At 49.0% G+C, this 230,686-nt stretch carries 184 protein-coding genes, 5 tRNA genes, 1 other RNA gene and 1 pseudogene (2 of these 191 running past the window's edge); 115 read left to right on the forward strand and 76 right to left on the reverse strand.

Annotated features, from left to right (window positions below; translation table 11 throughout):
* The 3 genes in view from CRN95_RS08010 to CRN95_RS08020 are tightly spaced (at most 46 nt apart) and all read left to right on the forward strand, a layout consistent with a single transcriptional unit that may run on beyond the window.
* On the forward strand, positions 1-594 hold the 3' portion of the coding sequence (locus tag CRN95_RS08010; protein ID WP_088629158.1) for a GGDEF domain-containing protein. The gene continues 1,098 nt to the left of window position 1, outside the view; the window shows 594 of its 1,692 coding nt (coding positions 1,099-1,692); the start codon falls outside the window, past its left edge; its stop codon occupies positions 592-594.
* Positions 595-640: 46 nt separating this feature from the next.
* The gene (locus tag CRN95_RS08015; RefSeq protein ID WP_088629157.1) at positions 641-1,927 is read left to right on the forward strand and encodes an MgtC/SapB family protein; all 1,287 of its coding nucleotides are present in this window, start codon (positions 641-643) and stop codon (positions 1,925-1,927) included.
* A 1-nt stretch (position 1,928) separates the two neighbouring features.
* Entirely contained in the window at positions 1,929-2,681 is a 753-nt protein-coding gene (locus CRN95_RS08020) for a hydroxymethylpyrimidine/phosphomethylpyrimidine kinase (RefSeq protein WP_097020567.1), read from the forward strand.
* 134 nt (positions 2,682-2,815) lie between these two features.
* On the opposite strand, the gene typA is transcribed toward CRN95_RS08020, so the two are convergent.
* Positions 2,816-4,651, reverse strand: coding sequence for a translational GTPase TypA (gene typA / locus CRN95_RS08025; RefSeq protein ID WP_085490571.1), 1,836 nt, complete (start codon positions 4,649-4,651; stop codon positions 2,816-2,818).
* Between the two features lie 91 nt (positions 4,652-4,742).
* Here typA and ruvX point away from each other — a divergent pair, with 91 nt between their 5' ends.
* Positions 4,743-5,156, forward strand: coding sequence for a Holliday junction resolvase RuvX (ruvX, locus tag CRN95_RS08030; RefSeq protein ID WP_074208275.1), 414 nt, complete (start codon positions 4,743-4,745; stop codon positions 5,154-5,156).
* A gap of 124 nt (positions 5,157-5,280) precedes the next feature.
* Positions 5,281-5,739, forward strand: coding sequence for a hypothetical protein (locus tag CRN95_RS08035; RefSeq protein ID WP_097020568.1), 459 nt, complete (start codon positions 5,281-5,283; stop codon positions 5,737-5,739).
* A gap of 229 nt (positions 5,740-5,968) precedes the next feature.
* Here CRN95_RS08035 and CRN95_RS08040 read toward each other — a convergent pair whose 3' ends face one another.
* Both CRN95_RS08040 and CRN95_RS08045 read right to left on the reverse strand, forming a co-directional pair.
* A complete protein-coding gene (locus CRN95_RS08040; RefSeq protein WP_097020569.1) occupies positions 5,969-7,216 on the reverse strand; it encodes a lamin tail domain-containing protein in 1,248 nt (415 codons plus the stop codon).
* 163 nt (positions 7,217-7,379) lie between these two features.
* Positions 7,380-7,871 (reverse strand): peptide chain release factor-like protein, encoded by a 492-nt coding sequence (locus CRN95_RS08045; RefSeq protein ID WP_073423952.1) that lies wholly within the window; start codon positions 7,869-7,871, stop codon positions 7,380-7,382.
* A 51-nt stretch (positions 7,872-7,922) separates the two neighbouring features.
* Between CRN95_RS08045 and CRN95_RS08050 the strand changes: the two genes are divergently transcribed.
* The 4 genes from CRN95_RS08050 (at position 7,923) to CRN95_RS08065 (ending at position 14,585) form a co-directional block, all read left to right on the forward strand.
* The gene (locus CRN95_RS08050; RefSeq protein WP_235002949.1) at positions 7,923-8,585 is read left to right on the forward strand and encodes a hypothetical protein; all 663 of its coding nucleotides are present in this window, start codon (positions 7,923-7,925) and stop codon (positions 8,583-8,585) included.
* 35 nt (positions 8,586-8,620) lie between these two features.
* Positions 8,621-9,502, forward strand: coding sequence for a hypothetical protein (locus CRN95_RS08055; RefSeq protein WP_097020571.1), 882 nt, complete (start codon positions 8,621-8,623; stop codon positions 9,500-9,502).
* Positions 9,503-9,588: 86 nt separating this feature from the next.
* Positions 9,589-13,713, forward strand: a complete 4,125-nt coding sequence (locus CRN95_RS08060) for a C25 family cysteine peptidase (RefSeq protein ID WP_097020572.1) — start codon at positions 9,589-9,591, stop codon at positions 13,711-13,713.
* Between the two features lie 2 nt (positions 13,714-13,715).
* Positions 13,716-14,585 carry a hypothetical protein gene (locus CRN95_RS08065; protein WP_097020573.1) on the forward strand — a complete coding sequence of 290 codons (870 nt, stop codon included), beginning with the start codon at positions 13,716-13,718 and terminating at the stop codon, positions 14,583-14,585.
* A gap of 481 nt (positions 14,586-15,066) precedes the next feature.
* Here the strand turns inward: CRN95_RS08065 and CRN95_RS08070 are convergent, their stop codons facing one another.
* From CRN95_RS08070 to CRN95_RS08080, 4 genes are all read right to left on the reverse strand, one after another.
* Complete coding sequence (locus CRN95_RS08070; protein WP_088629149.1) at positions 15,067-15,948, reverse strand: YicC/YloC family endoribonuclease; 882 nt, start codon at positions 15,946-15,948, stop codon at positions 15,067-15,069.
* Between the two features lies 1 nt (position 15,949).
* Complete coding sequence (locus CRN95_RS08075) at positions 15,950-17,746, reverse strand: homoserine O-acetyltransferase (RefSeq protein WP_235002950.1); 1,797 nt, start codon at positions 17,744-17,746, stop codon at positions 15,950-15,952.
* Positions 17,747-17,810: 64 nt separating this feature from the next.
* On the reverse strand, positions 17,811-17,939 hold the full coding sequence (locus tag CRN95_RS15080) for a hypothetical protein (protein WP_255405837.1): 129 nt from the start codon (positions 17,937-17,939) through the stop codon (positions 17,811-17,813).
* Complete coding sequence (locus CRN95_RS08080) at positions 17,936-19,177, reverse strand: hypothetical protein (protein WP_097020574.1); 1,242 nt, start codon at positions 19,175-19,177, stop codon at positions 17,936-17,938. Before CRN95_RS08080 ends, CRN95_RS15080 begins: the two co-directional genes overlap by 4 nt.
* A 388-nt stretch (positions 19,178-19,565) precedes the next feature.
* On the opposite strand from CRN95_RS08080, the gene CRN95_RS08085 reads away from it, so the two are divergent.
* From CRN95_RS08085 to CRN95_RS08100, 4 genes are all read left to right on the forward strand, one after another.
* Positions 19,566-20,300: a thioredoxin domain-containing protein gene (locus CRN95_RS08085; RefSeq protein WP_097020575.1), complete on the forward strand. Its 735-nt coding sequence runs from the start codon at positions 19,566-19,568 to the stop codon at positions 20,298-20,300.
* 98 nt (positions 20,301-20,398) lie between these two features.
* Entirely contained in the window at positions 20,399-23,560 is a 3,162-nt protein-coding gene (locus CRN95_RS08090; RefSeq protein ID WP_097020765.1) for a carbohydrate binding domain-containing protein, read from the forward strand.
* Between the two features lie 185 nt (positions 23,561-23,745).
* Entirely contained in the window at positions 23,746-25,065 is a 1,320-nt protein-coding gene (locus CRN95_RS08095) for a hypothetical protein (RefSeq protein WP_097020576.1), read from the forward strand.
* A 30-nt stretch (positions 25,066-25,095) separates the two neighbouring features.
* Positions 25,096-25,701 (forward strand): outer membrane beta-barrel protein, encoded by a 606-nt coding sequence (locus CRN95_RS08100; protein ID WP_097020577.1) that lies wholly within the window; start codon positions 25,096-25,098, stop codon positions 25,699-25,701.
* 58 nt (positions 25,702-25,759) lie between these two features.
* Here CRN95_RS08100 and glgB read toward each other — a convergent pair whose 3' ends face one another.
* Positions 25,760-27,976 (reverse strand): 1,4-alpha-glucan branching protein GlgB, encoded by a 2,217-nt coding sequence (gene glgB / locus CRN95_RS08105; RefSeq protein WP_097020578.1) that lies wholly within the window; start codon positions 27,974-27,976, stop codon positions 25,760-25,762.
* Positions 27,977-28,102: 126 nt separating this feature from the next.
* On the opposite strand from glgB, the gene CRN95_RS08110 reads away from it, so the two are divergent.
* Entirely contained in the window at positions 28,103-28,534 is a 432-nt protein-coding gene (locus CRN95_RS08110; RefSeq protein ID WP_015732505.1) for a thioesterase family protein, read from the forward strand.
* Positions 28,535-28,612: 78 nt separating this feature from the next.
* On the opposite strand, the gene CRN95_RS08115 is transcribed toward CRN95_RS08110, so the two are convergent.
* Positions 28,613-29,833 carry an iron-containing alcohol dehydrogenase gene (locus CRN95_RS08115; protein ID WP_097020579.1) on the reverse strand — a complete coding sequence of 407 codons (1,221 nt, stop codon included), beginning with the start codon at positions 29,831-29,833 and terminating at the stop codon, positions 28,613-28,615.
* 10 nt (positions 29,834-29,843) lie between these two features.
* The gene (locus tag CRN95_RS08120) at positions 29,844-31,295 is read right to left on the reverse strand and encodes an aldehyde dehydrogenase family protein (protein ID WP_097020580.1); all 1,452 of its coding nucleotides are present in this window, start codon (positions 31,293-31,295) and stop codon (positions 29,844-29,846) included.
* 113 nt (positions 31,296-31,408) lie between these two features.
* Between CRN95_RS08120 and CRN95_RS08125 the strand changes: the two genes are divergently transcribed.
* From CRN95_RS08125 to CRN95_RS08155, 7 genes are read left to right on the forward strand one after another with little or no spacing between them, the layout of a single operon-like run.
* Complete coding sequence (locus tag CRN95_RS08125) at positions 31,409-31,924, forward strand: gamma carbonic anhydrase family protein (protein ID WP_097020581.1); 516 nt, start codon at positions 31,409-31,411, stop codon at positions 31,922-31,924.
* Positions 31,917-32,882 (forward strand): diacylglycerol kinase family protein, encoded by a 966-nt coding sequence (locus CRN95_RS08130; RefSeq protein WP_088629140.1) that lies wholly within the window; start codon positions 31,917-31,919, stop codon positions 32,880-32,882. The genes CRN95_RS08125 and CRN95_RS08130 overlap by 8 nt, the downstream gene beginning before the upstream one ends.
* Positions 32,879-33,901: a DapH/DapD/GlmU-related protein gene (locus CRN95_RS08135; protein WP_235002951.1), complete on the forward strand. Its 1,023-nt coding sequence runs from the start codon at positions 32,879-32,881 to the stop codon at positions 33,899-33,901. The genes CRN95_RS08130 and CRN95_RS08135 overlap by 4 nt, the downstream gene beginning before the upstream one ends.
* 23 nt (positions 33,902-33,924) lie before the next feature.
* Positions 33,925-34,857, forward strand: coding sequence for a UDP-3-O-acyl-N-acetylglucosamine deacetylase (locus tag CRN95_RS08140; RefSeq protein ID WP_097020583.1), 933 nt, complete (start codon positions 33,925-33,927; stop codon positions 34,855-34,857).
* A complete protein-coding gene (fabZ, locus tag CRN95_RS08145; protein WP_014545193.1) occupies positions 34,844-35,281 on the forward strand; it encodes a 3-hydroxyacyl-ACP dehydratase FabZ in 438 nt (145 codons plus the stop codon). The genes CRN95_RS08140 and fabZ (CRN95_RS08145) overlap by 14 nt, the downstream gene beginning before the upstream one ends.
* Positions 35,282-35,294: 13 nt before the next feature.
* Positions 35,295-36,203, forward strand: a complete 909-nt coding sequence (locus CRN95_RS08150) for a sugar phosphate nucleotidyltransferase (RefSeq protein ID WP_097020584.1) — start codon at positions 35,295-35,297, stop codon at positions 36,201-36,203.
* A gap of 52 nt (positions 36,204-36,255) precedes the next feature.
* Positions 36,256-37,047 carry an RNA methyltransferase gene (locus tag CRN95_RS08155; RefSeq protein WP_097020585.1) on the forward strand — a complete coding sequence of 264 codons (792 nt, stop codon included), beginning with the start codon at positions 36,256-36,258 and terminating at the stop codon, positions 37,045-37,047.
* 57 nt (positions 37,048-37,104) lie between these two features.
* Here CRN95_RS08155 and CRN95_RS08160 read toward each other — a convergent pair whose 3' ends face one another.
* Together CRN95_RS08160 and CRN95_RS08165 are read right to left on the reverse strand one after the other, a co-directional pair.
* Positions 37,105-37,536 carry an FdtA/QdtA family cupin domain-containing protein gene (locus CRN95_RS08160; RefSeq protein WP_088629135.1) on the reverse strand — a complete coding sequence of 144 codons (432 nt, stop codon included), beginning with the start codon at positions 37,534-37,536 and terminating at the stop codon, positions 37,105-37,107.
* 255 nt (positions 37,537-37,791) lie between these two features.
* A complete protein-coding gene (locus CRN95_RS08165) occupies positions 37,792-37,899 on the reverse strand; it encodes a zinc ribbon domain-containing protein (RefSeq protein WP_235002952.1) in 108 nt (35 codons plus the stop codon).
* Positions 37,900-38,031: 132 nt separating this feature from the next.
* Here CRN95_RS08165 and CRN95_RS08170 point away from each other — a divergent pair, with 132 nt between their 5' ends.
* On the forward strand, positions 38,032-38,466 hold the full coding sequence (locus CRN95_RS08170; protein WP_097020586.1) for a dUTP diphosphatase: 435 nt from the start codon (positions 38,032-38,034) through the stop codon (positions 38,464-38,466).
* Between the two features lie 4 nt (positions 38,467-38,470).
* On the opposite strand, the gene CRN95_RS08175 is transcribed toward CRN95_RS08170, so the two are convergent.
* The 4 genes from CRN95_RS08175 to CRN95_RS08190 all read right to left on the reverse strand — a co-directional run bounded on the left by CRN95_RS08175 (position 38,471) and on the right by CRN95_RS08190 (position 44,057).
* Complete coding sequence (locus CRN95_RS08175; RefSeq protein WP_097020587.1) at positions 38,471-39,319, reverse strand: hypothetical protein; 849 nt, start codon at positions 39,317-39,319, stop codon at positions 38,471-38,473.
* Positions 39,320-39,460: 141 nt separating this feature from the next.
* Positions 39,461-40,852, reverse strand: a complete 1,392-nt coding sequence (locus tag CRN95_RS08180; RefSeq protein ID WP_097020588.1) for a DUF1302 family protein — start codon at positions 40,850-40,852, stop codon at positions 39,461-39,463.
* Positions 40,849-43,248 (reverse strand): RND family transporter, encoded by a 2,400-nt coding sequence (locus CRN95_RS08185; protein WP_097020589.1) that lies wholly within the window; start codon positions 43,246-43,248, stop codon positions 40,849-40,851. The genes CRN95_RS08180 and CRN95_RS08185 overlap by 4 nt, the downstream gene beginning before the upstream one ends.
* Positions 43,249-43,268: 20 nt before the next feature.
* Positions 43,269-44,057 (reverse strand): outer membrane lipoprotein-sorting protein, encoded by a 789-nt coding sequence (locus CRN95_RS08190; RefSeq protein ID WP_097020590.1) that lies wholly within the window; start codon positions 44,055-44,057, stop codon positions 43,269-43,271.
* A gap of 262 nt (positions 44,058-44,319) precedes the next feature.
* On the opposite strand from CRN95_RS08190, the gene CRN95_RS08195 reads away from it, so the two are divergent.
* Positions 44,320-45,303 (forward strand): diaminopimelate dehydrogenase, encoded by a 984-nt coding sequence (locus CRN95_RS08195; RefSeq protein WP_097020591.1) that lies wholly within the window; start codon positions 44,320-44,322, stop codon positions 45,301-45,303.
* A gap of 263 nt (positions 45,304-45,566) precedes the next feature.
* Here the strand turns inward: CRN95_RS08195 and dnaA are convergent, their stop codons facing one another.
* The gene (gene dnaA, locus CRN95_RS08200) at positions 45,567-46,892 is read right to left on the reverse strand and encodes a chromosomal replication initiator protein DnaA (RefSeq protein ID WP_097020592.1); all 1,326 of its coding nucleotides are present in this window, start codon (positions 46,890-46,892) and stop codon (positions 45,567-45,569) included.
* A gap of 199 nt (positions 46,893-47,091) precedes the next feature.
* Here dnaA and CRN95_RS08205 point away from each other — a divergent pair, with 199 nt between their 5' ends.
* The 6 genes from CRN95_RS08205 to CRN95_RS08230 all read left to right on the forward strand — a co-directional run bounded on the left by CRN95_RS08205 (position 47,092) and on the right by CRN95_RS08230 (position 53,819).
* Complete coding sequence (locus CRN95_RS08205; protein WP_235002953.1) at positions 47,092-47,670, forward strand: hypothetical protein; 579 nt, start codon at positions 47,092-47,094, stop codon at positions 47,668-47,670.
* 5 nt (positions 47,671-47,675) lie between these two features.
* Complete coding sequence (locus CRN95_RS08210) at positions 47,676-48,764, forward strand: squalene/phytoene synthase family protein (protein WP_097020594.1); 1,089 nt, start codon at positions 47,676-47,678, stop codon at positions 48,762-48,764.
* Positions 48,765-48,860: 96 nt separating this feature from the next.
* The gene (gene lspA / locus CRN95_RS08215; RefSeq protein ID WP_097020595.1) at positions 48,861-49,433 is read left to right on the forward strand and encodes a signal peptidase II; all 573 of its coding nucleotides are present in this window, start codon (positions 48,861-48,863) and stop codon (positions 49,431-49,433) included.
* Between the two features lie 218 nt (positions 49,434-49,651).
* Positions 49,652-50,929 (forward strand): RluA family pseudouridine synthase, encoded by a 1,278-nt coding sequence (locus CRN95_RS08220; RefSeq protein ID WP_088629125.1) that lies wholly within the window; start codon positions 49,652-49,654, stop codon positions 50,927-50,929.
* A gap of 140 nt (positions 50,930-51,069) precedes the next feature.
* Positions 51,070-52,497, forward strand: coding sequence for a UDP-N-acetylmuramate--L-alanine ligase (gene murC / locus CRN95_RS08225; RefSeq protein WP_088629124.1), 1,428 nt, complete (start codon positions 51,070-51,072; stop codon positions 52,495-52,497).
* A gap of 65 nt (positions 52,498-52,562) precedes the next feature.
* The gene (locus CRN95_RS08230; RefSeq protein ID WP_088629123.1) at positions 52,563-53,819 is read left to right on the forward strand and encodes an amidohydrolase; all 1,257 of its coding nucleotides are present in this window, start codon (positions 52,563-52,565) and stop codon (positions 53,817-53,819) included.
* 161 nt (positions 53,820-53,980) lie between these two features.
* Here CRN95_RS08230 and CRN95_RS08235 read toward each other — a convergent pair whose 3' ends face one another.
* From CRN95_RS08235 to nadB, 3 genes are read right to left on the reverse strand one after another with little or no spacing between them, the layout of a single operon-like run.
* The gene (locus CRN95_RS08235; RefSeq protein ID WP_088629122.1) at positions 53,981-54,715 is read right to left on the reverse strand and encodes a CvpA family protein; all 735 of its coding nucleotides are present in this window, start codon (positions 54,713-54,715) and stop codon (positions 53,981-53,983) included.
* A gap of 12 nt (positions 54,716-54,727) precedes the next feature.
* Positions 54,728-55,777 (reverse strand): serine/threonine-protein kinase, encoded by a 1,050-nt coding sequence (locus tag CRN95_RS08240; RefSeq protein WP_088629121.1) that lies wholly within the window; start codon positions 55,775-55,777, stop codon positions 54,728-54,730.
* 22 nt (positions 55,778-55,799) lie between these two features.
* A complete protein-coding gene (nadB, locus tag CRN95_RS08245) occupies positions 55,800-57,380 on the reverse strand; it encodes an L-aspartate oxidase (RefSeq protein ID WP_088629120.1) in 1,581 nt (526 codons plus the stop codon).
* A 157-nt stretch (positions 57,381-57,537) separates the two neighbouring features.
* Here nadB and CRN95_RS08250 point away from each other — a divergent pair, with 157 nt between their 5' ends.
* The gene (locus CRN95_RS08250; RefSeq protein WP_088629119.1) at positions 57,538-59,469 is read left to right on the forward strand and encodes a peptidylprolyl isomerase; all 1,932 of its coding nucleotides are present in this window, start codon (positions 57,538-57,540) and stop codon (positions 59,467-59,469) included.
* A 107-nt stretch (positions 59,470-59,576) separates the two neighbouring features.
* Positions 59,577-59,649 (forward strand) — tRNA-Glu (locus tag CRN95_RS08255).
* A 325-nt stretch (positions 59,650-59,974) separates the two neighbouring features.
* Here CRN95_RS08255 and CRN95_RS08260 read toward each other — a convergent pair.
* A complete protein-coding gene (locus tag CRN95_RS08260) occupies positions 59,975-61,027 on the reverse strand; it encodes a hypothetical protein (RefSeq protein ID WP_088629118.1) in 1,053 nt (350 codons plus the stop codon).
* 123 nt (positions 61,028-61,150) lie between these two features.
* Between CRN95_RS08260 and CRN95_RS08265 the strand changes: the two genes are divergently transcribed.
* Positions 61,151-61,849 (forward strand): OmpA family protein, encoded by a 699-nt coding sequence (locus CRN95_RS08265; protein ID WP_014544883.1) that lies wholly within the window; start codon positions 61,151-61,153, stop codon positions 61,847-61,849.
* Positions 61,850-61,975: 126 nt separating this feature from the next.
* On the opposite strand, the gene CRN95_RS08270 is transcribed toward CRN95_RS08265, so the two are convergent.
* The gene (locus tag CRN95_RS08270) at positions 61,976-62,809 is read right to left on the reverse strand and encodes a S1 RNA-binding domain-containing protein (protein ID WP_097020596.1); all 834 of its coding nucleotides are present in this window, start codon (positions 62,807-62,809) and stop codon (positions 61,976-61,978) included.
* Positions 62,810-62,999: 190 nt separating this feature from the next.
* Positions 63,000-63,536 (reverse strand): DUF5662 family protein, encoded by a 537-nt coding sequence (locus CRN95_RS08275; protein WP_097020597.1) that lies wholly within the window; start codon positions 63,534-63,536, stop codon positions 63,000-63,002.
* Between the two features lie 313 nt (positions 63,537-63,849).
* Between CRN95_RS08275 and CRN95_RS08280 the strand changes: the two genes are divergently transcribed.
* The 6 genes from CRN95_RS08280 (at position 63,850) to CRN95_RS08305 (ending at position 73,600) form a co-directional block, all read left to right on the forward strand.
* Positions 63,850-65,460 carry a zinc-ribbon domain-containing protein gene (locus tag CRN95_RS08280; RefSeq protein ID WP_097020598.1) on the forward strand — a complete coding sequence of 537 codons (1,611 nt, stop codon included), beginning with the start codon at positions 63,850-63,852 and terminating at the stop codon, positions 65,458-65,460.
* Positions 65,420-65,770 (forward strand): hypothetical protein, encoded by a 351-nt coding sequence (locus tag CRN95_RS08285; RefSeq protein WP_097020599.1) that lies wholly within the window; start codon positions 65,420-65,422, stop codon positions 65,768-65,770. The genes CRN95_RS08280 and CRN95_RS08285 overlap by 41 nt, the downstream gene beginning before the upstream one ends.
* An 18-nt stretch (positions 65,771-65,788) precedes the next feature.
* Positions 65,789-67,309 (forward strand): FISUMP domain-containing protein, encoded by a 1,521-nt coding sequence (locus CRN95_RS14925; RefSeq protein ID WP_097020600.1) that lies wholly within the window; start codon positions 65,789-65,791, stop codon positions 67,307-67,309.
* A 16-nt stretch (positions 67,310-67,325) separates the two neighbouring features.
* Entirely contained in the window at positions 67,326-69,644 is a 2,319-nt protein-coding gene (locus tag CRN95_RS08295; RefSeq protein WP_097020601.1) for a zinc ribbon domain-containing protein, read from the forward strand.
* 23 nt (positions 69,645-69,667) lie between these two features.
* Complete coding sequence (locus CRN95_RS08300) at positions 69,668-72,514, forward strand: right-handed parallel beta-helix repeat-containing protein (RefSeq protein ID WP_097020602.1); 2,847 nt, start codon at positions 69,668-69,670, stop codon at positions 72,512-72,514.
* A gap of 141 nt (positions 72,515-72,655) precedes the next feature.
* On the forward strand, positions 72,656-73,600 hold the full coding sequence (locus CRN95_RS08305; RefSeq protein ID WP_159462296.1) for a PD-(D/E)XK nuclease family transposase: 945 nt from the start codon (positions 72,656-72,658) through the stop codon (positions 73,598-73,600).
* A 107-nt stretch (positions 73,601-73,707) separates the two neighbouring features.
* On the opposite strand, the gene CRN95_RS08310 is transcribed toward CRN95_RS08305, so the two are convergent.
* Positions 73,708-75,303, reverse strand: a complete 1,596-nt coding sequence (locus CRN95_RS08310; RefSeq protein ID WP_097020604.1) for an ABC-F family ATP-binding cassette domain-containing protein — start codon at positions 75,301-75,303, stop codon at positions 73,708-73,710.
* Positions 75,304-75,467: 164 nt separating this feature from the next.
* On the opposite strand from CRN95_RS08310, the gene CRN95_RS08315 reads away from it, so the two are divergent.
* From CRN95_RS08315 to CRN95_RS08335, 5 genes are all read left to right on the forward strand, one after another.
* A complete protein-coding gene (locus CRN95_RS08315) occupies positions 75,468-76,136 on the forward strand; it encodes a CAP domain-containing protein (protein WP_097020605.1) in 669 nt (222 codons plus the stop codon).
* A 138-nt stretch (positions 76,137-76,274) separates the two neighbouring features.
* Entirely contained in the window at positions 76,275-77,015 is a 741-nt protein-coding gene (locus tag CRN95_RS08320) for a hypothetical protein (RefSeq protein WP_145993978.1), read from the forward strand.
* Positions 77,016-77,024: 9 nt separating this feature from the next.
* Complete coding sequence (locus CRN95_RS08325) at positions 77,025-78,908, forward strand: PCMD domain-containing protein (RefSeq protein ID WP_097020606.1); 1,884 nt, start codon at positions 77,025-77,027, stop codon at positions 78,906-78,908.
* Positions 78,909-78,982: 74 nt separating this feature from the next.
* Entirely contained in the window at positions 78,983-80,479 is a 1,497-nt protein-coding gene (locus CRN95_RS08330; protein WP_014544891.1) for an ABC transporter permease subunit, read from the forward strand.
* Positions 80,469-81,215: an amino acid ABC transporter ATP-binding protein gene (locus CRN95_RS08335; protein WP_097020607.1), complete on the forward strand. Its 747-nt coding sequence runs from the start codon at positions 80,469-80,471 to the stop codon at positions 81,213-81,215. Before CRN95_RS08330 ends, CRN95_RS08335 begins: the two co-directional genes overlap by 11 nt.
* A gap of 287 nt (positions 81,216-81,502) precedes the next feature.
* On the opposite strand, the gene CRN95_RS08340 is transcribed toward CRN95_RS08335, so the two are convergent.
* The 9 genes from CRN95_RS08340 to CRN95_RS08380 form a co-directional block, all read right to left on the reverse strand.
* Positions 81,503-81,880 carry a hypothetical protein gene (locus CRN95_RS08340; RefSeq protein ID WP_088629106.1) on the reverse strand — a complete coding sequence of 126 codons (378 nt, stop codon included), beginning with the start codon at positions 81,878-81,880 and terminating at the stop codon, positions 81,503-81,505.
* Positions 81,881-81,947: 67 nt separating this feature from the next.
* On the reverse strand, positions 81,948-83,174 hold the full coding sequence (locus tag CRN95_RS08345) for an SUMF1/EgtB/PvdO family nonheme iron enzyme (protein ID WP_073424011.1): 1,227 nt from the start codon (positions 83,172-83,174) through the stop codon (positions 81,948-81,950).
* A 3-nt stretch (positions 83,175-83,177) separates the two neighbouring features.
* On the reverse strand, positions 83,178-84,026 hold the full coding sequence (gene cdaA / locus CRN95_RS08350; protein WP_085490523.1) for a diadenylate cyclase CdaA: 849 nt from the start codon (positions 84,024-84,026) through the stop codon (positions 83,178-83,180).
* A complete protein-coding gene (gene folP / locus CRN95_RS08355; RefSeq protein WP_235002954.1) occupies positions 84,013-84,840 on the reverse strand; it encodes a dihydropteroate synthase in 828 nt (275 codons plus the stop codon). Before folP ends, cdaA begins: the two co-directional genes overlap by 14 nt.
* Positions 84,841-84,936: 96 nt before the next feature.
* On the reverse strand, positions 84,937-87,027 hold the full coding sequence (ftsH, locus tag CRN95_RS08360; RefSeq protein WP_097020608.1) for an ATP-dependent zinc metalloprotease FtsH: 2,091 nt from the start codon (positions 87,025-87,027) through the stop codon (positions 84,937-84,939).
* Positions 86,996-88,243, reverse strand: a complete 1,248-nt coding sequence (tilS, locus tag CRN95_RS08365; protein ID WP_088629104.1) for a tRNA lysidine(34) synthetase TilS — start codon at positions 88,241-88,243, stop codon at positions 86,996-86,998. The genes ftsH and tilS overlap by 32 nt, the downstream gene beginning before the upstream one ends.
* 34 nt (positions 88,244-88,277) lie before the next feature.
* Positions 88,278-89,267, reverse strand: coding sequence for a hypothetical protein (locus CRN95_RS08370; protein WP_088629103.1), 990 nt, complete (start codon positions 89,265-89,267; stop codon positions 88,278-88,280).
* 49 nt (positions 89,268-89,316) lie between these two features.
* Positions 89,317-90,438 (reverse strand): hypothetical protein, encoded by a 1,122-nt coding sequence (locus tag CRN95_RS08375; protein ID WP_088629102.1) that lies wholly within the window; start codon positions 90,436-90,438, stop codon positions 89,317-89,319.
* Between the two features lie 16 nt (positions 90,439-90,454).
* The gene (locus CRN95_RS08380) at positions 90,455-91,480 is read right to left on the reverse strand and encodes a hypothetical protein (RefSeq protein ID WP_088629101.1); all 1,026 of its coding nucleotides are present in this window, start codon (positions 91,478-91,480) and stop codon (positions 90,455-90,457) included.
* Positions 91,481-91,540: 60 nt separating this feature from the next.
* Between CRN95_RS08380 and CRN95_RS08385 the strand changes: the two genes are divergently transcribed.
* Positions 91,541-91,804, forward strand: a complete 264-nt coding sequence (locus CRN95_RS08385) for a hypothetical protein (RefSeq protein WP_088629100.1) — start codon at positions 91,541-91,543, stop codon at positions 91,802-91,804.
* A gap of 29 nt (positions 91,805-91,833) precedes the next feature.
* Here the strand turns inward: CRN95_RS08385 and CRN95_RS08390 are convergent, their stop codons facing one another.
* The 4 genes from CRN95_RS08390 to CRN95_RS08405 form a co-directional block, all read right to left on the reverse strand.
* Positions 91,834-92,388: a hypothetical protein gene (locus tag CRN95_RS08390; protein WP_088629099.1), complete on the reverse strand. Its 555-nt coding sequence runs from the start codon at positions 92,386-92,388 to the stop codon at positions 91,834-91,836.
* Between the two features lie 120 nt (positions 92,389-92,508).
* The gene (hisI, locus tag CRN95_RS08395; RefSeq protein ID WP_073424020.1) at positions 92,509-92,859 is read right to left on the reverse strand and encodes a phosphoribosyl-AMP cyclohydrolase; all 351 of its coding nucleotides are present in this window, start codon (positions 92,857-92,859) and stop codon (positions 92,509-92,511) included.
* Positions 92,860-92,905: 46 nt separating this feature from the next.
* On the reverse strand, positions 92,906-94,177 hold the full coding sequence (locus CRN95_RS08400) for a glutamate-5-semialdehyde dehydrogenase (protein ID WP_088629098.1): 1,272 nt from the start codon (positions 94,175-94,177) through the stop codon (positions 92,906-92,908).
* A 254-nt stretch (positions 94,178-94,431) separates the two neighbouring features.
* Positions 94,432-97,263, reverse strand: coding sequence for a glycoside hydrolase family 2 protein (locus CRN95_RS08405; RefSeq protein ID WP_088629097.1), 2,832 nt, complete (start codon positions 97,261-97,263; stop codon positions 94,432-94,434).
* Positions 97,264-97,572: 309 nt separating this feature from the next.
* Between CRN95_RS08405 and rplU the strand changes: the two genes are divergently transcribed.
* The 4 genes from rplU to CRN95_RS08425 all read left to right on the forward strand — a co-directional run bounded on the left by rplU (position 97,573) and on the right by CRN95_RS08425 (position 101,749).
* Complete coding sequence (gene rplU / locus CRN95_RS08410; protein WP_014545146.1) at positions 97,573-98,058, forward strand: 50S ribosomal protein L21; 486 nt, start codon at positions 97,573-97,575, stop codon at positions 98,056-98,058.
* Between the two features lie 3 nt (positions 98,059-98,061).
* On the forward strand, positions 98,062-98,322 hold the full coding sequence (gene rpmA / locus CRN95_RS08415; protein WP_014545145.1) for a 50S ribosomal protein L27: 261 nt from the start codon (positions 98,062-98,064) through the stop codon (positions 98,320-98,322).
* 163 nt (positions 98,323-98,485) lie between these two features.
* Positions 98,486-100,858, forward strand: a complete 2,373-nt coding sequence (locus tag CRN95_RS08420; RefSeq protein ID WP_235002955.1) for a hypothetical protein — start codon at positions 98,486-98,488, stop codon at positions 100,856-100,858.
* Between the two features lie 105 nt (positions 100,859-100,963).
* The gene (locus CRN95_RS08425) at positions 100,964-101,749 is read left to right on the forward strand and encodes an inositol monophosphatase family protein (protein ID WP_097020610.1); all 786 of its coding nucleotides are present in this window, start codon (positions 100,964-100,966) and stop codon (positions 101,747-101,749) included.
* Between the two features lie 250 nt (positions 101,750-101,999).
* On the opposite strand, the gene CRN95_RS08430 is transcribed toward CRN95_RS08425, so the two are convergent.
* Both CRN95_RS08430 and fabD read right to left on the reverse strand, forming a co-directional pair.
* Complete coding sequence (locus CRN95_RS08430) at positions 102,000-103,541, reverse strand: acyl-CoA carboxylase subunit beta (RefSeq protein ID WP_097020611.1); 1,542 nt, start codon at positions 103,539-103,541, stop codon at positions 102,000-102,002.
* Positions 103,542-103,562: 21 nt separating this feature from the next.
* Positions 103,563-104,411: an ACP S-malonyltransferase gene (gene fabD / locus CRN95_RS08435; RefSeq protein WP_014544920.1), complete on the reverse strand. Its 849-nt coding sequence runs from the start codon at positions 104,409-104,411 to the stop codon at positions 103,563-103,565.
* A 241-nt stretch (positions 104,412-104,652) separates the two neighbouring features.
* Here fabD and CRN95_RS08440 point away from each other — a divergent pair, with 241 nt between their 5' ends.
* From CRN95_RS08440 to CRN95_RS08475, 8 genes are all read left to right on the forward strand, one after another.
* On the forward strand, positions 104,653-104,898 hold the full coding sequence (locus CRN95_RS08440) for an acyl carrier protein (protein ID WP_014544921.1): 246 nt from the start codon (positions 104,653-104,655) through the stop codon (positions 104,896-104,898).
* Between the two features lie 36 nt (positions 104,899-104,934).
* Positions 104,935-107,328 carry a beta-ketoacyl-[acyl-carrier-protein] synthase family protein gene (locus CRN95_RS08445; RefSeq protein ID WP_097020612.1) on the forward strand — a complete coding sequence of 798 codons (2,394 nt, stop codon included), beginning with the start codon at positions 104,935-104,937 and terminating at the stop codon, positions 107,326-107,328.
* 21 nt (positions 107,329-107,349) lie between these two features.
* Positions 107,350-108,081, forward strand: coding sequence for an SDR family NAD(P)-dependent oxidoreductase (locus CRN95_RS08450; protein WP_014544923.1), 732 nt, complete (start codon positions 107,350-107,352; stop codon positions 108,079-108,081).
* The gene (gene fabZ, locus CRN95_RS08455; RefSeq protein ID WP_015732419.1) at positions 108,081-108,524 is read left to right on the forward strand and encodes a 3-hydroxyacyl-ACP dehydratase FabZ; all 444 of its coding nucleotides are present in this window, start codon (positions 108,081-108,083) and stop codon (positions 108,522-108,524) included. The genes CRN95_RS08450 and fabZ (CRN95_RS08455) overlap by 1 nt, the downstream gene beginning before the upstream one ends.
* Positions 108,525-108,581: 57 nt before the next feature.
* Positions 108,582-109,295, forward strand: coding sequence for a lysophospholipid acyltransferase family protein (locus tag CRN95_RS08460; RefSeq protein WP_097020613.1), 714 nt, complete (start codon positions 108,582-108,584; stop codon positions 109,293-109,295).
* Positions 109,295-110,143 (forward strand): patatin family protein, encoded by an 849-nt coding sequence (locus CRN95_RS08465; RefSeq protein WP_097020614.1) that lies wholly within the window; start codon positions 109,295-109,297, stop codon positions 110,141-110,143. The genes CRN95_RS08460 and CRN95_RS08465 overlap by 1 nt, the downstream gene beginning before the upstream one ends.
* A gap of 465 nt (positions 110,144-110,608) precedes the next feature.
* Positions 110,609-111,958, forward strand: a complete 1,350-nt coding sequence (gene gdhA, locus CRN95_RS08470; RefSeq protein ID WP_088629089.1) for an NADP-specific glutamate dehydrogenase — start codon at positions 110,609-110,611, stop codon at positions 111,956-111,958.
* 782 nt (positions 111,959-112,740) lie between these two features.
* Entirely contained in the window at positions 112,741-114,570 is a 1,830-nt protein-coding gene (locus CRN95_RS08475) for a bifunctional diguanylate cyclase/phosphodiesterase (RefSeq protein ID WP_235002957.1), read from the forward strand.
* On the opposite strand, the gene CRN95_RS08480 is transcribed toward CRN95_RS08475, so the two are convergent.
* Positions 114,567-115,400, reverse strand: a complete 834-nt coding sequence (locus tag CRN95_RS08480; protein WP_097020615.1) for a TatD family hydrolase — start codon at positions 115,398-115,400, stop codon at positions 114,567-114,569. The genes CRN95_RS08475 and CRN95_RS08480 overlap by 4 nt on opposite strands.
* A gap of 201 nt (positions 115,401-115,601) precedes the next feature.
* A complete protein-coding gene (gene greA, locus CRN95_RS08485; RefSeq protein WP_088629086.1) occupies positions 115,602-116,069 on the reverse strand; it encodes a transcription elongation factor GreA in 468 nt (155 codons plus the stop codon).
* Positions 116,070-116,505: 436 nt separating this feature from the next.
* Here greA and CRN95_RS15020 point away from each other — a divergent pair, with 436 nt between their 5' ends.
* From CRN95_RS15020 to CRN95_RS08500, 3 genes and pseudogenes are all read left to right on the forward strand, one after another.
* Positions 116,506-118,272 carry a fibrobacter succinogenes major paralogous domain-containing protein gene (locus CRN95_RS15020; RefSeq protein ID WP_235002958.1) on the forward strand — a complete coding sequence of 589 codons (1,767 nt, stop codon included), beginning with the start codon at positions 116,506-116,508 and terminating at the stop codon, positions 118,270-118,272.
* A 195-nt stretch (positions 118,273-118,467) separates the two neighbouring features.
* Positions 118,468-118,950, forward strand: a pseudogene (locus CRN95_RS15150) (DUF2062 domain-containing protein); the annotation flags it as partial.
* Between the two features lie 99 nt (positions 118,951-119,049).
* Positions 119,050-120,294: a DUF1015 domain-containing protein gene (locus CRN95_RS08500; RefSeq protein WP_369832974.1), complete on the forward strand. Its 1,245-nt coding sequence runs from the start codon at positions 119,050-119,052 to the stop codon at positions 120,292-120,294.
* Positions 120,295-120,585: 291 nt separating this feature from the next.
* On the opposite strand, the gene CRN95_RS08505 is transcribed toward CRN95_RS08500, so the two are convergent.
* Together CRN95_RS08505 and lepA are read right to left on the reverse strand one after the other, a co-directional pair.
* Positions 120,586-121,584 carry a S26 family signal peptidase gene (locus CRN95_RS08505; RefSeq protein ID WP_097020617.1) on the reverse strand — a complete coding sequence of 333 codons (999 nt, stop codon included), beginning with the start codon at positions 121,582-121,584 and terminating at the stop codon, positions 120,586-120,588.
* Positions 121,585-121,602: 18 nt separating this feature from the next.
* On the reverse strand, positions 121,603-123,423 hold the full coding sequence (gene lepA, locus CRN95_RS08510; protein WP_088629084.1) for a translation elongation factor 4: 1,821 nt from the start codon (positions 123,421-123,423) through the stop codon (positions 121,603-121,605).
* A gap of 142 nt (positions 123,424-123,565) precedes the next feature.
* On the opposite strand from lepA, the gene CRN95_RS08515 reads away from it, so the two are divergent.
* Together CRN95_RS08515 and CRN95_RS14930 are read left to right on the forward strand one after the other, a co-directional pair.
* Complete coding sequence (locus CRN95_RS08515) at positions 123,566-124,090, forward strand: peptidylprolyl isomerase (RefSeq protein ID WP_097020618.1); 525 nt, start codon at positions 123,566-123,568, stop codon at positions 124,088-124,090.
* A 2-nt stretch (positions 124,091-124,092) separates the two neighbouring features.
* On the forward strand, positions 124,093-125,160 hold the full coding sequence (locus CRN95_RS14930) for a hypothetical protein (protein WP_200816194.1): 1,068 nt from the start codon (positions 124,093-124,095) through the stop codon (positions 125,158-125,160).
* A 111-nt stretch (positions 125,161-125,271) separates the two neighbouring features.
* On the opposite strand, the gene lexA is transcribed toward CRN95_RS14930, so the two are convergent.
* Positions 125,272-125,925, reverse strand: a complete 654-nt coding sequence (gene lexA, locus CRN95_RS08525; RefSeq protein ID WP_088629080.1) for a transcriptional repressor LexA — start codon at positions 125,923-125,925, stop codon at positions 125,272-125,274.
* Between the two features lie 181 nt (positions 125,926-126,106).
* Between lexA and CRN95_RS08530 the strand changes: the two genes are divergently transcribed.
* Together CRN95_RS08530 and CRN95_RS08535 are read left to right on the forward strand one after the other, a co-directional pair.
* Positions 126,107-126,180, forward strand: a tRNA-Pro gene (locus CRN95_RS08530).
* Between the two features lie 331 nt (positions 126,181-126,511).
* Positions 126,512-127,987 (forward strand): fibronectin type III domain-containing protein, encoded by a 1,476-nt coding sequence (locus tag CRN95_RS08535; protein ID WP_141099812.1) that lies wholly within the window; start codon positions 126,512-126,514, stop codon positions 127,985-127,987.
* 113 nt (positions 127,988-128,100) lie between these two features.
* Here CRN95_RS08535 and CRN95_RS08540 read toward each other — a convergent pair whose 3' ends face one another.
* Together CRN95_RS08540 and CRN95_RS08545 are read right to left on the reverse strand one after the other, a co-directional pair.
* On the reverse strand, positions 128,101-128,472 hold the full coding sequence (locus CRN95_RS08540) for a DMT family protein (RefSeq protein WP_088629078.1): 372 nt from the start codon (positions 128,470-128,472) through the stop codon (positions 128,101-128,103).
* A 65-nt stretch (positions 128,473-128,537) separates the two neighbouring features.
* The gene (locus tag CRN95_RS08545; RefSeq protein ID WP_088629077.1) at positions 128,538-129,104 is read right to left on the reverse strand and encodes a DUF4416 family protein; all 567 of its coding nucleotides are present in this window, start codon (positions 129,102-129,104) and stop codon (positions 128,538-128,540) included.
* A gap of 26 nt (positions 129,105-129,130) precedes the next feature.
* Between CRN95_RS08545 and CRN95_RS08550 the strand changes: the two genes are divergently transcribed.
* From CRN95_RS08550 to CRN95_RS08565, 4 genes are all read left to right on the forward strand, one after another.
* Positions 129,131-129,874 (forward strand): glutaminyl-peptide cyclotransferase, encoded by a 744-nt coding sequence (locus tag CRN95_RS08550; protein WP_235002959.1) that lies wholly within the window; start codon positions 129,131-129,133, stop codon positions 129,872-129,874.
* Between the two features lie 328 nt (positions 129,875-130,202).
* Positions 130,203-130,563, forward strand: a transfer-messenger RNA (tmRNA) gene (gene ssrA, locus CRN95_RS08555).
* A 186-nt stretch (positions 130,564-130,749) separates the two neighbouring features.
* Positions 130,750-131,163 carry a hypothetical protein gene (locus CRN95_RS08560; RefSeq protein ID WP_088629076.1) on the forward strand — a complete coding sequence of 138 codons (414 nt, stop codon included), beginning with the start codon at positions 130,750-130,752 and terminating at the stop codon, positions 131,161-131,163.
* A 114-nt stretch (positions 131,164-131,277) separates the two neighbouring features.
* Positions 131,278-132,858 carry a glycosyl hydrolase family 8 gene (locus CRN95_RS08565; RefSeq protein ID WP_097020619.1) on the forward strand — a complete coding sequence of 527 codons (1,581 nt, stop codon included), beginning with the start codon at positions 131,278-131,280 and terminating at the stop codon, positions 132,856-132,858.
* Positions 132,859-133,097: 239 nt separating this feature from the next.
* Here the strand turns inward: CRN95_RS08565 and CRN95_RS08570 are convergent, their stop codons facing one another.
* From CRN95_RS08570 to ilvB, 5 genes are all read right to left on the reverse strand, one after another.
* The gene (locus CRN95_RS08570) at positions 133,098-134,189 is read right to left on the reverse strand and encodes a radical SAM protein (RefSeq protein WP_088629074.1); all 1,092 of its coding nucleotides are present in this window, start codon (positions 134,187-134,189) and stop codon (positions 133,098-133,100) included.
* Positions 134,186-134,845, reverse strand: coding sequence for a hypothetical protein (locus tag CRN95_RS08575; protein ID WP_097020620.1), 660 nt, complete (start codon positions 134,843-134,845; stop codon positions 134,186-134,188). Before CRN95_RS08575 ends, CRN95_RS08570 begins: the two co-directional genes overlap by 4 nt.
* Before the next feature lie 24 nt (positions 134,846-134,869).
* The gene (locus tag CRN95_RS08580; RefSeq protein ID WP_097020621.1) at positions 134,870-135,445 is read right to left on the reverse strand and encodes a hypothetical protein; all 576 of its coding nucleotides are present in this window, start codon (positions 135,443-135,445) and stop codon (positions 134,870-134,872) included.
* 421 nt (positions 135,446-135,866) lie between these two features.
* On the reverse strand, positions 135,867-136,361 hold the full coding sequence (gene ilvN / locus CRN95_RS08585; protein WP_088629071.1) for an acetolactate synthase small subunit: 495 nt from the start codon (positions 136,359-136,361) through the stop codon (positions 135,867-135,869).
* 15 nt (positions 136,362-136,376) lie between these two features.
* Complete coding sequence (ilvB, locus tag CRN95_RS08590) at positions 136,377-138,095, reverse strand: biosynthetic-type acetolactate synthase large subunit (protein WP_014547308.1); 1,719 nt, start codon at positions 138,093-138,095, stop codon at positions 136,377-136,379.
* 442 nt (positions 138,096-138,537) lie between these two features.
* On the opposite strand from ilvB, the gene CRN95_RS08595 reads away from it, so the two are divergent.
* From CRN95_RS08595 to CRN95_RS08710, 24 genes are all read left to right on the forward strand, one after another.
* Positions 138,538-138,939: a hypothetical protein gene (locus CRN95_RS08595; RefSeq protein WP_097020622.1), complete on the forward strand. Its 402-nt coding sequence runs from the start codon at positions 138,538-138,540 to the stop codon at positions 138,937-138,939.
* Positions 138,940-138,942: 3 nt separating this feature from the next.
* The gene (locus CRN95_RS08600; RefSeq protein ID WP_097020623.1) at positions 138,943-140,361 is read left to right on the forward strand and encodes an MBOAT family protein; all 1,419 of its coding nucleotides are present in this window, start codon (positions 138,943-138,945) and stop codon (positions 140,359-140,361) included.
* Positions 140,362-140,396: 35 nt separating this feature from the next.
* Positions 140,397-141,587 carry a hypothetical protein gene (locus tag CRN95_RS08605; protein WP_235002960.1) on the forward strand — a complete coding sequence of 397 codons (1,191 nt, stop codon included), beginning with the start codon at positions 140,397-140,399 and terminating at the stop codon, positions 141,585-141,587.
* Positions 141,587-142,084, forward strand: coding sequence for a hypothetical protein (locus CRN95_RS08610; RefSeq protein WP_097020624.1), 498 nt, complete (start codon positions 141,587-141,589; stop codon positions 142,082-142,084). Before CRN95_RS08605 ends, CRN95_RS08610 begins: the two co-directional genes overlap by 1 nt.
* A 43-nt stretch (positions 142,085-142,127) precedes the next feature.
* Positions 142,128-145,682 carry a chromosome segregation protein SMC gene (gene smc / locus CRN95_RS08615; RefSeq protein ID WP_097020625.1) on the forward strand — a complete coding sequence of 1,185 codons (3,555 nt, stop codon included), beginning with the start codon at positions 142,128-142,130 and terminating at the stop codon, positions 145,680-145,682.
* Positions 145,683-145,834: 152 nt separating this feature from the next.
* On the forward strand, positions 145,835-146,728 hold the full coding sequence (locus CRN95_RS08620; protein WP_097020626.1) for a DMT family transporter: 894 nt from the start codon (positions 145,835-145,837) through the stop codon (positions 146,726-146,728).
* 188 nt (positions 146,729-146,916) lie between these two features.
* Positions 146,917-147,963 carry a hypothetical protein gene (locus CRN95_RS08625; RefSeq protein WP_097020627.1) on the forward strand — a complete coding sequence of 349 codons (1,047 nt, stop codon included), beginning with the start codon at positions 146,917-146,919 and terminating at the stop codon, positions 147,961-147,963.
* 17 nt (positions 147,964-147,980) lie between these two features.
* Positions 147,981-148,247: a hypothetical protein gene (locus tag CRN95_RS08630; RefSeq protein ID WP_145993979.1), complete on the forward strand. Its 267-nt coding sequence runs from the start codon at positions 147,981-147,983 to the stop codon at positions 148,245-148,247.
* A gap of 128 nt (positions 148,248-148,375) precedes the next feature.
* Positions 148,376-150,124 (forward strand): 1-deoxy-D-xylulose-5-phosphate synthase, encoded by a 1,749-nt coding sequence (locus CRN95_RS08635; RefSeq protein WP_097020629.1) that lies wholly within the window; start codon positions 148,376-148,378, stop codon positions 150,122-150,124.
* A gap of 35 nt (positions 150,125-150,159) precedes the next feature.
* Positions 150,160-151,329 (forward strand): alpha/beta hydrolase, encoded by a 1,170-nt coding sequence (locus CRN95_RS08640; protein WP_235002961.1) that lies wholly within the window; start codon positions 150,160-150,162, stop codon positions 151,327-151,329.
* 133 nt (positions 151,330-151,462) lie between these two features.
* Complete coding sequence (locus tag CRN95_RS15025) at positions 151,463-151,903, forward strand: rhodanese-like domain-containing protein (RefSeq protein ID WP_097020630.1); 441 nt, start codon at positions 151,463-151,465, stop codon at positions 151,901-151,903.
* A gap of 9 nt (positions 151,904-151,912) precedes the next feature.
* Positions 151,913-153,184 carry a bifunctional diaminohydroxyphosphoribosylaminopyrimidine deaminase/5-amino-6-(5-phosphoribosylamino)uracil reductase RibD gene (gene ribD / locus CRN95_RS08650; RefSeq protein WP_097020631.1) on the forward strand — a complete coding sequence of 424 codons (1,272 nt, stop codon included), beginning with the start codon at positions 151,913-151,915 and terminating at the stop codon, positions 153,182-153,184.
* A 3-nt stretch (positions 153,185-153,187) separates the two neighbouring features.
* Positions 153,188-154,093, forward strand: coding sequence for a hypothetical protein (locus CRN95_RS08655; RefSeq protein ID WP_097020632.1), 906 nt, complete (start codon positions 153,188-153,190; stop codon positions 154,091-154,093).
* A gap of 233 nt (positions 154,094-154,326) precedes the next feature.
* On the forward strand, positions 154,327-154,926 hold the full coding sequence (locus tag CRN95_RS08660; RefSeq protein WP_097020768.1) for a riboflavin synthase: 600 nt from the start codon (positions 154,327-154,329) through the stop codon (positions 154,924-154,926).
* Positions 154,913-156,160, forward strand: a complete 1,248-nt coding sequence (locus tag CRN95_RS08665) for a bifunctional 3,4-dihydroxy-2-butanone-4-phosphate synthase/GTP cyclohydrolase II (protein WP_014547327.1) — start codon at positions 154,913-154,915, stop codon at positions 156,158-156,160. The genes CRN95_RS08660 and CRN95_RS08665 overlap by 14 nt, the downstream gene beginning before the upstream one ends.
* Before the next feature lies 1 nt (position 156,161).
* Complete coding sequence (gene ribH, locus CRN95_RS08670) at positions 156,162-156,629, forward strand: 6,7-dimethyl-8-ribityllumazine synthase (RefSeq protein WP_088659547.1); 468 nt, start codon at positions 156,162-156,164, stop codon at positions 156,627-156,629.
* 2 nt (positions 156,630-156,631) lie between these two features.
* A complete protein-coding gene (gene nusB / locus CRN95_RS08675) occupies positions 156,632-157,072 on the forward strand; it encodes a transcription antitermination factor NusB (RefSeq protein WP_014547329.1) in 441 nt (146 codons plus the stop codon).
* Between the two features lie 5 nt (positions 157,073-157,077).
* Complete coding sequence (locus tag CRN95_RS08680) at positions 157,078-160,299, forward strand: DUF2723 domain-containing protein (protein WP_097020633.1); 3,222 nt, start codon at positions 157,078-157,080, stop codon at positions 160,297-160,299.
* Positions 160,300-160,314: 15 nt separating this feature from the next.
* Positions 160,315-161,253 (forward strand): glycosyltransferase family 2 protein, encoded by a 939-nt coding sequence (locus tag CRN95_RS08685; protein ID WP_097020634.1) that lies wholly within the window; start codon positions 160,315-160,317, stop codon positions 161,251-161,253.
* 33 nt (positions 161,254-161,286) lie between these two features.
* On the forward strand, positions 161,287-162,000 hold the full coding sequence (locus CRN95_RS08690) for a polyprenol monophosphomannose synthase (RefSeq protein WP_097020635.1): 714 nt from the start codon (positions 161,287-161,289) through the stop codon (positions 161,998-162,000).
* Positions 162,001-162,065: 65 nt separating this feature from the next.
* Entirely contained in the window at positions 162,066-163,700 is a 1,635-nt protein-coding gene (locus CRN95_RS08695; RefSeq protein WP_097020636.1) for a glycosyltransferase family 2 protein, read from the forward strand.
* A 63-nt stretch (positions 163,701-163,763) separates the two neighbouring features.
* The gene (locus CRN95_RS08700) at positions 163,764-164,021 is read left to right on the forward strand and encodes a Trm112 family protein (protein WP_088629055.1); all 258 of its coding nucleotides are present in this window, start codon (positions 163,764-163,766) and stop codon (positions 164,019-164,021) included.
* Positions 164,018-166,837 carry a tetratricopeptide repeat protein gene (locus tag CRN95_RS08705; protein WP_097020638.1) on the forward strand — a complete coding sequence of 940 codons (2,820 nt, stop codon included), beginning with the start codon at positions 164,018-164,020 and terminating at the stop codon, positions 166,835-166,837. Before CRN95_RS08700 ends, CRN95_RS08705 begins: the two co-directional genes overlap by 4 nt.
* Position 166,838: 1 nt before the next feature.
* The gene (locus tag CRN95_RS08710) at positions 166,839-167,939 is read left to right on the forward strand and encodes a type IV pilus twitching motility protein PilT (RefSeq protein ID WP_088629053.1); all 1,101 of its coding nucleotides are present in this window, start codon (positions 166,839-166,841) and stop codon (positions 167,937-167,939) included.
* A 78-nt stretch (positions 167,940-168,017) separates the two neighbouring features.
* On the opposite strand, the gene CRN95_RS08715 is transcribed toward CRN95_RS08710, so the two are convergent.
* Entirely contained in the window at positions 168,018-170,132 is a 2,115-nt protein-coding gene (locus CRN95_RS08715) for a carbohydrate-binding domain-containing protein (RefSeq protein WP_097020639.1), read from the reverse strand.
* Between the two features lie 238 nt (positions 170,133-170,370).
* Between CRN95_RS08715 and CRN95_RS08720 the strand changes: the two genes are divergently transcribed.
* The 3 genes from CRN95_RS08720 (at position 170,371) to CRN95_RS08730 (ending at position 173,788) form a co-directional block, all read left to right on the forward strand.
* On the forward strand, positions 170,371-171,939 hold the full coding sequence (locus CRN95_RS08720) for a hypothetical protein (RefSeq protein ID WP_235002962.1): 1,569 nt from the start codon (positions 170,371-170,373) through the stop codon (positions 171,937-171,939).
* A 70-nt stretch (positions 171,940-172,009) separates the two neighbouring features.
* Complete coding sequence (locus tag CRN95_RS08725) at positions 172,010-173,299, forward strand: U32 family peptidase C-terminal domain-containing protein (protein ID WP_097020641.1); 1,290 nt, start codon at positions 172,010-172,012, stop codon at positions 173,297-173,299.
* 27 nt (positions 173,300-173,326) lie between these two features.
* Entirely contained in the window at positions 173,327-173,788 is a 462-nt protein-coding gene (locus CRN95_RS08730; protein WP_097020642.1) for a hypothetical protein, read from the forward strand.
* A 92-nt stretch (positions 173,789-173,880) separates the two neighbouring features.
* On the opposite strand, the gene CRN95_RS08735 is transcribed toward CRN95_RS08730, so the two are convergent.
* From CRN95_RS08735 to hisS, 6 genes are all read right to left on the reverse strand, one after another.
* The gene (locus CRN95_RS08735; RefSeq protein WP_235002963.1) at positions 173,881-174,948 is read right to left on the reverse strand and encodes a peptidoglycan DD-metalloendopeptidase family protein; all 1,068 of its coding nucleotides are present in this window, start codon (positions 174,946-174,948) and stop codon (positions 173,881-173,883) included.
* Positions 174,949-175,122: 174 nt separating this feature from the next.
* Positions 175,123-175,674, reverse strand: coding sequence for a hypothetical protein (locus tag CRN95_RS08740; RefSeq protein ID WP_088629048.1), 552 nt, complete (start codon positions 175,672-175,674; stop codon positions 175,123-175,125).
* 274 nt (positions 175,675-175,948) lie between these two features.
* Positions 175,949-177,799 (reverse strand): MBOAT family protein, encoded by a 1,851-nt coding sequence (locus CRN95_RS08745; protein ID WP_085490479.1) that lies wholly within the window; start codon positions 177,797-177,799, stop codon positions 175,949-175,951.
* A 26-nt stretch (positions 177,800-177,825) separates the two neighbouring features.
* Positions 177,826-179,802, reverse strand: a complete 1,977-nt coding sequence (locus CRN95_RS08750) for a GDSL-type esterase/lipase family protein (protein WP_088629047.1) — start codon at positions 179,800-179,802, stop codon at positions 177,826-177,828.
* 19 nt (positions 179,803-179,821) lie between these two features.
* The gene (locus tag CRN95_RS08755; RefSeq protein ID WP_088629046.1) at positions 179,822-181,438 is read right to left on the reverse strand and encodes a hypothetical protein; all 1,617 of its coding nucleotides are present in this window, start codon (positions 181,436-181,438) and stop codon (positions 179,822-179,824) included.
* Positions 181,439-181,475: 37 nt separating this feature from the next.
* A complete protein-coding gene (hisS, locus tag CRN95_RS08760; RefSeq protein WP_088629045.1) occupies positions 181,476-182,780 on the reverse strand; it encodes a histidine--tRNA ligase in 1,305 nt (434 codons plus the stop codon).
* Positions 182,781-182,964: 184 nt separating this feature from the next.
* Here hisS and mdh point away from each other — a divergent pair, with 184 nt between their 5' ends.
* Positions 182,965-183,906 carry a malate dehydrogenase gene (gene mdh / locus CRN95_RS08765; protein WP_014547218.1) on the forward strand — a complete coding sequence of 314 codons (942 nt, stop codon included), beginning with the start codon at positions 182,965-182,967 and terminating at the stop codon, positions 183,904-183,906.
* A 625-nt stretch (positions 183,907-184,531) separates the two neighbouring features.
* On the opposite strand, the gene CRN95_RS08770 is transcribed toward mdh, so the two are convergent.
* The 3 genes from CRN95_RS08770 to CRN95_RS08780 all read right to left on the reverse strand — a co-directional run bounded on the left by CRN95_RS08770 (position 184,532) and on the right by CRN95_RS08780 (position 187,727).
* Positions 184,532-185,470 (reverse strand): T9SS type A sorting domain-containing protein, encoded by a 939-nt coding sequence (locus CRN95_RS08770; protein ID WP_088629044.1) that lies wholly within the window; start codon positions 185,468-185,470, stop codon positions 184,532-184,534.
* Positions 185,471-185,744: 274 nt separating this feature from the next.
* Positions 185,745-186,731, reverse strand: a complete 987-nt coding sequence (locus tag CRN95_RS08775; RefSeq protein ID WP_088629043.1) for a T9SS type A sorting domain-containing protein — start codon at positions 186,729-186,731, stop codon at positions 185,745-185,747.
* 15 nt (positions 186,732-186,746) lie between these two features.
* Entirely contained in the window at positions 186,747-187,727 is a 981-nt protein-coding gene (locus tag CRN95_RS08780; RefSeq protein WP_097020643.1) for a T9SS type A sorting domain-containing protein, read from the reverse strand.
* Positions 187,728-188,223: 496 nt separating this feature from the next.
* Between CRN95_RS08780 and CRN95_RS08785 the strand changes: the two genes are divergently transcribed.
* From CRN95_RS08785 to CRN95_RS08795, 3 genes are all read left to right on the forward strand, one after another.
* Positions 188,224-189,912, forward strand: coding sequence for a family 43 glycosylhydrolase (locus CRN95_RS08785; RefSeq protein WP_088631284.1), 1,689 nt, complete (start codon positions 188,224-188,226; stop codon positions 189,910-189,912).
* An 82-nt stretch (positions 189,913-189,994) separates the two neighbouring features.
* Positions 189,995-192,085 (forward strand): family 43 glycosylhydrolase, encoded by a 2,091-nt coding sequence (locus tag CRN95_RS08790; protein ID WP_088631287.1) that lies wholly within the window; start codon positions 189,995-189,997, stop codon positions 192,083-192,085.
* A 120-nt stretch (positions 192,086-192,205) separates the two neighbouring features.
* Positions 192,206-194,200: a family 43 glycosylhydrolase gene (locus CRN95_RS08795; protein ID WP_088631283.1), complete on the forward strand. Its 1,995-nt coding sequence runs from the start codon at positions 192,206-192,208 to the stop codon at positions 194,198-194,200.
* A gap of 157 nt (positions 194,201-194,357) precedes the next feature.
* Here the strand turns inward: CRN95_RS08795 and CRN95_RS08800 are convergent, their stop codons facing one another.
* The 6 genes from CRN95_RS08800 to CRN95_RS08825 form a co-directional block, all read right to left on the reverse strand.
* Entirely contained in the window at positions 194,358-195,047 is a 690-nt protein-coding gene (locus tag CRN95_RS08800; protein ID WP_088631282.1) for a hypothetical protein, read from the reverse strand.
* A gap of 62 nt (positions 195,048-195,109) precedes the next feature.
* Positions 195,110-197,410 carry a CotH kinase family protein gene (locus tag CRN95_RS08805; RefSeq protein WP_088631281.1) on the reverse strand — a complete coding sequence of 767 codons (2,301 nt, stop codon included), beginning with the start codon at positions 197,408-197,410 and terminating at the stop codon, positions 195,110-195,112.
* A gap of 204 nt (positions 197,411-197,614) precedes the next feature.
* The gene (locus CRN95_RS08810) at positions 197,615-198,544 is read right to left on the reverse strand and encodes an alpha-E domain-containing protein (RefSeq protein WP_014544941.1); all 930 of its coding nucleotides are present in this window, start codon (positions 198,542-198,544) and stop codon (positions 197,615-197,617) included.
* Between the two features lie 24 nt (positions 198,545-198,568).
* A complete protein-coding gene (locus CRN95_RS08815) occupies positions 198,569-200,062 on the reverse strand; it encodes a circularly permuted type 2 ATP-grasp protein (RefSeq protein ID WP_088631280.1) in 1,494 nt (497 codons plus the stop codon).
* Positions 200,063-200,231: 169 nt separating this feature from the next.
* A complete protein-coding gene (locus tag CRN95_RS08820) occupies positions 200,232-201,110 on the reverse strand; it encodes a transglutaminase family protein (RefSeq protein ID WP_097020644.1) in 879 nt (292 codons plus the stop codon).
* A gap of 1 nt (position 201,111) precedes the next feature.
* Positions 201,112-203,514 (reverse strand): circularly permuted type 2 ATP-grasp protein, encoded by a 2,403-nt coding sequence (locus tag CRN95_RS08825; protein ID WP_097020645.1) that lies wholly within the window; start codon positions 203,512-203,514, stop codon positions 201,112-201,114.
* 277 nt (positions 203,515-203,791) lie between these two features.
* Here CRN95_RS08825 and CRN95_RS08830 point away from each other — a divergent pair, with 277 nt between their 5' ends.
* Entirely contained in the window at positions 203,792-205,432 is a 1,641-nt protein-coding gene (locus tag CRN95_RS08830) for an acetolactate synthase large subunit (protein WP_097020646.1), read from the forward strand.
* 9 nt (positions 205,433-205,441) lie between these two features.
* Positions 205,442-205,615 (forward strand): hypothetical protein, encoded by a 174-nt coding sequence (locus CRN95_RS14830; RefSeq protein WP_015732430.1) that lies wholly within the window; start codon positions 205,442-205,444, stop codon positions 205,613-205,615.
* Positions 205,616-205,829: 214 nt separating this feature from the next.
* Here CRN95_RS14830 and aspS read toward each other — a convergent pair whose 3' ends face one another.
* Complete coding sequence (gene aspS, locus CRN95_RS08835; protein WP_097020769.1) at positions 205,830-207,623, reverse strand: aspartate--tRNA ligase; 1,794 nt, start codon at positions 207,621-207,623, stop codon at positions 205,830-205,832.
* A gap of 321 nt (positions 207,624-207,944) precedes the next feature.
* Here aspS and CRN95_RS08840 point away from each other — a divergent pair, with 321 nt between their 5' ends.
* The 8 genes from CRN95_RS08840 to CRN95_RS08875 are packed head-to-tail and all read left to right on the forward strand — an operon-like array spanning position 207,945 to position 215,693.
* Entirely contained in the window at positions 207,945-208,547 is a 603-nt protein-coding gene (locus tag CRN95_RS08840; protein ID WP_014544947.1) for an ATPase, read from the forward strand.
* 9 nt (positions 208,548-208,556) lie between these two features.
* On the forward strand, positions 208,557-209,093 hold the full coding sequence (locus CRN95_RS08845) for a hypothetical protein (protein ID WP_014544948.1): 537 nt from the start codon (positions 208,557-208,559) through the stop codon (positions 209,091-209,093).
* 17 nt (positions 209,094-209,110) lie between these two features.
* Positions 209,111-210,868 (forward strand): V-type ATP synthase subunit A, encoded by a 1,758-nt coding sequence (locus tag CRN95_RS08850; protein WP_088631266.1) that lies wholly within the window; start codon positions 209,111-209,113, stop codon positions 210,866-210,868.
* Entirely contained in the window at positions 210,861-212,162 is a 1,302-nt protein-coding gene (locus tag CRN95_RS08855) for a V-type ATP synthase subunit B (RefSeq protein ID WP_073424070.1), read from the forward strand. Before CRN95_RS08850 ends, CRN95_RS08855 begins: the two co-directional genes overlap by 8 nt.
* Position 212,163: 1 nt before the next feature.
* On the forward strand, positions 212,164-212,796 hold the full coding sequence (locus CRN95_RS08860) for a V-type ATP synthase subunit D (RefSeq protein WP_097020647.1): 633 nt from the start codon (positions 212,164-212,166) through the stop codon (positions 212,794-212,796).
* On the forward strand, positions 212,793-214,724 hold the full coding sequence (locus CRN95_RS08865) for a V-type ATP synthase subunit I (RefSeq protein WP_097020648.1): 1,932 nt from the start codon (positions 212,793-212,795) through the stop codon (positions 214,722-214,724). Before CRN95_RS08860 ends, CRN95_RS08865 begins: the two co-directional genes overlap by 4 nt.
* Before the next feature lie 39 nt (positions 214,725-214,763).
* The gene (locus tag CRN95_RS08870; RefSeq protein WP_015732433.1) at positions 214,764-215,219 is read left to right on the forward strand and encodes an ATP synthase subunit K; all 456 of its coding nucleotides are present in this window, start codon (positions 214,764-214,766) and stop codon (positions 215,217-215,219) included.
* 18 nt (positions 215,220-215,237) lie between these two features.
* Positions 215,238-215,693: a V-type ATP synthase subunit K gene (locus CRN95_RS08875; RefSeq protein ID WP_097020649.1), complete on the forward strand. Its 456-nt coding sequence runs from the start codon at positions 215,238-215,240 to the stop codon at positions 215,691-215,693.
* A 239-nt stretch (positions 215,694-215,932) separates the two neighbouring features.
* Here the strand turns inward: CRN95_RS08875 and metK are convergent, their stop codons facing one another.
* Positions 215,933-217,126: a methionine adenosyltransferase gene (gene metK, locus CRN95_RS08880; protein WP_088631264.1), complete on the reverse strand. Its 1,194-nt coding sequence runs from the start codon at positions 217,124-217,126 to the stop codon at positions 215,933-215,935.
* A 228-nt stretch (positions 217,127-217,354) separates the two neighbouring features.
* Between metK and CRN95_RS08885 the strand changes: the two genes are divergently transcribed.
* From CRN95_RS08885 to CRN95_RS08905, 5 genes are all read left to right on the forward strand, one after another.
* Positions 217,355-218,119, forward strand: coding sequence for a Nif3-like dinuclear metal center hexameric protein (locus tag CRN95_RS08885; protein ID WP_097020650.1), 765 nt, complete (start codon positions 217,355-217,357; stop codon positions 218,117-218,119).
* A 137-nt stretch (positions 218,120-218,256) separates the two neighbouring features.
* A complete protein-coding gene (locus CRN95_RS08890; RefSeq protein ID WP_097020651.1) occupies positions 218,257-219,177 on the forward strand; it encodes a M23 family metallopeptidase in 921 nt (306 codons plus the stop codon).
* 49 nt (positions 219,178-219,226) lie between these two features.
* Positions 219,227-220,465 carry a lamin tail domain-containing protein gene (locus tag CRN95_RS08895; protein ID WP_097020652.1) on the forward strand — a complete coding sequence of 413 codons (1,239 nt, stop codon included), beginning with the start codon at positions 219,227-219,229 and terminating at the stop codon, positions 220,463-220,465.
* Entirely contained in the window at positions 220,437-221,237 is an 801-nt protein-coding gene (locus tag CRN95_RS08900) for a hypothetical protein (protein ID WP_088631286.1), read from the forward strand. Before CRN95_RS08895 ends, CRN95_RS08900 begins: the two co-directional genes overlap by 29 nt.
* A gap of 25 nt (positions 221,238-221,262) precedes the next feature.
* The gene (locus tag CRN95_RS08905; protein WP_088631260.1) at positions 221,263-221,925 is read left to right on the forward strand and encodes a hypothetical protein; all 663 of its coding nucleotides are present in this window, start codon (positions 221,263-221,265) and stop codon (positions 221,923-221,925) included.
* Between the two features lie 125 nt (positions 221,926-222,050).
* Here the strand turns inward: CRN95_RS08905 and CRN95_RS08910 are convergent.
* The 7 genes from CRN95_RS08910 to CRN95_RS08940 form a co-directional block, all read right to left on the reverse strand.
* Positions 222,051-222,126: transfer RNA gene (locus CRN95_RS08910), tRNA-Asp, on the reverse strand.
* A 25-nt stretch (positions 222,127-222,151) separates the two neighbouring features.
* Positions 222,152-222,226: transfer RNA gene (locus tag CRN95_RS08915), tRNA-Val, on the reverse strand.
* A 6-nt stretch (positions 222,227-222,232) separates the two neighbouring features.
* Entirely contained in the window at positions 222,233-222,424 is a 192-nt protein-coding gene (locus CRN95_RS08920) for a hypothetical protein (RefSeq protein WP_097020653.1), read from the reverse strand.
* Positions 222,425-222,736: 312 nt separating this feature from the next.
* A tRNA-Asp gene (locus CRN95_RS08925) sits at positions 222,737-222,812 on the reverse strand.
* A 91-nt stretch (positions 222,813-222,903) separates the two neighbouring features.
* Complete coding sequence (locus CRN95_RS08930) at positions 222,904-225,180, reverse strand: HD family phosphohydrolase (protein WP_097020654.1); 2,277 nt, start codon at positions 225,178-225,180, stop codon at positions 222,904-222,906.
* A gap of 11 nt (positions 225,181-225,191) precedes the next feature.
* On the reverse strand, positions 225,192-225,995 hold the full coding sequence (locus tag CRN95_RS08935) for a PhoH family protein (protein WP_235002964.1): 804 nt from the start codon (positions 225,993-225,995) through the stop codon (positions 225,192-225,194).
* 148 nt (positions 225,996-226,143) lie between these two features.
* Complete coding sequence (locus CRN95_RS08940) at positions 226,144-226,500, reverse strand: hypothetical protein (RefSeq protein WP_088631256.1); 357 nt, start codon at positions 226,498-226,500, stop codon at positions 226,144-226,146.
* An 82-nt stretch (positions 226,501-226,582) separates the two neighbouring features.
* Between CRN95_RS08940 and CRN95_RS08945 the strand changes: the two genes are divergently transcribed.
* Positions 226,583-227,959, forward strand: a complete 1,377-nt coding sequence (locus CRN95_RS08945; RefSeq protein ID WP_097020655.1) for a Xaa-Pro peptidase family protein — start codon at positions 226,583-226,585, stop codon at positions 227,957-227,959.
* A 50-nt stretch (positions 227,960-228,009) separates the two neighbouring features.
* A protein-coding gene (locus CRN95_RS08950) for an MFS transporter (protein WP_097020656.1) crosses the window boundary here: on the forward strand, positions 228,010-230,686 show its 5' portion. It continues 749 nt past the right edge of the window; 2,677 of the gene's 3,426 nt are visible here — the first part of the coding sequence; it begins with the start codon at positions 228,010-228,012; its stop codon lies off the right edge, out of view.

Genomic DNA, 230,686 nt, shown 5'->3' on the forward strand with positions numbered 1-230,686 from the left:
AAATCCTTCTTGGATGCGACTTGCCTTCCTGTGGGGACGCTCCTGTTCATCTTGTTCTTGATGGTGGGCTATCTCGTCTACATGTACGAGGAACTCATGGACAAGACTGAGAAAGAAGTGCTCCGCCAGATTGCCTATCGTGATGCCTTGACGGGCATTTACAACCGCGCCAAGTGCGAACGCATTTTTGAAGTGCTCAACCGCGATGATAGTGACTACGCGATTGTGAGTATCGACGTGAATGGACTTAAGTACGTAAACGACCACTTTGGGCATTCCATGGGCGATAAGCTTTTGTGCGCCTTTGCCGATGTGTTCAAGAATGCGTTTAATGGCATCGGGACGACTATTCGCATGGGTGGTGACGAGTTTGTGGCGATTGTTCGTGCCGAACACCTTTCTGATTTGAGCACGGCGTTAAAGACGATGGTGCTTCTGGAAAAAGAGGCCAAGTTGCCGATTGCTCTGAACGTTGCTTATGGCTACTCCGTACGCCGTCGCGGTGATGCCGTGACAGCAATGGATGTTTACCGCATGGCGGATGCAAACATGTACGCCATGAAGCTCGCTTCTAAGCAACAGCGAATGGCGTAATTTCACAAAAAAATTCATTCTCCGCAATTTTTTGATTAGATTTTGAATGATGATTGAGTTCAATATCTTTTATAAGCTTGCGGCTGCGCTGGGTATCGGTTTTATTATCGGTATGCAGCGTGAAAACTCGTATTCCCGCAATAATTCTAGGCACCCCGCTGGGTTGTGCTCGTTTTCAATTGTAAGCCTTTGTGGCGCCTTGTCTTGCTACCTGGGCGACCTGATGGGCTCCATTGTTCCCTTTGTCGTTGGCCTTGTGATCGTTGGGCTTTTGCTTGTGGCAAGCCATATTGCGTACGGCCTTTCGAACCAGAATAATGGCGGGCCTGCGGGCGTCACGACTAGTGCGGCACTTATCATGATTTATTTCTTGGGGGCGCTTTGCTGGTTCAACCGGCTCTTGGAAGCGTGTATCCTCATGATTGTGCTTTTGTGGCTGTTGGCGGTCAAGCGGCAACTTCACGATTTTGCGAAAAAGATCTCGACCGAAGACATTATCGCGACAGTCAAGTTCGCGGTGATTTCTCTCATGATTTTGCCGTTCCTCCCAAACCATGCTTATGGCCCGGCGGGGCTTGAAGTCTTGAATCCGCATACGATTTGGCTTTTTGTCGTGTTCATTTGCGGCATCGGCTTTGTGGGCTATGTGCTCATCAAGCTTGTCGGTCCGGGTAAAGGCATTTGGCTCACGGGACTTTTGGGCGGGCTTGCGAGCAGTACCGCACTCACGCTGAACTTGGCGGGCCGTAGCGTTGATAACGAACAGTATGCGGCGGACTTTACGCTAGGCATTGTGCTTAGCTGGTCGGTGATGTATGCGCGACTCTATCTCATTTGCGTATTCCTGATGCCGTCACTTGCGCTCCCGTTGTTGGCGCCTTTGCTTGTGCCTGTGGTGCCGGGGCTTGGCTATGCGGCGTACCTGAAACTCCGTGAATCTAAGGATCATCGCCAGAAGACAACTGATTTTAACAACCCGTTCAAGCTGTTGCCTGCAATTAAGTTTGGCTTGGTCTTTACGGTGGTCATGTTCATCGCGAATGCGGCTCACGCTTATTTTGGCTCAGGTGCGTTGATGATTTGTAGCTTCTTGGGCGGTGCGGCTGAAATGGATGCCGTGGCGTTTTCGCTCATCGACATGTGCCGAAAGGCGACTCTTGAACACCACAACTTGATCTTGGCGCTCCTTTTTGCGAGCCTTGCCAATACGCTTACCAAGGGCTGCATGGTGTATTTCCTTGGGGCAAAGTCCATGCGCCGCCCGATTCTCCCGGCGGTGGGGCTTATCTGCGGCGTGTCCGTAGTGATGATTGGAATTTATTCGGTGGTATAAAATGTCTGAAAAAATGAAATTTGCATTGACTATCGCAGGCTTCGATGGCTCTGCGGGCGCTGGAATTTTAGCGGATGTTAAGGCGATGGCGCATTTTGGCGTGTTCAGTGAATCTGTTTGTACCGCACTCACGCAACAGAACGAAGATGAATTTGTTGCGCCAGGATGGGTTATCTGGGAACGCATCGAAGCGCAACTTGAAACGTTGTTTGCCAAGCGCCAGTTCAAATTCGTGAAAATCGGGCTTGTCGAAAAAGCGAAGGTCTTACAGCGAATTGTAGAATTTGTCCGTGAAAAGTCTCCGGATGCCTACATTATCTGGGATCCGATTGCAAGTGCTTCGGCGGGTTTCCATTTTATGCGCTCGGCAGAACGCGAAGAATTTATGCCGGTGATGAAGCAGATTGATTTGGTCACTCCGAATCTGGACGAGTTCGGATTCCTGGGATTTGAACAGGCTGCTTCTCGCGGAAAGTTTGAATTCGGGAAGGATTTCGCCTTGCTTTTGAAGGGCGGGCATTCGACGGATGACGAAGCCGTTGATACCTTGTGGGACAAGGACGGTAAACAGTACAAGTTCACGAGTCCGCGAATCCCGGGAAATGGCAAACATGGCACTGGCTGCCATCTGTCATCGGCTATTTTAGCGAACTTGGCGCTTGGGCATACGCTCCCGGAATCCTGCCAAATAGCGAAGAATTACCTCACCGAGCTATTGCAAAGTGGCGAGGGGCGATTGGCTAAAGACTTTTAAGTTGTAAAAAAAAATCCCGGCCGTGATGGTCGGGAATTTTTTTCATTTCGTCATCCCGAACGAAGTGAGGGATCCAGTAACATAAAAAAGCACCCCGCAGGGTGCTTCTTTTAAATTCTGCGGAATGCCGCGAATTAATCGTCGTCTTCAGCCGGCTTCTTGGACATCTGCTTACGCTTGATCGGGTCGAGCTCGGTCTTGCGGATGCGGAGCACTTCCGGAGTGACTTCGATGCATTCGTCTTCGTTGATGAAGGTGACGCATTCTTCCAAAGTCATGCGGCGGTACGGCGTGAGCTGGATCATGTCGTCTGCGGACTTCGAACGCATGTTGGTGAGGTGCTTGCCCTTCGTGACGTTCACGGTGATATCGACGTCGCGGTTGTGTTCACCCACGATCATGCCCGGATAAACTTCGGCACCCGGACCGATGATGAGGTAGCCACGATCTTCCAAGTTAGAGAGAGCGTAGCTTGCAGCTTCGCCCGGTTCCTTGGCGATGAGTACACCGTTGATACGAGACGGAATTTCTCCCTTGTACGGCTGGTATTCTTTGAAGAAGGACTGCGTCACAGCGTAACCCTTGGAAAGGGAGAGAAGCTTCGGACGGATACCGATAAGGCCACGGGAGGGAACGATAAATTCGAGAGAAACGCGGTCGTTTTCGTCGGTGGTCATGTTGACCATTTCGCCCTTGCGCTGCTGGATTTCCTGGATGCAGGCGCCGCTGAATTCGTTCGGAACTTCGACCTTGAAGTCTTCGACCGGTTCCAAAAGTTTGCCGCTTTCGTCTTTCTGGAAAATGACCTGCGGGGAACCGATGGTGAATTCATAAAGTTCACGGCGCATGTTTTCGACGAGAATCGTGAGGTGCAAAATGCCACGGCCAGAAACCTTGAATGTAGATGCACCTTCGGCCTTTTCGACGAGGAGGGCGGGGTCAGCCATGTGGGCGCGTTCCAAACGTTCCTGGAGCTGGTTACCCGTCATGAACTTTCCACCGTATTTGCCGGCGAGCGGCGAAGTGTTCACGGTGAAGAGCATGGAGATTGTCGGCGGGTCAATGTGAATACGCGGCAAGTGAACTGGATTGTTCGTAGAAGAAAGCGTATCACCGATATCGAAGTAGTCAAGACCTGCGATGAGGATGATTTCGCCCGGACCAGCTTCTTCGATCGGCTTCGGGGTGAGGCCTTCGTAGCGGAGGATCTTTTGCGGACGGACGTTCTTGACGGTTCCGTCGGGGAATGCCTGAGCGTAGGTCTGGTTCGGCTTGAACACGCCCTGCTGCACGCGACCCACAGCCAAACGGCCGAGGAAGCTGGAGTATTCGAGGGAGGCGATCTGGAGGAGCGGTTCGCCGTTCGGATCGCCCTTCGGAGCCGGGATGCGTTCGATGATCTTGTCCATCAAGATGCTGAAGTCGCCATCCGGGTCTTCAAGTTCGGCGCGGCAAATGCCCTTACGGCCACTGCCAAAAACTCTGTCGAAATCGAGCTGTTCTTCGGTAGCATCGAGTTCGCAGAACAAGTCAAAGACCTTGTCCAAGGCGAGGAGCGGGTTACAACCGTCACGGTCGATCTTGTTCACGACGATGATCGGGGTAAGGCCGAGTTCCAAAGCCTTCTTCGTCACGAAGCGGGTCTGGGCCATGGGGCCTTCGAATGCGTCAACGACCAGAAGAACGCCATCGACTGTACCCAAAACGCGTTCCACCTGGCCACCGAAGTCGGCGTGCCCCGGGGTATCGACGATGTTCACGCGGTATCCCTTGTACATCACGCTCGTGTTCTTGGAGAGGATGGTAATGCCGCGTTCGCGTTCGAGGTTGTCGGAGTCCATCACTCGGTCCACGATTTCTTCACCTTCATGGAAGGTTCCGCACTGTTTGAGGAGCTGGTTCACCAGGGTTGTTTTACCGTGGTCAACGTGGGCGATGATGGCAACGTTTCTGATTTTTGATTGATCCATATTTTACCGTTTGGCTTTAATTTTCGGCGCAAAGATAGAAAAATGAGTGGAAAAATGCAATATTTAGCGTTCGTATTCTATATTTAGGGGCGTGAATTACTTGGCTTTGGATTACGGAGAGCATCGTGTCGGGGTCGCTTTTGGCGATTCCGAGCTCAAAATGGCGTTTTCGCGCGAAACGATTGACCAGAAGACGACGAACCTGTTCGAGCGCCTGGACCAACTCGTGCGCCTCAACAAGATTGACGAATTTGTCGTCGGGATGCCGTACCACCCGGATGGCCGCAAGGACGGTAAAAACGTGGTGGTGGAGGCTTTTATCAAGGATTTGGCACTGCGATTCCCGGGGATGAAAATCCATACGCAGGATGAATCGTACTCCAGCGTGCAGGCGCAGGAGTTCACCTCGTACATGAGCAAAAAGAAAAAGCAGAAGAATAAGGCCATTATCGACCGCACCGCCGCCGCTATCATACTCCAGCGCTGGTTCGACGAGAACCCCTAACCACTTCGCTTTTTCGTCATTCTGAGCGAAGCGATATACGAAACTAGCTACTTTTAGTAGCTTTAGTTGAGTTATGCCCCTTGGGTAAGAATCCAGTTAAGTTACTTTTTACTATATTTACAACATGGCTAAAGAACTCGATAATTTTGATGATGAAGAAATGGACGAAGCCAACGGTGCGATGCTCGATGCATTGAACGCCGAAGAAAACTTTGTCCCGCAAGTCCGTGACTACAGCGACCGCCGCATCCTGATCTGGGAAGAAGACGATGTCCGCCGTGAAGCCTGCCTCGAAGTCCTTTCGGACTTGCTCGTGGGCGCCTACTTCAAGGCCGTGAGGACCGAAGAAGAAGCTCTGCAGCAGCTCGAAGAAGACGACTGGGATACGTTCGTCGTGGACTTCTACACCGAAGGTGTTTCCGTCAGCGATTTCATCAAGCGCGTGAACAACTATCCGGGGTCCATCCTCGTGGCTATCAACATGGGCCCGCTTACGCTCCCTGAAGAACGTGAACCGGCCAAGGCCGAAAACTTGCGCCGCCTGTTCGATATCGAGCGCGCCAGCTCCCAGATCCACGCGTAAGCATTGTCTCCTGACGCTTCACTCTCGTCATCCTGAGCGAAGCGAAGGACCCAGTAAAATCTTGTTTATGCTGTCATGCCGCACTTAGTTGTCTTTGACCACTTAGAGCTTTAGCTCTTATGTGGTCATGATCCGCGAATGGGGACGGCATCGTCATCTTGTAAAAGGTCGCCCCAAACGGGACGACCTTGTTATTTGTCATGCCGGATTTATTCCGGCATCGGCGTTTTTAATTCCCGCAGGCGGAAATCATGCCCGGCGTAGGCGTGTCCGTGCACCAGGAATCAGGCTCGGCTCGTTTATCCCAAAAACCGATATTCAGTTGCAGGCTTTTCGGGGCTGTAGGGGAGGTGGTGCCAACAGGCAACGGCGATACGTGTATGGAATCGGCTTTGCCATAGTACAGCGAATCGATTACGGCTCCATTGCACTGCAGCACAAGCGAACCCGCGTTTTTGACGAATGCAGGCATGTTTTCGACGGACTTGTAGATGCCCGCCGTATTTGCTTTGTCGCGGTTGCCTACAACGAGAATTTCGTTTGGCGGCAAAGAAACGGTTTCGAATTCGGCAGAACCGCTCACGTTTGATGTTTTGCCGATTGTGCATTTGTCCAAAATGAGCGTGTCTGTACTGCCGTTGTACAGTTCAACGAAGCTGTATTGCGTTGTGTCCTTTGTACTTGTCCATATGAAAAACTCGCTTATCACAATGTCGTCTACGGCTGGAGCGCGTTTCATTGCGGGGAGCGTGAGCGACACTTGCAGATTTACGTCTTTCGCAAGGTCGATGGCGAGCGCAATCTTGCTGCGGAGCGATTCAATCTGAAAGCTTGGTACAGGCGTGTTTTCGTCAAGCATAAAGTCGTCTTCCAAACTGAAAATGGCCTTTCCGTTTTTGTCTTCCATCGAAATTGTAATGTGGTATTCGCGGTCGAGCTTGAGCTCGTCACTTGTAAAGGTGACATAGTCTGATTCAAATTCCATGGGGAAGGTGAACGATTCTCCTTTGCTTGTGAGTTTCATTTCGCCTTTCTTGATTCCGGCGGGGTTTCCAAATCCAATGGGAACTTTGACGTAGACAAAGCCGATAAGCGCATGCATCGGAATTTTCAGATTCACGGCAGAGCCCGCTTCTAGCGAGGTCGTGACTTCTCCTTGTTGCATCAGAGTGCCGTTTGCGTAGAGCTTGGCGTTGAAAATCCAGTCTTCGCCAGGGAAAAGGTCTAGATTGAACGAATTGTTTTCTGCAGAATGCACAAGGTGGATTGTGTCCGTTCCATAGCAGTCCAGAACAATGCTGTCAAGCAGGGGTGTTTCTGCGTAATCGAGCTGGAATGCTACATTGGCTGTTTCGCCAAGCAAGATGGCGTGGTCTGAATCGCTTGCGTGAGAATCTTCGGAGCAGTTCCACAAGGCAAGAGCGGTGAGTGTTGTAGCCGCACAACGGCAGACGTGTTTTTTGAAAGTAGGACTCATATAACCTCCTGTTTTTAGGGTGGGTCCCACTTATTTAACACGCAAGTAAACGCCAAATTTTTCGCTAGAAATCTGTAAAATTTTCTAAACACGGGCGCAGCTCGTCATCCCGCTTTTGCTGTCATGCCCGTCTCCGAACGGGCATCTCCCTCTCGCCTTTTCTTTACAAATGCAATTTGCTTTTCCCGTTCTCGACGCGATTTCCTTGCAACTTGGCCGCGCAGGCTTTGTCTTGCCGTAAAATCTTCACGAGCGCGCTCGGGCTAAGCCCGAATGCGGCGGCCGCCGCTTTCGTATCCCCGTTCTTGGTCGCCATGATATCAAAGACATGGGCCACAAATAGCGGAAACTGCGGATTGCTCGGCTGGATGTGTCCGTTGCTACCCGGAAATTTCATCTCGACGGCGGGAGGTTCTTCGCGTACATTCAATGCAAGCGCCATTTGCATGCGGTGGAGGGCATGAATTTTGTTCTCTTTTGCGCTTCTGCTTTCGGAAGACTTGATTTCTAAATTATATTGTTGTAACGAAAGATGAACGCCGGTATTGGTCTTGTTCCTATGCTGGCCACCGGGCCCGCTGCCCTGATAACCTTTCAGGGAGCAGGCGCGTAACAGTTCATCAAGATTCATTTTCAGGTAGGTATCGCGATGCATGTTCTGAAAAATAAAATAGTTCTAGCGCTTTTGGTGGGCGTATTTGCAATTGTGGCTGGTTGTGCCGGTTCTTCTCAGGGCTCTGCGGGTGAATCTGCCGAGACGGCTGCTGTCCGCGACGCAAAGGTCAAGGCCCAGGAATCCCAAAAGCTTGTCATGCTCGAAGAGATGTATGAACTCTTCAAGTCTTCGGTAAGGAATCGCGCCCCGTCCGATATCTTGCTCGATTTCTTGACGGATCCTTCGGAAGATTGGCTTAATGAACTTGAAAGCCACGCCAAGACCTACGATGCCGCCGCCATGGATACCTGCCAGTTCTACGAAGCTTATGCCATCGTGCTTTACAGGCTCTATGAACGTGAACACTTGTGGACCGTGCCGGATTACCGCATGCTTTACTTGCTGCTTTACGATAGCGGCTTTTTGGACTTGGCCGATCATGTGAAGATGGGCCCGTTCGAGGTCAAGAACGACCGTGGCAGTGTTGGCCTTGCCTCTAGCCCGAAAGTCCCCATTATGCTGTTTACCTGGGATGATACCAAGTGGAAACTGGACCTTATTGAAACGCTCCCGCTCATTACGAAGGGTGTCGAAGCGACGGCCGCAAAGAAAAACTGGACCGGTGCTAAGCTTGCGCTCTATTGGCTTGACAAGAAGTACCACTTGCAGTATTCGCGCTTGGACGACTCTCTCTTGGAACCGATTGGTTTCTAGTCATTTAAAGGATCCCAAAGCAGGGTATAGAATTTATGCGTAAGTTTCTTGCGGTTTGTGCGCTTTTATCTGTTTTTTCGACTTCTGTTTTGGCGGCCCCAGCTTCTTCGAAAGCAAAGCCGGCGGGCTCGACTAAAATCTATGGAGCTGTCGAAGCGAAGGAAGGCTTTTTAGGCGGTCGCCTCTTTGACGTGCTCGATTCTGTCGGTGGCACGGGAACGTGGATGGAATGGGACGTAAATGGCGTCCGTGACCCGTCTGTTGCAAAAATTCTAGACCCGCTTTTGAATTCCTCGAACAAGCCCAAGATGATCTGGGCGATTACCGAACGTGAAAAGCCTTTGCTCTCGGTGCTTTTGCCTAAGGGCTCCGGCGAGGTGATTGTCTTTTACGAACTTGGGGCGCTTGACGCGAAGCCTGTCCAGCTCAAGCTCAACAAGGTCCTTACACCCGACGTCGTGTTTCGAGATTACAAACAAATTTCAGAAAAGGAATTTGTGCATCTGGACCGCTCGAACTTGAAAATTTCTGTTACAGATAAGCGAATTCATTTTACGTATGATAACCCCGATAAGACGCCGCTCCGTTACGATCCTGATTTTGCGACGAAAACGCTCGTCGATAAACATGCCGAAGTGAATGATTACCTCGGGTTCCTAAAATACGAATATTCCATGATGCTCCGTGCATTTGTCCAGTCGACTCGTGGCATATTCAATTGGCAGCCATGGCACTGGTACATGGAAAAATGGAACTCCAATTACATGATTTCTCCCAAGGATATCGAAATGATTCTTGCCAAGGGTGTGCGTCCGGACTACATTACGGTCTTCAAGGCGAAAGCCGCAGGGGGCGAAATGATCGAAATGCGTACAACTGGCAACGGATTCCTCGAAATGGTCATTACAAGACCCTAATTTTAACACCCAAAAAGATGTTACCATTTGTCATGCCCGCCGCTGAGCGGGCATCTCTATTTCTGTTTTTTACTATTTTAGAATTCGTGAAATCTATCATCAAAAAATTTCAGATTCTTCTTGTTGCCTGTGCAACTGTTTCTAGCTTGGCTTCTTCTGTCATAGAAGATTCCAGGAAACATTTTATTTTGGACGACGAGGTCTTGGATTCTTCCAGGGAGTCTTGTGAAGATGGCTCGGGAAAGCGTTTTCATCCCGAACGTGTCGTTTACATGGATTCTGTTCCGTTCCGCCATTATCGCGTGGCTTTGCCGTCGAGCGAAAAGCCTTCGGTTTCTGTGACGAACAGTAAGCTTGTTCCGCTTGGTTCTTCGCCTTGCAAGTCGACTCCTGCAAAGGTCCAGTCGGTATCTGTTTCGACTCCGTATATCAAAGATGGCGTGTGGGTGACCGATGTCCTTGTCCCGCTTTACTTAAAACAGGGCGGTTCTGTTGCGCTTCGCAAGGAATTCCGCCTGAATGTCGATTTTGCAACGGCTTCGGCTAGTGGCCGTAATCCTGGCGCACGTGCATTGATGCATGTGGTGAACAAGCAGGCTGCCTCCCAATTTGGTCTGGCTTCGTCCCGTTCCGTATTGCGCCGTGAAGCAAGTTCCGAAGTTGACAAAGTTGTCCAGTTGGTCGAACTGGTCGTGGGCGACAAGAATATTGCGACATTTAGCGAAGATGGCGTGTACGCCATTGGGTTCAATGCCATCCGTAGTGCGCTCAGCAAGATTAACCGTCAGGAGCTTGTGTATGGCATTCCTATAGAAAAGCTTTGCATTTTTGCGGCTTCTCCAGATACACTCCCTGACATGGGCCCTGGTGCAAAACTCCGCAACCCGAACCAGCTTTTTGAACTGCCTATCAAAGTTGTGGACCAGAACTCCAATGGTATTTTTGACGATGCCAGCTCTAGTCGTGGAGACTCCATCTATTTTGTGGGGTACGGCAACGCTTTCTGGAAACGTATCGATGCCGAACCGTATGATGCTCCTAGAACGAGCATGAGCTATTTCCATTCGTATTCGCCCTATTCCTACTATCAGCACTTTATTCTTGGGTATAAGGAATCTGGGACTGGCCTTCGCTTGGAAACTCTGGAACCGCCGAAGTCGACTCCGAAGACGATTGACTGGTATAGATATTTGCGTGCCGAAAAGGACGTGTACTTGCGCGACACCTATTATGGTATGGTGCAGGACTGGGAACATACGACTGGTAAGGAATGGTTCTGGGAATGGCACGCCCGAAACGAAGAAACTGTTGTGCCGGCAAGTAAGCTTGGCGCTCAGCAGCCAACCGTAGACTTGCCTGGTCTTATCGAAGGCAAGGCTGGCTACGCTGCCGTTTCGTTCTTCCCTTACAGGTCTATCAGTGGCGTGGAATCCAGTATTTCTGAATACCAGAGCTCGGGCGTTTTTTCTACGGAATCCTATAAGAATAGGATGAAGCATATTCATTTCAAGTTTGACGTTAATGGCGAAACGCATTCGAAGACCGATGGTCAAGAAGATATCTGGTATGATGGGACTCTTCTGCCGGGCGGCAACTTTGCGATGACGTTTGAGTCGTTCCAGAAGACGGGAAACCAATATGAACTGACTATCCTTCCCAATAATTATCAGTATGACCGCTTTGACGGGTATTCTGTCGCTTACCCCTGGGATCCGTCGTCTGTTTCAGTAGATTCTGCGGAATGGCTGTTGCCGGGTTTTGTTTCGGGCGTCATCCGCATTCCAGTGGGCGAGGATGAAAACTTGAACTTGATGAAGTTCAAGAACATGGAGCCTGTCGGTCTTTTGAAAATTGCAAATGGGGTAGCTCTTGATAGCATTGGCTATAACGATGATGTGCGTTATATGCTCTATCGCAGTAGCGACCGTCGCAAGGCTATTAGTATCAATGCCATTCCGGAGCCTTCTAAAAATGTGGTGCAGAATCTTGCCAATATATCGCAGAAGACGGAATACCTGATTATCACGCCCGAAGAATTTTTGGCACCCGCAGAGTCTTTGGCGGTATTCCGTTCGAGTGACAAGTCGGCAAGTCGATTTGTAACGGCGGTTGTCGCTGCTGAAAATATCTATAGGCATTACACAGGTGGCGCCGCTTCCCCGATTGCCATCAGAAACTATATCGCCTATGCTCGTAGCGTTTGCCCGGACTTGCGTTTTGTCTTGCTTGCGGGGTCGGGCCATTATGACTATCGTGGCATCGATGGACATGGCAAGAACTATATGCCGCCGTTTGAAAAGGAATCGTCGGTAACCGAAGACTTCTTTGCCGTGCTCGATTCTGGAGAGGTTGTTCGTGGCGCTGTTGCGTACGATGTTGATTTGGCTGTGGGACGCTTGCCTGTTTCGAGCGAAAGCGAATTTGCCAATTATGTCGATAAGGCCAAACGATACGATCAGATTGGTGTGTTTGACCATGGCGAATGGAAGTCTACGTTACTGATGGCGGCAGATGATGCCCGCAATGGTACTGTCGCTGACGATGCAAAGCATACTGAAGACCAGGAAGAACTTGCCTCCTTGATTGATTCCGTTTCGAACAAGCTTGGCTTTAGAATGAACTTGAAAAAGGTCTATCTGCTGGATTACGAGTATGATGCAGCAGGGCAGAAACAGGAAGCCACAAATGATTTCTTGAATATCATGAGTCAGGGCGCCTTGATGACCATGTACTTTGGTCATGGTTCTAAGGTGGCGTGGGCTTCGGAAGGCTTGCTGAAACCGGCATACTTGCCAAAGCTGACAAATGAAAAGGCTTTCACGATTTTGAATTCCTTCTCGTGTACGGTCGGACGTTTTGATGAAGGCGATACGAAATCCATGTCTGAAGCGTTTGTTCTGGACCCGGATGTCGGAGCTATTGCAGCAATTGGTGCCTCTCGTGAAACGTTTGAAAGTTCGAACAAGATTTTTGCTAGAAATTTTGTAAGCCGCGCTGTTCTTGAAAACGGTATTTATCTTGGTGAAGCCTACATGCTTGCCAAGGACAATGTGGTTAAGCAGAGTAAAAATATGACCGGCGATGTGTATAACTCGGAACACTATGTATTTGTCGGTGAACCTGTGATTCGCATGCCTTATGCTACGTTGAAAATTTCATTGGATAATCCGGTGGATTCCATTCAGGCTCTGGATAAAATGAAGTTGTCTGGAAAGGTGTCTGGAATTTCGTCGGGAAGTATCGCCTTGACCTTGAGAGAAGGCCGTATTCAAAAGCGCCTTGCAATGCAGAATCGCCTTAACGATACCATCAACGTCAAGTACGATGGACCGCTAATTTATTCGGAAGTTCTTCCTGTGAAGAATGGACGTTTCGAGACGGAATTTGTGACGCCGAAAAAACTGAATATCGGGGATTCTCTTGCTGAATTGCGTGCATGGGCATATTCTTCAAATGACATTGCCGTTGGTCGCTATCTCGATACGAATATTGTGATTTCGGGTGTCTCGAAATATGCCGATTCCTTGAATGACAAGACTCCACCTGTGATTACGATCCAATCGTGCAATGCGGGTGCTTCGTCATCCTTTGCCGATGGCCAGCTTGTCAAGCTTTGGACTCCAGCTTGCCTGCAAGTGATTGTCGAAGACGAAACTGCTCTGGATTATCGCGAACAGGCCGATGAAGGCATTACATTTGAAATGGTGGGGCTTGAAAATCCGTACCATCCTGCTCCGTTCCTGGAACAGGCATCTAAGCGTGCCGTTGCTCGCAAGTCGATGACGACCGAAAACTATCCTCCGGGAAATTACGTGTTCCGCGTCCGCGCTTTGGACGTCCTTGGAAATGTCGCTGTAAAGACTATCAATATCGAGATTACGGAATCGATGCAGACCGGACTTTCGGACGTGTTCAACATCCCGAATCCGATGGGCAAGAAGGGCACGACATTCTACTTCAAGGATCTCGCTGCCGGATCGGGCTCTGTAGTGACGATATTCATTTATAACCAGCATGGCCGTCTTGTCAAGGTTATCAAAGATGCCAAATCGGGCTTGACCCATTGGGATGGCAAGGATAATTACGGGCGCCTGCTCGCTAATGGATTGTACCACTATGTTGTTCGAAGCAAAGCTAAGGTCAGCGTTTCGGACTCTAAGACAAAAACTCAAACTTGGACTAAAAAACAAAAACTGTTGATTTCGAGGTAAATATGGAATTACGTGAAAAACCGGGCAAAGTGCAAAAGCTTTTGGAACTTTCTCTCCGCTTTCGCCTGATTTTTGTTCTGTTGATGATTGGCTTTTCTGTGGCGTTCCTCGCTACGGGTTGGCAACAGATGGCTTCGCTCCCGTTGGGCGCATCCGAAGCGCTTGGCATGTGGATTGCAAAATTTACGAATGTCATGTCGGCATGGAACTCTTCGCAGTACATTTTTGTGGCCGCACTTTCGATGATTGTGCTGTATTTCGTTTTTGGCGGAGTCCGTGGCGGTTTCGGTGGCTTGCTTGCACTAGCGGCTTTTGTGGGCTCGCTTTTTGCCTTGGGCGGCGATGAAGATATGTTGCTCATGTTCTTTGGCGTGTTTGCTGGCCTTGCACTTTTGCTGGTGCTCTTTGCCAAGTGGAGTGTCGCCTGTGCGCTGTTCCCGTTTGCCCTTTCATGGCTTTTGCTCACGGGATTTGTAAGCTGGTTCCCGTTGATGATTGGCAAGGCTTGGCTCATGTGGGCTGTGCTTAGCGCAATCGCTTTCTCGGGCGTTGTTGCCTTTGCCTTGATTGCCGGCAAGGAACTCGGCGAAGGTGCGCCTCAGGCTGGCGCTCTCGTAAAGGCTGGCAAGAAAATGCTTGCCCCAGTGATTATTGCCTCGCTTTTGGCCCTTTCGGCACTTGTCATTGACATGAGCGTCGTTGTGGACTGGAGAAGAATCGGTATTGCAGCCCTTCTTTGGGTGTCGTTTAACGTGTGGTTCTTCGGTTTTACATTCGGGACGATGTCTTTTGCCCCGTGGGAACGTATCCGCTCCGGCTCTCGCCGCGTCAAAATGAACGACAAGAAAAAGAAATCTTCAAAGAAAAAATAAAGTTTGTCATGCCCGCCATTGCGCGGGCATTTTTCACACTCGTCATCCATACGCACGCTCGTCCCCCATACGCACGCTCGTCACCCTGACGCGAAGCGGAAGGGTCCAGTCAATTCTCGCTATCGCAATACAAGAAATGACTGGATGTTTCAGGGCTTCGCCCCTCAACAAGACGAAGACGTAGGTCGCACTTGTCACCCTGACGCGAAGCGGAAGGGTCCAGTTAAGTCTTGCATTACGCAAAAGCGTCCCGTGCGATTTGCACGAGACGCTTGTTGTTGGAGTGTGGATGTTTTATTCTTTCTGATTATAAGTTAGATTGTTTTGAAACAAAAAGCCCTACTTTCGTAGGGCTTTTTATGGATAAAAAATCCATGTTGAGAAATGGTGTTGAGAATTATGCCACGTGGCACTACTTCGTAGTGCGTGTTGCTTCGCCTCGGATATAGGAGTAAGCAAGCTTACTCCTATATCGCTCGGCTTACGCAACATTCATGGACTGTTCTCTAATGCACTCAATCTCGTTCTTGAGCTCGATGGCAAGTGCTGCGATGTCGGCGTTCTGGCACTTGGTGCCAAGCGTATTCGCTTCACGACCCATTTCCTGGAGAATGAATCCGAGGTTCTTGCCCTGGGCGCCACCCTTGGCGAGCGCGTCGAGGAACAGCTTGTTGTGGCTCCTGAATCTCGTGATCTCTTCGTGGATGTCGAGCTTGTCGGCCATGATGCAGGCTTCTTGTAAAAGGCGGACTTCGTCGATTTCGGAATCCTTCATGAGCGTGTTGATGCGTTCGCGGAACTTGACCTTCCACGTTTCAATGCGCTGTGGATCGAGGACTTCGACCTTGTCGATGACTTCGTTCAGGTGGATCACACGGCGGGTGAGGTCTACGGCGAGGTTTGCGCCTTCCTTTTCGCGCATGGCGATGACGCCGTCCAAAGCCTTGTCGAGTTCAGCCTTCAGGTGCTTTTCCCAGACTTCGTTGTCGCCGTTGCCGTCGGTGAACTGCAAAACTTCGGGGATGGCAAGCACATGTTCGAGCTTGATGTCGCCCGCAATGCCGTACTTCTTCTGCATCGCCTTCGTGATTTCTACGAACTTTTCCACGGCAGCTTCGTTGTAGCAAACGGGAATGTTCCCGGCATTGCCTGCACCAAGCGTAATCGAAAAGTTCACGGAACCGCGAACGAGCTTGTCCTTAATTTGGGCCTTGAAGTCGTTTTCGAGATAGGCGAAGTTCTTCGGAATTTTGCTCGAAATTTCGAGGAATCGGCTGTTCACGCTGCGCACTTCGATAACGCACGTGATTCCTTGCAATGTGGATTCGCTCTTGCCGAATCCGGTCATGGAGATAATAGACATTCTAAACCTTTTTCGAAATTGTCGCAATCACATGTTCGGCGCCAAAGTTCGCGAGCCCAATGGCGGTCAGGAACTTGCTTATCTTGTGTTCATTCTGGAAGTGCAAGTTTTCAATCTTGAAACCTTCCTTGTTGCACAACGTATAGAAGTCCTTGAGCGTAAGCACGCGGATGTTTGGCGTGTCGTACCATTCGTAGGGGAGTTCTTTGGAAATCGGCATGCGACCGTGGAGCATGAGGCTTCCGCGAGCAGACCAGTGGCCGAAATTCGGGAACGTCACGATGACCTGCTTTGCTACGCGCAAAAGTTCGTTCAAAAGTGCCACCGGGTCGCGGATTTCCTGAATCGTGCGGTTGATAATCGCGTAGTCGAAACTTCCGTCCTTGATGTCCGTGAGACCGCTTTCATCCAAGTCGCGCTGGATAACTTGTACGTCTTTTTCGAGGCAGTCGAGAATTCCCTTGATGTTCTTTTCGATGCCAAAGCCCGTGACGTTTTTCTTGCGGATAAGGTAATCTAGCAAGTCGCCACTGCCGCAACCGAGGTCGAGTACATGGCTACCTTCCTTCACGAGCTTGCTGATGCGCTGGAAGTCGCTCTGGTCGTGGAATACTGGCAATGCCTGCGTTCCGTTCTGCGGGATAATCTTGGAATCGAGGAAACGGCCCACAGCCTTACCGAGTTCGCCAACTTCAATCAAGAATCCGTCATGGCCAAACTGCGTGTCGAGTTCGAGGCTCGTCACGGTCTTGCCGACGTTCAAAAGGGCGCTTGTGATGCGGCGGCTCTCGTGCGGCGGGAAAAGCCAGTCGGTCGAAAGGTTCACGTTCAGAACTTCGGCCTTGATGTCCTTGAAGGCGTTTTCGATGCTGCCGTATTCCGTTTCGAGGTCGAATGCGTCGGTCGCATGGGCGATGTGCAAGTAGCTGTTGGCGTCAAAGCGGTCAACAAACTTTGTTCCCTGATAACGTAAGTAGCTTTCAATCGGCAAGTCCAGGTCGTACGGCGTCGAGTAAGTGACGGCGTGGCTTCTGTTCTCCTGGTCTTGGGCGCGCTTGAATTTTTTCTCCATGCCCACGGCAGAGAGGTAGGTGATGTGCGCAAGCTTGCGGGCGTTTGCAAGGCCAATGTCCGGTCTCGTTTGGCCTTCTTCGTAATAGTCGCCACCGTGGAAGTTCGGGTCCTGCGTGATGACATCGCGGGCCACAACTTCAAAGCCGAGTGCCTGGCTCGAGAATCTGGGCGAGCTTGCAATCACGATGATGCGCTTCACCTGTTCCGGGTAGTAGATGGCCCACTTCATCGCCTGGAATCCACCCATGGATCCGCCGATGACGCTGTAGAATTCCTTGATGCCAAGTGCGTTCGCGAGTTCCTTCTGGGCGTGTACCATATCTCCTATCGTAATGGTAGGGAATGTGCTGCCGTAGGGCTTGCCCGTACGCGGGTTGATCGTTGCTGGGCCCGTGGAGCCTTTGCATCCACCGAGGATGTTGCTGCAAACCACGAAGAATCTGTCGGTATCAATAGCTTTGCCTGGTCCGATGAGTTCGTCCCACCAGCCGGGTTTCTTGTCATTTTCGGTGTACCAGCCGGCGGCGTGCGCATCGGCGGTTAACGGCGAACAAACCCACACGGCGTTATCGCCGGCGTCGTTCAAAGAGCCGTAGGTCTCGTAACGGATGGTCAGGGCCGGGAGAGTTTTGCCATTCTCCAGCAAAAAGCCCTGTTCACCATAATCCTTGTTGAAGTCTTTCGGGACTACGGGACCAAATGATTTATGCAAATATTCACTCATATGCATAAATATAGTAAAACATCTAGCAGGTCTGTGGAACCTGATAAATGATTATTACTTGAATTTACCCTGCATCGCCATGGTAAGCTGGAGCGTAGGCTTCTGAGCTAACATCCATCAATTGGGCCTGATGGCTCAATTTGATGATTTTTATTTCAGGGGTGATATAAACTTTTTTCTGTTTGTTTTTCATAGTGATTTATAATAGGCTCCTCTGGCCTTGGGCTTGCCATGTAGGTTACGGCCTTTCAAGTCGTAGTACCGGTTTTTCTTGAGCGAATTTGGGTCAGGGTCAATCTTTCCGATATCTGAGGTCGTGTTATTTTTTCGATTGATAACGATAACATCCATAGAATAGGGGAGTTCGAAGTCGAGGGGTGTGCTGCTGTAATTGTAAGCGGCACTCTTCGCTAAAGCTTTTGAGTTTGTTGATTCAGCGGCATACGATCCGTCTGGGTCATAAACAAGGAAGGCGCGCATTGGATGGATTCGAGCTCCTATGCCGAACTGTACGAATTCACCTGCTTTAACAGCCGTTTGGTATTCTCTTATATAATTGCTTTTTCCTTCTCGTTGGTCTTGTGCCGCAAATCCGTAATATCTTCCTCTAAATTCGTTTTCGTGAGCGTAGGGATTGGAATAGAAGGGATCCCATTTTTTGAAGGTGTATGTTCCAACAAAGGTCCAATTGCCGATGTGTTGAAAGGGCGGCTTTGTTTTCTTGAATGTCACAGGGCCTTTGATTTCTAGGCTCGGTGCTTTCATTTTTATGATGTAGGGCGTGTTGGCTTGAATGGTAATTGGAGCTGTTTCGGGGGAATCATCCCATATGGATATTGTTTCAACTTGCAGTCTGTTTGTTTCGGCATTGGGGGTGACTCCTGCGAATTGGAGAATTTCTGAAATGCCTTCCAATTGGTTCGTGCTGGCTTCGAATGGCAAAAATATTGTTGCATAAACATCGAGGTGGTCGAACTTTCGCGTTAGTACAACTTTTTCTGCGTTGAAGTCTTCGGATATTTTAAAGTCTTCGTCAGCTGCGCAATACCCTTCGATTGTGACAAATTTTTTCTTTTCGTTATCTTCGTTTATGGTTACTGCACCTATGGTTTGGCTTGTTCCTCCTATAGTGACTGTTGCTGTAGCATAGAATGATTCGTATTGTTCTGTTGATTCAGTGCTGTAATAAACAGTGTATGTCCCCGCATTGATTGCCGTCGGTATCTCTTCGTATAAATGCCCGCCGTCATAGAGTGTGTATAGTATTGGACCGGAATTTGATTCTGCTGACGTGACGAGCTTTTGGTATGTTCCGTTGACGACGAGGTCCTTTGCGAAAGTAACCTTTACAGTTGGTTCTTTTTGTTGTGGGGGTGCCGCAAAAGATAGTGCTGATATGCACAGAATGAGCTCCAATATGAAATTTTTCATTTTTACAAATCCCTTAAAACCTCAATGTCGTATTACGTACAATATATATTCTTAAGAGAGTGTTTGCAATGACCACTGACCATTGACCAATTACTATTGACCACTGACCATTGACTAACAATTACTTTGTAAATTCTTTTCGTGCGATTTTAGTCACGTTTTTTACCCCTCTCATTTTTGTAACTTATTGAATTGCTTATAGTTACGGATTACGATTTGCGGAAAATGGTCAAAATTTCGGAATTTACAATCGATTTTATTGGATACAGATGAGACGATTGTGTATGCTTTTTTGATGTTTTTCCCAAATCAAAGTAAGTTTTCGTTATTATATTTCTCACACATCGTGGGCTGATTGTGCCCTCAAGTTTTAACTCAAAGGACAAAAATGAAACGTCTCTCTCTCTTTGCTATGGCTCTTGTAGTCTCCGGCCTCGTTGCTTGCAACCAAGCTTCCGCTGGCGGTTCGTTCAACCAGCAGGCTCGCCTCGACTCCCTTGAAAAGGATTTCAAGCAGGTCAAGGAAGAATTCGAAATCTTCAAGTACGCTCTTGAAAAGCGCGGCATCTCGCTTGAACAGGCCCGTGCTGAAATGGAAGCCGACAACAAGGTCTGGGACATCCCTGACGAAGACAGCCCGGTCTTTGGCAACACCAAGAACCCGAAGCTCACGATTGTCGAATTCACCGAATTCCAGTGCCCGTACTGCTCTCGCATTGCTCCGGTGATGCAGGACCTCAACAAGAAGTACCCGGACCAGATCAAGTTCGTCTACAAGCACTTCCCGCTCAGCTTCCACTCCAATGCTAAGGCTGCTGCAGCATCCGCTATTGCAGCTCAGAAGCAGGGCAAGTTCTGGGAATACCGTTATGCTCTCGCACCGCACTCTCGCGAACTCGGCGATTCCATCTACCTCGCTGTTGCTAAGGAAGTTGGCCTCAACGTCGAACAGTTCAAGAAGGACATGGTTCTCGATTCTGCTATGAGCGCACGCATCGACAAGGACTTCCAGTTGGGCGTCAAGGTCGGCGTTCAGGGCACCCCGAACTTCTACATCAACGGCAAGCGTCAGGACCGTTTCAGCCCGGATCTCGTCGAAAAGCTCTTGAAGGAAGCCAAGTAATTACGTTTTCAGGCGTGCACGTTAAATCGATTGACGTGTGCGCTTTTTAATTATCAAGTTTGTAATTTAAAATCAAAAACAACAAAAGGATGCACATTATGATTAAGCAATCATTGAAAGTTGCCTCGCTCGCCGTCCTCGGCTTGAGCGTTACAGCTGCAATGGCTCAGCCGAAAAAGCCGCATCTGGCCGTTTACAAGTTCTTCGATGAACAGTATCGTCCGGGTGGATACGACTACTCTTACGGTGGCACGAGCAAGGGCGTTACCATCACCAAGTCTGGTGGTTACAAGTCCAAGGCCGCCCTCAACATCAAGTTGGACCCGAAGGAATACTCCGGTGCTTCCATCTGCCTTTACAACGAATTCTTCGACTTGAACAAGTACATGCTCGACTCCAAGGTCGAATTCATGATCAAGGGCAAGCATGGTGGCGAAGCCGTTAAGGTTGGCCTCCTCGACGAAGAAGTTTCTGATGGCAAGAAGACTCAGGTCGTGCTTCCGATGAACAAGTACATCGAAGGCGGCGCTGTGACGACGGATTGGAAGAAGGTTTCCATTCCTCTCGTGGACTTCCCGGACCGTGGTCTCTACTGGGACAACACCCGCAAGTCCGAATTCCCGTCTCGTATCGACTGGGACAAGATTGCTGAAATCCGTTTCTCCATTGACAAGAGCGCTGCAAGCGAATTCGAAGTCTGGATCGACAACATCGAAATCGTGAAGGGCAACAAGAAGGCTGCTCCGAAGAAGCAGATGGTCTACTGGGACGAAAACAATGATATCATTGACGGCCCGAAGAACCCGGAAAAGCTCGACGGCAAGGCCAAGACTCTCGCTACGTTCTATGACAACCAGGTCAAGGGCTTCTCTTACAGCTACGGTGGTCTCACTGCTCAGCGTGAAGCTCAGTCCAAGACTCCGGGCAACAAGAACGTGCTCGCCATGTACATCGATAACAACGACTGGTCTGGCGTGACCTACTCTCTCGGTGAAGGCAAGTTCATTGACCTCTCCAAGGTTCGCGACAAGGGCGGTCTCTACTTCTGGATCAAGGGTAAGCTCGGCGGCGAAAAGCTCTACGTCGGTATCCTCGACAACCAGGGCAACGACATCAAGAGCCAGACCAAGGTCGGCCTCAACGACTGGATCAAGGTCTCCAAGGATTGGCAGCTCGCCAAGATTCCTCTCAAGCGCTTCACCGACAAGGGTAAGGCTTGGGATGCAAACAAGTCTGCTGAAGTCGCTAAGGACATCAAGTGGGACAAGATTCAGGAAATCCGCTTCTCTGTCGGTAAGGGCGAAAACGCAGGCGAACCGGGCAAGCCGGCTCCTGTGACGGTCTTTGTGGACCAGATCACCTTCACGTCCAACATCGACTGGGTGGACCCGGATCTCAAGTGGGATTCCTTCAAGTCCAACGCTCCGGACTACGTGATCACTGACTTCGAAAGCAAGTTCTCCAAGGACAAGTGGGAACCGTCCACCGGTCCGAAGTCTCAGCTCAAGTTCAAGGTTGAAAACTGCGCCGAATTCAAGAGCAACTGCTTGAATATCGAACACTACCTCCTTGCTGACTGGGTTGACGTTGTGCTCGACATGCAGAAGTCTGGCCGTCCGGCTGCTGACCGTGACTGGACCAAGCACTGGGGCCTCATGTTCGATGTCTATTCCGAAAAGGCTTGGCAGTCCATTACCGTCCAGGTGCAGGATGCAGGCAACGAAATCTTCGTTTCCAACGTCGGTGCTCCGAAGGGCAAGACGACCCTCCTCGTTCCGTTCCGCACGTTCGGCAAGTTCCCGTACTACCAGCCGCCTGAGGCTGTCGAAAACGGCATCTTTGACCTCAAGGGTGTTGTCAACCTCGACTTCAAGCCGAGTGGCGAAGGTACTGCCGGTGGCTTCAAGATCGATAACGTCCGCTTGACCAACCAGCGTGAAGTCAAGGCTAAGGAACGTCCGGCTGTCATCAAGGTCTTGGTGAAGGGCGAAAAGGAAGTTCTCAACCCGGAAATCTCTGGTGGCTTGTTCGGTATCAACGCAGCCCTTTGGGACGGCGACATGCTCGACAACAAGAACTTCAAGGTTCAGACTCGTGAATTTGCAAAGCGCATCAACCACGGCATTATCCGTTATCCGGGTGGTCTCCGTGCTGATGACGACCACTGGAAGGAAATCCTCGACAACCACGACTGGATGGTCGACACCGACGAATTCCTCGAATGGTTGAAGAAGACTGGCTCTAACGCAATGTTCACTGTGAACTTCGGTTCCGGCACTGAAAAGGAAGCTGCTGACTGGGTCAAGCACACGAACATCGACAAGAAGGCCGGCATCCTCTACTGGGAAATCGGTAACGAAATCTACGGTAACTGGCATCCGTATTACGAAAAGTATGGTAAGGACGGCGGTACCATCTATGGTAAGCGCGCTCGTAAGTTCATCGAAGCCATGAAGAAAGTTGATCCGACCATCAAGGTGGCTGTGCTCGGCGTTCTCGAAGGCGACTGGAACGAAAAGGTCCTTGCTGAAACGGGTGACATTGCTGACGGTCTTATCGTCCACCACTACCCGCAGCACTTCGGTGAAGAAAACGACTTCGCTATGCTCTCTGCTCCGCAGACCCTCACTGCAATCTACGAACGTTTGCACAAGGTCGTGGACAAGTGGACTGCAAAGTTCAACAAGAGCAAGAAGATTGAACTCTGGCTCACCGAATGGAACTCTGTTGACTTCAACCCGGGTCCGCAGACCTTGTCTGTCGAAAACGGCTTGTTCGTCGCTGACTACCTCGGTATGCTCGCTACTGAAAACGTCGACAACGCTCAGTACTGGGATATCCACAACGACATCACTCCGGAAGGCGGTGACTACGGTTACTTGACCCGTTCTGGTGAAGAATGCATGAACTGCCCGCGCCCGAGCTACTGGGCATTCCAGATGGCTTCCGACGCTCTCCGTGGCAAGCTCATGAAGACCACCATCAAGGGTGACGAAGACGCTCTCCTCACCGCTTACTACACTGTAAACGGCAACAAGAAGCAGCTCCTCCTCGTGAACAAGAGCCCGTACAGCGAATTCGACATCAAGCTCGACATTCCGGGCTTCAAGGGCAAGGCCAAGGTCCAGACTTTGGACAAGACCTCCGAAAAGCTTAAGGAAGGCTGGGCAAATGACCCATCCAAGAAGGCTAAGACTGTCGATATCTCTAAGGGTATCAAGGTCGGCAAGCGCACCCTTACCCTCATCACTTTGGAATAAGGTGTTGAGCTAAGGCTCGCAAACTAGATTCTCGAAATCTTGAAAAGGACTCCGCATACGTGCGGGGTTCTTTTTTTGTGTGTAAAAGGCGTGGTTTTCAAAACCACCCTTTGTGTATATTAATCCCAAAAGTCTATTGAATTCGAACTTTCAATAAAACCTTCAATAAAAGGAGAATCGTGAAAATGATAATGCGTAGCCTTGTACTCCTTTTAGTTGCTTTTTCGATTTCGTTTGCGGATTGGAACATTGCTGATTGGCGTGTATCGTTTAGTTCTGTTATAGACAAATTCTCTAAAATGCAAACTGTGGCCGAAAAGCTGGAAACCGCCCCGGTCGCCTATTATGGCAAGCTTATCCAAAGAGAATATCTGCAACGTGAATATTTTGATGTGTACAATCCAGAATTCGAAAAGAACTTTCCGGAAGTGTACCAGTCATTTATGGGATGGTCTGACTACAAGCTGAAACGGCAAAATGACTTGTTGACGCAGGCGCCTGAAAAATTGCAACAGGTGTTTGAACAACGTTATTCCGCAATGAATGTGAAGGGGTTCTTCTTGATCCACGATGAAATTCGTGTAGACAAAGTTTATGACAAAGAAACAAAAACGTGGGTGACACCCAAGCCTGGCGAAGAGAAAAAGGAACTCTTTTCTTTTGCGTATGTGGGGCCGGATATATCGCAGGATACGTCGTGGAAAATTTCTCAGCGGATGATGAGTCATTTGAATGAACCTGAAGAAAAGCTTATGCCAGTCAGGAGAATCTTCTTTATGGATGGTTATTCTGAAGAATGCTATTCTCTAGTCGATACATCTATTTTTGAAAATCTGCAGTACTTTCCACATCGCTTGAAATATGATGTTGATTTGAATGCGGTGAACGCCCAAACATCAACTCTTACAAGTGCTGAAATGTTGAAGAAAAATTCGCAAAAACTTGTTAAAGATGTTGGACCTATTCGGTTCAATGCGTATGCCGATTTTGGGCGGCCGTTCTTGGTTGGCGATTTTCCGGACTTTGACCCTGTATTTTATTTGGATTTTGGTTTTAATGTTTACTTGGGTGACTTTTTTGGAGGGCTTGGGGTTAGCATTCGCACACTCGATGCTAAATGCGATTCATGTGGTACGGGCGATTTTGGTGCGCACGTGGAGCTTGGCTTTTTATGGCTGAAAACGGATTATATTGAGAGCGGAGTCTGGGGAAATCTTGGATTCGCGGCAATCGAAATCCCGCCAGAACGGGGAAAAGATGATTCAGAGTACCAGCATGAACGCTACTTCCGCTATGGCTTTGGTGTTCATGTCGAAGCTCTGTTCCCGAAGCTGATCGGGAAGCCTATCGATAGTTTCTTCGAGCCGGGGATAGGGAACCGATTCGGCGTGCGGCTAAAGCTTGGGATGCAGAATGTCAATGCTCCTGAATTCGGGCATGCAAAAGGATATTCACCATTCATTTCATTAGGTTTTACTTGGCATGTAATGAGAGTGAGGTATTGAATTTTCTAATTTAGTCACTAGAATTAGATTATGAAACGTATCCTCTCTTTGTTGCTGCTTGTGTCGACCGTCGCTTTTGCTGCGCCGCTTTCTGCGCCGTTTACGCATGACGGTATTTTTGCAAATGCATCTGCTGGAATTGGCTACGCTTCATTTGAAAACGCTGATGGTGAAAAATCTATAATAGCGAATGGTTTTGGCGCAAAGCTCCATGGAAAACTGGGCTATTATGTGATGCAAGACGTGGCGTTGCATGTGAATTTGGGATATGTGATGTATTCCAACTTTCGTGAGGCTTGGTATGGCGTTTCCAGATATACGGACCATGAATTCAATATTCTGAGTTCTGTGTACTTGGGGGGTGGCGCTACGTATTACGTGCCTGAATGGAATAACGTCTTTTTCAGTGGCTCGCTTGGCGTGACCGGTTACGATTTGGATTGCCGCAGGTATAATGGCAATACGGGGCTCAAGGCGTTCAGTTTTGACGTCGGAGTAGGCAAGGACTGGTGGGTAAGTGAACACTTTGCCGTGGGCGCATCTGTCGAGTTCAATTCTGCGGAGTATTGGTCCGATGACGATGGCGTGTTCCGCTCGTCTTCCATAATGCTCCTGCTCTCGGTGACATTGAATTAGCAATAAAAAAATCCCTGAAATAAATTCAGGGATTTTAATAACTGCGTCGAAGGCGCGATTATCTCTCGAGTTTGAAGTAGACTGCTGCAAGAGGCGGAAGCTTGATATTCAAGCTCCATTCACGATTCTGCCACGGAACGTCTTGCGTCCAGACTTCACCGAGATTGCCCACGTTAGAGCCGCCGAACATGGCTGCATCGGTGTTGAAAATTTCTTTCCAAGCACCGCGAGCAGGAGCGCCCAGACGGTAATCGTTACGGACAACTGGCGTGAAGTTGAACACGCAGAGAATCATGTTGCCGTGGTCATCTTTACGGACAAAGCTTACGATGGAATTGTCGGCATCGTCGCACCAGATCCATTCAAAGCCGGTGTAGTAATGGTCGATTTCCCACAGCGGAGCATTTTCCTTATAGATGTGGTTCAAGACCTTCATCATTTCGAGGAGCTTGCCGTGGCTATCCCAGCTGACCAAGTGCCAGTCGAGTGAACGCTTTTCGTTCCATTCGCGGAACTGACCGAATTCGTTGCCCATGAAGTTGAGCTTCTTGCCCGGGTGTGCGTACTGGAAAGCGTAGGTGAGGCGGAGGTTTGCAAACTTCTGCCAGTTGTCGCCAGGCATCTTGCCAAGCATGGAACCCTTGCCGTGTACCACTTCGTCATGGCTGAAAACTTGTATGAAGTTTTCAGAATAAGCGTAGACCATGCTGAACGTGAGCTGGTTGTGGTGGTACTTGCGGTGGATCGGTTCGTGCTGGATGTAGGAGAGGAAGTCGTTCATCCAGCCCATGTTCCACTTGTAGTGGAAGCCGAGACCGCCCTGCTCTGGCGGGCGAGTGATGCTCGGGAAGCTTGTCGATTCTTCGGCGATGAGGATGGCATGCGGGGTCAGGCGGCCCATGATGCTGTTCAAGTGCTTGAGGAATTCGAGCGTGTCATAGTTGATGTTGCCGCCGTCCTTGTTTGGCACCCATTCGCCCGGACCCTTACCGTAGTCGAGGTAAAGCATGGAGGCTACAGCGTCGACGCGGAGACCGTCGCAGTGGAATTCCTTGAGCCAGTACATCGCATTTGCAATGAGGAAGTTCTTGACTTCGTTACGGCCGAGGTTAAAGATGTATGTGCCCCAGTGCGGGTGTTCGCCCTGACGCGGGTCGGCGTGCTCGTAGCAGGCGGTGCCGTCGAAACGTCCGAGAGCGTGTGCATCCTTCGGGAAGTGGGCCGGAACCCAGTCCAAAATCACGCCGATTTCGTTCTGGTGGCAGAGGTCCACAAAGTGGCGGAACTGGTCCGGTGTGCCGTAGCGGCTCGTGGGGGAGTAGTAACCGGTAACCTGGTAGCCCCAGGATTCGTCGAGCGGGTGTTCGGCGAGCGGCAAGAATTCCACGTGCGTGTATCCCATTTCCTTGAGGTACGGGATGAGGCGTTCGGAGAGTTCGTCCCAGTTGAGGAAACGGTCCGGATTAGCCGGGTCGCGACGCCAGGAACCGGCGTGGACTTCGTAAATGTTCATCGGAGCGCCAAAGACCTTTGTGGCCCAGTGCGTCTTCATGTAAAGATCGTCGCCCCATTCGTAACCGTCGAGGTGGGTCGTGATGGATGCTGTTGCCGGGCGGACTTCGGCGAGCTTTGCAAGCGGGTCCACCTTCACATGGAGGTTCCCGTCGGCACCGTGAATTTCAAAGCGGTAAAGTTCGTTTTCACCAAGATTCGGAATGAAGATTTCCCAAATGCCCGAAGCGCCGAGCATGCGCATCTGGTGACGACGGCCGTCCCAGCTGTTGAAGTTGCCGACTACAGAAACGGCACGAGCGTTCGGAGCCCAGACGGCGAAGTGTACGCCTTTGAATCCCTGGTGTTCGATGAGGTTAGCGCCGAGCTTGCGATAAAGTTCGTAGTGCGTGCCTGTTGCAATCAGGTGGCGGTCAAAGTCGCTGAGGACCGGCAAGAATGCATACGGATCGACGAGCGTGTATTCGATGCCGTCGCCCTGCTTGATGATGAGCTTGTAGAAGAACGGCTTATATTCCAAGTCGAGGATGGCTTCGAAAAATCCTGTGTCGCCAAGCTTCACAAAATCAAATTCTTCAGTGCCGTCGCACGATTCACCGCGGACAAAGCTGGCCTGCGGCTGGTAGGTGCGGATGACGGTCTTGATCCCGCGATCGGTTTCGAGCGGGTGGATACCTAAAATTGAAAACGGGTCTTTAGTCTTGAAGTCCCAAATTGCCTGCATGTTTTCTGCGGTCAGGCTCGTGAAATCGTTCCATTCCATAGATTTTCTCACTTAATGTTTTAACGCAAAGAAAAATAACATAAAATGGGAATGTTATGCGAATAATTGCAATAAAAACCGTAATATTTGGATTATTATTACATTTGTATCGAATGGAGGCTTATAATGGCTGTAGTGATGGAAGAAAATGCAAATCCGATGAAGTTTGAAAAGCTTTTTAAGGTGACGCCCGAGATGATTGATGAAAACAAGCACATGAACAATGTTTGGGCGGTGCAGTGGGTTCAGGATATTTCGATTGCCCATTCGGATTCTGTCGGTGCGACGGATGTCATGTACCAGTTCGGTTGCGGCTGGATGATCCATACGCAGTTTGTGGAATACAAGAATCAGGCGTTCTTGGGCGATGAAATCCGTGGTACGACTTGGGTCGCTGGCTACAGCAAGGTCGCGAGCGTACGCAAGTGCCGCTTTGAACGCGTTTCCGATGGCAAGGTCGTTTTTGAATCCGAGACGCAGTGGGTTCTCATGGATATGAAAAAGGGACGGCCGTTCGCCATCCCTCAAGAAATTAAAGACCGATTTCAAGTAAAGTAAGGAATGTCATGCCGGCCTCTTGGGGGCTTGGCTTCCATTTTGTCATGCCGGCCACCGAGCTGGCATCGCCATCTTGGATTACATTTTTGTTCCTTTGACAATCTTATAGAGCGTTTCGAGCTCTTTCGCATTTAATATTTTCGGCACAGGGTAAAGCGGGTTCGCTTCCTTGCTTGCCGACTTCGCGAGTCTTGGAATGTCCTCGGTTTGGATAAATTCCAAGTGTTCTGGGATTTCCATAGATCGGTTCAGCTCGCGGATTTGCATAATGAAAACCTTGGATGCTTCATGGTTGTCGAGCTCTGCCGGGACGGCGCCGATGGCTTTTGCAAAGAATCCAAGGCGGGCTTCGCAGGATTCTCCGTAAAATTCCAGAACGTGCGGTAGAATTACGGCGTTTGCAAGTCCGTGTGGCGTGTGGTACATGCCGCCTAAGCTATGGGCAATGGCGTGCACATAACCGACATAGGCGCGCGTAAAGGCAAATCCTGCGAGATATGCTGCTTTTTGCAGGTTTTCTCTTGCTTTGATGTTGTGCCCATCGCGATAAGCGTCTTGAATGTTTTCAATAATCAGTCGACCGGCGAGAATTGCGGCTTCGGCACTGCCATTGAAATTGCTGTAGCCAATGTAAGCTTCAATTGCATGCGTGAGCGCATCCATGCCTGTTGTCGCTGTAAGATTCGGAGGCAAGTCGAGCGTGATGTTGGCATCGAGAATCGCAAGGCTTGGAATCAAGACAAAATCGTTAATCGGATACTTCTCATGTGTCTGCGGATTAGAAATCACGGCGGCCACAGTCGCTTCGCTCCCTGTCCCCGCCGTCGTCGGGATGGCCACGAGATACGGGATCTTGCGAAGAACGCGGAGCGTCCCTCGCATAAAAGTAATTGGCGTCCAGCGCCTTGCAATGCGGATGCCTACGCCTTTTGCGCAGTCGATTGCAGAACCACCACCAAAGGCGACGAGCCCCTTGCATTTGTTTTTGCGATAAATGCGAGCCGCTTCGTTGATGTTGTCTATGGACGGGTTGGGGATGGTCTTGTCGTAAATAGCGTAATGGATTCCTGCTTCATCCAAGTACTTCTTGATGTTTTGGAAATGCTCAGTCTTGGCCAGGAATTCGTCTGTAACGAGCAAAACTTTTTCGATGTCGTTTGCCTTGAGGTGCTTAGGGAGTTCTTTTAAGCTCCCTGCGCCGTGAATGAGCTGCGGCTCGCGCCATGGCATAAAGTGAACGCCGACAAAGAACGCTTTTTGGAAAGCGCGGCAGGCGAATCTGTAAAGGAAAGATGCCATAAGTGACCTCCTACATCGACTTTAAAAAGCGTAATGCTTTTTCTGCAAAGTTTTGAATTTTGGAACGCAAACTGCCCGGAACAATTCCATAAGGCGGGTGGAAAAATGTCACTGCATCGAACCCTTTCTGTTCCATGATATTGCGCTCGTGGCTAAACGTCTTGAATCCGAAAAATCCGTGGTAATTGCCGGTACCGCTCATGCCCACACCGCCAAAGGGAACTTCAAGATTCTCGATTTGGATAATGGTGTTGTTCACGCAAGTGGAACCCGATGTGGTATGGCTCAGAACGTAATTGATATCGCGTTTGTTTGTACCGAAAATGTACAGCGCAAGCGGTTTTGGGCGGCTTTGCACAAAAGCAATCGCTTCGTCAAGATTCTTGTAGGCGATAATCGGCATAATCGGTCCGAAAATTTCGGACTTCATGATTTCCATGTCGGGCGTGACGTTGGTAAGCACTGTAACTGGCGTGTAGCAATTTTCGATATCGCTCACTCCGCCGATGACTTGCTTAGCGCCTTTGGCAATTGCATCCTTGATGAGTGCGGCATGGCGCTCTGTGGCGCGCTTGTCGACGATGTGTACAAAGTCTTTGCATTCATGGCGCTTGGCTTCGGTATCGCCGAATCTGCGCTTGATATCTTCGGCAAATGCTGCTGCAAATTCCTGAACTTTGTCTTCAGGGCAAAGGGCGTAATCAGGTGCAATGCAGGTCTGCCCGCCATTTAGCGTCTTGCCCCAGGCTATTTGCTTGATATGCTTCTTGACGTTAACGCCGGGGAGTAGAATCGTGGGCGACTTTCCGCCAAGTTCAAGCGTGATGCTCGCGTGGTGCTTGGCTGCCATTTCTGCAATGTGTGCGCCGACCTTCGGACTCCCTGTAAAGAATACATGGTCGAACGGAAGCTCTAGTAACTTGTCTCCAATTTCAGCTCCTTCGCCTTCAATCAGTGCAATTTCATTTTCAGGGAAAAGTCCATTAAACATTTTCACGAGAACTTCGCTTACGTGCGGCGTCTTGTGTGAAGGCTTCGCCATAATCACGTTGCCTGCCGCAATTGCTGAAATAATCGGGTTCACGAGTAGCAAGAACGGATAGTTCCACGGCGCAAAAATAAGCACGCGGCCTTTGGGCTCGTAGTGGAGGCGGCTCTTGGACGTGGGCAAAAAGAACACGCGACTTGCGCTTTTGTCCTTCATCCACTTTTTTAGGTGGCTGATGGTGTGGTCGATTTCTTCGATGGTTGGGAAAATTTCACTGAGCCAAGCTTCGAAACGGGGCTTGTGGAAGTCCTGCCAAACCGCTTCGTAAAACTCTTCTTGGTGCTTCACGACGGCTTCACGAAGCTTTTTCAGCTTCTGGATACGCTCCTTGGCGCTCGTCTGGGCTATTTTCCAGCGATTTTCCCCTTGAGCTTCAAAAATATTTTTGATATCGATCCCATGTATTTCGTTCATACACAATAAGATAGAACAAATTGAGCAAAAACGGCGTTTTTGGTATTGAAAAACAAAGCTTTTTTAAAAATTATTCTGTTTCATCTATTCATGTATTTTTGTAAATTGAAACTATGGGTTCCATAATTAAGTATAAAGGCAAAGCCCCGCAGGTGGGGCAGCGCGTATTTATCGCCGAAGGTGCATGCCTTGTGGGCGATGTGTGCATCGGCGATGATTCGTCTGTGTTTTACAATGCCGTGTTGCGTGCCGATTTGGCAGAAATCAAGATTGGCAAGCGTACAAATATCCAGGATAATGTGAGTGTTCATGTTTCGACGGGTGTCGGCGTAAACATTGGAGACGAGGTGACTGTTGGTCACGGTGCTGTGCTCCATGGCTGTACGATTGAAGACAATGTTCTTGTGGGCATGGGTGCAATTATCATGGATGGAGCCCTTATCATGAAAAATTGCATTGTCGGTGCAGGCGCTCTTGTGACGGCTGGAAAAAATTTCCCCGAAAATTCTTTGATCGTGGGATCTCCGGCGCACATCGCTAGAACACTGACTGCAGACGAAATTAAAAACGTAAAGATTGGCGTAGAACACTACTTGGACGCAAAGGATGAACTTCTAAAAGATGTATAAGTTCTTTTTCCTAATAAATCCGGTGAGTGGAGGTGGACAAGGTAAGGTCATCCATAAGTTTCTTCCTGAAATTATGGAGTCGATGGATTTTAAATCAGACGAGTGGAAGTCTGAATTTACGCGCAAGGAAGGAATGGATGAACAAATCCTGACGGCGCTTTCCTCGACAGAAACGCTTGTGGCAGTTGGCGGCGATGGAACGGTATCGTCGGTGCTTTCGATTATGCTTGAGTCCAGGTTTGCGGACAAGGTTCAGATCGGACTTATCCCGCTTGGTACTGGCAACGACCTGGCCCGCGTGCTTGGACTTTACAAGCCGTTTGTGGATAAGGGACTTCTATATCTGGTGCGTAGGCTCCTCATGGCGAAGTCTAGGCCGTTTGATATTTGGACCGTGAACGGCAAGTATGCGCTTGCAAACTATTTCTCGGCGGGTATTGATGCGCGTATTGCGCACGATTTTAACCAGGACCGTGCAACAGGCGTTATTTCTTCGAATTCCGTAGTTGCAAATAAATTGCATTACGTTAAGCGATTCTTTGCCGATAGGGCGTATTACTTGAAGCGTGGTCGGATTTCCATGAAAGTGCAAAATTCAGATCATGAGGAATGTGTTGATTTGACGGGCCACAAGACCGTCATTGTCGGGAATATCCCGAGCTTTGCCAGTGGCGCCAACCCGTTCTTTAAATCCAACATGGCTGATGGCTATTTGGAAGTGGTCTGCGTGCCGAATATGCTGAACTTTTTGCTTGCGATTGCGGTTGGAAACATTCCGGTCGTTGGCTATATCATGAAAAAGTATTTGCTCAAGTCGCATAAGGTGCGTTCTCTGCAACTTGATCTTGCAGATGACGAATACATCCAGCTGGATGGTGAAGACTTGAGTGGTAAAGTGGGCGAACATGTTACCATCGCTTTTGCAAGCCAGGTGCGCATGCTCACGTTAGAGGAATGATGTTTTCGGTTTCTTTATCTGAAATTCTTGAAACGATGAATCTTAAAATGCCTTCGAACGAGGGCGTTTTAAATTTTGAACTGACTGGATTTTCTTCGCTGGATCAGGCGGGAATGCACGATGTCTCGTTCTGGACTGGCGATGCCAAAACAGAAACGGGGCTTGCAGGGAATGCCGGTGGCGTGAGCGCAAGTGCTTTTGCGGGCGTTACGGCTGGACTCCTCTTTGTACCGAGTTTGTACGAAAAATATTGCGTGGATGGTCACTCGGAACTTTTGCCGAATGTGCATTTTGTATGCCCGGTTGAAAGTCCGTACCATGCGATGGTGACGTTCATGAAGGAATTTGTGGAACGTCGAGAAGTTTTTGAAGAAACGAAAATTGCAGCTTCTGCACAAGTTCATGCTTCGGCGGTTGTCGAGGGCGTGGTGGGCGAGAATGCTGTTATCGGCCCGAATTGCGTAGTGATGAAAGGCGCTACGATTGGCGCAGGCTCGATTCTTGAAGCGAGTGTGACTGTTTACCCGCGTGTGACGATTGGCGAAGATTGCGTGTTCCAGGCGGGCGTTGTCGTGGGTCCTCGTGGTTTTGGATTTTATGAGTACGAAGGCAAACGTCGTATGGTGCCGCATTTGGCGGGAGTCCACATTGGGAACCGCTGTAGCTTTAGCGCTAATGATGTGGTCGCTGCAGGCTTTGTTTCTCCGACGGTGATTGGCGATGATTGCCATTTCGATACGTTCGTGCAAGTGGCGCATAACTGCCGTCTTGGGAACAACATCATGATGGCGTCGCAGTCTGGCGTGGCGGGCTCCGTGATTATGGAAGATGACGTGGAATTCGCTGGTGGTGTGCAGTCGGCGGGGCATTTGACGATTGGTAAGGGTGTGAAAGTCGCAGCCAAGGCGGGCGTGACCAAGAGCCTCAAGGCGGGCAAGGTTTACGCGGGCTACCCGGCCGAAGAAATTGACGTTTGGCGCCGCTCCGTCGTGAAACTCCGAATGATGGGCAAGAAATAATTTTATAAATTCCCGTTATCTAAATGAAAAAAGATTCTCGTAAAAGCCCGCGTGAGTGGGAATTTAGTTCTGCGTCTTTGTCTTATGGCAAGGCGAACGTAAAAATTGAGGTCCAGGAGTACAATCCGCAACTGGAGCCTCGCGTTGAATGGCGCGTGGGCGGTCGTTCTTTTTACAGTACCGATTGCGCAAAGTGCTTCACGGATTTGAAGTTTAGCGTGGCCCGTACCGCAATTTACGAATTGGGCGAAGGCGCTCAAGCATTGACTCTTGCGTCCCCGGAACACCTTGCACCAGTATTCTTGATGTGGCCGTCTCGCCGCTTTGTGGTCGATGTCGCCTGCAACGAAGAAAGTGAAAAAGGGTGTGTTGCTGAAGTCCCGCTGATGGACGGCAGTGCGCTTCCGTTCTTTAGCGAATTTCGCAGAAATGTGGGTGCGCCCGAAGAACTCGCTTTTTACGATGTTCCCGTGCATACTTCGTGGGACTTGTTCCGCACGGATGTCGCTGATGATGCTCAAGCTCAAAAGCCTTACGGTTCCGTGAAAATCATGCCGAGCGAAGCGTTCGAAGTGGAATACATCCTGGAACGAAACGAAAACGGTCGCGTCTTTAAGTCGGCGGCGAATGTTTCCATTTACTCGGCAGAAGACTTGTACAATGTCTTTGCGGCGAGAACTTTCATTTTAAAAAACGAATTTGACGAAGCCCGCAAGGCAGGTTTGCTTGGCGGGGTGGATGAATCCTGTGGGCTCTTGCTTGACAATTCTCCGGAGGCTGTAGCCCCCGTGTTTAGAGTTGCCGATGAACCCGCTCGTCATAAAATCCTCGACCTGTTGGGAGACCTTTGCTTTGCAAAGCCCGCACTCCCGAAAGTTCGTCTGGAAATCATCAACGGTGGTCACTTGAGCCACAGAACAATCTTAGAAAAGGTGTTGCCCTATGCTTTACAATGAAGAACAAGTACATGCCCTCCTCCCTCAGAAGGCTCCGTTTGCTTTCGTGGACGAAATTCAGGAAATCACCGAAGGTGACCAGCCGTCTATCGTTGCTGTTTGGCACGTGACGGGCAAGGAAAAGTTCTTTGACGGTCATTTCCCGAACAATCCGGTGCTCCCGGGCGTGATTCAGATCGAATCCATGGCTCAGGCCGCAACGCTCTTGACGATGATCGCGAAGAAGGCCGATGTCGAAGGCAAGCGCCCGGCATTCATGGGTGTCGAAAACTGCCGCTTCCGCGCTCCGGTGATCCCGCCGCAGGACTTGACGCTCAAGGCTACGCTCGTGATGGCTCGCCATGGCATTTACAAGTACACTGGCGAAATCTGGCAGGGCGAAACGCTTATCTGCAACGCCTCCTTTAGCGCTGCAATGGTCTAATTAAGGCTGTGTTATGACGCGAGCTGACGATAAATTGAACGTGTTGATTTTAGCGGCTGGGCTTGGCACAAGGCTGAGACCTTTGACGTCGGAAATCCCGAAGCCGTTGGTTCGCGTTTATGACAGGAGCATTCTCGAAATCCAGATGGAGCGGGCGAAGTCGCTTGGCGATGTTCGCTTGCACGCGAATGCGCATTACCTGGCCGACCAGATTGTAAGCGAAGGAAAGCGCCTTGGCTTTGAAAAAGTCTGGGTCGAAACGCCTGAAATCCTCGGAACGGCAGGCCCGTTGCGCCGGATTTATGCGGCGGGGTATCGCGGAGGCCTCTTGATTATGAATGGCGACGCGTACTGCAATTTTGACTTGGGTGCGTTTGTGCGGAATGCACAAGCTGCGTACGAAGCGGGGAAGGCTGATGGCTCAAACCGCTGTGAGGCTGCTCTTTTGGCGGTCGATTTCCCGAAGGTGAACACGTTCCGCGTAGGGGCTGATGGTTGCCTTGCGGGCGTTGCCGGACGTTTCGGTGCAGATACAGGAACTGCAGCGACATTCTCCGGAATCTCGTGGTACAGCGATGAAGCTTTGTCTCGGATTCGTGACGGCGAATTTGATATCCGTGAATTCTGGAAACAGGAAATTGCGGCTGGCCGTGCGCCGTTTGTCGATATGTCGCAGTTGCATGCTACTTGGATTGACATGGGTTCGCCTGAAGGTCTCATGGCTGCTGTGGAAGCGCGTTTGGTGGAATGTGGCCGCGACAAGAATGAAGCGGTTGTGGAACCCGGCGTTGTCATTCCTGACGGTGTGAAAATTGCTCATTCTGTGATTTTTAAAGGTGCCGAAATTCAACCCGGCGAGACCATCGAAAACGAGATCCGTGGAAAAGGATTTAAGTGGGTAGTCAGTGAGGCGTCATCCTGAACAAGCGTAGCGCAGTGAAGGATTCAGGAAGATCTTTTAAGAGTTTTTGATTATGCGTAAATTTAGAGTTGTTTTAGTAGAACCGGAACACCCGCACAATGTGGGTTTTGTCGCACGAGCCATGCATTGCTATGCATTGCCGGAACTTTATATTGTCTATCCGAAGCGCGACAAAGTCTTGGACAAATCTTACCATACGGCCGCCAATAGCCATGATATTCTGGATAACGCAAAAGTAGTCCACAAGTTTGAAGATGCCATTGGCGATTGCTCTTGCGCTGTCGCTTACAGCCGCCGTATTTTTGCAAGTTCTATCAAGCATACGATGGTGCAGAACTTGTCTGATATGCTTCCCGAAGACGGAACGATTGCTCTCGTGTTCGGTCGTGAATCTTGTGGGCTTGCGCTTGAAGAAGTGAACGCTTGCACGTACCAGTGCGAAATTCCGGTGCCGGGACTCATGAGCTTGAATCTTGGACAAGCGGTCTCGATTAGCTTGTATGAACTTTGCCGTTCCGGGGCACTCGCCAACGGCGAGGGCCGCGCGAAGCGCACAACGCGAGGCGTTGCCGAAACGGGTCCTGCAACTATTCAGCAGATTGACGGCTTCAAGAAGTTCCTCGACCGCTATCTCACGGGCCAGTATCACGATCAGGCATGGCGCGATAGCTTCCTTAACACGCTCTTGCAGCGCTTGCACCCGACACGTAACGAACTCTCAGCTTTGTTCGGTTTGCTCCGCAATTTGGCTGGCAAGCCCGCTCGCTTAGAGCACGCCGCTGAAAAAGAAGCAAAAAAAGCAGCACAAGAAGCCGCTCAAAAATCGTCTGAAAAATCGGAATAAGTGTTCTGAATTTTTTAGAGAATCTTTTGCCATCTTGGAATTGTTCCGGGATGGTTTTTAGTCTTTATGCTCTAAACTTTCGCGTTTGAAATCTTCATACTCGTAAATGTAATCGGATTCGTCGTAATGCTCGGAGGCGAGCACCATGCAGACAGCGCCCGAGGAAAAATTCTCGATTTCGCGCCAGTGCATTGTCGGGATGTAAAGGCCGTGATAGGAACGGTTCAGGGAATATTTGGAACGCGTCTTGCCATCGTCCAGAATCACGTCGAAGCTGCCGCTAGCAGCAATGATCAACTGACGGAGCTTGCGATGGGCATGGCCCCCGCGGGTTGTTCCGCCCGGGACGTCGTACAGGTAGTACACGCGCTTGATATCAAACGGGATGAGTTCGCCGCCTTCGACAACGCTCAAGTTGCCTCGCTGGTCGTGAGCGATAGGGATATCAATTAAACGCGGTTCTTTAAGCTGTTCTTCGTTCCATTCCATGCCTTTAATATAACAAAACCTTTTTGAAATGAAATTGCATAAAAATTATTATTGCAATTTTTATGAGAATAAGCGAGATTGTTGGTTTTGAAATAATGGTGTAGAGAAAGTTCGTTGTGATAATGGTTGCGTCGGCCAAGGATGGGGAGGGTGCAGGGAGGGGCCCGTGCGGCCTTCGCAACTCCGAGCTGGGGCCCCGCCCGCATGATGTACATTTTGCGTCTTGCAAAGATGTACCTTTGGCGGTGTGCCTACTTATCTCCAATGCTTTAACTGCGAGAGGTACGAATCGAAGGTCTTGCGGCGTTCTGCATCGGGCGTGTTGTCGGGATTCGGCATGTGCGTGAGCAAAAAGTCGAGCAACGTCTTGATGGAAACTCCTTTGTTCGATTACAGCGTCAAATATATCAACGCTCTAATGCAAAATCAAGAAACAGGCTGTTGCTTTCTGTAAAATGTAGTGCGGTAGGCAATTGGGAATGTTATATTTGCATCATGACCACAAAGATCATTAAAATTCAGTACCTAGACGATTCCATCCCGAAACTCACTTACGTTGGCGGCAAGTCCGACTGGATTGACCTCGCTGCTGCAGAAACGGTGACGCTCAAGGCGGGCGAATTCCGCCTGATTCATTTAGGTGTTGCGATGAAGTTGCCCGAGGGCTATGAAGCGCATATTGCACCGCGCAGTTCTACGTTCAAGAACTTTGGCATTTTGCAGGCGAATTCTGTGGGCGTGGTCGATTCGAGCTACTGTGGTGCAAACGATTGGTGGAAAATGCCCGTGTATGCGACCCGCGATGTTACCATTGAAAAAGGGAGCCGCATTGCGCAGTTCCGCATCATGGAAATTCAGCCGACGCTCACGTTTGTGGAAGGCGCACTTGATGGCGCTGACCGTGGCGGTTTTGGATCTACTGGAATTTAGTTCTTTAGAACGTGTGTTTCCACTGGGCTGCAATGGAATAGAATAACCATTCGCGGCCTGTTTTTGTCATGAATGGTTCGTGGGCATCGTCATCGTATTTTTCACGGAAACTGCGACGCGCTCTAAAGTCGGCTAGCACATATAGCAAGTCTTTCTTGCTAATCTTGATTTCTACCATGGGCCAAATATCGATGGTCATAAAGTCGCCATCGTAATTGCTCGAAAATTTGCCGTAATCGCTGCTCTGGTAATTTCCCCAAAGAGTTGCTCCAATGCCAGCCATTGAAACCTTGAGTGGCATTTGGTATCCCAGGAAATATTCCTGTTCGTACACCCATCCGTTTGCAAAACCGTAGGAATTTCGCCAACCCCAGACGGTTGATTTTGTGCCCGTCATTTTTTGGTAACCCGCTTTGTATGTAGCGGTCGTGACGACATGATGCCATTCGCCTTCCCAGATAGCTGCCAAGTCGAACATAAAGCAGGCGCTTGCCCATGTATAAAGATACCAGTGTGCAAATGGCGTTAGGTCTTTGTATTTGGTCTTGGATTCGTCAAGTTTGGCAAGACCTTGTATGTCGTCGGTGAGTGGCCAGCCTGTGCCAATGGTTCCGCCGATAGCAAATTCGAGGAACGCTATCGGTGAAAATGTCACGGAGGCTACAGGCGCAATGGTGACAGGAGATAGTTCTAGCCCGAGCTTGAATGCCAAATGGTTGTCCATGGTAAGTTCGTCTGAACCGTTCAAAAATGGCATGGTGTAGGTGGCGTCAAATTCAGTAACAGCTTCGACACCATCGTAAGCACCGCTAATCCCTGAAAAGTGCGAGGAACCTGTTTTATGGTCGACCATTGGGTAATACGCTGCCGATGTTGTGAGTGTAAACTCCAGAGGGGATTTTTTTTGTGGAGTAGGCTCTTCGGCAAAAAGCGCAGAACAAACTATTAATAGTAAAACTAAAATAAACCTATTCATAAAACATCCCACATGAAATTAGAACGAAACTTTACCCTTGAACGTAACACTGCTGAAATCGCGGTATTGGCCGTACATTCCATCCTTGCCGTCTGGGCCTTCCAAATATAAATCGCCGATAAGGCTGAGGGTAATGGCGTCTGTTAGTTTGTAGTCGAATTCGAGTTCGCTTGCTGTAGAGTAGTTGCACAAATCAAGTGCCCCAGAAGCAGAAATGGTGAGAGTCTCGTTTAGGAGAGTCTTTTCTATGCTGAGGGTTGCTTGGTGTTCGTACTGCTTGCGGTCCAAGTATTTTCTGTACTTGAAAACAACATCTGAAATGTATTGTGCGGTAATCGTCCAGCCGTCGCTCAATGTCCAATCGAAACCGACAAGGCTTACAAGCTGGTGCCTTTTCTTGCTTGATGTAACGTTCTCTTCGTAAAAGAATTGCTCAATTTGGTAATCTGCGGTTGTCTGAATATGCCGCATTGGGAAAAACGCCGTTTCTAGACGGAATACAAAATCGCCTGCAGGGATTGCTGCATCGGCACCAATCATGGCCATGCGTTTGTATTTGCCTGTAACATCAATCATGCCGACATCCTCTGAGGATTCCGGGTACACGTAAAAGTAGGGCGAGTATTTAATAAATGGCGTGTCATCCCAGCCATAGAATCCGTACAAAGACAGGTCTGCTACAGATGTGTAGAAACTTGCACGAATGGCGTATTCGCTATTGTAAATGTCTTTGTGGGGAAGCTCAAAATCGTCATAGAAATATGGGCAAAAAATTTGAATTCCGTCCATTTGGTCTGGGAACATGCGGGCACGGAGTGGGTTCCCGGCTGAGAGCGGAAGAATGCTCGGCGTAAAGAACGGAATGTAGTATGCATCGACTTGGGCTTTGTCTGTCAAGAGAGACAAACGTACTGCATCTATTCCGAGTTTGGATTCGTTATAATCGCTTGCGACTACTCTTGATTCATCAAAGGGACTCACGACATCGGTAATTTGGATGTCGTCGGCTTTTCCCCATGAGACTATCTGGCGACCGATACGGAGTGCGAATATTCCGCTTTTCCAGTCGATATAGGCTTCTCTCAACTTTAATGCGAAAGATCCGTCTTCGTCAGCGAATCCAGACATTCCATTAGAAGACTGGCTCCCAACGGCATCGTGGATTAATTGGCCGTTTACATAAATCATGGCTTCGTCGTAGAATGCCTTGACGGAGCCATCGAAAATTGTCTGGCCGAGCAAAAAATCGCCTTTCTGCTTGTGGGCGTTGGGGAGGCCTATGCCCGTTTGGGTTGTGAGGCTTCCGCTAAATGCGATTTCTTGTGCGTGAAGCGTTGGGGCCGAAACGTGAACCATTGTTGCGAATGCTATGGCTGGGATTGCCGTTGTGAAAAAGGATTGCTTATTCATACTTCCTCCTTTTCTTTGCCAAAGGGTTTTGCCACATGTAAAAGGGCTGGGGTAATCGTGTAGTCGGCAATCAATGCGCTTGAAAGACCGACGATAATGAGTACACCAAGAACCGCCAAGAAATGCATGGGGCTGAACAGATAAACGCTGAACATGGAACACAGAATAACGGTCGTCAGGAACATCGTTGCGCCAATTTCGCGGAAGGTCGCTTCCATGGCCTTTTCGCTAGAACCCATTTGTTCATGTTTCATTTTCAGGTGTGTCGTCAAATGGATGGTGTCGTCAACGGCAATACCTAAAATCATGGGCATCACGGTGATGGTGCTGAAGTCAAGGGCGTAATTGAAATATCCCATGACACCACCCACGAGAATGACCGGAGCTACGTTCGGGATCATGCCGATAAGACCGAGCTTAAGGCTAGAGAATGCGAAAATGAGCATGATGGCGATGATGACAAGCGAGAATCCGAAGGATTTCAGACCGCCAAAGACAATGCGGTTGCTCATCTCGGAATAGCGAATCATGTCGCCGAGCAAGGTGCATTTTGCGCTTGGGAAAAGTTCGGCGAGCTTTGATTTCAAAGCATTCATGTTGGCGAGGGCTTCTTCTGTTGCAAACTGCGTCATGTCCACGCTGACAACGGTTGTCTTGAAATCGTCATCCATGACATCGCTGAAGTCGTTATGCATTTCAATCGATGAAAGTTCCATCAGCTGTGCAAGTACGTATTCGTCTTCGGGAACGGTGTACATCGAATCTTTACCCTCGTTGAGGGCGCGGTTCATTTCCTTCAAGATGCTTGTCGCTGAGGTAACGCGAGCCTTTCCGCCCGACCATTTGGTGAGCGAAAGTGAGCCGAGATAATCTTCAAGCTGCACAAGCGCTTTCATGTTTTCGGGCTTCTTGAAAGCGCCTTCTTCGTCGTAAGAAATCATGACAGTGTAGCTGTACTGATTGCCGAGTTTTTGTGCCAACATTTTTTTGACTTCTTGAATGTATGGCATCTTGTCGCCCGTGATGGTCAGGTAATCGAGCTGTGCCGTGATTTTGAACATCCCCGGAATGAATGCGGCAATAACCAATGCGCTAATGACAATGAACGATTTCTTTCTGTTGTGGACAAACTTAGACCATCTCGAAAAAGACAGATCCAGTTTTGTGGCGCCGTTAACTTGAGTAGCTCTGGGCGCGCGGTCCTTACCGAACGAAAGCAGAATCGGGATGAGCACGGTAACATAGATGTAAATTGCGAGCACGATAAAGGCTGATGTTTTGCCCATCCATTCGAGGGGCTTCATGTTCACAAACAGGAAGCTGATAAACGAAGCCATGGTTGTAAGAACTGTGAACAGCACCGGCCATCCGCATTCTTCGACGCACTTGATGGCGGATTCCTTGCGTTTGCCCGTGCGTCTAAAATGCAACTTGAACATCTTGATGTAGTGTACGGAATAGCCAACTGCAAGTGCCATGCCAAGGACAACCGGTAAAGTCACAAGAGCGGAGTCTGCTTTTTCTCCAAAAAACGACATCGCTCCAAAAACTGTGGCGATTGCGCTGATCGTTGCCACAGCCGGAACAATCACGCCAAATACGTTGCGCAGGCAAATCGCCAAGAACAAGAGCATCACGACAATGCTGCAGAGGACTCTTACACCGTATTCGGGAACTTCATAACGGTCTTCGTTAGCGCTGTCGTAAGGCATGCCACCACCGTAAAGCTTGAATCCTTTGTTCTGGAATTCTTCGCTTTCGATGATGTTCATCAGCTTGTAGCCGATGTCTGTTGAAACTTCGGTGTTGTCCCCACCGTACTTTTCTTCGAGCTCTTTTCCTTTGAACGGATGGAGCGAAAGGGAAATCCACGTTTCTTTGCCATCATCGCTGACAAGCGAATTGATGAGCGCATTCGTCTTTTCGCTCCCGCGCATCACGAGATCACGTGCTTTTGCAAGCCCCGCGGAATCTGAAGGAATACCGTTTTCATAGGGCTTTACAATCGAAAATCCTTCGTCATTGCCGACAGGAATATCGACTTCGACGATGGAGGTCAATCGGTCTGCAAACGGAATTTCATCACGCATGCGGTTGCCGATTTTTTCGATGACTTTCAGCATGTCTTCGCTAAAGACATCGCCTTCGCCTTGCTTTACGACAAGGACGCCAATCCCGTTCAGGTTTCCGAAGGTTTCTTCGTATTTTTTAGTGTTGATGGTTATTTCATCGGAGTTGCCGAACCAGCCTTCTTCGCCAAGCGCTAGCGAAAAATTGCTCAAGCCTAAACAGCAAATGACCGTGACAATAAGCAATCCGGCAAGAATCTTCCAGCGGTTGCGAATTTGCGCCTGTCCGACCTTGCCGAAAAATTTGTTGAATTTTTCGACTTTCATATTTTGCCGTCCTTTTCTATCTACTTAATCTGTTCACGTTCAAGAGCGCTTACTGTGAAGTAGCTCTCGTTGACCTTTTCGTCGTATTTGAGGTTCTTGACTTCGTAGATGGTCTTGTGGTTTGTCTGGACGTTAGTCATTGTCTGCTTGAGTGTGGTCCAGTAGCCGTTCACCTGTTTGATATCGTCTGCGGTAAGCGTTTTTTGCAAGCGGTTCTGCTTGTCGAAGTATTCGCCTTTCTGGACGACGAAGGTCTTCTTGTTCACCCATGTGACTCGGCGGCTGACTTTAGCCTTCGGGTCTTTGGCCTTGGCTTCCAAAATCCAGCAGTCGATGCCGTTCACTTTTTCTTCGCCAAGGAGGGCGAAGTTGTCCTTGGATAGGCTGCGGGTGCCGAGATCGTCGTACGTGAAGTCGGTTCCCTGGAAATCGTCGTCCTTGTTGGAGCCAGAAACGCGGCGTACCTTTTTCATGGCTGGGATATAAATCCAGCTGTCGCTATCGACTGTGGAGCCGTCGGCTTTGTCGGGGTAGTCATAGGTGAGGTAGCTGATGCCAGCCACGTCGCGCGGTGTTTTAAACATTAGAACAGTCTTGTCGGTTGTGCCGTCCTTCATGGTGTAAGAAACCAATTCGCGGTTACGTGTCTTGCCGTTTTTATCAATCAGAGTTACAGAAACAAGGCCGGATGATGTTTTTCCGGAGGGCAAGTCGTGGACTTTTTTGGCAATTTCATTTGCAGACTGTGCGAAACATGTTGTGAAAAGCAGAAAACCAGCGCTAAGAGCACTCAAAAAATGATTTTTCATATTTTTCTCCTTCAAAAAAAAATTTAAAGGCGGTTTATGAAAATCGCCTTGTCCTTTTGTAAGAAAATTATATCATTCTCTACCGTTGCGGGACTTTTTCTATAAAAAATTACTCCGAATTGTATTATAGGGGCGCTTTTTGTGTTCTAGAGCACGTTTTTCATACCTACTATTTTTACATGAATTTCTCTCGTCTTTCGTCTCTCGTCTCTCGTCTAATTCCTATATTTTCCACGCAAAAAATTTTAACAAGGATTATCTTATGGCAAAGATTGCTATTCTCGGTTACGGTAACCTCGGTCGCGGTGTGGAATGCGCTGTGAAGCAGGCTCCGGATATGGAACTTGTCGCCGTTTTCACTCGTCGCGATCCGTCGACGGTCAAGATCCAGACGGCTGGCGTTCCGGTGTTGAACGTCTCTGAAATGGAAGCATGGAAGGACAAGGTTGACGTGCTCATCATCTGCGGTGGCTCTGCTACGGACCTGCCGGTGCTCACTCCGAAGTACGCTTCCATGTTCAACGTGATCGACTCTTTCGACACGCATGCCAAGATTCCGCAGCACTTCGCTGCTGTTGACGCTGCTGCCAAGGGCGCAAACAAGATTGCTATGATCTCTGTCGGTTGGGACCCGGGTATGTTCAGCCTGAACCGCGTGTACGCTCAGTCCATCCTTCCGGAAGGCAAGGACTACACGTTCTGGGGCAAGGGTGTTTCTCAGGGCCACAGCGACGCTGTCCGCCGCATCAAGGGTGTGAAGAACGCCAAGCAGTACACCTGCCCAGTGGAATCTGCTCTCGAAGCTGTGCGTAGCGGTTCCATGCCGGAACTCACCACTCGCCAGAAGCACACTCGTCTCGTTTACGTGGTTGCCGAAGATGGTGCTGACAAGGCCTACATCGAAAACGCCATCAAGACGATGCCGAACTACTTCGATGAATACGACACTACGGTCAACTTCATCAGCGAAGAAGAATTCAACAAGAACCACAGCGGTCTCGCTCATGGTGGTTTCGTGATCCGTACCGGCAAGACTGGCATGAACAAGGAACACACTCACGTGATCGAATACAGCCTCAAGCTCGATTCCAACCCGGAATTCACGACTAGCGTTCTTGTGGCTTACGCTCGTGCCGCTCTCCGTATGAAGGCTAATGGCCAGACTGGTTGCAAGACTGTTCTCGACGTTCCGCCTGCATACCTCAGCACGCTTAGCGACGAAGACCTCCGCGCACACTGCTTGTAATAGAACTGCCCTGGATCCTTCCACCTTCGGTGTCAGGATGACGAAGCAAAGCGTCATTCTGAGCGAATGCGAAGACAACTCAGGAGGTGAGTGTTGCAAAAATGAGCTTGCTCATTTTTATAACCGAGCCAAAGAGTTGGGACTTTAGTCAATCCAGTTAAGTTTGTAAAAAATTTGCCTCGGGTTTAACCCGAGGCTTTTTGTATAAAGGAGATGCCCGTTCGGAGACGGGCATGACAATTAAGAACTGCGCCGAAGGCGTATTAATCGTGAATGGTATTCTTGAGGCTTTCGATCAAGCGGGCAAAGCTCGGGTCGGTTTCCATTTCTTTCTTGACGCTCTTGATGGCGTGCACGACGGTGGAGTGGTCCTTACCACCAAAACGGGAGCCGATGCTCTGCAAGCTGATGGGGGAGAGTTCGCGCATGAGGAACATGGCGACTTGGCGAGCCTTCGAGATTTCCTTGGTGCCGCGGCCCGGTTCGATGAGCTTGGTTTCGGGAACTTCGTAATGCTGCGATACGGCATGGAGCACGGCGTCAAGGCTTACGCGGCGACGGAGCGTCGGGGCGATTTCGGTGACGACCTTCTGTGCGATGTTCATGTCGATGTCGTGGCTCATGAGGCTCGATTGGAGCGTGAGCTTGATGATGGCGCTTTCGAGGCAACGCACGTTGCTTGCAATATTTTCAGCAAGGTAACGGATGACTTCGTCGCTGATTTCGAGATGGCGTTCTTCGGCCTTCTTGTGAAGGATGGCTTCGCGGGTTTCTACGTCAGGCGGCTGGATGTCAACAGTTAAGCCCCAGGAGAAGCGGCTCACGAGGCGGTCGGAGAGGTTCTTGACTTCGGCAGCGGGAGCGTCAGACGTAAGCACAATCTGCTTGCCTGCCTGGTGCAATGCGTTAAAGATCAAGAAAAATTCGTTTTGCGTTTCGTACTTGCCTGTCCAGTTCTGGATGTCATCGATCAAGAGAATGTCTACTTCGTTGCGGTAGAAGTCCGACATTTCGGTGATGCGCTTTTCTTGCAGGCATTTCATGTACTGCTGCGAGAAGTCTTCGGATGTGAGGTAAATCACACGCTTGGTCGGGTCTTCTTCGAGAATGTAGTTACCGATGGACTGGAGCAAGTGCGTCTTGCCAAGACCGGAAGAACCATAAATAAATAGCGGGTTGTACTGCGTTCCATCCGGATTTCTGGCGACGGCGAGGGCGGCGTTGAAGGCGAGCTGGGCCTTGTCACCCGGGACGAAGTTTTCGAAACGGAAGCTGCCAGAAAGCGGAACGCTCGGCTTGATAAATTCGCGGAAAGAGTTGTCAGAAGAGCTGACTTGCGGCTGGTAAACGTCTTGCGGCTGGAATTCAAATTCTACCGGAGCATCATCGTGGGAGACGTCTTTCCAGGCGAGGCGGATCAGGTCCTTGTAAGCGGCATAGACTTTGACGTCAAGTCCGGGGGGCACTGCGATAATGGCGTGTCCTGGGGTTTGGCTTACAAGCTTGGTCTGTGCAAAATATGTCTTGAATACCGTATCCGACAGCATTCCGTGGAGGTAGTTCAAGCATCTTTCCCATTCAACCTGCATCTTCAATCCTCATCCGATTAATAATCTATCAACAACTAGGCGTTATAATTTAGCTAATTCTTTGGGATGTTGATAGATTGGGAGTGAAATAAACCTAAAAATTTTCTTACTTCTTTGTAAATGAAAATTAACGTACGCGTTTGGGCCTCCGTGCGTTGGCGAGAATCGCTTAAATTTTGCAAATTTTCTAATTTTTGCTATGATGGTAATAAATACGCTTGTGGAATACAGTTTTTGGACGCCCGTTTTGCTCTGGGTCGGTCTCCATTTTTGGTTTAGGAATGTCTCGTACGTCGTTTTTTTGAAAAAACAGCTCGATCGAGGCGAAAAATGGGCTTACGTGTTGAGCGGATTTGTGAAAAATCCGGGGCGTGTGAGTTTTTTGCGTTTCTGCGATTTTCTGTTTACGGCGGTGACGGCGGTGGGAACCTCTGCCACGGTGGTGTGGACACTTCAAAAGATTGGGCTTGGCACTAACGCCTATTATGGATTTGTGTCCGTGATTGTTTTTATATGGGTTGCTCATTTGATGAAGCGCAGGACGGAACTCAAGCTTACGGACTTGTTCCAGTCGGCTTTTTATCTGGAATATCGTTGGGTCAATTATGGGATCCAACGCAAGGGTATTACGATGTCGGATGAAAACGTGCGTGACCGTGCGGGACTCAGCTATGCGCATAAGCTCCGCAATGCCGAAGACCATGGCCGTTTTTGGAAGTACGTAAAGTCGATGGCCGCGTCTAAAAAGGTGCCGCCGGAAATGTTTGAGGTGTACTAGCTCATATGATTGATAAATTGGATTCTTTAGATGTGGGCGAGAAGGTGCTCGAAGGCAAGGCGGCGTGGAAGTATGCCGAAGATATCTTGCAGTTGGTGTCGCGTACGTTTGCGCTGAACATCCAGGTTTTGCGTGGCAAGTTGCACCGCAGTATTTTGCTCGCGTACCTTTATTTGCGCATTGCCGATACTGTTGAAGATGACCCGGACATGATAGCGACCGAAAAGGACCGCGTGCTTGCGCTGTTTGCTGATGTGTTCAAGACGGGCGAACTTGAGACCGAGAAAATTCGCACGTTCGTAGCTGCGCTCCCTGAATCTTGGCATGGCTCTGAAGACCCGAACAAGGATCTTTGCTCGAAGTCCGAAGTCGTGGTGCCGCTTTTGAAGTCGCTTCCTAAGAACTACCAGAAGCCGGTTTGCGACGTGGTGATTGAAATGTGCGGTGGCATGGCGAAGTTTGCGCTCCGTCAGGAAGCGGCGCTTTCAGCGGGCTGGTTCACGCTTGCGAACGTGGGCGAACTCGATGAATACTGCTACTATGTGGCAGGCATTGTCGGGAAGCTCTTGACGAAGCTTTTCTCGGCGGACACGTGCTTTATCAATGCTGAACGCGAGGCGGAACTTTCGAAGCTGGACGTGAGCTTTGGGCTTGCCTTGCAGGTCGTGAACATCGTGAAGGATTGCGTTGAGGATTCTGGACGCCGCGTGTGCTTTATCCCTGAAGAGATTTGCAAGCGTCATGGCTTTGCTCACCCGAGTGAACTTTTTGCCGCAGGAGCTGATGCTCAAAAATGCGGCGCGGTGCTTTCGGAACTTGTCGAAAAGGCTTGGCATCATTTGGACGATGCGATTGCCTACACGAAGCTCATCCCGAACATCAAGATGCGCACGAGGCTCTTCTGCCTCTGGCCGCTCTTTATGGCGGCGGAGAACTTGAGCTTGATCGGGAATGGCGTGTCGGTGTTCACGTCGGACAAGAAAGTAAAGATAACGCGCGATACCGTTAAGCGAATCGTGAAGGAAACATCGATGCACTTCTATTCGGACAAGTGGATTGATGAGGCGTACGCGAAAATTAAGAGGAACATTTAGACGAAAGACGAGAGACTAGAGACGAGAGTCTTGTCATCCTGAGCGGAGCGCGTAGCGCGAAGTCGAAGGATCCAGTGCTTTTTAAAGGAAATCGTAATGGAGAATAATTCGAAGTTTTATAATAAGTGGCCGTTCCATGTGGCGGTGATTGTTTTTAGCATTATTTCTGACCAGTTGACGAAGCTGTGGGCGGTGGCGCGTTTTACGGACGAAGCAGGGAATTTTACGTACGAGAAAATTTCTGTGATTGGTGAACTTGTGCGCTTCCAGCTTGTGTACAACAAGGGCGCTGCGTTCAGTAGCCGTCCGCAAGACTTGATGCCGTTCTTGCCGCCTTGGCTGTTCTTTTTGCTGATTTCGATTGTCGCCGCTTTTGCACTTGCTTGGTTCTATAAGTCCATCGACAAGCGCGATTACTTGAGCCGCTTGGGCGTCGTGATGATTCTCGGCGGTGCTGTCGGAAACTTCATTGACCGCATGCGCATGCAGATGGTTGTGGACTTTATCGACTGCGATTTCCCGGACTTTATCATGACCCGATTCCCAACGTTTAACGTGGCGGACTCGTTCGTGACCGTCGGCGTTGCATTGGTGATTTTGTCTCCCGTGATTTTACGTAAGTTGCATAAGCAAATTAAGGAAGAAAAAGACGCTGCTGAAAAAAAATAAGAATTAGCTGTCATTCCCGGCTTAGACCGGGAATCTCCATCGAGCTGAATGTCGCAAAATATACTTGTATATTTTATGACTGAAGCGAGGGGAGATGAGCTTTGCTCAATCCCCTTCTTGAAAAAATAGAAGAGGAGATGCCCGCTCGGAGGCGGGCATGACATGAAAAAAGTTAACACAACCCCATACCTCAAAGCGGCGAAGCCGCGACCCGAAAAATGAATTATATCGTAGAAGAAAAGCATAATGGTGAACGTATCGACAAGTTCCTTGTCGGCGTTATGGAAAATGTCTCCCGCACAGACGTGCAGAAGCTGATTGAAGCGGGCGAAGTCAAGGTCGGCGGTGGCAAAGTCTCCAAGAACTTCCGCGTAGAAACGGGGATGGCGGTTGTCGTTGAAAAGATGATTGAGAAGGAATCTTCGACGCTTGAACCCGAAGATATTCCGCTGAACATCGTTTACGAAGATGATGATATCGTGGTCATCAACAAGCCGCGCAATTTGGTGGTGCATCCGGGTAATGGCGTGAGTAAGGGAACGCTTGCCGCTGCACTCCTGTACCACTTCAAGGAAAATCTTTCGACAGTGAATGGACCGCTCCGTCCGGGTATTGTCCACCGTTTGGATAAGGATACGCCGGGGCTTATGGTGGTCGCCAAGAACGATGCCGCTCATAGGCATTTGGCGCACCAGCTTGAAACGCGCACTCTCCACCGCACGTACAATGCGCTTGTGTGGGGGTGCCCGCGTGATCTCGAAGGAACGATTGACGCTCCGATTGGTCGTAACCCGAAGAACCGTCTCAAGATGGCGGTGGTGAAGGGCGGTAAGGAAAGCCGTACGCATTACGTTGCCAAGCAGTTCTTTGCGATTGCGACGCTTTTGGAATTGCAGTTGGAATCTGGCCGTACGCACCAGATTCGCGTGCATAGCCGTTACACGGGCCATCCGGTTGTAGGCGATCCGCTTTATGATGGTCGCGACGAAAGCTTGAATCGTGTGCCGCCTCTGATGAAGCCTGTGGCCGAGAAGGTTCTTGAAATTGCTCCGGCGCAGCTTTTGCAGGCCGTGAAGATTGAACTCATTCATCCGCGTACGAACAAGAAGCTTACGTTCAAAGTTCCGATGGAAGAGCCGTTTGCAAATGTGCTCAAGCTCTTGAAAAAGGAATGCCCGGCATCGGCGCCTGTGTATGACGAAGAAGAAGGCTTCCGCGATTTCGATGCGCAGATTCGCTTTGACGAAGATGATGAATTTGACGAATACGCAGAACCGCTGGAAATCTCGCCGGATGAAGCCGCTCCTGTGAAGGAACGCAAGACGCGTGCTCAGCGCCTCGCCGAGAAGAAGGCGACTGCCGCCAAGCGCCGTGCCGTTGCTGCCGAACGCAAGCTCATCAAGCAGATGAAGGCCGCTCGCCGCAAGGGAATCGCTCCGGAAGACTTTGTGGAACCAGGTTACGAACCCACAATCGATCCGGAGCTGCTTGAGTAGACGAAAGAACGCCACTGCGTGGCTACAGACGACAAATGCCAAAGGCGAAAGATGTGTCATTCTGAGCGGAGCGTAGCGGAGTCGAAGAATCCAGTAAAGTCTCGAATTGCTAATAACTATTGACTAAAGACTAGTGACCAATGACTAATTCTTACTTCTTTATCGGTGTTGCTGGCGTGGGCATGAGTGCCATCGCGCAGTATTTGGTGGGCAAGGGCGTTGCTGTGAGCGGTAGCGACCGCCAGTTCGGCGAGTTCCTGAACGGGAAAGCCGAGAAGCCACTTGTCATGAGCCAACTCGAAGATTGCGGAATCAAGTGCTTTGCGCAGGATGGTTCCGGCGTTGTCGAAGGTCTTACCGCAGTCGTGGTGAGCACCGCTATCGAAGATACGAATCCCGATTTGAAGCGAGCCAAGGAACTTGGCGTTCCGGTGATGCACCGCAGTGAAATGCTCGCAAAGATTTCCAAGGAAGCGCGCACGATTGCTGTCTCAGGCACGAGCGGAAAATCGACCGTGACCGCGATGATTTACCACATTCTCGACTACGCAGGACTCCAGCCGTCTGTGATGACGGGGGCTGGTCTTGTGAATTTGCAGGCTCAGGGCAAGATTGGTAACGCCGTGAGTGGCAAGGGCGAATGGCTCGTTGCCGAAGTCGATGAAAGCGATGGAACGCTTGTTCGCTATGAACCGGAAATCGGCGTCATTTTGAACATCGACAAAGACCACAAGGAAATCTCCGAGCTCGAACAAATTTTCTTGAAGTTCAGCCAGAACGTCTTGAGCGCAGGTCACATTCTGATTGTGAACGATGCGCATCCGCTTGCAAAGAAGTTTAGCGCCGGTCGCGAATTTGACTTTGGCTATGAAAGCTATGTGAGCGTCCAGGGAATTGATTTCAAGTCGGTCGGGACTCACATCCAGTTCCGCGTGCGCCATGGCAATGAACTTGTGAAGTTCGAAATTCCGCTGCCAGGCAAGCACAATATGGAAAATGCTTTGGCTGCCACTGCCGCCGCACTTCGCGCGGGCGTTTCGCTCCACACATGTGCCGATGCGCTTTCGACGTTCCCGGGCGTGTTCCGCCGTCACCAGATTCTCGGAACGTTTAACGGCATTACGCTTGTCGATGACTTTGCTCACAATCCGGCAAAAATTGCTGCAAGCATCAAGAGTGCTCAGGACTTTACCGAAGGCCGCGTGATTGCTTGGTTCCAGCCGCATGGCTTTGGCCCCACGCGATTCTTGCGCAAGGACTTGGTGGACTTTATCGCCAAAACGCTCCGCCCGATGGACATGGATTTTGACCGCAAGAACGATGTAATGTTCTTCAGTGAAATCTATTACGCTGGCGGAACCGTGACGCGAGACATCAGTGCAGGTGACCTTGCAGATGACTTGATTCTCAAGGGTTGTGAGGCTATTTACATTGCTGACCGCAACGAGTGCGCCAAGAAAATGCTAGAATATGCAGAACCAGGCGACACGATTTTGCTGATGGGCGCAAGAGATCCGAGCTTGCAAGAGTTCGCTCGCTCGGTAAAGCAACTTTTGGAAAATCGTTAAGCGCATCAGTATCGTGCGGTCGTGTTAGGATTGCGCGGTCTTTTCGAAAATAGGGGAAAATTGCAATGGACAAAAAGACTGTTCTAAAAAATGTTTTTTTTGATGGCGCCAAGCGCGACATCTTGATCGTCGGTAATCTCTTTGAAAAGGTGACGCGTCCGCTGGAACCCGCTGATTACGAAGGCGCTGAAATCGTTGATTGTTCACATTTCGCGATTATGCCTGCTTTCTATAACGGCCATACGCATGCATCAATGTCGCTGTTGCGCGGTTTTGCTGACGACATGGAACTCGGCAAGTGGCTCAACGAATACATTTGGCCGACAGAAGCGAAACTCACGGATGAGGATATTGCAATTGGTAGCCGCTTGGCGATTCTCGAAATGATCAAGTCGGGAACGGTTTTCTTTGCGGACATGTACTGGCATCGTGAACAGACGATGTGCGTTGTCGAAGAGATGGGAATCCGTGCGGCAATTGGCGTTACGTTTGCAGAACCGCTGATGTCGCCGGAAGCCTGGGCTGCAAATGTCGACTTTTTGAAGAATCACACGGGCGAATCGGAACGTGTGCAGCTTGTGGTGATGCCGCACGCCGTTTATACGGTGGGTGAGGAGAAAACTGCAGAACTCATTGAACTTGCTCATGCCGAGAATTACAAGATTCACACGCATTTGTCCGAAACGATGACCGAAATTAAGAATTGCATGGAACAGTTCGGCTGTACTCCTGTGGAATTTTGGAAGCGCCTTGGCGGCTTGAATTCAAATTTCTCGGCGGCGCACTGCACGCATTTCACGGCGTCTGACCGCAAGATTTTTGCGGAATCAGGTGCAACTGCCATTTTGAATCCGTGCTCCAACATGAAGCTGAACAGCGGCATTCCGCAGGTTGCCGAAATGATTAAGGACGGCATGAAGCTTGGTCTTGGCACGGATGGCGATTCGTCGAACAACAACCTCGACATGCAAGAAGAAATGAAGACGGTTGCACTCTTGGCGAAGTATCTCGGAACCGCAGAAACGCTTCCTGCCGAAGATGCTCTCAAGATGGCTACATGCAATGTTGCGCAGTTCTTTGGAATCAATGTCGGCCGCATTGCAGAAGGCTATCTCGCAGATTGCTTGCTGATTGACTTGAACAATGAACGCATGGTGCCGTGCTACAACATTTATAGCAACTGGGTCTATTCTGCAAATTCAAGTGCAATTGATTCTGTGATGTGCAATGGCAAGTTCGTGATGCGTGGCCGCCACGTCGATGGGGAGGAAGAAATCCTCCGCGATGCTCGCGAATGCGCTACCCGCCTCGCTTCTAAATAAAGAGGCGGCATTCTGCCGCCGCTTTGTCATGCCCGCCACTGTGCGGGCATCTCCTTTTTGTCATCCCGGACTTGTTCTCTTTGACCACTTAGAGCTTTAGCTCTTACGTGGTCATGATCCGCGTATGGGGACGGGATCGCCATCTTGTAAAAGAAGGTATTTTATTTTTTAGCGGCGCTTGAAGACGAATTCTTTCCGTTTTCAAACGTCTTTACGGCAGCGTCCTTGGCGGCGATGGCGGCGTCTTTAGCCTTCTCGGCAGTCTCGGTGACTTTGGTCGCTACACTGTCTGCGGCGTTCTTGACGGCAGCCTTAGCGCTGTCGGCAGCTTCTTCTGCGGTGTCTTTAGCCTTGTCGATTGTTTTATCTGTAATCGATTTGGTGAGTTCGCTTGCTTTTTCCTTAGCCATCTTGCGGAGATTGACTTCGTCCGAGGAATAGCCCATGGCTTCAAGGGAAGATTTGTAAATGCTATAGGCAATGGCATCATTTCTCACGTTCTTGAGGTTCCCTTCGACAGGGAGCAAATGCATAATGGTGAGAAATACAAAACAAATTAGCGATGCTTTGATAATGCCGAACAACAACCCTAAAATACGGTTTGTTTTACCGACAATTGTATCCTTGATGGAATCGCCGACAATATGCCCAATAAACGAAAATAGCAGGAACGGTATTAAGAAACCGATACAGGTACAGATGAGATGGGCGGCGAAATCACCGAAGGCGAAATTCCGTACAAAAAAATCGCCTAAAAGGTCTTGGGCAAAGTAAGCGCCAAAAATAGCGGCAATCCACCCGCACAGCTTGAACACGCTGCTCAAAAGTCCGCGCCATAACCCAATAACGCTAAACACAAGCAGACAAGCTGCGCATGCTATATCTATCCAATTCATTGGACAAATCCTCTAGATAGCCAACTGCACACCGATAAATGCGATGGCGGCAACTATCACTCCTAGTATAAATCCTATTCCGTACTTAAATGTAGTTTTTTGCGGCTTCGGAGATATCACGGAATCGATCGGTTGGTCTTCGTTTACCGTATCTGCCCATTCGGCGATGTAGGGTGTCATGTCGCGCGGGTATTCTCTCATGAGGTCGGCTAGCTCATTGGCTGCATCGCAGGCCGAAGAGGGGCGCTTGCTGGCACGCTTGTTGAGCAATTTCAACACGAACTTGCGGAGCGGCTTCGGAACATCGTTTGGAAAAACTTCCAATTTGAACTTCATCTTGAGGATGTTTTCGCGTGTTTCTTCGAAGTCCTTGCCTCGGAAAAGATTCTCGCCAATGAGCATTTCGCTTGCGATGATGCCTACGCTAAAAAGGTCGCTTGCGTAATTGACCTTTTGTCCCATGATCTGTTCGGGGCTCATGTAGGCGGCGGTGCCGATGATGCAACCGGTCTGCGTGAGTTCCTTGCCAATTTCGAGCGGGGTATCCGTGTGGGCAATGCCGAAGTCCAGTAGGCGAACGCGTCCGTCTTTGTCGATCATCATGTTGGCGGGCTTCAAGTCACGGTGGGTCACGCCGTTTCTGTGGGCGTGGCTGAGTGCATTCAAAAGTTCGTACAAAATGGTCTCGACAACCCAGACTGGCGGTCGCTTGTTTCTCAGAAGCAAGTCCTTGAGACTTGAACCTTGTACGTATTCCATCGACATCGTGTAGTTGCCGTCGCTGTCTTTCCAGAGGGCATACGGCTGGATGATGCTTGGATGGTTCAGGTGGGCGAGGATGCTCCCTTCTTGCAGGAATCTCTTGATGTAGATGTCCTGCTGGTTCAAGTTTGTATTGAGCCTCTTGGCAACAACGAGCCTGTCGAGAGACGGGTCTCTACAAAGCCACAGACTACCCATGGCTCCGCTATTGAGAGCTTGTATAGGTTTGTATCCGCCGATTTTTGACGGAAGCTGATCTTTAACTTTTTTCCTAGACTGTGTTGCCTTGACCTCTTCCATGCTGCCCTATATAGAAAAAGATTTATTTCTTGTCGCTCAGGTAAATGCTCTGGTGCTTCGTCTTCGGGTCCTGATTGGGGTAATCGAGGATGTAGTGAAGCCCGCGAGATTCCTTGCGACGGAGGGCGGCAATGAGGATCATCTTGGAAACCTGAAGGGCGTTCAGGAATTCCAGGAAGTGCAAGTTTTCAGTTTCTTTGTTCTTGATAGCGGCTGCAACGTCGGCTTCGAGGCTTTCGATAACCTTGAGACCTTGGTTGAGGCCTGCTACGGTACGGACAATACCGCAGTGCGTCCACATCATGTCCTGGAGCATCTTCTTGCGCTTGCGCCAGTAGGCCGCCTTTGCAAAACTGACGGTCTCTTTCTTGGACTTGGGTGCGGTGAATTTATCCTTAGTGATGCCGCTCTTTTCGATATCATCGACAGCGCGGATGGCAAACACTACGCTTTCCAAAAGCGAGTTCGAGGCAAGACGGTTTGCTCCGTGAACGCCCGTTGCTGCAACTTCGCCGCAGGCGTAGAGTCCCTTGATTTCGGTACGGGACCAGGTGTCAACGAGAACACCGCCACACATGTAGTGGGCTGCCGGAACGACCGGAATCCATTCCTTCGTAATGTCAATGCCTGCATCCATGCACTTAGAATAAATGTGCGGGAAGTGGCTCTTGATGTCCTTCGGGGTACGGCCAGAAAGGTCAATGAACATGTGGTCCTTGCCAAGACGCTGCATTTCGCTGTGGATAGCGCGAGCGACAATATCACGCGGGGCGAGGGAGTGCAGCGGGTGCACCTGGTTCATGAATTCTTCGCCCTTGTCGTTCTTGAGAATGCCGCCGAAACCGCGCACAGCTTCGGAGATGAGGAACGGCTTCTTGAACTTCGGTGCGTACAAGCTAGTGGGGTGGAACTGCATGAACTCGATGTCCTGGAGGGCGGCACCTGCGCGGGCTGCAATCGCCATGCCGTCGCCACAGCTATCGGGCGGGCAGACGGTGTACTGCCAAATGCGGCCTGCACCACCTGTCGAAAGGATGGTGGCCTTGGCGTAGATGCTTTCGACTTCACCGGACTTCTGGTGAATAATCTTTGCGCCGATGCAGCGCTTGTTCTTGCCTTCGCCTTCGCAAATCAAGTCCTTGATGTAGCAGTTTTCAAGGTAATCGATGTTCTTTTGCTTGTGGAGTTCGCAGAGGAGGGCGCGCATGATCTCTTTACCGGTGAGGTCTGCGGCGTGCAAAATGCGGTGGTGGCTGTGTCCGCCTTCGAGGTGAAGGTCGAACTGCGACTTGTCTTCGGGCGACGGTGTGAACTGGACGCCCCACTTGACGAGCTGCTTGATGGTCGTGGGACCGTTCTTCACGAGAATTTTCACGGAGTCCTTTTTGCAAAGACCTGCACCTGCTTCGAGGGTGTCTGCCACATGGAATTCAAATTTGTCTGTTTTTTCGGTGACAGAGCAGATACCGCCTTGAGCGTAGTTCGATGAGCCGTCCGGCTTTGCACCTTTGGTTAAAATGACAACGTGGAACCCTTTTTCTGCCGCGTGGAGGGCGGCGCTCAATCCAGAAATGCCGGCACCCAGAACCAAAATATCGTACATGAGATACTCCAAAGGAATTGTTGTATTTTTATATCCCATAAATAGAAAAAATAGGGCTTTTCGGCATTATATTTGGCTTGTAATTTCGATAAAATAAAATGCAAACATTTTTTTTTGCTATTTTTCGGTGCGACAAAATTTTAATGGAGTTGTCTCTATGTTAACGTGGATTAATGAAAAAGCCAAGTGGGTAATTGTGATCTTTGCCGCCGGTATCGCCATCGGTCTTCTCGCCATGGACCGTGTTCCGGATCAGGGACGTAGCTATCCTATCGGCGTTGTCAACGATACCAAGATTTCCTATACGGATTTTGATTCTCGCGTGAAGATGATCGTGCAGAACCAGTATCAGAACCAGCACTTGGACGATGAACAGTACTCTCAGCTCCGCGCTCAGGTGTTCTCTAGCTTCGTTCGCCAGGCTCTTTTTGCCGAACAGTACGAAAAGGCCGAACTGAGTGCCTCGGTCGCCGAACTCAAGAACGAATTCAAGCGTAATTCCGACGCCGTTCGTGCACGCTTGGTCCAGGAAGCTCAGGCTCGCCTCTATGCTATTCAGCAGCAGGCTACTTCTCAGGAAGACTTGATCCAGCGTTCTCAGGCTTACCTCAGCTCTTTGCCGAAGTTCCTCACGGACACGACTTTCAACAAGGCTGATTACGATGCTTGGATTGAAACTCCGGCTGCATACCGCTGGAGCGCCATGCTCATGCTCGAAGACGAAATGAAGAACAACACCATCCCGGCTCGTCAACTTCAGACCTTGGTCGGTGCTTCTGTCCATCCGACATCTCTCGAAGCCAAGTGGAATGTTGAACGTCGCATGACGGACTACGAACTGCAGGTGGCGGTTGCACCGAATTCTGCATTTGTTGTGGATAGCAACTCTGTGGATAGCGTGATGGTCGCTGGCTATTTCAACGCTCATATTGATAGTTTCTTTGTCCAGAAGGATGCTGCTCAATTCCAGTATGTTTCCCTCCCGGTCGAAGCAACGGCTGCTGATGACGCTAGCATCCGTGAATATGCAATGACGCTTTACTACCAGCTTACGGATTCCTCTTCTACGACAACGTTCGAAGACATGGCTCGTGTTTCTTCTGAAGATCCGGGCAGCGCCGAAAAGGGTGGCATCTTGAGCGATGATTTTGTTGGTCGTGGCACTTACGTGAAGCCGTTCGAAGAAGCTGCTTTCGCTCTTGACTCTGGCAAGATTTCTGAACCGATCCGTTCTCAGTTCGGTTACCACATCATCAAGTCTTACGGTAATGTGAAGAATGACAAGGGTGAAGTTGAAAAGGTCAAGGTTGGCCATATCCTCCTCACTGTCACTGCTTCTTCTAATACTATTGATAGCCTCGAAAAGATCCTCACCAACATCAAGAAGGATGTCGATGCTGGTTCTGACTTGCTCACCGAAGCTCAGGCTCGCGGTCTTGAAGTCAAGACTTCTGAATGGGTTTCTCGTGATGGCAACATCGGTGCATTTGGCTACCTCAAGGGGCTTGCTTCTTTCGCATGGCCGAACGAAAACCTCCCGAAGGAAGAAAGCGAAATTTCTGGCGTGCTCAGAAACAACAAGTGGGTTGTCATTGCTAAGAAGATCGGTGCTTACAAGGCTGGTGAACGTAGCCTTCCGCTTTACTACAATGATATCAAGGCAACGCTCCTCAAGCAGAAGGCTGGCAAGGCTGCCGAAACCTACTTGAACTCTGTTGCAGCTCAGGTGAAGGCTTGGAACCCGGCTGATACGGCTGCCAAGATTGAAAAGGTCGAACTTGAATCCAAGAACGCTTCTGTCGACGGCTTTGTTCCGGGCTTCGGCTACGGCAGCGCCCAGACTGCAAAGGTTGTTGGCAAGGCTACGGCTGGCGAATGGACTGCTCCGGTTGTCGCTGATAACGGCGCCGTGATGGTCAAGGTCATTTCCAAGAAGACTCCGAAGCTCGAAGAAGTCGAAGAAGCCATCAAGCAGGATGTAGACAACTCCTATCGCTTTGGTGTGATGACAGCTTTCAACGACTACGTTTCGACTCTCGAAGCTTCTACGCCGGTTCAGAGCAACCTCGATCTCTTCTACAGAGACTAAGGGCTTTCGCGAGAGCTATGCTCTCGAGCGCGCACAAAACCCGTCAACAAATAAACTCAATTATTGGTTGACGGATAAAGCTTAAATTGCTATAATGTGCCGCACTCGCCCCCATCGTCTAGTGGCCCAGGACTCGGGATTCTCATTCCCGCAACAGCGGTTCGAGTCCGCTTGGGGGTATAAAAAAGTCTCATGATGCGAAATCATGAGGCTTTTTTACTTTCCGCCCCAGGGGTATAAAAAAGTCTAACCGAAAAGGTTAGGCTTTTTTTGTAATATGAAAGTCTTGCGGGCGGGGCCCCAGCTCGGAGTTGACGCCTACGGCGTCAGCGGCTTCACTCGGTCATGTGCGCCTGCAAGCAGTCGCCCGCGACTCTCGTTTTTGCACGCTACTGCGAAGGATTCTGTAAAACTAAAAAAGCCAGGGTTTGTACCCTGGCTTTTCATATGCTTTAAGCGAGTTTTGCGCGGTTTAGTTAATGCACGCGCGTTTTGGTTATTTCAATTACTTGATTGTGCTGGTCAAGCGGAATGCGAAACCGACGTCGCTGATTTCGTTGCCGCTGTAGACGCTGAACTGGAGCTTGGAATTGGCAATCTTCTTAGCCCATGCCACTGTCCATGCCCAGTCATCAATTTTCTTACCACCGGTAAGGTCTGCACGGTCATTGATGTGTTCCCATTCAACGTAGAGGCTGCTCATGAGCGTGCTCATGAAGCAATCCTTTTTCGGAGAGTATTCAGCACCCAGGTAGAACGGATGGTAAGCGTCACCCGGTTTCATGTACTTGTATTCCGGAGCAACGTAGTTGGGGGCTGTCGTTTTGACTTCATCATCTTGCGTGACGATAAAGCCGTATTCACCATAAACGCGCAAGAAATCGAGCGGCTTGTAGCTCAGGTAGGTTGCGAGGCGGTGGGTGATGGCTACGGTATTTTGAACCGGATCAATTGCGTTCACGCGGTAGGCAAACTTTGCTTCGAGCGGGAAGTCGAACTTGAGATCTTCTTCAATGCGGACATAGCCCGTATTGAACTTGTTGTCTCTTGTGGCGACCATGGCGGTGAAGTTCGAGTAACCGGTCTGCCAACCGAATTCAACAGCGTTGTGGCTGTAATCGCGCATCCAGAGACCGCGGGCAGTGAGGTCCTTATCGATGTAAGTACCGAAGTGGGTAGACTGAGACCAGTCCGTCTTCCAGTGACCGATCTTGAGGTTGAGTTTGTAGGTGTCAAAATTCCACTTGTAGTTTGCCCAGTAGAGGTCTGCGAGAATCTTGTCGTAGCTAGTGGTCTTGCCGTCGCCGTCCTTAATCTTGTTGCCGAACTGCGGGGCAAAAATGCGAAGCATCACCTGTGCATCGAAGTTATCGCTCTTGTAAAGACCGCCAACGTTGGCGCGGATCCAGAAAGAGCTCAGGTTGTTGTCGTCATCGGCAATCATCTTGGTGGCCTGAGTCTGGACGTTGCCCTTGAGGCTGAATTCGCCATCGGCTGCAAAGGCTGCAGAGCACATACCTGCAACCAAAAGTGCGCTTGTCATTGTTTTAAAGTTCATGATTTCTCCGTATAAGATTTTCGAGCGCAAATCTAGAAATTTCAAAAAATATTTAAAGATAATTTGAAACTAGCCTGTTCAATTTTTATTTTTGCCTCACAAAATATCCATTGGAGTACAAGAATGAGAATGATTTCCCGTATTGCATTTTCGGCAATAGTGGCCGTTTCTTTTGCATCTGCAGGCAAACTTGCACCGAACAAGACGCACGCCGTGCTGAACGTGACTTACACGAACGAAGAAAACGTTCCGCATGCTAAGAAAAAGCTCACGTTTGTGGGGCAGAACAAGGGAAAAAAGGTGGTCATCACGACGGACGTGTATGGCGAAGCTAGCTTCCATATCCCGCGTGAAGATTCCTACACGATTCTCTGCGAAAGCTTGACGGGACCGTTCGAATGTGGCGAAACTCCGTATGTTTCCCGCACGGCAAGCACGGGTGGAATTTCGGTTGTTTTTGACGATACGCGTTCCGAACTTACGGGCGTGACGTTTAAGGCGGGCAGTGCAGAACTTGTGCCGAGCTCCTTGAAGACTCTCAATGCCGCGATTGCAGGGCTCAAGCGCAATCCGAAGGCCAAGATTGAAGTGGAAGGCCATACAAGTAGCGATGGTTCCGCTGAACTCAACCAGCAGCTTTCCGAAGACCGCGCAAACAGTGTCCGCAATTACATGATTGAACAGGGCATTGACGCTGACCGCGTGACTGCTGTGGGTTATGGTCCGAGCCGCCCGAAGGGTGACAACTCGACGGAAGCGGGTCGCCGCGCTAACCGTCGCATTGAGCTTAAAGTGCTCAACGCCGATGAAGTGAATTTCTAAAAACGAGATCAAAAAAACGAAATGCGCGGCCGATGAGCCGCGTGAATCTTGAAAACGCAAAAAGCCGCAATCGCGGCTTTTCAGCTGTCATTCCCGCCTCTGAGCGGGAATCTCCTTTTTAGGGGATTAAACTGCGCGAATTCCGTCTTCGGTAATCACGATTTTTTCTTCGCGGAAAAGCGTCCCGATAATCTTCTTGAACGTCTTCTTGGACATCCCGAATTCACGACGGATAGTTTCCGGGTCGGTGTGGTCGCCGTAGGGGAGGAATCCGCCCGCAGCTTCGAGCTTTTGCATGACCGCATTGGGGCTTTCGCTCTTCATCACTCCCTTGTAACCGATCGGTGTCAAGTTGAGCGTAATCTTTCCGTCGCTCGTGAAACGCTGGATGAATCCGGGCATCGTATCACCGATGTAGATGCGTTCCATACCGGGTCTCATCATGAGGCGGCCCGTGTAGCGGTAATCCACGAGGCAATCGACGTAGTCGGGCGTGACTTCGTAAGCGGCGAGTTCTACGCGCTGGCCGATATGCAAGTCGTTCGTGTCCGGATCGATAAAGCTCTTGATTTTTTCGGTGGCGATGATGCGTCCGCTCTTTTCGTCTTCGAGTACAAAGACTACGCAACGGTCGCCTTTCTGCAATTCGCCAAGTTGCTGCTTGAAGGGGAGGAACAAGTCCTTGTTGAGACCCCAATCCAAGAATGCGCCAACGCGGTTGACTTCCTTGACGGTGAGTACTGCAAATTCGCCTACCTGGGCGAGCGGCTTGTCAAGCGTTGCAATCGGGCGGTCTTCGGAATCCGTGTAAACGAACACGTCAATGATTTCGCCTTCGACAAGCGTGAATTTGTTGCGGTTGCCGGGGAGGAGCACGCTTCCGCCAGTTTCGAGTTCCAGGTAATAACCCTGTGGCGTGATAGATTCGACGCGTGCGCGGTTAATTCTTCCAAGTTCCATAATTTGCCTTTCCGTTCAAGTGTTGCCGCGAACAATCGCGGTTCATTAATGTCATGCCCGCCTTCGAACGGGCATCTCCTTTAAATATACTTTTTCTCTGGATTTGTCATCCTGACACCATAGGTGGAAGGATCCAGTGATTTCTACAAATATACTTTTTTGCGCTGGTTGTCGCAAGGGCTCTTGTTGTTTACTCCGTCGGCAGTTCCTTGCAATGCCGCATAAACCTAAGCGTTTCTTTTTCGCCATCCGTCGCAAGCTTCTTGAGCAAGAACAGCAACTTCTTGTAAGTTGTTTCCGTCATCTTCTCGTGCGCAGTGCTTTTCGTTAAATACTGGAGCGGAGCTTCTTGCGTGTAGGTTTTCTTGTTGTACGTCTTGGAGGCGGCCACGCGGTCGCAGAACATTTCCTTGATGTAGCGGTCCGGCATGTCCATCGGCACGATTTTCTTTGTTTTCATGTCGTAATCGTACCAAAATTCAAAATGGTGCTTGTTGCGCCCCTTGTGGTGCATCCATGCAAGACTGTAGCCCGTGTCGCGGCGTTCGCCGTTGTTTGGCGATTCCTTGCCCGTGTAATACTTGGCTCCAGGAATAAATTCGGTAGGGCTGTACTTCGACAAATCGTGGAATAGTCCCTGTAACCCGATACCGGCCTTGAAGCAAAGGCGAATCACTTCGTTCCTGTGCTTGGTAATCGTAATGAAGTGCCGGATCGGGTGGAACATGCTCGAAAAATAGCAAAAATGATAAAGATTTCTGAATTTTTGTAATAAAAAATTATACAACTTGAGTCTTTTTCAAAAAATTAATGTTATCTTTCTAAACGTAAAATAGAGTTTTTGCTCTTGTTCTCCATACGAAATCTCGACAATTTCATAGCACGAGGACGAGGCAGACGCTCATGTTAGGACATGTGTGGCTCCTTGTGATAGAAAAATCCTTGTAACTCAATGCCCTGATATAGAAGGTGCTTTAAATACGATAAATGATATACGGTCTAGAGTAAAAAAAATTGAAAGAAACTTTGTAAAATGAGTTATGCCATACTGCGAAAATTGTGGACATAAACTATCGGACGGAGCTAACTTTTGCGAAGAATGTGGCGCAAAGGTATCTCTCGATCTGAATCCTTTGGATGAAAATTCTAGAGACAAGGAATCATCTTTCGCTGAAGGTTCTATTTCCACATTTCTCAGTAATTGGCAATTACAATGGCTGAAAGCATCGATGTCATCGGGTTCTTCTGAACTCGGTATCATAATGACCGATGTATCCGCTTTAGCTAACCAACTCTCTTGTTCTTCTTCTCAGTTAAAAAGTGATATTGCTGATTACATTAGCAAGGCTAAGGCAAGAAATGTTCACTACCACCTTCTTGATATTGGTAATAATGGAATTTGTTCAGCCAAATCAAACGATGTGTGGACTATTGTTGAATTGCTCAAACAAATAACTTCTGTAGCGTGTCCTAAATACCTTTTCATATTGGGCAACGAAGAAATTATCAATGTAATGTCTTGGGAGAATGAGTGTAAAGATAGTGATGAAAATGTTCTTGCAGACTTACCCTATGTCACATTAGACACGAATTCTCCGTGGAACGGTCAACAATATGATTTTTCGCAAGTTTTGCGTACAGGGCGCTTGCCTAGCTATTTAGGAGAATCTTTAGACGAATTTGTCAAGTATTTTGCGACGTCCTCAAACTATGCGCCCGAATCAAAAACAAAACCATTTGGTCTTTCTGCTTTTGTTTGGCAAAAAGCCTCTGAGGCTCAATACGAAAAAATTTCACAGGACGAAATCGAAATATCGCCTAACATCACTTTGGTTAATGTCAGCCAAGTAATTCCCCAAAATGTAAATCTTTTTTATTTCAATCTTCACGGAAGTAATCAAACCGAATTTTGGTATGGACAGCAGGATTTTAGTTATCCTGAAACATTTTCTCCAGAAATTGTGAAGCAAATAAAATATCCTTTTTTTCTTGGAGTGGAAGCTTGTTATGGGGCTCGGTATACACAAGGTTTAGCACCCAAAGATAGCATCGTTCTTACTGCAATGCAAAATAGATGCCTTGCTTTTTTGGGCTCTAGTAGAATTGCGTATGGTCCTTGTATTCCTCCAGGAACTTGTGCTGATATCATCGTTGGAACTTTTTTGAAAAAAGTTCAAGAAGGGAAAAGTGCTGGAGACGCGTATTGCGATGCTCTATCAGCTTTAATGTCTGAAAAAGATGCAGACGATTCAACGATAAAGACTTTAGCGGAATTTTCGTTATATGGGGATCCGTCAATCCAATTAGTATATGATACGCAACAAAAATATGCGAAAGGTTTCAATCAAACAGTTTCAAGAATAAAAATTCCTATGCCTGATGTTTATCGTGCTGTGAAATCGGTATTGATAGAAAAAGATTGTAATGTGGTTAAGGCATTCTTGCCTAAATTAGAGCAGTATCAAGTAAAGGTGAAAACATCATTTGATATGTCAGATTACATGCAGGGTATTGAACCTAAGTATTATAAAGTTGGTACAAATAATTTGTATCAGGCTGTTTATGAAAAAAGCTTTGGTGATTGGAAATCTCTAATGAAGATTTATTTTGATGGAAATGGAAATATTAAAAAACAACTGTTTTCAAAATGAGGCCGAAGCAATGAAAAATTTTGATTCGAATATGGGAAATTGTGAATCTAAGCGAAATCAAGTGATTTTGCAAGGAACAGTTGTATTCCGTCAAAGCGATAGTGGAAGCAAAAATGAAGGATTGAAACCTTTTTTGTACTGTAATGATAATTCAATTGTTCCCCTGTTTAAAAAAGGAGATAATCCTTTTGAAAATGATTCTTTGAAAAAAATCGAGGGATTGAATGTTGTTTTGTTTGGAAGTTTTCACAATAAAGTTTTTGAAGTTTCTGATATTAAGGCAATCGTCGATAACAGTGAAATATTTTAAATATATAAGGAGCGCCTAATGAATGAAGTTATAACGAAAAACGAAGAAGCTGTTTTGAAAAAACTTCTTTTTTCGAATAATTCTGCAAATATATTAAAGGATGTAGAGATTGCATATAAAGGTTTGAATGGTGAGTCTTTAGCCGCTCATATTCTTTGTTTTATAAAGAATCTTTTCATCAATAAAGATAAAGAGGCTTTTCTGGAGCTTAAAGAAATTGAAAAAAAAAGTGGAAATGAGCAACTGACTATTTGTTGTCATATAATTCATAAATGCTATAAATTTAACCATAATAATTTGCGAAAATCGTTAAATGAAGCGAAAGAATTGGTAGTGTCGTTAGATTTGCATACGATAGAAGAATCGCTAGAGTATTCATTTCAAAAATATTCTGTTGCATTGTGCCAATGGGTTGAGTTGGCCAATCGCGATATTCGTTCTTTTGATGTCGCTCCTTTTTGGATAAATTTTACAGAGACTGCTTTTGTTTACGACGAAAAGTATCAAGAAGAGCGCGCCAAAATTGCGGCAAGAATGAAAGCTGAAGAAGAAAAACGAAAAGCTGAAGAAGCCAAAATTGCTGAAGAAAAACGAATTGCAGAACAGAAAAGGAAAAAGGCTCAGAAAGAAAAAGAACTTGAAGAAAGTCGCCAGAAACAAATGGAGGAAGAACGGTTAAATAATTTGAAATTTCTTGAAATGCAGGGAATAAAAATAGGTTCGTTTAAAGATAGTCGAGATGGACATGAGTATAAAATTGCGACTATAGGGAAGCAAACTTGGATGGCTGAACCTTTGTTTTATTCGGAAAAGACTGGAGTTTGCTCAATTGGCGAAGGTGTTGATATTGAAGTAGATAACAATTGCGATTGTCCCTATTATAAATATAATTGGTATGCGGCTAAAAAGAAAAAAAATTATAAAGATTCAGGTATTGGAACGTTAATTGCTTTTTTCATAGTCATGTTAGTCATTTTTTCTGGTGTTTTCGGAGTGTTGGGACTTTTGGTGCAATCATATTGCTATGATTCAAAAACAGGAATGTTGATATATTGGGGAATTGCTGTCATTCCTATAGTGTTTGCCTTTATTTATTATAAAAGTGAAGACGAAGCGGAACCCCTATGGATAGCTTCCTTTTTGGGGGTATATTTAGGACTAGTTTTTTTTATGGAAGAAAATTGGTTTTGGATAATTTGGATGGGAGGCTTCGGAACAATTTCTATAATTCAATCCTATAAGATGACAAAAAATTATAAGAATGGGATAAGAGCCTTTTTTGATAATAAAGCTATTGCTCCAGAGGGGTATAGAATGCCGACCAAAGGTGATAAAGAAAGGCTAAAATCATTTGTTGAAACTCAATTTCCGAACAAAAAGACTGAAATTGCGGTGGCACTGAAAAATGTTCTCCCCAATAATTTCTTATTTGAAAAGTCTTGGAATGGAGGTGTATATTGGCCAGACATCTATTGGGTTGAAGGTGATTTAAGATGGACGAAAAATAAATTTAAACCTTTTATCGGCATAAAAAAGTAAAAATCAAGGAGAATTTATGAAAAAGTGTAATAATTGTGATGAAATTTTGCCGGATACCGCAAAATTCTGCAAAAAGTGTGGAACAAAGGTTGAATCTATTGTGAATCCTTCATCTGAAATAAGCCCTGTTCAAAATAATTTTACGCTGCTTGGGTCTTACATCCATTGGAATGTTTTGGAGGGGCAAATTGCTGTAAAGATTGACGAAAAGGATGTTGCTGCTTATGGCAAAGTTAAAGGCTTGCAGGTGCAGGATGGTGTCAAGGCCCTCTTCTTTATTGAAGGGAAACTTGTGGCTGAACTTGAAGGCGGTAGTTACTCTTTCAAGGAAATGGGGGTCAGCGAGAATTCACCGCATGTAGACAAACTAGGGCTTGTTCGTCGATTCTTCAATCGTGTTGTTGGTTTCTTCTCTAGCCGTGGTCGTGAACGAGCTGAGGCCGCAGGCCTTTCTATTTCTGTGAATGCAAATGTTCCTCGCGTATCGATTGTGTTAATTCGAGATACTAAGTTTCCGCTATTATTCGATTTGAAGGATATGCCTACGGCAAATTTGCACAGTGATGTGGTTCTGCATGCATTGTGCAAGATATCAAACATAAATGAATTCTATCGTGCATTACTTTTGGATAAGAAGTTTGTGTGCTATGAAGAATTTTCTGAGAAAATAGATTCTCTCGTGCAAACGGCTCTTCGCGATGTTGTGGCTAATTTGTTGCCTAATCAGATCGTGGGCAATATGACGCTTTATAGTGAAGTTCTGCAGAAATTGCAAGATATCATGACTCAAGTGTATCCATTCGTGACGGTAACGGATGTTTTGGATATGAGCGCATCTCGCGAGGATTTGGATAAGATTCGCAAACTCAGGGAAGAACTCTATATTTCGGAGCTTGAACTTGAACAGCTCACGAAACGAAATGATTTTTTGAATCGCCTAAAAAATGAAAACAACGCTCAAATGCTTCGCGAAGCCCGTACTCAGGTGGATTTCGTCGATGCTATGGCGAAAATTGACGAACAGAATGAGCTAAGTAAGTTTGAACATGAAAAATTTGCAGCGTTGCTTTATGGACAACACAAAATTCATGAGGCAAAAACAGGAGAAGAACTAGAAGCAGCTCTACAGGAAATTCGTAAGAGTGAATTGCTTCGAGAAAATGAATTTGATGCTTTTAACCTTGACTTAAAAACACAGAAGATTTTACGTGATGCAAAGAATGAAGATGATGTAGATTCAACACTTCTTGAGTATCGTAAGAACGGACTTGTTCGTGATGACGAATTAGAAACTTTGCAACATAATATTCGTCATCGCGTAGCTCTGCGTGATGCTGGAGACGAGCAAGTGCTTGCGATGGCTACTATCCAAAACGAGCAGACGCAAGAACGTCAAAAAATGCTCTGGGAATTCGAAGTTGGTCAGAAACGACTTGAAAACGAATTGCAGTTGCATCGAACACAGGATGCCTATAATGATGAACGTCGCCAAAAAGATGACGAGTATGGTGATATTCGCCGTGAAAAAGACTTTGATTTCAATACGCGTGTTCGCCAAGCGACTATGGATCAAGATTATCTGGATGCGTCGCGTAATTCTGATTTGGAGATTAAAGAACAAGCCGCGCGTACTGAAATGGCTATTAAAATGCGACAGGCTGTTCAGCAACATGAAATGGAAATGGAACATAGGCATGAGGAAGAAATGCGTCGCATGTTCCAGACGATGACTGTAGAGCAGATTATGGCAGCAAATCCTGATCTTACGCCTGCCGCAGCAGAAGCGTTGAAGGCTAAGTTCACGGCTGAAGCAGCTGCCACTGCTGAAAAGTATAAGGCAGAAGCCGCTTTTGCTCAAAATGGAAAGCTTGAAACAATAATGCAAAATGTGTTGCAAACAACTCGCGAAGACCGAGCCGCTGAAATTGAACGCATGCTGCAGGCGAATAATATGAATAATGCCAACATGCAGCAATTAATGCAGATGTTTGCTCAGATGAGTTCGGTTGGTATGCAGTCTGCTGCCGGTGCAAATGCCGTAGCAAATGGTGTGAATGTACAGCATCAATCGGAACTTGTTGATATTTACAAGCAGCAGGCTGCACATGCTCATTCAGATTCTCAAAAGGAAAATGACCGCATGCTGCAGGGAATGCAGACTACAATCCGAGCTGTTGTTGACATGAAAAGTCCGCAAGGATCTCAGAATAGTAACCGTAAAAACTTTGATGGAGTTGCTGCTGAAACGGCTGCTAGAGACCACAAATGCCAAAGTTGTGGTGCTTTGCTAGAAGAAGGTTCGTCTTTCTGCGAAGAATGTGGTGCTAGTGTATAAAAAGATAAAAAAGGTGTTGATATATGACAGTTTGCCCTAAATGCGGTGCTGAACTTGATGATGGTGCAAAATTTTGTATGGAATGTGGAACAGCAATTCCACAAGTGAAAAAGTGCATCAAGTGTGGGTTGGAATTGCCTATCAAAGCAAAATTCTGCTTTGAATGTGGTGCCCCACAAGGGGCATCTTCTTCCGTAGGCTTAGGGAATTGTGTAAGCTTGGGGGATAAAAATGTTGTCGCTGGTGATGTTGTTGGTCAAAAGATTGCTGGTGATAATGTCCAAAATAAGGTTATGGGCAATTTCATCAACAATACTTTTCAGGATGAAACGAAGATGGTTATCAAATGTCATGTTTGTGGAAGGCATCTGACAAATGATAATGCTCACACATGCCCTCGATGTGGCCAAATTGTTTGCAAAGAACACTTTAATCAAGAATACAATTGCTGTAAAAAATGCTTTAAAAACGGTCGTAGCGAATTAATAGTTGATATTAATGGAAGAGGTGATTATACATCTGTTTCGGAAGCAGTTAAAAATGCTCAAGATGGTGTTACCATAGTTATTAAGCCTGGAATATATAGAGAGCATTTTGTTATTGATAAAAATATTATTTTGCGCGGAGATGCAGATCAAGAAAATGCTCCTGTAATATGGGATGATTCGATTATTCATAACAGCATTATAACAATTGCCGCAGAAGTTGAAATCATCAACTTGAAAATTTGGGGACAGCTGAAACCTTTTTCTGAAGACGAACAATCTAAAATTATTGTAAGTGAGATTTCTGATGGGCAAAATCCTGATGAATATTGGCCTAAATGTATTTATGTAAAAAATTCATGTAAGTTAATTGGTGTTGATATTGGTTTTTCTGCGGGATATGGCATTGCTGCTTCTTGTGGTGAATGGAATGTTCTCCTAACGAAATGTAAGTTGCATAACAATGTACGTGCTGGGCTCTATAGCTATTCTGGAACTATATTCTCTATAGAAATGAGCGATTTTAAATCGAACTCAAAGGGATTAATTTTAAATTCTTCAAGAATTTCTTTACGAAATTCTTCTGTTTTTGATAATGTATTTGGAATTCATTCCTCCAAATCTGAGGCAATAATAGAATGTTGTGATTTCTACAAAAATGAAGAAACTGCAATAGTAATGCAGGCTGAATCAAATTTCTCAATAAAAACATGCGATTTTGGTGTATCAAAATGTGTTATTAAAAATTATGAAAACAAGAATTTAGAATCTGATTTCCCTTCTCAATTACATAATGGAAAGGCTTTTTATTCGGAACAATCGAAAATAAAAATTGAGGATTGTTCAATTTTCGATTCTTCTCAATTTGGAGACAATTCAGAAATAAGTATTCTTTCGGATGTCTTTGGAATATTCCATAATCAAGACCAATCTATTTGTTGTATTTTGTTTAGTGGTGTAAATGTTAAAGCAGAAATTATAGATTGCAATTTTGGTCTTCTTTACACTGATTTTGATAAAGAAAAAAAAGGTCAATCTGGTTTGGGAATTAGTATTACGGCTTTAACAGAAAAAGACGAATCTTTTATACAGATTAAAAATTCTGAGTTTAGTGGATTAGATTGTGGTATTCTTGTAGGCAATGGTAGAACGTGTCTCGTACATAAAAGTACATTCACATCTCTTAAAGAAGCTTTTCTCGTTATAAAAAATCCCTCTGAAATTTTAGTTGATTCATGTGTTGCAACTGATTCTTTGTGGACCGAGCCAGGAAAAATATCGAAAATCCATTTTGAAAATATGGACAAAAGTTCTATTGCCGTTGCTAGAGATGGTTCTGGAAATTTCAGAACAATCCATGATGCTTTAGACTATGCTGCAAATGGATCTGTAATACATGTGAAAAAAGGAACATATAAGGCGTCCTTTGCAATTGATAAACCTGTAACGATAATTGGTGAAATGACAGATGATGGAGAAAAACCAGAAATTTTCTGGGAGTACGAGAAGTCTGATGTTGGTATAGATATAAAATCAAAAGCTACACTGAAAAATTTGAATGTCATTTGCGTGTCTGAAGTAGATCATTCTTCGTTGGTGTTTGGAGATGGAAAATACTATGCAGCGATAAACATAACAGATAATGCTACTTTAATGAATGTAACTATTGAAAATAGTGTTGATGACGGAATCATCATTGCCAATAATGCTGAACCGACTATAGAGCGATGTTGTATAAAAGGGTGCCAGGGATGTGGTATAACGGTATATGGTGCTGGCGGGAATATTAAAAAATGTGAAATTTTTGACAACGGGCAGAATGGAATCCTAAAAATAGACTCCGCTTTTGATGTTGTATCTGATTGTGATATTTACGAGAATAATTACGCCGGTGTTAAAATCCAAGATTCTGCTTCGGGTTCTTTAAATAAATGTCACATTTATAATAATAAGCAAAATGGTCTGTTTATTATAGGAAGTGCAGCACCTAAGATAGAAAACTGTAAGATTCACGATAACAAGACTGAAGGGGAGTCATTCTATCCAGGAATTGTTGTGGGTGAAAAGGCCTCGCCCAAAGTAAATGGATGTGAAATTTATAATCATCTAAGTCATGGTTTATGGGAACAAAAACAAGCTTGTGGTGCTTATTCAAATTGCAATATTCATGATAATAAAGGGGCTGGTGTTGAAATACAAGATTTTGCTTCAGGAGAATTTACAGATTGTCTTGTCCACGAAAATGTAGGCCATGGTTTACAAATTAAGGGGGAGGCTGCTCCAAAATTTTGTAATTGTAGAGTGTTTAACAATATGAAAGAGAATATTCATGTTGAAAAAGGAAGTTTGCCTGATATAGATGACGAAACTCTTTATTCTGATTGACTGATTTTCCTTTTTACCATTCTTTTACAAACTAAACCTTGCCAAATTGGAGGTGTATTCTACATTTCCTCCTGCGGTTCGAAATAGTGTACCGAGACATCCAATGAATTTTGGATGTTTTTTCTTTTTGGAGAATGGTGCATGACGGGGAATTGTAAAAAGAAACGCAAGGCGAGTCGCAGAAAAGCACGTCAGCTTGCAATTTTGAAAAAAGTTGCGGAATTGAAGAAACGAATGTTCTTTGATCCGACGTATGATCCTGTTTTCAAGAAAATTTTTGAGAAAATGCAAAACCTCATTCATTTTTTGAATGCAGTTTTGCATTTGGAGGGCGAACATAAATTTGTTTATGCAGAACATCTTAAGCCAACAATAAATGTGATGACTCCTGCCAAGAATCGAAAAATTGTCCGTTTTGATATTCATGCGCGTACTATGGACGGGCAATATATTGATGTGGAAATGCAAAGGGCAAGTCACGAAAATTTTCTTGGTCGTATAGAACTCTATTCTTCATTACTGACGATTAATGCGAAAATCGTCATGGATAGTGAAATGACGAAAAAGGAACGGATGGCGCATCCATTTCTCATGCCGTACGTTTATTCTATTTGGATATGCAATTTTGAGGTGGATTTTTGCAAGAGTTATCATGAGGAATTGGCTCTTTTCCGGTGCTCGGACATGGAAAACTCAGCCCCCTTGCCTATCTATCCTCAAAAAAGGTATATTGTAATAGACTTGACCAAGTACGCTCCGCAGACGGAACATTCGGCAGAAAATGAGTGGATTGAACTTTTCAAGGATATGCCGACGGCGACACGAATGCCCAAAGGCAAAAGTGAAGTCATTGAAAAAGTCTACGAGCTTATGAAGGTCGGTAATTCAACGGGTGAATTTATCAAGAAGGTGGCAACGAGTATGATCGATAGAGACGAATTTAATGCGTGCGTGAGTACCGCTCGCCACGAAGGCGAAGCAAAAGCAAAAGAAAAGTTTGCGGCTCGTGAGAAGAAGATTGCTGAATATCTTCGGTCTCATGGAGTGTCGGCGAAATTGCTGAATGCCGCGCTAGCAATCAAGTAACAATTTATCAAATATCAAAAAATCCCTGCCACTTGCTGTGACAGGGATCTTAACATTGTCATACCCGCCACTGTGCGGGCATCTCCGTTTAAACAGAGAGCTGCTAATTACTTCTTCTTCGTCTTCTTGGTTTCAAGCCATTCGTCGAAGGTAATGCTGCGGTCAACAACACCGTTCGGCGTGAGTTCCAAAACGCGGTTCGCGACAGTTTGGACAAATTCATGGTCCTGAGAGCAGAAGATGACCGGTCCCTGGAATGCCTTGAGACCGTTGTTCAATGCGGTAATGGCTTCCAAGTCGAGGTGTGCGGTCGGTTCGTCGAGGAGCAAGCAGTTGGCGTTCGAGAGCATCATCTTCGAAAGCATGCAGCGCACCTTTTCACCACCGGAGAGCACGTTTGCGCTCTTGAGGGCTTCTTCACCGGTAAAGAGCATACGGCCGAGGAATCCGCGGATGAACGTTTCGTCCTGTTCCTTGCTGTATTGGCGCAGCCAATCCACGAGGGAGAGGTCTGTCTTGAAGTAAGCGTCGTTGTTCTTCGGGAAGTAGTTGTAGCTGATGGTGTTGCCCCATTTGAGCACTCCGTCCGGAGCCTTGATTTCTTCGGCAATGAGCTGGAAGAATGCGGTCTTGAGTGTATCGTATTCACCGACGAGTGCGACTTTGTCCTGGTTGCCGAGCGAGAAGTCGAATCCCTTGCAGATAATGCCGTCGCCGCCGTCAATTGTAGCGTTCTTGACTTCGAGCACAATCTTGCCCGGTTCGCGGTCCATCTTGAAGTTCACCCACGGGAACTTACGGCTGGAGGCCGGCATTTCTTCGACGGTCATCTTGTCCAAAAGCTTCTTACGGCTGGTGGCCTGCTTTGCCTTAGCGGCGTTAGAAGCGAAACGGCGGATGAACGCCTTGAGTTCTTCAATCTTTTCTTCTGCGCGGCGGTTCTGGTCCTTGCGCTGCTTCTGGGCGAGCTGGCTTGCTGCGTACCAGAATTCGTAGTTACCGCCGTAAATGTTGATCTTGCCGTAGTCGATATCGCAAGTGTGCGTGCAGACGGCGTTCAAGAAGTGACGGTCATGGCTCACCACGATCACGATGTTTTCGAAGCGTTCGAGGTAGTCTTCGAGCCAGCCGACGGTTTCCAAATCAAGGTGGTTCGTCGGTTCGTCCAAGAGCAAAATGTCCGGGTTGCCAAACAGAGCCTGGGCGAGGAGCACGCGGATCTTCTGGCCGCCATCGAGTTCTGACATCAAGTTGTAGTGGAATTCTTCGGGAATGCCGAGGCCCTTGAGGAGCACGGCTGCGTTGGAATCGGCTTCGTAACCGCCGATTTCGCCAAAGCGCGTTTCGATTTCCATGGCCTGCATGCCCTGTTCTTCGGTCATTTCAGGGAGGGCGTAAAGTTCATCGCGCTTTTTGCTAAGTTCGTAGAGCTCCGGGAAACCCATCATTACGGTTTCGAGGACTGTGTTGTTTTCGTAGGCAAAGTGGTCCTGCTTCAAAACGGCGATACGTTCGCCCGGGTCCTTCGTGACTTCACCCGTGTTCGGTTCGAGTTCGCCCGAAAGAATCTTGAGGAATGTGGACTTGCCGGCACCGTTTGCGCCGATGACACCGTAGCAGTTGCCTCTCTTGAAGGAAAGGTTCACTTCCTTGAAGAGGACGCGGCTACCATATTGAAGACTGACATTAGAAACATTAAGCATGGCGCCAAAGATAGTAAATTGTGGGTCGGGATTGTAGGGGGCTTGGGCTTTGCTAGCCCGAAAAAGCTATTATTAAACGTGTCATCCTGAACAACGCGAAGGATCCAGTAGAAAAACCGTCATTCCGAGCATCGCGAGGAATCCAGTTGTTTTTTAGGTTTACTATGAAAATTAATTTATTTAAAAATATGGTGGAGCTCGCAATCTGTGCCTCACTCGCTTTTGTTATTTCGGGATGTTCCGATGAACGTCATGTGGTGTCTATCGATGTAACAGAAGTCACTGATGAAGAAGTCACTGATGAAGAAGTCACTGATGATGAAGGCTCGTCTACTGAGAAAAGTTCGTCTTCGTCCTCGGCAAAATCATCCTCTTCTTCTGCGGAAAAGTCCTTTTTCAGTAAAACTTGGCGCGAAGATTGCCTTGCGAAAATCAACGAATATCGTGCAACCGAGAATCTCGATCCGCTGACATTCGCACCAGAAGAAAAGCAAACCTGCACTGACAATCAAGCTGCCGACGACCTCGCTTCGAATAAAGCTCACGGTCATTTTGGTGATTGCGGCGAAGGTGCGCAAAATTCGGGTCCTAACTTTAGCACCTCTTGGCGCAAAACTGCAACAGAAGCAACCGATGCTTTCCTCAAGATGATGTGGGAAGATGAAAAGGCTCTTGTGGTAAGCGGTGAGCGCGATCCCGACAAAAAAGAGGATTATTCCTATATCGGCCATTACCTGAACATGAAGGGCAATTACAAAACGGTCGCTTGTGGTATTGCTCTCACGGAAGATAGTAAAAAAGGCTGGCTGAATATTAATTTTTTCAGAAAGTAAAAACCTAATAAAATTGTAAGAAATTCCCATGATGATTAGTCATATGGAAATTATTTTGTAATATAAGCCCCATTTACTTAATGGGGTCTTTTTTTTATCTTTGTCCCCATGAGTTTAAAGTCAAAATTTTTCATTTTTTTGTTGACGTTTGTTGCGCTTGCTTATTCGGCAGCTCCTGCGGATTCTACTAAACCTTCGAAAAAGGGCGGGCTTCTTGGTAGCCTTTATCCAGTTGAAGAGGATGAGGCAATCCATCGTGGAAATATCCTCACGGGCGCAACGCTTTTCTTGCTTCAAGGAAATTCTGACGAAGATGCGCTGAACATTCTGTTTGGTGATATTTACAAGGCCGAAGGTTATACTTTTACCGCCGAAGTTTTTGGTGGATATTTTATTCGTGATGCTATGGCGATTGGCGCTCGTGCTGGGTACAGTCGTACATATGTAGATATCGACTATTCAATCCTCGAAGATCTGGCCGATGTTAAGGAACATCGCAAGTATGTGAGTAACGGTTTTTTTGTTCAGCCGTTCCTCAAGAACTATTTGAAAGTATTTGATTCCAAGACGATTTACTTTTTTAACGAAACTTCGCTTACGGTAGAATATTCCTACGGTATCTCGCAATCGGATGATGGCAAGGATGTTTCGAAAACGAAAAATCATGGCTGGACGTTTAAGTTTGGCATTAATCCTGGCCTGAGTATTATGGTGCTGGATCGTTTGGCGTTTGAAACTTCAGTCGGACTTTTGGGCTTGAACTCTTCGTGGATTGTAGTTGAAGAAAATGGTGAAAAACGCAGTGAAGTTTCTTACAACATTGTGAATTTTAAGATAAACTTATTGGCCCTTGATTTCTCGTTGGTGTATTTCTTCTAGGAGTTTGTAATGTTGTTAGAAAATTTTAATCGCACGAAAAATGGATATTGTGCTAGTGCTGCGCTCTCGCTCCTTGGACTTGTCGCAATTGTACTTTTGAATGGATGTTCGGCAGATTACGATACATTTGGGGCATCGGATTACCGCAATTTAGAAGAAATTTCGTTTGCAGAACAGGATGGCTCATCTGCTGTATATTCGGCAGAACATCGCATGGAATTTGATTTTGTAGCACCGCCAGAATCGCTTGATACCTGGGATTCTGTGACAGTCGAAAATATCGATATGAGTCATTTTGCATCACTCTATTTGGTTGATGGTAAAATTGAGGAATTCCCGACGGATTCTTTGGCGCTGGATTCTTTGACGAAAAAGGTTTCTCGTTCAAAAAAAGCGGTAAGAGTTGGCGATAAAATTCAAGTCCCTAGCGACCATATTGTTTATGTCGTTGTTGTTTCCGAAAGCGGGAAAAAATCAATTTGGCAGTTAGTGTTGAACGTTCCAGAACTCGAACCGGTAAGCAGTTCCTCTTCTGCAAAATCTGCAAAGTCTAGTAGCTCCGCGAAAAGTTCTGCTTCTAGTAGTGCATCGAGTAGTTCCACAAAATCCGCAACGTCAAGTAGTGTGTCGAGCAGTTCCACGAAAAAATCGAGCAGTTCAAATAGCGACGAATCTCCTGACTCTAGTGACTCTCGTGAATCCAGCGATTCTCAAAACTCTAGCAGCTCCACGAAAAAATCGAGCAGTTCAAATAGCGACGAATCTCGCGAATCTAGCGACGAATCTCGTGAATCCAGCGACTCCCGCGAATCCAGCGATTCTCAAAACTCTAGCAGTTCTGACGCAGAAGAACCCGTCGAATCTAGCGACTCTCACGAAGCCGTTGCTCCGCGCGTTCTTTCGCTTTCTATCGCAGGCAAGTCTGCCGAATTTGATGCAGAACGCAAAACGTTCCATGTGGACGATTTGGATTTCCGTACAGATCTCACAGCGCTTGAACTTTCTGAAATGGAACTTCCAGAAGGCGCTACTGCAAATGTCGAAGTGGGCGAGTCTTACGACTTTGGCGCGGGCGTTCAAGTGACTGTCACGAATGCAAACGACGAATCTGAAACGTACACTATCAAGGCGGGCTATCAGCTGCCGGGATCAAATTTCAATTCCTGGAAAGGTAACAATGTCACGCCAGATTCCATCTGGGGCAATGCCAATACCATTTTAACGACGACAGAAAAAATCACGTCTGGCTCCATGATCGGTGCTCAAATCCAAACGAGTTCTGCTCTTACCAAAATGGCTAGCGGTAGCCTTTACACGGCTGACTTTAACCCCAAGGGTGTTGGGACGCTTTCGATGGCGAGTTCTTCGACATGGCCCGATGGCAATGAACTCCTGGATTTCGGCAAGCCTTTTAACGCCCGCCCGGAATTTATGGAAGTCAAGTTCAGCTACGATAGCAAGGGCGATAGCTGCGACATTTACATCCTTCTTGAAAATCGCACCGGCGACAAGAACGTCAATCGCAAATCAAGTGACGTGAACAAGCTGGTCGCTTCCGCTTGGTTCCGCTCCGCAAAGGCGGATAATTCCGGCCGCGAAAATCCTGATGTCGTTAGCGTCTCGGAACCGGACGAAAACAAGATGCGTACGCTCCGTCTCAAGCTCCAGTACGGCGAGCCGCTCGCAGGCTCACCGATTGAAAATTCTTCGACGTTCAACACGAAACTTGAATCCTCGAACAAGTCCGCCATCAATAACGGCTTGGTGCAGGGGACAGGTGATGAGCCCGTGACTCATATTCGCGTCGTTTTTGCTTCGAGTGCCGATGGAAACCATTATAAGGGTACAAAGGGGGCGATACTCGTTATTGACGAAATGAAACTTATTTATTAGTCCATATATTATATAATACTCACAAGGGTTCCCAAACTTTCGGCTTTTAACTAACTTTTAATTAAGGTTAGAAAATGATACGAAAGTTATATCTCCCTCTTCTTATTGCACTGTTCTCGCTCGCGCTCACATCGTGCCAAAGCGAGAAACAGACCGTCATCCCTAACAGGGTTCATTCCATCAGCGATCTCGGCCACAAAAAAGTGGGCGTGCAGATTGGCAACACCGCCGATATCTACGCATCGGACTTTGGTGGCGACACGGCTAAAATCGATGTCGAACGCTACACGAAGCTTGCCGATGCCGTGCAGGCACTGTTGCAGGGGAAGATTGACGCGGTCATGAGTGACGACCAGCCCGCCAAGGCTTTCGTGCTCCAGAATCCGTCGCTTCGCATTCTCGAAGAAGTCTTCGTCGAAGAAATGTATGCAGGCGTTGTCGCGAAGGGCAACGAAGCGCTTTTGGATTCAGTGAACCAGGCGCTTGAAGCGATGAAGAAGGATGGCGTTTACGATTCCCTCTTCAATACGTACATTTACCGTTCGGGCAATTACCACTACCAGAAAAAAGTGACCGAAGGCCCGAAGCTCGTTGTTTCGACCAACGCTCAGTTCCCGCCGTACGAATACTACGAGAACACAAAGATTGTCGGTCTCGATATCGAAATCGTGAATTACATTGCCGACTACCTCAACCGTACCGTTGAAATTCAGGACATTGAATTTGACGCGATTATCAATGCGGTTGCATCGGGCAAGGCTGATGTCGGTTTCTCGGGATTCACCGTTACCGAAGAACGCAAAAAGTCCATCAACTTTACGACTCCGTACACGCTCTCGAAAGTCGTCGTGATTGTTCGCGGTGACCAAGCTGTCGAAAGCGAAGAAAGTTTTGGCGATCATGTCTACAAGAATTTCGTGAAGGATTCCCGCTGGAAGTTCATTGTCGAAGGTCTCCGCAACACGCTTGTGATTTCGTTCTTTGCGGCTCTCCTCGGTATCATGATTGGCTTTGTGATTGCGCAGATTCGTACGAGCAACGAATTCAACGGCCGTTTCAAGGTGCTGAACTGGTTTGCTAAGGCTTACCTTGCCGTGATTCGCGGTACACCGATGATGATCCAGCTCCTCATCATTTACTACATCGTCTTCTCGTCGGTGAACATCAACAAGATTCTCGTCGCGATTGTTGCTTTTGGCATCAACTCGGGCGCCTACGTTTCTGAAATCATCCGCAGCGGTATCAAGGGCGTAGACCCGGGACAGATTGAAGCGGGCCGTAGTCTTGGCCTCAAGTTTCGCACAGTCCTTTATTACATCGTTTACCCGCAGGCGTTCAAGAACTCGCTTCCTGCTCTCACGAACGAGTTTATCTCGCTCATCAAGGAAACATCCATTTGCGGTTACATCGGCCTTACCGACCTTACTCGCGGTGGCGATATCATCCGCAGTATGACTTACGAAGCCATGCTCCCGCTCCTTGCTGTGGCAGCTATTTACTTTATCATTGTCGCCGGGCTTTCGGCTTGTGTTGCAAAACTTGAAAAGAGGTTGAAGAAAAATGAACGCTAATGCAGAAACTTTAATCCAGGTCAAGAACCTTTGCAAATCTTACGGTGACAAGCAAATCCTCAAGGGTATTTCGCTTGATATCCATCGCGGTGACGTGATTGCTATTATCGGCCCGTCTGGTTGTGGTAAGTCGACGTTCTTGCGCCAGCTGAATTTGCTGGAGCACCCGACGAGCGGCGATATCCTTTTGGATGGCAAGAGCATTTTGGCGAAGGATGTTTCGAAGCCTTCGATTCGCGAGCGCGTTGGCATGGTTTTCCAGCAGTTCAACCTGTTCAAGAACATGACCGCACTCAAGAACATCATGTTTGCGCCAGTGAAACTCGGGCGTTTGTCCAAGGCAGATGCCGAAACGCGTGCTCGTGAACTCTTGAAGCGCGTGGGTCTCTTGGACCGTGCAGACCATTATCCGGCACAGCTTTCGGGCGGTCAGCAGCAGCGTATCGCAATAGCCCGTGCTATGGCAATGCAGCCCGAAGCCATCCTCTTTGATGAACCGACGAGTGCTTTGGACCCGGAAATGGTGGGCGAGGTGCTCAAGATTATGAAGGACCTTGCAAAGTCCGGCATGACGATGATCGTTGTAACGCACGAAATGAGCTTTGCCCGTGAAGTGGCAAACCGTGTGCTCTTCTTTGCCGACGGTTACGTTAAGGAAGACGGATCCCCTGAAGAAGTCTTCGACAACCCGAAGGACACCCGCCTCAAGGAATTCTTGTCCGCACTCAAGAAGTAGACTGTCGCGGCACTCCCGCATTAAGTTGTCATCCCGGACTCCGTTCCGGGATCACCATTATTTGTCATCCCCGCCTTATTTCTTCGTCATCCTGACGCTGAAGGCGGAAGACAACTCAAAAGGCGAGTGTTGCGACCATGCTTGCATGGGCATAACCGAGCCAAAGAGTTGGGGCGTAGCCCCATCCAGTTAAGTTTTAATGACGATAAAAACTAGAAACCCCGGTTTTAAAACCGGGGTCTCTTTAAACGCGTGCATCTTGTCGGCATTTAGCCGGCGTTCAGCGCTTAGTTATAGCTATTCTTAGCTTCGGACTGAGCCTTGAAAATCTTGTCGTATTCGTCCTTCGAGATTCTCATGTAACCCGTCACGATCTTGCCAGATTCGTCTTCGCCGAATTCATAGTAGGCGGAGTCGCCCTTGACGCGCATCAAAATGTCCATGTTGAGCGAATTCTTGCCACGGAGAGCGTTGTTCTCGTATTTGGCCGTGAGGTCGCCGTTCACGTTTCTGATGGTGTAATCGACGTTGTTTTCGGTAAGAACTTCGAAAATCATGTCGGCTTCGCCTTTCCAGTAACCCGTATAGTTGGGCTTTTCATTGTTGCAGCCGAAGAACGTAAACGAAGAAATTAAAAGTGCGGAGAGTATAAGTTTCGTTTTCATGCTCTTAAATTAGATAATTTTTTCCGGTTGGGTTAGCGAATCTATGTAATGTTGTTTTAACGGTGAGTTATTTACAACACCTGAAACCGACACTCGGGTACTGGTTCTGCGGGTAGAAGCTGAATTTGCTTACGGAACAGCTACTTTCGTTGTTCGTGTTCCATGCGCCACCTGCGACCAGGAACTTGTCCGGGTGCTGCTTGCTTGTTGAGGCTGTCCATTCCCAGAGGTTTCCGTTCATGTCGTACATGCCATACCAGCTGCGGCATTGCGTCTTGCGACCGCTTCTCTTGGCTGCCTTTGTGTTGGTATTGCACTTGCTCTGCTTGTAACCATTACCGTAAGAGAACTTGAAACCGTCCTTGCCACGGCAGGCGGCTTGCCATTCTTCGATTGTGCAGAGGTGTTTGCCTTCGTTCTTGCAAATGCGTGCGGCTTCTTCCTGGCTTACCATGTCCTTCGGTGTAGCGTCCGGCTGGTTCGGGTATTCATAGGCGTCTACGCAGACGGTCTTTCCGCCAACCGGGACGGGGTAGGCGTTCTTGCCGCAAATGTTATCGCTTGCCATGTCGTACTTGGCTTCTTCCCAAGCGGAGCGGTTACCGACGGAGTCGGTAGCGTAGAAGAACACGGAACCGGTCTTGTTGTATTCTATGCCCTTGCTTGCGTCTTGCGGATTGAGCGTATCGCCGATGGAAACAAACGTCTTGCATTTGATTTCGTCGCACTTGACCTTGAGCTTGATCGGGTCGTAGTAGCGGCCTGCAGGAGGCGTGATTTCGGCTGTGGGCGGGACCTTGTCCGAGTTGCGGAGGCTATCGGCGAAGCGAGCCTTGTTCAGGGAATCCTGGCGGTCTCTCTCGATACGTGCGAGCGAGTCGTTAACGCGGGCGAGACTATCCCTGCGGAACTTGCGATAGGCACGGATGCTGTCCTTGTTGACTGCCGGGACTTTGGGCAAATTGGCGAGCGAATCTGCCGTGCGGATGGAGTCCGCGATGCGCAAACTGTCTGCGATTCTAGCTTCTTCGAGAGCCTTCAAGCTGTCGGCCTTGGCCTGTTCGGCGCGGAGGCTATCAAGAATCTGCTGTTGGCGGAGTGCGAGTTCCGAGAGTTTCTGTTCTTCAAGCGCTTGCTGCTTGACCTTGTTGAGCTGGCACTGCACTACAAAAAGGCAGATGAGCAAAAGGAACATCAAAATCAAGATGACGAGATTGCGTTTCCCGTTTTTCTTCTTCTGGTTGCCCTGCGCATTTTGTGCGTTCTTCGTAGAATTCTTTTCGTTGTTTGCCATAAGTTACACCTTGTTTTCGACTGCTTCGTTTTCACCTTCGGCTTGATCTTCTTCAATAACTTCGTTGAAGAGGTCGTGCCAGTGGCGGAAAATTTCTGCTTTAAGTTCTTTCGGGGTGAGGCCGCGTCTCAGGTTGTTTCTGTAAGCGGTAGAAATTTTACCTGTTTCTTCGGAGACGATGATGATGAGGGCATCACTTTCGGCAGCGAGAGCTTTAGCGGCGCGGTGGCGCATACCGTAGCCTGCATCGCCTTCGGCGTTACCGGTCGGCATTGGGAGAATGCAGCCTGCGGCGACAATCGACTTGCAGTTGAGAATCACGGCGCCGTCGTGCAAAGCGGAGTTCGGGAAAAACAATGCGCGCAAAAGTCTAGAGCTGATTCGTGCATCGAGGTATTCACCCGTATCAGCGTAGTTCTTGAGGCCCACGCGTTTTTCAAGCACGATGAGCGCGCCGGTCTTTGTCTTTGCCAAATCCTGAACGGCTGAGCAAATTTTCTGGGCGATGTCATCGAGACCGCTCGCGTGGAAGAGGATGTTTCGCAAGTCCACTTTACTCACGCTCTGACCGATTCGCGTAAGGGCGCTTCGAATTTCGGGCTGGAACAAAATCACGATGGCGATAATACCGAGCGTAGCGAGGTTACTGAGCATCCACACAAGCGTATGGAGTTCCCACCACTGCGCAATGAGCCATGCGAGAATAAGCAAAAAGCCGCCGAAAATCATCTGTGCTGCACGCGTCCCGCGGAACAGCAAAAAGATATAGTACAGAATGACTGATATGAGGAGAACGTCCAGAATGTCAGCCATACGAACATCGATGATGCCGAATAACTTAAACAGCGTCATGGGACTTCAAAGCCTCCAAATATAAAAGTGATTCTTTTGCTTCGCGAACATCGTGAACGCGGATAACGCTTGCACCGCCAAGGGCGGCGATAATGTCTGCGGTCACGGTCGGGATAAGTCTATCGCTTGTTTCAAGTCCAGGCATCTTTCCGATGTAGGACTTTCTCGACGTGCCGATCAAAACGGGGTAGCCGTCCTTGAGCATCACGTCCACGGACTTCATCAAGTCTATGTTGTCTTGAACCGTCTTTCCAAAACCGATACCCGGATCAATGCAAATGCGTTCTTTTTCGACACCGGCGTCAAGGAGCTTCTTCACCTGAGCCAAGAGTTCTTCTTGAACTTCCTGCACCACGTTTGTGTATGGCTTAAAGTCCTGCTGCATCGTTCCGAAGTTTCCGCGCATGTGGTTCAGCACCACGCTTGCCTTTGTGCTTGCAACGGTTTCTATCATCTTCGGGTCCATCATGCAGGCGCTGATGTCGTTGATGATGTGCGCACCGAGCTTCATGCATTCTTCGGCGACTTTAGCCTTGACCGTATCGACCGAGATGTAGAACTTGCGGAATCCCGGATTGTCGAGGTCTTCCGAAATGGTTGCGGTCTGTGCGAGCGCCTCTACGACGGGGCATACGCGGTCAAGTTCTTCCTGAACGCTCACGGGAGCACTCCCGGGGCGGCTGCTTTCACCGCCGATATCGAGAATCACAGCACCTTGTTCCACCAACGAAATGGCGTGCTCGTAAGCGGCTTCGGGCGTGTTATGCTTGCCTCCATCAAAGAAACTGTCCGGGGTAACATTCACGATACCCATGACAAGCGGCATCCTCGAAGCTGGAATGATGTCGTTTCCAATTTTCCAAGAGATTGCACGATTAGATTCTAATAGAGAGCGGAGCATTGAGCGACCTTATTCGTTTTCTTTCACAGAATTTGTAGCGGTTTCGTTGCCTGATGCAGGGGCGGGCTGCACGTCGGTAATCGGAGCTACCGGCGGTTGGTCACCCGGGTCAGGCGGCGGAGTATTTTCTTCTTCGCGTTTCTTTGCGAGCTCTTCCATGGCCTTGTACTGGCGGCTCTTCTTTGTACCGGTGAGCTTTTCGCCAGCCATGACCTTGTCGATTTCTTCGCGGTCGAGCACTTCAAATTCAAACAGCGCTTCGGCGAGGTCGGTGAGCTTGTCCTTGTGTTCTTCAAGGAGTTGTCTTGCCTTGTTGTCCATACGCTTGATCAAGTTGTTGATGGCGTTGTCGATCTTTTCGGCCATCATTTCAGACATTTCCTTCGGCTTACTGATTTCGCGTCCGAGGAATACTTCGCCATCGGCGCGGCTGTAGCAGACCGGTCCGATTTCTTCGTCAAAGCCCCATTCCGTCACCATCTTGCGGGCTAGTTCTGTCGCGCGCTGAATGTCGTTACTTGCACCTGTGCTCTGGTGGTTGAAGAAAATGAGTTCGGCGAGACGGCCGGACATCATGATCATGATGCGTTCTTCGGCGTATTCGCGGCTGTAGCTGACCTGGTCGCGTTCGGGCAAACTCATGGTCACACCGAGAGCGCGTCCGCGAGGGATAATCGTAATTTTGTGGAGCGGGTCGGAGTGCTTGCAGAGAAGCGTCATGAGGGCATGGCCTGCTTCATGGTAAGCGGTGTGGCGCTTTTCTTCGTCGGTCATGAGGAGCGTGCGGCGTTCAGCACCCATGCTGAGCTTGTCGCGTGCTTCTTCAAAGTCGAGCATCGTCACTTTCTTGTTGTTGAACCTTGCGGCGAGGAGCGCTGCTTCGTTCACCAAGTTTTCGAGGTCTGCACCGGCAAGTCCCGGAGTTCCCTTAGCGACTGCCTTCACATCGACATCATCGCCAAGAGGCACCTTGCGCTTTTTCAAGTGTACCTTCAAAATTTCTTCACGGCCCTTGAGGTCGGGGAGGCCCACCACAATCTGGCGGTCAAAGCGGCCCGGGCGGAGGAGAGCCTTGTCGAGCACATCCGGACGGTTCGTGGCGGCAATCAAAATCACGCCTTCGTTAGCGGTAAAGCCGTCCATTTCCACGAGCAACTGGTTCAAAGTCTGTTCGCGTTCGTCGTGACCGCCTCCGAGACCTGCACCACGCTGGCGACCCACGGCATCGATTTCGTCGATGAACAAAATGCACGGAGCGTTCTTCTTACCGGTTTCAAACAAGTCACGCACGCGGGATGCACCCACGCCAACGAACATTTCCACGAAGTCCGAACCCGACATGCTAAAGAACGGCACGCCTGCTTCGCCTGCAACAGCGCGGGCGAGGAGCGTCTTACCTGTACCCGGAGGGCCAACGAGCAAAGCACCCTTCGGGATGCGGCCACCGAGCTTGTCGTATTTCTTTGGATCCTTCAAAAATTCAACGAGTTCCTGCAAGTCCTGCTTGGCTTCGTCGCAACCGGCAACGTCATTGAACGTGGTCTTCTTCTGCGAGTTCAGCTGGCGCACTTGGCTCTTGCCGAACGAGAACGGGCTCTTACCGCCACCGCCCATCTGACGGCTCATCATGATATAGAAGAACGCAATCAGCAAAATGGCTGGCAAGAATGCAACGAGAGTATCAATCCAGGTGGTCGATTCGTGAATGACCTTGACCTTCACGCCCTTGAAAGCTTCCCAAGTCGAAATCTGCTCGTTCGAAATATCGAGCATGTGGCTCTTGAAATGCTTGTTCTTGGTGTCGGTGCTATTGCGAGTGAACCTGGCGAGAGCGCTTTGGCTCTTCTTGGCCTCGGCGATTTCTTCCGGGGACATCTCGTAAGCGCCTTCGATAATCACGCCATCGGGAGTCTTCTGGAGGGTGAGTTCAGTAATGACCTTGGTTGAATCGCCCATCATGGCTAAAAATTCGGTGCGGGTGATATCCTTGCTGGACTCTTTCCCGGTCATGGGGAACATGACGAAAAGCATGAGGAGCATGATGAGAACAATGATAAAATTCTTGTTCTTAAACGGAGCTGGCTTCTTTGGTTGATTCATTATAATCCTTTTCTTTCTTCTCGCAAGATACAAATTTTGCGGCTGAAAGCGCGTCTTTGAACTCGCAAATCCAGACAGTATGCGCTATTTTGACGACGGAACGCCGGCGATAAACCGCCCGGACCGGGATTTTCACGTGGGCAGGCTCCTTAGGACCGTAGAAAAAGCCAATCGGGAACCGAAAACCCTTTTCTGTGAGCCACAACCGGAACATTTCGGACAGATCTGCATTGGCGTATTCGCGTAGAATCTTGTTGAGCTTTTTCTTGTCCAGCGCAATCGTACGTATTGCATTGTCATCCTGAGGCGAAGCCGAAGTAAGCGGGAATCCCCTTGTGTCATCCTGAGCGAAGTCGAAGGATCTAGAGCATTTAGCGATTACTTTTGCATACGCTTTGTCTGCTAGCCCCGCAATCTTGCAAAGCTGTTGGATTGCCCCCGGACATTCTCGTTCCAGATTCGGCAAAAACTCGTGCCTAATCTTGTTGCGTGCGAACTTCACATCCGCATTGCTTTCGTCCTCGCACCAGCTTAAACCATTTTCGCGAGCATAGGCGAGGAGGTCGCTACGAGTGACGTTCAAGAATGGACGATAGATGTGAATGCAGGGAATGTCATGCCCGACTTGATCTCTTTGATCACTTAGTGCTTTAGCACTTATGTGAGCATGATCCGCGTATGGGGAGGGCATCTCCTTCTTGTCCAGAATCTCCCTTACTTCCTGAATCCCGCGGAGCCCGGCTAGCGTTGTCCCTCGCTTAAGACGCATATACATCGTCTCCGCCTGATCCCCCGCATGATGCGCCGTCACGATAGCTATCGTAACGCACCCTTCTTCAATGTCATCCCGGACTCCGTTCCGGGATCGCCATTTTTTATTCAGAGCAATCTCGACTAGCGCTTTATACCTTGCATCTCGTGCGTTCTCTTCTAGCGAACCGTCTGCATCTTTCAGAGCTTCACCATCCAACTTCTTCAAGAAAAACGGAACGTCGTGCGACTTTGCAAATTCTTCTACAAATTTTGCGTCTCTGTCTGCCGTTCCTTCGCGTAGCCCGTGATGTACATGCGCAATGCCTAGCCATTCAATTCCAAGTGCATCGCGGTTCTCGATAAAATAATGAGCCAAGCAAATAGAATCTAAACCGCCTGAAACTGCAAGCAGCAGGCGCTTAAAACCATGATGGCGAATATTTTCAACTAAATCGAAAGTCAATCAAATAGAGTTCAGGGCAAGAGTAAAATTCTTCTTAATCACCGTAGTCGATGTGTGGGTATTTGCTTAATGAATCTAAAGTTTCCTTTGTCGGGAGCGATCTTACGCATGTATAGAATTCATTTTGATTGTCGATGTCGTAGATGAATACGGGGCCATCGTCATAACGTTTGGGGCCAATATATTTGTCTCTAGCGCTGAGTAGAAAATTTTCATCTTTTTCTAAACATAGATTTTTTGTTATAAAAGCACTTTTGTTTTGTCGACTGCAAGTTTTGCCATTGCTAGAAAATACTTCAAGAAGATTTTCTCCTGTAGAATCAAGCCAAATGCTTTTGGTGTATTCAAAAGACTGGTTTGCAATAGAAAAAACTTGATGGTAATAGTCCATTTTTGAAAATTTGAAGACTCCAAGTTTTACTAAAACGGAACTCATGTATGGTTCGTACATTAATCCTAATGTGTTTAACAATATAAAGCTGTAGAGTGTTGATCTTTTTTGTTCAGTTTCTTTATTCCCGATGGAATCATCTTTTGCTAGAGTCCCTTTTTCGAAAGTTTTGGTAACATATAAGGAATCTTGCGTAAATTTCAAAGTACGATTGTATATAGCGAATTCATTTGAGGAGTCGCAGTTGACTTCGGTCTTTCCGTAAATCCTAGTGCATTTGGTCATATTCCATGTGCCGTAAAGACCGTTGTGGTCGTTGCTTAATGCCAATGTGTCAAGATTGTAGATTTCGTCGTAGAATTGTTGTCTCGAAGAATCATCAGATATTTTTCTTTGGGCCGGACTAATCCACATGGAATCTCCGACAATTTTGATTTTATTCGAGTTCCAGGGCTTGTTGTTTTCTCCCCATGTAAAAGTCTTGGATTCGGAATTGTAGTTACAGGAGACTGTTCCTCGGTTTAAGATACCTGAGTTTTCATCGTAACTGTATGTTGTGGAAAACGTATATCCATCGTTGGAACAGGCGATGAACAAAAATGCGATAATTGCAAGTGCAATAATTTTTTTCATAAAAAATTCCATTTTGTTTAGATAGCAAAAAAATAACAAAATTTTGAAATCAATCTTTTTTTGAAAGCTGTTTGATGCACTGCCTGAATTCGTAGTTGTTGTTCAAGTAAGAACTTAACATCTTTTCTTCTTTACCGGTGATGTTACTGTAGTCTGATATCACTTTTGAAGAATCATATGTTGCGGCTTCGCAGATTTCTTTGGTAATTTGATTTATTTGTGTCGAATGATATTCGCAGGTCTTTTCCCCATTCGAAACGGTCATGTCACGTTTCATCGTGATTGGGTTCTCAAGCATATCCTGGTTGTATTTGACATTTAAATTGGTTCCATTTACAAAAAGAATGATTTCGTTAGCGTTTATTGCAGTAACCCAATAATTATCACCTAACTTAACTGTGTCAGGAATAGATTCGTAAGTATTTGTTTCTTTAATGTAACGCTCGTATTTCCCGTTATGTTTCTTTATTGCTCCAAAATAGTCAAAGCATGCATTTTCTAATTCATCAGCTTCGTCGAATAAATCATATACGATGGAGCAGAAGTTGTTTGTATAATATAACGGTGCCGGGTCATGTACGTAAGTAATCTTTTCTGTAGTGCCCGTGGGGGTAATCGTCATTTCAACATTTGCATAATCTTCTTCAACGAAGAACATTCCGTCATAAATTCGTCCAACATAATTCCATGTGCCAAATAGCGATTTTGAAGAACTTGTGTAAACAGAGGCTGCACTCATTTTAGACACGTCGTTGCATTCGGCTGCAATATAATCGCATTCGTATAGCGTATCATTGGAAAGCATATAGCCGAACGAACTGTAATCATAATTGTCTTTTTCGTATAACGTGTCTATGTCGACGAATCCTAAATATTTGCCGGTTTCCCACGAAAATGAATTTGAGGATTCTTTGTAAATACAATCGTGTTCAAGATGATAGTATCTCAAATGAATTGTGTCTAAGAAGGCAAACTCGCGAGTTTGCGTCCATGAAAGGATGCGCTTGTCGCTGTCTGTTTTTTCGGAGAAAGAGCTTGTTGCGATATCCGAGCTGTAAATGGTATCTTCGGAGGATGAAGATACTGGGCCTTCAGAAATACTTGTCGGATTATCTTCGCTGCAAGCGATAAGTGCAATAGCCGTAAAAAGAAGAGATGTAATCTTTTTCATAAATTATTCCCCTAAATTAATCATTGTAATTGCTGACGTACTGACTCAACAATTGCTTTGTATCTTCTGTCGGAAGACCTCTTGCACATTCATTGAATTCGTCGCTGTTATCAATGCTGAATCCTTCTACAGGTCCTTCTTTATAGTAAGATTGATCGTCGCTTTTATCACGTGCACTCAATAAGAATTCTGCGGTTTCTTCTTTGCACAATTTCTCGTTGATGAATCCCAATCTTTGCGTGTTTGTACAAGTCTTTCCGTTGCTAGACATCGTTGTAATGTAGTTCATTCCTGCTGCATTGAATTTAGGAGTCGAAGTAACTTCAAAGAGTTGGTTGCCAATAATGAACGATTGCGTTAAAAAATCTTTAGATTCCTTCTTTATCGTTTTTTCAAGCATCAGCTGCTTGATGGTGGCGTCGCCGATATCATAACCAAAACTACGATTTATAATTTTTCCGATGTTAACATCGTTTGGATCTAGGTTGTCTGAATCAACAGTTGTAATGATATAAATGGAGTCTTTTGTAATTTTCATTGTTCTTATAATTCCACTTATGCCACCGATGTATTTGGAACACTTGATTTCTGTATCCCCAAGGCTTCTCTTGCAACTGGTGACATTCCACGTCCCATAAATATCATTGTGGTCACTACTCAATGCCAACGTTTCGTAGTTGCGGTAAACGTCAAGAAACTGTTGCTCATCGGGATCATCCGAAACTTCCTTTTCTGTTGGCCCCATCCAGAGTGAATCGCCAACAATCTTATAAGTGCCCGGATCTAGAGATTCTGGATATTCTTCCCAAGCGAATGTTTTGGTGTCGGGGTGGTAATTGCAAGCGTATGTTCCCTGATAAATACGTCCCGTTGCTTCGTCGTACTTAATCGGAATGGCGTATGTGTAACCATCGCCAAAATCCGTTATTGCCTGAGTTGATGGCTTTGTTGTTTGAGTGTTGTCGAGCCCCGATGTCGGATTGTCTTCACTGCAGGCGGTGAGCATGAACATGCCAAATAAAACTGCGTAAGTCTTTTTCATATTAGAAACCCTTCTTAATTCAAATGAAATATATTAAATTTGTCTATTAAGGAGGCTGTCATGGTTAAAAATAAAGATAAAGTGTTCAGCAAGGTTGCTGAAACCGCCAAAGAAAGCGATATGATGCGCATGCGACGCATAGACGGCTCCCAAAATGGAGCCACGTTACGGACAAGAGTCGTCCGAGACAAGACAAAGTACAACAGAAATTTGAAACACAAGAAATCCCTCGCCGATGCGGGGGATTTCCCTTTTTTATGGGGAAATTTGGGGTTGAATGCGTTTGATGTTTTATGCCCTATTTTTGAATGTGTCATATACTGACAATTTGCGATTTTTCGCATTTTGCGAAATTAAAAAGCCACATCCACTTTTAATCCGGCGGAGCCTCCAAGTAAGTCCACTGCTGGAGTAACAAGAATTTTTGTGTCGTTCTTGAGCTCGGCGCGTCTCTTCTTGTAGATCTCGTAGACTCGTTCGTACGCGGCGCGTTTGCTATTCTCGCCGGTGCTGGTGATGATTGTGTAGAGGCTGACAAATAGACCTATAGAACTTGCGGTTATTAGGCTAACGCCTGAAATTTGTAGAGTTTGTCTGTGAATTTCGGCCCATGAATTCCTGTCGTTTTTTTCGTTATCGCTAAAAGCGATGATTGTGGTGAAAATGCCAAATCCTAGAGCGACTCCGCTGACAACGCTTCCGATTGTTGCTTCTTTGACAATGTCTTTTTCGGATTGGATCAAGTTCTCGTAATAGCCATCAAAGTCTACTTGCGTAAATTCTGCGTGTTGGATTGCCTGTACAGAATCCTTATAAAAGCGCGTTTGTCCGTTATCTTCGGTGGCGTTGGCCTGCCCAAACCCGAGTACTGCGGCAATAAGTAAAAATGCAAATATTCGTTGAATCATATTTTCTCCACAAATAAATTACCATTTTTTTGATTGCCGAGTGGCTCTTGGTGTCTTTTTTTTACAAAAAAAAGCCTAGCTTGCGTGTGCAAACTAGGCTGAAATTTTTGGAAGTGTTGTTTACTTTTCGCACTTCTTAAAGAAGCAGCTGCGAGCGCCTGTGTGGCAAGCGACTTGCGGGCCCTGCATACGCACCTTGAACAGCAGTGCGTCGGAATCGCAGTCGGCGGCCCATTCGACGACCGTCATCACGTTTCCGCTGGTGTCACCTTTGTGCCAGTATTCCTTGCGGCTGCGGCTCCAGAAAACCATTTCGCCACATTCGTGCGTGCGGCGGAGCGCTTCTTCGTTCATCCATGCCATCATCAGCACGTCGCCCTTGTCGGCGTCTTGAACGATTGCCGGCGCGAGTTTTACTCCACCGAATTCCACTTCGAATTTTACTTCTTTGATTAAGTCTTCAAACTTCATCTTTCGTCTCTCGTCTGTAGGCGCAAAGCGCCGTTCTTTCGTCTAATTATCCGCGAACCTGTCCATTGCCACGGAGAATCCACTTGTAGCTGCAGAGGCTTTCGACGCCCATCGGGCCGCGGGCATGGAGCTTGTCCGTAGAAATGCCCACTTCAGCACCGAGACCGTATTCGCCACCGTCTGCAAAGCGTGTGCTGGCATTCACCATGACGCTGCTGCTATCGACATTTGCGACAAAGTAGTCCTGAACGCTTGCATCTTCTGCAACAACGGCTTCCGTGTGGCGGCTGCTGTTCTTTTCGATGTGATCGCAGGCTTCTTCGACGTTGTCCACGAACTTGACGCTAGCCTTGAGGGCGAGGTATTCGTGATGGTAGTTGCTGTCATCGCCGATGTCCTTGATGCGGCTGTCGTGCGATTGGGCGTCCTTGTTGCCAAAGAGTTCTACGCCACGGTCGGCGAGGCAATCAATGAGCTTCTTGACGTTTGCTGCGTCAATGTGGCGGTCGATAATCACGCATTCCATGGCGTTGCACACGCCCGTGCGCTGCGTCTTGGCGTTGATGAGAATGTTCACGGCCTTTTCCATGTCGGCGGATTTGTCCACGTACACATGGCAGATGCCGTTGAAGTGCTTGATGACAGGAATCTTGCTCTGTTCCACGACGGCGCGGATCAAACGTTCACCACCGCGAGGAATCACGAGGTCGAGGCAATCGTTGCGCTGCAAGAGCATGCCCACGAGATCATGGCTCGTTTCGGTCACGAGCTGCACAGCGTCCTTGTCAACGCCGTTTTCTTCAAGAGCCTGGTGGAAAATCCCGGCGAGGCACTTTGCGGAGTTTAGCGATTCCTTGCCGCCGCGGAGAATTACGGCATTGCCTGCCTTGAAGCAAAGGCAAGCTCCGTCAATCGTCACATTCGGGCGGCTTTCAAAAATAAAGAACACAGAACCTATCGGCACAGCGACACGGCTAATCTTGATGCCGTTCTTGAGTTCACGAGATTCAAGAACGCGGCCGAGCGGGTCGGTAAATGCAGCGATTTCTTCGGCACCCTTGGCCATCGATTCGATGCGGGCATCGTTTAAAGTCAGGCGATCCATCTTGGAATCGTCGAGCTTGCCGGCGGCAGCTTCGAGGTCAAGCTTGTTAGCGGCGAGGATTTCCGGCTTCTTTGCACGGAGGATTTCTGCAACACGTGCGAGCACGGCTGCGCGCTTTTCAGCGCTCAATGTACGGATTTTCTTGCTCGCGTTCTTTGCATTGTTGGCGAGCTCGTCAGAGTATTTTTCCAAATTAACGTTATTCTGTGTCATAAGAGCAAATATAGAAATTTAATATGTATTGCACTGGATCCTTCGGGCTGTCGCCCTCAGGATGACGGTTTGCGTGCTTTGTCATGCCCGCCAGAGCCTGTGCTGAGCGAAGTCGAAGTAAGCGGGCACCTCCTTTTTAACGAAAAAGTCCCGCACCAGGGCGGGACTCTTGTAATTACTAATTATACGCTTCGGCCCTTCGGCTGAGCTCAGGGACCTGGACCTTAATAAGGTTGGTGAGCCTGCCGAACCAATTACAGCAAGTTCACGATTGCCGTGAACAGAGCATCCGAAAGGGCGTTCGTTTCCAAGCCTTCAATCACGCTGAACTGATTGAACATGATCTGTCCCTTGCCAAACGGCACGAGCTGCAGGTCCACACCCGTCTTGATTTCGCCATCCTTGAGCGTCACGGAACGTGCATAAACCTTAGCGCCAGCGAGCTCGTTCAACGAAATGCCCGGCATAGCCGATGCGGAGTTGTGGTCGAGAACGCCGTTGCCTCCGAACACAGCGAGGAGCGGAGAATCCTTCGGCAAGTAATGCAAGCTGAATTCGTTTGCACCCGTTGTCCAGTGTGCTTCAATCTTGCTTTCAAAGTTGTGGCTCTGGTTCAAGAGGTCGATATCTTCAGTCGTCATATCGGAGAGCAACAAAGTCTTGCCGCCGTTCTTCGTGACATCGATAATCTTTTCCAAGATTTCATCCGGCCAAGAACTCAAGTTTGCTGTGAAGATAATTTGTTCGGAACCGTCGAGCGCGGCGAGCACATCGCTAGATTCGTCGTAGTTATCGAGGAAGCAAACCTTGCTCATGGCGTCCTTCACGTCGGCCTGTTCGATTACGATCAAGTCTTCGTAGCTGGAATGGATTTCCTTGCCGCAATCCTTGAGCGTGAGCTTAATCTTGTACATGCCGGTAGCGCGCGGAGCCATCAACGTGCAAATGCCAAGCTGCGTAAGAGTCTTCTTTTCTGCAGGTTCTTCGGGCATGACCTTTTGCGTGTTGAGAACCTTTTCCTTAGCGTCGATAAGCGAAACTTCGATTTCCACATCTTCCAGACGACTGTTGTTCAAAAGTGTGAGCTGGAAGCTGACTTCGCTCTGCGGTGTGGCGACGTGTTCTAGTTCGCTGATGAGCACGCGGCTCGGTGCCGTGATTTCACGGGCGAACGTCTGGATGCCCTTGGACTTTCTGTTTTCGTCGTTGAGACCGCTAAAGTCTGTGCCGTTGTCGGCCCACTGATCGAGGAAGAAACCGGAAATCTGCGGGTTGCTCTGGAAGGCGGTAATTTGGTCGTACTTGCTCTTGAGCGCAATGCGGTAAACATCGGCGTTGAACGATTCGAAGTTCGGCCAAATGGAGAGCTTGCTATCGTCGACGAACGTTTCCACAGACTTGAATTCGTTCTTGATGGCCTTCTGGCTCTTGACACTGCGAGGACCGGCGATGGTGGTTGCGCGCTTCGGGAAGAGCGTGTTGTTCTTGAGCGTCACCAAAACCTTGTTTTCGATGTCGTTCAAAATAGGTTCTTCTTCATCTTGGAAGTGGCTGTCGCCGAGACCCGTATCCGGAACCATGAGCTCCACATCTTCCTTGTCGAACATGTGGGCGAGGTAGTGCGTGTAAGCAGCGCTCGGGTTTTCGCGCGGGTTGATACGCATTGTGGCGTACTGCGAGATGCGGTCGATGGAGACCGGGATAATCTTACCCGTATCCTTGTGGAAGTTTGCTTCGTTGTCGAGGTAGATACTGTTGAAGTTGCTGATAGCCGGGCGGCAGGTGTCGATCGGGCTAATAGCGTTCAATAGCTTGTTACCGTTCTGGAGCATGAACGTTCCGTTTTCGGAACCGAGAATCCAGGCGGCGATACACGGATGGTTGTGCTGGTCGCGCACCATGTCGTTGATGAGCTTCTTCGTGATTTCGAGGCCCTGTGCGGTCGAACGCATCGTGTGGATCGGGAATTCCTGGAACACAAACAAACCGATTCTATCGCAGATGTCGAGAGCCGTGCTGCTGAGCGGAGCGCCGCAAGAACGGATGACGTTGAAGCCTGCAGCCTTCACTGCGTTCAAGTCCTTTTCGAGAGCCGGGTTCTGGTCCGTCCAGAGGCCGCCTTCGCTCCACTGCTGGTTGTAGCTCACGCCCATGAGCTTCACGATGGAGTCGTTGATGTAGTAGTCGCCCTTGAGGCAGTCGAACTTGCGGAAGCCGAAAGTCTTCACGACAGGGAAGGTGTATTCCGGAGCCTTGCCCTTAGCGCCCTTGATTTCGAGCTGCATTTCGATAGCGAACAGGTTCGGACGTTCCGGACTCCAGACGCACTTGTCCTTCTTCCAGTCCTTGATGCCAAGCAAGAACTTCTGCGTGGCGTTTTCCTTTTCGAGCTTGATGTCCTTGAAGAATTCGTAAACGTCGCCGTTCGGGTTCTTCATGAGGATGCGGAGACGGGACTGGTAACCACGCGGGTTGTTGAAGAATGCTTCGACAGAAACGCGTTCCTGGTCCATGTCCGGTTCGACGTGAATATCAGAAATGAATGCGGCGTTGCCGAGAATCAAGTCCACGTGACCGCAGATACCGCCATACGGATACTGCGACCAGGGGAGGCCAACCGGCATTTCTCCCGGGTGGGCGTAGCGGTCGTTTGCGCCTTCCTTGCTTTCACGACCGAAGTCGATGCGGCTGTTCGTTGCACCCATGTTAGCAACACGGATGCAGAGGATGTTTTCTTCGCCGAGCTTGATTGCCTTCTGCGTTTCAATGACAAAGGACGTGTAGGCGCCAAAGTGGTCGCCCAAAAGTTTACCGTTAAGCCAGATGGTGGCGTGCGTTGCAATCTTTTCAAAGCGGAGGAAAATGCGCTTTGTGACCTGCTTTTCGTCGTCAATCGTGAATCTCTTGAAATAGAATGCGCAGTCCTGGGCCATCAAAAGCTTGTCGAAAGCTCTTTCCCAGATGTGGGGAACGCTAACAGTCTGTGTTTTTTCAGGATACGTTGCATACCAACGATTGGAGATGCCGGTGTCTTCCGTGTCCCAGATCATCTGCCAATCGCCATCAAGGCTGATAATTTTGCTCATTAGGGGATCCTTTATAAAATTCCGAAGACAATTTAGCAAAAAGAGATGTGAGACGAGTGACGAGAGACGAGAGAATAGGCTTAAACGAGCTGCTTTTCTTTCGTTTTCCGCTCACTCGTCATCCTGAGCGGACTCTCTCGTCATCCAGACTCCTTTTCACTCTCGTCATCCTGACGCCGGAGGCGGAAGGATCCAGTTATTTTTCGAAAATGCACTTTTTTATCATTTTTCACTTCTGTGCCTCTTTGATTTCCTGTGCACTATTACTATATTTTGGGCCCCAATAGCAACCTAAAAAGGATTACAAAAATGTATTCTATTGTTGAAACAGGTGGTTTCCAGTATAAAGTCGAACTCGGCAAGGCCTACAAGGTCCCGACGATCGACGCAGCTGTTGGTTCTGAACTGGAGCTCAAGTCCGTTCTTCTTTTCTCCGGAAAAGAAGTGCAAGTCGGCACCCCTGTCCTGAATGACGCATCTGTCAAGGTCGAAGTTCTCGCCCATGGCAAGGAAGACACGATCATCGTGTTCAAGAAGAAGCGTCGTACCCGTTACGAACGTCGTAACGGTCATCGTCAGGGCTATACCGAGGTGCTCGTCACGGAACTCCGCTCCGGCGCTGAATCTGCAGTCGTTGACCCTCAAGTTATTACCCGCAACCGCGCTCGCGTGGCTGCCCTTGCTAAGCAGAAGGTTCAGAACAAGCCGCTCACTCGCAAGGAAAAGATCGCTCAGGGACTTCCGAAGCCGGCTAAGGTCAAGAAGAACTCTCTGCGTAAGGCTAAGGAGGCTTAATCCATGGCACATAAGAAAGGTCAAGGTTCAGTACGTAACGGCCGCGACAGTAACGCCAAGTACCTTGGTGTTAAGAAGTATGCGGGCGAAACCGTCAAGGCTGGCAACATTATCGTTCGTCAGCGCGGTTCTCACTTCCACAAGGGCAACAATGTCGGTATGGGCAAGGACTTTACCTTGTTCTCCCTCGTTGATGGCACTGTGAAGTTCGAACGCCTCGATGCAAAGCGCCAGAAGGTCTCTGTCTATCCTGAAGAAGCCTAATAACTTTGGTTAGCTTTTAAAAGCCGGACGCGAAAGCGCCCGGTTTTTGTTTTATTCGGCTTTGTCTCCCCGGACTCCGTTCCGGGGTCGGTATACACGTTTTTATATAGCTTCTTGGTGTTCGTGTTTCTATCGTTTTTTCTAAATTAATAGCGTGAATTCTATGCGCTATTTAAAACTTTATCTCTTATTTTCTCTGGCTGTATTTTTCTTCGCTTGCGCCGATGATGACGAAGGCGATGAATTCTCCTTTGATAGGGAAATTTCCGAAGTTTCCGTCCTTAAGGAATGTGCTTCCGATGCTCCCGAAGGTAGCGTCTGCTTTAAGATTCGGTATCGTTATCCGATTCGCCTCAAGAATTACTCCGGCTTGTGTGTTTGGCTTGATACGACGATTGTCGATAGCACGTCGAGGTCAGTCAGCGATAAGCAAATTGACAAGGCTCATAGTAAGAGCGTTAGGGACGCCTTTTTTGTCAAGTACGATTCTACCTCAGGTAGCTATTACGATACGCTTGACTTGACGGACTCTATTGCGCATTTTATCGAGGATGGTTACAAGACTCTCCAAGTGGCGATGTTTAGCGAATATTCTGACGATGGCGATCCCGGTGCTTTGCAGCGCGTGTTCTTAAGTTTCGTCGATGACCAGCCGCCATCTAAAGTTGAACCGCTTAAGGATTCTGTTTGGTCTACTGGCGCTATGTTTGAATGGTATCGCCCGATGGACCGTACGGATATTCTCACTCCGGGAGAATATTCTGGCCTTATTTTTGGATACAACATTGTGATCTGGGCCAAGGACGCCGACGAGGATCTTAGCAAGCTCAAGATAACCCTTCAGTCTCCGGATGGTGTTGATTATGAAGGGAACAGGCTTTACAAACGTCATGCCCACATCCATACGCATTACGACTCTCTTCTTGTAGATTCTAGCTCCAACATTGACAAACAAAAGAACTATCTGCATCTTGTTGTTTTTGATGGCAAGGGCTACGATACGCAAAACATTAACAAGAATCGTTTCCGTCTTTTTATCGAAGGTCTTCGCACCCAGTCTGAAACCGAAAAATACCAGTACACCATTGGTTTGTCTTCTTGGGATATGGCGGGCAATTACAGTGGTTCTGAAATGTCAAACCCGGTGGATTCGAATCAGGTCATCAGAAGAACCGATTCTATAGCTCCTCTTATGGCAAAGCGAATCTTTACGGAAGAGGATTCTCTTTTCCCTGGTTTTGCAAAACTGGATAGCAATAATAGGCTTCGTATTTTCTGGAGCCGTAGCTTAGATCCGCTTTCTAAGAATCATGGAATTGAAGTTGATTCAGAATTGGTTGTTCCCAGAGGCTGTAACGAAAATAGCTGCTACAAGATTGTGTCGCATTATGAGATTGAATATTACAATAAACTAGATGATTCTTGGAATGCCTATTCCTACGCTGGCGGCAAGACCCGTTATAGTGAACGCTATGGCCGTGATGAGGATGGCCACTTCTATCGTGATTATACAGGCGTGGGTAGCTTTGTGACGGATACGATTCGTTGGGTGGCTCCCGGTGATACTTTGATTTTGCGAATTCGAGGTGTCGATAATTCTGGTTATTATTCTGCAGCCCTTGTGGATTCTGTTTTTGTTTCGCCGGGCGATGTTGCCGCAGACCTTAATTGCCCTGAAGGATTTGTTGCTGTCTCTACGTCTGATACGACGTCGTTCTGCATGGAGCGGTTCGAACATCGCGATGATGATGGCAAGTTTATGACGGGTGTTTTGCATTCCGAAGCTTTGGCTGCTTGTGAGGGAATCTCCGCTAGCGGTTTTGAGGTCTCGTTATGTGGTGAGCGCGATTGGGAACTTGTATGCTTGTCTGGCGGTTCCCTTGCTTATGGCGTGATCGAAGAGAATGGCTCGGAAGCATCTGATTATCTTTTCAGAGTTTGCAATGTCGGTACTGGAAATGCAGAATTGGCTGCCAATGTCACAATGCGTGATCCGGGGTGCATGAATTCGATGGGCGTTCGGGACTTGCCTGGGCAGTACCAAGAGTGGGTGCGAGGTCGTTCCGAAGACACCGCTGCAGTGTTGAAGGGATCTAGCTATATGGTGTTCAATGGCCTTGACCGTGAATCGATTGCTTACTGCACCAACCGCGCGTTCCCATACTACACTCGTCCTGGTTATACGTTGGATACTGTTTATCTCTATCGTGAAGGTACTAAGATTGACACTGTTTATGCTGCTGATACGACTAGAACATTGTATGAAAAATTGACTCCGAAAGATTTCAGAGATACGCTCCAGTTCTACGATGTTGTCGATGCAAATGGCAAGACTATTGGCGAGGATTTCTCTCTTTATCGTGAATACAAGAAGGGCGGTAAATCTTGGCTGGATTCACTTGCAAATGGATTGACTTATAAACCATCAAGCAAAAAAGTCGTGTTCTTGACGGGTGAAAAACTCCATTATCGCGAAGCAGCATCGTTCTACAAATCGCCTGCTGTTGGCTTCCGCTGCTGTGCGTATAGGAAATAGACGAGAGAACGCCGCAATGCGGCTACAGACTAGAGACGAGAGTTGTTGTTTATTGTCATTCCCGCGTAGGCGGGAATCTCCCTTTTATATAAAAACGTGAATAAAATGAATACAGAAGACTTTTTGAATGTCGCAAAGGAACTTGCCCGTAAGGCGGGCGACCTTTGCCTTGAACTCCAGAACAACCTTGGCGATGTCCGCTACAAGACTGTTAAAGACGTTGTGACTATCGCCGATGTATCTAGTGAAAAGCTCATTGTCGATGGGCTCCGTGCCGCATTCCCGACACATTCCATCCGCACCGAAGAAGCGGGCATCATCGAAGGCTCCGATCCGCGCTACCGCTGGATTATCGACCCGGTTGATGGCACGGTGAACTTTAGCCGTGGTATTCCGCTGTGGGGCATTTCGATTGCCTTGCATTTCGAAGGCAAACCGCATGTTGCTGTTGTGAACTTGCCGAAGCTTGGTGAACTCTACACAGCTGCAAAAGGCATGGGTGCGTTCATGAATGACAAACAAATTCATGTGAGCCGAGAATCGAATCCGACACATGCAATTGTTTCGAATGGCGATTTCAACGTAGGCGATGCCGCAAAAATCAATGCGCAGAATTCTCACAATTTTGCATGCGAAGCCGAAACGTTCGAACGCGTGAAGTGCTTGGGCTCTGCAGTGATTGAAGGCTGCTTTACGGCCTGCGGCCGCATCGATTGCTTTGTGATGACCATGAGCTATCCGTGGGACATCGCGGCGATTGCGCTCCTCGTCGAAGAAGCTGGCGGCAAGTCTACACACATTGACGGTACTCCCATGCAGTTCGTCGATGCCGAACAGGTCATCTTTACCAACGGCCTTCTGCACGACACTCTTGTGAAAACTTTGCAATAGGCGCTAGCCGAACCTTTACTGGATTGCGCTCCTACGAACCTAATTCAACTAAGGCTCTAAAGAGCCAAGTTTCATATATCGCGTTGCTCGGAATGACGAATAACCGTCGTCGTCCTGAACGAAGTGAAGGACCCAGTCAAGTCTTGTATAACAAAAAAACATCCCGATTCCGCGACGGAATCGGGATCTTTCATTTTCTAACAGCTTTTAGCATTGGCCAATGACTATTGACCAATGACTAATAACTGAATTACAGCGGAATATTTCCGTGCTTCTTCCAAAGCACAGCCTTCTTCTTGTTCTTCAAGTTTTCGAAGGCGGAAACAAGGCGGTCGCGAACGCTCTTCGGTTCGATGACTTCGTCGATGAATCCGTTGCCAGCGGCGATATACGGGTTCAAGTACTTTTCTTCGTATTCGGAGATGTACTGTTCGCGGAGCTTGGCCGGTTCAGCAGAAGCGGCGATTTCCTTTCTGCGGAGAATGTCGACAGCACCTTCAGCACCCATAACGGCGATCTGAGCGATCGGGAGGGCGAACACGCAGTCTGCACCGAGGTTCTTGCTGTTCATGGCGATGTAAGCACCACCGTATGCCTTGCGGAGAATGAGTGTCACGCGCGGCACTGTTGCTTCGGCGTATGCAAAGAGGAGCTTTGCACCGTGGCGGATAATGCCGTTGTGTTCCTGCTTCGTGCCCGGCATGTAACCCGGAACGTCTTCGAGCGTAAGGATAGGAATGTTGAAGCTGTCGCAGAAGCGGACAAAGCGTGCTGCCTTATCGCTAGCGTCCACGTCCAAAGAACCGGCGAGGTACTTCGGCTGGTTAGCGACAACGCCAATCACGTTACCGTCGAGGCGGATAAAGCCGATGACAACGTTCTTTGCAAATTCCGGCTGGATTTCGAGGAAGGAATCCTTGTCGGCAAAGCAGTTGAGCACGTCGCGAACATCGTAAGCGCGCTTGAAGTTGTCCGGAATGATTTCTTCGATATCGGCGGACTTGTCCACGATCGTACCGGCCTGAGCGACAGACTTGTCTGTGTTGCTCTGCGGGAGGTACTTGAGCAAGTTACGCACGCCTTCGAGGCATTCCTTGTCGTCCTTGTACACGAAGTGTGCAACACCGGACTTGGAAGAATGAACGCCTGCGCCACCGAGCTGGTCCGGGGTCACGACTTCAGCAGTCACAGCCTTCACGACAGCCGGGCCCGTGATGAACATCTGGCTCGTCTTTTCGGTCATGAAGATAAAGTCTGTAATAGCCGGGGAGTAGCAAGCACCACCTGCGCACGGTCCGAGAATCACGGAAATCTGCGGAATCACGCCGCTTGCCCAAGTGTTACGGGCGAAAATGCCACTGTAACCGTCGAGGGAGCTAACGCCTTCTTCGATACGGGCGCCACCGCCATCGTTGATGCTGATGAACGGCACCATGGAATCAAGGGCGAGGTCCATCACGTGGCAGATCTTTTTGGCGTGTGCGGAACCGAGAGAACCGCCGCTCACCGTGAAGTCCTGGGAGCAAGCGTAAACCGGGCGGCCATTGATCTTGCCATAACCTGTAACGACACCGTCACCGTAAATGCGCTTGGATTCCGGGAGTTCGATGCTCTGGGAAAGGCGCATGGCGCCGATTTCCTTGAACGTGCCCTTGTCAAAAAGGATTTCAAGGCGTTCGCGAGCAGTGAGCTTGCCCTGGGAATGCTGCTTTTCTACACGAGCGGCGCCGCCACCGGCCTGAGCCTTGGCGTTGCGTTCGCTCAACTTTTCTAAATACGATTTATCCCACATAGTATTCCTGTGTGTTTGCGCTTACTTCTGAATGCGCTTGATAAGGTTGGTAAGAACTTCGCCGGGGCCAAGTTCCTTAAATTCTGTGGCACCATCTGCAATCATGTTCTTGACCGTCTGTGTCCAGCGGACGGGGGAGGTGAGCTGAGTGAGAAGGTTTGCCTTAATTTCGTTCGGATCCGTGTGCGGCTTGGCATCTACGTTCTGGTAGACCGGGCAGACCGGAGTCGAAAATTCAGTTTCTTCGATAGCCTTTGCAAGTTCTGCACGGGCGCTTTCCATGAGCGGTGAGTGGAATGCACCACCGACCTGCAGCGGTACGACGCGCTTCACCTTACCGGTGAGGTATGCTGCGACTTGATCGATACCGGCCTTTTCGCCAGAAATAACGACCTGTCCCGGGCTGTTGAAGTTTGCCGGAACAACTGCTGCGTCCTTGACCTGTGCGCAAGCTTCTTCGACGAGTTCATCAGAACCGCCGAGAACAGCGGCCATCGTACCCGGGCGGAGTTCGCAAGCCTTCTGCATAGCTTCGGCACGCTTTGCAACGAGCTTGAGGCCTGCTTCAAAAGTGATGGCGCCCGTGGCCGTGAGTGCAGAGAATTCGCCGAGCGAGTGACCTGCGGCCATATCCGGCTTACCACCCTGGACCTTTGCCATAGCAACAGAGAGCAGGAACACTGCCGGCTGCGTGACTTTCGTCTGCTTGAGGTCTTCTGCGGTGCCATTGAACATCACGTCAGTGATGTTGAAGCCGAGAATTTCGTTTGCCTTGAGGAACATCGACTTTACGTCGGCGTTCGATTCGAATAAATCTTTGCCCATTCCTGGGAACTGAGAACCCTGACCGGGAAATACGTATGAAATCATGGCTCAAATTTAGTAAATAATATTACTGTAAATGGTATTTATATATTACAGAAAACATACTTTTTAAAAAAGTTTACAATACGCATTTTGCCCTAAACACACTAACTAATATAGGTGTGATGTGTAATTACCATTCATCCTTAAAAACTGCATTTTGTATGTTTTTTGTGAAAACTGCAATTTACGAAAGAATATTTTTCTATCTTTGCACTAAAATTTTATCAAAAGAGGATACAATATTATGGCAAACGAAGAAATCAAGAGCAAACTCAAGGCATTCTTTATGTCCGATCTCGGCGTAGACGGCGATGTCCTGAATTACGATACTCCGCTTTTCGGCGAAGAAATCGGTCTTGACTCCGTGGACTCCCTTGAAATCATCTCCTTCGTCGATGACAACTTCGGCGTTTCTATGACTGGCGTTGCTAAGGAAAACTTCCAGAGCATCGATACCATCGCCGCTTTCATCGAAAAGAACAAGGCTTAATCAAGCCTTTTTATTTGAGTATTGTTTGGAATTTCTATGACTTCTAATAATCGTCGCTGTGTTGTTTCTGGCCTTGGCGTTATCTGCGCTGTAGGCAACAATGTTGAAGAAACCTGGAAAAACGCCCTGAATTCCGTCTCCGGTATTCACAAGACCACTTCTCTCGATACCAAGAACTGCTATGCAGACTTGGCTGCCGAAGTGAACTGTGATACGCTGGACGATATCGAATGCCCGGACGAAAAAGACCGCGCCTCCAAGCTCTGCATCAAGGCTATGAAAGAAGCCCTGAACGATGCTGGTCTCGGTGACTTTGCCGATAGCAGCCGCGTAAGCGTCATTATCGGTAGCTGCGTGGGTGGAGTCCTCAGCATTGAACAGTACCACCGCCACGGTAAGAACGTCAACGAAATTCCGAAGATGCCCATTGCTGCAATCGCCTCCCAGGTGGCCGAAGCTTGCCATGCGGGCGGCATTGTCACAAACGTGGGCAACGCTTGCGCTGCCGGTACGATTTCCATTGCTCTTGCTTGCGACCTTATCCGCGCTGGCAAGGCTGATGTCGTGATCGCCGGTGGCTCCGACTCCTTTGCTTCTGTTCCGTACTCTGGCTTCCTTTCTCTCCATGCTTTGGATGAAAACGGTTGCTCTCCGTTCAACCACTGCAACGGCATCACCCTCGGTGAAGGCGCTGGCATCGTGATTGTCGAATCTCTGGAACATGCCGAAAAGCGTAACGCCAAGCGTTATTGCGAAGTTCTCGGCGCAGGCGTCACAAGCGACGCTCACCACATTACGGCTCCTCGCGAAGATGGCGTCTGCCTCCTCGAAGCGATGGACCGCGCTGTCAGGAATTCTGGCATTAAGAAGTCTGACATCGGTTACCTGAACGCTCACGGTACGGGTACGGGCAAGAACGACAATGCAGAAATCAATGCATTCCACAAGTTCTTCGACGAAGAAAATCCGACCTTGAGTGTCAGTTCGACCAAGGTAATGACGGGTCACTGCCTCGGCGCTGCCGGTGCAATCGAAGCCGTGTTCAGCATCAAGGCTCTCACGACGAATACCGTTTTGCCGACGCTCCATTACTCTGCCGAAGATTCCGAAGCCCTCAAGGCCAAGGTTGGCACGATGGACTACGTGCAGAACACCCCGCGTGCTAAGGAACTCGAATGCGTCATGAGCAACAACGTCGCTTTCGGCGGCACGAACGCAAGTATCGTGTTCAGCAAGAAACCGGGCGATGTGCAGAGCCAGGTCGCTAAGGATAAGAAGATTGCTGTGACAGGTATTGGCATTGTTAGCCCGATCGGTAACAGCAAGGAAATTTACCTTGACGCCGTCAAGAACGGTAAGCTCCCGGAATCCGCTTCCGTTTGCTCGACCGTTACGAACGACGACTACAAGGAACTCGGCATCAAGATGGCCTTCTACCGCAAGCTCGACAATCTGGGACAGCTCCAGACCGTGTCTGGCATGCGCGCCCTCAAGGATGCAAACTTTACGGTCACTGAAGATAATGCCAAGCAGATCGGTATCATCGTGGGTACCAGCGAAGGCGGCCTCGGTGCCACTTACGATTTCGAGGAACTCATTGCCGAAGCCGGTAATGCTGGCGGTAGCGCCTTCAAGTTCCCTCACACAGTTTATAATGCCGCCGGTGGCTACCTCTCGATTCTCTCTGGAATCAAGGGCTACGGCGTCACCATCACGACGGGTCCGCTCTCCGGTCTCGATAGCATCGGCTACTCCATGAACGTCATCCACGATGGTCAGGAAGATGCCATGATGGCTACGGGTACGGACGAAAACCTCCCGATCATCACCGAACTCTGCCAGAAGATGAACGTCGCCGCCGACAAGGTGGTGGAACCGTATTCCAACTCCAATGGCTTTGTGGTGGGCGATGGCTCTGTTTCTATCATCATGGAAACTGAAGAATACGCCAAGTCCCGTGGTGCAAAGGTTTACTGCTACGCCCTTGGTTACGGCAATGGCCGCAAAAACGTGAAGTTCGGCCACATCTCCGGTTCTGACGAAGCTCTTGACCTTGCTATCAAGGATGCTCTCAACGATGCTGGCGTCAGCATTGACGAAATTGACGCTGTCTGCGGTTTTGCAAACGGCTTCAAGAAGATTGACGATATCGAAAAGGGTGCATACGCACGCGTGTTTGGCGACAAGCTCGCAAGTCTCCCGCTCTTCCAGGTGAAGGAACGCGTGGGCGAAGGCCGTGCCGCTTCCGCGACACTCGCCGCTGCCGAAGCTGCTCTCATGCTCGGTGGTGAACTTGCCGAAGAAAACGCCTACTTTATCGCAAATGGCGAAGTGTCCAAGAAGAAGGTCGCAACAGCGGGCTTCAAGAAGATCTTGGTCACGTCCTTTGCTACGGGCGGTTCTTACAGCGCCGTCGTGCTCGGTAAATAATTTTTTTAAGGAGAATTTATAATGAAAGTTGCAATCGTTACTGGTTCTTCTAAGGGGATTGGCAAGGCTTGTGCCCTCCGCCTCGCTCGTGACGGCTACACGGTCGTCGTAAACTACTCCAGTTCTGATGAAGCTGCACTCCAGACGCTTGAACAAATTAAGGCCGAAGGTGGCGATGGCATGGTCTACAAGGCTAACGTCGCCGTTCTTGCCGAAGTCAAGCAGATGGTGCGCGATGTTTTCAAGGCTTATGGCCGTATCGACGTGCTCGTGAACAACGCCGGTATCGTCCGTGACGAATATCTTTTGATGATGAACCCGGATACGCTCGACAAGTGCTTTGACTTGAACGTGAAGGGCTACTTCTATTGCGCACAGCAGGTCGCTGTCAAGATGTACAAGCAGAAGTCTGGTGTTATCATCAACATGTCTTCTGTTTCTTCTAAGTTTGCTCTCGCAGGCCAGGCTGTTTATAGCGCTACGAAGGGCGCCGTGAACTCCTTTACGCAGACGCTTGCCAAGGAACTTGGTGGCTATGGCATTCGCGTGAACGCTGTCGCTCCGGGCTTTGTCGCTACAGAAATGATCGAAGCCATCCCGGAAGAAACCCGCAAGGGCTACCTCGAAAAGGTGCCTCTCAAGCGCTTTGCTTCTGCTGATGAAGTTGCAAACGTCGTTTCTGCACTTGCTTCTGACCAGTTCGCCTATGTGACTGGCCAGGTGATCGTTTTGGATGGAGGTCTTTCCCTGTGATGAACATTTACCAGATCAGCGAAAAGATTGCCCAGCGTCCGCCGTTCCAGATGATCGAAAAGGTCACGGAACTCGTTCCGAACGAATCTGCAACGGGCATCAAGAATGTCTCTGTAAACGAACCGTACTTCATGGGCCACTTCCCGGGCACCCCGATTATGCCGGGCGTCCTCATTTGCGAAGCCTGCGCCCAGCTCTGCTCTCTCGTTATCGAGAAGCCGGCCGAAGACCTTGAAAAGAACTTGTACGTTCTTTTGAAGATTGACGGTTTCAAGTTCGTGAAGCCCGTGATTCCGGGCGACCAGCTCGAAATCTCCGTCAACAAGACGAAGGGCGGTGGAGTCATCGTCGGCTTTGACTGCGTTGTCAAGGTGAACGGCAATGTCCACGCCAAGGGCTCGTTGACGTTTACGAGCATCCCCAAAGAATCTCTGGGCAAATAAATTAATTGTCCTTTGTGTCTTCCCGGCCTTGTGCCGGGATCACCTTATATACAGTTGATGATTGAGAAAGCGAAAAATATAATTGCTGATTTGTTCTGGAAGTTTGTGCTCTTCCTGGTTGTTCACGGGGTGCGCACTTACTTGTTGATTTTCTATCGCCCTAAGATGGTTTTCTTGGGAAAGTCTGTGACGTCGACGGACTTGAAGCAGCCGATGGTAATCATTGCAAACCACACGAGTATGCTCGATCCGTTGATGGTGCAGTCTTTGTTCTTCCATAAGCGCAGCATTGTTGTAGCCAAGGATCAGGTCGAAGACCCGCATTTTCATTGGGCACTTTCCCGCTTTAAGAACGTCATTCCTTGTGACCGCTTTAACCTCGATACCGAATGGGCGCTCCTTGCAAAGAAGGAACTTGAAAAGGGCAATTCCGTTATTATTTTCCCGGAAGGCAAGTGTCGTTATGATGGACTCATGAACGAGTTCAAGACGGGTTTTGCTTTCCTCGCTCGTAGCACGGGCGCTCCTGTTCTTTCTGTTGGCATTGATGGTATTTATAAGATTGGCCACCGCACGCAGATTGTGGTGGACGAACCCGAAACGATTGAACGCGTCAAGGGGATTCCGTCTTCTAAGCATCTTGCAGAACGCAGTGAATACTTCCGCCAGAAGGTTTGGAATCTCAAGCAGCGCGCTTTAGGACAGACGGGAGCTATTCTCCCTGTCGCTGCCGAAACGCCTGAAGAAATCGTCCCCGAGGAGAGCAAGTAGTGAAAATCGGCTTGTCTCTAGAGGGTGGATCTCGCCAGACCATTTTTTCGGCAGGCGTTTTGGACGCTTGGCTGGATGAAGGTGTTTATTTCCCGTATATCTCGGGAGTAAGTGCTGGTTGTCATGCGGCCATGAACTTTGTCACGCGCCAGCGTGGTCGTTTCCGCTACATTATCCAGCCGACAAAAATCCAGCAGGGTAGGGATAAGGCTCATCGCATTTTTGATGGCATCCAGAAGGAATGCCACGCGCTTCATTACAATGCGGCGTATGGCGATATGCCGTTCGATTTTCACCTGTTCTTTGGTTCGGGTGTTGAATGCGAATTTGGCCTGACTTGCTTGGAAACCGGACGTTCGGAATTTTTCCAGGAATACATGAGCGAAAAGCGCTTGCTCGATATCGTGAATGCGAGCAGTGCCCTCCCGATGCTTTTCCCGATTGCCCAGATTGACGGCAAGCATTATGCGGATGGTTGCGTGACCTCTCCGATTCCGTACCAGCGCGCTTTTGAAAAGGGCTGCGACAAGGTCGTTGTGGTCTCGACGCATTACCCTGGCGAAATTGTGACGGATTTCCGCAAGTATCGTGTGATTTTGAACCCAATGTTCAAGCGCAAGTACCCGGATTTCTTCCGTGCGCTCATGTTGCGTTACAAGCGCTACGAAAAAATGTTTGCCGAGATGGAAAAGCTTGAAAAGGCTGGCAAGATTTTGATTTTCCGCCCGGAAAAAGAAGTTTGCGACCTGTTTGCAACGGATCGTAATGAACTTGACGAATCCTACAACATGGGACTTGAATACGCCAAGCGCCGCATGGGCGACCTCAAAGCCTTCATGGAAATCTAGTAGACGCATGTCATCCTGACGCCGAAGGCGGAAAGACCTAGTCATTTCTAGTATTGAAAAGCCTGCTTTGCGCAGGCTTTTTTGCTATGTCATGCCCGCCTCCGAGCCGGGTATTTTTTTGCTGTCATCCTGGAGCGTAGCGATTGGATCCATTATTTTTTACCTTGTCACCCCGGTCTCTGTACCGGGGTCGCCATCTCGAATAACAAAAAACATTATTACGAATGTAAAACTTTCTTTACCGAATTTTGCAAAAATCATAAACTTACAAAAATGTAAGTGTTTGTGCTCTGGACCCTCGATTTTTTGCGAAAAAAAGCAATCGATAAAACTGCTGAAAAACTAACTTACAAAAATGTAAGAAATTGAAGATTTTTACTCCTTTTTCACTTTTTGGGAGCACCCTTTACTATCTTTACAACCGTTAAAACATTAACAATCTAATTCTCAACGGAGATATAAAAAATGGCAATCAAGAATGCTTACCTTCAGAAGGTTTATGACAAGGTCGTCGCCCGTGACCCGGACCAGGCCCTCTTCCACCAGGCTGTCCGCGAATTCCTCGAATCCCTCGACCCGGTCCTCGAACAGGACAAGTCTTGGGAAACTAACGGCGTGATCGACCGCCTCGTCGAACCGGAACGCGTGATCACTTTCCGCGTACCTTGGCTCGATGACAAGGGTAACGTTCAGGTCAACCGTGGCTACCGCGTGCAGTTCAACTCCGCCATCGGCCCGTACAAGGGCGGTATCCGTCTCCGTAATGAAGTGACGCTTTCCATGCTCAAGTTCCTCGGCTTCGAACAGATCTTCAAGAACAGCTTGACCACGCTCCCCATGGGCGGCGGCAAGGGCGGTTCCGACTTCGATCCTAAGGGCAAGAGCGACAACGAAGTGATGCGTTTCTGCCAGTCCTTCATGACTGAACTCTGCAAGCACGTCGGTGCCGACACGGACGTTCCGGCTGGTGACCAGGGTACTGGCGCTCGCGAAATCGGTTACATGTTCGGTCAGTACAAGCGCATCCGCAACGAATTTGTGGGCGTTCTCACGGGTAAGGGCCTCTCCTATGGTGGTTCTCTCGCTCGTACCGAAGCTACTGGTTACGGCCTCTGCTACTTCACTCGCGAAATGCTCAAGGACCTCGCTAACGACTCCTTCGAAGGCAAGACTGTCGTGATCTCTGGTTCTGGTAACGTTGCTCAGTTCGCTTGCCAGAAGGCAACGCAGCTCGGTGCTAAGGTTGTTACCGTTTCTGACTCCAACGGCTACATCTACGACCCGAACGGCATCAACCTCGACGTCGTTCTCGACCTCAAGAACAACAAGCGCGCTCGTATCAGCGAATACGCTAAGCTTGTTCCGGGTTCTGAATACCACGAAGGTTCTAAGGGCGTTTGGACGGTCAAGTGCGACATCGCTCTTCCGTGCGCAACTCAGAACGAACTCGATCTCGAAGGTGCAAAGGCTCTTATCGCTAACGGCGTGAAGGCTGTTGCTGAAGGTGCTAACATGCCGTCTACTCCGGAAGCTATCGAAGCATTCCAGAAGGCTGGCGTTCTCTTTGGACCTGCCAAGGCTGCTAACGCTGGTGGCGTTGCTACCTCCGGCCTCGAAATGTCTCAGAACTCCGAACGTCTCTCTTGGACCTTCGAAGAAGTGGACAAGAAGCTCGAAGGCATCATGAAGAGCATCTACGCCGCTGCTTCCTCTGCCGCTGTCAAGTACGGCCAGAAGGGCAACCTCGTGATGGGTGCAAACATCGCTGGCTTCCTCAAGGTTGCCGATGCCATGAAGTGGCAGGGTGCTGTGTAATTGACGCGAAAGCGTCATCCTGAGCGACCGTAGGTCGTGAAGGATCCAGTTACATTTCCAATGGCTAAAAGCCATATGCGAAAAGCATTAAAAAAGTCTCCGGTCAAAAGCCGGAGGCTTTTTTTGTTGCCTTAAATATTTACGGGTGTTTACATTACAGAAAACTGATATTTTACATACGGAAGTTGGGGTGGGGCGAAACTTCGTAAATTTTTGGACGAAATTTTTTGAGAAAATGGTGGCTGAGGAGGCTGCTTTTTTGATTTTTTCGGAACAATTTGGACCGTTTTGCAATATGAAGAAGTGTGATATTTCTCACAAATCCTTGTATTTATTGGTGTTAAGAAATAGTTGAGATTAATTTGTTTGAATGTTAAAATTTATTTTATATTAAATGGACTTTTTTAGTATTTTAAGCCTATATTCAATTATAGAGAATGTGGATACTTGCAAATTTTGACCTGTAGGTATCCATGCCAATTAACACAATTAATATTCCAAGTTGGAATACTAGAAGTTGGAGTAAATATATCATTACAAAATTCTTTCGGGGTGTTCTATTTTGAAATATTCTGCTTATTTTAGGTGTAAAATAGGATTGGGTTGACATGAGACTTTTCGATGAACATGTAGTCTTGCGCTTTGCGCTATTGTTAGCGTGTTTTCTGTTTGCAGAATCTATACCGGATATTCTGAATTTTACGGAGCACGTCTATAATTTTATACCATATTTTTTGGCGATAGTTTTTTTGGCGTATGTCGCCCTATTCTATAAATTCCCGATGGACGGTCGGAAAATTCGCAATGATGTGGAAATCCCTGAACCGAAGGTGGTTGAGCCGATTCGTGATCTCCGTAAGGATCTTTTAGAAAAAGATGAAATGTTCCAGATGATGATTGATGTTTCGTCGGATGGTTTCTGGACGTTTGATGTCGCATCAGGGAAGGTTTATTGGTCGAATCGGATTGCCAAGTTGCTTGATGCCGAAAGCGCAAACCTTGAAGATTCTTTTGAACCCTTGAAAAAGCGTGTTATCGAAAGTGATTGGAATGCTTTCCGTGAACAGCTCAATTCCGCTTTACAGACCTCTGGTACATTCTCTTGCTCTTTGACTTTACTTGATGCTTCCAAGAAAAACGCAAAACTTGTGATTAGCGGTCGCGTTCAGAGCAATAATCTGGGTCGCCCGATTCGCGTGATTGGTTCCTTGACAGAAGCTCTTGACCGCAAGTCTGTTGAACGCGAACATTACAACTATGTTTATCAAGATGCGCTCACGGGCATTTATAACCGCAAGTACTTCCTCGAAAAATTGAAAAATGATGTGGATATTGCGGCAAAGCGTCCTGGCTATGTTTTTGCAGTTGCGCTTTTGGATGTCGATAGCTTTGGTGCTATCAATGCTTCTTATTCCATTAACATCGGTGATAATGTTCTCCGTACGATTGCAGACCGTTTAAAATCTGTTGCCCGTCCGGATGACTGCGTGGCTCGTATTGGACCTGATGTGTTCGCTGTTATCTTGCATAACATCCAGAGCCGTGACCCGAATGACGATTTGATTCCGCTTGTCCGTAACATCCATAACAAGGTTAAGTCTCCGATTGCGCTGGAAGGCAAGGACCTCTACATCAGCGTTTCGATGTCGATTGTCGTGAACCAGGATGTCGATTGCGTCGAAGATATTCTCGCCAATGCAAATGCTAGCCTTCGCGATATGAAGAAGGGCATTAACCATGGCGGTATCCAGTTCTTTAGCGGTGGCATTCGCGAAAAGGCGATGAAACTTTACAAGCTTGAATTCGAAATCCGCCGTGCAATACAGGCGCAAGAATTCGTGCTGATGTACCAGCCGATTGTCGATATTCAGGCGGGCAACAAGATTGTGGGCTTTGAAGCTCTTGTGCGCTGGAACCAGTCGGAACGCGGCATTATTTCGCCGGCTGAATTTATCCCGATTGCCGAAGAAACGGGCCTTATTGTGCCGATGGGTGCGCTCATTTTGCGCATGGCATGCAAGCAGACCAAGCAATGGGTGGACATGGGCTACAAGGATATCCAAGTGGCGGTGAACTTCTCTGCTAAGCAGTTTTCGATGGATTCCATGGTTGACGATGTGCGCCGTGTGCTGGCCGAGACAAATTTGAATCCGCGTAACTTGAAACTTGAAATTACCGAATACACGGCTATGTGCGAAGCGGACAAGACGATTGAAATCATGCGAGCGCTTTCGAATATGGGCATCCAGATTTCGATTGATGACTTTGGAACGGGTTACAGTTCACTTTCGTACTTGAAGCGTTACCCGGTGCATACGCTCAAGATGGACAAGTACTTTGTGGATCACGTGGCTGATAACGAAGAAGATGCTTCGTTTGCCCGCATGGTGATTGGCATTGCGAGGTCCTTGAACTTGGACCTCATCGCCGAAGGCGTTGAAACGAAGGAACAACTCGACTTCTTGTATCGCGAAGGTTGCCACTTGATTCAGGGCTTCTACTTTAGCAGGCCTCTCAATACGGATATGGCGCTAGAGTACATGAAGGAACATTATAACGTTCCGACGCAGGGCTCGACCTTTGAGACTGAACAGAACGTTGTTAAAGCTTAGATTCCGTAGCATTTTTTCGTGTTTTCACGACAGTGATGGTAGAGTTCTTCTACCGTCACGTTTTTTATTTCGGCGAGTTTGTCGGCGATAAACGGGATGTAGCCGGAGTGGCAGGGCTTGCCGCGGAAGGGGACGGGCGCCATGTAAGGGGCGTCGGTCTCCAAAAGCATTTGGTTGAGCGGTACAAGCGCTGCTGCGTCTCGGACGTTTTGTGCGTTGTTGAACGTGACGATTCCCGTGAATCCGACGAAGATGTTTGCGTCTAGCTGAAGGAGCTGCTCGACGAATTCAGGCGTGCCCGTAAAGCAGTGTACATGAACGTTGCGGTCGTGCAAGTTTGCTGCGCGCAGGACGGCGAGGGCGTCGTCATCGGCTTCGCGGAGGTGGAGCACGAGGGGCTTGCCGCTTTCGATGCCGAGCTGCAAATGGCGTTCGAAGAGCTTGACTTGTGCAGCCTTAGTCTCGGCTCCGTAATGGTAATCGAGGCCGAATTCACCGCAGGCGACGCACTTGGGGTGCTTCAAAAATTCCATCATCCGGGCTTCGTCTTCGGTTGTTTCTGTTTCGACGTACTCGGGATGGATGCCGTAAGCGGAGTAGACGAAGGGATACTTTTCGCTGAGTTCGCGAGCGCGGTCGAAGTCTGCCGGGTCGCAGGCCACATGGATGAATGCTTCTGGCTGTGCAATCTTGGAGGCTGCCGCTTTTTCTTTGGCGGAGCTGCGTTCGGTCGTGAAGTTGGCGGACTGAAAGCGCTCTAGGAGTGCATCAAAAGATTCGCCCGCATGGCGCTCGTAAGAATCAATGTGACAATGAGTATCGATGAACATTTGTTGAATTATGAACGTCATCCAGACGACTTTGAACATGTCATCCTGACGACCGTAGGGAGGAAGACAACTCAGAAGGCGAGTGTTGCGACCATGCTTGCATGGGCATAACCGAGCCAAAGAGTTGGGGCGTAGCCCCATCTAGTTAAGTATTGTTACTGGATCCTTCACTTGCGTTCAGGATGACGAAGTGAAGTGGCTTTAATAAGTTACTTCCAGAATCTCGTACGTAATCTTTCCGCGGGGGGCTTGGACTTCGACGGTGTCGCCAGCTTTTTTGCCTTGCAAGGCTTCACCGATGGGGGATTTCATGCTGATGCGGCCCTGGAGCGGGTCGATTTCCTTGTCGCCGACGATGCTGTAGACCTTTTCGCGCTTAGTCTTCTTGTCGATCATCTTGACGGTGGCGCCAAAGCGGATGGAACCATCCTTGGTGGCGGCGTTTTCGACAATTTGAGCGCCATCCAAAATGCGGTCGAGTTCACGCAAGCGGCGGTCAATTTCGCGCACGCGCATACGCCCGTAAGTGTAGGCGGCGTTTTCGCTGCGGTCGCCTTCGGCAGCGGCGGCTTGCACCTGGTTGATCATTGCCGGGCGTTCGACGTATTTGAGATGTTCCCATTCTGCCTTGAATTTTTCAAAGCCTTCTTTCGAAATCAAGTGTTTCATGGGAGGAAATTTAGAAATTTAACGGATTGATGGTTGATGGAATTGTCATTCTGAGCGTAGCGAAGAATCCAGTTACTTTTTTCATCCTCAACTTGCCCTCTTTTGGAGTGCCTCGCAGCTCGATGACAAAGAAGCCTACATAATGAAGTTGAACTTCTGTGATAACAAGCGTGCGTACCTGGACGGCATTGGCAAGGATGAAGGGCTTTCAGTTCGTTGCCTGAAGGATTAGTGGTGAGGCGAATGCCGTGCAGGGCAGAACGAAGTCTGCCCACGGCTGCGATGAACAATCAAAAGGACCAGCGAAAGTCGGTCCGATTTTTTTAAGTAAATTGTTATGTCGAGCAAGACTACTCTAATAGAATCAAATAAAGTATATTTGATAAAAAAATTTATATAAGAGAGTCTTATGTTGTTGATGAAATCTTGGTGTAGAATGATGTCCTTGCGTGTGGGCATGGCATCTGCGACTGTTTTTGGTTTGCTTTTGCTTGCGGCTTGTGGCGGCGACAGCGGTACTAGTGCTCCAAGTGACAATGGAACTTCTAGTTCTGAAGGAATTCAGAGTTCTTCTAGTAGCTCCAAAGTTGAATCGTCGTCCAGTGTCATTCTGAGTGGTGATAGCCACGAAGAATCGAGTAGCAGTTCATCTGTTGAATTGAATTGTTCGGCGCTTTTAGAGGGGGCGACTGACTGGAATTGGAATGTCCCTAAAGAATGTCGCTTCAATTCTGGTATTGCCTATGATTCAATGACGGATCCCCGCGATGGTCAAATTTACAAGACTGTGAAAATCGGTGACCAAGTGTGGATGGCCGAAAACTTGAACTATGCCGATAGTGTCAAAACTCCGAGCCTGTTGAAACGCAGTTGGTGCTATAACAACAAGGCTGAAAATTGTGCAGTGGCTGGACGCCTTTACACCTGGTTAGCTGCGATTGACTCGCTGAAGCTCGCGACGGATGCCGCCAATCCGCAGGACTGCGGTTTGCTCAAAAGCTGTACTCTGCCTGATACCGTTCAAGGCATATGTCCGCCGGGCTGGCATTTGCCAACGGACACCGAATGGATCATTTTGTTTACCGAAGTGGGCGGAGAATCGACAGCTGGCAAGGCTCTCAAGTCGCAGACGGGTTGGAACGAAAGTGGCAATGGTTCGGATGCGTATGGATTCTCTGCGCTTCCTGCAGGCCTCAGGTATAGCGGTGGCGCCTTCGGCCTCGGCGGCTACTACGCCTACTTCTGGAGTGCAACTGAGACCTATAGCAACCCCCGCTACAGCTATCACGGCGACGCTGACGATATGTACTTGTTCAGCAGCTACGAGGAGACCGGTCTGTACCACCACGACAAGGGCAGCGCCATTTCAGTTCGTTGCCTGAAGGATGGAATGTCTTCTAGTGGTGAAAAGGCAAAATCATCGTCTAGCAATAAGGACGAGGCGGTGTCATCTTCTAGTAATCAGAGTTCTTCATCGAACGAAGATAATGAAATTGATGGGGACAGGTGCTGGGATATGCCGAAGGAAGCTTATTTGAATCCTGAAATAGACTACGGTTCAATGACGGATTCCCGCGATGGTCAGATTTACAAGACTGTGAAAATCGGTGATCAGGTATGGATGGCCGAAAATTTGAACTATGCCGATAGTGTCAAGACTCCGAGCTTGAAGGGGAAGAGCTGGTGCTACAAAAACAAAACTGAAAACTGTGCTGTGGCCGGTCGCCTTTATACTTGGGCGGCTGCGATAGACTCGGTGAAGTTCGCAACCGATGCCGACAACCCGCAGGACTGCGGTTACGGCAAAACCTGTACGCTCCCGGCAAAGGTGCAGGGCATTTGTCCCGATGGTTGGCACTTGCCGACGAAAACAGAATGGGAAACCCTGTTTATCGAAGTGGGTGGAAAATCAACTGCTGAAAAAAATCTTAAGTCGCAGAATGGTTGGGATATTAGCAACGGTACGGATGCGTTCGGCTTCTCTGCGATCCCTGCTGGTCTCGGGCGTACCTGGATTCCGGAGGGGTTTTATTTCTTCTATAAAGGCGACTACGCCTTCTTCTGGAGTGCCACTGAGTCCATTGAGTACATTGGCAACATCCGGGCTTACAGCATGGAATTGGACTACAACTACGAAACTGAAAACTTGGACGGCTCCTACAAGGAGTTCGCTTACTCAGTTCGTTGTCTGAAGGACTTGTAGCCGGGGCGTTACGGGGCTGGCGATTGAAGCCCCGTTTGAGGGGGTGATGGAAGACTTGCCCTAAAAGGAGGTGCCCGCTCGGAGGCGGGCATGACAATAGGGCTAGGCTGCAATCAGGGGGAGGCTTCCCCCTTTTATGGTCTTTGGTCTTTCCTCTATATTTACTATCTTTGGCTCGGTTATTTAAGAGGTGATATGGTTAAATTGAGAAGGAACGAATCGAAGTATAAGCGCTTAAGCCGTATTTATTACAATAGGATGTTTCCGAGGCGTCAGGATGCCATGCGTGTGGCGTGGTCTGTGGCGGCGGGCGTCTTTATTGGCATTTGGCCGACGATTGGTGTTGCCATTATTTTGACGGTTGCGTTTTGTGCCTTGTTCCGTCTTCCGAAGGTTCCGGGGATTGTCTCGTCGTTTGTGGCAAACCCGCTGACTCAGTTCGGCTTTTTCTACCCGACGGGTTATATGCTCGGGTGTAAGATTGTCCATCCGGAGGCGATTAAGTTTGACTTTTTGGAAGAATTCCAGGGGCTTTCGTTCAAGAATTTCACGACGGTGATTGGGCATTTGTGGAATGATGCTGCAGACCACCTGTTGGCGTTCATGATTGGCATTACAATTGTTGCGGCTATTGGCGGCATCATCTTCTTTTTTCTAGCTTATTTCATCGTAAGTTACAGGAAGAAAAAATGGATTGCGGCAAAGACGGGTTATATCCATAACCTGATTGCCGAAGACGAAGTTTTAATCAAAGAAGCACACAAAGGAAAGAAACCTATGATGCACATCTATCCGTTCAAGGCTTTGCGTCCGGTGAACCCGGCTGAAGCTGAGACTATCTCTGCGCTCCCTTACGACGTGATGAATCGCGCCGAAGCCAAGGCTATGGCTGAGGGCCTTCCGCACTCCTACTTGCGCGTGACGCGTGCCGAACTCGAACTTCCGGATTCTGTCGACGCTTACGATCCGAAGGTTTATGCCCACGCTCGTGAAAATCTCGACAAGATGATCGAAGACGGCGTGATCGCTTTCGACCCGAAGCCGTGCCTCTACGTTTATCGCCAGACGATGAACGGTCGCGAACAGTACGGTCTTGTGTGCTGCGTTCCGGCTGCCGACTACTTCAACGGCACCATCAAGAAGCACGAACTTACCCGCGCTGACAAGGAAGAAGACCGTTTGCGCCATGTGCTCGCTACGAACGCCAATACGGGTCCGGTGTTCCTCACTTACCGCGACAACGGCCAGTTCGATATCTTCGGTGCCGTGACCAAGCGCAAGCCTGTTTACGACTTCGTGAGCAAGGGCGACGGCTTTGGCCACACGGTTTGGGTCATCGACGATGATGCTGAAATCGAAGCTATCCGCAAGTCCTTCGAAGAAATTCCGGTAAGCTACATCGCTGACGGTCACCACCGCAGTGCTGCTGGTGCTCGCGCTGCCAGCTACCGCGCCGAACAGAATCCGAAGAACACGGGCAACGAAGAATACAACCGTTACCTCGCTATTCTTTTCCCGAGCACCCAGCTCAAGATTTTGGACTACAACCGCGTGCTTAAGGACTTGAACGGCCGCACGCCGGAACAGCTCATGGAAGAAATGAAGCTTGTGTTCGACATCGAAGAATTGCCGAGCATGCAGAGCCCGGCTAAGCAGAATCAGGTGAACTTCTACATGGGCGGCAAGTGGTATGCTTGCACGTTCAAGGACAAGTTCCTCAAGAACTTGGGTCCGGTCGACAGCCTCGACGTGGCTCTCCTCCAGAAGCTTATCTTGAAGCCGCTCTTCGACATTGACGATCCGCGTACTTCCAAGCGCATCGACTTTGTCGGTGGCATCCGTGGTCTTGGCGAACTTGTGAAGCGCGTCGATAGCGGTGAATGCGCTTGCGCCTTTGCAATGTATCCGACCACGCTTGATCAGCTCATGAGCATTGCCGACGCTGGCGAAATCATGCCGCCGAAGAGCACTTGGTTTGAACCGAAGCTCCGCGACGGTCTCTTGGTCCACACGCTCGACTAATTGTTTGTAGGCCGCGCGAACCTCTCGTACGAGAGGCGCGGACTTCTATAGTGAAAATTGCAGAACGCACCCGGCCAGGGTGCGTTTTTGCTTTTGATACGCAATGCTTTTATTTTTGCGTTCCTGCAAACGGTTGTTTGCAAAATGAAACCCTAATCTGTTTTTTGAGTGTCCGTATTCTACATTTCCCGCTGGTGATGTTTAAAATGGTGTATGGGAAAATGCGTTTAAAACAAAAGAATAAATTCTCCCGGTTTCTTGTTTCGCTACGCTTGCTGATTGCGTGGAAATTTAAGAATCTTTGGTTTTGGTAGCTCGCTTAGGAGGCTGAGTCTTTTTCTTTTCTTTTTTGTCGGACTTGGATTTGTCCTTTCTTTTGCTTTTGGCGATGAGATTCTTGACGAATTCTTTAGCCTGAAAAATTCGGTTATCAACCTTTTTTTGAATGTTGTTTGCAACTTTATTGGCGCTGCCTACAAAATTCTTTTGGGTAAAGTAGCCAATTTCCCTTGAATCTGCGCAGTGGTTTGATTTTTCGCAGATGAGATAATAACAGTCTTCAGGAACAACGTAAAAAGAAATCTTTGAAGAATCCTTGGCGCTATATAATTCTCGTTTGATGTGTATGGGCGTGTTTCCTGGTTCTGCAAGGAAAATCTGGAGTTCTACAAGGTAGCGGTCTTGCCATGGCATGTAGTCGATTTCTTGCAAGCTGACAAGGCGGTTCCCAAGCTTGGTGGATCCTATGCGTTCAAGGGGCATTTGCCTTTTCCCTTGCCAAAGGCTTGATTTGACATAGAACTTTTCGTTCTGCTCGTGCATGAGAGAAATAAGGTAATCTTGTTCTACGTCGTTTAGCTTGTCAAAAACGAGTGTGTCGCCTTTACGCGGAATGTGGATTTTGCGAGTTTCAATGAAGGCGTCTTCGCCTTTCCATTTGAAATTTTTATGAGGAGTATAGACTTTACTGTTGTTTGTAATTGTGATGGAGTCGCCAGGAATACCAAGAACTTTTCGCACCATGTTGTCCTGGTTGCGGAGAACGCCCCAGACATAATCCCCATATCCAACATTTTGGGTGCAACTTGGAAGCTTGCACATCCACATGATGCTGTTCTTCTTGTATTTTGGAAACAGGGAATTGTCTTGCAGGCGGACTGGTTCAAAAATATAGTGGCGCACGCCGATCATGGCGGCAAGAACAACACTGAGAATAAAGACAAGTACAAACACGTGCGTCTTGGAATGACGTCGTTGTAAAAATTTGACTTTACGATCGAGTGCTGACATAGCCTTTACAAACTACAATTAATCGTTGCCGCCGGTAGAGTCGTCGCTGAGCGAGAGGACTGCGAGGAACGCCTTTTGCGGTACTTCCACGGAGCCGATGCTCTTCATGCGCTTCTTACCTTCCTTCTGCTTTTCGAGGAGCTTGCGTTTACGGGTGATGTCACCGCCGTAGCACTTGGCAAGCACGTCCTTGCGGACTGCCTTCACGGTCGAACGGCTGATAATCTTGCCACCGATGGCGCCCTGGATGGCCACATCGAACTGCTGGCGTGGAATGAGGTCCTTGAGTTTTACGCAGATGGCGTTAGCGTAGGTGTTGGCCTTGTCGCGGTGGATAATCACGGAGAAGGCGTCGACCGGGTCACCGTTCAAGAGAATGTCGAGCTTGACGAGGTTGTTGCGCTTGTATTCGCTCGGCGTGTAGTCAAGGCCTGCGTAACCACGGCTCAGAGATTTGAGACGGTCGTAGAAGTCGAACATGATTTCGGCTAGCGGAAGGTCGTACTTGAGGATGACCTTCGTTTCGTCGATGTATTCCATCGTTTCGAACGTGCCGCGCTTTTCTTCGCAAAGCGTCATCATGGCGCCCACGTATTCCTTCGGCGTAAAGATCTGGGCCTTCACGTACGGCTCTTCGATGTAGTCATAGCGGCTAGCGTCGGGGAGCTTGGACGGGCTTTCGATTTTCACCATGGAGCCGTCGCTCATGTAAACGTGGTATTCCACGTTCGGCACGGTCGTGATGATGTCCACATTGAATTCTCGGTCCAAACGTTCCTGCACAATTTCCATGTGCAAAAGTCCGAGGAAGCCCGTGCGAAAACCAAAGCCGAGCGCTTCGGATGTTTCCGGTTCCCAGCAAAGGGCGGAGTCGTTGAGGCGGAGCTTTTCGAGGGCTTCGCGCAAATCCTTGTAGTCTTCCGGGTCGATGGGGTAGATACCCGAGTAAATCATCGGGAGCACGTCCTTGTAGCCCGGGAGCGGTTCTTCGGCCGGGTTCGCTGCATCCGTAAGCGTGTCACCGATTTTCACGTCGCTAATCGTCTTGACGTTTGCAAGCACGTAACCGACCATGCCTTCGGTCAGTTCCGGACGCGGGTCGCGGCGCATGCTGAATGTACCGACTTCGGTCACCACATATTCGCCACCCGTCTTCATCATGCGAATCTTCATGCCCGCCTTGAGCGTGCCTTCGACAATGCGAATGTAGTTGATCACGCCGCGGTAGGAATCGTAAACGGAGTCGAAAATGAGAGCCTTGAGCGGCTTGCCTGCATCACCCTTCGGGGCCGGGATTTCATCGACGATCTTGTCGAGCACCTGTTCCACGTTGAGGCCGGTTTTGGCGGAAATGCGCGGAATCTTGTCCGGATCGTAACCGAGCAAGTCACCGACGAGCTGTGCCACGTGATCGGGCTGGGCGCCCGGAAGGTCTACTTTGTTCAAAACCGGGATGATGGTTAGGTCGTTTTCAATCGCAAGGTAGAGGTTAGAAAGCGTCTGGGCTTCGATGCCTTGGCTTGCATCCACGACGAGGATGGCGCCTTCGCAAGCTGCGAGGGATCGGCTGACTTCGTAGGTGAAGTCCACGTGCCCCGGCGTATCGATCATGTTCAAAATGTATTCTTCGCCATCTTTTTCGTAGACCATGCGGATGGCATGAGCCTTGATCGTAATGCCGCGTTCGCGTTCCAGGTCCATGTCGTCCAGGAGCTGGTTCATCATTTCGTTCTTGGAAACGGTCTTGGTCAGTTCAATCATTCTGTCGGCCAAGGTGGATTTGCCGTGATCGATGTGGGCGATAATGCTAAAATTGCGGATATTGTTGTTTTGCGGCATATTAAGATGTTGAAGAGTTTTTGCGTAAATATAGAAATCTTGTGCCTGTTTATTGGTATTCGCTGTGAACCCTTTAAAAAAAAACTATATTCTACTGGTACAATCTGTTCTATCTGAACGATATAACTACGGAAGTTACGTTTTGTTTAAAAAGCTCATTATTTGCAGTGCCTTGTGTCTTGCCGCAAATTCTTTTGCCGCAGGTAAAGTTTTCAACAAGGATTACACGGGTGTTTCCCAAATTCTTGCCGAGATTACGACTCATGAGGGTAAAATCGTTGTGGACTTGAACTTCAAGGCTGCTCCGAATACCGTAGCGAACTTTGTAGATCTCGCCAGCTCGGGCTTCTACGATGGTCTTGTGTTCCATCGTGTTATTAACGGTTTCATGATTCAGGGTGGTGACCCGAAGGGTGATGGAACAGGCGATCCTGGTTATACCATTGATGATGAAAAGAATGATCTCAAGCATGAGGCCGGTGTGATTTCTATGGCTAATAAAGGCCCGAATACCGGTGGATCGCAGTTCTTTATTACGCAGCTCCCGCAGCCGCATTTAGACGGTCATCATACTGTGTTTGGTAAGGTCATTGAAGGCCAAGACATCGTCTGCCGCATTGACCCGTACGATCCGATTTTGAACATTAAAATTGTGGAAAAGAAGTAAATATGAGTTCCAAAAAAGCGACATCTAAGGCGCCTGCAAAGGCGAGTGCTTCTGAAAAGAAATCTGCAAAGTCGGCTCCAGCAAAGAAGCCTGTAGCCAAGGCCGCTCCGGCACCGGCAAAGAAAGCTGCTCCTGCAAAGGCTGCTACTAAGCCCGCCCCTGCAAAGAAGCCTGCTGCCAAGGCTGCTCCGGCACCGGCAAAGAAAGCCGCTCCTGCAAAGGCTGCTGCTAAGCCTGCTCCAGTTGCCAAGAAGCCTGTCGCCAAAAAGGAAGCTCCTGCTAAGAAGGAACCTGCCAAGGCTGTAAAGGCTGCTCCGGTGAAGGCTCCTGCAGCAAAGCCCGCCAAGGCTGAAGTTTCCAAGCCCGCGCCTGCTAAAAAGGTTGAACCGGCAGTCGTGGCCAAGGCTCCGGCAGCTCCGAAGGCTGTTGAAAAAGTTGAAGAAACTGAAGTAAAAGTTTCTGAAAAGAGTGTTGTCAAGGAACCCGTTAAGGAAGTTTCTGAAAAGGCTCCTGAAAAAGTTGAAGTTGCCGAAAAGGCAGAACCGAAAAAGTCTACCGTGAAGTCTGATTATCCGTATGCTGTTTTGCTTGAAGGTGGTAAGAAGCCTTGCAAGTTCATTATGTTTGTTGAAATTGATGAACAGGAAGAGCGCGCTAACAAGAAGAAGGTGTCTTCTGAAATGAAGAACCTCGAAAAGAAGCCGACTTCCGCTATCCGTCACAAGATTTCTCTTGCTGAAGAAACTCAGGAAGAACTGACGGAACGCATCTTGAAGGAACTCGAAGAACAGAACGCTGCTTTCACGCGCGAAGCTGCAACGCAGATTTGCACGCGTTGCAACAAGAATCTTGTTTCTCCGGAATTCTGGGTCGACAAGCATCTCGGCTACTGCGAAGAATGCGCCGCTATTTTGCACTTGGGTCAGTCCAAGGAAGCCCGCAAGGTGGAATACCAGCTGGGCGCCATGGGTGGAGACTCTTTGGATGAAGTGGAGGACGACGATATCGAAGGACCGGACGCAGCAGACCTTAAGGAAGCTGAAGAAGAACTCGCCGATTTCGACGATTAATACGTCAACCTCGAACGAAGGTTGGGGCTTGCCCCATTCATTAAATTGTATAAAAAAAGCCGAGGCGTTGAACCTCGGTTTTTTGTTTGAAAAAAAAATATTGAAGATAAATTAATTAACCTTTCTCATCACGCCGATGACGCGGCCTGCAATAGAGAAGTCTTTCTTGTTGTTCACGATGATGGGCTTGTACTTCGGGTTGGCCGGGCGGAGTTCGACGTGGTCGGCGCTCGGATGATAGTACTTGACTGTTGCTTCGTTATCGATTTGTGCAACGACAATTTCGCCAAGGTCGGCGGTCTTTTGCTGACGAGCGAAAATCAAGTCACCATCGAAGATGCCTGCGTTAATCATGGAATCGCCCTTGACGCGGAGAGCAAACACGTCGCTACGGCAAGCGAGGAAGTCTCGATCTATAGTAACGGTTCCTTCGAGGTTTTGAACGGCGAGAATCGGAGTACCTGCAGCAACACGCCCGACAATAGGAATTTCGATTGTGTTGTTGACGACTTCCTTGCCGGATTCCTTTTCGTCATTTAAGATTTCGATGCCGCGGCTGAGACGCGGAGAGCGGTTGATATAGCCTTTCTTGATGAGGGCTGCGAGAATGGAACGCACTCCGTTCGTCGAAGAAATGTCGAAATGGTTGCCGATTTCGCGAACTGTTGGCGGCATGTGATTTTCTTTAGAATACTTCTTGATGTATTCGTAAATCTCTTCTTGTCTTGCCGTCATTTCTTTGCGTTTTTCGTTTGTATTTTCCATTGTTAGCCTCTCGTCGTAAAGGAATCTGGAATTTCTATGTATAAAATATAATGCACAACTGGGCAAATGTCAATATTTTCACTGCACAAAAGTAAAGTTTTTTGTAAAAAAATGATTTTGTTGAAAAAAAATAATCATGATATTCAAAAATAGGGCTTTTTTTGTTATATTTGGAGCACTTCGGGGTGTAGCTCAGCCTGGTAGAGCGTCTGCTTTGGGAGCAGAATGTCGTCAGTTCGAATCTGGCTACCCCGATACGAAAAAGGCCCCCTCGTGGGGCCTTTTTTCGTATCATAGGTAGCCAGATCAGCTTCACCGAAGGTGAAGCCCGAAGGGCAAGCTGGGAAGTGAGCGAAGCGAAACCGAAGCCAGCGCAGCCAATCTGGCTACCCCGCGATGCGTAAGCATCGGCGAAGCCGAATAGGGGCGAGAACAATCTGGCAACCCCAATACGAAAAAGGACCCCTTGAGGGCCCTTTTTTCGTTTTTGTTCAATTTTTTTAGGTTGAAACTCATTTTTATATATATTCCGTCATAAAAATGATATATTTGATTGTAAATTAATTTTTCCCAACGGGAGTGTCTTATGAGAAAGTTCACAATATGGAAATTGGCCACAACATTGGCATTTCTTGTTTCAATGAACGCCTGTTCGAATTCCTCTTCGCCGGATGATTCGGATGACTACACCGATTCTACATCCTCGAAAAATTCGGATGATGGTAAAAATTCCAACAGCTCTTCAAATACTTGTGATGTTCTCAAGAAGCTTGAACTTGGTGCTCCGACAAATTTCACCGTAACCAAGGAATCCGATTCTCTGTGGCTCCTTTCTTGGGATTATACCCGCAATGAATCGCGTGCCGAAACTAATTTTGAAATTGAATCGTTGAATATGGACGATAAGTCCCCTAAGTGGGAAAGCGAAGGCACGACTAATGCCGACGTTACCATTTACATGCTGAAGGGGGCTAAAAAGGCCGGTAAGTATTACCGTGTTGTTGCTATTGATAAATGCGGTAGGTCTAAAGAAAGCAATCGTCAGCAAATCAAGGCCGACGGAAATGCAACTGAAGATTCTACGACGACTACCGTGACAAGCGATATGCCGACGGATCTTGCTTTGACGCGAATTGCTCCGAGCATTTGGGAACTCAGCTGGAAATACAGTAACTTAAGTGATGATCCGAACAGGTCCTTTGTTATCCAGACTTCCAAGCTCAAGGATTTCAAGTGGAAGAGCATTAAATCCAAGATCGAAGGTAATGTCCGTAACTATTACATTCAGGGACGTGACCAAATTGAAACGTATTATCGCATTGCTGTAGTCAATAGTGGTGATACCTCTGCCTTTACTGAAGCTGTCCAGTTGACTCCGGATGTTGCATACCGTGATTACATGGCTCTCAATACTCCGACGCCGTCGACTAAGTTTACTTTGTATTATAACACGGGTATTGAGGCGGATAAGGATACTTCTTCGGAAGATAAAGTGTACACAGGCGCTGTAGCGACTTATACAATTACGGAAAACCTCATTAGCAAGTATATCGTTGAATCCGAGTACACGGATACCGTTTATTACGAAGCCCGTTGGTTCACCTCTTTGGAAAATTACAACTACTATAAGGGCAATTGCGAAGGTATGAAGAAGTCCAATAAGTGCGATAGTTGCTATTGGACTGAAACATTCCCGTATCAGGAACCGTCTATTTCGAAGCGCTTTAGTGTCTATGACGATTATGCTGATGCCGAAAAGAAAACGAAAGTCTTTAATGACTGTGCATCCAAATATAAATATACGGCTGAAAACCATGCTAAACTTTATGATCCTGATACAGATCCGGCAGAATGGAAAGCCATTGCTGCAAATGAAGCGAATATGGCGCTATGCCTTGAATCCTATGTCCGTGGAATTTGCGGATACTATGTACAAATTCGTGCTGTCTGGAAGGATAATGCGAATGGTAAGGGCAAGGGCGAAACGGACTGGAGCGAATGGACTCAGCCGTTCAATCTCAGTGACATCAGTGGCGCAGACGACCTCTGCAATACCAAATAAAGTCTAACGATTATTGCAAAAAAAGTCCGACATCGTTGTGATGTGCGGACTTTTTTCATGTCATGCCCACCTGTCATCCCGGACCCCGTTCCGGGAGGGCATCTCCTAATAATTTATTTCAAAAATGCAAAGAAAACGGCGGCGATGATGAACAAGAATGCAACGATGTGATTCCATTGGAGCGTTTCCGTGTGGAACACCGTCACGGCAATCGTTGTGAACACCGTAAGTGAAATGGCTTCTTGAATGATCTTCAATTGCATCAGGCTGAACGGACCGCCATTGATGCGGCTGCCGATGCTGTTTGCGGGAATCATAAAGCAGTATTCAAGGAAGGCTAGGCCCCACGAAGCGAGAATCACAAGAATCAGCGGCCAGTCGGTGCTGATGTGCATTTCTTTGAGTTTGAGGTTGCCGTACCAAGCGAACGTCATAAAGATGTTGGAACAGCAGAGGAGGAGAATTGTAAAAATACCAGCTTTCATAATTTAGTCATTAGCCAATGGTTATTAGTTGTTAGTGTTTTGTCATTGGGGCTTGCCCCATCCAGTTACTTCTGGGTCCGCAATCTATATGGTCTTCCTGTAGAATGTTGGTAGGCGAGGCGTTTGCGTACTTCTTCGAGATACTTGATGTAATTCTCGCTTTGGTAGTCGCGGTACGTCCAGTCAAAAGCGTGAAAATGTCCGTCCTGAAAATAAAGCGTCGGCTCCACGAAAATCCCGCGTTGCATATAAACGCGCTGGCGCTGGTCCTTGGTCGTTGCCAAAAAGAACTGCCCAAGCGTCATGTAGCCCGGATCGAGATTTACAGGGCGCAGTCCCGGAGTTCCGTTTGCTTTTGCAATTTCAAGTTCAATGTCGTTTGTCCAAAGCTTGATATCGACAATTGTTTCGCGGTCCACGAGCTGTTCGTAGCTAAAGAATGCTCGCACCGGAGCCATGCCGATTTCTTCTTTGTAGTAGTTGGTGAATGTGAACGGGAACGGTTCCAAGTTCAGGTCTTCTTCGCCGAAACGCGACTTGAGCACTCCGCGGACCGCTTCTACGGATTCGGCATCTTTTGCGAGAATGCCAACGATGATTTTCACTTTGGCAGGAGTTCTGATTTCACCCATGCGCGCAAATTTAGTAATTTTACGATATGTTTAGAAGTTTATCTTTTTGTGCTTTTCTCGTCTTTGCTCTCTCGTCTGCCTATGCCGAGGCTCCGCGTGTCGTGCCGACAATTCTTGATTCTATTCCGCACGAAAAGTCTCACTTTACGCAGGGGCTCTCGTTTGATGGCAAGGACTTGATTGAAACCACGGGCCAGTATGGGAAATCGGGGCTGTATCGTCGTACGCTCGACGGAAAAATTCTTGATTCCGCACGCATTGAAGATCGTTATTTTGGTGAAGGTTCCGTTGTGCTTGGTGACGAGATTTACTACCTCACGTGGAAATCGCACAAGGCTTTTATTTATTCTCGCAAGCCTTTCAAAAAGAAAGGGGAGTTTCGCATCCCGACCGAAGGCTGGGGACTTACGCTTTGGCGTGACCAGCTTTTGATGAGCAATGGCTCCGATGAACTTTTGCAAATTGCACCGGGTGGCTTTGCTGTGTCGGGGATTATTAAGGTAACCGACGGTCGTTATTCAATTAAGCTTTTGAATGAACTTGAAGTCGTCGGAAATCTTTTGTACGCAAACATCTGGCAAACGGACTTTATTGCTGAAATTGAACTTCCGAGCGGGAAGGTTCTCCGCTACATCGATTTCTCGAAAAAAGCGGGGGAGATTCGCGAAAAATTCCCTGGCGTAGATGTCTTGAACGGCATTGCCTACGACGGCAAGGATTTTTGGATTACCGGCAAGCTCTGGCCGCAAATCTATAAAGTCAAGTTTTAGATGAATCTTGTCATTCCCCTAACGGGGCTTGACTTGTTCGCCTCGGATATAGAAACATGCAAGCATGTTTCTGCATCGCTCGGCTCCGTTGTCATTCCCGGACTCCGTTCCGGGAGGAAATCTCCATCTCGAATCACTTTCCAAGTGCGATCGATTTTTGTATATTTGCGTTGAATCGGGGGTACTCTGGTTTGCTTCGAATAACGCTACTCGCGTTATTCTCACCCTTCGGGCTTTTCGAACGCACGGCGTTCTCAAAGGCTTAAACGCTCCTTAAAGTCGCGTTTAATCGACGGGTCTCAACCAGAGCACCCCCGGTGCAAGCACCGGGGGTGCTCTGGTTTCGACAGGGTTACCGAAGTGTTAGTTGCAAGTCGAGGTCTCAGACGAGGGCAACTCGTTAAAAAGTCTGAAAAAAAATAAGTGCTGACGAAAACTACGCACTCGCTGCCTAATTAACGGCAACGCCGGGCCTCATTCCGCTCCCATCGGGGTGTACGTCCGGACGCAATATGGGATAGGGAAGTGTCATGCCTGGGGGCATCTCCCGAGATTTACTAGGCTGGTCAAACTCCGCGCCGACCTTCTTGGGCGTGGATAAGACGAGATCTTAAATACGAAGGGAACACTTGTAGGAACGTACATGGACGTGATTTTGGACAGGGGTTCGACTCCCCTCACCTCCAGAAAAGAAAAGGGCTCTCCATGAGAGCCCTTTTCTTTTCTGTTTTATAAGAACCGCTCGGCTCTTGTGCAATTGGAAAAATCCATCTTCGCCTCGCTTTCGCGAACACGACCCGTTAATACGGGTCGCTTATCGCTCACAGAAGTAAATTTCAAAAAATCTTTCTAAATTAAATTCAAAAGGAGGTTGTATGGATTGCAGAATCTTAGTTCGCTTTATTGGAGTTCAAGAGGATCTTGATGCTTTGTGGTCCGAATTCATGGAGCATTTCCCAGAGGCCGAACTGCCGAGTGTCGATTCCGGAGAATGGTATTCTGTCGAAGACTACATGACTGATGAATACGAATGCCGTTTCGAAGAACTCCCTGAGTCCGAACTGTATGCGGTCGATGGAACCTTCCTTGTCGAAAACGAACCTCCTGAGGATGTCCTGACTGAAATCCTGGAACGCTTCGAGCGCGTGTATGCCGTGTTCAAGTGGTCTACGATGGATGTTGGCGTGGGCTGCGGAACGAGCGAAGGTTGGGGTGAATTCAATGCAGACCGCGCCGATGACGGTTCTGACGAAGCAAATGAAATCTCCGAAGCCGTGCTAGGTTTCTAAATATTTTTCGAATTGCTTTGTTTTTAAGCTCTTTTCTTGTCTAAAATTTTTCTTGCAATTTCAACATAAAACTTCTAAATTTGGTTTGGGTTGGATTAGGTGTGTGGAGGTTTTATGTTATTTTCTCGTATTTTGCCGCTTTGCATTGCAACGGCTTTCACCACGTCACTTGCTGTTTTGGACTTGCCGAACGCACAGCCTAAAGTCGATGCCGCCTATTGGAACAAGGCTCTTGATAGTACGTGGCAGGGCTTAGTTCGTCGAAATATCCAGCCGTATAGTGCTGGTGCTGGATTGATTCACCGTCCAAAGAGCGAAACCCCGGGCGATGCCGTGAGTGAAGGCGTTGGCTATGGAATGCTTGTCTCGCTTTATGCCAATGATCAGGCTTCGTTCAATAAAATGTGGGAACAAGCAAATACATTGATGTGGAGCAGCTGCTATTACAACTGGCAGATGGGCCCCGATGGAAAAATTACGGGCTTGGGTGCTGCTTCTGATGCCGAGGAAGATGTCGCTTTGGCTTTGATTTTTGCCGACAAGCTTGTGTCTGCGGGTAAGTGGCAGCCGTACACTTCGGCAAAGCTTGGTTCCGATTATAAGGCGCATGCGCAGAAAATTCTCGATTGCATGTGGAGCTCCAAGCAAATTACAAGTAATGGAATTTTGGCTCCGGGTGCAGGCTGGGGTGGTTATGAATTTGTCAATCCGGGGTATTTCTCTCCGGCTTGGTACAAGGTCTTTGCTAAGTTCGATTCCAATGGTGATCGTTGGAATACTGTGGTTGACAAGTCCTACGAAATCATTGCTCTAAGCCCGGGTTACAGCATGGGCATGGTACCGGACTGGATGACTCCAGAAGGCGGCTGGGTTGGTTCTGCCGGTCTTGGCTATAATGCTTATTTTGAAAGCCGCGCCTTTTTCAAGGATGCAATCCGCATTTTGTGGCGTGTCGCTATTGACGCTATCTGGTTTGACGAACAACGCGCAAAGACGTTCCTCAAGAATGCTTTGACGTTTATCAATTCGAAGGGTGGCGCTAAGGCTGCGAACTTCTACCAGATTGAAAATGCTGGCGAACTGTTGCCTGCTGAAGATAAATGGTATGATTTCAACAATTCCAAGGATTCTACGACATGGCGTTACCGCAGTGAACACAGCCATTTGACGATTGGCATGTGGGCAACGGTTGCTATGGCTGTGGGCGAGAAGGCTGACCGAATTGCTTTCAGTGAAGAAATGGGCAAGTTCTATGAAGGTGGCGATTACTTTGGACTTGCAAAGAACGAAACGGACGCGCTCGAAGATACGCTCCATAACGAGATGTATTTTGACCAGTTCCTTGCCTGGTTCGGCACTTCCATGATGAGCGGTGCTTTTGTGAACGTTGTCGATGCCATTGACAATCCGAAGGCGGCAACAGTTGGGGATTCTTCTTCGCTTACGCCTTCGTTAAAGCTTGCGGAAAGACGTCTTGCCGGTATTGCCGGCATGAAGATTAGCCATTTAGATGGCGCTGTGATGATGTCTGTTTCTGAACAGGCTCAATGGAAAATCTTTGACTTGAACGACCACGTTGTGGCGACTGCTTCTGGTAAAGATTTCCTTTGGAAGACGCGTGGTCAAAGCGGAATCTATATTGTGAAGGCCGTTGGCCGTAAACAAAGTTATTCTCGCAAGATTACAGTTCGCTAAAGGTGATGCCCCATCAAGTGGGGCATGACACGTTTGACTTTGTCATTCCACTTCGTGGCTTGACTGCTGTGGCTCGGCAATAAGAATGAGTATACTCATTCTTGCTGCGCTCGCCTTGCTTGTCATTCCCCTAACGGGGCTTGACTTGTTCGCCTCGGATATAGAAACATGCAAGCATGTTTCTGCATCACTCGGCTCCTTTGTCATTCCCGCCTCCGAGCGGGAATCTCCTTTCTATTCTACGCAGATATTTTTTCTAGCAATGTATCGCAGATTTCTGCGAGCATTCTCTCGTGCGTACACACTTCGGGCGACACTCCTTCTATTGTCCCCGTCGTGTAGTAGCTCGTGCAGGCGCATTCATGTGCACAGCAGCGGTAGCGAATATCGCACCCCTCGCATTCCTTTTTGTCGTTGTCCAAAAATTCTCGAATCTTGTCGCAAGCCGTCTCGTCAAAGCCGGTGAAAACGTTCCCCTGCACATAGTGGGTGTTTGGGTTTGAGGTGATGAACCGTGTGCAAGGGAACATATTTCCATTCGTGGCGACACCAATGGCTCCATTATATACATGGCACGAATAAAGCCTGTATCGTGAATTGATAAGCGTTATTTTTATTTTGTCGTGAATTGTGCCGAGGAAGAACTTGTCGCCTTTTTCGCGACATGCCCTCCAATATTCTGCCATTTTCTGGTATTGCAAGGCGAGCTTGTCAAAATCTTCGCCTGTCCATTTGCCGTCAAAATCGACACTTGTGGTGAGACTTTGGAATCCCTGTTCGTGCAGCCATTTGACGCTCTCGAAAAGCGTGCTAACATGTGCACGCGTGACTGTGCTCAATGCTACAGCGCCGAGTTTCACGAATTGTGGAATGTGCTTTTCGATGGCCTTGAAACTACCCGTATTGCTGACTGTGCGGCGGGCGATATCGTGATGGTATTCTGGCCCGTCGAGCGAAAGGTAAATGCGGAACTTTTCGCGCTCGCAAAAGTCAAAGAACTCGTCGTCAAAAAGCGTGCCGTTGGTGTTGACGGCAAATTGCAACCTAAAATTTTTAGAAATTTTGCCATTGTCCATCGCGTTATCGACAACCGCCTTTGCGAATTCGACACCTTTATAAATTGCGTCTCTTTGCAAAAGCGGCTCCCCCCCAAAGAACGTGATGTTTAAGTACGACTGCCTAAAGAAAATCGTGCGGTCGAGCGCAATTTTAATCGCCTGCTCGAGAGTCGCATCGTCCATGACCGTTTTGCGGTCCGCTTGCGATTCCTTGTAATAGCAGTAGGTACAACGTAAATTACATTGCTCTGTAAGGCAAAGAACTAAGTTCATGCTTGAATGTCATCTTGTTCGAACGTGGTCACCATGCTGACCATCTGGCATCTCGGGTCTTTAGGGTCGTCGCACATGTAAATTTGCGGGCAGAGCGGGTCGTTGTGTTGGCAACGCCAATCATCAATACATTTTTGATCGTCTGGAGCGCAATCACCGTAGGGAGTCTGTTCCGAAGAACTGCTAGATTCGTTTGCGGACGATGTCGGCGTGGTGTCGGAAGAACTGCTGCTTACATCCAGATCTTCTTCGTACGGCGGGAGAATGCCCGCTTCTATAATTGGCTCGTAAGACGAACTGCTAGGTTTTTCGACGGACGATGACGAATAAGTGTGAGGGATGCCTGCTGAGATTATTGAAGAACTGCTTTTGGGCAGTTTTGCAGAAGAAAGCGCTTCAATGGCTTCGCTGCTGAGGTGTTCGCCGCTTGAAGAAATGTCGGTATAGCTGGAACTGCTGAATTGTTCTCCGCATGCAGTTTCACCGCATGTCGGTTCAGGCTCTTGTTTTTTGTTGTCGTCGCCTGTTGCAGACATGCTGTCATCGCAGGCTGTTGTGCCGATGGATGCTGCAATTCCGAGTGCGGCCGCGACTGCACTTTTGGTAAATTTGCTCAATTTTGAGCTTTTGACGACTTTTTTCTTCTCAATTTTCATGTTTTCCCCTAACACTTGCAGATCTTATACATTGTCAAGCATTTCGTATGTGGACACCATGCTGGCAATCATGCCTCGATCGTCGTCATGGCACATGATGACATGAATTCCTGTGGAATCTACAGTTTCGCACATTCTAGGATATGGAGGGACTACAGTATCACTTGAAGAACTGCGGGATTCTTCTTTGATGCTCGACGAGCTGCGAACATGTTCTACAAATGTGCTGCTGGAGCTTTCAGATGAACTGCTTACAACTTCTTCCGAAGAACTGCTGGGCGTTTCTGAAGAAGAACTGGCGAGATTTTCTGAAGAACTGCTCGGCGATTGTACAGATGAAGAAGAAAGCGCTTCGATGGCTTCGCTGCTGAGGCGTTCGTGGCTTAGCGGAATATCTGCTACAGAGGAGCTGGACGTGTTTTCTGGACTTTTTGGGGTGTTGTTGTCTGGTTCGATTGGGCCTGCAACTGGACTGCTTTCGGCATCGTCTAAACAACCGCTCATCAAAATGGCGGACATGCCAAGCAACGAGGCTACCCCTGCCTTAGTGGCTTTGGATAAACGTGAATTTCCGATAACTTTCTTCTTCTCGATTTTCATAAAAATCTCCTTCAACCATAACACTCTATCTTAATATAGTTTGTTTTGGAATATAAAATGCAATTTTGGGCTGTTTTTATGAATAGCGTTGAACGATTTTGTTGCATCCGTTGCATATAGAGGGGGCAAAAGAAAAAACGCCCGGTTTCCCGAGCGTCTTTATCGTAATTGTCAATTCGTCATCCTGACACCGAAGGTGGAAGACAACTCAGAAGGCGAGTGTTGCGACCATGCTTGCATGGGCATAACCGAGCCAAAGAGTTGGGGCGTAGCCCCATCTAGTTAAGTTTTATTACAAGATATAACTGGATTGACGCTTCGCGTCCGAGGCTTCGGCTCAGAAATAGGTTTGCGAGCAACCTGCTTCATTCGCCTCGCTCTCGTTTCTTCGGGCTTCGCCCTCAGAATGACGTGTTAAGTGTTACGTCTTGTCTTCACCGCGGAGCATGATGACCTTGCCCGTGCGGATGTATTCCACGATTTCGAACTTCTGCAACAAGCTCTTGAGGGTATCGACCTTCGTGCTGTTGCCCGTAATCTGGATAATCATGGAAGTCATCGTCATATCCACCGTGTTGGCGTGGAAATGGTCGCAAAGCTGCAAGATTTCGGTACGCTGTTCTGCAGTGCAACGAACCTTGATGAGGGCGAGTTCCTTTTCCACAGCGTCCGTACCGGTATGGTCCTTGGCCTGAACCACGTCCACGAGCTTTTCGAGCTGCTTGATGATCTGCATCAAGATTTCGGGATTGCCGTGAGCGATGATGTTCATGCGGCTGAAGTTCGGGTCGAGCGTGGGGGAGACGACGAGAGAATCGATGTTGTAGCCACGGCGGGAGAACACGAGTGCAATACGCACGAGCACGCCCGGGCGGTTTGCCACTAACAAGCTAATAGAATGTGCAATATCTTTCATTTTCTAATTCTCCTATTACGTCGATCCGGTGGGTTTTTCGAGCTGCGTCTTCGGCTGTTCGGTGATCATGCTTGTGATCGGAGCGCCTGCCGGAATCATCGGGAACACGTTGTCTTCCTTTTCGCATTCGCAGTGGATGAGAATCGGGCCGTCGTTGTAGTCCAAAGCCTTCTGAATCACGCGTTCGGCGTCTGCCGGGCGCTTGATACGGAGACCCGGGATGCCGTAAGCTTCAGCGAGCTTCACGAAGTCCGGGTTGCCTCTCATGTCCACGCTGGAGTAGCGGTGGTCATAGAAGAGTTCCTGCCACTGACGCACCATGCCGAGGTACTTGTTGTCCATCACGAAAATCTTGATGGGGAGCTTGTGGATGGCGGCCGTTGCAAGTTCTGCTTCGGTCATCTGGAAACCACCGTCACCGCTGAAGCTGCAAACCGGCCAACCGGTTTCGTTGCCGAATGCGGCACCGATAGCAGCCGGGAAGCCAAAGCCCATCGTGCCTGCGCCACCGCTGGAGTGGAGCTGACGCGGATAGTTGATGTGGAAGAACTGTGCAACCCACATCTGGTGCTGGCCCACGTCCGTAGTAACAATGGCCTTGCCCTGCGTAAGTTCGCTCACGGTAGCAACGATGTGCTGCATACGGAGACCGCCCTGCTTGGCGTAGGTAAGCGGGTAGCGCTTCTTCCAGGTCTGGCAAGTCTTGATCCAGTCGGCGGTATCGAGCTTGTTTACCATCGGGAGGAGCTGTTCCAAGACGAGCTTGGCGTCACCGCACATGAACACATCCGGCTGCAACACCTTGCCTTCTTCGGCAGGGTCAATGTCGATGTGCATCTTCACTGCGTTCTTGCAGAATTCGCTGAGCTTACCGGTAATGCGGTCGTCCCAACGGCTACCGATCGAAAGGATCAAGTCGCATTCGAGAACAGCCTTGTTGGCGTAAATTGTACCGTGCATGCCGAGCATGCCGAGAGAAAGTTCGTGGTCGGTCGGGAATGCACCGAGGCCAAGCATTGTGCAGCAAACCGGAGCGCCGAGCTTTTCAGCGAGTTCCTTCACCTGGCGGTGTGCACCAGAAATCATAGCGCCGTGGCCAACGAGGAGGAGCGGCTTCTTGGAATTCTTGAGGTATTCCGCGGCCTTTTCTACGCTTTCAGTAGAAGCGTAGGTCGGAATCTTGTAACCCGGAAGGTCCATCTGGTCTGTGAACGGAGCGGTGCAGGGGCCTGCAGTCACGTCCTTCGGGAGGTCGATAAGCACCGGGCCCGGACGGCCAGAACGTGCAATGTGGAAAGCTTCCTTCATCACGCGCGGGAGGTCGTTCGTGTCCTTCACCAAGTAAGAATGCTTCACGGTTGCAAAAGTCATACCGCTAGTATCGCATTCCTGGAAGGCGTCCTTGCCCAAGTTCGGAGTTGTCGTCTGTGCCGTGAGCACGACGATCGGGCTAGAATCCATGAGAGCTGTATAAATACCTGTAAACGTGTTCGTTGCACCCGGACCGCTAGTGACAAGAGCTACACCGACCTTACCGGTCTGGCGGGCATAACCGTCAGCCATGTGGGTTGCGCCCTGTTCATGACGGCTGAGCACAACTTTGATGCTGGAGTCGAGGATGGCATCGAACATCGGAATGGCCGATCCACCGGGATAGCCGAAAATTGTATCAACGCCTTCACGCTTGAGGCATTCGATAATCACTTCGGCACCACTTAAGGTCTTATTTGCCATAATTTATCCTGTCTTTTAAAGAATAGATGAAAATTTAGATGGATTGAAATATAGGAGTATTTTAATGTGGCGGCAAGAGGTAAAAACCGTATTTTGTGAAAATTTTTGCAATTTTTGGTAAAATTTTTAATTTTTGAAGTTTAAAAAATGAAAAAAATTGAAGATTTTTGTGAAAGTTTTGCGAAAATTGAATTGAAGTAAAGTAAAAATTGAAGATTTTTGAGCTAAAATTTGTTGTTTGGTCCATTTTGTGTCCAAAATAATGTGAAAATTTTTGCGAGTATGCGAAAAATATATCCGAGAACGGATTTGCCCCCGCAAATGTCCTCTGTGCTTGTTTGCCTTGTCATTCCCGCCCCGGATCGAAGTCCGGGATAAACTCCAGCGTAAATCACCCTCTTATTATATGGGCGTCGCCCCTAAAATTTTCTAATTTGTAATTATGATTAAAAAGATTTTTCTCTCGCTGATTCTTGCGGCTGCATTCGTGTTTGCCGCTGACCCGATCACCATTGAAGGGCGTTTGACCGAAATTCCGGGAAAAATGCCGAGCAATGACTTATATAGCTATGTCTATGTATTTAAGTACAAGGTCTCGAAGGTGGTTTCGGGCAAGCTCGATGCTAAGGACGTTCTCGTGGGCGTCTATAACCCGCTCATCGCCCGTGGCAAGGTCAAGGACAAGATGGCGGACAAGTCCAAGGGCAATGTTGGTGAATTCAAGGCCAAGGCAAAACATACGCTCAAGCTCATCCCGCTTGAAGGCAACTGGGACGGTGCTGTCGAAGATGAATACTTTGACGATGAATCCCCGCGCTACCTCGCAATTGAAGTGAATGAGTAATTAATGGTCTTCTCTTCCCAGATTTTCCTTTTCTACTTCTTGCCGACGTTTTTGGTTGGCTACTTTGTTCTCTTCAAGCTCGGGGCTAAGCATTCGTTCCTGAACTTGTTCATTACCATCTTCAGTTACGTTTTTTACGGCTGGCTCGAACCGTGGCTCGTGTTCCTCATGTTCGGCTGTACGCTTGTCGTGTACGTAGCTGGGCGGTTCATCTCGGCGCCGAATGCAAGTTCTTTGCAGCGTAAGGTTGCCCTGTGGACTGCAATTGCGGTGAATCTCGGGGCGCTCGGGTTCTTCAAGTATTACATGTTCGGCATGGGGATCGTGAACGATTTTGCGACCATGCTCGGCTGTGAGCCATTCTCGATTATGACGGTTCTTTTGCCGGTGGGCATTTCGTTCTACTCGTTCCAGTCCATGAGTTATGCGATTGACGTTTATCGCGGTTCCGCTCCTCCGGTCAAGAACTTTGCGACATTCGCATGCTACGTGGCGCTTTTCCCGCAGCTTGTGGCAGGCCCGATTGTGCGCTACAATACGGTCGCCGAAGAACTTGAAACCCGCACGCATACGCTTGAAAATTTTGTGCGTGGTATCCTGTTTTTCTGCTTTGGCTTTACCGAAAAAATCTTCCTTGCAAATCAGGTGGGCATTATCGCAGACCGCGTTTTTGCGGCTGATGCTCCGGGCGTCATCAATAGTTGGTGGGGCTCGCTTGCCTACATGTTCCAGATTTACTTTGACTTCTCGGCGTATTCTAATATGGCGATTGGTCTTGGACTTATGCTCGGGTTTCATTTTCCGCGCAACTTCAATGGCCCGTACCGCTCTGTTAGCATTACGGACTTCTGGAAGCGCTGGCATATCTCGCTCACGAGTTGGTTCCGCGATTACCTGTACATTCCGCTGGGTGGCAACCGCGTGCCGACGGGTCGCATGTACTTCAACCTTTTCCTCGTGATGTTCGTGAGTGGCGTTTGGCATGGTGCGAACTGGACGTTCGTGTGCTGGGGCCTTTATCACGCCTTCTTCATGATTGTGGAACGTGCAAACAACAAGAACGCTTGGTACTACAAGGCTCCTCGCGTGGTGCAAATCCTTTTGACGCAGGTGATTGTGCTCTTTGGCTGGGTGCTGTTCCGTGCGGATTCTATTGGCGATGCTGTCCGCATGTGGAAGAATATGATTGGGCTTGGCGCAACGGCTGCTTCCGACGTGATTTTATCTGCTGAAATTTTCACGCCGACATGCGTTGTGTTCATGTTGCTGGCGGGTTTACTTTCGTTCTGGAAGTTCCGCAGTTACGATTGGTGCATTGACGTTTCTTTCAAAAAGTCGCTCATTGCGCTTGGCTTGTTTATTTTGGCAACGCTTGCGCTCTTTACCCAGAGTTACAACCCGTTCCTTTATTTCCAGTTCTAGTTATGAAAATAAAAAAAGTCTTTCTCTTGCTTTCTATGGCGGCTGGAGTTGCCTTTGCTGATCCGATTCCAACAGAAGCTTTAACTCAGGGCGGTCTCCAGATGCGTGACCGCCAACTCCGTGATATCGGCCTTGTGATGCGCGGTGGGCGAGGTGGCTTTGTCGATATCGGCTACACTTATACGCCTTCGTCTGAACAGTTGCAGTTGCAAAGCAAGTACGGCGTCCACGATGGTTTTGCCTTCAGGCACCATTATGGTATTTTCGGTAGCTGGGTCCTGGACTCCATTTCTCATTTGGGATTCCTCACATGGTTTGACCGAGCTGGTTGGGACACTCAGGACTTTTTCTTCATTCCGCACAATGGCGAACCGGCGCACATTTCATCGGCGTTGACATGGGGCTTTTCTTACACGAATACGGCGTATGATTTTACGGTTGCATTGGGTATGCAGCATCAGAATCTGGAACAGGCTTCGAGACGTTTTTACCCTGTGGAAAGCGATTCTATGCTCTTCTATTGGGGGCATGCTCGCTATAAGAATGTGAGCTTCCAGGGGAGTTTCTATCGCAATACGTTCCAGACGCTTCGCTTCTCTTTGGATTTGGAATCTCGAGAACTTTATGGCGGTGTAGGGAGTGGCTACAAAACTTATTTGCCTAACTTGAGTGCGACTGTTTATCGCCGTAAGAATAATGATGATGACGATAACTTTGTCCGTTTGAACTGGGAACAGAACCTTTACAAACAAACTGTTTATGCGGATGTCGCTTATGACTTCCCGAAAGGCGGTTTCCATTCGGCGACTTTGAAGTATTATCCGGACCCTTCGCGTTTGATGGGCTTTGAAGCGTCTTGCTTGCGCCGTAATGAAATTGGCGGCTCTAGGGAATTGCTTTGGGGTGGTGCCATTGATATATTTGTCCTTCGTCTTGCTTATAATTCTGCCTTTGACTACGACAACATGTTCCGTGCTAAGGGTACGTTTATTGCCGAATTCCACATTGACTTGGGTGCTTTTGAAGGCAAGTTCTTTGGTCGCGGTGCTGCAAAGGCGGCTCCGATGGAAACATCACAAAAGAGCTATGACTTGAACAAGTTTATGAAGCTTCGGGCGGAACAGCAGAAAATGGTAAATCCGACGGTGGATGCCCAGGGCAATAAGGTGATTGAAGCGAAGGGAATTCGCTACGAAAAAGTGGATGCAACTCAGGGAGGTCACTAATGAAGTATTTGCGTTTATTCCTTTGTCTGGTTGTATTTTCTTTGACGGCTTGCATGAGCCATGTGTTTATTGATACGACGACCAGGCTCCAGGTCGAAAACAAGACGGATGTCACGATTTTGGGGGTCGATATTATTTCTGAAGACGGAACTTCTGTGAGCCCTTGGATTCGCGATGCGATTGAACCGGGTGAAAAGAGCAAGGTTGTCGAAGAAGATTGGGTCGGAACGTTTAAGGTCCGCGTTCGCTTTGACAAGTGGGATGGCAAGTCGCTTGCAAGTATAGGTAAGTTTTGTGCATATAGCTCGACCAGTAGAGTGTACGATGTTTTAGCCAAACAAGGCGAACCGAATGTTTTTGAAAAAGAAGTAAAAGGCTGCGGCGAAGAAGATGTTCACATGATCTATTCTGAAACAACGCTTGACTTCGAAGGCGGCAGCCTGCACCTCATTGTATCTCAAGACGAAGATGGAAACGTGGCATTTAAGTTGAAGTAGGGCCTACCGCCTACTTCCTACTTTTTTACTACATTTTGCTACAGTGCAGATAACTAAGTTAAAGATTTTTGGTTTTAAATCCTTCGCGCAGAGGACGGAAATTAACTTCCCGACGAAGGGTCTTACGGCTGTCGTTGGGCCGAACGGCTGTGGCAAGTCCAATATTACGGACGCCATCCGCTGGGTGCTTGGCGAACAGAAAGCCGCCGCTTTGCGTATGGGTAAAATGCAAGACGTTATCTTTAGCGGTACCGAAGAACGTGCCGCCATGAGTCTTGCCGAAGTTTCTATCGTCATCGATAATAGCGATGGTACGCTTGCTTCTGATTATTCCGAAGTCATTGTGACGCGCCGTGTGCACCGCGATGGTTCGGGCGAATACCTCATCAATAACCAGGAATGCCGTCTGCGTGACGTTCACGCCTTGCTCTTTGACTCGGGTCTTGGTTCCAGTACGTATTCGCAGATGAACGCCGACATGATCAAGGCTGTTCTTTCGGACAAGGCGGATGATCGCCGAGTGCTCTTTGAAGAAGCCGCAGGTGTGAGCAAGTATAAACAGCAGCGCAAGGAAACGCGCCGCCAGCTCGAACGCGTGCAGATGGACATGGAACGTGTTGAAGACAACTTGCGCAGTGTGCGCCGTTCTGTCCGTCTTTATGAAACTCAGGCCGAAAAGGTCAATGCTTACAAGAAATTAAATACGCGCCTCCGCGAACTTGATTTGTCTGTCAGCTTGGACAAGTTTGAGGACTACAAGGAAGGTCTCGCTACGCTTGATTCTACGACCAAGCGCATGAACCATGAAGTGGAATCTTCCAAGACGCAGGCGACGGAATTGCAAGCTAAGATTGAAGAAAAGAAGCTTGCAATTAGCGAAGACGAAAATACTTATCGCGATTTGGAACGCAATGTCCAGGCGGCGACGATTGCCTTAAACGACCTGAACAACAACATCATGCGTTTGCGCGATTCCATGGCCGCCCTTGAATCTTCGAACGAAAAGGCTCAGGGCGAAATCGAACGCAGCGAACAGAAGTCGCAGGAACTCTCCGAAGAAAAAGCTCGCCTCGAAGAAGAAATTGCCGTTCTCGGTAGCGAAAACGACATGGACGAGCTGAATGCGCTTTTGGAACGTGAACGAGAAACGTTGCAGGTCATGCGCGACAAGGTCGATGACTTGCGTACGCAGTCCCGTGAACTTTCGAACGAACGTTTGCAGGCCACAAACCGTGTGAACTCCCTCCGCGGACGCTTCGAACGCATGGACGCCGAAGTCAACATGCTCCAGTCGAACATCGCGAAGTGGCAGACCGAAATTGAAGGTCTCGACAAGCAAAAGTCCGATGCCGAAGCGAACATCGCCGAAATCCAGGCGGGCATCGAGGATACGAATCGCGAAATCGAAAATCTCGAAGAACAGCGCGCCACGCGCGAAGAACGTTTGGAAACTGAACGTGCCGAACTCACCGAAGCGCAACAGAAATTGCAGGGCTTGAAGAACGAAGAAGCCCGCTTGCAGTCGAGAATCGATGTGCTCCAGAGCGTGATGAACGAAGGCTCGGATGCCAACCGTTACCTCAAGGAAAATAAGGCGAACCTCATTGGCGGTCTTGTTTCGGAACGTATCGAGGCGACACCGGAATACGCATCGAGCGTCGAAGCTGCTCTCGGTGAAATCCTTGATTCTGTTGTCGTGAATGGCGACAGTGCCGTGAACGAAATTGTGGATGCACTCAAGAGCGAAAACGTGGGCAAGGTGCTCATGTCGCTTGTTTCGAGTGCGGCTCCTGCTTACGACAAGCCGGTGAACAATCCGGGCGTTGTCGGTTCGCTTAAAGATTTTGTCAAGACGGATGATGAAGTTTCTCCGTGGCTCTCGGGAATCCTCTCTCGCTATTTTGTTGTAGATTCTTTGCAGACTGCGCTCAACTTGGCGAAGGAATACCGTGGCGAAAACTTGAATTTTGTCACCGCTGATACGATTGTGCGTACAAGCGGCCTTGTGTCGTTTGGCGTTTCGACGTCGGGGGCACTCTCCCGCAAGAACGAAATTGCTGATGCCGAAGCGCTTTTGGAAAAAGTGCAAGGCGATATTTCTGCCGGCGAAGAAAATGTGGACCGCTTGCGTGAACTGACTGAAGAAGACGCTCAAATGCTCTCGTCCTTGGTCGATGAAATCCGTGAAAAGCGCGATTCTCTGCGTGGTGGCGATGCTTCTATCCGCATTCACCGAAATACGGTTGAAAACTGCACCCGTCGCTTGAACCAGTTGAATGGCGAAGTGACGAACGCGCAGAACAGAATTGATGCGGCGGCGCAGTCCAAGAACAGCGATGCGGAACTTGCCGAAGCCGAAACTGAAGTCGAAAAGGTCGAAGAACGTTACCAGACGATTTCGGACCAACTCGGCGAAAACGAGACGATGCTCCGCGAAAAAGAAGAAGATGTCCGCGAACTTGAACGCAGCGCGCAAGACAAGACTTCTCGCTTAAAGCAGAACCAGAACCGTGTGGTCGCCATTGCCGATCAGATGGAATTCTTGGACAATACGATTCGCAATCGCCGTGAAGAAATCGAAAAGAACACGGTTTCTATTGAAAAGTTTGAGACGGATTGCAACAAGCTCTCCGACGAAGCGCAAGTGAAAGATAACGCGCTCCGCGAACTTGAACGCAACCGCGACCTCGCTCGTGAACGCTACGACCTCGTGAGCGGCGATCTTGAAGGATGGCGTGACGAAGTCAACCGCCTCCGCGATGACATGATTGAAAAGATGAAGGAACTGAATGACGTCGGCCGTCGTCAGGAATCCCTTCAGAACAATCTCGACCGCCTCCGCGAACGCATCACGAACGAATGGACTGTCGATTTGGACAATCCCGAGAACGTTGAACGCGTGGAATACACGCAGCCAGAAGCGGATCGTGAGATTCGTGAACTCCGCGGCAAAATCAAGGAACTGGGCCCGATTAACATCAACGTGATGGAAGATTACGAAGATGAAAAGAAGCGCCTCGAAGAAGTTGAAAAACAGTTCGACGACCTCGATCGCGCCCGTGCATCGCTCGACCGCACCATTACAAAGCTTGACGACATTGCCCGCCAGCGCTACCTGGATACGTTTGCACGCATCCAGAAGAACTTCCAGTTCGTGTTCAGTAAGCTGTTCCTCAATGGCGAAACGAAGATGAACCTCGTGGAACGCGTGGACGAAATGGGCAAGCCGATGGACATTCTCGATGCCGACATCGAAATCAACGTCCGCCCGACCGGTAAGAAAATGCGCGGTATTAAGGCGCTTTCCGGTGGTGAACACGCACTTACTGCAACGGCGCTCCTGTTCGCTATTTACATGGAAAAGCCGTCTCCGTATTGCGTGCTGGACGAAGTCGATGGTCCGCTTGATGACGCTAACGTCGGTCGCTTTATGGCGCTCCTCCGTGAATTCAGTAAGCAGACCTTGTTCATCGTCGTGACGCATAACAAGCGTACCATGGCCGAAGCCGATATGCTCTACGGTGTGACCCAGGAAATCAAGGGTATTTCCCGCATCGCTAGCGTGCAGCTCGCCGACGCAACTAAGTTTGCTATATAGACCGCTCGGCTCTATCGCAGATGGAAAAATTCCTTCTTCGCCTCGCTCTCGCCACCACGGCACGTTTGCTCAGTGCCGCTTGTGGCTCACGATGGCAGTGTCATCCTGAGCGAAGATGCGTAGCATCGTAGTCGAAGGATCCAGTAAAGTTTATGCTCCTCTCGTCTTTCGTCTCTCGTCTGCCTTCTCTGAAAGGTTTCGCTCTCGCGGCTGCGTCCGCCATTTGCTATGGCACCAATCCGCTGGGCGCTTTGCATTTGTACGCCCAGAATTACTCGCCGGAGACGGTCCTCTTTTACCGTTTTTTCACGGCGGCGATTCTCCTTTTGACTGTGATTCTCGCGAAGGGCTCGCATTTTAAAATCTCGTTTCGCGAGTTCCTTGCGCTTGTCGCGTTTGGCTTTTTGTTTGCCGCAAGTTCCCTCACGTATTACGCTTCGTTCAAGTACATGGATGCGGGGCTTGCTTCAACGCTATTGTTCCTGTACCCGCTCGAAGTCTCGGTGCTTATGGCGATTTTCTTCAAGGAACGTATAAAGGCTTGGACAATCGCTTCTATCGCGGTCTCAATGGCGGGCGTGGCGCTCTTGTATCGCGGCGGCGATGGCTCGACGCTAAGCTCAGTGGGGTGCCTGCTGGTGTTCTTGTCATCTATAAGCTATGCGATTTACATGGTGATGGCAAACCGCATCAACCTACAGATGGGCTCCGTGAAAATGACTTTTTACGCCATTTGCTTTTGCTTGTGTTTTTTGTTGCTTTACTCTGTGACACTTGGCGCTGGCCTCCCGCCAATTTTTACGCAGGCAAATTCGTGGGGCTGGGGCTTTATGCTTGGCTTTGTGCCGACGGTGCTCTCGCTCATATTCATGGTGAAGGCCGTGAAAATCATCGGCTCCACGCCCACGGCAATTCTCGGGGCGCTTGAACCCGTGACCGCCGTGACCATTGGCGTGACTGTATTCGGCGAAACGCTAACGACTCGCATTATTGCGGGTATCGCCTTGATTCTCGGTTCTACCATGCTGGTGGCTGTGAAAAAGTAGAATAGTCGCACCGTAGGTGCCAAACTAAAATCTACTGACTAATGACTATTGACTAGTGACCTATTATAAACAACTAAGTTCTATATAATACATTCTGACTTTTTTTGGTGTAGTTTTCCACGTCTACTCCCGTTTTTCCTGCATTTTTGCTCTCGTTTTTCTGTAAACAGATTTATAGTTTTATTTACATGAAAAATTTAGTCCAAACTCTTTTGCTTTCTTCGGTGGCGGCGTTGTTCGCATCGTGCAATAGCTCAACATCTGGCCCGGAATCATTTCGGGAACCGATAAGTTACACTCCAGATGGCAAATGTACGATTGATATGTTAAAGTACAAAACTCAGGAACAGTTGGACTCGTTGCGTACTTTTTGTGATACCATTTTTGTTCGTAGTGTCGTGAATATTTATAAGGACACTGTTTACGATGATACCGTAATTACAGACAATAAAAAGTACACCAGTTTTATTTACTTTGACCGTTATACGGAAAAATCCGATACACTAACCCAAATTACAGCTGAAAAAAGCGGTGATTCAGGTCCGTGCGGTAGCATACCTATTTATTGTAATCTTGATTCTTCTGATGTAGAAAAGACGTTTAATTGCTCGCAGGCTGGCATTTGTTACATGTATAATCTAGCTGATGATATTGCAACGAGTTCTGCCGAGGTTGCTGTTGTTCGATTAATAACGAATGAGCCACTGTGCTCTGAACCGGGGTATCGCTGTGTGCGTGATACTGTTTTCCATGATGCTTTCCATACGACATATCGAACCATTGCCCGTGATACAACGTTTCTGAATTATGGTCCAACTGCATGGACGGATTATGTTCCTGCCATCAATGCGCCTGCTTTTGATACGGCTACATTCCGCAAAGCGTTGGACACTCTTGATACGCAAAAGCCAATCTTCGGAATAGATACTTTGTTCTCAGGATATACCATTACGGTGGATGGGTTGCCGGACTGGGCATCGAATAATACTAAATGTACGACAGTAGATTCTTCACGTATCTGTATTTATCAAGATATTCATCGTCCAATATTAATGCTTACGACTTATCCAACGCTTTACAACAAAAAGCCATTCTATCTTTGGAATAATCTTGAATCGCCTTTGGAAAAAGACACTTTGATTACATGGAAATTGAGATATAGATATTCCGGTGGTCATAATTTTGAAGGAAATCGCGACTCGTTAGAAATAACTACGCTCTTTAAGGGAATTTAGATTGTTATATTAGCAGCATGCTAAGTACATGTTCAATTTGCAAAAAGGAATTTAATGACAAGGTGGGAATGTCCCCGATGGAAAGTAACCTTGCCATCCGTTATCGCAATAAAATCGGCAATATCTGCCCCGATTGTCAGGCCGAAATCCGCAAGACTAAGCAGGGATGGTGGCGGCTTTTCTTCTGGAATATGAAAGTCGCTCTTTATTGCTTGCGATTCCTTGCGCTTTTTGCGCTCCCGTTTATTGCACTAGTTGTTGTTCTTGCGCTTTACGTGCTGTAGCTCCTGTATATTTATGTAACAAAATCCCGCGGAAATCTCAATTTTTGCGGGCGTTTTTTGTATATATTATTTTAAAAGTTTTTCTACCGCAATGTATTATCCCCGCTTGACGGGCATCATGAGGTCTCATGTTCCTAGAAAAAATCAAGTCCCCAGCCGACGTGAAAGCGTTGGACATCAAGAGTCTCGAACAGCTTGCCGCCGAAATGCGCACAGCACTCCTTAAAAAGCTTTCTAAGCGTGGCGGTCACGTGGCGCCGAACCTCGGCTTTGTTGAAGGGACGATTGCGCTCCACTACGTTTTCGATTCTCCAAAGGACAAGATTGTCTATGACGTGAGCCACCAGAGCTACAGCCACAAAATGCTCACGGGCCGCGCCCAGGCGTTCTTGGAAGAAGCGCATTACGGCGATGTGACGGGCTATAGCGAACCGACTGAAAGTGAACACGATTTCTTTATGGTGGGGCATACCTCTACGTCGGTGAGCCTTGCGCTTGGCCTTGCGACCGCTCGCGATGTGCTGCGTGAATCTGGCAATGTGATTGCTGTAATTGGTGACGGTTCCTTGAGCGGTGGCGAAGCGTTTGAAGGTCTCGATAACGTAGGCGAATACGCTACGAATTTTATCGTTGTGGTGAACGATAACGAAATGTCCATTGCCGAAAACCACGGCGGGCTTTACAAGTCCTTGGCAGAACTCCGGGCGACTGCGGGCAAGTCCGAAAACAATTACTTCAAGTCTCTAGGCTTTGATTACAAGTATCTTGAACAAGGTAACGATATCGCTTCGCTCATTGAAATTTTCAAGTCCGTGAAAAATTCGACGCGCCCGGTCGTGGTGCATCTGCATACGCAAAAGGGCCGCGGCTATTCTTATGCCGAACAGAATCGCGAAGGCTGGCATTGGGCGGCTCCGTTCAACATCGAAACGGGCGAAATCAACTGGGGCAGTGGCGAAAATTACGGTGAAATTCTCGGCCTTTATCTGATGGCAAAAATCAAGAGTGACCCGAAGGTTGTCGTGATTCATTCGGCTGTTCCGGCGGGAATTGGATTCCATGCGGCTCGCCGTAAGGAGGCGGGTAAGCAGTATATTGACGTGGGCATTGCCGAAGAGCATGCGGTAGCACTTGCATCCGGGCTTGCAAAGGGTGGCGCAAAGCCGATTTACAGTACCCATGGCACGTTTATCCAACGCACCTACGACCAGCTTTCGCAGGACTTGTGCGTGAACAATAATCCCGCTACGATTCTTGTGACGATGTCTGGTGCCGATGGCATGAACGATACGACGCACCTCTGCATCTTTGATATCCCGATGCTTTCGAACATCCCGAATTTGGTTTATCTTTGCCCGACATGCGTCGAAGAATTCAAGACGATGGCGGATTGGGCGATTGACCAGACGGAACATCCGGTGGCGATTCGCGTGCCGAACGCTGTACATCACCGCAGCGATATTTTCGAGAAGGATTACTCCAGACTCAACAAGTTTAAGGTTGTGCATCGTGGCGAGCGTGTGGCATTGATCGGTCTTGGCGATTTCTACCAGCGTGCCGCAGCTGTGGCGCTTGAACTGCGTCGCGAAGGCATTGATGCAACGCTTGTGAACCCGCGATATGCAAGCGGTGTGGATAAGGACTTGCTTTTGGAACTTGCAAAGACTCACGATGTGTTTGTCACGCTCGAAAATGGCGTGATCGAGGGTGGTTTTGGCCAAAAGGTCGCGACCTCTCTTGGCGATACAAGTGCGAAGGTGCTTGTGCGCGGGCTTTCTAAAGAGTTCTATGACAAGGTGAGCTTTGCGGATCTCTGTGAGAAAAATCACTTGAATCCGTCGCAGGTCGCAAAAGACGTGATGCAACTCCTATCGTAATGACCGAGCGTCGCTAATTTTAGTATTATGTAGCTATGAAAAAAGTTAAAATAATCGTCATGATTATTCCGCTGGTGCTTTTCTTTATCGCATCGGCGGTTTATGTGTATTTTGCGAATGCCGAAGCGTTGCACGATGTGATATTGGATAGTACGTCAAAAATTGATGTGGATCCCGATATTATTGAAAAGTCCCTGTCTAAAGTGCAGGTGGACATGGAACTCGGCGAGCCTTTTAAAGTTTACCCGATTAAAACGAGTCCCGATAGCGAGGAAGTTTTCCGCTCGACGTTGATTGAGTATCCATTTGGGAGTTCTCCGCGTGCGGATTCGCAGAATAACGTGAGCTTGCGTGGTATCATCTTGTACGTGCATGGCTACAACGATTACTTCTTCCAGAAGGAACTAGCCGAAAAGGCGGATTCTGCGGGCTTTGCATTCTTTGCGATTGATTTGCACTATTGCGGACGTTCGTATGTGGATGGCGAACCGCGTGGTGACATGCGTAATATCAAGGAGTTTTATGCCGAACTGGATGTCGCTGTAGAACTCAGCAAGAAAATTGCAGTGGACGATTACGAAGAGGCGGAACGCGTTCCGTTTGTGATTGTGGCGCATTCCCAGGGTGGTTTGATTTCGTCGTTGTACGTGAATGACCGCAGTGATGAACATTTTGCAGCGCTTGTACTCAATAGCCCGTTCCTGGACATGAATTTCAACTGGTTCCTGCGTAAGATCGGCCTTCCGATTCTTGCGGATTTGTCGATATTCCTGCCGGATTTTTCCGTCGGTTCTACGGGAAATCCCAATTACGCCTACTCCCTTCTGAAACATGAAAAGGGTGAATGGGAATACAACGAAAATTTAAAAAGTGAATCTCGCCCGGAACAATTTTTGGGCTGGCTCCGTGCGATTATGAATGGTCAAAAGCGTGTTCATTCCAAGCTTGATATTAAGTCTCCGGTGCTTGTGATGCATGGCGATTGCACTGCAGATGGCGACGAATGGACTGACGATTATATGCATTGCGATGGCGTATTGAACGTGGAACATATTCAGGAATGGGCTCCGAATTTGGGCGAAAAGGTGACGACGCGTACAATCCCCGACGGTTTGCACGATTTATTCCTCTCTCGCAAAGATGTTCGCGATAAGGCGTATCAGGAAACGTTTGGCTTTATCGATGCCCATGTAAAGAAGGATTAAATATTATGTCATTCTGAACATTAAAGAATGCTACGTCATTCTGAACCCCAAAGGGGTGAAGAATCCAGTGCATATTTTATTTGATCTTAAAAAAACAGTTATCTTTTACTTTGTATTTTTAAGGAGTACGTAAATGAATAAATTTTTGGCTATTTCTTTCTGTGCCATGTTGCTCACAACGGCTTGCAATTCTTCTGAAGAACCGAAGCCGCAGGCTGTTGCAAAAAAGGTCGAGGCTGTCCAGCCGGCCGCAGCTGTTGTTGAACAGAAAGTAGCTCCGATTACAACGGTGGATTGGCAAAAGGCTTTTGAAATGCATAAGGCTGGAGCTGTCCTTATTGACGTGCGTACCCCGGCCGAAGTGGCAAAGGGTATGGCCGCTGCAACTGCAATCAACATTCCGCTTCAGGAAATGCCGCAGCGCTTGAGCGAATTCCCGAAGGATAAGGATTTGCTGATTTACTGCCGCAGTGGCAAGCGTAGCATGGCCGCTTCCAAGTTCCTCGTTGAAAACGGTTATACCCGTGTGTTCAACGTCGAAGGTGGCATCCTCGCTCTCCCGCCGCAGAATTAATTTTTTTGAATGACTCCAGAAATCACAAACTTCATGCAGTTTGCCTTAGAGCAAGCTTTCTTTGCGATTGGCGAGAGCCGCCCGAATCCGGCGGTCGGTGCCGTAGTCGTCAAAGATGGAATTGTCGTGGGAAAGGGGCGCACGCAGCGTCCTGGGAGTGCTCATGCCGAAGTCATGGCATTACGCGATGCGGGTGAACTCGCTCGCGGAGCCTCTATTTTTGTGACTCTGGAACCGTGTTGCCATTATGGTCGCACGCCGCCTTGCACCAAGGCGATTATTGAAGCGGGAATCCAGAAAGTCTATTTTGCACATTCCGACCCGAATCCTGTGGTGCATGGAAAATCCCGCAAGATTCTGGAAGACGCGGGGATTGAAGTTCACGAAGGCGTGGAAGCTTGCATTCTCGCTTGCGTTGAGGATTGCTCGAATGGTGAATCTTGTACGGAATGCCGCGTCTTTGAATTTACGAGCTCGTCGCCGTTGGATAAAGCTTCTCGTGAAGCTGAAGGTCGAGCGGTCTTTGCCGAAGTCGAACGCTATTTTGAAGCGTATGATTATTTTGTACGCACCAAGCGTACCTTTGTCGAAGTCAAGTCTGCTATTTCGCAAGACGGATTTATGGGCAGCGTTGATGCTTCTGACAAGCGTTTGCCGTTAGCAATTACAAAGCAAGGCGCAAACTGTTGGAATCATGAACTCCGTGCGATGAGCGATGGTATTCTCGTTGGTGCGGGCACGCTCCTTGCCGATAACCCGGGTCTTGACGTGCGTTATGCCGCAGGCAACAATCCTGTGAAAATCGTCTGGGCGGGGCATCACGAATTTACTGCTGATGAAATTTCGCGTTTGAAAATTTTCAGTGCTAGCGATGTTAAGCCAATCGTATTTTCGTGCGTGGCGCAACCGAAATTGCTGAATGTTGCGGAATGCGTTATACTCTTAAACGATTCTTTTGCCGAAAACTGGCGTGCGATGGTTGACGATTTGTCTGCTCGCGGAATGCACCGCCTGATGGTGGAACCGGGTGCACGCCTTGCCCGCGAACTGTTCAACGGCGAATCTCGCAATCTCTCGCAAACGCAAAATGCGCAGCCCCTTTGGAATCGCCTTGATCTTTGGCGCTCCACCGATTCTTCTGTTGATATTGCCCTTGAAAATCTCATCGAGTCTGGCGCCGTCAAGGCTGGCCTTGAATACCCCGAATTGCCCGCTAACATCGTCGCCAAAGAATCTGCCGTCATTGGCCCTGATGTGCTGACAGTGTATTATCCGGGGTAGTGTATGAAGTTTCTCGCAGCCCTAATTTTATTCCTTGTGGCTTGCGCATTTTCTGATAATACGCAATACGAATGGACTGATGAAAATGGCTGTTCGTATTGCCTTTATGGACGTATAGAAAATGGGAAATGCGTACATCCCGCAAAGGAAAGTTGGGGTGGTTTTTCTTCCTTTTTTTATTTATTGAAAACTAGAAAAATAGAAAATAATTTTTTCGTGGTTGATTATCCTTTCAGTCCGAAGTTCCACGTCTATTGTGAAAATGAAGCCGATTATTGCAAGACGATAAACGATTCTATGGCTAAAAAGTTGATGCCGTCTTTGAAGGATCGAAAATCCTTGTGTAACGAACAAAGTAAAAAGACTGAAAATACGGGCATGTTTTACGATATGCCTATACCTCGTGAAGATGTAGAGTTCTGCTGTGATTTTGTGAAGTTTAATAATAAAAAATCATTCCTTGAAGTTTTGGATACTGGAAGTTGTCCGGTACGTGCGAATGCTGGCTTTATGGGGGTTCAGCGTACAAAGACTTTTTTATGGGGTAATTTTAATGTGGTAAAGAGAAAGGGAGAGTTTTGGATAGATGAAGAAGAAGCCTTTCTTCAATCAATTGGTCATCAACAGCGCCCAATCAAAAAATATTTTACGAGAAATTTTTTCACACTTGGCGAATGTTCCCATTCAAATTGCGAAATTCTGAATTACGTTGGAGAACAACCTCAGGATTTCGATATCAAATGCAACTTTATTAAAAAGAAGGATAGCGAGGGGAATGTGACAGTCCTTGCAGAGGGCGTATGTCCTATAGAAATCTTGGATAAGGATGGCAAAAAACAGGTATATCGCGTGCGCTCCGTTAAAGACGGTGACTCCTATAAACTGATAATGACCAATAAGCAAAAATAATCCGCCTTAAATAGCAGTACTCTCTAGTCTCTAGTCTTTGGACTTTGCACATGTGCTAAATGCTAGGCTCAATTATGTCAAAAAACAAGTTTTTTGCCGCAATATTCGCCTTACGCATTTATCGCTTCGCTCAAGTCCCAAATGCTCGCTTCGGTCATGTCCAAATGAATTTGGCCGCGACTCTCAGCTTATGCATTTGTCGTCTCTCGTCTAAAATTTTATATTTGTCGCGTATGTTTACGGGTATAATTCAAGCAACCGGCGAAATCATTTCCCTCGAAAACAGGGGAGACGCGCTTACCATGCGCATGAAGTCGCCGGGATTCTTCAAAAACAGCAAACTGGGCGACAGCATTGCCAATAACGGCGTATGCCTCTCCGTTGAAAACTGTACCGATGACGAAGCAACGTTCTGTCTCATGCACCAGACCGTCGTGAATACGTCCTTCCAGCAGGCTAAAGTCGGGGATCTCGTGAATCTCGAGTATCCTTGCCGCGCCGATAGCTTTATGGGCGGTCACTTTGTGATGGGGCATGTGGACTGCACCACGGAAGTCTTGCGCGTCACTCCGCGCGAAACGGGCGTGGAAGTCGATTTGGCTCTGCCAGCTGACTTGCGCCGCTATGTCATTCGTCGTGGATCCATCACCTTGAACGGCATTAGCCTTACGGTGGCCGAAAAAGGGGCGGATTACATCCGCGTCTGCATTATCCCCGAGACCTTAGCCCGCACGAATCTCAGGAACTGGGTGCCTGGCACCGTGGTGAATGTGGAAGTCGATATGCTCGGCAAATATATTGAAAACTATCTAAAGGAACGTGACCTTGCTTAATACGATTGAAGAGGCCATTGAAGATTTCAAGAACGGCAAGTTCTTGGTCGTGGTTGATGACGAAGACCGTGAAAATGAGGGCGATTTCATTATCGCCGCCGAAAAGATTACACCGGAAAAGGTGAACTTCATGCTCCACGAGGGGCGTGGCGTGCTTTGCTGCCCGCTTCCGATTTCTCGCTGCCGCGAATTGAATCTCACGCGTCAGACTGCCGAAAACACCTCCATGCTCGGCACTCCGTTCACCGTCATGGTCGATAAGCTCGAAGGCTGCACTACGGGTGTTTCTGCCCACGACCGTGCAGCGACCATCCAGGCTCTCGCCGATCCGAATTCCAAGCCCTCGGACTTTGGCCGTCCGGGTCACATTTCTCCGCTTTACGCCCAGGAAGAAGGCGTTTTGCGCCGTGCAGGCCACACCGAAGCCGCAGTGGACCTCGCCAAGCTTGCCGGTCTCCGCCCGGCAGCCGCTCTCATCGAAATCATGAACGAAGACGGCACGATGGCTCGTATGCCGCAGCTCCAGGAAGTTGCAAAGAAGTTCGACCTCAAGATTATCTCCATCCGCGACTTGATTGACTACCGCCTGAAAACGGAAAAGCTTGTGCAGCGCGTGGCCGCTCCGCACGTTTCGACCAAGTACGGCGATTTCACGGCTTATGCTTACCGCAGCAAGACCGATGGCGTCGAACATGTGGCCTGGGTTGCCGGTAATCCGGACTTCAGTAAGCCGGTTTATGTGCGCGTCCACAGCGAATGCCTCACGGGCGATATCTTTGGTAGCCTCCGTTGCGATTGCGGTGACCAGCTTGCCGCAGCTATGAAGTTCATTGGCGAACATGGCGGTGTGTTCCTCTACATGCGCGGTCAGGAAGGCCGTGGCATTGGTCTTTGCAATAAGCTCCGCGCTTATGAATTGCAAGAAAAGGGTATGGACACGGTCGAGGCGAACCTCCACCTTGGGTTCAAGTCCGACTTGCGCCAGTATGGTACGGGTGCCCAAATTTTGGCAGACCTCGGCGTGAAGGAAATGCGACTCCTCACGAACAATCCGAGCAAGATTTCTGGCATTTCCGCTTACGGTCTCAAAATCGTGGAACGCGTGCCTATCGAAATCAAGCCCAACAACATCAACCGTTTTTATCTGCGCACCAAGAAGGAAAAGATGGGCCACGAGCTCCATCTCGACAATGCGGATCATGGCGCAGCCGAAGTTTTAGATGAAGGAAAATAAGATGAAAGAATTCAAAAATTCCCTCAATGGTTCTGGTTTGAAGGTCGCGATTGCCGTTGCCCGCTTCAATGAAGTGGTGACCGACCGCCTCCTCGAAGGCGCTGTCCGCGAACTCGAAACACTCGGTGTCGATAGCGATAATATCGCTGTGGCTCATGTGCCGGGTGCTTTTGAACTGCCGGGCCTCTGCCGCAGATTTGTGGATTCTGGCAAGTACGATGCCGTGATTGCTCTCGGCGCCGTTATCCGTGGCGAAACGGGACACTACGACGTTGTCGTGAACAATTCTACGGGCGGAATCGCATCGCTCGCTGCCGAAGGCAAAGTTCCAGTGATTCTCGGAATCTTAACGACTGACACGGTCGACCAGGCGATGAACCGCGCTGGCCTCAAGGCCGGAAACCTCGGCTGCAATTGGGCAAGAACTGCCGTTGAAATGGTAAATCTTTACAAGCAGATTGGAAAATAATTATGGCACAAGTAAGTTTTAGACCTGCTCGCGTCTTTGCGATGCAGTTGCTTTACGCAATGGAAATTTCTGGCGGTACGGTTGCTGATGCACTCCCGGGCGTTTTGGAAGCCCAGCCGCTCCAGGACAACATGAAAAAGTACGGCATGAAGCTTGTCGACTTGGTCCTTGCTCACAAGGCCGAACTCGATTCCGAAATCGAAGCCTGCTCCGCTCATTGGGGAATTGAGCGCATGGCGACTCTCGACAGGATTGTGCTGCGCATCGCGATGGTCGAACTTTTGTATGTTCCTGAAATCCCGATGAAGGTGGTCATCTCTGAAGCTGTTCAGGTTGCTGCCAAGTTCAGCACGGATTCTTCGGGCACGTTCGTGAACGGACTCCTCGCCGGATTCTTGCAGAAGCGTGGCATGGTTGCAAACAATACTAAGAAGGATGCTTAATTTTTATGAAGATTAACGAGAAGTGGCATAAGCACATCTTTGCCGGTATCGCTGGCTTTATTGCTTTGATCGTTTACATGATGACGATGGCCCCGACGGTCTCTTTCTGGGACTGCGGTGAATTCGTCGCTTGCGCTAACACGCTTGGCATTCCGCATCCTCCTGGAACGCCGTTCTTCGTGTTCTTTGCCCGTGCGGTCATTCTCCTTTTGCCGTTCGTGGGCGAAATCGCAAAGCGCGTGAACTACATCTCCGTGGTGAGTTCTGCCGCAACGGTCTATGTGACAGCCCTCTTTGCCTGGGAACTTTTGGCAACGGTCCTCAAGACGGACAGCCTTGCCGAAAAGATTTCTGAAAAGATGCGCACGTTTGTGCTTGGTACCGCCGCTCTCGTCGCTGGTTTCCTCCTTACGTTCTCCGATACGTTCTGGTTCAACGCGGTCGAAGCCGAAGTCTATGGCGTCGCTATGCTCATCTTGATGCTTGTCTCTTACCTCGGTCTCGTGTGGTACAACAAGCGTGAAGAATCGGGTAGCGATCGCATCCTCATCTTCATTTGCTATATCGCATTCCTCGGCGTGGGCGCTCACCTTTATACGATGCTCACGGTTCCGGCCGTGTTCGTTTTGCTCCTCGTGGCTCAGCCGAAAAAGATTGTCGAACGCATTCCTATCTGGATTACGGGTACGCTCCTCTGCTCCGTCATCTACATGGTCTCTGCTTTCATTGAAATTTCCCTGATTTGTGTTTTCGTTTTGGGCCTTGTCCTTCTGTTTAGCAAAAGGTTCCCGTTCCAGCAGACCGCTGTGGCCGGATTGTCGATTCTGGTTGCTGCCGCTTTGATGATGATTACGGATAGCTGGCCTATTACGATTATTGGTACTTTGATTGTCGCTGGTTTGGGTTATGCAGGCATTAGCCAGGGTGTATTCAAGCCTAGAGAAGCTGGATTTAAGCGTAGCTTCGTTCTTTCCCTTGCTTTTGCATTCTTTGCTTTGGTCGGCTACAGCACGCACCTTTACATCCCGATCCGTTCGGAACTCAACCCGACGATTGATGAAAACGACCCGGAACTCAATATCCGTGACGAACAGGGCAACCTCCAGCTCGGAAACCTCTTCGAATCGAAGAACTGGGATGCCTTCAATGCCTTTATTGAACGTAAGCAGTATGGTTCCGAAAGTATGATTTCCCGTGCTTTCTACCGTCGTTCCCGCTTGGCTCACCAGGTGCTCTCCTTCCCGAGCATGAGCTATGGTGGTTACCAGATGGCCCAGTACTTGCCGTATAAGGTGGGTGGGGTGAACTATGCTAACGGTGTCTATACATTTGACGCTTCTGAAAATGAACCGGTTGAACGCCTTGGCTTTAAGTTCCCGACGCAGATGACGTTCATGGGCGATAATACCTTGATGCAGCTTTTCTTCTTCTTGCTGTTTAATGGCCTTATTATCGCTACTTGCGTGTATGTCTATAAGCGCAATAAGCATGTGGGTGTCTTTGTATCGGCACTTTATGTCCTTTGCTCTCTCGGCCTTCTCTTCTATATCAACTTTGCTGATGGAACCCGCATGGAACAGCGCGACCGCGATTACTGGGTTAGCGCTATGACTCGTAACGTGGCGGACTTGAACAATGCCGGCGCTGGCATTACTGCCCTCCCGGACCCGAATGAACTCATCGATCTCCGTCAGACGATTGACTATTCCAAGCTTGCGATTGAACGTCTTCGCATGCGCAACGCTCCGGCTGCTCGTATCGCTGAATTCGAAAAGAAGGTTAGCGATGCCGAAAATACGGCTGCCTGGAGAAACTGGCAGAAGATTGAAGAAAGCTTTGCCCGTTTTGGCCAGCGTGCTCCGTTCCCGGAAGCCGTTCATATGGAAGTCCGTGAACGTGACTACTTCTACACGCCAGCATTTATTTTCATGAGCATGATTTACGGTATTGGTGCTGGTATTCTTGTGCTGATTGCAGCAACGACCGCAACAACGGCTGCTTTTGCCTCTCCGATTGCTGCCGCACTCGTGCTTGTTTCGCTCCTTGTCCCGAGTATTTCTAACTACAAGGAACACGACCGTTCTGGCCTTTGGGTTCCTTGGGATTACGCATACAACCTCCTCAACAGCTGCCGCCCGAATGCTATTCTTTTCACGAATGGTGATAACGATACGTTCCCGTTGTGGTTTGCTCAGGAAGTTGCTGGTATCCGTAAGGACGTCCGCGTGGTGAACCTCTCCTTGGGCAACACGGACTGGTATATCAAGCAGATGCTTACCAATGAACCGATTCTCAAGCTTTCTTACACCAAGGAAACAATCGATAGCGACATGGTCCTTGACAACGGCAGTGCAAACAACCCGAACCATCTCGTGTCTACGTGGGTTCGCCGCGCTGAAATGCTCAAGCCGAAGCTTTTGGAAAGAATCGACCAGATGCAAGCTAAGGGCTACCTCTCTGACGCTGATTCTGCAAAGCTCCTCCAGTTCAAGGTGAACTACCAGGTGTGGGATGCCTTTACGGATTGGGCTAAGAGAACCCGTTCGAGCATGATGCTCACGCAGCACAAGCTCGTGATTGATCTTGCTCTCCAGAACATGGACCGCCCGATTGAAATTTCGACGACCGTTGGTACGTCAAACTTCATGGGTCTCGAAAAGTACATGGTCCAGGAAGGCTTGGTCTATAACCTTGTGAAGGGTGACCTCTCTCCGAAGCAGAATGCCTTTGACGCAGCAAAGACCGCTGCTCTCATCGACAGCGTCTATAAGTTCCGTGGTCTTGGTGACGGTTCTGCATACATCAACTCCGAAACGGAACGCTTGCTCAGCAGCTATGTTTCGCTCTACTTGCAGATCTCGTTCGATGCTCGCGAAAAAATCGCAAAGCTCGTCTCTAAGAAGCCGTTCCGCGCAGCAGACAAGGCTGAAGTCGAAAGAATTGCTACCGATGCCGCCAAGTATCTTGAACTCGGCATTTACCAGTTCCCGAGAGAATGGCGCAATTACTGGGCTGCTTCTTATGTCTACGCATCTGCAGGCATGAAGAAAAAGGCTCTTGATGTCGTGGATCGCGGCCTCAAGAACATTCCGTCTTACGATGCTCCGGGCCAGAGCCGCCTCACGATGAGCCGTCAGCAGATTGAAACGATTACGGACGAAACGCTCAAGGTCGATGAAGAACCTGCAGCAACGCCTGCCGCAGAAACAGCACCTGCAGTAAACTAGTCTTGAGGTATTGTCATGGATTTGAGCTTGGTTATCCCTGTTAAGGAAGAAAGTGAAAATCTTCCTGAGTTGATGAAGGAAATTTGGGCCGCTATTGAGCCGACCGGTATGGAATTCGAGGTCATCATCATTGATGATGGTAGCCGCGACAATACCTGGGAAGTGGTAGAGGGGCTTGCAAAGGAATATGGTGTAAAGCCGAAATCATCGGTGAGCGCCTTCCGTTTCCAGTTCAACTGCGGCAAGGCTGCTGCACTCGCTCTTGGTTTCTCCAAGGCACGCGGCAAGTACGTCGCAACGCTCGATGGCGACTTGCAGGATGACCCGCTCGAAATCCCGAAGATGATCAAGATTCTCGAATCCGGTTACGACCTCGTTTCCGGCTGGAAAATCCGCCGCTTGGATCCGTGGCACAAGACTATGCCTTCCAAGCTTTTCAACTTGACGGTATCGATGGTCTGTGGCAAGCGCTTGCACGATTTCAACTGCGGCATCAAGGCGTACCGCAGCTCCGTGGTGCGCTTTATCCAGCTTTACGGTGACTACCACCGCTTTATCCCGGTCATGGCCAAGTGGCAGGGCTTCCGCATTACTGAAATGCCGGTTGCCCACCGCGCCCGCGTTCACGGCGTCTCGAAGTACGGCGTTTCTCGACTGGTGAGCGGTTTTTTGGACTTGGTTTCCCTCATGTTCATGCGTAGCTTCTCGTCGAAACCGCTCCATTTCTTTGGTCTGATTGGGCTTGTCTTGATGCTTTTCGGCCTTGGCACTTGCGGTTATTTTGGCTATGAATGGTTTGAGACCGGTGCGATGCATGTTCGTCCGCTCTTGTTGGCAGGCGCCTTCTCGCTCGTCATGAGCGTTCAGTTTTTCTCGCTTGGACTTTTGGGCGAGATGATGAATGGCAATAAAAAACGGACATATCCGGTTTCTGATATTATTGGTGAATTGTAATTTGTATTAGATTTGTGTTTAGAGAGGTATTTAATGGCGTTTCCTAAGAGTTTGGTGATTGTTCCGACTTACAATGAAAAGGAGAATATTCTCCTTATCATGTCTGCGATTCTGGAACAGAATGAATGTCTAGAAATTTTGGTGGTGGACGATGGCTCCCCGGATGGTACGGGGGATCTCGTGCAGGCCGAAGCGGATAAGAATCCGCGAATCCACTTGATCCGCCGTAAGGGCAAGATGGGTCTTGGCTCTGCCTACGTGATGGGTTTCAAGTGGGCTCTCGAACGCGATTACGTACGCGTTTTTGAAATGGACGCCGACTTTAGCCATAGCCCAACGGACTTGAACCGCTTCTTGGAAACTGCTGAAAATGCCGACCTTGTACTGGGTAGCCGCTACCAGGATCACCGCATCAGCGTGGTGAACTGGGATTTGCGCCGCCTGATTTTGAGCTATGGGGCAAACGTTTACACCCGCATTGTGACGGGCCTCCCGATTAGCGATGCTACAGGTGGTTTCAAGTGCTTCCGCCGTGAAGCTTTGCAGGCTTTGAATCTCGACAAGATGAAGAGTGACGGATACTGCTTCCAGATTGAGACGACTTTCAAGATTTGGAAGAAGGGGCTCCGCGTCAAGGAAATCCCCATCATCTTTACGGACCGCACCCGTGGTACCTCCAAGATGAGTGGCGGAATCATTTCCGAAGCATTCTTCCTCGTGCTCAAGCTTCGTCTCGGACTCGCTTAGTCCTGCATCTCGTCATCCTGAGCGCGTAAGCGTGAAGGATCTAGTTAAGTTTGGAATTGTCTACTATGCTTTCTTGTTCTGTCATTATCATTGCTTATAACTCTTGCGATTTCATTCCGGCATGCCTCAAGTCTGTTCGTGATGCATGCGAAGGGCTGGATTCGCAGATTATCGTTTTGGACAACGGTTCCAATGAGCCGATTATTCCTGAAATCAAGAACTTCTTCCCGGAAGTGGAATGGATTGACTCTAAGGAAAACCTGGGCTTTGGTAAGGGCTGTAATCTCGCTGAAAAGCATGCGACCAAGCCGTATCTGTTCTTTATCAACCCGGATACGATTATTTCGAAGAACGCTTTCCGCGAAATGCTCAAGTTCATGGAAGAGCACCCGGAAGCGGGCACGGTCGGTTGCCGAATTCTGAACGAAGACGGTACGCTCCAGTGGGCCTGCCGCCGTTCTTTCCCGACGATTGTGTCTGCCGTTTCCAAGACGATTGGCCTTGCGGCCCTCTTCCCCAAAAACAAGACGCTTGCAAGCTACAACATGTCGTATGCGGATCCGGACGAGATGATTGAAGTCGATGCCATTAGCGGTTCGTTCTTCTGCATCCGTCGCGATGTCTATGAAAAACTGAACGGCTTTGACGAAGACTTTTTCATGTACGGTGAAGACCTTGATCTTTGCTTCCGCACCAAGGAAATGGGGCTCCACAACTATTACACGCCGGTCACGAACATTCTGCATTTTAAGGGCCAGAGCTGCCGTACGCGCCGTTGGGGCTCGTATGTGGATTTCTACAAGGCGATGCTCATCTTTGTGAAAAAGCACAAGGACCTTTATTTTGTCCCGAATTTCCTTGTCTCGTTCGGTATTTTGTTTGCGGCGTTTGTGGGCATGTTCTCGCGCCTTATCCCGAAGTTCTGGAAGATGTTCCTCGACTTGGGCGTGGTGGCGATTTGGGCGTTCTTCATTCTTTGTTACGAAGCGGGTATGGTTTCCACGAGCGACAATGTTGTTATCCATAACGGTTTTGACGATTGGATTTTGGCAGTCTTAGTGGTTGTCCTGAACCTCGTGTTCCTTATGTTCCTTGGGGAATATACGGTTTCAAGTCTCAAGGGCGAAAAGTTCTTGCGTTATTTGATTCCGCTGAACTTGCTTATTGTCGGTGGGTATTCGGCTTTCCGCTACTTCACCCAGACTCCAGTCATCAATGATGCTGCAACGTATTTGCCATACGATTCCCATTGGATTACACTTGCTGTTTGCTCTAGCCTCTTTATCCCGCTTGCGCTCCTTGCTTGGCGCCGTATTGCATTCTGGATAAACTATTTCTACCGCATCTTTGCGAAAAAGCGCCACCGCTCCATTTTGCTGGGTGGCCGCGAAGACTCCCTCAATAACTGGTTCGATAGCTACAACGTGATCCCGGGTATTGAAATTCTCGGTTGCGTGAGTTCTGAACCTGAAAATTTGAGCGAAGAAAACCGCAAGCATCTCCTTGGCCCGCTTTCGGACATGGAGTCCATTTGCAACCGCACGGGCTGTCGCGAGCTCTTGGTGGTCTCGAATTTCTCGGGTTATCGCGAAGAATTCAACATCAATTGGCTTGATAAATTGGGCATGTGCGTGTATTTGCTCATCGGAAATGGCAAAAACGGCAATTTTGCCCTCGTAAACCTGAAATATCTTCGTTAAAAATCGCCCTTTTTTGTAAAAATGTGTTATTTTTTTAACGAAATAACACATATAAAAGGTTTTATGCTCGATTCTAAATTGTTAAGTATTCTTTGCTGCCCGGAAACTCGTCAACCTCTTTCTCAGGCGGGCGAGGACTGCATCGCTCTTTTGAACAATGCAATTAAGGCTGGTACGCTCAAGAACGTTGCTGGCGAAGCTATTACTGAACCCCTGACCGAAGCGCTTACGACACCTGATGGTTCTCGTGTTTATCCGGTTCGCGAAGGCATTCCTGTACTTTTAGCGGATGAAGCTATTCTTCTTCCATTGGAGAAATGATGGCTGTAACGTTGGATTCTCTCAGAAAGGCTGTAAAAAAGAATAAGGGGCGTTCTCAGGCTTTGGCCTGGCTTGCTGACATGGAGCGTGCTTCGGGTGATTACGAAGCGGCTCTCAAGACTGTGGATGCCGCTCTTGCTGCATCTCCGTCCGATATTCCGGCAATGTTGGTCCGTGCCAAAATTTTAGCGGGCCAGCAGGATTTTGCGGGTAGCATCTCTGAATACAAGAAGGTGCTTGCCAAAGATCCGTTCTGCCTTTCTGCTCATAAGAGAATGGGGGAATCCTACGATAAGCTTGGCAAGGAAGCCGAGCGTAATGCCTGTTTCCGTCGTGTCCACGATATGGACCCGCTGGATCCGTTCTGGAAGGATGAATACGATGTCCTGCCAGAAGAGGAACAGACGCTTGTTCCGCCGCCGATGGACGAAAGCTCGTTCACGATGGATGTCTCGGATGATTCTGAAAATGCGGAAAATGGCGAAGACAATATCTTTGCAAATCTTGCGGCGTCACTCCCGAATACAGACGAAGAAGACAACGCTTCAATGGATGCTTTACGCAATTCCTTGAATTTTGCATCGGATGAAATTGCCAAGAATCCGGATGGAACAGAAATTCCGGACTTCGATGGCCATGTGCTGAATTCTTCTGAAGTGTCTTCTGCCATTTCTGGAATTTTGGGTGGCGATGACGATCTTGACTTGGGTGAATCTGCAGAAAAGAATGAACCTGCTGCAGAGGAATCCGCTACATCTTCGCTCTTCTCGCATTTCTCTGATGAAAGCGAAAAGGCTGAAACGGCTGAAGAACCGAAGCTCGATGATATTCCGGAAGAACTTATTGACGAACCGCTTCCAGAAGCTACAGAAGAAAAGTCCGAAGACGCCGAATTTAGTCTTGACAGTTTGGACGAACCGCTGGATGCGGATGAAAAGGCGACGAATGTCGATGATGCCTTCTCTTCGCTTTTGGGCGATGATGAACTTCCAGAAGAAAAAGCAAATGAACCGGTTGAATCGGCTAGTGCAGAACCTGAAAAAACGGAAGAACTGACGGAACCGGCTGCTGAAAGCGCAATCCCTGCTACGCATATGGATTTTTCTGATGAAGAAAACGTTGGCGCTGCGGATTTGCTTAGCTTAGACGAAACTCCGAAGTCCGAAAAATCGGAAACGAATATTGATGATGCTTTCTCTTCGCTTTTGGGTGACGATGAACTCCCGGAAGAAAAAGCAAATGAACCGGTAGAATCCGCTAGTTCTGAGCCTGAAAAAACGGAAGAATCTACTGAAGCTCCTGCTGAAGAAGAATCCTTTGGTAGCTTGTTCGAAAAGTCCGCAGATGCAGACTTTAGCTTGAGTGAAGACAATTCTGCTGATGCATCGATTGATTCAGCGACTGATGCAGAGAAAACTGCAGAAAAGCCCGCTGAAGTTGAATCCGAAGAAGTTGCATCTTCTGCTACAGAAGCTCCTGCTGAAGAAGAATCTTTTGGTAGCTTGTTCGAAAAATCCGCTGATGCAGACTTTAGCTTGAGTGACGAACCTGCTGAAAATCCGACTGAAGAAAATGCTGAAGTTTCGGATGCTGCGGAAACAGCTCTTGAAAAGGCTCCGGAATTTACTCCGACAGAATCCGCTGAAAATGTGGCTCCGGTTGAAGGCCTTGTTCCGACATCCCATATGGATTTCTCGGACGATGAAGATGCCTCGAAGTCTGATGATGATTTCATTTTCGATTTAGATGAGCACTCTCCGGAGGCCGAAAAGTCTGTTGAAGAACCTGCTGCCGAAGAAAAAGCTACTACTGAAGAAGAATCTGCAGCTGAAGAAGTGGATGGCGCTTTTGACGCTCTCTTTGGCGATGATGACGACGTTCCTGCAGAAGAAACTTCTGCTGAAGAAGCTCCTGCTGAAGAACCTGTCGCGGAACAGCCGAAAGAAGAAAATTTGGCTGAAGAAATGGGTGGTGCTTTTGCCTCCATGTTCGGTGACAAGGATGATTCTGCACCTGCAGAATCTGCTCCTGCCGAAAAATCGGCCGAAGAAACTCCTGTCGAAGAATCTTTGAGTCAGGAAGCGACGAGCGCAGAACTTGAAGAAAGTGCTGTCAAGGAAGACGTAGAAAAGAGCGTCGATGAATCCTTTGATAGTATTTTCGGTTCTGATGCAGATGACCTTCCGGAAGAAAAATCCGAAGTTGCTGAAGCTCCTGCTGACGCTTCGACTAGCTCAGTGACCGAAAATATTGAAGAAACCACAGCTCCGGCCGAAGAATCAACAAGCGTGTTCTCTGCTCCGATTGATTCTCTTGAAGAACCGTCTGACGAGACTCTCGAAGAGCCTGCCGCAGAACAGCTTGAAAAACCTGTTGCTGAAACGGCTGAACCAGTCGCAGAAGAAGCTCCTGCTGAACAGGCTGTAGAAGAGACTGCTCCGTCTGCAGAACTCGATTCTATTGACTCCGAAGTTTCTAACGCATTCAAGGGCCTCTTTGATGAAGATGATTCCCTGCCGGAATCCGATGAACCGAACAATAACGGTGTAGACTACCTGATGTCCGGTGATTCTGATGACGAAGTGGCTGCAAGCCTCGTAGAAAATGCGGATGCTCCGCTTTCACGTGGCGCTGTCGATTTAGACGACAGTCTCAACACGCGTACGCTTGCGGATATTTATATGGAACAGGGCGTCTATTCCAAGGCTCTCGAAATATATTCGGACTTGGCAAAGAAGAATCCGGATAATGCTGAAATAAAATCTCGTCTGGAAGAAGTCCAAAAACTCTGCCGCGAAAAGTTTGGAGAAGGCTAATATGGCTGAACTTCGCATTGAACAGCTCTTGCGTGAAATGGTAAACCGCAAGGCGTCTGACTTGCATTTGCGAGTTGGCGTTCCGCCTGTTTACCGTATCAATGGTGCTTTACAAAGGCTTTTTGATGTGCGCATCGATAGCGCCATGATGGATTCCTTCTTGGATGATATCATGAACCGTGACCAGAAGCAGCGTTTTGAAGCGAACAAGGAATGCGACTTTGCTGTGGGTGCCCGCGATATGGGACGTTTCCGTGTGAACGTGTTCCGCCAGCGCGGTACAATCGCAGTCGTGATCCGTCATATCAAGGCTGTGATTCCGCCGTTTGAAGAATTGCATTTGCCCGAAGTCATTCGCGATTTGGCCTTGACCAAGCGCGGTCTTGTGCTTGTTACGGGTACGACGGGTTCTGGTAAGTCGACGACGCTTGCCTCGATGATTGACTACATCAACCACAAGGAATCCGTAAACGTCATTACCGTCGAAGACCCGATTGAATACCTTTATAAAGATAACGTAGCGATTATCTCGCAGCGTGAAATCGGCGTGGATACGCTTTCGTATGCGAATGCACTCCGTGCGGCGCTCCGTCAGGACCCGGATGTGCTCCTCGTGGGCGAAATCCGTGACCTTGAAACGATGCAGATTGCTTTGACGGCTGCTGATACGGGTCACATGGTCTTTGCAACTATCCATACGACAAATGCTGTGGAAACGATTCACCGTGTGCTTTCGATGTATCCGCCGCACCAGCATGATGAAGTGCGTTTGTTGCTTGCAGAAGTCTTGGCGGGCATCATTTCGCTCCGTCTTTTGCCGACGAAGGATGGCAAGGGGCGAGTCCCGGCTGCCGAAATTCTCGTGAATACGGGCGCTATCAAGGAATACATCCAGGATAAGAACAAGATTGACATGGTAGAACAGGCTGTTGCTGAAGGCCATATCCAATACCATAGCCAGACGTTTGACCAGGCGCTCTTGGAACTTTACCAGAACGAGCAGATTTCGCTTGAAACGGCTATGAACGCTGCCACGAACCGCGATGACTTTGATCTTAAGATTCGTGGTATTTCTGGTACATCTGACCGCGGCTGGATGTAGTTTAGACGAAAGGCGAGCAATATTGCTCGCCTTTCTAGTAACTAATGACTATTGACTAGTAACTGCGGCTATGCCGCACTACTTCGTATAAACGCAGCGATCGGTGCTGTTTCCGAAGCAGGTCTTGGTCATACCGCTCACGCTGCTTACGACGCCCGGCTTACCTACGCTAGATACCATCTTGCTTCCAGAGAAGCTTGGCTTGAACGCGATATCCGATGTGCCATAATAGCTATTGGTGTCGAAATTAACGCTGTATTGTGTACCTTCTTCGGAATTGTTTGTGCCGAATCCGAGCAACTTGCCGCCTGTAATCGATGTCGTTCCGTCCGAATCGACCATGCCGCCCATACCGCCGTTCATGCGGCATTCCACGATGATGACGCCGCCGGTAATGCTGATGCCGCCATTGCTGTCGATACCGTCTGTGTCGCCTGTGCCGACGTAGATGTAGTGGTAACCGCCTGTGACCTTGAGCGAACCTGTGCTACCGCCCATGCCGCCGAATCCACCGCCGCCAAATCCGCCGCGACCCGTATTGCCACCGGTTGTGGTGCTTGTGCCGCCAGCTGCGTTCCAGCCATCGTCTGTAGTGATGACGCTTGTGATGCCGCCTTCAAAGTTCATGTCCGGAGATTCCATACCTTCGTAGGCGATGGTCACGCTCACGTTGGCGTTGTCCTTGACGTAGAGTGCTTTTTCGGCGTGAACACCGTCGTCGTCTGTAGCGATGGTCATTGTGCCGCCGCTGAGAGTAATCGTGCCACTGCTGTGGAGACCATCATCACGGCTGTTGATGTCGATAACGCCACCGCTGATGGTTATGCTTGAATCGCCCTTGATGCCCTTCATGCTTTCGCTCGGGGAGCAGGAGCTTCCGCCCATGCCGCCCGGGAATCCGCCACCGCCGAATCCGCCTCCATTACCAGAGGAGGTGAGGCTGAGGCAGTTTTGGCCGCCGCCAGCTGTAACCTTGATGCTTGGGGCTGTTGATTCGCCATTGGCAACGACAACGGCGTTAGCTGCCGTGATGCCGTCAAATGCGGATGTGACGGTGATTGTGCCACCCGTGATTTCAATGGAACCCTTGCCGTTTGCCAAATCAGTTGCGTCTTCGGTATCGCTCTTGATGCCGTCGCCTTCGGTCGTGGTGATATTGATTGTACCGCCGCTGATTTCAACGGAGCCTTTACCCTTGAGGCCGTTATTCTTGGCGTTCACGGTGATGAGGCCGTTTTTCACTTTCAAGTCGTTGCTGGTATGGATACCGTTGTTGTAATTTGCCTTGACGATAAGCGTACCTTCGCCTTTGATGGTCAGGTCATCTTTGGCGTAAATGCAAGCGCCTGTCGTATCGGTCTTGGCTTCGCCGGAGTCATTGGTATAAGTGTAGTTCTTTGTTCTTGAAGAACCGTCCGTGAATGTGTTGGTTGTGCCGTTCTTGGCGACAACAAAAGCCTTGCTTGCCTTTTGGATGTAAATTGGGGCGTCAGCAGTGTTCGTCAGTGTGAGCCCCTTCATGTTCAGGTAAACGGAGGAGTCCGTTTTGGCGGTGTTCACGAGAATCTGGGCATCGCTACCGCTGTAAGAACCGCTAAAGTCGTATTCGCCACCGCATTTGATAGTCACTGTACCGCCTGTAACGGAGACGCAGTTGCCTGCGTTTGTAGCTGTGGCGCCACTTGCGGCGTAAGTGATTACAGGGCGTTCCCCGGTGTTGCCGCTAACTTGTTCTGGTTGTGTGCTGGAAGAGCTTTGTGTGACCTGTGCGCTCGAAGAACTTTGCGCTGCGGGAGCACTTGAAGAGCTTTGTACGGTCTGGGTTGTAGAACTGCTCGAATTGATGGCCGGAACAATGCTGCTTGACGATGCGGTTACGGCGCTGCTCGTGCCATTGCTTGCACTACTTGTGCCGTTGTTCGCGCTACTTGTTGGCGTATTTGTGGAATTGCTAGATGTTGTAGAATTGCCGGAATTTGTAGCGCTGCTAGTTGCGCTATTGGAATAGTGACTTTCGCTAGAGGTGATGATTTCGATATCATCTAGAGCAGAAGAAGAACTGTCTCCATCGATTTCTGTAGCAGTGTCGTTTGCGCTGTATGGATTAACAGCCGAAGTCGAGTCTGAGCATCCGGCATACATTGCTAATGAAAGGCTCGAAATACAGCCCATGGTCAGAAATTTTTTATTCATAGAATATCTCCCATTCAACATTTTCTTAAAACTTATATTAGATGAAATCGCTTTTAAATGTGTGAATTGTTCTTTTTTACGGACATTGAATTTTTAAGCGGAACAAAAAGTTCCATATGGAACGAAAGGGCTCAAATTTTCCCGTTTAAGCTAATTTCATGATTGAAAATGCTAAATTTGGAAAATGCTTTTTAAGAAAATAATTCCCCTTTTATCTTGCGTTTTTCTTTTTGCGGGTGTGAGCAAATCTTTTGCTGCTTCGCCGGTGATTGAACCGGAACATTCTCGCAATTTGCGAAATCTTGAAACGGCGCCAATGCTGTTTGAGTATCATCGTCAGACAATTGGTAATGAGCGCCAGTACTTTACGTATCCGCGTAGGGACACGACTTTCCGCAAGAATTTCTTTAAGACCGAAGGAAACGCACTCCTTTATTTTGATAATGTGCGAGGTCCTGGTATTCTGGGGAAGGGCTTTGGCCCGTCTGATACGGTAAATCCGCGTGTGGCAATTGCAGCAAGCATTGTTGGTGGAATTGATTATCGTGGCGGAGAATCTCTCGGTGATACGATTTTATCTGGACAAGATTATCGCATGAATCGAAAATCTGTTGGAGATACGATTTGGCCGGGTCTTGATGGCGGTATTTACTTGCGTGGCTTTGTCGATTCCGTCGACTTTGTGTTGGATGCCCGCATTTACAATGAAGGGCACTCGGCTAGATGCTTGCGCAACGGAAAATCGATATCGTGTCCGAAATCCTATGATGGTGAATTCCTGGAAGTCCAGAGAGAGGAAAACAATTCCGGCGTCGAATACACGAGCTATGCTCGTTACCGCACGCACTTTGCTTTCAACTACGACTGGTTGCGCCTGGACTTTGGCCGTGACGTGATGCACTGGGGCCCGGGTTACTATAACAACTTGACATTGAACCAGTTTGCGCTTCCGTACAACATGTTGAGCCTTGATTTGATGATCGGCCCTCTTCGCGTGATGAGCTTTTATGCGGATTTGCGAATCTTCAATAACAGTATGAGTATGTCGAATAAGGATAACACGAGAAATCTTTTTGGCCATCGCTATGAACTTGCTGTTGGCAATGCAACGTTTGGTATTAGCGAACTCCAGATTCTCTATGACAACATGAAACCGTGGCTCTTTGTCCCGACGGCTCCTTTGTTTATGGAAAAGGGTAATTATTCTGAAAACAGCAATAATGGATCCCTTTCGTTTGATTTTAACTATCGCTTGTTCAACACGGTTCGCTTCTATACGGAATTCTTTTTGGATGATATGGAATCTCCGATCAGCTTGATCAGGAACGACAATATCGAAGCCAAGTGGGCTTGGATGGCGGGTATCCAGGCAGGTCATGACTTTTATTACAAGGGCCATAAGATTGAGACGGGTACGATTTTTGAATATGCCCGTGTAGAACCTTACGTCTATTCGCATTTTGACAGAAATACGGCTCAGGTTGCTCACTTAGGTTATCCCTTGGGAAATCAGGGTGGGCCGAACAGCAGAACGATTGACTGGAATTTGTTTGCTCGCTTGGACGGCCACATTTTCGCATCGGTTCGTCAGACCTGGTTCTGGAAGGGAACGGATTACGGTAGCGCCGTGAATGATACGACACCAGGTAATCACCTAAAACTTCCAAAGAAGTTCCTCAGTGGCGCAAAGCTCCAGTACATGCTTACGCCTGCGATTAGCTACGAAGGCCAGCGTTTTTCGTTTATGGGCGAGCTGACTTTAATTGATGATAAAAAAGCGTATATTCGCGCGGGATTTAAATTCTAAACCTGAATCGTCATTCTGAGTGCAACGAAGAATCCAGTTAATTCTTAACCTTTACAACTCGAATTAAAAAATGAAAAAGCCTGAACTTTTAGCACCTGCGGGTGACCTTGTACGAATGAAGTATGCATTTGCCTATGGTGCAGATGCTGTTTATGCCGGACAGCCGGCGTTCTCGTTGCGCGCTCGCGAAAACGGTTTCAAGAATCTCGATGACCTTGCCGAAGGCATTACGTACGCCCACGAACATGGCAAGAAGTTTTACCTGACGAGTAACGTGATTCCGCGTAACGTGAAGGTGGAATCGTTCCAGAAGGCTTTGAATGCCGCATTGGAACTCAAACCGGATGCCTTGATTGTCGCAGATCCGGGCTTTGTGGGCTGGCTTTTGAAAGAACATCCCGAAACTGAAGTTCACTTGTCTGTGCAAGCGAATACGACAAACTATCTTGCGGCCTCGTTCTGGAAGAACTTGGGCGTTCGCCGTATCATCTTGAGTCGTGAACTTCGCCTGTCTGAAATTTTAGAGATAAAGAAACAAGTTCCGGACCTTGAACTTGAAGTATTCGTCCATGGCGCTGTTTGCATGGCTATGTCTGGCCGCTGTATGCTTTCGAACTGGGTGACGCACCGTGATGCAAACCAGGGCGCTTGTGATAACAGCTGCCGCATGCCGTATCGCTTGTATGCGAACTCCGGTCCACAGGTCGAGGACTATCGCGAACATGAAGGCTCTTTTGCGCTTCAGCGAACTGACCGTCCGGAACTTGATCCGATTGCCCTCGACGAAGATACGTGGGGCACCTACTTTATGAGTAGTCGTGACCTCTGCGCCTTGGATGTGATTCCAGAACTCGTGGCGGGCGGGCTTGATTCCTTCAAAATCGAAGGTCGTACGCGTTCTGTGTATTACTTGAGCCAGGTCGTGCGTGCATACCGTATGGCCATTGACGCCGTTGCAGATGGAAAGCCCGTGCCCGAAGAAAGCCGTCGTGCGATTACCTTTGTCGATGGGCGAGGCTTTATGCCGGGATTCTTGCGCGGACCGTTGCCGCAGAATTACGAGGCGACTCACGTGGATGCCGCTGGTGGCTGCGTGGCGGCCCAGATCAAGGACTATGACAATGCTACGGGCGCATGCCTTGTGAATGTGAAAAATCCGTTCTCTATGGATGATTCCTTAGAGCTGATGACTCCCGATGGCATGCAGAAGTGCGAAGTCGAGGAAATGCTGGATTTCCGCGGTGCAGCTGCGGATCGGTTGAATCCGGGAACTGAAGGACGCGTTTTTTTGGGAAAAAATACCTTGAATAGCGAAAAAATCGCCAAATTTGGCTTTCTTGTGAAACGTGCAAATTCATAATATACCATAAAAAAATAGATTTGGAACATGGCAGTCGATAAAGCGACAAAAGAACAGGATGAACTTGAACTTTATCAGATTGATGATAAAGCGATTGTGCCATTCTTCCAGAAACATCTGGAAGAGTTGCGGCAGTTCATTCACGATCATCAGTGCAATGATCATCTTTGCTTATTGGTATTGCTAAAGCAGTTTATTCGTACTTACCGCATGCCGTTCAACATGCAGCGCTATATGGAAGTCCAGAGAACTTTCATCCAGCGTTCTTTGCATGACAAAATCCAGGACCGCCAGCAGGCCGTGAGCCACTGGATTCAGGAATTTGCCGGTCGCCATCGTAACCGTATGATCCAGCTGCAGTGCCTTTACCTTGATAGAGTCAAGGATCGCCTGCTACCTGAAATCGAAAAGCTGCTCGAAAACCGGATCGACCACCTGCAAGAAAAACTCGACGAAAACAAGAATCAGAATCAAAACCAGAATCAATAAAGATTTGTTTGATTAAAAAATTAAGCCGCGCTTTTGAAAGGCGCGGCATTTCGTTTGATGAACTTCTGACCTTTGAAGGCTACTGGGGCTGCTTACGAGCAGCGGAGCACTTGGCCTGGGCGGATTTTTTCGGACTTGAGGTTGTTCAGGCGCTTGATGTGTTCGACAGATGTGCCATACTTGTGGGCAATCTTGCCAAGGCAATCGCCGCGGCGGACCTTGTAAAACTTGCTCTTGCCGATTTCCCTTTGGTAGGCGGCTTCGACTTCTTGAAGTTTATCTGTATCAAGCGTGACGGAAATATCTCTGAAAGTGCCTTCGGCAAAGTCGTAGACTGTTTCAGGATTGATGTACACGCCGTTGTAGCGCATTTCGAAGTGCAAGTGGGCGCCGAACGAGCGACCTGAGTTGCCTCCAACGCCAATCGTATCGCCGGCCTGGAGTTCATCGCCGACCTTGACCTTCCAGCGTTCAAGATGGGCGTAAAGCGTTGTAAGACCGTTGCCGTGGTCCAAGATCACGTAGCGGCCATAACCCTTGCGGCGGCCCTGGTTGCGGACTTTGACGACCTTGCCTGCAAAAGCGGCAACGATTGTGCGGTCTTCACCGTGGCAGAGACCGAGGTCTACACCGCGATGCATGCGGTGCTTGCGCGGACCGTAATGACCTGCAATACGGCGGCTTTCCGTCGGGATGATGGACGTCGTCATGTCGAGGACAAATAGCTTAGCAGGTGCGCCTGTAGAGGCAGAGTCCGTTGTAGCCTTGATGTCGGCATCGGCTTCTGCGTATTCGCGGACGGCTTCTTCGGTGTCGAGGCTATCGCTATTGATGCCTTCTTCTGTTCCGAGATCCGCTGCTGCAGAATCGTTAATCAAGTCTTGCTTGGCGACTTTTTCGACTTTTTCGACCTTGGGCGCTGCCTTAGCCTTGCGAGACTTGGACTTTTTCTGAGTAAAATTGCTTTCGTTGATGTAGAATTTTCCGACGGTAGGTGCTTCTGCTTCAGGGGCGAAGTCATTTATGCCGTCAATAGTCTGGTTCAATTCCGTGTTTTTGGAGTCAACCAAGCGAGGAACAATTTTTCCGGCCATGTCGTCGTCTTTTGCAAAAAGGGCGAGAGGCAGGACTCCTGCAATGAGTATAGTCTTAATCTTCATATAAAATACGCAATCTATATATATGGGCTCAAAAATACTCTATTTTTGGAGTTTTGTCACTATGTTTAGAACAATTTTTCACGAGATATTAACAAGAAAACTTTGTGTAGTATTCTTGTAAACTTATGGAAGCCCTAGAATGCGTAAATTTCTATAAAAATGGTCAAAAAGTCGTTATTGCACTTCGCATTTTTCTATGCCTTCGTTGATTTCTTCGAGTGTGCTTTTAACGGTTTCGTAATAGTCTTTTTCTTTGTGTTGGAGAGCCGCTATGTAAGCGTCGTCGATGCGGACTCCTTTATAAATGCTGTAGATGGAGGTGCTGTCCATTTCGCAAGGAGTCAGGCCTGTGGGGCATTCTGGAACACCATATACAGGCGCGTTCCCTAGATGACCTAAGAGATCCCTGTAACAACTGTTATTGCCGTAATAGTCCGGATTATCCTTGTGCTGTTCATCGAGCTTTTCGAAGGCGATAGATGCTGCGTGAGCTTGGGCGTTGTAATGGTTACTCCAGCCTTTTGTCATTTCGCAATATTGATATTCGGGAATGCATGTTCCTCTGAGCCCGGTTGTATCCGTTGTTGTTAATTTGGCGAGCTCTTTGTCAATGTCGATAAATGCTGAAGGTTTTTCGGCTGACGTTCCTGAATCGCAGCTTGTCCAAAAGAACGAAGCCCCCGAAAGGAACAGTTTCCCCAGAATGTTATGAAATTTTTTAAGCATCGAATTTCCTCCACATCACTTACTATACAAAATAAATTAATGGGATGTAAAGAAATGTAAGAATTGACCTCAAAAGCGCAGTTTCTTGAGGGTTGTTCTGTATTTGTTTGGATAAATGTATTATATAGAACAATCTTATTGATGAGGCTTGTCTATAATAAAAAAGGCGTGCTTGGCACGCCCCTTTTGTCTTTGTACAAGTACCAAATGCTAGGCTCAGAAATAGACTTGCAAGCAAGTCTGCTTCATTCGCCTTACGCATTTGTCGTCTGATTTAGAATTGGAAGTAAATGAACGGGCAGGAATCTGCGCTCATGAACTGGTAAATCACGAAGATGATGAACGCTGTTGCCGCCACCATTCCCGGAATCGGGAGCGATGCAAACGTGATGCGGTAACGGGACTTCACGCGCTTCGGAATCCAGTGGATAAGCATACCAGCGATGAACACGAGGATGATATTGATGTGTTCCCATGCAATCGGGAGAATCGTGTCCCAGCGCCAGGCGGTACCCATCTGGTGCACCATGTTCTTTGCCGTGTTCCATGCGACTTCGTTTGCTTCTGCCGGGTCGAGGTTTGAACCTGCGCGGAAGAAGAGACGCGTGAACGTGATGAACACAAACGTGAGCGTCACATTCCATGCGGTTGTGAGCCACGGCAGTTGTTTTTGGCAGAACAAGTGGTAGATAATGGTCGAGTAGATGCCTACGAAGAGCACGCCGAACCATACAGCGGTAATCGCGCATATAGGAATCGTGTAGTGCTTGTAGAGGATCGCGCTCAGTGCAAAGAAACCAAGTGCAATCGATGCTCGGACGGTTGCGCTGCGCTTGACCCAGAGCTTGTTGAACACCTGACCAAAGCCGTTCAAGCCGCCCCAGATGATGAAGTTCCAGCTTGCGCCATGCCACCAACCGCCGACTATCTGCGTTGCCATGGCGTTCATGTTTGTGGTAATCGTCTTGCGGGATTCCGGCTTGAAGTAAGCAAAAATCGCGATGTAGAGGAAGAACACGCCAAGAGCAATGCCGACCCACATGCTGCCAGAAAGGAGAATGGCCACAAGGCTCAAGAATCCCATCCAGAAGAACGTGCCGACGGTTGCGTTTCTGTTACCGCCAAGAGGGATGTACAAGTAATCGCGCCACCAGCTAGAAAGCGAAATGTGCCAACGGCGCCAGAATTCGGTCGGGCTCTTTGCCTTGTACGGGCTGTTGAAGTTTTGCGGCAGGCGGAAACCCATGAGGAGGGCAACGCCGATCGCGATATCCGTGTAACCCGAGAAGTCGGCGTAAACCTGTAACGAATAAGCGAAAAGGGCAATCAGGTTTTCAAGGCCGGTAAAGAGGAGCGGCGTGTCGAAAACGCGGTCCACAAAGTTCGTGGCGAGGTAGTCACTCAAGATGATTTTCTTGGCGAGACCGTTCAAAATCCAGAACACGGCCATGCCGAAGGCGCGGCGGGGGAGGAAATACGGCTTGTAAAGTTGCGGCACAAACTTGTCTGCACGCACAATCGGACCAGCCACGAGCTGCGGGAAGAACGAAAGGTAAAAGCCGAAATTCAAAATGTTGTCTACAGCCTTAATCTTACCGCGGTAAATGTCGATGCAGTAACTCATTGCCTGGAACGTGAAGAACGAAATGCCCACCGGGAGGATAATTGTATCCACGAGCGAGTGCGTGTTGAACATCGCATTGCTTGCGGCGGCAAAGAAGTTGTACACGTGGAGCTCGATGCCGGTAAAGTCGTAAAGTGCGTCCAGGAAGAAGTAAGAGTATTTATAATAGCAGAGCACCAGCAAGTCGATAATCACGACTATAATCATCAAAAGTTTCTTTTTCCACTTTTCTTCTGCTTTCTCAATCCACTTGCCGATGAAGAAGTTTGCTATCACGCAGAAGATGAGGATGCACACGTAGCTGCCGCTCGTCTTGTAGTAGAAGAACAAGCTCGTCGCAAACAGGAACGCGTTGCGGAGCAGAAGCTTGCTGTGGACTAACGAGAAGATGGCGAAGACGACCGCGAAGAAACCCCAGAAATAGAACTGGGTGAAGAGTAACGGGGAGTTCGGGTCAAACGCAAATGTGCGGGTCAGGTAGGGGATGATATAGTCAAGCATGATTTTTGGGCTTGTAAATTAGAAAATTATTTAGCGTCCTGTGCTTCGGGTTTCAGCGGAACTTGAATTTTTGGTTGCGCGGGTTGTGCTGTTTGCTTTACGACTTCAGGCATCGGGACATCTTTATGGGCGGCAGCGGCAAGCTTTGGCATTTGCGGAGGGGCGACCGTTTTTTCGGCAGTTTGCTTGGCCGTCGATTCTGGTTTTGCCGGGGCGGCATCAGCCGATTTAGAAGGAAGCGGCGTTGCTACCTTTGCCTGGATGGTTGCTGCAGTCTTTTCGACTGGAGTCTGTGGAGCCTTAGCCTGAATGGTTGGCGCTGCGCTAGAGGCTGTTTTGGCCGTAGGTGTCGCCTGAACCTTTGGAGCTACGCTTGATGCTGCCGGAATTGTTGCCGGTGTCTGAGGCTGTGCCGGTTTAGATTGGACAACGGCCGGCGATTCTGCAGGGAGGCTTGCGATATGGTCAAAGTAGGCCTGTATTAAAGCCTTGTAGAACATGTCGCCGAGCAACTGGTAGCCTGCGGTTTTGAAGTGGACTTTGTCTTTCTTGGCGAGGTCCGCCTTTTCCCACTTGGCCATGGAACCAAGACCACCCATGATGGAGAACTTGTCCCAGACGCCTGCCTTGTGCTTGTCGGCGAGCATAAAGAACGATTTACGTGCAACTTCGCCGTTTGGGTGCTGCACGTACTTTCTTTTACGGACTTTGCGGTAAGAATCGTTATTGGTCTCGAAAATGAATGCGGTTTTCGGGCTTACCTTGCGGATTCGCTGGATGAGCTTGTCGTAGTCTTCGCGGAAGATTTTGTCGTTAAAGACATCGACGTTAGCATCGTTAATGCCAATCGCAAAAATCACGAGGTCCGGCTTGTAATAAGACATTTCCTTTTCGAACAGCGGGCAAACTTCTTCAAAGTAGTTCGAAACCTTGGCGCCGTTAATGCCGACGTTCGTGTAGGTGATGCCGGGGGCGTTGTTCTCTGCCAAAATGCCTGTGAGCGTAAAGTGCGGGCGAGGCGGAACTGTATCTGCGGCGGCTGAATCTAGAGTAGCTTGCAAATCTTCGTCGCGGTTCAGGCAGTTCGTGTCGAGGACGTCTTCGCAGTCGCCCTGGAACATCGAATCAGCTGCGGCCACTTGCGAGGCTTGCTGAGAGGATGCTGGCGGAGGCGTTATTCCAAGCGAATCCATGCGCAAAGAATCTGCAACACGAGCGAGAGAGTCTGCGCGGGCGACGGAATCCTTGAAGAGCGAGTCCGTGATGAACGCGGCCACTTCGGCTTGCTTGGTCGTGTCTGCCCAGCGGAATGCAATCTGGATCGTGTCAATCGGGCGCGGGCTTGTGAAAACGTAGCTTTGGCTCGTGGAATCAAATGTTCCAAAGACATCCATCGAGTCTATGCGAAGCACCGGTTCAACGTCGTTGCTGTCGCTATAGCCGAAAACTCTAAAGCTTGTTTCGCCCCAAATCGGTTCGGTATTGTACTTGTCCAAAAGGAGCGTGATTTCGGCACGCGGGTCGCGAGTGCTGATGGCAATGCCGAGGAGACCGAGCGGTTTAGTGATTTCGTGCTGAACGTTCTTGTTCTTGTCCCAAATGCCCTTATAATAGCTAGCGTAGCTTGCGGGGGTGTTTGTCCTAGCTGCCGAATACGGGAATACGAAACCGCGGCCAGCCGATGCACCCGGATATTCTTTTACCAGGTGTTCGCGGATGCGGCCCGAGATGACGTCAGCCTGCAAGTGCGAACCGCCAATGTGGAGGATGCGCACCTTGCCCCTGTTCTCGAAAACGAGCGTGTCAAGCTTCTTGAAGAACGGCTCGAAACTAGCGCTCCCTTGCGGGAACTGGATGGTGTTCAAAGACGTATCGATAAAATCGTATTTCGTAAAGTCAACGTCATAGTAGCCCGGGGTGATTTCCATGTCCTTTGCAGAAACCATGGAACCCATGCTAACAATGCCAAGTATGGCAGCAATGACGGCAAGCTTTTTCTTCACTTAACACCCCCTCCGGTATTTAAGGATTTAGCTTTTCTTTGTTCAAATCAATTACTTTAGTCGTGTCGGCGTTTGCCTGTTTTTTGTCCGAGAACTTGCGAATGTCCTTAAGTTTCGAATCGTTCAGGTGATGCCTGTCGCGGAACTGGAAGTAATCGTAGTACATGTGGAGCGATGAGCAGAATAGATCGCCCATATAAGAGGCTCCGCGGCGCGTAAAATGCACGTGGTCTGTAAAGCCGAGCGGTGGGGACTTCTTGACCCACTTGATCATGGCGTTTTCGCCACCCATCACGCGGTGCATATCCCAGTAGGCAAGGCCGTTTTCAAGAGCCACTTCGCGCAACATCTTGATGGTGATGCCAAGTCCCGGGTATGTTTGCCATCTTCCGTTAATTTGTTTTGCCATATCGGCCGGACCGATGAACAAAATGTCTGCATCCGGATTGGCTTTCTTGACGGATTGAATTTGTCTGGTAATGAGTTTCTTGCTCCAGTCAAGATTCTTGGGGGTCATGCTCGGAACCATGTTTCCGCCGTATTCCATGATGATGAGTTTTGCATTCATGGCCTTGTAGGATTCGGCAAGAAGTTGGCTATCGATCTTGTGGAATACCGTACCCGAGCTTCCGCGCATGGCAACGTTGTCCACAGCGACACCGTAAGAACCGTCTACAGAAATCGCATAGATTTCCGTGCGTCCGCTCAGGTAGAGTTTGATGTTCGAGGTCGTATCCGGGAGTTTCCACGTATAAACGTTCAGCTTCGTGAATTTTTCAACGGCAGGAGCGGCTGCGGTTTCCTTTTTGTTCTTGATTTTGAGTTTCGGCGAACCGTCGGCATTTGTTCCAACTTGTTCCGTCACTTCGTGTTCGTAGGTGAGGCGGAGCTTGAGGCTGCCCTTGTTGCTTGCGAGAACCTTAATCGTGGAGTAGCCGCCTACGTGCGGGAACATGTCCTTGCGGCCTTCGCGCTTCTTGACGCCGATAACGGCAGAACCGTTGAGCTCACCCACCTGGGCCAAAGGTCCATAGCGGTTGTGCGTGGCGTGTTCTTCCTTGGGGCCAAAGATGATGTAACGCTGCAAGTCGCCGTTGTTCCACTGCGATGTCGACTGAGACGGAATGTGCATCACGGCTGGGAGCATGCCCGGACCGTTACCTCCAAATTCAGTCTGCAAGTCTTCGCGGATCGTAGAGGAAATGCGGTCTTCTTCGAGCTGCGAGTCACCGTAATGGATGACGTGGACAACGCTCGAATCCTTCTGCGCATTCTGGAGGCTTGTGAAGAAACGGTCAAACCACGTGAGGTCGTTGTTCGGCAAGTCGAAGCGAGTACGGCCTTCTCTAAAGAAGTCTTCGTAGTACTTGAGAGAATCCGAGTATGCTGCAAATTGCTTTGCCTTGGTCTCTTCCATCATCTGGCGGATGGCGTCTTCTGGGTCTACCTGTTCAACCTTGACCTTGTTCCCGGCGGAGTCCGTTGTTGTCTCGGCCTTCTCGAAAACTTGGGAAAGCTTCGGGTAGCGGAGCGTCGTATCGCCAACATGGATTCCGTCTTCAGGGTAGGCAAGCGCCATCAGCCCGAGAACGAGGTACAGAGAAATGATGCTGAGTAATACTTTTACTGGAGTCATGCAGAGATGTCATCCCCGGCTTGACCGGGGATCTCCTTTATGATTTTTTCGATTCGATGTTCTGTTTGCTGCGTTCGATGATTTCGGCGACATCGCCAACGTGCATGGTGCCGTCACGGAGGTCCTTGAATTCGAACTGACCTTCAGCCGCCTTGTCACCATCGACATAAACGACGATGCTTGCGCCCTGGTAGTTTGCCTGTTCCAACTGCTTGCCCATCTTCATGGTGGCGAGCGGGTGAGAGACAGAGTTTCCGTTTGCGCGGAACACCTGGGCTGTTTCGAAAATCTTCTTCATGTCGTTCGTGAAGCTTGCGATGTAGAAATCCACATGCTGCTTCGGGCTCGGCAAAAGTCCACGTTCGCGGAGGAGGTCGGCGAGCACGACGTCGCCCATGCCAAAGCCGACACCCGGGATGCGGTCGCCACCGAGCTTTTCGGTGAGGCTGTCGTAACGTCCACCGCCTGCGATGGCGCGCATGGATTTACCCTTGTCGAACACTTCGAACACAATGCCGGTGTAGTAGGCGAGGCCGCGCACGATCGAAAGGTCGAGGTTCACGCATTCGCTAAAGCCTGCGGCGGCAAGCGTTGCAAAGAGGTCTTCGATTTCCTTGAGGGCTGCGGTTGCGTTTTCGCTCTTCACGGCGGCGCGCACTTCTTCGATGGACTTGCAGCTCATGAAATCGTCAAGCTGCTTGATCTGTGCTTCAGAGAGGCCTGCTTCGGTAAGAGCCTTGGCAAAAGCTTCCGGACCGATTTTCAAGCGACGATCGAGAACCGGGTAAACGAGCGCCGGGTTCGGGGCACCAATTTCTTCGAGGTAGGTGGCGAGGAGCTTGCGGCTCGAAACGCCAATGGCAAAGTCGGAGTCCTTGAGGCCGAACTTGCGGAGCATCGTTGCGATGGAGGCGAGCAAGTCTGCTTCGGCGTAAATGCTTTCGGTGCCGATGATGTCCATGTTCAGCTGGAAGAATTCGCGGAGGCGACCCTTCTGAGCTTTTTCGTAACGGAACAGGCGCGGCATGGAGAACCACTTGAACGGCTTCTTGAGTTCGCGGGCCTTCTGGATCACGAGGCGGGCGAGCGTCGGCGTCATTTCGGGGCGGAGCGCAATTTCGCGGTCGCCCTTGTCCTTGAAGTTGTAGAGCTGGCTTACGATTTCTTCGCCGGACTTGCCGGTGTAAAGTTCCAGATGCTCAAACATCGGACCTTCGTATTCTTCGTAGGCGAAGCTTTCGGCGACTTTGCGCCAGGTGTCAAAAATATAGTTCTGGATGCGCTCGGCTTCCGGGTAAAAATCACGTGTGCCCTTGGGCAGTTGAGGAATTGCAATACTCATAGTGCGAGCAAAGATAGAAAAGTAACTAGTCAGTAGTTACTAGTTACTATAAAAATGACGGGTTACGATGTGGTTGTCTCCATCTCGTATGACAAAGAAATAACATTGTAACGTTGCCGGTTTTACATTTGTTTTGCTATATTTGACACGTAAATTTTTAAATACCTTAAAAGGAAGGTTAATCATGGCAAGAAAGAAGATTGCACTCGTTGGTGCTGGTCAAATTGGTGGTACAATGGCTCTCGTGCTCGCACAGAAGAACCTCGGCGACGTCGTTCTTATCGACATCCCGATGACTCAGGGCATGCCGAAGGGTAAGGCTCTCGATATTATGGAAGGCCGTTCCGTCATCAATTCGTCTGTTGATCTTCAGGGTTCTACTGATTATTCCGCTATTAAGGGTGCTGACGTTGTTATCGTTACCGCTGGTTTCCCGCGTATGCCGGGCATGAGCCGTGACGACCTCCTCGACAAGAACTGTGGCGTTATCAAGACTGTTGCTGAAGCCATCAAGGAAAATGCTCCGGATGCATTCGTGATCGTTATTACGAACCCGCTCGACGCCATGGTCTACAACATGCAGAAGCAGTCTGGCCTCCCGGCCAACAAGGTTATCGGTATGGCTGGCGTGCTCGACTCTGCTCGTCTCGCTTGTTTCGTCGCTGACGAACTCGGCGTTTCCGTCGAAGACGTCAAGGCTCTCGTTATGGGCGGCCACGGCGACACGATGGTCTCCATCATGGAATGCGTCTCTGTCGGTGGCATCCCGGTTTCTCAGCTCATGAGCAAGGAAAAGTTTGCTGAACTTGCAAAGCGTACTGCTGGTGCAGGTGGCGAAATCGTGAACCTCCTCGGTCGCGGTTCTGCTTTCTACAGCCCGGCTACTTCTGCTATCCACATGGCTGAAGCTTACCTCCTCGACAAGAAGAGCGTGTTCTCCTGCGCTGCTAAGCTCAATGGCGAATACGGCGTGAACGGCCTCTACTGCGGCGTGCCGGTTGTCGTTGGTGCAAACGGTGTCGAAAAGATTCTCGAAGTCAAGATGAGCGCCGAAGAAAAGGCTGCTTTCGACAAGTCTGTCGAAGCTTGCAAGAAGAACGCTGAGTGGGTTGACGCTCATACGTAATAGACCGCTCGGCTCTTATGCAAGGCGGGGACTCCGTCTTCGCCTCGCTCTCACGAACACGACCGGTTGATACCGGTCGCTTTTCGTTCACGGGTGACCGTTCGCGTCTAGAATCCATAGAAATATGTGAGCGTCGCTCACTCTCGTGAAAACGCCTGGCTAATGCCAGGCGTTTCTCGCTCGCACCTAATAAGACCGCTCGGCTCTATCGCAAAACAAGAATGTGATATCGCCTCGCTCTCGCCAACGCGACTCGTTAATACGAGTCGTTTATGGCTCACAGAGACCGCTCGGCTCTTATGCATGGCGGGGACTCCGTCTTCGCCTCGCTCTCCCCATTCGCGGACCATGTCCACATAAGCACTAAAGTGCTAAGTGGAACAAAGGTCGCAATCGCGCTCGGTTAAATAAATCTAAACCGAGTGCAGCAGAAACAAAACTTGTTTGTTTCTATTGTTGAGGTGCCGGTTTATGCGATGTAATCGCAATACCGAGCGCTTTTTGCTCACAGAAAATCTAAGAAATGTCATTCCCGCCTCTGAGCGGGAATCTCCTTCTTAACAAAACAGCCCTCGGGTGGAGAGAAAACCCGAGGGCGTTTTTTTATTTTGCTTTTGTGTGAATGTTATTTCAGCATGATTTCTTTTGCGAAATTGACGTTCTTGCCGGTAACGCGAATCATGTAAGCCCCGGCATCGAGTGTGGCGAGGTTGAGCGAAGATGTTGTGATATCAATTGTACCTCTGAGAACAACTTGACCTTGGCTATTGATGATTTCGGCTGTTGCTGCAGATTTGACTCCGGTAAAGCTGAGTGTGCGACCGGTAAGTGTAGCCTTGGCCGATGATGCGCTACGAGTTGCATTGATGGCTTCACTGTCGTCAGAGCAATCTGTTAAGGGGCCGATTTTTTTGATGTTGAAATTATAGTCGCCATCGTTTGCTTGGATCTTGAATTTGACGGCGACAAGACGCTTGGCGGCTTCTGTACCGGAAATTTTTACTGAACCCGTATACCAGCTGGGTTGCGCGAATTTAGACCAGGGAATGGCTTTGGTTGTAGGGACGTCTTTTGCTTTTGAAAGCTTGGCGACTGGGTTTGCGTATTCGATTTCTGAATCGAAGCTGCCGAGGCCGAGTTCTAGATCTGCTGATATATCGCATGTGTAAGTAATGCAGATGCCTTCCCATGCTGAAGCGTCGCCAGGTTCTGGGTCGCCTCCGCCAACGGCTTCTCCGACAACGTTGAAACCGATACCGACAAAGGGGCTGTATTTTAACGTGGACTTAGACAGAGATGCTACGCCGCATACTCCTTTGCAGTGTGTGATTACCGCATCTAGAGATTCTCCGGTGTCGGTGCTTGTGTCTACAGGCCAATTTACTTTCGATTTACCTCCGTCTTCATTGTCGGCATAGCTGAACCAGTAACCTGAAGTTTCAGAACCATTATCAAGTCCTGTTTGGACTTGAGATATTCCGTCTTCGCCATTCCATGTTTGGAATGTTCCGGCGTATGCAACTGATGCTGCAAAGATTGCGGCTAGTGTGATTGTATTTTTCATGGGGCTGTTCTCCTAATCCAAATGTTGAACTATAGATAAGATATACTTGTTTTGTATAAATGTTTTGAAAGCGAATTGAATAAAACGAAAAAGTATGAATTTGTTAATAATTGTATTTCTATGATACGTATCATATGTATAACAAAGTATCTTTATGATACGTTGTGTGCTATATGATGAAAATTAGTGATTGACGATAAATTTTTTTATGAAAAAAAACGCCTGCAGAAAATGTCTGCAGACGCTGTTGAAATGAAAAAGTTTTTGTTTTAAATTATTTCAAAATAATCTTCTTTGCAAAATTGATGCTTTTCCCGCTCACACGCACCATATAAATTCCGGCGTCGAGCGATGCGAGGTTAAGTGTTGCCGCGTTACTCGTGGCGTTGTTAATTACGCCTTTCATCACGACTTGCCCAAGAGTGTTCATCACTTCGACGGTTGCGGAGGCCTTGATCCCCGTGAATCCAAGCGTGCGCCCGTTCAAAACGGCGCTGACTGCGGATGTTCCGCGGACAATCTGAATTCCTGCACTAGACATACCGCATTTTTCTGGGCATGTTCCGTCTTTCGGGCCGACCGCGCAGATGTTGAACTTGTATTTGCCGGGGGCTGCCTGAAGTTTAAAGTGTATGGCGGCGAGCTGTTTTGCTGCCGTCTCGCCGTCGATTTTAACGGCTCCATCGTACCATGAAGGCTGTTTAAAGTCGGACCAGCTGACAACTACTTTGTTTCCGTCTTTTCCGTTGGGCGATAGAATGTCTGTAGCTTTTGCCGCGGGAAGTGTTACTGCGGGATTTGCGTAATTGATCGTTGAATCGACAACAGGACCAAGGCCGAGTTCGAGTTGTAAGTCCGCATCGGAAGTGTAAGTTACGCAGAGTCCGCCCCAAGCGGATACATTGGCTGCGGCTGGGGTGACGTCGGTAAAAGATGTCTCACCAACGACATTGAAACCAAAACCGACATAAGGCAAATCTGTTTGAGAGCCGTTGTCGAGTTCTGCTATTGAACAAAATCCTTGACAAGTGGGGAGTATTACATCGGCGCAATAGATATATGGTGGGTCGATTCCATCGTCTGGGCATATTGTTTTTGAACCAAGGTTGTCTTCGTAAGTGTACCAGCGGCCTTGGGTTTCTGTTTCGTTGCCAAGTCCGGTTTTGACTATGGGATCTTCATCTGCTCCGTTCCATGTGGTGAACTGCCCTGCGAAAGTTGCCGTTGCGGCACAAAGTGTAGCCAATGTAATATTTTTCATCGTGACCTCTCCAAATTATCTTAGCACAATCTTCTTTGCAAAATTTACGTTTTTCCCGCTCACACGCACCATATAAATTCCGGCGTCGAGCGATGCGAGGTTAAGTGTTGCCGCGTTATCCGAAGCGTTGTTAATGGCGTTCTTCATCACGACTTGCCCAAGAGTGTTCATCACTTCGACGGTTGCGGAGGCCTTGATCCCCGTGAATCCGAGCGTGCGGCCGTTCAAAATAGCTTTGACTGCGGATGTTCCGCGGGCAATTTGAATCCTAGTGCTAGACGTTCCGCATTTCTCTGGGCAGGTTCCGTCTTTCGGACCGACCGCGCAGATATTGAAGTCGTAGTTACCGGGGTCTGCTTGAAGCTTGAAGTGAATGGCGACGAGTTGCTTGACTGCGGTTTCGCCATCAATTTTTACGGCTCCGTCATACCAGGAAGGTTGTTTAAAGTCAGACCAACTGACGACTACTTTGTTGCCGTTAGTTCCGTTGGGCGATAGAATGTCTGCGGATTTTGCTGCAGGGAGTGTTACTGCTGGATTGGCGTAGGAAATGGTTGAATCAACGATGTCCCCAAGGCCGAGTTCAAGTTGTAAATCAACATCTGAAGTGTAAGTAACACAAAGTCCGCCCCAGGAGGATGCGTCGCCTGCGGCTGGAGTATTGTTGGTAGTAGACGTTTCGCCAACAATGTTGAAGCCGACGCCTATAAAAGCTTTTGTAGCCGAAGTTCCTTGGTGGAGGCGTGCAGTTCCGCAAAATCCTTTACATATGTCAAGCGTTGCATCCGTGCAAGTGATAAAGGGTGGATCTATAGCGTCTGTTACGCATGAAAAAGAAGCATAGTCTTCGTAGGTGTACCAGTAACCGTTTGTTTCTGTTTCGTTCCCAAGTCCGGTTTGAACTTGTGGATTTCCGTCAGCTCCGTTCCAGGTTTCGAATGGGCCAGCATAAATCGCTGACGCGGCGCAAAGTGCGGCCAACAAAAATTTTTTCATAATCCACTCTCCTAATCAAATATGCCCAACATAAAATATATGTACTTTTTCGCCTGTTTCCTATGAAAATTTTTCAAATAAATGAAATTTTTTGTCGGTTGAATCATATGCAATCTTAATGATACGTTTTGTCTATTGCTGGTCAGTTATTCGACAATATTTCTTGGTCGTTGGTCGATGGTCGTTAGACAAGGAGTGTCATTCCCGATCCTGTCCTCGCGCCTGTCCTCGCTTGACGGGGATGATTGGGAATCTCCTTTTTATCATAAACGAGAAGGTTGTGCCTGATTCTTTCGGCTATGTTCAGGACTAGCTTTGTCTGGCATGACCATTTTGTCCGCGCTTAATTTAAACTGTAGACTTTTAATTCGTGAAAGTATGGACTGTTTGTGGATTGTCTTCTAAATAATACTTGATGTCATAAATAAATATGTGGACTTTTTATAATTTTTGATATATATTTAAGAAGGTTGTTGGTGTGGATACGGAGATGTTTATGAGGACTAGGGGTTCTGGATTTTTTACGACGTTGGAATGGGCCTTTTTTGGCCTCTTTTGCCTATTTGGCGCTTTTGGTGCGCAATCGGCTTTGGCCGCAAATCCGTTGACGACGGACTTTTATTCTGCGGATGCCGCAGCCCTCGTGCATAACGACTCGCTCTTTATTTTTGCGGGGCATGACGAGCAGGGGCCGCAGGGCAATAACAATAAAGCTTTCATCATGAACGACTGGCACGTGCTCGTGACCGACGATATGGAACATTATCACGATTACGGGGCGGTTTTGAGCGTCAAGACGTTCAAATGGGCGAATGCGAGCGCTTTTGCGGGCCACTGCGAATACCGAAATGGCAAGTTTTACTGGTACGTGGCCGTCCATCACGGGACCATCAAGGAAAATGGAAGCGAAGGTTTTGCTATTGGCGTTGCCGTCGCGGATCATCCGTCTGGACCGTGGAAAGACGCCATCGGGCAGGCGCTTATCACCGACAATACGCCGAATGGCGTGAAATTGAACATCGACCCTGCGATTTTTTACGATGGCGACGATATCTGGATGTATTGGGGCTCGTGGAGTGCTGGCCGCCGTGTAAAGCTCAAGGAAAATATGATTGAGCTTGCGAGTACACCCGAAGATATCAAAATCAAGGATTTTTTTGAAGCTCCGTGGATGCATTATTTCCGTGGCAATTATTACTTCAGTTATGCTTCGGGTTACCCCTCGACGACGAATTATTCCATGGCGCCGAGCCTGAACGGACTATGGACGCAAAAAGGCGTCATCAACGACAAAATGGAAAATTCCGAGACGAACCATCAGGCGATTTTCAAGTATCTCGGGCACTGGTATTTCATGTATCACGGTGCGAATTCTCCGGGCGGCTGGACGTATCGCCGTTCCGTGAATATCGACTATCTCTATTACGACCGCGATGGCTTAATCCAGAAAATCAAGCATACGGATGGCGTGGATCCAGTCAACAATGCGCTTATCGAAGAGGGTGGTTACCGCTTGACGGTTTCGCATAGCAATTTGGCTCTCGAAGATTACGATGGTGTCGTGGTGCAACAAGCTGCGGACGAAAAGAACGAGGCTCAACTTTGGGTGCTTGCGAATGGCGATTCGGCGCGTTATTACACGCTTAAAAATTTTGCAACGGGCCGATACTATTGCCCGCCCAAGACGTTGTTGGATACGGTGAAAACTTCTGAAACATCTTGTGAAATCCGCATTGAAAATGCATCGGCAAAGAAGGGGTACTTCTTGTTCGCGGATTACGATGGCGATTACCTTGGCGATGTGCTGAACATTTCAAAGGAAGTCGGGATGCCGGTCATCACGTGGGTGCGCACAGGAACGGATAATCAAAAAGTGCAATTTGCAAAAGCGGAATTGCCGAAAGTTGAACCGCCGACAGATTCCGGCATTGGTGGGACAACGGGGATTGCGCATGGCTTGCGCGGTTCTATGGATGCGTTGAATGCGCCGTCTTTGCAACAAGTTCGCTACGATGCTAGCGCTCGCGTGATTCGTTTGGGCGCTGATGCGTCTTGGGCTTTGCTAGATGTAAATGGTGTTGTTGTGCGTCGTGGTTATGGTCGTGAAATCCAAGTGCGTTCCGTTTGCTCGGGGATGTACTTTGTTCGCGCAGCCCGTACTACAGCAAAGGTTTTGGTAAGATGATTGCTTGCTTCTCCGTCATCCTGACGCCGAAGGCGGAAGGATCCAGTAAAGTTTTATTAGATTGATTTTAAGGAGTATGGAAATGAAGGTTTTGAATTTTGCAAATCTTGTGAGCGGCGCGAAACTTGCGACTCTCGCGACAATTGGCGCCTTTGGCGTCTCCGCTGTGTCGGCTGCCGATTGGTACGCCAAGGACAACTTGCAGCCGGGTCATGACCCGAGCATGGTGCGCTTCGAGGACGGTTACGCCCTCATGAGTACGAACAATAATTTGCAACTGTGGACTTCCGAAGATGCCTACACGTGGCAAAACCACAAGTCAACGGTGAGTAAAATCCCGCAGTGGGCTTACACGTATGCGCCGACAACTGAAGGTATCTGGGCGCCTGACATTTATTACATGAACGGCGAATATCGTGTGTATTACTGCGTCTCCGTTTTCGGCAAGCGCACGTCTGCGATTGGCTATCAGTCCACAAAGTCCATTATGCCGGGCACGTCAGGCTACGGCTGGACGGACCATGGTCACGTTTTCCATACGGTGGCATCGGACAAGTACAATGCCATTGACGCAGACGTTGTTCGCGATATGCAGGGCAATTACTGGATGGCTTTCGGCTCGTTCGGACTTGGAATCCAGTTGATTAAGTTGGACGCAAAGACCGGTTTGCAGGCAAACGATGACAAGACTGTCTATAACATTGCGCGTCGAACAAGCAAGGCGAGTGGCGGTGCCGAAGAAGGCCCGAGCCTCATTGAACACGGGGGCAAATACTTCTTGTTTACGGCTTGGGATATCTGCTGCCAGCAGGGCAACGATATTGAAAAGACGACTTACAAAACTGCTTATGGTCGTGCTGATAAAGTAACCGGTCCGTACAAAGATCGTGCAGGCTACGATATGGCGAATGGCGGTGGCACAATCCTTATGGAACGCTATGGTCGATACGTCGGCCCGGGCGGCGGCGAAGCTTTCCAAGACTTGAACCGCGTGCGTTTTGTGCATCACTATTACGATTTGAATGGCGATAAGTACAATCACATTCACATCCGCGATGTTGTCTTCACGGACGATAACTGGGCTGAAATGGGACAGCCCTTCCTCGGACGTTATTTGAGCGCCGAAGTCGAACATGGCGCTTTGACACGTGCGGTTTCGGGCGACCTTGCGATTACCCGCAGCAATACCGCTTCGAACGGCGAATATCTTGCTTACATCAACACGGCGGGCTCTAAGATTCGTTTGCCGATGAACATCATGCAAGCGGGCGAGTACTTGTTGCGATACCGCTATGCTAACGGTGGTGAAGGCGATGCTACGCACAAAGTCACCGTCAATGGCAAGTCGCAAACCGTAACGCTTCCGCCGACAGGTTCTTGGGGCACATTCCCGGAAAAGTCTATTGTGATGATTCCGGCAACGCTCAAGCGCGGCGGCAACTTTATCGAAATTGAACCGCAGCCGAACGGATTCTTCTCGGAACTGGACCGCATCGACTTCTTGCGCGTGATTCGCGACACGATTCCGGCGAACGGCTTTGACAACGGCATCCGCGTGCGCCTTACGGACAAGGATGAATTTGCTATCAAGGACGGCGGCTATGCGATCTTCGAAAATGTCGTGACGGATTCCATCAAGAGTGACGAAGTTTCTATCCAAGTGAAAAATGCAACCGCAGGCAAGCTCGCCATTCGTGATGGTGCAAAGAACGGAATCGTCCTTGCCGAATGTGACCTTTCAATGGCTAAGGCAGCCGCAAATGGCTGGTCTGAGGCAAACTGCGGAACGCTCAAAAGCAAAACGGGCATCAAGGACTTTTATTTGACCGCTTCGGGCGTCTCTGGCGAAGCAATTGTCGGAAACATTCTCTTCAAGAGTGCCCCCTTGCCGGAATCAAGTTCTAGCAGTGCTGTTGCGGAATCTAGCTCCAGCGAAATTGCCTCGAGTTCGTCGAATGGCCATACAACGGCACTCCCGATTGTCCGTCCGTCATTGAACTATTCGATTGCCAAAATTCCTAACGGCTACCGCGTACACTTTGATAATGCCGGCGCTCATCAGGCTTACCTCTTGAATCCGATGGGACAAATTGTCTCCCACCAAAAAACTAATGGTACTGACATTGAATTTAATAACCTTCCCAAAGGCAGATTCATTGTCAAGGTGAAATAAGCTTATCGCGCTATCCTAGATTTTCTGGGATGGCGTTTTTTTTGCAAATAAATTGTACCGAAAAATCCTTTCGGAATTTAAATTAAATAGTGTATGCTGGTGTGTGGTTAAAGGAGTCGTATGATTCGTTGTTCTAGAATTTGCACCGTTGCATTTGTTCTCGCAGGCCTCTCGATTGAGACTGCTTTTGCTGCCGATTGGTACGCCAAGGAAACCCGTTGGGCGGGCCATGATCCAGACATTATCCGCTACGAGGACGGCTATGCGCTCGCGACGACGGACAACCACATGCTCATGCAGTTTTCCGAAGACGCGCTGAACTGGAAAAATGGCGACCCCGCCATGCCTGAATTTTCGAAGTGGCTTTATAAATACGCTCCGAACATGATTGACATCTGGGCGCCGGATATTCATTATATCGGCGGGGAATACCGCATGTACTATTGCGGTTCCGAAATGGGCATCCGCTCGTCGGGCATGGGCTTCATGTCGAGTAAGGAAATCGACCCGACAAAGCCAGGCTACGGCTGGACGGACCAGGGCGAGGTGATTCACACGGTCAAGAGTGATTCGTACAACGCGATTGACGCGGCGGTGCTGAAGGACAACGATGGCAAGGTCTGGATGGCTTTTGGCTCTTGGGGCACGGGCATCCATATTCTCGAACTGGACGAAAAAACGGGCAAGGTGAAAGACGGCGCGAAAATGCAGAATATCGCAAACCGCGGTGGCGCAGGCGTCGAAGGTGCTAGCCTCATTGAACACAATGGCAAGTATTTTCTTTTTACCGCTTGGGACAACTGCTGCAAAAAGGGCGCGGACCTCGAAAACAATTCTTACAAAACAACGGTCGGGCGCTCCAACCGCATTAACGGCGGTTATGTAGACCGCTCGGGCAAGGCTCTCCTGGATGGCGGTGGCACGATTCTTCTGAGCCGTTACGGACGCTATTACGGGCCTGCGGGCGGTGAAGCTTTTGAGGACGTGAACCGCCAACGCTTTGTGAATCACTATTACGATAAGAATGATGGCGGCAACTCCTACATACAAGTGCGCGATATCGTGTGGACCGACGACAATTGGCCGGAACTTGGTCAACCGTTTATGGGGCGTTACCTGAGTGCCGAAGCGGAACACGGCATCTTGACGCATGTCGATATTTCGAGCAGCTCCAAGGCTTCGAACGGAGAATTTTGCGCTTACATCAATTACGATGACAGCAAGATTCGCTTGCCGATGATTATCCCGCAGGCGGGCGATTACCTTATCCGTTACCGTTACGATAACAACTGGACCGAAGATGGCGCAAACGGCAGCTCGCATTTTGTGGACATCAATGGCAAGACGCAAGAAGTGCTGTTGCCATTGACGGGCGCTTGGAGTGAGTTTCCCGAAAAGTCAGTCGTGTACATTCCGACAAAGCTTAAACGCGGATCAAACTTCATTGAAATCACGAAGGGTAAGCATTACGCTGAACTTGACCGCCTCGATTTTTTGCGCATTATTCGCGATACAATCCCGGCAAATGGCTTTGACAACGGCATCCGCGTGCGTCTTACGGACAAGGATGAATTTGCAATTAAGGACGGCGGCTACGCGATTTTCGAGAACGTGGTTACCGACTCCATCGTTGGTGTAGGCGTCAGCGTTCAGGTGAAAAATAGCGCTGGCGGTACTCTCTCGCTCCGCACCGAAAGCAAAAAAGGCGATGTGATTTCTAAATGCGAATTGCCCTCCGCGGGCGATTCCAAGTGGGCTGACGTGCAATGTTCGAATTTGCCGAAGCTCAAAGGCGTACAGGACTTTTACCTTACGGCGGAAGGTCTCGGTGGCGAAACTCTCGTCGGGAACATCAAATTTGGCGAAGTGGATACGAGCTCAGTCGCAATACACGACGAATCTCGCGTGTCACATGCGGCATACACCAGACCAAACATCACGTTTGACCGTGTTGCCCAAATAGTTCGACTCTCGACTGACGGTTTTTGGGCTTTGTTTGACGTGAATGGCGTTGTTGTCAAGAGTGGCTATGGCCGGGAAATCCGCTTGAATGCTATGCCTCATGGCGCTTATTTAGTACGCTCCAATGGTCATATGCTTCGTGTTCAACGATAGTTAATGCACTAATGAAAAAAATCTACGCAGCTAACAGCTACGTAGATTTTTGTTGTTTGGGGGATATATCCCTAATATAGTTATTCAATGTCTTTTAAATATTGGTTTTTGCTTAACCAAATGACATGACTGTATCAGGTGTGTTTGTTTTGCGTTGTTATTCGTATCTCAAAAAATATTTATCCATCGGGAAAAAATCAACAAGAAACGGCCCTTGATAAACAGTGTAAAATTCAGTTCCGATATCCATTGCTAAATAAGTGTGTTTGCTGACCGTTATGCTCGATTTGCTACTGAATATAAGGTCGTAATGCATCCCTGATTTCGTTGTCCAGGTATCTTTGTCAATAAGGAATTCTTTTTTGAGTATTGGCTTTTTTGTAAACCTTGCTGGAAGTTCGATAACTTCTGAAATTGAAACACCAATGGCGAGTATTAGCAGAAGAATGAATTCAGTAATAAATTTTTTTGAAGATGGTCCTTCGTTGTTTTTGCTTGATGGCCATACTTTAAAGAAGTGGAAAATAATGCCAATTGCAAAGCTTAAAGAGAAGGCTAATGAAATTTTAAGCAATGTTCTGTATAGTTCACGTTCCGCAAGTTTGTTCAGAAAAGCATCATCGATGATACAGCCGAGATTAAACGAGTGAGTCCTTGCTCTTAGAAGAAAAAATGAAGCAATGAAGCATACATCTAATATAGATAAAATAATTAGCTTTTTCTTTCGTGGCGAAAGCTTTTTTGTAGAAATCGTCTGCTTGACATTGGAGGATGGGAGAGGTTGATTCTCCATCATTTGGTTCTCCATTATCATGAGTTTTCTGCGTCTTTTAGCGGCTCTGGACATAATTCCAATATACAAAAATCCCCGCGTTATCCGCGGGGAAAGGAGACTAGAATAAAGAGTGTTTATCTGAACTGAGCCGAAATGTTCAAACCTTCGCTTGGTGTAACCTTGTGCGGATTTTCAGTTGATCCGTCAGACCATCCCGTGAATACCGCTCCGGCACCTGCTACTGCTGTCAATTGCAGTTCATTATTTGTGAAGAATTTGCATTGATAATTGTTGCTCGGGAGTTTCATGCCGTCTACAAGCACGGAGCCGTTGCCACTTACTCCGATTTTGACCGTTACTTCACTTTCAAGGTCAAAGCGTTCGACCATTTCTTGCTTGATTTTTTCTCCGCGATTCTTAGCGTAGGCGATAAGCGTGTTGCCTGTCGGGTCCCACTTGAAGTTTGCCTGATTACGCGGCCAGCGCTGTTCGTCACGTTGCTGTTCCGAAGACGGAATCGTTGCCATCATGGACTGCACTGTGCTCTGTACCTTTTCGTATGTCAAGTAGCTGTTCAGGAGAATGCAAGCGTTGTTGATGAAGAGGCGCTTGAAATCTGGATTTTCGAGGAGCTTCTTGAGCATTCCGCCCGGAGCCCTGCTATCGACTGATGTGCCAAAACCGCCACCAAAGCCTCCGCCGAAGCCGCCCCACATGCCGCCATTTCCGCCTTGTTTGCTTGTCTGTTTTGCACCAAGAACCCAGTCGAACATGTTTTGATTTTCTTCGTCAAAACCGCTGATGCCCGGTGTAAAGCCAAAACCGTGGTCGGTGTCGAATGCGACAAACTTGAACGGATATCCGTTGCCACCCCAGGCGCGCACGTTGTTGTTTGGCCAGTCGCCGTTGTGGTAGTACATTTCGGCGAACATGTATTGGGCAAAACTGTTGACGTTGAGTTTGCTCTTAATCTGTTCATACTGTGCGTTGTTTTCGCCAGCAAAGTTTGCGCTAGAAATAGTATTTGTGAGCTGCTTGTAGTCTTCTGTCGAGGCTCCGTTTGTTCCGCTAGCTTCGTAGCCAGAACCGGTAATCTTGATCATGTTGATCGACTTGGAATCGATGCCGTAGTTTGTCTCGACAAAGTGTCTGTTCAAGCGTTCGCGCATATCGTGAATGCCGAAGTATTCGCCATTGTAGAATACGACAACCTGGCGGCTGCGCTGATAATCCACATCGGTGCCTTCCATGAGGGCTGTCATCATGGCATCGCCAACATAGTCCGTCCAAAAACGGTTACCGTTGTTGCGCAAATTGAAACTCTTGAATTTCTTGGCATCAGGGCGAGTTTTAAACAAAGAATATTTGATGGTCTTGTCGCCGTAAGTATCGTTGTCCATCTTGATGGCGACACTCTTCTTGGGCTTGTAGCGGCTGTAATTACCGATAATCGAAATGCCTGCATCAATTTCCCAAGTCTTTTCTGTAGTGGAACTTCCTTTTTCAAAATATTCCACATGGACGGGGAGTTCATCGTCTCTCCAGAAGTTTGCTGCCTTGCAGGGTTCTGCGCATTTCGGGTTGTTGTTGTCGGTAACGTTTGCGTTGCCGACACCCCACATGCCGCCGATTCCGCCACCAATACCTCCATTTGTGAGGTTGCCTGTGGCATAGAGACCGTCGGTAGAGTCAAACATGTCGTGATGATTGACTGTGAGGGCAACGACCGGCATCGAGACACTTTCGTTAATAAAGTATGTTTGCGTTGTCGTATCTGCTGCGACTCCGTTTACAAATTCAGAACAACGTACAACCGAGTTTTCGGTAATCGGAGTGGCTACAGTAATTTGTTCGGAAGTCACCGTCGGGAAGGATCCGTCAAATGTGCAACGGATTTCGCCACCCTTTTGCGGTGTAAGCGGTTCAATGGTTAAACTTTTGTAGAAGCCAGCCTTGGGGAGGAACGTTACCTTGGGCTTGTGATTGTCATCGTATTCTTGAAGTCCGCTAGACGACGAAGCCGCAATTGCAGCGGAGCTGGAAATTGCTATGGCATTTGAGCTAGAGGATAAAGGAGTCGGTAGTTGAGCCGGGGAAGAGCTACTTGACTGTGCGACTGCAGAACTAGAATTCTGGGCAGGCGAGGATGAACTTTCAGGAACGTCCGCGCTAGAGTCAGAACTTGATGTAGCAGAAGTTGGAGTTTCCTGAGAGTTCTTTTGTGAACTTGAAACGCCTTCGAGCTTGGTAGATGAAGATGATTTTCCCGTTGATGGCGGAATGTTAATATGGTCTGGATCGTCTTGGTCTATTGACGAAGATGATTCTTCACTGATTTCTGGTGCAACACTATCAAATGCGGTTGCGTTTTCATCTGCGCATCCGTAAAAATACATGCTCGCAAAAGCAAGTGGCCAAACCAATCGTTTTTTCATTATATCTCATCCCTTGAAAAAACTAAACCCACACGTTTCTATATTGGAATATATAGCGGTTTTCTATTCAGTAGACCGTTTTTATCATTTTTTTTTATTTACTGTTGTAAACGTTGAGAAGTTTTTTAGGGAAATGGGGTAAAATGGCACAAAAAAAAGGAGTTTGTGACTGATTTTGTGCTGTTATTTTTCTGTCATTTTTTTTTAGCAGAAAAAATCTTTCCAGATTTGATTGCCGAGTTCGTTTAGTCGAATCTGGACTTTTTCAATTTGTTCGTGAAGCCCCTGGTCGATGATTTCTTCGATGGTGGTGAACGCGATGTCGGAACGCAGCTTGCCCAAGAGGCGGATGGATTCCGCCTTGCTTTTGACTGGGTAGGCGATGTTCTTGAGACACTGCTCCGCTTTTTCCAAGCAGTAGCGCAAGGAACGCGGAAAGTCTTCGGAGAGCAAAAGAAATTCCGCGACGTTGTGCGGCGTCACATTCGAATTGCGGCGGTGGAACATCTCGTACGCACCGACGCTCTTGAGAACGGCGTTCCACTGCACGGTATCAAGCGCCATGCCCACCATGCTCACATCCGGAAGCAAGATGTAATACTTGACGTCCAGAATACGCGAAGTCTGGTCGGCGCGTTCGAGCAATGTGCCGAGATGCGTGAAGTTCCAGGCGACATCGTGGTTCATCGTGCCTTGAATGATGCCTGCCGTGAGCTGGCTGAATTCCTTGACGCTGTTGTAAAAGGCGTGTGGACCTGCCAACGCTTCCTTCGGCATTTCGGGGTCGTTCAGTTTCAAGTAAAACTGGTTGATGGCAATCCACAGTTCCGAAGAAATCCTTTCGCGGACGCAGCGAGCATTTTCACGGGCGGCCCCGACGCACGAAATGATGCTGTTCGGATTTTCCTTATCGAACGTCAAGAACATGAGCGCGTTTTCAATGGAAACGTGCGCGTATTTTTTGAAAAAGTCATCGGCGTTGCCAGCAATCTGAATCACCGGTTCCCAAGGGCGTTCTTCGCCGGGCAAGTCCAGTTGCAGCTGGAGGTTCACATCGATGCTTCGCGCGACGTTTTCGGCGCGTTCGATATAGCGGGCGAGCCAATAAATGGAATTTGCGACTCTGCTTAACATATTACACTTCCTACTTCTAAATTCCTATTGTTGTTGCTGTTGTTGTTCCATCCAAAGTTTGGCTTGTCCGAGTTCCGGAGCCTTTTCGTTTTCGGCAATGACCCAAGTGTCCTTGCATCCGCCGCCCTGCGAGCTATTCACCACGATAGAACCCTTGCGGAGTGCTACGCGAGTGAGGCCACCGGGGAGAATGTAAGTCTCTCGCCCTTGCACAATGTAGGGGCGCAAATCCACATGGCGACCTTCGAAACCGCCATCGACAATGCAAGGCACGCGGCTGAGCGAAATCATGGGCTGCGCAATGTAGTTACGCGGGTTCGCGATAATCTTGCTCTTGAACGCCTCACATTCCTCCTTTGTCGATTTTGGACCGACGAGCATGCCGTAGCCACCGGATTCGCTGGCGGCCTTGACGACCATGTTTTCGATGTGGTCTAACACATGCTGCATGTGCTTTGGGTTTTCGCAAACGAATGTCGGCACATTCGGGATGATCGCCTCTTCGCCGAGATAGTACTTGATAATCTGCGGCACATAGGTGTAAATCGCCTTGTCGTCGGCAACACCGCAACCGGGCGCATTCGCAAGCGCTACGTTACCAGCCTTGTAAGCTTCAATCAGTCCGGGCACGCCGAGGCAAGAATCCGGGCGGAAAACCTTCGGATCCAAGAATTCATCATCGACACGGCGGTAAATCACGTGAACCTGCTTGAGGCCGCGTGTCGTGCGTGCATAAACCTTCTTGTCTTGCACCACGAGGTCGTCGCCAGTCACAAGGTCCACGCCCATCTGCTGTGCCAAAAAAGAATGTTCGTAATACGCCGAATTGTAGATGCCGGGAGTCAGCACCACCACCTTGGGTGATGCTGTTGAATCAGCCAAGTATTCCAATGCGTGGCGCAGGCGGGTGCAGTATTCGTCTACGGGGCGAATGGAACAGTTGGAGAATACCTGCGGGAAGGTTCTCTTGAGAATCTGGCGGTTCTGCAACACGTACGAGACGCCACTCGGGCAACGCATGTTGTCTTCAAGCACGTAGAACGTGCCGTCGGTATCGCGTACAAGGTCTGTGCCGGTAATGTGAGCCCAGATTCCTTTGGGCGGCACAAAGCCTTCCATCTGCGGACGGTAAGCGGTGCAGGTGTTGATGAGGCTTTCGGGAACAACCTTATCACGCAAAATCTTACGATCGTTGTAGATGTCCGTCAAAAAGCAGTTTAGCGCTTCTGTACGCTGTTTGAGGCCTGCTTCGAGGTGCTTCCAGTCGGCAGCGCTTACAATACGCGGGATGACGTCAAAGGGGATGATTTTGTCCTTGCCGTCCTTGTTGCCGTAAACCGCGAATGTAATTCCGTTATCGTAAAACGCAGATTCCGCAATGATCTGGCGGCGTTGCAGTTCTCCTTCGGGAAGCTCGTTGATTTTCGTAAACAACGGCTCTGCTGCCGGGCGGGGCGTCCCGTCGGGTAAGCAAAGCTCATCGTAAAAGCCTTCGGTGTCGTAATTTCCAAATCGCATGTTTTGTTTCCTTATGCTTTTAAGTGTTAGTTACTTCGCCCTTCGGGCTAGTTACTAGTTAGTAGTTAAGAGTTACTAGAGATTGTAATATGAACATTTCTAGTAACTTAAAACTTCAAACTGCGACGAAGTCGCCCTAGTAACTCAAAACTCAGAACTTATAACTCCATCATTCCTTCACATCCACGTTCACCGACACTTTCAAGGTGTGGTCGCCACCGCCGGTAATGACGCCCTTCAGCGGGCTCACGTCGCCAAAATCGCGCCCCCAGGCAAGTACAATGTGCTCGTCACCACCGAGCACGTTATTCGTCGGGTCCAATTCCACCCAACCGTGGTCAGGAACGAAAGTGCTCACCCAAGCGTGCGTCGCATCGGCTCCGACAAGTTTCGGCTGGCCTTCGCAAGAATGGGTGCGAAGGTACCCGCTCACGTAACGGCAGGGCAAATGCAGTGAACGCAAGCAGCCTATCATCAAGTGCGCAAAGTCCTGGCAGACTCCTTTTCGCCCGCGCAAGATTTCTTGCGGCTGTGCCCCAATTCTCGTGGCTCCTGGCGTGTATTTGCAATCCGTGTAGATTCGCGTCATGAGCTCGTAGGCGGCATCAAAAATGGGGCGGCCCTGCTCAAAGCTTTCGAGCGCGTAATTGCGGACCGATTCGTCAAACTTGGCGAAAGGGGAGGCGTAGGCGTACATCGCGGCGTCTAGCGTCTCGTCGCTTGTCGGGCGTTCCAAAAGCTTTGTGACCTCTTCCCATTTCATCGTTTCACCTTGTTTAGGCGGTTCTTCTCCCTGAACATCTACAATGCCAGTCGTCTTGAATCTAAAGTGCGTGTGCTCCTGCTCGATGCTGAATGCCAACACCCTATTCCCGAAAATGTCGATGCGTTCCTGTCGAATTGTTGGGTTCGGTTCCACTTCGATGCTGTGGCTGAGCCAGTTTTGTCGACTGACTGTTCGCGGGAGCATGTGGGCAAGGTGGTTGCTGTAAAGAACGGGGAGGCGGTAGTCGTAGACGGTCTCGTGGTCAACTTGATAAATGGGCATCTTAAACCTCCGATACGTCTGTGGTTGTCGCGTGGAAAACTCCTGCGCGTGGCGCATGGCTTAAGTAGAGCCTGTTTACGATTTCAGCAATCCGTTCAATAGAATTTATCTGTGTTTCTACAAGTTTTATGAGGTTCTCCCTTTTGTTATCTACAGTTTCTGCAAGCTGTTCGATGTTTGCGAGGCGGAGTTCTGCGAGTACGCGCATCAGTTCACGGTCGAGCGGCGAAAATGTCGCTTCGCTCTGGTCGTTGCCGGGCAAGTGCTTTGCGGCTTTCCGCAATTTTGCCACCTGGTAGGCGACGCTTCGCGGGTTGGATTCGTCCGACAAAAGCAAGTCGATGACGGGGACAACTTGCAAACGGCCTCCATAGCGGCGGTGGTATGTCATGAGTCCGTCGCCGATTTCAAGAACTGCTTGTAACAAGCGCAAGTTTGTCATTTCGTCGGTGGGGGCGGTGTACAGCAGACTTTTGACAAGTTGCAAGGTGCGGATGGCGCACTCGATTTCACGACCGAGTTCCAAAAAGCGCCATTCGTGGCCTCGCGTCATGGAATCTGCCGCTAGCCCGGCCACTGCAGCGCTGTCCGACAGAACCTCCTTTAGGTAGGGCAACAGCGCTGCCGCACCTGTGCCTGCCGGCACTTCTGCAATGCCAAATCCGTTCAAGTAAAGCCATAAATCCTCCGAAATGCGGTCTCGCAACTGCATGCCGAGTTCTCGAATTTCCGTCAGCACGCATTGCATGCCGTTCTTGTTGTCCTTGCGCAAAATGAAGTAACGGAGTGCGTTTTCAGGATCTTGCGCGAGCCTCGACTGCGATTCGTCTGTAAGCCCTGCCTTCAGTATCCACGGCAACTCCGGCATGTCCATCCAGGATTCATCCGAAAGCCTTACCGCGATACCTCTTGCGATACGCGCCATCATGTTCGAAGCCGACAATGCTCGCCCCAGCCGGAACAAGTTCTCGGCCGCACGGCTAGGCAGGTCGCCTCCAGCTCTCGACGGCGTAATTGCCTGACTTGCTGGAGCGAGCAAAGAAAAGTTCGCCACAGGATTTTCCGAAAGCACCCAAATGTCTTTTTCTCCAAGTCCATTGTCCAAAATCCCGAGGCCGCCCGGCATCACCGAAGTTTCGTTCGTTGTATTGACTGCAAAGAATCGCATTAGCGAGACTGCAGGAGTGAACTCTCCTCGGTAAGCGTAAACGGTTGAAACCTCCATGGATCTTTCTGCCACCCATTGCTCGGGCGCATTCTCGACCGTTTGCAACAAGGCGAGCTGTGCCGTCGTCGTCATGGTTGCATAAGTCTTGGGTTCTGCCTCCTTGAAACTTCCTTCGTCGCGGAATGCCTTTTTGAAAATCCATTTTTCAGGTTCTGCCAAAACGCGTTCCGCATCGGCAGCATTCCCGAGCCAAAGTGTTTCCACATCGCGCAACAGCAGCTCTTCGCCTAAAAGTTCGTGGCAAATTTCTGGCAAAAACGGTTTGAACACGGGCGTCTCCAAAACGCCAGTCCCGAGAAAGTTTGCAATAGCCACATTCCCGGCGCGGACGGAACTGATTAAGCCAACAGCTCCTTCGCCACTGTCAATTCGCAGTTCCAGCGGGTCGCACATGCCGTCTTCCACTCGGCGAAATATGGTCCCAATCTTCTTGAGCCCCATAAGCGTCTTCATGTACACCTGCATGTTGCGAATCGCGAGGTCATCGTTTTCGACAAGCGGGATCCCGAGGTAACGGGCAATTACTGCGTCTTCTGCTCGCCGCGGATTGTCCGGACTCGATGCCAAAAGTACCACCTTGCTGGTTTCACCTTCACCTCCTATGTTCTTGTGCATGGCGTCTAGGCCATCCATCAGCTTCTTGAAAAATCCTGCCAATCGTTCCGTTTGCATGCTGCGGAAAAGTTCCGGGAATGCACGGCTTACGCCAATGCGGTTCTCCAGCGCACGCCCCAAGCCGTCGGGTACTTGCAAATGGTCCGACACCGCCACAAACGTTCCGTCTTTGAGCCTTGCTACATCGGTCGATGTTAAGTTCACAAAGACATTGCCAACCGGGTGCACTTTCCATACAACCTGCAAAAAATCTGGGTTCGCGAACAACAGCGCAGCGGGCAATTTCCCTTTTTTCCAAAGACTTTGTTCGCCATAAATGTCCTTTGCCAATGCATTGAAAAGCTTTGCCCTTTGCGCAACACCCGCTTCCAGCGTTTTCCATTCTTCAGCCGTAATCACGAGAGGGATGGGGTCTGTACCCTTGTGGTTGCCTCCCATGCTCGACGAAAGATCGTTCTCGTCAAGAACGTTATGCAAACGCCTGCAGCGGTGCTCGAATTCCACTTTCGACAATGCCGAAATGGATTTGATAAAAGTATCTTCTGTCTCTACACATTCCATGCTCGTTTAATCGCAAAAAATGTGCCAAGGCCAATATGGCTTAAAATCGCGTGTTTTTATAATATATTCATTACGTTTCTTGTAACTATTACGGAAATTGTTGTGTAAAAGTACGTTCCATTATTTGTACAACCTGTAGCTTTGGAATCGGCAAAACTCCCAAAATGCCTTAAAAAATGCTCTCCAGAGCCCTGTTTCTTTCAAAATTTGGCTTTTTTACGGCGAAATCACTTTTTGGCACGGTTTTTGCAAACCTTTCGCGGAGACATTTAAAATTATGAACACTGCTGAAGTTTTGATCAAGTCCTTAGAAAGTGAAGGCGTCAAGTACATTTTTGGAATCCCTGGTGAAGAAACTCTCGAACTGATGGAAGCGATTAAAAAGTCGTCCATCAAGTTCATTACGGTACGTCACGAACAGGGCGCGGCCTTCATGGCTGATGTCTATGGGCGTTTGACGGGGAAGGCGGGCGTCTGCCTTTCGACCCTTGGCCCTGGCGCTACAAACCTTGTTACGGGCGTTGCCGATGCAAACTCCGATGGCGCTCCGCTGATTGCGATTACGGGTCAGGTGGGTACAGAGCGTATGCATTTGACGAGCCATCAATATTTGGACTTGGTGAACATGTTTACGCCGATTACCAAGCGCAGTAAGCAGGTCGTTCGCCCGGATACGGTGAATGAAATTGTCCGTATTGCGTTCAAGTATGCCGAAATGGAAAAGCCCGGTGCATGCCACATCGACTTGCCGTGCAACATTGCCGCTATGGAAGTCGAAGGCGAGGTCGCTCAAACTCCGCTGAAGCACCATCGCGAAAACACGGTGTATGCAAGCACCGATGCGATTCTCGCGGCGGGCGGGGTCTTTGCAAATGCTAAGCGCCCGGTGGTTCTTGTAGGCCATTCCGCTGTGCGTAACCACGCTTCCGAGGCTTTGCGTGCATTTGTGTCCTCGTCCAAGATTCCGGTCGTTTGCACCATGATGGCAAAGGGTGTAATCCCGACTTGCGAAAAGTATTTTATGGGCTGCATCGGACTACCGCAAAGGGATTATCCGAACATCGTCATGGAACAGGCAGACCTCGTGATTGCTGTTGGCTATGACGTCGTGGAATATGCGCCTGCCAAGTGGAACCCGAATGGTGACAAGATGATTATTCACATCGACGAAACGCCGAACCATGTGAACAAATTCTATCAGCCCGACGAAGAAATCATTGGTGACATCTCCGCATCTCTCGATGCGCTTTGTAGCGTTTGTCCGAACTCCTGGGAACCGGAATGGGCGATGCAAATCCGTGCGATGATGGTGGCTGAGCATTCGCGTTACGATCACGACACGAGCTTCCCGCCGACACCGCAGAAGGTGCTTCATGACATCCGTCTCGTTCTAGATGAAGATGACATTCTGATTTCGGACGTGGGTGCGCACAAGATGTGGATTGCTCGCCAGTACAATTGCGACCATCCGAACACCTGCATTATTTCTAACGGCTTTGCAACCATGGGTATTGCGGTACCTGGTGCGATTGCGGCAAAGCTTCTGAACCCCAAGAAAAAGGTCTTGGCGGTCACAGGTGACGGCGGCTTCATGATGAACAGCCAGGAACTCGAAACGGCTTACCGCGAACACATCCCGTTCGTGACGTTGATCTTTACCGATGGCGGCTATGGTCTCATCAAGTGGAAACAAGAAGAACGTTACGGCGACAGCTATGCGGTCGAATTCACGAACCCGGATTACGTCAAGTACGCCGAATCCTTGCACCTGAAGGGCTACCGCATTGAGCGCACCGAAGACTTGCCGAGCACCTTGCGCGAAGCCTTCCGCCAGGACGTGCCGAGCATCATCGAGTGCCCGGTGGATTACTCCGCGAACATGGAACTTTCGCAATACCTCAAGAACTTGAAAATATAGGAGAACGACATGGGATACATCAATAGCCTATTTACAGGGCAAACGGATTCATTCGGTGTAGCCGTATCCGAATCCTCACATTTTCTTTCCATTGACAGCATCTCGGGGCATCCTGCCGTTTATCGCCATCTGAAACCCTGCGGCAATGTCGATGAACATAAACAGCAGAAAAAGAACTTATAAAAAAAGACTCCTCCTCCATCCAACAATCAAAGAACCGCCGGTAGCAATACCGACGGTTCTTTTCTGAATCTTGAGTGCCGCGATTCTCGCGAACGTGTCATTCCCGCCACCGAGCGGGAATCTCCATTCATACAAAAATGGCGGGTCGAAACCCGCCATTTTCAAAAGCTTTAGTGAAAGGGAGATGCCCGATTAAATCGGGCATGACAACCTTTTACTTTTTCTCGTTACCCTTGGGCATCTGCACGGAGATGTGGATGTCCTGCAGCTGCTGGAGGTCCACTTCGCTCGGGCACTGGTCCATCGGGCTAGAGGCACTCGTGTTCTTCGGGAATGCGATGTAGTCACGGATAGATTCTTCACCTTCCATAGTAGCAACAACGCGGTCGAGACCGAAGGCCAAACCACCGTGCGGAGGAGCACCGTACTTGAAAGCATCGACGAAGAAGCCGAACTTGGTCTTCACCTGTTCTTCGGAGAGGCCGAGCAAGCGGAACACCTTTTCCTGAACTTCCGGGTTGTGAATACGGATAGAACCACCGCCGATTTCCACACCGTTAAGAACAAGGTCATAAGCTTCGGCGTTGCAATCCTTGAGGTTGCCACTGAGCATCATGTCCAAATGTTCCGGAAGCGGGTTCGTGAACGGATGGTGCATAGCCATGTAGCGGCCTTCCGTGTCGCTGTATTCGAACATCGGGAATTCGGTAATCCACACAAATTCACGCTTCTTCGGATCGCGGAGACCCTTGATACGGGCGACTTCCAAGCGGAGCTGACCCATAGCCGTAGCAGCAATCTTTTCCGGACCGGCGATGAAGAACATCATGTCGCCGCACTTAGCGCCAACAGCATCGCGGAGTTCGTTAAGTTGTTCGGTCGTGAAGAACTTGCCGACCTGAGTTTCAACTTCGTCATTTTCCTTGACGCGCATCCACACGAGGCCCTTGGAACCGTACTTGCCCACGTAGGCGGTGAGTTCGTCGATCTGCTTACGAGTAAAGTCAACGCAACCCTTAGCTGCGATACCGCGGATCTTGCCACCAGCGGCAACGCAGTTCTTGAACACGCCAAAGTTGGACTTTGCACCGATTTCAGACACATCGTGGATTTCGAGGTCGAAGCGGAGGTCCGGCTTGTCGGAACCGTACTTGAGCATAGCTTCAGCCCACTTCATACGGCGGATGTGGCGCGGCGGTTCGAAGTTCCAAACCTTGCCCAAAACTTCAGTCACGAACTTGTCGAACATTTCCATCACTTCGTCCTGGTTGACGAAGGACATTTCAACGTCGATCTGCGTGAATTCCGGCTGACGGTCGGCGCGGAGGTCTTCGTCGCGGAAGCACTTGGCGATCTGGAAGTAGCGGTCCATGCCAGCAATCATCAAGAGCTGCTTGTACTGCTGCGGAGACTGCGGGAGGGCGTAGAACTTGCCCGGGTTCACGCGGGACGGCACGAGGTAGTCACGTGCGCCTTCCGGAGTGGACTTGCAAAGGCACGGAGTTTCAATGTTTTCAAAACCGTTAGCGTAGAAGAAATCGTACACGGCCTTGAGGAAGCGGCTCTTGAGGAGGAGCTTCTTCTGGATCCACGGACGGCGGAGGTCCAAATAGCGGTACTGCAAGCGGAGGTCGTCGTTTTCCTTGCATTCTTCGTTCGGGTCGTTAATGGCGAGCGGAGAAGTGAGAGCGGCGTTCAAAATTTCGAGCTTGTCAGCCTTGACTTCGATTTCACCCGTGGCGAGCTTTTCGTTCGTGTTGCCTTCTTCGCGGGCATAAACCTTACCAGTCACGTAAATAACGTATTCGTTACGGAGCTGTTCGGCAGTCTTCAAAACATCGGCATTGTAATCCGGATTGAAAACGATCTGGGTCTTGCCATACTTGTCGCGGAGGTCAACGAAAATCACACCACCATGGTCGCGGCGGCGATCCACCCAACCGGCGAGTGTTACGATCTGGCCAACATCTTCCTTGCGAAGCTGGCCGCAGTTATGTGTACGTTTCATGGTTGTATCCTTGAAGATAATTTTTCGCGGTGAAATATAGAAAAACTTCCTAGTTGTTAATTGCTTGTTTTTGAAAAAGTCTTTTTGAATAGATTCATCATTTCTTTCCAAATCTGTAAAGCGCTTTCCATTTTCTGTCGAGGTTTTCCACCTTTTGTCGCTCCTTTTGGTCTTTTTATCCTCCAATTGTGCAAGTAAACAATATTTTCGCAATTTTTTGTCGATTTTCTTGTCTTTTTCCAAATTTTCCTAGTATATTCTTTTCTGTGTTTAATAAAAATGCCCTTGAAAGGGGTGTTTTGGTTCAATTTGGAGATTTAAATGGCAGAAGATTTGCAAGCCCTTATGGAACGCATCCAGAAGGATGCTGTCGAAAAGGCAGAACTCGCAGCAGCAGATATTATTTCTAAGGCAAAGGACAAGGCGGCCGAAATTGTCAGGGCTGCCGAAGACGAAGCCAAAGCAAAACTCGAAAACGCCGATAAGGAAGCACAAGCATTTACAGAACGCAGCGAACGCACGTTGGAACAGTCCGCTCGCGATTTGCTCCTCTCGGTGGGCAAGAACCTCGAAAAGATGATTCTTGATCTTCTCAGCCTCCAGATTGACAAGTCTCTCGATGAATCGACCGTGAAGAACATGCTCCTCACGGTTGCAAAGAGCTACACCTCCGACATCGAAATTAACTTCTCCGAAGCCGATGCCAAGGCTCTCACGAGCTTTGTGATGGGCGAGTTTGCAAAGCAGCTCAAGGCTGGCGTCAAGGTCGAAAGCGACAAGGGCGTCAAGTTTGGCTTCCGCGTGAAGCTCGATGGCGGCAAGGTCAGCCACGAATTTACAGAACAGGCAATGGCGGAATCTCTTTCTGCCTTGCTCAGACCGCAACTTGCAAAGATTGTAAACAAGGCCGCCCAGGGCAAATAAGGCGGTCCAATGAGCAGTCCAGCATATTTGATGGCATCGCTTCCGATGCTAGAACTGGGCGACGTTCCGCCCCTTAGCATGGCCGAGTTCCGTGGCCGTTGCGAAGGTGTGCTGGATGCCCCAGAACTCGAAGCGCTCGACGCCCTTTTAGCGGGCGAGGAGAGCGATGATGAATTTGTTAGGGAATACCAGTCCCGCGAAACCCAGATGAGAAATGTTTCAGGTAGGCTCCGCGCCCAGGCGTGGGGCCCTGAAGTGCGTTTTGCGGAACGTTCATTCTCTGGTTATGACGTCACCTTTGCGAAGATGATCCAGGACGCGTTCATGAAGTCAAATCCGCTTGAAAAGGAACAGGATATCGACCGCGCCCGTTTTTGGCTTGTGGATAGCCTTGCCGGTGTAGGCGAGGGGACCATCAAGCACGTCTACGCCTATGCGATTAAGCTTAGAATCTGCGAGCGTTGGGCTCGTTTGAACGATATCGCAGGCGACAAGGCCGTCATCAATATTATTAATGAAAACGATCCTGCATACAGGCAGGAATGAGTGGAGGTCCATTTTCAATGGCTAGTATCGGAAAAATAACCGGCGTGAACGGAAACCTGATTCGTGTCAAGTTTGAAAGCGCCGTTTCCCAGAACGAAGTGGCTTATGCAAAGCTCATTTCGAAGAACGAAGCAGGTAAGACAGAAATCATCCCCCTTAAGAGCGAAGTGATTCGTATCCGTGGTGATTACGCTGAACTCCAGGTGTTCGAAGATACGACTGGCCTCAAGGCTGGCGACGAAGTCGAATTTACGGGTGAACTTCTTTCTGTTGAACTTGGTCCGGGTCTCCTTACTCAAGTTTTTGATGGTCTTCAGAACCCGCTGCCGAAACTCGCTGATGAATGCGGCTTCTTCCTCCAGCGCGGTAAGTACTTGAAGGCTCTCCCGCGTGACAAGAAGTGGGCTTTTACTCCGGTCGCTAAGGCTGGCGATGTTGTTGTCGCTGGTGATACGCTCGGTACGGTTCCGGAAGGTGTTTTCTCGCACCGCATCATGGTGCCGTTCAAGCTCCTCGGCAAGTGGACTGTGGATTACATTACGACTGCCGGTGACCGCGTTGTCGAAGATGTTGTCGCAAAGCTCAAGAACGACAAGGGCGAATCTGTTGACGTGACGATGGTGCAGACCTGGCCGGTCAAGATGCCGATCAAGGCATTTGAAGAACGCCTCCGCCCGTCCAAGCCGCTTACCATGCAGCAGCGCATTATCGATACGTTCTTCCCTGTGATGCAGGGTGGTACGTTCTGTACGCCGGGCCCCTTCGGTGCCGGTAAGACCGTGCTCCAGCAGCTCATGAGCCGTTATGCCGATGTGGACATCGTGATTTTGGCTGCTTGCGGTGAACGTGCTGGTGAAGTGGTGGAAACCCTTCGCGAATTCCCGGAATTGATTGACCCGCGTACGGGCAAGTCCTTGATGGAACGTACGCTTATCATTTGTAACACGTCTTCGATGCCGGTGGCTGCTCGTGAAGCTTCCGTTTATACCGGCGTGACGCTCGCTGAATACTACCGTCAGATGGGCCTCAACGTGCTCCTCCTCGCTGACTCCACTTCCCGTTGGGCTCAGGCTCTCCGTGAAATGAGTGGACGTTTGGAAGAAATTCCGGGCGAAGAAGCATTCCCGGCTTACCTCGAATCTGTGATCGCATCTTTCTACGAACGCGGTGGCGTTGTCCGCCTCAAGGACGGTTCTACCGGTTCCGTGACGATTTGCGGTTCCGTGTCTCCGGCTGGTGGTAACTTCGAAGAACCGGTGACCCAGGCAACCCTCAAGGTGGTGGGTGCATTCCTTGGCCTTTCCCGTGAACGTTCTGACCAGCGCCGTTTCCCGGCAATCCACCCGTTGGATTCCTGGTCCAAGTACGAAGGCATTATCGATTCCAAGAAGGTCGCTCAGGCCCGTTCTATCCTCGCTAATGGCGTGGACGTGAACAACATGATGAAGGTTGTGGGCGAAGAAGGTACTTCGATCGAAGACTTCATTGTTTATCTGAAATCTGAATATCTTGATGCCGTTTATCTGCAGCAGGACGCCTATAACGAAATCGACGCCGCTTGCTCTGCAGAACGACAGAAGTACGTGTTCGACAAGATTTACACCATCCTCATGACGCCGATGACGTTTACCGAAAAGGATGTCGCCCGTACGTTCTTCCTCAAGCTCACGCAGGCTACCAAGGACTGGAACCGCGTGGCGTTTGACTCTCAGGAATTCAAGGATCTCGAATCCAGTATTTTTGCTTCCGTAAAGGAGGTTTCTGCTAATGCATAATGTTGCTTACCATCGTATTGAACGCATTGCCGGTTCTGTGATTACTTTGAGAGCCGAAGGCGTTGCAAACCAGGAACTGGCTCAGGTAACGAGCTCTTTCGGTACTTCTCTTGCCCGTGTGATCCGCATTGACGGTGACCTCGTGGACTTGCAGGTCTTTGCAGGTGCTCGTGGTATTTCTACGGACTCCGAAGTGCGATTCCTCGGTGAACCGATGAAGGTCCCGTACAGCGATGCTTTGCTTGGCCGCGTGTTTAACGGTGCCGGCAAGCCGCGTGACAACGGCCCGGAAGTCGATGGCGAACGCATCACGATTGGCGGTCCCTCTGTGAACCCTGCTAAGCGTATCATCCCGAAGACGATGGTGCGTACGGGTATCCCGATGATTGACGTGTTCAACACGCTCGTCGTTTCGCAGAAGCTCCCGATTTTCTCGATTGCAGGTGAACCCTACAACGAACTTTTGGCACGTATCGCCTTGCAGGCTGAAGTCGACGTGATTATCCTCGGCGGCATGGGCCTCAAGCACGATGACTACCTCTATCTCAAGGATTACCTCGAAAAGAACGGTGCTCTTTCCCGTACGGTGATGTTCATGCATACCGCATCTGACCCGATTGTGGAATGCTTGCTCGTTCCGGATGCATCTTTGGCTGTTGCTGAAAAGTTTGCAACCGAAGGCAAGAACGTGCTCGTGCTCCTCACGGACATGACGAACTTTGCCGACGCCATGAAGGAAATTGCTATTACGATGGAACAGATTCCGTCTAACCGTGGTTATCCTGGCGACCTTTACTCTCAGCTTGCAAGCCGCTACGAAAAGGCTGTGGACTTTAGCGATGCTGGTTCTATCACGATTTTGGCTGTGACCACCATGCCGGGCGACGACGTGACGCACCCGGTTCCGGACAACACGGGTTACATTACCGAAGGTCAGTTCTACTTGCGCAAGGGCCGTATCGAACCGTTCGGTTCTTTGAGCCGCTTGAAGCAGCAGGTGAACGGCAAGACCCGTAGCGACCACCGTACCATCATGAACACCATGATTCAGCTGTACGCAAGCTACAAGGAAACCTTGGAAAAGCAATCCATGGGCTTCAACATGAGCAACTGGGACCAGAAGCTGTTGAAGTACGGCGTACGCTTCGAAAAGGAAATGATGGACCTTTCTGTGAACATCCCTCTTGAAAAGGCTTTGGATCTCGGATGGGAAATCCTCGCCGATTGCTTCACTCCTGAAGAAACCGGTATCCCCACCAAGATGATCAATCAGTACTGGCCGAAGAAGTGGTAATATGGCTAAGGTCAAGTTAACTAAAAACGCCCTCAAGGCGGAACGTGACGCACTGAAGCGCTTCCAGCGCTATCTGCCGACGTTGCTTCTGAAAAAGCAGCAGTTGCAGATGGAAATGCGTACGCTCCAGGAGAAGGTGATGGCGAAACGCGAAGAAGAGGATAAGCTCCGCAAGAGTATGGCTTCGTGGATTTCGCTTTTTGCCGATCCCATTGAGTGGAAAAAATATCTCTCGGTGAAGAGTGTCGAACAGGGCGAGGGTAACATTGCCGGCGTGAAGATTCCGACGTTTAGCGGCGTGGAATTCAACGTGAACATTCCGGACTTCTTTACGACTCCGGTGTGGCTCGACGATGGTATCCGCAGCTTGCAAGGTTTGATTTCCTTGCGCCTGGAACGCCGCGTGCTCGAAAAGCAGTACGAACTCCTTTCGAAGGAACTGCGTACCACGAGCCAGCGTGTGAACCTGTTCGAAAAGGTGAAAATTCCCGAGTCTAAGGATAACATTCGCAAAATCAATATCTTCTTGGGTGACCAGCAGACAAGCGGTGTGGCCCGTAGTAAGCTTGCAAAGGGCAAGGCTACGGCTAAGGCGCTTGCACTTGACGCCCAGAGTAAGGAGGTTGCCGCATGATTACTCCTATGAAGAAGGTGACCATTCTTACGCTTGCAAGCCATAAGGAAGAAACCCTTAAGGCTCTGCGCGAAATGGAAATTATCCATTTGACTCCGCTCCAGAATGCCGTTGGTGCATCTGTGAACGGTGCAAAGGGTGCTGTGGCCCGCGTGCAGAAGGCTATGGAAGTCGTTCCGGATAAGCTCCGCAAGGGGGTTACGCCTGCAGCGAAAGGTGCAAGCGGTGTAACGCTCGTCGAAGAAATCCAGACGCTCATTTCGGATAAGAAAAATGCCGAAATCCAGTTGGAGCAAGCCAAGGAAGAACTTGAAAAGCTCCACGCTTTTGGAAATCTCGATCCGCGAACGGTCAAGGAACTCGCCGCAAAGGGCATCTTTGTCCGTCTTTATCTCGTCGACCTTTCCAAGGAACCTTTTGAAGTCGATGGCGATAACGCTTACAAGCATGTCTTTGGCAAGGATGAAAATGGCACGTACATTGCCGTGTTCACGAAGGGCGATGCTCCTGCATCTGTGAAGGGTGCGTTTACGGAACTCGCCATGCCTCTCAAGTCGCTCGAAGAATATCGAATGATCGAAGAGGAATCGAACACGACGATTTCTGCTGTGGACGAACGCTTTGCACAGCTTGCCTCCGTGAAGGACGATCTTGAAGACCGCCTTTTGGAAGTGACGGACCGTTACAATCTCGTGGAAGCTTCTGCAAGCATGCTCCAGAACAAGGGTTTGGCAGCTCTCCAGGGATTCTGCCCGGAACCGCGCGTTGCTGAAATCAGTGCGGCTGCGAAGGCAAACGGCTGGGGCATCCGCGTTGAAGATCCAACGGACGAAGATAACATCCCGACGCTTCTCGGCTACAACAAGCTTTCACGCCCGATGCAGTGCCTCTATGACATTATTGGCATCTCGCCGGGCTACAACGAAGTTGACGTGAGCTCTGTGTTCCTCTGCTTCTTTAGCCTTTTCTTTGCGATGATTGTGGGCGATATGGCTTATGGCCTGTTGTTCCTCGGTCTTGCGATGTTTGCTCGCTCGAAAATGCCGAAGGCAAGTAGTGCCGGATTCCACTTTGTGTATTTGATGAGCTGGGCGACTATCATCTGGGGCGCCATCAATGCAAACTTCCTCGGCCTTACGCCGGAACTTGCAGGGTGGAGCTACTACCTCGATATCGCTAACTACAACTTTATCCCGGAAGGCGTGCGCAACGTGCTCTACTGGATTCGCAGCTCTGCTCCGACGGATCCGACGCGCTTCGAAGCGTACAAGCAGTTCTGCGAGACGTTTACGTTCTTGCCCGCTAGCTTTGTGCCGAAGGCTGCTGGAGCATCCCAGATGCAGCATATCCAGCTGTTTTGCTTCTGCATTGCTGTTGTGCATTTGAGCATTGCTCATGCGTGGAATGTCGTTGTGCGCCTCAAGCGCAAGTCTTCGACGTTCATGGCGCAGGTGGGCTGGCTCATGGGCGCTTGGGTCATGTTCTTCCTTGCATGCAACATGGTGCTTGGAATCGACATGCCGAAGTTCGTCATCCCGATGTTTATCGTGGAAGTCGTGCTTCTCGTGCTCTTTACGGTGCCGCCTAGCCGCCTCAAACAGGACTTCATCAGCATCCCGATGCTCGTGCTCGACATCGTGAACAGCTTCACCGACGTTATCAGCTATATCCGTCTCTTTGCAGTGGGTATGTCTGGTGCCGCCATCGCCGAAGCGTTCAATGGAATGCTCTCGCCGCTGTTTGGCTCTGCCGTGGGTGTTGCCGGTGCTGCTCTAGTTCTTTTGGGCGTTCATGGCCTGAACATTGCACTTGCCGTGATGGGCGTTGCAGTGCATGCCGTACGTCTTAACACACTCGAATTTTCAAATGGACTTGGTCTTGAATGGAGCGGATTTGCATTCAGCCCCTTCGCCAAGCAAAAAAATTAAACCAAGGGTTAAATCCCGCTACTTAATGAGGATAATATAATGGAACCGAATACAATGGTGACTCTCGCTAAAATGGGTGCTGCAGCTGCGCTTGGCATTGCGGCTATGGGCTCTGCCCTTGGTTGCGGAACGGCCGGTATGTCTGCTATCACGATGTGGAAGAAGGCTTACGCTCAGGGTAAGTCTGCTCTCTTCACGCTTCTCGTGTTCGTCGGTGCTCCGATTTCCCAGACGATTTACGGCATGTTGCTCATGAACTTCATCTTGAGCAAGGCTGCTGAACAGGGCTTTACGAACTGGGGCGGCTGCCTCGGTGCTGGTATCTTCGGTGGCCTCGGCATGATGGCTTCTGCTTGGTACCAGGGCAAGTCTGCTGCAGTGGCTTGCGATGCTCTCGGTGAAACCGGCAAGGGCATGGTGAACTACTTGATGGTTCTCGGTATCGTCGAAACCGTCGCTTTGTTCGTGCTCGTGTTCTCCATGATGGTGCTTTAATCGAAAGAGGTTGCACTTATGGATCAATCACAACTTTTAACGCTCGCAAAGCTCGGTGCGGTGGCGGCTCTTGGCCTTGCCGCGGTGGGCTCTGCGCTGGGCTGCGGGACTGCCGGCATGGCGGCCATCGGTGCCTGGAAAAAGGCGTATCTCAAGGGTAAGAACGCGCTCTTTACGCTGCTCATCTTCGTGGGTGCGCCGATTGCGCAGACGATTTACGGCATGCTCCTGATGATGTTCATTTTGAACAAGTCGCAGGCAAATCCTGGCAACTGGGCTGCTTACCTTGGCGTAGGCATCTTCGGTGGCATCGGCATGATGGCTAGCGCCTGGTACGTGGGTAAGTCCGCTGCTGACGCTTGCAACGCCCTCGGCGAAACAGGCAAGGGCCTCGTGAACTACCTCATGGTGCTCGGCGTGGGCGAAACGGTCGCGCTGTTCGTCATGGTGTTCTCCATGATGCTGGTGTCGTAGCCGTGTCATCCTGAGCGTGGTTTGCTTCGACAAGGCTCAGCACAGGCTTAAGCTCACCAACCTTATTAAGGTCCCTGAGCAAGCGAAGCGCGTCGAAGGGCGGAGTCGAAGGATCTTTGAATACAAAAGAAGACTGCTTAACGGCAGTCTTTTTTGTGTTTGAAATAAACTAAAAAATGACGGATTTTCATCCGTCATTTTTGCTAAATGCTTTATGTCGCAAGTTTGGAGAGGCTTGATTATACCGCTTCAGCAGCCTTCTTCAAAGCTTCGGCCTTGTCGGTCTTTTCCCACGTGAAGCGGGCGCCGGTACGGCCAAAGTGACCGAGGGCGGCGGTAGCGACGTAACCCGGCTTGCGGAGGTCGAGCATCTTTTCGATGCCGGCCGGAGAGAGGTCGAAGTTCTGTGCGACAATAGCTTCGATCTTGCGGTCGTCGATCTTGCCAGTGCCAAACGTGTTCACGAGCACGGAAACCGGCTTGGAGTAGCCGATAGCGTAGGCGAGCTGCACTTCGCAACGGTAGGCGAGGCCTGCTGCGACAATGTTCTTAGCGACATAGCGTGCTGCGTATGCAGCGCTGCGGTCGACCTTGGACGGGTCCTTGCCGCTGAATGCGCCACCACCATGACGGCCCATGCCGCCGTAGGTGTCGACGATGATCTTACGACCAGTAAGGCCGCAGTCGCCGTGCGGGCCACCAACAACGAACTTGCCAGTCGGGTTCACGAGGTAACGGGTCTTCTTGTCCAAGAGCTTGGCCGGAATGACCTTCTTGATGAGCTTTTCGATGATTTCCTTTTCAATCACGGAATGCTTGAGTTCCTTGCCGTTCACCTTTTCGTCGTGCTGGGTGGAGATGACGACGGTATCAACGCGGACCGGCTTGTCATTTTCGTCGTATTCGACGGTGACCTGGGACTTGGCATCCGGACGGAGCCACTTGATCTTGCCCTTTTCACGGAGGTTCTGGATTTCTTCCATGAGCTTGTGGGCGAGGCTGATCGGGAGCGGCATGAGTTCCTTGGTTTCCTTGACGGCGTAACCAAACATCATGCCCTGGTCGCCAGCACCCTGCTTGTCGTCTTCCTTGCCTTCGGCAGCCTTGGCATCAACGCCCTGGGCGATATCCGGAGACTGCTTGTCCATAGCAACGAGCACTGCGCAGCCCTTATAATCGAACTGGAGGTCCGGGTTCACGTAGCCGATGTTCTTGATGGTGTTGCGTGCAATTTCCTGGAAATCAACAACAGCCTTGGTTGTAATTTCACCAGAGATAACGACGAGACCGGTGTTCACGAGCGTTTCGCAAGCGACGCGGCTTTTCGGGTCCTGGGCGAGGCAGGCGTCAAGAATGGAGTCGGAAATCTGGTCGGCAACCTTATCCGGGTGGCCTTTAGAAACGGATTCAGAGGTAAAAAGATAATGTGCCATTGGGGCTCCTATAATTTTTATTTTCTTTCTATGCGTAAATTTAGTTAAATGCATAGATTGTGGCAACGAGAAAATGCTCCGGATGGCTTTTTTATGACCAAAAACGCACTTTTGTGTTGTAAATAAAAATTATGTATCTATATTTTCTATAGCTAATTATAGAGAGTTGGATGGTGGAGAGCTAATTCTGGCGTGGTGCTGGGATGTTTTGTTCAACAAGGAGAATGTATGGATCTGCCTTTTATGACTGCATGGCTTGATGACCTGCTCGACCCAAAATCCTTTAATGACTTTTGTGTGAATGGCCTTTGCGTTGAAGCGAACGACAAGGTGACCAAAATCGTGACTGGCGTGAGCTTGCGCGACCAGTTGATTGATGCCGCCATCGCCGAAAAAGCGGACTGCATCATCGTTCATCATCCGAATGGTTTTTGGAAGGGCGAGTCCCAGCTCCCGGTTGGCAAGTTCGCAGAACGCCTCCGTAAGCTTATGAACAACGGAATTTCCGTGTTCGGTTTCCATTTGCCGCTCGATGGCCATCGTGAAATTGGCAATAACGCCGTCATTGCAAAGCTGCTTGGCTTGAACCCGATTCATGAGTTTGTGCATGTCGGTATGCGTGCTATTGGCGTGATTGCCGAATGGAATACGCCTGCAACAAGGGAAGAATTTGTGGATTGCCTGGATACGGCTTTTGTCCATGGCGTGCAGAACAAGTTCTTCTATGGTCCCGAAGAAATCAAGCGCGTTGCCATTTGCAGTGGTAGTTGCAGTGTGTCTGACATCAAGGAAGCTATGGAAATGAACTGCGATGCTTACGTTACGGGTAGCATCAAGGAAGAAGTTCCCATATTCTGTCAGGAAAACGGGGTGAACCTTGTATCGTGCGGGCACCACAGAACCGAAATCTTTGGGGTGAGTGCGCTTGCGACTAAAATTCAGGCAGAACTCAGCATTCCGTCGAAATTTATCGATTTTGACAACCCAATTTAGGATGATGTGCTTTCAAGCGTGTTAAATGGCGTGTGGCTTGTTACAAAAACCATGCAAATTTCTATATATGGTTTGTAATAAAAAAATAGGGATAAAACCTTTGAATTTTTCGTGCCATTTATTTACATTATCCACTGATGAATTTTGTTAAGGCATCCATACACTTTCAGAAGTCATCACGGGCTCTAACCGTGAAGGTGCCTTCTTTTATTCTCCGCGGTTCGCTTTTTGTGCGAGTCGCCGTTGTTATTGGTTTTATTCTTTTCCTTGTTCAGGTGCTCTCTACGTCCGTCTATGATGGCGTGTTGAGGCATGCATTCTCTAGCCGTCAGAAGCTGAACAAGGAGCTTTCGCAAATCCAGAGCACTGTGGATTATATTTCCAGCACGTCTAAGGATTTCTTTAAGGCTGAAAAAATGCTCCACGCTAAGCTCGGACTCCCGTTACCGGACGAAGCTTCTCGCAAGCTCTCTACGGGTGGCCATATCGAGCCGAATGTACAGCTTTTGCGCAAGACCTCCCCGGTGTTCGAACGTACCGCCAAGATGCACGAAGATGTTTGGCGCATTTTTGGACAAATCCAGAACAACGAAGAATCTTTTAATTCTCTGACTAAGTATATCGATCAGAGCCGTTCTGTTTTACGCTACATTCCGTCGATTTCTCCGACAAATGGTCGTTATGCTTCTGCTTTTGGTCCGCGTATCCATCCTGTGACGGGTGAAGTCGGCAAGATGCATCAGGGCATCGATATCTCTAACGACCGTTGGACTCCGATTTATGCGCCGGCGGATGGCGTTGTTGAAATTTCCCAGTTGAGTTCCTCTTTTGGGAATTTTGTAGTCCTGAATCACGGCAATGGCCTCAAGACCCGTTATGGGCACATGCAGATGTCGGCCGTGACTCCGGGCGAGTTCGTACATCGTTACCAAATTCTTGGCTATATGGGTAATACTGGTCGTTCCGTTGGCCCGCACCTCCACTATGAGGTCTGGAAAAACGGCGTCCCAGTGAACCCTCTTCCTTATATTCTCCCTAACGACTATGAAGTCGACTAATCCTCGCTAGCGTTATTACGCATGGTGGGTGCGCCCAGGGGAGGGTGCAATGAATAATTATGGTGTTGTGCCGGCGGTGAGCTTGGCGCTTTTTTCGTGGGCATTATCATGCCCGGTGTTTACTGAATTCTATTCGGACCCGAAAGATGTTTCGGACCAGGAGGGCGAGTACGTCGAAATTCGCATGGACGATTTTCGAGCAGAATCGCTTTATGTGCAATTTGAATCCAAGGCGGTGATGGCTTTTGCATGGCCGGAGGCGGAACGCTTTGTGCTTGTGCATGACACGGCAAAGTGTACGGCTGAGGCTTTACAGGGTGCGTCGCAAGATCTGTCGCAAGAACTGCCGCGGGCGAGTGTCGCATGTGGTTCGCTTGGGAAAATCTCGCTCCCGAATTCACGAGAGTCTGTGTGGAAGGTCTGGGCGGGAACATGCAATGATTCTGTGACTGTTCCACGTCCTAAGCCGGGGAAGGTTATTCAACGTGTAGGGCTGACGGACAAATGGGAGTTCGTTGACGCGTCTAAGGCGGTGTCGGTGCAGGAGAGTGCTGATTCACTTTTGAAGAATTTGTTGACTGCAGGAACCTCCCTGTTGCGGGTGACGGAAGTGCATCATTGTCCTGAAGAGCCTATGCCGGAATGGGTGGAACTCTACAATTCGAGTGAATATCCGCTCCCGCTAGAATCTTTCCGCTTTTGTGATCGCGGAGGCGCTTTGGGAATGTCGGGCGATTCGATTCGGCCGTACCAAGCGGTGCTTGTGAGCAAGGATACATCGTCTCTGCGGACTGCACTCAACATTCCCGATATTCGAATGATTCAGGTGTCGCTTGGCTTTTTGAATAACACAGAAGGTATGCTCCGGCTTTGCTATCGGGATAGCGTGATTGATAGCGTTTATTGGAAAAAGGGAACGGTATCGTGCCCGTCTGGATTTAATCCGCTCTCGATGCGGCGTGAGTTTACGCCCGGGTATTTGTCTAAAAATGCGCGGAACGTGTCATTGGTTGGGGATGCGGCAAAAGCGCCTGTTGTGTACAAACTATCTTCTCGTGTAGTTTCAAAAAAAGGTTCTCCGCTTCGAGTGCTTGTGGAATCAGAATACAATGTTACGCTTTCGCTTTTGGATTCTGCGGGGCGTCGTGTGTGGAAATCCGTGGTCTCTGCATTGTCTAATGAGTGGGTGAAGGTCCCGGTGCAGGAATATCTTGGAATTGGCGCCGCTTATGTTTCGTTGTCTGTGGGGGAGTATGAGGATGTGGTCGGTATTCTTGTTCGCCCGTAGGTTTGCTTGTGCGTACATGTACGCTTGGCTTTGTATGGGCTTTATTTTACTTTGTTGCTTGTTGATGGCGCCGGGGCGAGCCTTGGCTGCGGAGGGGCGTGCTTCGTTTGCGTCTTTGCTCGCGGGAGGGCTTTCTCCTGTTGGTCTTGGCGGCTACAATTCGACTCCTGCACGGTATGCAATCCCATCGTATGGAGTCTCTTATTATTGGCTAGACGATGTTGTAGAGTCATCTTGGAATTTGTCTCTTGAATTTGGGAGCGATGCATATCGCGTGAGTGCTTTTGTCGATTACGAGACGATGGATTCGCTGTATCGCAATTTGTATTCAGAAATATCTTATGCAAAAACGTGGCCGCATTTTGCGCTTGGGATGAGCTATGGGCTTGGTCTAGAGTGGATTCCTGGCGATGCGCTTTGGGCACGACACCGATTCAAGTGGGCGGGGACCTTTAATTGGCGACAAGTCTATCTGGCGGGGATGCTCGGTGGCTTTACAGACGAGGGCATTTTACCTGCTGTAGGCGTTCATTGGATCTCGGATGAAGCAGTTTCTGCCTTTGCGGAATACGATTTCGACTACTTGTATGCTGGGGCGAGTTTTCGCTGGAAATTTGTGGAGCTCAGCTCGTCTTACCGATTCCCGGACTTTGCCGTGGCTCTACAGATTTCATTCCGTGGCGCTCATTGCGGGGCCTCATATGCTCGAGGATTTAAGCACAATTCGATAGGCTGGAATAGCGTTCAAGTTACACGATGGCTAAAAAAATGATGGAGGAAAAAGCTAAATTTGGAGCATGAAAAAATTCCTTCTTCTCCTGATTGCTTTATCTGTATTTTCCATGGCTGAACCGGCCGAAAAAGGCGAGTCTACGGATGCTCAGGTCTTGTCCGAAGAAGGAACGTTGCGAGATTCTACGATTACGGTGTATATTCATCCGTTGAACTTTATGGTGCCGTATTCGCACTTTTGGGGCGGCATTAACGTTCCGAACGGCATTACGGAATATCCGCAGTTTTACCTGACGCTGGAATGGAAGCTGATGGAGAAGATCTCTTTGATCTCGACTCCGCATTATGTGCGTGTGGACCGTACTGAAGATGACAATGATGGCTACACGATTTACGATATCGGTTTGCAGGAAAGTTTTCGTCTGTATGGCGTTGGCGGCAAGCGCTGGCGCTATTTCCAGGCGGGAATGATTGTGGATCATTTAAGTATCGATACGGGACTGCATGGGGACTTTAACGGCTGGCTTTGGGGCTTTATGCTCAATGGCGGCGTTAAGAAGGTCCTGAACGGCGGGGAAGGTTTCTTTGGACGTTTCGCCGTGTTCCTCGATGCCGGATTCGGTTATACATGGACTAGTAAATTTGATGCGGATCGCAAGGGAGCCTTCTTTAAGATGGATAAGGGCCTTGTCATCGATATCAACGCCGCTATCGGATTCCAGATATAATTGAAATGTAACTGGATCCTTCGTGGCTTCGCCACTCAGGATGACGGCGAAGGCGTTCGCTAGGATGACGGCGAAGGCGTGTGCTCAACAAACGAAAAGTCCTCTCTTTCGAGAGGACTTTATCGCGGGATAGACGAGGCTTGAACTCGCAACCTCCGGCGTGACAGGCCGGTGCTCTAACCAAAATTGAGCTACCACCCCAAAATCGTATCCGATTCTTCGGTAGTGGACGATAACGGATTCGAACCGCTGACATTCTGCTTGTAAGGCAGACGCTCTGAACCAGCTGAGCTAATCGTCCAAATAATTACTTGTCTTTATCTTTACCGTTGAAGAGAATTCCGAGAGGAATAATCACAACGTAAGCTATCGTCAAGATAATTGGTGCAACAGAAAGGCTTACCGGATTATCTGTAGGACCTGTGCCCAAGCAAATAAAGCCAATAATGAGTAGTAAAATGCCAATACCGATAAGAATAAGATTCTTTTTGTTCAACATTTTCTACAACCTCGAGTTACGAGCCAAATATACAAATATTAAAAGTCTTGTCAACCGGAAATGTTTTTTTTGCGAAAAAAAAGTGAAATTTTTATGTGAGTGAGGAGAATGTTACTGAATCCTTCCGCCTACGGCGTCAGGATGACGCTGGGGCGTAGCCACTCTGGATGACTGTAAGAAGGGGCGCTCTAGATGATGTTGAGAGGTGGCTTCATAAAACGAAAAGACCTCCCTTTCGAGAGGAACAGGTTTTGTTTGTTTCGCTATCGCAAAACAAACGAAAAGCGCTTCTCAAAGAGAAGCGCTTTTTCGCGGGATAGACGAGGCTTGAACTCGCAACCTCCGGCGTGACAGGCCGGTGCTCTAACCAAAATTGAGCTACCACCCCAGTGGTTTGATTCAGTCTTTCAACCGAACGAACCAAATATAAAAAGAATTAATCCTTGTGTCAAGGGATTGTTGCGTTTTTTTTGAAAAAACTATCTCTGACCTGGGTATTTGACGCGGGTATGGTATGTTCCATCGAGACTGTGGAGGAACGCTTCTTCGAGCTTGGAAAGTTCCTTTACAGACAAATTGCTTTCGTTGAACTGACCGTCCATGAACTTGTCAAGAATCGTCTTGTGGATCATGGATTCGAGAGCTTCAGAGGAAGTGTCTGCCATGGAGCGGCTTGTCGCTTCGATGACGTCGGCGAGCATGAGGATTGCTGTTTCCATGCTCTGCGGGCGCGGACCCTTGTAGCGGAAATCTTCTTCCTTGACTTCTTTGCCAGTTTCCTTGGCAAGTTCTGTAGCCTTGTGGTGGAAGAACTGGATAAGCGTTGTGCCGTGGTGTTCCTGGATGCCTGTAGCAACGAGTTCAGGAATCTTGTATTCCTTGGCAAGCAGCATGCCCTGCGAAACGTGACCGGTCAAAATCTTGACGGACTGGTACGGATCGAGGTTGTTATGCGGGTTTACGCCTTGCTTCTGGTTTTCGGTGAAGTATTCGGGACGCATCGTCTTGCCGAGGTCGTGGTAAAGAGCCATCACGCGGACGAGGAGCGAATTTGCGCCAATGCTTTCGGCCACGCTTTCGGCGAGGTTTGAAACCTGGATGCTGTGGTGGAACGTGCCCGGTGCAAGTTCAGAAATGCGCTTGAGGGCCGGGCGGTTGAAGTCCGACATTTCCATGAGCGTAAGCACGGTCGTAATGCTGAAGACTTTCTCGACGACGTGGATCAAGAGCACGGAGGCGACTGCGGTAAAGATGATGATGTTTGCACTTGCGGCGATGAGAGTCTGGTAGAATGTCGCGAAGTGGAAACGGTTGCGGAGGAGCAACATGATGCTGATTGAAGCTGCCGCTGCAACGACACCTGCAATCATGCTCCAGGCAAACTGCACACGGTAGCGCATACGGAAGAGCGGGGTAATTACAGCGATATTCACAAGCAGGCTTGTGAGAGTTGCTGCAAGGTCGTAGCCGTTCAAAATGCCGTAGAAACCTGCGGAGAATGTTGCAAAAGCAAGGCCCATTCGAGCGTCATAAAGCACGACTGCAATCACGGGTGTAAACGTAATCGGGTAGAGCCACATGAAGTCGATGGCATCGGGGAGGATGCTTTCGGGGCGGCTAAGTGTTCCTGAAAGGTTATGGATGATCCAGAACGCGAGGAGCTGGAGCACGGTGAGGAACACGAGACTCCACAACTGGCGGGGTGTCTTGAACATGGTGCGTGTCGGCGTATAGAGCCAGAACATGATGAGGAGCGTGATGATGATGACAAAGACGAGCACGTTACCGTACGGGGCCGTGAGCATCTTTGAGTTCTCTTCGTTCTGCTGGGCTTGCTGAAGTGCGTCAATTTTTTCAAGAATTTCCTTGGTGATCGGAGCGCCTTGCGTCACGATTTCCATGCCACGCGGGACCATGCCCTTGATAAGCGTAACCTTGTTGCTTGCGTCGAGCTTGCGGGCTTCGGTTTCTTTTTCGAGATAGAAAACGTTTGGGCTTGTGAAGACGTAAAGCGCTTCGTAGAAGGCGCTCTGTAAACCTTGTTCGGCGGAGAAAGAATTTTGCAGTTGGCCAAAGGCTTCTTCGATGCGGCGCTGCATGGGCTGGATTTCGCTGATTTCAAGTGTGCTTTCTTCGTTGTCCTTGATGAGCGAAATGTTCGGCTTGTTGTAGATGAGGTTCTTGATCTGCTTGATGTTGTAGCTGTTGCAGAACAGGCTGACTTCAGTTTCCGTCTTGGCGAGGAGCGTGTTCGAAACACCTTTCTGCATCATCTGGTAGAACACGGACATCAAGGAATCACGGGCGATGGAATTCGTGCTGAGCGGCTTGATGGCGGTAATGGAAAGCCTCTGCTTCAACTGGTCGTAGATGCTCGACGCTTCCTTGATTTTTTCTTGCATGGAGGCGCTTCCGTCATCCTTGCTGCTGCTGATGACGGCCTGCATCTTGCCGTACTGTTCGAGCTTTTTGAGGTACTGTTCCAGTTCACGCAGCTGGCGCGTGGTTTCGTCGGCGTTGAATTCAAAAATGGCGTTAATCTTGTCGGCGGCTCGAGCTTTTTCGTTCTGGATTTCCTGTTCGGTCTTCGGAACTTCGAACTTGAACGGGGCGACAATCGTCCTTGTACTGAGCTGGCCTAAGTGCGGGCGCTCGGCGCGGAGGGCAATATTCTTGTCCGGGAATAAGAGAATGGCAATGAGGATTAAGATAACCCAGCCAATAAATAAATGAATCTTTTTCTCTTTCTTGTTCATTTAATACTCTTCTATTTTTTTTGCTCGTTCTGTTCGTAAGCTAGCAAAATGTCTTTGACTAGATGATGACGAAGAACGTCGGTAGCGCTAAATTCGACTTCAGCGATCCCCCGAATCCCCTGGAGAATTTTCATCGCATGTTCGAGACCGGACGTTTGCCCTTTGGCGAGGTCAATTTGGCTTGTGTCGCCTGTGATAATGGCCTTGCTATGGGGACCGAGTCGGGTGAGGAACATTTTCATCTGGGCGATAGTCGTGTTTTGGGCTTCGTCCAAAATGATGAAGGCGCGTTTGAGTGTGCGACCGCGCATATAGGCGAGGGGTGCCACTTCGATGGCGCCCGTTTCTTCGTAACGCTTGAGCTTCTCAGCTGGCAAAAGCTCGGAGAGGCTGTCGTGAATGGGTCGAAGGTAGGGTGCAATCTTTTCTTTGAGGTCGCCGGGCAGGTAACCGAGCGATTCGCCGGCTTCGACGGCGGGGCGCACGAGGCAGATGCGTTCGGCTTCGCCGCGTTCAAGGCTTGCAACGGCAAGTGTTACGGCAAGGAAAGTCTTGCCTGTGCCTGCGGGGCCCTTTGCAAAAATGATGTCGTTTTTTTCGACTGCCTTGACCAGTTCCGCCTGAGCGGGCGTCTTTGCAGAGACGCTGATACCGAACCTGTTCCTAAAGACGGGGCTATCGGGGATGAGCTCGGTGTAGCTCGTTTCCGATGCTTCCTTAGGGCCGAGCATGCGGTCGAGTTGGGTGGCATCTAAAATTTCGCCGTTGCGTGCGGCGATTTTAAGCTGGTCGAGAACAGCCAGCAGGCCTGACAAGTCGGCTCCTTCCTGGGGAACTAGGTCTAGACCCGGAAGACGGGTGCGTATTTCAACGCAAAAACGGCTCTCCAGTAATCGGAAAACCGTTTCACGTTCGCCTGAAATAACGCGTTTCAGGTTGTCAGACAGTGAGTAATGCCTTATACTACTCTTCATCTGTAGAAGGTTGCTGAACCGGGAGACCAAGCTTGGTCCTTGCGTCGAAGATTTCCTTGCGGAGCTTGTGGTTGTCTTCGTTAGCGGCGGCCGCTTCGTCCTGAGTCTTCTTCAGAGTCTTTTCGTTGATGACTTCCTTAGGCGGTTCCTTCTTTGCCGGAGTAGCCGGCTTGGCGGATTCAGCCTGGTTTTCGTTGTAACCTGTGTAAGAAGAGGATTCAGAGGTAGATTCGTTGCTTCCCGTGTAGCCTGTATCGCTGCTGCTAGAGTTAGAAGAACCTGCGCAAGCTGTGAAAAGTGCTACAGAAACAGAGGCGAGAACTAATTTCCATTTTTTAAGAGACATTATTAAGCTCCATTCTAGTCTTTGATGGCTAAAATATATATAGTTGTGGCAGAAAAAATGTTAAAAAAGGTAAAAATTGACTATGCAAGCACGTAAAAATGACGTCCAGACCTATTCTCAGGTCTTTTTATCGTCCAAAAATTACGATTCCAAGAAAATTTATGCGAAAAGACGCAAGTCTTTGATGGAAAAGCTTGACTCTTTTTGCGTTTTTGCAGGTATGATCGTTGAACCGGGGGGCGAGGAAGCCTTTGTTCAAACTTGGACCCGCTTTGTGCAGGACCCTGCGTTTCTGTATTTGACTGGCGTGAACCAGGCGGGCTGCTATCTGGTGCTGGATCCGCGTGCCATGCGTTCGACGCTCTTTGTCCCGCGCAAGGACCCGTTCAAGGAATTCTGGAACGGCAAGCGCCTTGGTTTTGTGGATGGCGAAAATGTTGTCGCCCGTTTGACGGGCGTCGAGGAAGTTCGACCGATTGACGAACTATGGGATTTTGTCGAGTCGCTTGCGAAGAAATATGCGAATGGCAAAAATGCGGTAGACCACGCTTATGCTTTCTATTACGAGAAGTTCAAGGGCGATCACAACGAAAAGCTCAAGAACGATCTGAAGAAGGTGCTCCGCCCTTATAAGTTGAACGTCAAGAGCTGTGCTGACATGCATTTTGAAGACCGCCTGGTGCTGGAACCGGAGCGCATCGATGATGCCCGCGTGGCGCAGCAGATTACGGATGAAGCGTTCCGCGCACTGTTGCCCGAGATGAAGAACATGAAGACCGAGCGTGATGTGGCTTTGTTCCTCAATTACGAGATGCAGCGCCGTGGCGATGGCGACCTTGCGTTTCCGACGATTATTGCGGGTGGCAAGAATGCTTGTTGCTTGCATTACGTGAAGAACGACGAGCCTTTGCGCGATGGCGAACTTGTTCTCTTTGACTTTGGTGTGCGGTTCGGGACGCTCCACAGCGACATCTCGCGCACCATTCCTGTAAATGGCAAGTTTGACCCACTTCAAAAAATGTTGTACGAAATTGTGCTTGAGTCTGCGAAGGTGTACCAGCGCGTGGTACGTCCGGGAGTTGCTCTCAAGGAAATTGGCATGATTTGCTGGGAGTTCATTATGATGGAACTCGACCGCCGCCTTGTAAAGGGGGCGAAGGGGAGTTTTAAGCTTCTGTACGATAAGAGGCCGCATGGGGTGAGCCACTTTATCGGGGAACATATCCACGAAGGCGACCCGGGTTCCCGTTCTTTGGATGTGGTGTTAAAACCGGGAATGTTAATTTCTTGTGAGCCAGGACTTTACGGCGATTTTACGGCGACAATTGACGGCAAGCGCTACCGCGAAAGTATCGGCATCCGCATCGAAGATGATTTAATTATTACAAAAAGCGGTTTTGAAAATATTTCGGAGCATATTCCGCGTACAGTTGAGGAGATTGAGGCGCTCATGAAGTGATTTTTCTATCTTTGAGCAAAAGGACATTTTGCAAAAAAAGGGTTTTGTAAATGTGGAAAGTTAAAGGTTCTATAAGATTCTTCTTATCTATCCTTGCAACAACTTTTGTTCAGGCGGGTGTGTTTATTTACGCCCAGAAAATTCTGTCGGGATCGTTCTTTGCCAAAGACGGTATCATCTGGCAGAACTTCATGCTCCAAATCTTCTTCCTCGCGCCATACGTGTTGATGGTGTTCTTTGCGGGGTTCTTCACCAATAAGTTCTCAAAGAACAAGGTGATGGCTTGGTCGTCACTCATGATGACGCTATTTGTGATAGCGCAGTCTGTGCTTGTGACGATCGATTACCCGCGAGTCGCATTCTGGCTCTCCATTGGGCTGAGCTGCGGTTTTGCCATCCACAGTGCGGCGAAGTACGCCATTATCAAGGAAATGTTCGGCGTTAGGAATTTGAGCTACGCGAACGCATTTCTCCAGATATTCAGTATTAGCGGTATCATCGCGGCATCCTGGCTTGCGATTGTCGGCGTGAACCTGATTAACCTCGATCAGCTCGTTTCTTACGAAGCCGTGCGTCGCATTACGGAAAAGTCCGTCGTGATTCCGTGGATTTTGACCGCGGTGAGCGTGCTTGGTACGGTCGCAAACTTCATGATTCCGCGCGTGAAGTTCGAAGACTTGAATGTGAGCATTGATAAGGTCAAGCGCCACTTGAGTCTCGGTTTCCGCGTGCCGACGCTCCGTGCGTCCATCATCGCCCTTTCGATGTTCTGGGCTTTGGCTCAGGTGTTCGTGTTGACCTACCAGGACGTGTCCGGTTCTTCGACCGTGAACATGATGCAGGACTACATGTCGTTTGCGATTGTGGGTCTCATGGTCGGAACGATTGTGGCTGCGCACTTCTCCAAAGACTTTATTGAATCTGGTTTTGTGCCGCTTGGCATGTTTGGTGCCTCGATCTGCATGTTCCTCGTGCCGTTCCTTGTACATCCGGTTGCACTTGTGCTTCTTTACTCCTTGACCGGTTTCTTTGGCGGTCTCATCTTGGTGCCGGTGAATGCGCTTTTGCAGTATAACACGCGTCCGAACAACTCCGGTTCCGTGATTGCTCTTGCGAACTTGATCCAGGCTGTGGTGCTTGTGGCGTTCCTGTTCGTGTTCACGATGATGGTCCGCAACACCGATGTCCGTCCGCAGAATTACTTCATTGGCCTTGCCGTGATTTCTGTGGGTGTGTTCGTCTGGTCGATTTCCAACTTGCCGCAGGCGATGCTGCGTACGCTTTTACGTTTTGTGTTCAGCCGTTATAGAATCCGCGTGTTGAACGTGCAGAACATCCCGAACGAAGGCCCGATTCTCTTGGTCGGTAACCACCACAGCTTTATTGACTGGGCTATGGTGCAGATGGCATCTCCGCGTCCGCTTTGCATTGCAAGCAACAAGGACCATTTCGACAAGTGGTACTTGCGCGCCGTGCTCAAGCGCTTGGGCATGATCCGCATCGATAATCGCAATCCCAAGGTTGCGATGGATAAGATTCATGCCGCCCTCCTCGCAGGTAAGGCTGTCGTGATTTTCCCGTCGGGCGAAGTTTCCAAGTCTCCGCACGTGGAACCGTTTACGATTGACTATTCCTCTGCAGTCGATGGCACGAAGGCTCAGGTAATTCCGTTCTACATCCAGGGCTTGTGGGGCTCTAACTATAGCTATAGCTCCTCGAACATGTTCGGTGCTTCGGCTGAACGTTCTGTGACGGTTGCTTTTGGTGAAGCTCTCCCTGCCAATACACCGCCTAATGAAATCCGTGCCATTATCCGCCGCATCTCGATTGACGCTTGGAACTACGCTGTTTCGTTTGTGCATCCGATTGCAGATAGCTGGATCCGCACTTACAAGAAGTATGTGAAGAACGGCCCTGCTATTTATAGCCCGGATGGTGCTCACTTCTCGGGTTACAAGCTGATGGGTGCTGTGATGGCGTTCCGCGGCTACCTCAAGAAGACGCTTGGCAAGAACGAACAGAACGTGGGTATTATGCTCCCGCCGAGCCCTGCTGGCGTGATTGTGAACCTCGCTCTTTGGGTGATTGGCAAGACGAATGTGAACTTGAACTACACGTCTTCTGTCGAAAACGTGAAGTTCTGCTGCGATCGCGCTGAATGCTCGACTGTGATTACGAGCCGCCAGTTTGTGCAAAAGCTGAAAGGCCGTGGTAACGATTACTCGCAGATTGCTTCGGACAAGGTGCGCTTGCTCTATGCCGAAGATATCATGAAGGAAATCCCGAAGGCAAAGATTGCTGCTTTCCTTGTGCTTTGCATCCTCATGCCGAGCTGGCTTATTCGCCTTGTGTTTGTGAAACATCGCAACATGGACGACAATGCTGTGATTGTGTTTAGCTCTGGCTCTGAAGGTACGCCGAAGGGTGTGGAACTTACGCAGCGCAACTTGATGGGCAACATCCAGCAGCTTGCTTGCATTTTGAATGTGAGCCGTGGCGACGTGATGCTCTCGGAACTCCCGCTGTTCCATAGCTTTGGTCTTACGGTGACGACGCTCTTGAACCTCACGGAAGGCTGCCCGATTGTAGCTGTGGCTGACCCGACCGACGTGAAGACGATGTCTCGCGTTTGTGCGGAATTCCAGGTGACGTTCTTGGTGGCAACACCGACGTTCCTCCGTGCCTTTACGGTAAGCCGCTATGTGCACCCGTTGATGTTTAAGTCTG

Origin of the sequence: Fibrobacter sp. UWB16, from assembly GCF_900215325.1 — a bacterium.
Taxonomy (GTDB): domain Bacteria; phylum Fibrobacterota; class Fibrobacteria; order Fibrobacterales; family Fibrobacteraceae; genus Fibrobacter.

Excerpts from the sequence above, each read along its gene's own strand:
- CRN95_RS08015 (WP_088629157.1), top strand. The coding sequence starts at position 641 with ATGATGATTGAGTTCAATATCTTTTATAAGCTTGCGGCTGCGCTGGGT.
- CRN95_RS08020 (WP_097020567.1), top strand. The coding sequence starts at position 1,929 with ATGTCTGAAAAAATGAAATTTGCATTGACTATCGCAGGCTTCGATGGC.
- typA (WP_085490571.1), bottom strand. The coding sequence starts at position 4,651 with ATGGATCAATCAAAAATCAGAAACGTTGCCATCATCGCCCACGTTGAC.
- CRN95_RS08035 (WP_097020568.1), top strand. The coding sequence starts at position 5,281 with ATGGCTAAAGAACTCGATAATTTTGATGATGAAGAAATGGACGAAGCC.
- CRN95_RS08040 (WP_097020569.1), bottom strand. The coding sequence starts at position 7,216 with ATGAGTCCTACTTTCAAAAAACACGTCTGCCGTTGTGCGGCTACAACA.
- CRN95_RS08045 (WP_073423952.1), bottom strand. The coding sequence starts at position 7,871 with ATGCATCGCGATACCTACCTGAAAATGAATCTTGATGAACTGTTACGC.
- CRN95_RS08055 (WP_097020571.1), top strand. The coding sequence starts at position 8,621 with ATGCGTAAGTTTCTTGCGGTTTGTGCGCTTTTATCTGTTTTTTCGACT.
- CRN95_RS08065 (WP_097020573.1), top strand. The coding sequence starts at position 13,716 with ATGGAATTACGTGAAAAACCGGGCAAAGTGCAAAAGCTTTTGGAACTT.
- CRN95_RS08070 (WP_088629149.1), bottom strand. The coding sequence starts at position 15,948 with ATGTCTATTATCTCCATGACCGGATTCGGCAAGAGCGAATCCACATTG.
- CRN95_RS08075 (WP_235002950.1), bottom strand. The coding sequence starts at position 17,746 with ATGAGTGAATATTTGCATAAATCATTTGGTCCCGTAGTCCCGAAAGAC.
- CRN95_RS15080 (WP_255405837.1), bottom strand. The coding sequence starts at position 17,939 with ATGAAAAACAAACAGAAAAAAGTTTATATCACCCCTGAAATAAAAATC.
- CRN95_RS08080 (WP_097020574.1), bottom strand. The coding sequence starts at position 19,177 with ATGAAAAATTTCATATTGGAGCTCATTCTGTGCATATCAGCACTATCT.
- CRN95_RS08085 (WP_097020575.1), top strand. The coding sequence starts at position 19,566 with ATGAAACGTCTCTCTCTCTTTGCTATGGCTCTTGTAGTCTCCGGCCTC.
- CRN95_RS08090 (WP_097020765.1), top strand. The coding sequence starts at position 20,399 with ATGATTAAGCAATCATTGAAAGTTGCCTCGCTCGCCGTCCTCGGCTTG.
- CRN95_RS08095 (WP_097020576.1), top strand. The coding sequence starts at position 23,746 with ATGATAATGCGTAGCCTTGTACTCCTTTTAGTTGCTTTTTCGATTTCG.
- CRN95_RS08100 (WP_097020577.1), top strand. The coding sequence starts at position 25,096 with ATGAAACGTATCCTCTCTTTGTTGCTGCTTGTGTCGACCGTCGCTTTT.
- glgB (WP_097020578.1), bottom strand. The coding sequence starts at position 27,976 with ATGGAATGGAACGATTTCACGAGCCTGACCGCAGAAAACATGCAGGCA.
- CRN95_RS08110 (WP_015732505.1), top strand. The coding sequence starts at position 28,103 with ATGGCTGTAGTGATGGAAGAAAATGCAAATCCGATGAAGTTTGAAAAG.
- CRN95_RS08115 (WP_097020579.1), bottom strand. The coding sequence starts at position 29,833 with ATGGCATCTTTCCTTTACAGATTCGCCTGCCGCGCTTTCCAAAAAGCG.
- CRN95_RS08120 (WP_097020580.1), bottom strand. The coding sequence starts at position 31,295 with ATGAACGAAATACATGGGATCGATATCAAAAATATTTTTGAAGCTCAA.
- CRN95_RS08125 (WP_097020581.1), top strand. The coding sequence starts at position 31,409 with ATGGGTTCCATAATTAAGTATAAAGGCAAAGCCCCGCAGGTGGGGCAG.
- CRN95_RS08130 (WP_088629140.1), top strand. The coding sequence starts at position 31,917 with ATGTATAAGTTCTTTTTCCTAATAAATCCGGTGAGTGGAGGTGGACAA.
- CRN95_RS08135 (WP_235002951.1), top strand. The coding sequence starts at position 32,879 with ATGATGTTTTCGGTTTCTTTATCTGAAATTCTTGAAACGATGAATCTT.
- CRN95_RS08140 (WP_097020583.1), top strand. The coding sequence starts at position 33,925 with ATGAAAAAAGATTCTCGTAAAAGCCCGCGTGAGTGGGAATTTAGTTCT.
- fabZ (WP_014545193.1), top strand. The coding sequence starts at position 34,844 with ATGCTTTACAATGAAGAACAAGTACATGCCCTCCTCCCTCAGAAGGCT.
- CRN95_RS08150 (WP_097020584.1), top strand. The coding sequence starts at position 35,295 with ATGACGCGAGCTGACGATAAATTGAACGTGTTGATTTTAGCGGCTGGG.
- CRN95_RS08155 (WP_097020585.1), top strand. The coding sequence starts at position 36,256 with ATGCGTAAATTTAGAGTTGTTTTAGTAGAACCGGAACACCCGCACAAT.
- CRN95_RS08160 (WP_088629135.1), bottom strand. The coding sequence starts at position 37,536 with ATGGAATGGAACGAAGAACAGCTTAAAGAACCGCGTTTAATTGATATC.
- CRN95_RS08170 (WP_097020586.1), top strand. The coding sequence starts at position 38,032 with ATGACCACAAAGATCATTAAAATTCAGTACCTAGACGATTCCATCCCG.
- CRN95_RS08175 (WP_097020587.1), bottom strand. The coding sequence starts at position 39,319 with ATGGTCGACCATAAAACAGGTTCCTCGCACTTTTCAGGGATTAGCGGT.
- CRN95_RS08180 (WP_097020588.1), bottom strand. The coding sequence starts at position 40,852 with ATGAATAAGCAATCCTTTTTCACAACGGCAATCCCAGCCATAGCATTC.
- CRN95_RS08185 (WP_097020589.1), bottom strand. The coding sequence starts at position 43,248 with ATGAAAGTCGAAAAATTCAACAAATTTTTCGGCAAGGTCGGACAGGCG.
- CRN95_RS08190 (WP_097020590.1), bottom strand. The coding sequence starts at position 44,057 with ATGAAAAATCATTTTTTGAGTGCTCTTAGCGCTGGTTTTCTGCTTTTC.
- CRN95_RS08195 (WP_097020591.1), top strand. The coding sequence starts at position 44,320 with ATGGCAAAGATTGCTATTCTCGGTTACGGTAACCTCGGTCGCGGTGTG.
- dnaA (WP_097020592.1), bottom strand. The coding sequence starts at position 46,892 with ATGCAGGTTGAATGGGAAAGATGCTTGAACTACCTCCACGGAATGCTG.
- CRN95_RS08205 (WP_235002953.1), top strand. The coding sequence starts at position 47,092 with ATGATGGTAATAAATACGCTTGTGGAATACAGTTTTTGGACGCCCGTT.
- CRN95_RS08210 (WP_097020594.1), top strand. The coding sequence starts at position 47,676 with ATGATTGATAAATTGGATTCTTTAGATGTGGGCGAGAAGGTGCTCGAA.
- lspA (WP_097020595.1), top strand. The coding sequence starts at position 48,861 with ATGGAGAATAATTCGAAGTTTTATAATAAGTGGCCGTTCCATGTGGCG.
- CRN95_RS08220 (WP_088629125.1), top strand. The coding sequence starts at position 49,652 with ATGAATTATATCGTAGAAGAAAAGCATAATGGTGAACGTATCGACAAG.
- murC (WP_088629124.1), top strand. The coding sequence starts at position 51,070 with ATGACTAATTCTTACTTCTTTATCGGTGTTGCTGGCGTGGGCATGAGT.
- CRN95_RS08230 (WP_088629123.1), top strand. The coding sequence starts at position 52,563 with ATGGACAAAAAGACTGTTCTAAAAAATGTTTTTTTTGATGGCGCCAAG.
- CRN95_RS08235 (WP_088629122.1), bottom strand. The coding sequence starts at position 54,715 with ATGAATTGGATAGATATAGCATGCGCAGCTTGTCTGCTTGTGTTTAGC.
- CRN95_RS08240 (WP_088629121.1), bottom strand. The coding sequence starts at position 55,777 with ATGGAAGAGGTCAAGGCAACACAGTCTAGGAAAAAAGTTAAAGATCAG.
- nadB (WP_088629120.1), bottom strand. The coding sequence starts at position 57,380 with ATGTACGATATTTTGGTTCTGGGTGCCGGCATTTCTGGATTGAGCGCC.
- CRN95_RS08250 (WP_088629119.1), top strand. The coding sequence starts at position 57,538 with ATGTTAACGTGGATTAATGAAAAAGCCAAGTGGGTAATTGTGATCTTT.
- CRN95_RS08260 (WP_088629118.1), bottom strand. The coding sequence starts at position 61,027 with ATGAACTTTAAAACAATGACAAGCGCACTTTTGGTTGCAGGTATGTGC.
- CRN95_RS08265 (WP_014544883.1), top strand. The coding sequence starts at position 61,151 with ATGAGAATGATTTCCCGTATTGCATTTTCGGCAATAGTGGCCGTTTCT.
- CRN95_RS08270 (WP_097020596.1), bottom strand. The coding sequence starts at position 62,809 with ATGGAACTTGGAAGAATTAACCGCGCACGCGTCGAATCTATCACGCCA.
- CRN95_RS08275 (WP_097020597.1), bottom strand. The coding sequence starts at position 63,536 with ATGTTCCACCCGATCCGGCACTTCATTACGATTACCAAGCACAGGAAC.
- CRN95_RS08280 (WP_097020598.1), top strand. The coding sequence starts at position 63,850 with ATGCCATACTGCGAAAATTGTGGACATAAACTATCGGACGGAGCTAAC.
- CRN95_RS08285 (WP_097020599.1), top strand. The coding sequence starts at position 65,420 with ATGGAAATGGAAATATTAAAAAACAACTGTTTTCAAAATGAGGCCGAA.
- CRN95_RS14925 (WP_097020600.1), top strand. The coding sequence starts at position 65,789 with ATGAATGAAGTTATAACGAAAAACGAAGAAGCTGTTTTGAAAAAACTT.
- CRN95_RS08295 (WP_097020601.1), top strand. The coding sequence starts at position 67,326 with ATGAAAAAGTGTAATAATTGTGATGAAATTTTGCCGGATACCGCAAAA.
- CRN95_RS08300 (WP_097020602.1), top strand. The coding sequence starts at position 69,668 with ATGACAGTTTGCCCTAAATGCGGTGCTGAACTTGATGATGGTGCAAAA.
- CRN95_RS08305 (WP_159462296.1), top strand. The coding sequence starts at position 72,656 with ATGACGGGGAATTGTAAAAAGAAACGCAAGGCGAGTCGCAGAAAAGCA.
- CRN95_RS08310 (WP_097020604.1), bottom strand. The coding sequence starts at position 75,303 with ATGCTTAATGTTTCTAATGTCAGTCTTCAATATGGTAGCCGCGTCCTC.
- CRN95_RS08315 (WP_097020605.1), top strand. The coding sequence starts at position 75,468 with ATGAAAATTAATTTATTTAAAAATATGGTGGAGCTCGCAATCTGTGCC.
- CRN95_RS08325 (WP_097020606.1), top strand. The coding sequence starts at position 77,025 with ATGTTGTTAGAAAATTTTAATCGCACGAAAAATGGATATTGTGCTAGT.
- CRN95_RS08330 (WP_014544891.1), top strand. The coding sequence starts at position 78,983 with ATGATACGAAAGTTATATCTCCCTCTTCTTATTGCACTGTTCTCGCTC.
- CRN95_RS08335 (WP_097020607.1), top strand. The coding sequence starts at position 80,469 with ATGAACGCTAATGCAGAAACTTTAATCCAGGTCAAGAACCTTTGCAAA.
- CRN95_RS08340 (WP_088629106.1), bottom strand. The coding sequence starts at position 81,880 with ATGAAAACGAAACTTATACTCTCCGCACTTTTAATTTCTTCGTTTACG.
- CRN95_RS08345 (WP_073424011.1), bottom strand. The coding sequence starts at position 83,174 with ATGGCAAACAACGAAAAGAATTCTACGAAGAACGCACAAAATGCGCAG.
- cdaA (WP_085490523.1), bottom strand. The coding sequence starts at position 84,026 with ATGACGCTGTTTAAGTTATTCGGCATCATCGATGTTCGTATGGCTGAC.
- folP (WP_235002954.1), bottom strand. The coding sequence starts at position 84,840 with ATGGGTATCGTGAATGTTACCCCGGACAGTTTCTTTGATGGAGGCAAG.
- ftsH (WP_097020608.1), bottom strand. The coding sequence starts at position 87,027 with ATGAATCAACCAAAGAAGCCAGCTCCGTTTAAGAACAAGAATTTTATC.
- CRN95_RS08370 (WP_088629103.1), bottom strand. The coding sequence starts at position 89,267 with ATGAAAAAAATTATTGCACTTGCAATTATCGCATTTTTGTTCATCGCC.
- CRN95_RS08375 (WP_088629102.1), bottom strand. The coding sequence starts at position 90,438 with ATGAAAAAGATTACATCTCTTCTTTTTACGGCTATTGCACTTATCGCT.
- CRN95_RS08380 (WP_088629101.1), bottom strand. The coding sequence starts at position 91,480 with ATGAAAAAGACTTACGCAGTTTTATTTGGCATGTTCATGCTCACCGCC.
- CRN95_RS08385 (WP_088629100.1), top strand. The coding sequence starts at position 91,541 with ATGGTTAAAAATAAAGATAAAGTGTTCAGCAAGGTTGCTGAAACCGCC.
- CRN95_RS08390 (WP_088629099.1), bottom strand. The coding sequence starts at position 92,388 with ATGATTCAACGAATATTTGCATTTTTACTTATTGCCGCAGTACTCGGG.
- hisI (WP_073424020.1), bottom strand. The coding sequence starts at position 92,859 with ATGAAGTTTGAAGACTTAATCAAAGAAGTAAAATTCGAAGTGGAATTC.
- CRN95_RS08400 (WP_088629098.1), bottom strand. The coding sequence starts at position 94,177 with ATGACACAGAATAACGTTAATTTGGAAAAATACTCTGACGAGCTCGCC.
- CRN95_RS08405 (WP_088629097.1), bottom strand. The coding sequence starts at position 97,263 with ATGAGCAAAATTATCAGCCTTGATGGCGATTGGCAGATGATCTGGGAC.
- rplU (WP_014545146.1), top strand. The coding sequence starts at position 97,573 with ATGTATTCTATTGTTGAAACAGGTGGTTTCCAGTATAAAGTCGAACTC.
- rpmA (WP_014545145.1), top strand. The coding sequence starts at position 98,062 with ATGGCACATAAGAAAGGTCAAGGTTCAGTACGTAACGGCCGCGACAGT.
- CRN95_RS08420 (WP_235002955.1), top strand. The coding sequence starts at position 98,486 with ATGCGCTATTTAAAACTTTATCTCTTATTTTCTCTGGCTGTATTTTTC.
- CRN95_RS08425 (WP_097020610.1), top strand. The coding sequence starts at position 100,964 with ATGAATACAGAAGACTTTTTGAATGTCGCAAAGGAACTTGCCCGTAAG.
- CRN95_RS08430 (WP_097020611.1), bottom strand. The coding sequence starts at position 103,541 with ATGTGGGATAAATCGTATTTAGAAAAGTTGAGCGAACGCAACGCCAAG.
- fabD (WP_014544920.1), bottom strand. The coding sequence starts at position 104,411 with ATGATTTCATACGTATTTCCCGGTCAGGGTTCTCAGTTCCCAGGAATG.
- CRN95_RS08440 (WP_014544921.1), top strand. The coding sequence starts at position 104,653 with ATGGCAAACGAAGAAATCAAGAGCAAACTCAAGGCATTCTTTATGTCC.
- CRN95_RS08445 (WP_097020612.1), top strand. The coding sequence starts at position 104,935 with ATGACTTCTAATAATCGTCGCTGTGTTGTTTCTGGCCTTGGCGTTATC.
- CRN95_RS08450 (WP_014544923.1), top strand. The coding sequence starts at position 107,350 with ATGAAAGTTGCAATCGTTACTGGTTCTTCTAAGGGGATTGGCAAGGCT.
- fabZ (WP_015732419.1), top strand. The coding sequence starts at position 108,081 with ATGAACATTTACCAGATCAGCGAAAAGATTGCCCAGCGTCCGCCGTTC.
- CRN95_RS08460 (WP_097020613.1), top strand. The coding sequence starts at position 108,582 with ATGATTGAGAAAGCGAAAAATATAATTGCTGATTTGTTCTGGAAGTTT.
- gdhA (WP_088629089.1), top strand. The coding sequence starts at position 110,609 with ATGGCAATCAAGAATGCTTACCTTCAGAAGGTTTATGACAAGGTCGTC.
- CRN95_RS08475 (WP_235002957.1), top strand. The coding sequence starts at position 112,741 with ATGGACGGTCGGAAAATTCGCAATGATGTGGAAATCCCTGAACCGAAG.
- CRN95_RS08480 (WP_097020615.1), bottom strand. The coding sequence starts at position 115,400 with ATGTTCATCGATACTCATTGTCACATTGATTCTTACGAGCGCCATGCG.
- greA (WP_088629086.1), bottom strand. The coding sequence starts at position 116,069 with ATGAAACACTTGATTTCGAAAGAAGGCTTTGAAAAATTCAAGGCAGAA.
- CRN95_RS15020 (WP_235002958.1), top strand. The coding sequence starts at position 116,506 with ATGATGTCCTTGCGTGTGGGCATGGCATCTGCGACTGTTTTTGGTTTG.
- CRN95_RS08500 (WP_369832974.1), top strand. The coding sequence starts at position 119,050 with ATGATGCACATCTATCCGTTCAAGGCTTTGCGTCCGGTGAACCCGGCT.
- CRN95_RS08505 (WP_097020617.1), bottom strand. The coding sequence starts at position 121,584 with ATGTCAGCACTCGATCGTAAAGTCAAATTTTTACAACGACGTCATTCC.
- lepA (WP_088629084.1), bottom strand. The coding sequence starts at position 123,423 with ATGCCGCAAAACAACAATATCCGCAATTTTAGCATTATCGCCCACATC.
- CRN95_RS14930 (WP_200816194.1), top strand. The coding sequence starts at position 124,093 with ATGAGTTCCAAAAAAGCGACATCTAAGGCGCCTGCAAAGGCGAGTGCT.
- lexA (WP_088629080.1), bottom strand. The coding sequence starts at position 125,925 with ATGGAAAATACAAACGAAAAACGCAAAGAAATGACGGCAAGACAAGAA.
- CRN95_RS08535 (WP_141099812.1), top strand. The coding sequence starts at position 126,512 with ATGAGAAAGTTCACAATATGGAAATTGGCCACAACATTGGCATTTCTT.
- CRN95_RS08540 (WP_088629078.1), bottom strand. The coding sequence starts at position 128,472 with ATGAAAGCTGGTATTTTTACAATTCTCCTCCTCTGCTGTTCCAACATC.
- CRN95_RS08545 (WP_088629077.1), bottom strand. The coding sequence starts at position 129,104 with ATGGGTGAAATCAGAACTCCTGCCAAAGTGAAAATCATCGTTGGCATT.
- CRN95_RS08550 (WP_235002959.1), top strand. The coding sequence starts at position 129,131 with ATGTTTAGAAGTTTATCTTTTTGTGCTTTTCTCGTCTTTGCTCTCTCG.
- CRN95_RS08560 (WP_088629076.1), top strand. The coding sequence starts at position 130,750 with ATGGATTGCAGAATCTTAGTTCGCTTTATTGGAGTTCAAGAGGATCTT.
- CRN95_RS08565 (WP_097020619.1), top strand. The coding sequence starts at position 131,278 with ATGTTATTTTCTCGTATTTTGCCGCTTTGCATTGCAACGGCTTTCACC.
- CRN95_RS08570 (WP_088629074.1), bottom strand. The coding sequence starts at position 134,189 with ATGAACTTAGTTCTTTGCCTTACAGAGCAATGTAATTTACGTTGTACC.
- CRN95_RS08575 (WP_097020620.1), bottom strand. The coding sequence starts at position 134,845 with ATGAAAATTGAGAAGAAAAAAGTCGTCAAAAGCTCAAAATTGAGCAAA.
- CRN95_RS08580 (WP_097020621.1), bottom strand. The coding sequence starts at position 135,445 with ATGAAAATCGAGAAGAAGAAAGTTATCGGAAATTCACGTTTATCCAAA.
- ilvN (WP_088629071.1), bottom strand. The coding sequence starts at position 136,361 with ATGAAAGATATTGCACATTCTATTAGCTTGTTAGTGGCAAACCGCCCG.
- ilvB (WP_014547308.1), bottom strand. The coding sequence starts at position 138,095 with ATGGCAAATAAGACCTTAAGTGGTGCCGAAGTGATTATCGAATGCCTC.
- CRN95_RS08595 (WP_097020622.1), top strand. The coding sequence starts at position 138,538 with ATGATTAAAAAGATTTTTCTCTCGCTGATTCTTGCGGCTGCATTCGTG.
- CRN95_RS08600 (WP_097020623.1), top strand. The coding sequence starts at position 138,943 with ATGGTCTTCTCTTCCCAGATTTTCCTTTTCTACTTCTTGCCGACGTTT.
- CRN95_RS08605 (WP_235002960.1), top strand. The coding sequence starts at position 140,397 with ATGGCGGCTGGAGTTGCCTTTGCTGATCCGATTCCAACAGAAGCTTTA.
- CRN95_RS08610 (WP_097020624.1), top strand. The coding sequence starts at position 141,587 with ATGAAGTATTTGCGTTTATTCCTTTGTCTGGTTGTATTTTCTTTGACG.
- CRN95_RS08620 (WP_097020626.1), top strand. The coding sequence starts at position 145,835 with ATGCTCCTCTCGTCTTTCGTCTCTCGTCTGCCTTCTCTGAAAGGTTTC.
- CRN95_RS08625 (WP_097020627.1), top strand. The coding sequence starts at position 146,917 with ATGAAAAATTTAGTCCAAACTCTTTTGCTTTCTTCGGTGGCGGCGTTG.
- CRN95_RS08630 (WP_145993979.1), top strand. The coding sequence starts at position 147,981 with ATGCTAAGTACATGTTCAATTTGCAAAAAGGAATTTAATGACAAGGTG.
- CRN95_RS08635 (WP_097020629.1), top strand. The coding sequence starts at position 148,376 with ATGTTCCTAGAAAAAATCAAGTCCCCAGCCGACGTGAAAGCGTTGGAC.
- CRN95_RS08640 (WP_235002961.1), top strand. The coding sequence starts at position 150,160 with ATGAAAAAAGTTAAAATAATCGTCATGATTATTCCGCTGGTGCTTTTC.
- CRN95_RS15025 (WP_097020630.1), top strand. The coding sequence starts at position 151,463 with ATGAATAAATTTTTGGCTATTTCTTTCTGTGCCATGTTGCTCACAACG.
- ribD (WP_097020631.1), top strand. The coding sequence starts at position 151,913 with ATGACTCCAGAAATCACAAACTTCATGCAGTTTGCCTTAGAGCAAGCT.
- CRN95_RS08655 (WP_097020632.1), top strand. The coding sequence starts at position 153,188 with ATGAAGTTTCTCGCAGCCCTAATTTTATTCCTTGTGGCTTGCGCATTT.
- CRN95_RS08660 (WP_097020768.1), top strand. The coding sequence starts at position 154,327 with ATGTTTACGGGTATAATTCAAGCAACCGGCGAAATCATTTCCCTCGAA.
- ribH (WP_088659547.1), top strand. The coding sequence starts at position 156,162 with ATGAAAGAATTCAAAAATTCCCTCAATGGTTCTGGTTTGAAGGTCGCG.
- nusB (WP_014547329.1), top strand. The coding sequence starts at position 156,632 with ATGGCACAAGTAAGTTTTAGACCTGCTCGCGTCTTTGCGATGCAGTTG.
- CRN95_RS08680 (WP_097020633.1), top strand. The coding sequence starts at position 157,078 with ATGAAGATTAACGAGAAGTGGCATAAGCACATCTTTGCCGGTATCGCT.
- CRN95_RS08685 (WP_097020634.1), top strand. The coding sequence starts at position 160,315 with ATGGATTTGAGCTTGGTTATCCCTGTTAAGGAAGAAAGTGAAAATCTT.
- CRN95_RS08690 (WP_097020635.1), top strand. The coding sequence starts at position 161,287 with ATGGCGTTTCCTAAGAGTTTGGTGATTGTTCCGACTTACAATGAAAAG.
- CRN95_RS08695 (WP_097020636.1), top strand. The coding sequence starts at position 162,066 with ATGCTTTCTTGTTCTGTCATTATCATTGCTTATAACTCTTGCGATTTC.
- CRN95_RS08700 (WP_088629055.1), top strand. The coding sequence starts at position 163,764 with ATGCTCGATTCTAAATTGTTAAGTATTCTTTGCTGCCCGGAAACTCGT.
- CRN95_RS08705 (WP_097020638.1), top strand. The coding sequence starts at position 164,018 with ATGATGGCTGTAACGTTGGATTCTCTCAGAAAGGCTGTAAAAAAGAAT.
- CRN95_RS08710 (WP_088629053.1), top strand. The coding sequence starts at position 166,839 with ATGGCTGAACTTCGCATTGAACAGCTCTTGCGTGAAATGGTAAACCGC.
- CRN95_RS08715 (WP_097020639.1), bottom strand. The coding sequence starts at position 170,132 with ATGAATAAAAAATTTCTGACCATGGGCTGTATTTCGAGCCTTTCATTA.
- CRN95_RS08725 (WP_097020641.1), top strand. The coding sequence starts at position 172,010 with ATGAAAAAGCCTGAACTTTTAGCACCTGCGGGTGACCTTGTACGAATG.
- CRN95_RS08730 (WP_097020642.1), top strand. The coding sequence starts at position 173,327 with ATGGCAGTCGATAAAGCGACAAAAGAACAGGATGAACTTGAACTTTAT.
- CRN95_RS08735 (WP_235002963.1), bottom strand. The coding sequence starts at position 174,948 with ATGAAGATTAAGACTATACTCATTGCAGGAGTCCTGCCTCTCGCCCTT.
- CRN95_RS08740 (WP_088629048.1), bottom strand. The coding sequence starts at position 175,674 with ATGCTTAAAAAATTTCATAACATTCTGGGGAAACTGTTCCTTTCGGGG.
- CRN95_RS08745 (WP_085490479.1), bottom strand. The coding sequence starts at position 177,799 with ATGCTTGACTATATCATCCCCTACCTGACCCGCACATTTGCGTTTGAC.
- CRN95_RS08755 (WP_088629046.1), bottom strand. The coding sequence starts at position 181,438 with ATGACTCCAGTAAAAGTATTACTCAGCATCATTTCTCTGTACCTCGTT.
- hisS (WP_088629045.1), bottom strand. The coding sequence starts at position 182,780 with ATGAGTATTGCAATTCCTCAACTGCCCAAGGGCACACGTGATTTTTAC.
- mdh (WP_014547218.1), top strand. The coding sequence starts at position 182,965 with ATGGCAAGAAAGAAGATTGCACTCGTTGGTGCTGGTCAAATTGGTGGT.
- CRN95_RS08770 (WP_088629044.1), bottom strand. The coding sequence starts at position 185,470 with ATGAAAAATACAATCACACTAGCCGCAATCTTTGCAGCATCAGTTGCA.
- CRN95_RS08775 (WP_088629043.1), bottom strand. The coding sequence starts at position 186,731 with ATGAAAAATATTACATTGGCTACACTTTGTGCCGCAACGGCAACTTTC.
- CRN95_RS08780 (WP_097020643.1), bottom strand. The coding sequence starts at position 187,727 with ATGAAAAAATTTTTGTTGGCCGCACTTTGCGCCGCGTCAGCGATTTAT.
- CRN95_RS08785 (WP_088631284.1), top strand. The coding sequence starts at position 188,224 with ATGAGGACTAGGGGTTCTGGATTTTTTACGACGTTGGAATGGGCCTTT.
- CRN95_RS08790 (WP_088631287.1), top strand. The coding sequence starts at position 189,995 with ATGAAGGTTTTGAATTTTGCAAATCTTGTGAGCGGCGCGAAACTTGCG.
- CRN95_RS08795 (WP_088631283.1), top strand. The coding sequence starts at position 192,206 with ATGATTCGTTGTTCTAGAATTTGCACCGTTGCATTTGTTCTCGCAGGC.
- CRN95_RS08800 (WP_088631282.1), bottom strand. The coding sequence starts at position 195,047 with ATGTCCAGAGCCGCTAAAAGACGCAGAAAACTCATGATAATGGAGAAC.
- CRN95_RS08805 (WP_088631281.1), bottom strand. The coding sequence starts at position 197,410 with ATGAAAAAACGATTGGTTTGGCCACTTGCTTTTGCGAGCATGTATTTT.
- CRN95_RS08810 (WP_014544941.1), bottom strand. The coding sequence starts at position 198,544 with ATGTTAAGCAGAGTCGCAAATTCCATTTATTGGCTCGCCCGCTATATC.
- CRN95_RS08815 (WP_088631280.1), bottom strand. The coding sequence starts at position 200,062 with ATGCGATTTGGAAATTACGACACCGAAGGCTTTTACGATGAGCTTTGC.
- CRN95_RS08820 (WP_097020644.1), bottom strand. The coding sequence starts at position 201,110 with ATGCCCATTTATCAAGTTGACCACGAGACCGTCTACGACTACCGCCTC.
- CRN95_RS08825 (WP_097020645.1), bottom strand. The coding sequence starts at position 203,514 with ATGGAATGTGTAGAGACAGAAGATACTTTTATCAAATCCATTTCGGCA.
- CRN95_RS08830 (WP_097020646.1), top strand. The coding sequence starts at position 203,792 with ATGAACACTGCTGAAGTTTTGATCAAGTCCTTAGAAAGTGAAGGCGTC.
- CRN95_RS14830 (WP_015732430.1), top strand. The coding sequence starts at position 205,442 with ATGGGATACATCAATAGCCTATTTACAGGGCAAACGGATTCATTCGGT.
- aspS (WP_097020769.1), bottom strand. The coding sequence starts at position 207,623 with ATGAAACGTACACATAACTGCGGCCAGCTTCGCAAGGAAGATGTTGGC.
- CRN95_RS08840 (WP_014544947.1), top strand. The coding sequence starts at position 207,945 with ATGGCAGAAGATTTGCAAGCCCTTATGGAACGCATCCAGAAGGATGCT.
- CRN95_RS08845 (WP_014544948.1), top strand. The coding sequence starts at position 208,557 with ATGAGCAGTCCAGCATATTTGATGGCATCGCTTCCGATGCTAGAACTG.
- CRN95_RS08850 (WP_088631266.1), top strand. The coding sequence starts at position 209,111 with ATGGCTAGTATCGGAAAAATAACCGGCGTGAACGGAAACCTGATTCGT.
- CRN95_RS08855 (WP_073424070.1), top strand. The coding sequence starts at position 210,861 with ATGCATAATGTTGCTTACCATCGTATTGAACGCATTGCCGGTTCTGTG.
- CRN95_RS08860 (WP_097020647.1), top strand. The coding sequence starts at position 212,164 with ATGGCTAAGGTCAAGTTAACTAAAAACGCCCTCAAGGCGGAACGTGAC.
- CRN95_RS08865 (WP_097020648.1), top strand. The coding sequence starts at position 212,793 with ATGATTACTCCTATGAAGAAGGTGACCATTCTTACGCTTGCAAGCCAT.
- CRN95_RS08870 (WP_015732433.1), top strand. The coding sequence starts at position 214,764 with ATGGAACCGAATACAATGGTGACTCTCGCTAAAATGGGTGCTGCAGCT.
- CRN95_RS08875 (WP_097020649.1), top strand. The coding sequence starts at position 215,238 with ATGGATCAATCACAACTTTTAACGCTCGCAAAGCTCGGTGCGGTGGCG.
- metK (WP_088631264.1), bottom strand. The coding sequence starts at position 217,126 with ATGGCACATTATCTTTTTACCTCTGAATCCGTTTCTAAAGGCCACCCG.
- CRN95_RS08885 (WP_097020650.1), top strand. The coding sequence starts at position 217,355 with ATGGATCTGCCTTTTATGACTGCATGGCTTGATGACCTGCTCGACCCA.
- CRN95_RS08890 (WP_097020651.1), top strand. The coding sequence starts at position 218,257 with ATGAATTTTGTTAAGGCATCCATACACTTTCAGAAGTCATCACGGGCT.
- CRN95_RS08895 (WP_097020652.1), top strand. The coding sequence starts at position 219,227 with ATGAATAATTATGGTGTTGTGCCGGCGGTGAGCTTGGCGCTTTTTTCG.
- CRN95_RS08900 (WP_088631286.1), top strand. The coding sequence starts at position 220,437 with ATGTGGTCGGTATTCTTGTTCGCCCGTAGGTTTGCTTGTGCGTACATG.
- CRN95_RS08905 (WP_088631260.1), top strand. The coding sequence starts at position 221,263 with ATGAAAAAATTCCTTCTTCTCCTGATTGCTTTATCTGTATTTTCCATG.
- CRN95_RS08920 (WP_097020653.1), bottom strand. The coding sequence starts at position 222,424 with ATGTTGAACAAAAAGAATCTTATTCTTATCGGTATTGGCATTTTACTA.
- CRN95_RS08930 (WP_097020654.1), bottom strand. The coding sequence starts at position 225,180 with ATGAACAAGAAAGAGAAAAAGATTCATTTATTTATTGGCTGGGTTATC.
- CRN95_RS08940 (WP_088631256.1), bottom strand. The coding sequence starts at position 226,500 with ATGTCTCTTAAAAAATGGAAATTAGTTCTCGCCTCTGTTTCTGTAGCA.
- CRN95_RS08945 (WP_097020655.1), top strand. The coding sequence starts at position 226,583 with ATGCAAGCACGTAAAAATGACGTCCAGACCTATTCTCAGGTCTTTTTA.